Raw genomic sequence first — 223642 nt, forward strand, 5'->3', positions numbered from 1 at the left:
AACCGACGAGGTTGATCTCCGGCGGCCCGCTCATGGTCACCAGCTCCGTGCCGCACCGCGCGCACGAGCTGGTGACCGGCCAGACCATGTTGCTCTGCAAGGACTTCTGCTCACCGACCCAGTCGTCCACGCCGGAGTCGCGGCAGGTGTGACACCCCACGCGGTAGTACACGCGAACCCACGGCTTGTCCCCCAGCTCGCTCCCCCGCTCGCCGGGCCGCTTGAGGTCGGCGAACGGCGACCACCAGAACGACAGCCGGTATCGCAGCGTCTCCACCCCGCCATCCGACGCGGTGTCGAACCCGGTGATCCTGATCGGTGCCGGATGCATCCCCGCGTCATCCAGGTCGTCCTGCCACTCCAGCTGCCGCCGGGACGAGTGGCACACACCCTGAGTCGCACCGTGTTGCAGCGCAACGGTTCGCCCCACCCGGCGGCACACAAAACAATCATGGGAGTACTCCACCCGGTTCGACCACACGAAGTGGGCAGCCGGACTGACGGTGACGCGCGCGGTGACTTCCACGTGGGACAGCACGAGCCGAGGTTAGAGCCGCCCCACCAATTCGTCCACATGCGACACACACGCCGGCCTCACCCGCGATGGCGACGCCGAGCCGGGCAGGGTGATCGCAACCCACCAACGCGAGCTGCCCCGCGCAGCCCCACCTCAGCCCAGCGAAACCTCGAGCGTGGACCCGGTACGAGCCTTCCGGACCCTCAACCGAGTGGGAATCCGCTGCCGCAACTCCTCCACGTGCGACACCAGCCCGACAACCCGCCCACCAGCCCGCAACTCGTCCAACGTGTTCATCACGATGTCCAACGTGTCCGAGTCGAGCGTCCCGAACCCTTCATCCACGAACAGCGTGTCCAGCAACGCCCCGCCGGTCTCGTTGGCCACGACATCGGCCAGCCCGAGAGCCAGCGACAACGAAGCCAGGAACGACTCTCCACCGGACAGGGTCTTGGCAGGCCGGGCCCGCCCCGAGTAGTCGTCCAGCACGTCGAGGCTCAACCCACCGCGAGTCCCCCGCGCCCCAGCCGAGTCCGAGTGCACGAAGCTGTACCGCCCCTGACTCATCCGGTGCAGCCGGGCGGAAGCCGCGACGGCGACCTCTTCCAGCCGCGCGGCCAGCACGTACGACCGCAGCGTCATCTTCTTGGAGTTCTGCCCGCGCCCGTTGATCACATCGGTGAGCGCGTCGAGCTCCGCGTACGAAGCCTCCAGCGGCTCCAGCGACTTCCACTCGGCCCGCAACCGGGCAGCCAGCTCACCGACCCGCTCGAACGCCGCACGGGCACGAGCCAGCCGGGTGGCGGCCTCCGAGGCAGCGGTTCGCGCGGCAGAAGCCGCTGCGGTGACCTCGTTCAGATCCACCGCGGAACCCGGATCGACCTCCGCCAGCTCCTCCAAGGTCGCCATGGCCGTGGTACGAGCGCGTTCCCAGGCGGCGATCCGCTCGTCCAGCGCCTGCAGCTTGGCTGCGGGACGAGCAGCGGCAAGGGCCTCGTCGACATCGGCGAACCCCGCCTCCGCGGCCAACGCGGCCACGGAGGCCTGCTGCTCCTCGACCCTGGCCAGGGCGCTGTCACGCGCCGCTCGCCGATCAGCCAGCTCCACCAGCGCCTTGGCCAGCCGCAGCAGGTGGTCGCGGCGGGTCAGCACGTCCTCGTGCTCCCCGCGTGCCTTGTCCAGCCGCGCACCGCGTTCCTCGACCACGGTGACCAGCGACGCGTGCTCGGTGCGCAGCCCGACCAGGTCCTGCTCGACCTTCGCCTTCTCGGCGCCCAGATCGCGGGTCCTGGCCTCCAGCCCGACGAACTCGTTCTGCCGCTGCGACCGCGTGCGGGCCAGCTCCAACGCCGCCCGGTACTCGGACAGCGCGACAGCGGGCTCCTCCGAACCCAGGGCCTCCCAGCAGGCCTGGATGCGCAGCTCCGCGGCGTGGGCGGCGCGTTCGGCCTCGTTGCGGCGATCGAGCGCGGTCTGCTCGTCGCGGGCCGCGTCTTCCTCGTCGGTCGCGCCGACGCCGCCCAGCATCGGCTGGGCAGGAGCCGGGTGGCTCGGGGAACCGCAGACGGCGCAGGGCTTGCCACGCTTCAGGGCCGCCGCCAGTTCGATGGCCATGTTCTCGAGGCGTTGCTGGCGGACCTGCTGCAGGACGTCCTTGGCCTTCTGGTGGACGTCGATCGCCTGGTGCAGCTCGTTCTTGGTGCGTTCCAGGGCCTTGGTCGCACCCGGCAGGGCCTCGGCCGCGTCGGCACGGGTCTTCAGCGACTCCAGGCGGGCTGAGGCTTCCGCGGCCGCGTCGAGCTGGGCACGGCACTGAGCGAGGCGCTCCGGGAGCACCTCCAGTTCTGCGTTCAGCGCCAGCAGGCGGCGCTCGACCTGGTACGAGGCGTGCTTGAGCTCGGAAAGCCTGCGCTCATCGGCCTTCTGACGTTCGGCCTCGGCGGCCAGTTCGGCCAGGCCGCCCGCTTCCTCACGGCAGCGCTCGGCGTCCTCCCGCAAGCAGGAGCCGGTGTAACCCAAGCGCGCCAACGCTTCTGAAGCCCGAGTCTCGTCGCGGACCGCGAACTCGTAGGACTGCTGGAGCTTCGCGATCTCGCCGAACGCCGGCACGACCGGGATCGCGCGGCGAGCGGCGTCGCGCTCGGCGAACCACGACGCCGAGTCGGCGGCTTCCACGCGGGCCAGCATGTCGCGGGCCTCGCGGACGCGCCGGATCTGGTCGGCCTGCACGCGGGCCTGGGCCAGCAGCGCGTCGGCGCCGTCGGCCACGCCTGCCGTCTCCACCGAGTGCGCGTCTGCCTCCCGGACGGCGAGGGAAAGCCGCTCCAGCACCGACTCCAGCCAGCCCGGCTCGAACGACGGTTCCTCGGAGGCCGCCTCCGCCACGCGGTGCATGAGCTCGACGGCGCCCCGGCGGCGTTCCTCCAGCACACGGCCGGCCACCACCCGCTTGTCGCGGAACCACTTCTCCACGTCCAGGAAGCGCTCGGTGCCGAAGAGCTTTTCGAGCAGCACCTCGCGTTCCGCGGTGTCGGAGCGCAGGAAGCGGGCGAACTCTCCCTGCGGCAGCAGCACGACCTGGAAGAACTGCTCGTACGACATGCCCAGCATGTCCTCGACGGCGCGGGCCACGTCGTCGATGCGGGTGATGCCCTCGCCGTCCCAGCCCTCGAGCCATGTCAGCGAGCACTTCGCGGGCTGCGTGGTGAAACCGCCGCCGCGTTTCTTCGGCCTGTCGAACTCCGGTGAGCGCACGATGCGAAAACGGCGGCTCTGCACCGTCAGCTCCAGCGACACCGACGTCGGCACCTCGGGATCGGCGTACTCGCAGCGGAGCTTCTTCACGTCGCCACGCGCGCCCGGCACACGGCCGAACAGCGCGAAGGCCACCGCGTCGAGCAGCGTCGTCTTGCCCGCGCCCGTGTCGCCGTGCAGCAGGAACAGGCCGTCGGCGCCCAGTTCGTCGAAGTCGACGGTCTCGGGTTTCGGGTAGGGCCCGAACGCCGTCAGCTCCAGGCGGTGCAGTCTCATTGCTCCTGCTCCCTCGCCACCGAAGCGAACGCCTCCCGCAGCAACGACATCTCCGCCTCGGAAGGCTCGGACCCGCGGGCGTCGGACACGAAGCAGCAGGCCACTTCCTCGTCCGTGCGTCCGCGCACCCGTTCCGCGTACGTCATGTTGTGCTGCAGGCCCTGCTCCGGCCGCCACTCCACGTGCACCGCGTGCTCGAACCGCTGCTGCAGCTGCCGCAACGCGTCCATCGGCCGCACCTGATCGGTCAGCACCACGGACAGGAAGTGATCTTCCAGCGGCATGTGCGCCGGATCGGCCAGCACGTCCGCGAGAGTGCCCGTCACCGTCGCCAGCTGACGCGGCACCGGCAGCTCACGCCGTTCCACGCCGACGAGCCCGCCCGCGTCCAGCTCCACCAGCCACACCGACTTGCGGTGCCGCGCCTCGGAGAACGAGTACGCCAGCGGACTGCCCGAGTAGCGCAGGTTCTCGGCCAGGGTCTGCGGCCCGTGCAGATGCCCGAGGGCCACGTAGTCGACACCCGAGAACACCTGCATCGACACGTCCTGCACGCCACCCACGGCGATGGTCCGCTCCGACTCCGACGGCGCCCCGCCCGTGACGAACGCGTGCGCCAGCACCACCGACCGCGCCTCCCGGCCGGCCAGATCGGCCCGGATCCGCCGCATCGCCTCGGTCAGCACGGGAGCGTGCCCCTTGTCGGCCACCCCGAGCGCGTGCCGCGCGGGCTCCGGCTCCAGGAACGGAATCCCGTACACCGCGACCGGCCCGTGCTCGTCCTCCAGCTCGACCGGCTTGTCCAGCAACGAGATCTGCGTGCGCAGGTGCAGCCCGCCCGCCGCGGCGAACTCCCCGAACACCCCGATCCGCGCCGCCGAGTCGTGGTTGCCGGGCGTGATCACGATCCGCGCACCGGCCGCGCGGATCCGCATCAGCACCCGCGCGCACAACGCCACCGCGTCGGCGGACGGCACCGCGCGGTCGTAGAGGTCGCCGGAGATGACCACGACGTCGACCTTCTCGGAAGACACCAGGTCAGCGAGGCCGCTCAGCACCGACTCCTGCTCGACGAGCAGGTCGCGGCCGTGGAAGGTGCGCCCCACGTGCCAGTCGGAGGTGTGCAGGATCCGCATGGGACCAACCGTAGAGACGAGGTCCGACAAAACTTCGGGAGGGTTCCCGGCGTGTCACCCGATCGAGTTCAACATCTTTGAGGGAGCATCATCGGTGCCGTGACCGCAGTGATCATCACCGCCTCGCTCGTCCTGGCCCTCGTCAGCGCCGGGGCGCTGGTGTTCGTCTGGCGCCTGTACCAGGACAGCGTTCGCCGCACCGACGAGGCGCTCAACGCCATCAGCGCCGAACGCGCGCGCTACGACGCCCAGCAACAAGCCCTGCAACGGTACGAAGTGGCGTTCTCCAGCGTCAGCGGCCGCGGCGAGCTCGGCGAACAGGTCCTCGTCGAAACGGCGCGCGCACTGGGCCTGAGGGAGAACCTCCACTACACGCTCCAGACCGACGTCGCGGGCGGCGGAGCGGTGCGGCCGGACATGGTCCTGAACGTCGGCGGCGGCCGCATGGTCCCGGTCGACTCGAAGATGTCCATGGCCTGCTGGGCCGAAGCGGTCGAAACGGACGATCCGCAGGAACGCCAGGACGCGCTGCGGGTCCACGTCCGGAACATCCGCTCGCGCGCCGCCGAACTGGCGGGCAAGGGCTACCAGCGCTGGGCCGACGCGATCTACGGCACGATCATGTTCGTCCCCAACGACGGCGCCGTCGTCGCCGCCATCGACACCGACCCCGAACTGCTGCGCTGGCTGCTGGACCGGCGGATCTTCCTCTGCGGTCCGACCGGATTCGCCGTGATCGCCTCGAGCGCGATGTTCGCGGTCACCGAACGGGCCCTCGCCGACGACGTCGAACAGGTCAGGCTGCAGGCGGGCCGCGCGAACCGGGCCGCCGACACCGCCATCGAGGCCGTCAACCTCTCCACCACCCACCTGCAGCGCTTCCTCTCCGCAAGGCGCCGCGAACTGGACGCCCTCGAAGGCTTCCGGGCGAGCGTCGAGCCACTCACCGACGCCTCCGCCACCCCCACGCCCCTCCCTCTCGTCCGAAGGGCGGACGAACAGTCCGCATAAAACGCACGCAGCGTGCCGTCAGGTTGCTTCTGGGTGAGAAAGCCGCGGACTGACGAACACCGAATGGCCGAACGGCTACCGTGTGCGGCGTGAGTGACGTGCGCGACCGTTCGGCTGCCTTCGACGACGTCGAGGACTACGAGGCCGTTCCGTGGAACTACAAGGCCATCTTCGGGTCGTTCAAGGGCATCCCGTGGTGGGCCGCGATCCTGTGCGCCCTGGTCCCGGCGTTCATCGGCGCGTTCATCGACATCAGCTCCAGCAAGACCGTCGGCTGGACGTTCAACGCCGTGTTCTTCGTCGGCGCACTCGTCGCGATCCTGCTGGTCCAGCGCCGCAGCCTGTTCGCACCGATGGTGCAGCCGCCGCTCGTCCTCGCCGCCACGGTGCCGCTGCTCGTGATGCTCACCGGCGGCGTCCAGAAGGGCGGCCTGGCAGCCATGGCGATCGGCCTGGCCAAGCCGCTGGTCGACAGCTTCCCGGTCATGGCCGTCACCACCGCCGTGACCGTCACGCTCGGCATCATCCGGATCGTCATCCAGAAGGACCCGAACCAGCCGTCCAAGGACGAGGTCCGCGAGGCCAAGGCGGAGCTGAAGAGCCGCGGCAAGCCCGAGGCCCGCAAGCCCACCCGCGAGGAGCCCGCCGAGGACCGCCCGCGCCGGCCCCGTCCGGAAGGCACCCCGGCCCGTCGCCCGCGTCCCGAGGGCGCTCCTGCCCGCCGCCCGCGCCCGGAAGGTGCCGCCCGCGGCGAGCGTCCGGCCGGGCAGCGCAGGCCGAGGCCACCCCGCGAAGACCGCTAGGCCGGCCTTGACCCGTTGTCCGTGATCGGACCCGCGAACGTCGTACAACGGATCACGGACAACACCCCCCCTGACCAGCACGCACTCTGCCAGCATGAGCGCGATGCCTAGAGGGGAACGTCCACTGGACGAGGGCGACAGTCCACTGCTGCTGTTCGCCGCAGACTTACGACAACTGCGCACCAACGCGGGGCGGCCGAGCTACCGGGAGCTGTCCCGGCGCGCGCATTTCTCGGCGAGCACGCTGTCCGACGCGGCGGGCGGCAGGAAGCTGCGGGGGCTCGACGTGACGCTCGCGTACGTCCGCGCGTGCCAGGGTGACGAGACGGCGTGGGAGCGGCGTTGGCACGACCTCGCCGTCGCGATGGCGCGGAGCAGGTCCGTGGACGGGCCGTCCCCGTACGTGGGCCTGTACCCGTTCACGACCGAGGACGCCGACAGGTTCTTCGGGCGCGAGGCGCTGACCCACACGTTGCTCGACCGGCTCGGCCGACAGCCGTTCCTCGCGGTGTTCGGCGCGTCGGGGGAGGGCAAGTCGTCGCTGCTCAGGGCGGGCATCGCGGCGAAGTTCGCGAACGCCGTGGTGTGCACGCCCGGCCCCGACCCCGACGCCGCGCTCGCCGACGCGCTCGCGCGAAATCCGGACCTGCTGGTAGTCGACCAGTTCGAGGAGCTCTTCACGCTGTGCGAGGACGAGGTGCAGCGCTCGGCGTTCCTCGACGCCCTGCTCGCCGCGGACTGCCGCCGCGTGATCGCGGTGCGGTCCGACTTCTACCCGCACTGCGCCCAGTACCCGAAACTCGCCGACGCGCTCACCGACGCACAGGTGCTCCTCGGCACGATGACCCCTGACGAGCTGCGCCGCGCCATCACCCAGCCCGCCGCCACCGTGGGCTGCACCGTCGAAACGGCCCTGCTGACCACTCTCGTCGCCGAGGCAGCCGGACGCAGCGGCGTGCTGCCCCTCGTGTCGCACGCGTTGCTCGAGACGTGGCACCGCCGTCGCGGCAACACGCTGACCCTCACCGGCTACCAGGCCGCCGGTGGCATCCAGGGAGCGCTCGCCCAGAGCGCCGAGGCCGCGTACGCCACACTCGACGAGAAGCAGCAGCGCCTCGCCAAGCAGCTCCTGCTCCGGCTCAGCTCCGATGGCACCAAGCGCCCCATCCCGCGCCAGGACGTCGTGGGCGAGGACGTGCTCGACGTCCTCGCCGACACCCGGTTGATCACCGTCGACGAGGACACCGTCGAGGTGACGCACGAGGCGCTGTTCGAGGCCTGGCCCCGGCTGCGGGCCTGGCTGGACGAGGACCGCGAGGGCCTCAGGACGCACCGCAGGCTCACCGACGCGACCCGGACGTGGCAGGAGCTGGGCCGCGACACCGACTCGCTCTACCGGGCCACCAGGCTCGCCGAGACGACCGAGTGGGTCGCCCGCGCCAAGCCGGAGCTGACCGGCGCCGAACGCGAGTTCATCGGCGCGTCGAAGGCCCGCGAGCGTCGTCGTTCCCGCCGCGTGCGCTGGATCGCGGCCGGCCTGACCGCCCTGCTGGTGGCCACCACGGCGACCGCGGTGCTGGCCGTGCAGCAACGCCGCGAGGTCGACAGGCTGGGCCTGGTGCGGAAGTCGCAGGAGCTGACCGAGCTGTCCGAGGCGCTGGCGGCCAGCGATCCGGTGCGATCCGCGCAGACGGCACTGGAGGCGTACGAGACCTACCCGACCGTCGAAGCACGCGGACGGCTGCTCAGCGCGGCGGCCACGCGCACCCCCGGCCGCGAGATCAGCATGGATGGCGCCGGCATCGGACGCACGATGCAGCACGACGGCGCGTGGAGCGTCGCGGACATCAACGGCGACATCGCGCTGATGGGTCCTCGTGGCCTCGACCTGTACGACGCCACGACCTTCCGCCACATCAAGACGGTGCCGGTGACGGAGCAGTCCAGCTACGTCTTCGGCTGGGACGTGGCGGAGGACGGCAGGCTCGCCGTGTCCGAGGGCAACGGGTGGATCACCGTGCGCGCCGGGCTGGAGGCCGAGCCCGTCCGGCTGGAGCGGGTCGGGATGCCGGTGGGTGTCTCCTTCATCGACGACGACCGCGCCCTCCTCGTCGGTGGCGCGGTCTACGACCTCGCCACCCGGCAGAAGCGGTTCGAGCTGCCCGTCGGGCAGGTCACCGGCCCGTTCACGATCGACGGCGACAGGACGCTCGTGCTCGCCTCCAGCGGCTCCGTCGCGGTGTGGGACCTGGTGGCGCGGCACCGGACCGGCGGCTTCTCGATCGGCTCCGGCGTCATCAACCGGGTCGTCCTGCTGCCCGGCGGCAAGCAGGCCGCGATCGGCACCGACGACGGCCTCGTGGAGGTGCGTGACGTCGTGACCGGCGCGGTCGTGGCGACGCCTCCCCGGCACACCGGCGCGGTCACCACGATCAGCATCAGCCCCGACGGAACCGTCCTCACCTCGGCGGGCGCGGACGGCAAGCTGCACCTGTGGGACCTCGCCCGCGGCACCGTGCTCGCCACCCTCGCGGTCGGTGAGCCGGTGCACTCCACGAGGTTCGCGCCCGACGGCTCGCTCGCCATCGTCACCAGGAACGCGCTGAGGTTCTGGCCTGCGTCGAACATACCCAAGGCGTCCGGGCAGATGGTCAGGGCACTCGCGGTCGACAGCGATGGGACCGTGCTCACCCTCGACAGCACGGGCGTCATCGAACGCCGTGACAGCACCACGGGCACCGTCAAGCGGGTGGAGACCGGTGTCGTCCAGAACTGGATGGGCCGTTTCAGCCCGGACCGCAAGCTCGTCGTGACGAACGGACCCCTCGCGGTGCGCGAGGTGGCGACGGGGAACCCGGTCGCGAACCTGTCCACGCTCGGGTTCTCCGAGCAGGGGCGTCAGCCGGTGGCGCTGGAGTTCAGCGGCAAGTCATTGCTCGCGATCGGCAGCGAGGTGCCCGACGGCGTGTGGCCGGTCGCCGAGGCCGCGCAGCCGAAGCTCATCGGCGGGCTGGCGTGGGGACAGCGCACCTCCGCCGTCTTCGGCCGATCCGACCACGAGATCGTGATCGGGCGTGAGGACGGCGGCATCAGCGTGCGCGACATCAGATCGTGGGAGGAAAAGGCCGTGCACAGCCCGCACCAGCATCCGGTGCGCGCGATGGTCCTGTCACCTGACAAGACGTTGCTGGCGGCTGGTCGGTGAGCTGCGCGGCCACACCCAGGGGGTGACCGCACTCGAGTTCAGCCCCGACTCAGCCCGGCTCGCGAGCGGCGGCCGCGACCGGGACGTCGTCGTGTGGGACGTCGGCGCGCGAGCCTCGTGGGCGACCTTGCGCGGGCACAACCAGCCGGTCACGCACCTGGCGTGGCGACCGGACGACACCGCGGTGGTGTCGGCCGGGACCGACGCGGTGAACGTGTGGGGCCTGGACGTGGACCAGGCCCTCCGCACGATCCGTTAGCGCACGAGGTCCTTGCGGAGCTCGCGCGGCAACGAGAAGGCGATCTTCTCGTTGGCCGTGGTGATCTCCTCGACCTCGCCGAAGCCGTGCGACTCGAGGAACTTCAGCAGCTCCATCACCAGGATGTCCGGCACCGACGCGCCCGACGTGACGCCGACGGTCTCGACGCCCTCGAGCCACGCCAGGTCGACCTCCTTGGCGTAGTCGATCAGGTACGAGGCCTTCGCGCCGTTCTGCAGCGCGACCTCGACCAGCCGGACCGAGTTGGACGAGTTCTTCGAGCCCACGACGAGCACGAGGTCGCACGACGGCGCCATCGTCTTCACCGCGGTCTGGCGGTTCGAGGTGGCGTAGCAGATGTCGTCGGACGGCGGGTCCTGCAGCTCGGGGAAGCGGTCCTTGAGCTGCCGGACGCGCACCATGGTCTCGTCGACCGAGAGCGTGGTCTGCGACAGCCAGATGACCTTGCTCGGGTCGCGCACCTCGACCGTGGCCGCGTCCTCCGCGGTGTCGACGAGCTGCACGTGGTCGGGGGCCTCACCGGCGGTGCCCTCGACCTCCTCGTGGCCCTCGTGGCCGATCAGGAGGATGTCGTAGTCCTCCTTGGCGAAGCGCACGGCTTCCTTGTGCACCTTGGTCACCAGCGGGCACGTGGCGTCGATGGTGCGCAACGACCGTTGCGCCGCCTCCTCGTGGACCGCCGGCGACACGCCGTGCGCTGAGAACACCACGAGTGCGCCCTCAGGAACCTCGTCGGTCTCGTTGACGAAGATGGCACCGCGGTCGGACAGGGTCTCCACGACGTACTTGTTGTGGACGATCTCCTTGCGCACGTAGACGGGTGCGCCGTACTGCTCGAGGGCGCGCTCGACCGTCTCGACGGCACGATCAACGCCCGCGCAGTAACCACGCGGCTTCGCCAACAGGACTCGCTTGGGCATGACACCAGGGTACCCAGGCCGAGTTCTTCGCTTCTCAGCCGCAGTTGCGGCAGGCTAGGGGCCATGAAGCCACTGCCGTTGACGGTCCGCGTCGCCGCTGGACTCGCGGTGACCGCCCTCGAACAGGCGCGCAAGCTGCCGCAGCAGCTCGCCGGACTCCCGCTCACGGTGGTCAGCGAGGCGATGCAGTTGTCCATGCGCGTGCAGCAGCATGTGACCGAACTCGCCATCAAAGGTGACGACGTCCTCTCCGGACTGAGGCCCGTGGAGGAGGAGCCGGAGTGGGCGACGTTCGACGAGGACGAGACGCCGGACACCGCCGAGGTCCCCGCCGACGATCCGTGGGAAGAGGAGGAGCGCGCGATCGCGGAGGTCCCGGAGTTCCTCCCGACCTACGACGAGCTGTCGATCGCCCAGCTGCGCGCTCGGCTGCGCAACCTGAGCGAGGAGCAGCTGGAGGAACTGCTGCGCTACGAGAAGGCTCACGCCGGAAGGCCTGAGTTCGTCGGCATGCTCAACCGCCGGATCGCGACGGTGAAAGCTCAGTCGTGAGCGAAGCAAAATCCACGCCGGAGAACCCGTGGCCGGTGCGGACGGTCGCCCGCAAGCTGCTCGACTGGATCAACCGGCTCGGCGACGTCTGGGTCGAGGGCCAGGTCACGCAGCTCAACGCGCGCAGCTCGACGGCGTTCCTGACGCTGCGCGACCCGAGCGTCGACATGTCCATGTCGATCACCTGCAACGCCGGGATGATCCGCGAGCTGCAGCTCACCGAGGGCAGCCGCGTCGTCGTGCACGGGAAGATCAGCTTCTACCCGAACCGGGGCACGCTGTCGTTGCGCGCGGACGAGATCCGCGCCGTCGGCATCGGTGAGCTGCTCGCGCGCATCGAGCGGTTGCGCAAGCTGCTGCACGCCGAGGGCCTGTTCGACCCGCGCCGCAAGCGCCGTCCGCCGTTCCTGCCGAACAAGATCGGTCTCGTCACCGGCCGTGCGTCGGCAGCGGAACGGGACGTGCTCACCAACGCGCGCAACCGTTGGCCCGCAGCGCACTTCCGCGTCATCAACGTCGCGGTGCAGGGCCCGATGGCGGTCACCCAGGTGATCACGGCACTGTCCACTCTGGACCGGGATCCCGAGTGCGACGTCATCATCGTCGCCCGCGGCGGCGGCAGCGTGGAGGACCTGCTGCCGTTCTCCGACGAGGCGCTGTGCCGCGCGGTGTCGGCCTGCCGCACGCCGGTGCTGTCGGCGATCGGGCACGAGCCGGACACCCCGCTCGTCGACCACGTCGCGGACGTCCGCTGCTCGACGCCGACCGACGCGGGCAAACGGGTGGTTCCCGATGTCGCCGAAGAGAGTGAACGCGTCCGCCAGATGCGCGATCGCGGACGGCGTGCGCTGCACGGCTGGGTCGACCGGGAACGCAAACTGCTCGACGCGTTGCGCTCGCGACCAGTACTTTCGGATCCGTACGGTCCGCTGGAGCGCCGTGCCGAAGAAGTGAATCGTCTTCGCGAACAAGGCCGTAGGGCGGTCACGCAACGTCTCGATCGGGAAGACGTCCACCTATCAGGGACGAAAGCCCGCTTGACGACCCTCGGACCAGCCGCCACGCTGGCCCGCGGATACGCCGTTGTGCAACTCGTCACACCTGACGGGCCCGACGGCGTGTTGCGTTCTGTGACGGACGCCCCGAGCGGAACACAGCTGCGGGTACGCGTCGTTGACGGAGCAGTGCAGGCAACCGTGACCAGTGCGGAAGGGGGAGGTACCGATGATGCGTGATGCCGTGTTCCTGCCCCTGACCATGGAGGCGGCCGGCGAGTGCGCCTCCGGGCTGCGGAACAAGGCGGAGGCGGCGAACAGGGCCGCCGCGGAGTGCTGGACGGCCTTGGTGGGCGACTGCGACACCACGAGCCGCCGCACGCTGATCCTGACGCTGCACGATCTGAGCGAGGCGACCGCGGGAACGGTCCAGTACCGGCGTGTCACGGAGGCCGAGGCACTGATCGACGAGGCCGTGCGAGAGGGTGACGGCGAGGAGTTCGCGGAGGCTCTCGTCGGATACGACCTGGCCGTCGCGACCGTGCTGAGCCGTCTGAGGAGCCAGTCCGCGTGAGTTCGGAAACACTCGGTTACGAAGCCGCCCGTGATGAGTTGGTCGAGGTGGTCCGCAAGCTGGAGGCCGGTGGCCTGTCGCTCGAGGACTCACTCGCGCTGTGGGAACGCGGTGAGGCGCTCGCCAAGACGTGTGAGCAGCATCTCGCCGGAGCGCGCGAGCGAATCGATGCAGCTCTCGCTGTGGTCGAGGAAGACGTTTCCGAGGGCTGATCCCGTGCAAGGATTCAGCTGCCGATCACAAAATCCGGCACGCTGAGTAGTCGCATGGAGGCGCGCAATGGTGAACACCCCCGCGGAACGACGTCGCGAAGCCCCCGACCGCAACCTGGCATTGGAGCTCGTGCGCGTCACTGAGGCGGCGGCCATGGCTGCCGGCCGGTGGGTGGGACGCGGCGACAAGAACGGCGGTGACGGCGCCGCGGTCGACGCGATGCGCAAGCTGATCCACACCGTCTCGATGCGCGGTGTCGTCGTGATCGGCGAGGGCGAGAAGGACGAGGCGCCCATGCTGTTCAACGGCGAGGAGGTCGGCAACGGCGAAGGCCCCGAGTGCGACGTCGCCGTCGACCCGATCGACGGCACCACGCTGATGTCCAAGGGCATGCCGAACGCGCTGGCCGTGCTGGCCGTGGCCGAGCGCGGGGCCATGTTCGACCCGTCCGCCGTGTTCTACATGGAGAAGCTCGCCGTGGGCCCGGAGGCGGCCGACGTCATCGACATCACCGCCCCGATCGCGGAGAACATCCGCCGCGTCGCGAAGGCCAAGCACAGCGACGTCTCCGACGTGAACGTGTGCATCCTGGACCGTCCGCGGCACGAGCAGATCGTGCGCGAGGTGCGCCAGGCCGGCGCCCGCATCCACTTCATCTCCGACGGCGACGTGGCGGGCGCGATCTCGGCCGCGCGTCCCACGTCGGGCGTGGACATGCTCGTGGGCATCGGTGGCACGCCGGAGGGCATCATCGCCGCGGCGGCGCTCAAGTGCGTCGGTGGCGCCATCCAGGGCCGGTTGTGGCCCAAGGACGACGAGGAGCGCGAGAAGGCGATCGGCGCGGGCCACGACCTCTCCCGCGTGCTCACGACGAACGACCTCGTGTCGGGCGACAACGTCTTCTTCTGCGCCACGGGCGTTACCGACGGCGACCTTCTGCGTGGTGTGCACTACCGGGCGGGCGGCTGCACCACGCAGTCCATCGTCATGCGATCGAAGTCCGGCACCGTCCGCATGATCGACGGCTTCCACAGCCTGCACAAGCTGCGCGAATACGCCTCGGTCGACTTCGACCTGCCGGAGGACGTGCAGCAGCCGCTGCCGTAAAAGGTGAACTGTGAACGCTCAGTAACCAGACGAGTGACCCTAGTCATCGTGTGACTTTCGTCCCTAGTTTCCGTCCTGACCCCGGCAACCCTGCGCCGGGATCAGGAAGGAAGCTCAACGATGAGGGCACGTTCGTTGTTCTCCGCAATCGCCGTGGCCGCGGGCGCCCTGCTCGCTTCGGCCGCCGCGGCCACCGCGGCTCCGACCCCCAACCCTGACGGCGACGTCTCGCCGATGATCGTCGGTGGCCGCAACGCCACCCAGGTCTACTCGTGGATGGTCTCGCTGCAGAGCACCTCCGGCAGCCACTTCTGCGGTGGCACGCTGATCAAGTCCAACTGGGTCGTGACGGCGAAGCACTGCGTCCAGGGCCGCACCCCGTCGTCGACCCAGGCGCGGATCGGCACCACCAACCGCACCAGCGGCGGCACGGTGGCCCGCGCGTCGCGGATCATCAACCACCCGTCGGCCGACCTGGCGCTCGTCCAGCTGTCCACCTCGGTCAGCCAGGCTCCCGCCGCCGTGGCGGCCACGTCCGGTCCGGTCGGCACCCCGTCGCGGATCATCGGCTGGGGCCAGACGTGTCCGATCCGCGGCGGCTGCGGCGCTCCGATCACCCTGCAGGAGCTCGACACGTCGATCGTCTCGGACAGCCGGTGCTCCGGCATCAACGCCGCCTCGGAGATCTGCACGAACAACACCGACGGCAACAAGGGCGCCTGCTACGGCGACTCGGGTGGCCCGCAGGTGAAGTCGGTGTCCGGCCGCTGGGAGCTGATCGGCGCGACGAGCCGCTCCGGTGGTGGCGCGACCTGCGCGACCGCTCCGTCGATCTACGTGGACGTCCCGTACTTCCGCTCGTGGATCAGCCAGTACGCGGGCTCGGTGTAAACCGGTAAACGCGTTTTGAGGGCCCGTCTCCCAACCGTTATGGGAGGCGGGCCCTCGCTTTGCAACCCCGGTGATCGTCCAGTCGTCTACTTCGGCAAAGGATGAATCACTGAGGGGGTGCGCGATGCGGATGCTGCTCGCGGCGATCGCGTTGATGTCGGTGGCGGGATGTGCGCAGGGAACCGTGCACGCTGAAACTCCTGCAGCGCCACCGCCTTCGTCATCGTCTTCTTCGCCTGTGCCCGCGTCTTCGCCGGCGCCCGTGTCTTCCTCTGAGACGCCTCCCCCGCCACCACCGCCTCCCGCTCCGGTCGTGAAGCCGACGCCGTGCGACATCAGCGACGGCGCGTGCATCCAGCTCTCCACGAACCAGTCGTGGGTCCTGCGCGGCGACAAGATCGTCTACGGCCCGGTGCCGATCACCCACGGGCGCAAGGGCTTCGAGACGCCGCTCGGCAAGTTCCCGGTGCTGCGCAAGGTGAAGGACGAGTGGAGCCGCCCGTACAACGCGCCCATGCCGTGGTCGACGTACTTCACCCACAGCGGTATCGCGTTCCACGAGGGCTCGCTGACCGACCCGTCGCACGGCTGCATCCACCTGGACCCGAAGGCGGCGCAGTACTACTTCCAGAACCTGTCGATTGGCGAGACGGTTCAGGTGGTCTCATGATGATCAACTATGAGAGCCATGGCCGTCACGGCCCTTCTGCTGCTTAGCCTCGCGGCACCCGCACACGCCTCCGGCTGCACCGTCCACACCGGAGCGTGCGTGCAGAAGCACACGAACCGGGCCTGGCTCGTCACCAACGGCGTCACGAGCTACGGCCCGGTCCAGATCAGCCATGGCAAGCCGGGGTACGGCACGCCGGTCGGCATGTTCTCCGTGCTGCGCAAGGTGAAGAACGACTGGAGCATCCCGTACGACGGTCCGATGCCAAACGCCGTGTACTTCACCTACGACGGTGTGGCGTTCCACCAGGGCGACCTGAACTCCCAGTCGCACGGCTGCGTGCGCCTGACCTGGGAAGCCTCGCAGGTCTTCTACGACAACCTCTTCGTCGGCGAGCGAGTTCAGGTGCTTCCATAAGCAGATGATTGAGCTCACCGGATAGTGGTTACCCCATCACTGAGGGGTGATGTGAGATGCGAGTTCTCATCGCGACGGTGCTCCTGCTCCTCGGTTTCGCGGTACCCGCGCAGGCGCAGGCGGGGTGCACCGTCTACAACGGAGCGTGCCTGGAGAAGCACTCCAACAAGGCATGGCTGGTCTACAACGGCAAGGTGAGCTACGGACCGGTCCAGATCAGCCACGGCAAGCCGGGGTACGAGACTCCGGTCGGCACGTTCTCGGTACTGCGCAAGGTGAAGAACGACTGGAGCGTCCCCTACAACGGCCCGATGCCGAACGCGGTGTACTTCACCACGAGCGGTATCGCGTTCCACCAGGGTGACACCAACGTCCAGTCGCACGGCTGCATCCGGCTGAGCGCCGACGCGTCGCTGGTGTTCTACGACAACCTGGCGATCGGCGAGAAGGTCCAGGTGCTGCCCTAACTGATCGCTGCCCACCAGCATCCGTCGTCGCGCCCCATCACGGAGACGCGACCCGCGAGGCCGGTGGGCAGCCATCCTATGAGCCGCTCCAGCTCCTTGCCGACCACCACCAGCGCCACCCCGGGATCCGCGGACAGGTTGTCCAGCAACACCGGCACGTCCACCGCACTGAAGTCCACATCGGACACCGGCCTGCCGGCAGGTTCCCTGGTGGCCCTGACGATCCGCCAGCCCTCGTGCCCCTCCCACTGGACCTCCTCGGCCGGCAACGAGGCCATGAACTCGTCCGACGAGGTCCGCGGCGACACGAGCGCGATCGTCCCGGCGAACCGCCCGGCCAGCGTGCTGAGCCGGAGCGGATGCTCGAGACTTCGCGGCTCCGCCTCGACCCGCGAGTACCTGGCTCCCAGCCGCCGCGCCACCCGTTGCACCGCGGTGTGCACGCCGTCCTCCAGCGCCGCCACGACCAGCTCGACGTTCCGGCTCCGGTTGAGCGCGTCCGGCAGCGCCAGCTGCACCACGGCAAACCCGGGCATCACCGCGATCTCGGGAATCAGACGGCTCGGCACCGTCATCTCGACCAGCACGTCGGACCCCCACCCGAACGTGTCGACCTCGGCGTTGACCCGCCGTTCGACCAGCTCGGACAACGGCTGCCAGTAAACGGTGCGCGGCCTCTCGCGCGTGACCGGCCCTGCCCACCACGGCGTGCCGGGCACGATGTCGGCCCAGTAAACGTGAATCACCAGATTCCCCCTGGGTTGCATTGCCGCGCATCCCCCTGACACGCGCAACCCGTGCAGTTCAGGCACCCATGCTACCGGGGTTCGCAGTCATGCCGCTGTCTTCCCGCTGGCGCCCACGGAGAAGCTTCCCGACCATCACCCCGATGCCGTCCACCCGCCGCAGCGCGGTCTCGTGGTCAGCGCCGTCGTCCTCCCTGGCCAGCGTGTAGATCACCCCACCGGCACTGGCGACGTGGTCGGGCACCCACACGATGCCGCGCGCTTCGAGCAGGCCGGCGACGCTGTCGTCGGTGAGCTGGTTGTTGGCGGGCCCGACGACCAGCCGTACGTCCAGCTGTTCGACGACTTGAGGGCTGAGCACGCCTCCCACCGCCGCAGGAACGAGCACGTCCGCCTTCACCCTGTACGCCTGGTCCGGATGCACCCAGCCGAACTCGTCCGTTCGCCTGCTCTCGTCCACATCGGACACGATCACCTCCGCACCCCGCAGCGCCCTGGCGATCAGCTCCCCCACCGAACCGAACCCGCTGATCACCACCTTCCTGCCGGTCAGGTCGTCCGTCCCGAAGACGTGACGCGAAGCGGCCTTCAGCGCCGCCAGCACTCCCCGCGCCGTGGGCCCGCTCGACGAGCCCGTACCGCCGTGCTCCTCCGGCAGGCAGTGGACGTACGGGGTCAGTTCGCTGAGCACGAGCATGTCGTCAGGCCCGGTGCCGACGTCAGGCCCCGCGCGGTAGGCGCCGCCGAACTCGTTGATCAGGTCGGCGTGGTCGAGCAGCACCTGCCGCCTCAGCCCGGGAGTGAGCGGCCGATCGACGACGATCACGCTTTTGGCGCCACCGTGCGGAATTCCGGCCGCCGCGCACTTGAGCGTCATGGCCTTGGACAGCCGCAACACGTCGGTGACGGCGTCAGTGATCCGCTCGTACGCCTTCATCCGGCACCCGCCGACCGCCGGCCCCGCCTCCGTCGAGTGCAGGGCGACCATCGTGGTCATCCCCGACCGCGGCCCGGTCCGGACGACGAGCCGTTCGTGTTCCCACATCAGCGTTCCTCCCGAACTTCCGCCATGCTTTGGCTTCGAAGTTAGGGTGATCACCAACGATTTCGGTGCTGAGCCGAACGTTGTTCGGCAGTCAGCGCTGGGGAGCGAGATGGACGAACTTGATTCGGCGATCGTGCGGGAACTGCAGCGTGATGCCCGGCAGTCGAACCGCGACATCGCCCGCAAGGTGGGCGTGGCACCGTCGACGAGCCTCGAACGCATCCGCCTGCTGCGCGAACGCGGCGTGATCCGCGGCTACCACGCCGACATCGCACCGTCCGCGCTGAACCGCGGGGTGCAGGCACTGGTGTCGGTGCAGGTACGTCCGCTGAGCCGCGGCGTGATCGACGCCTTCAAGGCCTTCGCCGCCCAGCTGCCGGAGGTCCTGTCGGTGTTCGTGATGGCGGGCAGCGACGACTTCGTGATCCACGTGAGCGCCCAGGACAACGAGCACCTGCACGCCTTCCTCGTCGACCGGCTGAGCCAGCGCAAGGAGATCGTCGGCTTCCGCACGTCGATCATCTTCCAGCACCTGGCGAAGCACGACCCGGCACCGCTGCCCGCGCCGTAGTCAGTCGCAGCGCTCGTCGAACTCCTCCGCCGTGATCCACTCGTGCCGATGCAACGTTTTGCCGTCGTCGAGCTGCCGGAGGGTGAAGTCCTGGACGGTGGCGTGCGGTCGTTCCTCGTAGGCGATGTCGACGGACACCACCTGGTCGGGGCCGGGCTGCCGCCACGGGATCGCCTCCACGGCGCCATCGGGCAGGCGCCCCGCCTCGACCGAGGTCAACGCGACCGGCGTGGGGAAGTCGAGCTGCCAGATCTTCGGCTCGTTCTCGTCCCAGCTCTCACCTTCGACGGTGACGAACGAGATCCGGACGAGCTTCTCGATCTCTCTGTCGCAATCGGAGTACACGATCTCGACACCGCCGTGCGGACCCCTTTCGCACCGCGTACTGCGGCACCTCGCTGCAACCGGCCAAGAGCAGGCAGGCCGCGAGCACGGCCACGAGTCTCCCCATGCCCGCGGGTCCTGCCAGCGCGGATCAGCTCGCGTCGCTGGAATGCCCTGGAAAGAGGTGAGCCGAGGGGTTGAGCATGACCGCGATGTTGTTGACCGCCGTCGCCGCCTCCCCGAACCCGGTGGCGATGAGCTTGACCTTGCCGGGGTACTGCGCGACGTCACCGGCCGCGTAGACGCGGTCCAGCTTGGTCTTCATCGTGGTGTCGACGACCACCGCGCGGTGGTCGAGCTCCAGCCCCCACGACTCGATCGGCCCGAGGTCGGCCGTGAACCCGAGCGCCGCGACAACCGTCTGCGCGGGCAACGTCTTCACGTCCTCACCCTTGACCTTGATGTCCACTTCGGACAGAGGATCGCCCCGCAGCTCCAGCACCTCGGCGTCGGTGATGATCTCGACCCCGAGCTCCCGCACCTGCCGCACAGTCGCGGCGTGCGCGCGGAAGTTGGCCCTGCGGTGCACCAGCGTCACGCTGGCGGCGATCGGGTGCAGCGCGAGCGCCCAGTCGAACGCCGAGTCGCCGCCGCCCACGATCACGACGTGCTGCCCGGCGTGTTCGGCCAGCACCGGCACGAAGTGCACCATGCCGCGACCCAGCCAGCCGTCGCCGGCGGGCAGCGGACGCGGGTTGAACTCGCCCATACCCGCCGTGATCAGCACCGCACCGGCCCTGATCGTGCTGCCGTCCGCGAGGCCGATCGTGAGACCGTCCTCTGTGGACTCCAGCGTGCGCGCCTGGCGACCGAGCAGGTAGGTCGGCTTGTACTGCCCTGCCTGCTCCACCAGACCGTTGACGAGGTCACGCCCGCGGATCGCAGGGAAGCCGGCCACGTCGAAAATCATCTTCTCCGGATACATCGCCGTCACCTGGCCGCCCGGTTCGGGCAGTGCGTCGACGAGTGCGATCTTGAGTTCCCGGAAGCCTGCGTAATACGCGGCGAACAACCCCGTCGGGCCAGCGCCCACGACGAGGAGGTCGACGTCAAGCTCCATGAGTGGTGCCCTTCTGCCAGTGGTGGGTGGCAGTGCTGTGATCGACCATAGAGACTCGGATGCATGTCTGAACAGGAGTACCGCGTCGAACACGACACGATGGGTGAAGTCCGCGTGCCGGTCGACGCATTGTGGCGCGCCCAAACACAACGCGCGGTCGAGAACTTCCCGATTTCCGGTCGAGGCCTGGAACGTGCCCAGGTCAGGGCCCTGGGCCTGCTCAAGGCGGCGGCGGCCAGAGTCAACGCCCAGCTCGGTGTTCTCGACGCGGACCTCGCCGCGGCCATCGCCACCGCCGCCGACGAGGTGGCGGCCGGCGAGTGGGACGCCCACTTCCCGGTCGACGTCTTCCAGACGGGTTCCGGCACGTCCTCGAACATGAACGCCAACGAGGTCATCGCCACCCTGGCTTCGCGCGCGCTGGGCCGCGACGTGCACCCGAACGACCACGTCAACGCCTCGCAGTCGTCCAACGACACCTTCCCCACGACCCTGCGCGTGGCCGCCACCGAAGCCGTCGTCACGGACGTCATCCCCGCCTTGGAGCACCTCGAGTCGGTGCTCTCCTCAAGGGCCGCAGAATGGGCTGACCTGGTCAAATCCGGCCGCACCCACCTGATGGACGCCGTACCGATCACGCTGGGCCAGGAAGCAGGCGCGTGGGCCTCCCAGGTCCGCTACTCCGCGGAACGCCTGCAGTCCTCCGTGCCGCGCCTGGCCGAACTGCCGATCGGCGGCACCGCCGTCGGCTCGGGCCTGAACGCCCCCGCCGAGTTCGGCGCCCGAGTGGCCGCCGAACTGGCCACCTCAACCGGCCTGCCCCTGGTCGAGGCCCGCGACCACTTCGAGGCCCAGGCCACCCAGGACGGCGTGGTCGAGATCTCCGGCCAGCTGCGAGCGTGCGCGGTGGCGTTGTTCAAGATCGCCAACGACCTCCGCTGGCTGGGCTCCGGCCCCCGCACGGGCCTGGGCGAACTGGCCCTCCCCGACCTCCAGCCGGGCTCGTCGATCATGCCGGGCAAGGTCAACCCGGTGATCTCGGAAGCCACGATGATGGTCGTGGCCCAGGTGATCGGCAACGACGCCGCGGTGGCCTTCGCCGGCTCGCAGGGCAACTTCCAGCTCAACGTGATGCTGCCGGTCATCGCCCGCAACGTCCTGGAGTCCTCCCGCCTGCTGGCCGCCGTGGCACGCCTGCTGGCAGACAAGGTGCTGACCGGCACCGAGGCCCAGGCGTCGCAGATGCGCGAGTACGCCGAGTCGTCGCCGTCGATCGTCACGCCGCTGAACCGCTACCTCGGCTACGAGGAGGCGGCGTCGATCGCCAAGCAGTCGCTGAAGGAGCGCAAGACCATCCGCGCGGTCGTGCTGGAGCGCGGCCACGTGCCGTCGAAGCTGACCGAGGAGCAGCTGGACGAGGCGCTCGACGTGTTGCGGATGGCGCGCGGTGGGCGTTGACGTCCGCGTGGTCCGCAAGGAGTCACGACGCCGCGTGACGGAGGTCGGCGTGGTGCCGGACGGAGCCGGCGTGTTCAGCGCACTGCTGGAGCGGGTGAACCATCCGCTGCTGAACCGCATCGACCCGTACGGCTACCGCCAGCTGGGTGCCGTCGACATGTCCGACTTCGTCGCGGCACTGGACGCGGTGGGCGCGGAGGGCCGTCATTTCGACGACCTCCGCGCTCTCGCGGCGGTGTGCGCTGCGGATCGTTCGCTGACGATGGAGTTTCTGGGCGACTGACCGATCAGGAGTACATGGCGAGCCAGATGGCGATGTAGTGGCAGATCGCCGCCACCACGGTCGCAGCGTGGAAGAACTCGTGATACCCGAACACCTGCGGCCAGGGGTTGGGCCACCGGGTCGCGTAGAACACCGCCCCAGCGGTGTAAAGCGCCCCACCCACCAACAACAACACGAGCGCCGCGACTCCGGCGTGGTGCAGCAGCTCAGGCAGCACGAACACCGCCACCCAGCCGAGCGCGATGTAGATCGGCACCCCGAGCCACCGCGGCGCGTGCGGCCACGCCAGCTTCAGCGTGACGCCCAGGATGGCGCCGGTCCACACGATGGCCAGCACCACGCGGCCGGTCTCCTGGTCCATCGCCAGGAGCGCGAACGGCGTGTACGTGCCCGCGATGAACACGAAGATCATCGAGTGGTCCAGGCGCTTCATCCACGTCCGGACGCGGTCGGACTTCCAGGTGACGCGGTGATACAGCGCTGAGACGCCGAACAAGCCGAGAACGGTGGCCCCGTACACCGAAGTGGCCAGAGCCGCCAGGCCGGAGACCGTGGAGGCCGCCAGCGCGATCAGTGTCGCGCCGGTCGCCACCGAGACGATGAAGGACCAGAGGTGCAGCCACCCACGAAGTCGCGGCCGCAGTCCGGGCTGTGGAGGAATGGTCGCAGTGGTCACGAGAACCCAGGTTACGCGACCGTAGGTTTCGGGACCGCGACTCAGTGATGAAGGTTGCACGGCGTACGCTGTTCGGACGTGGCACTCCGCACCCGTGTGAAAGACGTCGCTATCCACTTCTACGAGTGGATTCTCCGGCGCGAGCTGAGCGGGACACAGGTGCCCAAACACGTCGGCGTCGTTCTCGACGGCAACCGGCGGTGGGCGCGCGAGGCCGGGTTCACGGACGTCGCGCACGGGCACCGGGCCGGGGCGCGCAAGATCCTCGAGCTGCTCGACTGGTGCGGTGACGCCGGAGTCGAGGTCGTCACGCTCTGGATGCTGAGCACCGACAACCTCAACCGGCCCGCCGAAGAGCTGGCGCCGTTGCTCGACATCATCGCCGACATCACCGACGAGCTGGCCGAGGACGGCAAGCCGTGGCGGGTCCGGCACGTCGGTGCGATCGACATGCTGCCCGAGGAGCACGCCGAGCGGCTCACCAACGCCGCGGCGCGCACGAAGGGGCGCGGCGGCATCCAGGTCAACGTCGCCGTGGCGTACGGCGGCCGGCAGGAGATCGCGGACGCGGTCAGGAAACTCCTGCAGGCGCACGCCGAGCGCGGCGGAACCATCGAAGAGCTGGCTGAGGTGCTCGACGTCGACCACATCGCGGAGCACCTCTACACGTCAGGGCAGCCGGATCCGGACCTGATCATCCGCACGTCCGGTGAGCAGCGGCTCTCCGGGTTCATGCTGTGGCAGTCTGCGCACTCGGAGTTCTGGTTCTGCGAGGCCTACTGGCCCGGCTTCCGGCGCACGGACTTCCTGCGGGCCATGCGCGAGTACGCCAAGCGCCACCGCAGGTACGGCAGCTGAGCAGAAGGGACGCCCACCGCGGAGGTGAGCGCGCCTTTCAGCTACGAGAGGATCAGTCCTCGTCGTGGTCGCCCCACTCGTCGCCGTCTTCGATGCCGCTGACCGCGCAGGTGTCGGTGATGGACGGCGAGTTGATCGGCACAGCGGCGCCGAGAACGGCACCTGCCTTCTCAGCACGATTTTCTCCTTAACGAGTTTCAAACCGGGAAAAACGTCCGGGGGCGCCACGAATGACACCCCCAGACGCAGAGAAAAAGGGAGAGCAGCCCTCGTCGACGATGCCGCCAACGGCACAGGTCTGGGTGATGGACGGCGAGTTGATCGGCACAGCGCCGCCGAGAACGCCGACGTTGTTGCCACAGGCACCGACGTTCACGTTCGCGTTGTTGCCGTTCAGCAGGACGAGCAGCGGGCCGTTCGTCCAGTGGTACCCGTCGTGGCCTTCGCCGGCCATGGCGGCAGGGGCGAACGTGAGGGGCAGCGCAGCTGCGGCAGCAACCGCGGCACAAGCCTTCTTCACGTAAATCTCCTTCATGTCGGGTTATCCCCGTCATTTCCGGAGTCTTCAGGGATCTCCGGAGGGAGGGGTCTCCGGGCGGAGCCGTTATCGGTGTTGATCTCGATTGGCGGTCCCGATGACCCCATTGTGTGACAGCAAGATCAACAACATTGCCCGTTCAGGTGGTCTTCGATTCACGATTCGGTCGCGAGTAAGGCGCCGTGGTAGACGCTCTACGCTCTCCGACTCATGGAGGCCAACGAGCTCGTACGCGGATACCTGGTTCTTGGGCTGCGGCTCGGGCGCCTGGTGCCCGGGTTCGTCGACTCGTTCACCGGCGACCCGGCACTGAGCCGCGCCGTCGACAACGAGCCGCGCCTCGACCCCAAGGCGCTGGCAGGCCACGCGCGGCAGCTCCAGCGTGAGCTCGTCGACTCCGACCTCGCTGACCAGCGCAAACAGTTCCTCCAGGCGCACCTCACCGCGTTGGAGTGCACCGCGCGCAAGCTCGCCGGCGAGCGCATCGCGTTCATCGACGAGGTCGAGCGGTACTTCCAGGTCCGCATCCGCCCCGGCGACGAGGACGCGTACGCGCAGGCCCACCGCAACCTCGACGCGCTGCTGCCGGGTGCCGGTTCGCTCTCCGAACGCCTCAACGCCTTCCGCACGGCCGACGAGGTGTCCCCACGCAGGCTCCAGGGCGCCGTCCAGGCCCTCTCCAGCGCCCTGAGGGACCGCGTGCGGCGCAAGTACGCACTGCCCGAGCAGGAGATCGTCGAGTACCAGGTCGTCACGAACAAGCCGTGGAGCGGTTTCAACTACTACCTCGGCGGCTACCGGTCGCGCGTCGCGATCAACGCCGACCTGAACCACCGCATGTCGAACCTGCCGCACCTGGTCGCGCACGAGTCCTATCCGGGCCACCACACCGAGCACTGCCGCAAGGAGGCGGGCCTGGTCGCCAAGCGCGGCCACGCCGAGCAGTCGATCTTCCTGATCAACACGCCGCAGTGCCTGATGGCCGAGGGCATGGCGGACCTCGGCCTGCACGCCGCTGTCGGGCCGGGCTGGGGCGTCTGGACGGAGCAGATCTTCCGCGACCTCGGGTTGCGAATGGACGGCGAACTGTCCGAAAAGGTCGAATCGGCGGCGTCCGGTCTGCTCACCGTGCGGCAGGACGCCGCCCTGCTGCTACACGATCGGGGTGCGGATCAGGATGACGTGGTTGCGCATCTGCGCAGGTGGCTGCTAGTCCCCGACCGCCGCGCACGGCAGATGGTTCGTTTTCTGGCCGACCCGTTGTGGCGCGCGTACACCACCACATACGTCGAAGGAGTGCGCCTCGTGAGGGCCTGGCTGGACGTCCGCGCGCCCGGCGAGTCGCTCGACTCCCGCTATCTGAGACTTCTCGACGAGCCCCTGGTGCCGAAATCCCTGGAATCCCAGGTTCGGGACGGCCTGTCGTGGTTGGCCCGCAACGGCCACGAAAGTGGCATCTGACCAGCGAAAACACGGCTACGGTCACGTTTCGGGTTGTTTTCCGGCAGATGACAAATCGGGATTCACCTGTGTGGCTTCATGCAGACGGGGTACTTCCGCAGGTAACTTCGAAAGCGGCGGGACGCGACCACTGCGGACCGCGCAGGGAGGCTCTGATCGTGGCAGACAACGTCGCGAGGGGGCCGGCACCCGGCCCTCGTGGTCGACCTGCCTGACGCCGACACCGGCGGAAGGTGAGACGACCGATCAGGGTGGTGCCTGGCCCAGCGAGGAGCGGACGCGGGTGCCGCGTTCGTGAGGGAGTTGCCGTGAACGCACGACGTCCCGCGAGCCGTTCCTCAGGCTCATCGCGCAGTTCCTCCCCCCGGCGCAAGTCCGCCGCTCCAGCCATCACCACATATGTGCTGGACACGTCGGTACTGCTGTCCGACCCTCTCGCCCCCACCCGTTTCGCGGAGCACGAGGTCGTGCTGCCGCTCGTGGTGATCAGCGAGCTGGAGGGCAAGCGCCACCACCCCGAACTGGGCTGGTTCGCGAGGGAAGCACTGCGTCTGCTCGACGACCTGCGCTTGCGGCATGGTCGCCTCGATTCGCCGATCTCCATAGGAGATCTGGGAGGCACCTTGCACGTCGAGCTCAACCACTCCGACCCGGAGGTGTTGCCATCAGGTTTCCGAACGGACTCCAACGACGCCCGGATCCTCGCTTGCTCCCTCAACCTCGCTGCTGAGGGGCGAAACGTCACCCTGGTGACCAAGGACATGCCGCTGCGGGTCAAGGCCGGATCGGTCGGCCTGCAGGCGGAGGAGTACCGGGCGCACGACGTGACCCTGTCCGGCTGGACGGGAATGTCCGATCTGGACGTTCCTCAGTCGTTGGTGGACAGCCTGTTCAAGGAGAACGTCGTCGACCCCACCCAGTACGAGGACCTGGAGCACATCGCGGAACTGCCCTGCCACACCGGACTCCGGTTGCTGGCGGGCACGTCGAGTGCGCTGGGCCGGGTGACCGCGGACAAGCAGATCAGGCTGGTGCGCGGAGATCGGGAGGCGTTCGGACTGCACGGCAGGTCCGCTGAACAGCGGATCGCGCTGGACCTGTTGCTCGACGCCGATGTCGGCATCGTCTCGCTGGGCGGACGTGCGGGCACCGGCAAATCGGCGCTGGCGTTGTGCGCCGGCCTCGAAGCGGTGATGGAACGCAGGCAGCACCGCAAGGTCGTGGTGTTCCGGCCGCTGTACGCGGTCGGTGGCCAGGAGCTCGGGTACCTGCCGGGTACCGAGAACGAGAAGATGGGGCCGTGGGCGCAGGCGGTGTTCGACACCCTCGGCGCGCTGGTGAGCCAGGCGGTGCTGGAGGAGGTGCTGGACCGCGGGATGCTCGAGGTCCTGCCACTCACCCACATCCGCGGTCGCTCGCTGCACGACTCCTTCGTGATCGTGGACGAGGCGCAGTCGTTGGAGCGCAACGTCCTGCTGACCGTGCTGTCCCGCCTGGGCAGCAACTCGCGGGTGGTGCTGACGCACGACGTGGCGCAGCGCGACAACCTGCGGGTGGGCCGGCACGACGGCGTGGCGGCGGTGATCGAGAAGCTGAAGGGCCACCCGCTCTTCGCACACGTGACCCTGACCCGCTCGGAGCGTTCGCCGATCGCGGCCCTCGTCACCGAGATGCTGGAGGACTACGCCTCATAGTCGCGTCCTGAGTGGAACGGCCCCGCGCTTTCGTGGCGCGGGGCCGTTTCGCATCGCTAGTCGAGCGCGCGTTTCATGAAGCCGCGCAGGCCGAGCCCGCCGAAGCCCGCGATCGCGATCACGAGCACCAGCAGCACGATCGGCAACGGGATGTGCGGCACGCTGGGCACCAGCTCCGCGCGCATGCCCTCGCTCACGTACGTCAACGGGTTGAGCGCGCAGATCACCTTGAACCACAGCAGGTCGTCGCTCAGCGATCGCCACGGGAACTGCGAGGACCCCGTGAACAGCAACGGCGTAAGGATCACCGCGAACATCACGTTGACCCGGCGAGCCGGCACCGACGTGCCGATGACCAGGCCGACCGCGCCACCGGCGAGGCAGCCCAGGACGATCACCAGCAGGGCGCCGGGAATCCCTTCCCACGCCCACGAAACGTCGAGCATCAGGAACCCGACCGGCACCATCAGCACCGCCGCGAAGAACCCGCGGATCGCGCCGAACACGATCTTCTCCACCGCGACCAGAGGGATGGAGATCGGTGCGAGCAGCCGGTCCTCGATCTCCCGCGTCCAGGAGAAGTCCAGCACCAGCGGCAGCGTCGTGTTCTGCAACGCGCCGAGGAACCCGTTCATCGCGATGATGCCGGGCAGCAGCACCTGAGCGAAGTCGTCCTGGACGTACCCGATGTCCCCCAGCACCTTCGCGAAGATGAAGAGGATGAAGAACGGCTGGATGATCACCTGCGCGAGGAAGCTCGGCAGCTCGCGGCCCGTGACGAAGACGTCGCGCCACAGGATCGCCTGGAACGTCCTGAGTTGGCTCACCGCAGCCCCCTGCCGGTCAGGTGGATGAAGACGTCTTCCAGGCTGGGCTTGCCGATCGCGACGTCGCTGACGACGACGTCGAGGTCCCGCAGCACGTTCAGCACCGCCGGCAACGTGACCGCGGTGTCGACGTCGGTGTAGACGCGGAACATGTTGTTCACGTCCTCGACCCGCTGCACACCGTCCACTTCGGACAGCGCTTGAGTGATCTTCGCGGGCTCGTGGCCGTTCGGGCTCACCGTGACGCTGACCGTGTTGCTGCCGGGCAGGCTTCTCGTCAGCTCCGCGGGCGTGTCCAGCGTGAGCAGCTTGCCGTGGTCGACGATGCCGACGCGGTCGCACAGCTTCGCGGCCTCGTCCATGTCGTGCGTGGTCAGCACGACCGTGACGCCTTCCGCGTGCAGTGCGGCGACGCGTTCGTGAACGAAGAGCCTGGCTTGAGGGTCGAGGCCGGTGCTGGGTTCGTCGAGGAACAACACCTTCGGGCGGTGCATCAGCGCGCGGGCGATCATCAACCGCTGCGCCTGCCCGCCGGACAACGTGTCGACGAGCGCGTCCTCGTGGTCCTTCAACCCCATCCGCTCGAGGATGTCGTCGGCGAGCTTCTTGCGTTCCGCGGGCCCGATGCCGTGGTAGGCCGCGTGGAACAACAGGTTCTGCCGCGCGTTGAGCGAGCGGTCGAGGTTGTTGCGCTGCGGCACGACAGCCAGCAGCTGCCGCGCGCGCTTCGAGTCGGTGACCACGTCGACCCCCTCCACCAGCGCCCGCCCCGACGTGGGGCGGACGCGCGTGGTGAGGACGCCGACCGTGGTCGTCTTGCCCGCGCCGTTCGGCCCGAGCAATCCGAAGACCTCACCGCGGCGGACGGTGAAGCTCAACCCGTCCACCGCCGGTTTTTGTCCGGTTTTATAGACTTTGCGGAGTTCTCTCACCTCAACCGCGTCGTCCACTTCTCACCATCCCCCTGGCAACGGCCGCCCTTCCGCGAATCCAGCCGCCGACTGGATGCCGAGCACAGCCTTGGCGTGAAACTCCTCCAACGAGGTCGCACCGGCATACGTGCAGGCCGAGCGAACGCCGGACGTGATGGCGTCCAGCAGATCCTCCACGCTCGGGCGCACCGGGTCCAAGCGCATTTTCGAAGTGGAAATACCTTCTTCGAACAGCCCCTTCTTCGCCCGGTCGAACGCGTTGTCGCTGCGCGTCCGGGCAGTCACGGCACGCTTCGAGGCCATTCCGAAGGATTCCTTGTAGAGGTTTCCGCGCTCGTCCCGCTGCAGGTCACCAGGCGACTCGTAAGTGCCGGCGAACCAGCTGCCGACCATGACGCTGCTGGCCCCCGCCGCAAGCGCCAACGCCACGTCGCGCGGGTGCCGCACACCACCGTCGGCCCACACGTGCTTGCCGAGCCTGCGCGCCTCCGCCGCACACTCCGCGACCGCGCTGAACTGCGGGCGCCCCACACCGGTCATCATCCGCGTGGTGCACATCGCGCCAGGCCCGACCCCGACCTTGATGATGTCAGCCCCGGCCTCGACCAGATCCCGCACGCCTTCCGCGGTGACGACGTTGCCCGCCGCGACCGGCACGCTCGGGTTGGCCTCCTTGACCGCCCTGAGCGCAGCGATCATCTTCTCCTGGTGCCCGTGCGCCGTGTCCACGACCAGCACGTCCACCCCGGCCTTGATCAACGCCTCGGCCTTGGCCCTGACGTCGCCGTTGACCCCGACCGCGGCCGCGACCCGCAGCCTGCCCTCGGCGTCCGCGGCGGGCCGGTAGATCTCCGCCCGCAACGCCGTGAGCTCCGTCAGCACACCGCTGAGCCGCTGGTCGTCGTCGACGCCGAGCGCAATCCGGTGCGCGCTGTGGTGGAGCTGGTCGAACACCTCCTGCGGCTTCGTACCGAGCGGCAGCAGCAGGACATCGGTGTTCATGACGTCGCCGATGCGCGTGAACCGGTCAACACCCGTGAGCGCCGCCTCGTCGACGACGCCGATGGGCCGCCCGCCGTCGTCCACGACGACAACCGCGCCGTGCGCCCGCTTGTGCAGCAGGTTCCACGCGTCCGCCACCGCGTCGCCCGTGGTGAGCGTCAGCGGGGTGTCCCAGACCGGATGGCGCTCCTTGACCCACGCGATGATCTCCGCGACCGCCTCGGTGGGCACGTCCTGCGGGATGACGACAAGTCCGCCGCGCCGCGCGATGGTCTCGGCCATGCGCCGCCCGGCGACCGCCGTCATGTTGGCGACGACGATCGGGATCGTGGCCCCGGTGCCGTCCGAGGTGGACAGATCAACGCCGAACCGCGACTCCACGGCACTGCGGCCGGGGATGAGGAAAACGTCGTCGTAGGTCAGGTCGTAAGAGGGTCGATGCCCTTCGATGAACCGCACGTGCTTCCACGATACCCGGTACGTCTCACTTGGGCATGCGGCTCGGCCTGGCCTGTGGTGCGGCTCGCTCCGGCCTGTGGTGCGGCTCGCTCCGGCCCGAGCCTGCATCCCTGGCCCCGAGCCGTGCAGCCCTGGCCCCCGGCCGTGCAGTCCCAACGAGCCGTGCAGTCCTAACAGGACCGGGCGTGCTCTCCGTCCGACCCGAGCCCCCCGCGCTTCCTCACCTTGCGGAACGATTGAAAAGCGGTTTGGGTTCCCGACTGTCCACAGATTAGCCCTCCGGACGTTTCCGCAGGTCAGGTCGCCGGAATCTGTGGACAACTCGAGATCTTGAGCCGTGCGGCGCGTTGCGCCGGGCCGGTGCAGCCCGCACTCCGCGGCAGGCCATCGACCCAGACGATCCGCGGTCTCAGCTCCGCTTCCAGAGGTACCCCGTGGTCGTGGTGACCTTGACGAACCCGAGCCGCTCGAGGATCGGCCTGCTGTCCTCGCTGGCGTCGACCTGCAGGTACTTCAAGCCGCGGGCGAGTGCCACTTCGGCCCGGTGTGCGATGAGTGCCCGGTAGATGCCCCGGCCGCGCCACTGCTGCAGCGTCGAGCCTCCCCACAGTCCTCCGAACTCGGTGCCCGGGACGATCTCCAGGCGCGCGGACGACACGATCTGGCCCTCGGCCTCGGCCACGACGATGACGGTGTCCGGGTCGTCCCTCTTGTCGATCAAGTAGTCGGTGAGGTAGCTGACGTCCTTGCCGAACGCCTCGGACGACGCTGCGCCTGCTAGGCGGATGTCGGCCTCGTCCCTGGTTTCCCGCAGGACGATCCCGTCGAGGTCGACCGGCGTGACCATGTCCTCGGCCAGTCCGATCAGCACGGTCTCGCGGCCGTCCGACTCGAATCCAGCCCTCAGAAGCCGGTCTGGCAGGTCGGCGGGTGTGTCGTGGCCCCACGTCTTCCACTCGACGGACTGGTCGCGCGCAGAGAAGAAGTCGCGTTGCCGCGCGATGAGCTCGTCCAGTGCGGGGCCTTCGATGCCGAGGTCAGGCGGTCCGGCCACGAAGCCTCGCCGACGTGGCCAGGACACGCGGAACACAGGACCGTCGCGGTCGACGGTCGCCTCGGGATCCGGGACGGTCCACTCGGCGGGGCGGGCCTGATCGTCGTACGCACGGAGCAGCCCGGCAGCATCGGTCACCGGCCCGACGCTATTCCCCTGCATCGGCTAGCCGCACGCGAATTTCAACCCCGGCGCGCGTCCGGTTGTGCGGTGGGCAGAAGTGCCCTCACCTCCTCGATCGTCGTCGCCTCCGACGGGTCCTTGTCCGGGCGGTAGCGCACGACGCGGGCGAACCGCAGCGCCACGCCGCCGGGATAGCGCGGCGAGACCTGCACGCCGTCCAGCTCGATCTCGATCACCAGCTCCGGGCGGACCATGACCACCCAGTCGTTCTGCTCGGTCGCGATCACCTGCAGGGCCTTGGTCTGCCACGTGAGCAGCTCGTCGGTGAGGCCCTTGAAGGTCTTGCCGACCATCACCGGCGGGCCGCCGTCCGGGTCGCGGGCGCCCAGGTGCAGGTTCGACAGCCATCCGCGGCGACGGCCGCTGCCCCACTCGACGCCGAGCACGATCAGGTCGAGCGTGTGGACCGGCTTCACCTTCTGCCAGGCACGACCGCGTCTGCCCGCCGCGTAGGGCGAGGCGAGCGACTTCACCATCACGCCCTCGTGACCGGCGCTCAGCGACGCCGTGACGACCTCGGCCGCCTCGTCCGGCGACGGGTCCAGCACGCCCGGGATGACGTGCTCGCCCGCGACCTGCCGGAGAGCCGTCAGACGGTCTCTCAGCGGCTCGTCGAGCAGGTCCTTGCCGTCGAGGTGCAGGCAGTCGAAGAAGTACGGGTGCAGGAGCAGCTCGCGCTCGTCCTGCGCGCCGAACCGGCTCATCGTCTCCTGGAACGGGCGGGGTCTCCCCTCGTCGGTCAACGCCAGGGTCTCGCCGTCGAGCACCACCGACGTGCACGGCAGGCCGCGCACGAGCTCGACCAGCTCGGGCACCGTCTTGGTGATCTCGCGCAACGTGCGGGTGTAGACGCGGACGTCGTCGCCCGAGCGGTGCACCTGGATGCGCGCACCGTCGAGCTTGTGCTCCACCACGCAGCTGCCGAGCTCGGACAGCGCCTCGCTCAGCGACTCGGCTGGTGAGGCCAGCATCGGCCGCAGCGGACGCCCGACCTCCAGCCGGAAGGCCTCCAGCGCCTCCGCGCCGCCGGCCAGCGCGGCCACCGCCGTCTCCGGTAATCGGCCGGACAGCATGAACGCGCGTCGCACCGTCTCGCCCGGCACGTCCGCGGCCGAGGCGATCGCGTCCAGCATCACGCCTTCCAGCGCGCCCTGCCGCAGCTCACCGGTGAGCAAGCGACGTAAGAAGTCCTGCTCCGCCTCTGTGGAACGACCGAAAAGCGCCGTCAGCAGGTCGGCCCGGCGCTGCGCCGAGCCCTTGCCGGACGTCGCGGCCACCTCGGCGAGCACGGCGTCGACCTCGGCGACCGTGAGCCCCGCCAGAGCGACCGGCGGCACGGACAGGTCGAAGACCGTGCGCCAGCCCGCGCCGATGCGACCCTGCCGCGGCGTGCCTATGAGAAAGGACACCACCGCGACCACGACGTCGGCCGACGCCGAGCGCAGCAACGCGGACAACGCCTTGACCTTGGCAAGGCGCGATCGCGTCGCCGCCACGGCGGCCGACGTGTCGACTACTTCGGAAAGGAGCACGGACTCATGGTGCACCCGAGCACTGACAATTTCTGGACGGTCGGGTTAGGCTGACCAGGTCAACCGTTCTACCTGGGGGTTTATCGCGTCATGCGCGCTATCAAGATCGTCGCCGCCGCCCTGCTCATCGCCGCCGCCGCCTCCTCCGCTCCTGGCATCGGCACCGACCGCGAGCACATCCTGGGCGCCGACATCAGCCCCGCGCGCGAACACATCCTGGGCACCGACGCCAGCACCATGCGCGAACACATCCTGGGCACCGACGCCAGCACCATGCGCGAACACATCCTCTAAGCGGCCGCCGCGATCTCCTTGACCGCCTCCCGCAGGCGGTCGGGAGTGAGCGCCGCATAGCCGAGCACCAGCCCCGGCCACATCGGCGTACGCGTGTACTGCGCCAACGCCCACACGTGCACGCCACGCTCCTCGAGCCTGCTCTTCAACGCGAGGTCGTCCGTCCCGTCCGGCATGCGCAACACGACGTGCAGCCCGGCGGCGACACCGATGGACTGCCACGCGGGCAGGTGCTCCGACACGGCGTCCAGCAGCGCGTCCCGCCTCTTCCGGTAGAGCGCGCGCGTACGACGCAGATGCCGGTCATAGCCGCCCGTCCGCAGCATGTGCGCGAACGCGGCCTGCGGGATCGTCGCGGTGCCCATGTCGTTGTACTTCTTGCGGTTCACGATGCCCTCGCGCAGCCGCTCCGGCACCACGAGCCACCCGAGGCGCAACGCGGGCGCCAGCACCTTGCTGGTCGTCCCCTGGTACACCACGTGCTCCGGCGCCAGTGCCTGCAACGCCCCGAGCGCTGGCCGGTCGTACCGGTGCTCGGCGTCGTAGTCGTCCTCGATGATCAACCCGTCCCGCTCGCGCGCCCACTCCACGAGCGCCCTGCGGCGTTCCGGATGCAGCACCACGCCCAGCGGGAACTGGTGCGCCGCCGTGACGAGCACCGCCTTGCAGTCCGTTTTGGACAGCAGGTCGACCCGGATTCCCTTGTCGTCCACCGGAACCGGCACGGTTTCGAGCCCGTGTGACCGCAACATGTCCTCGCCACCGAAGTGGCTCGGCTCCTCGATGGCGATGCTGCCGTTCAGCAACCGGGCGGTGAGCTGCAACCCGTCCGCGGCGCCGTTGGTGATCACCGCATCCCGCGCGACCACCGCCCGCACACGCGCCAGGTAGTCGACGATCTCCTTGCGCAGCCCCACAAATCCGGCCGGGTCCGGGTAAGCGAGGTCGTCGTCGGGCAGGTCGGCGAGCGCCGCTCGGTGCGCCGCAACCCATTCCGCACGCGGAAACGCGCCCAACGCCGGCAACCCGGGCCGCAGGTTGAACCGCCACCGCTGCGGTGGCTCCGGCACACCGCACGCCCCGGCGGGCCCGACGCTCGCGACCGTCGTCCCCGATCCGCGCCGCGACGTGAGGTACCCCTCCGCCACCAGCTGCGTGTACGCCGACGTGACGGTCCCGCGCGCCACCCCGAGCTGCGCCGCCAGGTCCCGGCTCGACGGCAACCGCGTCCCCGGCACCAGCCGCCCGTCCCGGATGGCCCTGCGCAGCTCGACCTCCACGCCACGCCGCCGCTGGTGCCCCGGCAACAGCAGCTCACGAAAAGTGGTCCAGTTTGCAGTCATCAAAGTGGAGCTTAAACCTGGACCAGTCAGCCGCGAGGCTCAACGGCATGAAACTTGCGGTGGCCGCGGGAGCGACAGCGGCAACGATCGTCGGCGCGTCAGTGCCCATCACCGGCATGCTCGAGGGCTACCCGGTCCTGACCGGCCAGGCCATGCGCTACGCACTCGGCGCGGCCGTCCTGCTGCTGGTCGCGCGTCGGCTGCCGATGCCGTCCTGGCGCGACATCCCACCGCTGCTGGGCATCGTCGCTTCGGGCATGCTCGGCTTCAACGCCCTGCTCATCGCCGCCCAGCAGTACGCGGAACCGGGCTTCGTCGCCGCCGTGATGGGCTCATCCCCGATCGTCCTCGCGCTTCTCGCCCGCAACCGCTCTCTCGCTGCCGTCGTCGGCGCCGTGGTGGTCGCAGCAGGCGTAGTGGTGTTGTCCGGCGGCGGAGCGTGGCACGGCCCGGGCCTCGTGCTGGCGCTGCTCACGATGGTCGGCGAGGTCTGCTTCACGCTGTTCGCCGTCGGTGTGGTCAAGCGCATGGGCGTGCTCGGCGTGGCGACCTGGACCTGTCTGCTGGCGGCGGCGATCGGCGCCGTGCTGGGCACGTTCATCGAGGGATGGCGGATGCCGGACGCCCGCCAGTCCTTCGCGCTGGTAACGCTGGCCGTCGTCGTGACGGCACTCGCGTTCGGGCTCTGGTACTTCGCCGTGAACCGCTTGGGTTCCGATCGCGCAGGAGTGCTCATCGGCCTGATGCCGGTGGCCGGCCTTACGACGTCTGTGTTGCTGGGCGCGCAGGAACTTTCGCTGGTGTCCACTGCCGGGGCTGTCACAGTCGCACTCGGGTGTGTCATCGGCCTTCGCAGGGGCAGCACAAAGGCCGCCGCCGACATCCCGTCGAGCGAGCGGCCCCTGGCAACCGCACCGGCTACGTGAGATCCGGGCCCTGCGAACGAAGATCGTCGACCTTCGACATCGCGTCGCGCAGCTCACCGAGCCACGCGTCGGCGTGCTCGCCCACCAGGCGGACCGCCCACGCCAGAGCGTCCGCACGAGAGCGGGCCACGCCGGCCGCCACGAGCGTGTCGAGCACCTGGCGTTCCGGCTGGCGCAGGCGCGTCATCACCGGGACGGCCAGGTGCGTGAAGAGCTCGCGCGTGTCACCGAGCGAGGCTCCCCAGGCGACCTTGCGGCCGTAGCGGTGTTCGGCCTGGCGCGCGATCTCGATGCGCTCGGACCGCGTCTCCTCTCGCCAGCGGGAGATGCGGCCCGACTCGGCCGCGGCGCGTGAGGCGTCGTCGAACTCACCCTCCAGCGGGGCGAGCGTGCCCACGACGGTGATCTCCTCGCGGTCGACGATCACCTCTGGCGCGCCGACGAACCAGCCGTCGGGGAGCCTGCCCGCGAACCACGCCGCCGCGTCGTCGGCCGGCGGCAGGTCAGCTTGTTGCCAACCGCCTCTTCCTCGCCATCCACGTCCCATTTCGACCACCCCTGATTACATGATTACGTCATTACTGACGTTACGCCTGCAATCAGCGGGTGGTGTTCGCCGACAGCGAAGTGACCAGGGCATCCACGGAAACCACAGGCCTGTCGCACACGTAGCCGCGGCACACGTAGGCGGCCGGGGCCTCGTCGACCAGCGGGCGGTCCTCCAGCAACGGCACCGAGCCCGGTTCACCGGCCACGACGACGCCGCCGCCAGGCACATGAGCGACCGCCGCCGCCCACAGCTGTGCACGGCGCGGATCGTCGACGCCGACCACTGCCACCTGCAGGGGACCGGCGACCAACGCCTCCGCGACGCTCAGCCAGTGGCCGGCGAACCGGGGTGCCCGCGCAGCCAGCAGACCGGCGCGCGTCACGGCCTCCGACGCCGCCGTCAGGTACCGCGACGAACGGTCGGCACCGGACAGCAGCGACGCCGTCAGCAGGGCCGAGGCCAGCGAAGACGCGCCAGAGGGCGAGGCGTTGTCGGTCGAGTCTGCCGGGCGGCGCACGAGAGACTCGGCGTCGTCAGCGGTGTCGTAGTAGGCGCCAGGAGAGTCCGGCACGGCGAAACGAGAGAGAGCGGTGTCGAGCAGGCCGCACGCCAGGTCGAGCCACCGGATCGAGCCGGTGACCTGGTGCAGCGCCAGCAGGCCGTCGGCGAAGCAGCCGTAGTCCTCCAGCACGCCGAACGACGGGCCGGCGACCCCGTCCCGCGAGGTTCGCAGCAGCCTGCCCTCGACGAGGTGCACCGAGGCCAGCAGCGACGCGGCCTCCGACGCCGCCACGATCCACGACGGCTCGCCGAAGAACGCTCCCGCCTCGGCCAGCGCCGCGATCGCCACGCCGTTCCACGCGGCGATCACCTTGTCGTCACGGCCGGGCTGCGGGCGGGCGGCACGGATCGCCAGCAGCGACGCACGCACGTCCTCTCCCGGCTCCGAGACGAACCGCAGCGTCGACTTGCCGTCCTCGAAGTTCGGCTCGGCGGTCACACCGAATGCAGCCGCGGCATCCCCGAGTTCCTCGAACGACCACACGTAGGTCAGGCCTTCGACGCCCTCGGTGTCCGCGTCCAGCGAAGCCGCGAAGCCTCCCTCCGCGGTGCGCAGATCCCGCAGCAGGAAGGAAGCCGTGTCCCTGGCGACGCGCGAGTAGCGCTCAGTGCCGGTCAACCGCGCCAGGTGCGTGTAGAACCGAAGCAGCAAAGCGTTGTCGTACAACATCTTCTCGAAGTGCGGCACGGTCCACGACGCGTCGACGCTGTAACGCGCGAACCCTCCGCCCAGCTGGTCGTACATACCGCCGTTCGCCATCGCGTCGGCTGTCTTGGTCGCCATGGAGATCGCCTCGACCGAACCTGTGCGTTCGTAGTGCCGCAGCAGGAACTCGACGACCATCGACGGCGGAAACTTCGGCGCGCCACCGAATCCGCCGTTGCGCCGGTCGAACTCGCCCAGCAACGACACCACGGCGCCCGCCAGCGCGTCCGCGTCCACAGCGGACGGTGGCAGCGGCGCCGTGTGGCGTGAGATCTCTTCCACGACAACGGAAGCCGATTCCAGGATCTCGGCGGGACGTTCGGTCCACGCAGCCGAGACGGCCTCGATCAGCTGGGTGAAGGACGGCATGCCGGGGCGCGGCGTCGGGGGGTAGTAGGTGCCCGCGTGGAACGGCCGCGCGTCGGGCGTCAGGAACACGGTCATCGGCCAGCCGCCGTGCCCGGTCATGGCCTGCGTGACCTCCATGTACACGGCGTCGACGTCCGGACGTTCCTCGCGATCCACCTTGACCGGGACGAAGTGCTCGTTGAGGAGCGCGGCGACAGAAGCGTCTTCGAACGACTCGTGCGCCATGACGTGGCACCAGTGGCAGGCCGCGTAGCCGACGGACAGCAGCACCGGGACGTTGCGCCGCCGTGCCTCCTCGAACGCCTCCGGGCACCACGGCCACCAGTCGACCGGGTTCTGAGCGTGCTGCAGCAGGTAGGGGCTGGTCGCGTCAGCGAGCCGGTTCTTCATGGATTCCACACTAAATCAGCAGCGCGGAGACCGACTCTCGATCAGACTCGAGCTCGTGCTGCTCACCATGACCACGACCCACCAGCCGGCGACCGACCTCGGTCACCTGCTGCACAAGCACCCCGACCGGGCTCAGTCCTTCTCGACGAGCTCGGGAACCGCGCACGTCTTCTACCCGAAGGCGACGAACGAGGAGTGCACGGTCGCCCTCCTGCTCGAGGTCGACCCCATCGCGCTGGTGCGAGGTCCCGGCAGCACGCTCACCCAATACGTCAACGACCGTCCGTACGCGGCGGGGTCGTTGCTCACGGTCGCGCTCGGCAGCGTGTTCCGCACCGCGATGAACGGCCGCAGCGAGAGCTACCCAGAACTCGCAAGGACACCGATTCCGCTGGTCATCCGCATTCCCGCGCTGCCGCACCGGCTCGCGGAACGGCTGTTCACGCCGCTCGGCTGGGCCGTCGAGACGAAGGGGCACGGCGACTCGCGCTACGGCGACGTGACCCTGAGCGGCATCGTCAAGCTCAGCGACGCTTTGAAGCACCTTTACGTGCTGCTGCCCGTGCTCGACGGCGGCAAGCACTACTGGGTCGCGGCCGACGAGGTCGACAAGCTGCTCAAGGCCGGCGACGGCTGGCTGGCGAGCCACCCCGACAAGGAGCTGATCACCACCAGGTACCTGGCCCGCAAGCGGCCGCTGGTGCTGTCCGCGCTGGAACGCCTCGCCGAGGTCGACGAGGTCGAGCCGGAGGAGCTGGACAACGCGCTCGCCGAGCCGAAGATCTCCCTTGCCGTACAGCGCAAGGAGGCCGTGATCAAGGCGCTGAAGGAGGCACGGGCCAAGCGCGTGCTCGATCTCGGCTGCGGTGGCGGCGCGTTGCTGCGTGAGCTCGTGAAGGAGCCGGAGTTCACCGAGATCCACGGTGTCGACGTGTCCGCGAAGGCGTTGCAGGAGGCCGCGCGCAAGCTGCGGCTCGACCGCATGCCCGACCGGGCGCGCGAGCGGATCACGTTGCGGCAGTCGGCTCTGACGTACGCCGACGCGGAACTGGCCGGTTACGACGCGGCTGTGCTGATGGAGGTCGTCGAGCACGTCGACCCGTCGCGCCTGCCCGCGCTGGAGCACTCGGTGTTCGTGGTCGCGCGTCCGGCGACCGTGCTGGTGACGACGCCGAACGTCGAGTACAACGCGCTCTTCGAAACGTTGCCGGAAGGGCAGGTGCGCCACTCCGACCACCGTTTCGAGTGGACCAGGGCGGAGTTCGCGGCGTGGGCGGACGGCGTTGCGTCACGACGCGGCTACCGCGTGCGCTATGTGGGGATCGGGCCGGAAGACGCCGAACGCGGCGCGCCGACCCAGATGGCGGTGTTCAGCTCGGGGGACGAGAACTGATGGAACTGAAGATCCCGAACCTGTGCCTGGTGGTGCTGATCGGCGCCTCCGGTTCCGGCAAGTCCACGTTCGCGCGCAAGCACTTCCTCCCGACGCAGGTGCTGTCGAGCGACTACTTCCGCGGGCTGGTGTCCGACGACGAGAACGACCAGTCCGCGTCCGCGGCGGCGTTCGACGCCCTGCACTACGTCGCGGCGAAGCGGCTGGAGGCGGGAAAGGTCACCGTCATCGACGCCACCAACGTGCAGGCACCCGACCGCGCCAAGCTGATCGAGGTGGCGAAGAAGGCCAACGTGCTGCCGGTCGCGATCGTGCTCGACACACCGACCGACGTGTGTCTCAAGCGCAACGCCCAGCGGCCGGACCGCGACTTCGGCGCGCACGTCGTCAAGCGGCACCGGGCGGCGTTGCACCGGTCGTTGAAGTACCTCGGCAAGGAGGGGTTCAAGCGCGTCCACGTCCTGCGCTCGGAGTCCGATGTGGACAGCGCGGTGATCGTTTACGAGAAACTGCTCAACGACCTGCGGCACGAGACCGGGCCGTTCGACGTGATCGGTGACGTGCACGGCTGCCGCGCCGAGCTGGCAGAGCTGCTGACGGAGCTCGGGTACACGCTCGTTCGTGACGACGAGGGCCGCGCGATCGACGCGGTTCCGCCTGGGAACCGCAAGGCGGTGTTCGTCGGTGACCTCGTGGACCGCGGGCCGGACACGCCGGGCGTGCTGCGCCTGGTCATGGGCATGGTCGCCGCCGGGCACGCCTTGAGCGTGCGCGGAAACCACGAGGAGAAGCTCGTGCGGGCGTTGCGCGGCCACAAGGTCACGGTGCGGCACGGGCTGGAGAAGTCCCTGGAGCAGCTCGCCCACGAGCCGGAGGAGTTCCGCCGTGCCGTGACGAAGTTCTGCGACGGACTGATCGCGCACTACGTCCTCGACGGAGGAAACCTCGTCGTGGCGCACGCCGGCCTGCCTGAGCGCTACCACGGTCGCGCGTCGGCCAAGGTGCGCAGCTTCGCGTTGTACGGCGACACGACCGGTGAGGTCGACGAGTACGGGCTTCCGGTGCGCCTCCCGTGGGCGAACGACTACCGCGGTTCCGCGATGGTGCTGTACGGGCACGTGCTGGTGCCCGAGGCCGAGTGGATCAACAACACGATGTGCCTCGAAACCGGTGTGGTGTTCGGCGGCAAGCTGACCGCGCTGCGCTACCCGGAGAAGGAGCTCGTCTCCGTCAAGGCGCATCAGGCCTGGTACGAGTCGGACCGCCCGCTGGTGGCACCGGCTCCGGCCGAACGCGCGCCGGACGTGCTCGCGTTGACCGATGTCACGGGCCTTCGCCGGATCGAGACGTCGGTGATGGGCGCCGTGACGATCCGCGCGGAGCAGTCCGCTTCGGCACTGGAGGTGATGAGCCGGTTCGCGATCGACCCGCACGACCTGCTGTACCTGCCGCCGACGATGGCTCCCACCGCCACCTCGCTGCGGGACGACGTGCTGGAGCACCCGTCCGAGGCGTTCGCGGAGTACCTCGCGGCCGGTGTGCGCGAGGTGATCTGCGAGGAGAAGCACATGGGCTCCCGCGCGGTGTTGCTGGTGCGGAAGGTTGGCGGCGCGATCTACACGCGCACCGGACGCGCGTTCTTCGACGGCACGCTGGGCGACGAGCTCCTGGACCGCGTGCGGGAGAGCGCGAAGCCGTTGTTCGACGAGTTCACCACCGACTGGCTGCTGATCGACGCCGAGCTGATGCCGTGGAACGCCAAGGCTTCCGGGCTGATCCGCGAGCAGTACGCGGCAGTCGGGGCGGCCGCCGGCGGAGCTCTGCCGGTGGCGGTCGAGGCCTTGCAGACGACGGCTGACCGTGGCGTGAACGTCGCCGAGCTCTTGGCGCGGACGGAAAGCCGGGCGGCGAACGCTTCGGCCTACCGGGCGGCGTACGAGCGGTACTGCTGGCCCACTGAAGGGCTGGAGGGCGTGCGAATCGCACCGTTCCAGCTGCTGGCGACCGAGGGACGCACGTTCCACGACCGTTCGCACCTGTGGCACCTCGAGACGCTGAGCCGACTGGAAGGATCGTTGTTCCAGCAGACCCGTCACCTCGTGGTCGACACCGCGGATCCCGCGGCCGGCGTGCGGTGGTGGGAGGAGCTCACGGCGGAAGGCGGCGAAGGCATGGTCGTCAAGCCGCTGGCGAACCTGACCGGTCGCGTGCAGCCGGGCGTGAAGGTGCGTGGGCGGGAGTACCTGCGGATCATCTACGGCCCGGACTACACGGAGCCCGCGAACCTCGCGCGGCTGCGCAAGCGCGGTCTCGGCCGCAAGCGCGGTCTTGCGCTGCGCGAGTACGCCCTGGGCATCGAGGCGTTGGAACGCGTCGCGCGCGGCGAGCCGTTGTGGCGCGTGCACGAGTGCGTTTTCGGTGTGCTGGCGCTCGAATCGGAACCGGTGGACCCACGACTGTGATTCTCGAAGCGATCATCGGTTCGCACGCCTACGGGCTGGCGACCGCAGAGTCTGATGTGGACAGACGTGGGGTGTTCGTCGCGCCCACGGAAGCGTTCTGGCGCCTGGACAAGCCGCCGACCTCGGTCGAGGGGCCCTCGCCGGAACAGCTCAGCTGGGAGGTCGAGCACTTCTGCAGGCTGGCGCTGAAGTCGAACCCGACGGTGCTCGAAACGCTGGTGAGCCCGCTCGTGGAGGTCATGACGCCGCTGGGAGAGGAACTGCGGGCGCTGCTGCCCGCGTTCCTGTCCCGGTACGCGGTGCGGGCGTACACGCGCGCGACGGAGATGCAGCTGTCGCGCGCGGGCCGCAACCTCAAGCCGAAGCAGCTCATGCACGTGGTGCGGTTGCGGCTGGTTGGCCTGCACCTGATGCGGACCGGATCGTTGGACATCACCGCGGACCGGTCGTTGCTCGCGATCCGCGACGGCTCGATGCCTTGGGACGACGCGGTGGCGTGGGCGCACCGGCTCGGTGAGGAGCTCGCGAACGCGGATGGGCCGCTGCCCGAGGAGCCGGATCGGGCACGCGTGGAGGACTGGCTGGTTTCGGTGCGCAGGAGGGCGTTGTGAGCTACGAGGTTCCTGATCTGAGCGCGGTCGTCGCGGAGCAGTCGCACGACCTGCTCTTCGCGACCGTGTCCGGTGCGCACCTGTACGGCTTCCCGTCCCGCGACTCGGACGTGGACCTGCGCGGCGTGCACGTCCTGCCGCTCACCGAGGTCGTCGGGCTGCGGCGCGGCCCGGAGACCAAGGAGCGGATGTGGGTGCGGGACGGTGTCGAGATCGACCTCGTCACGCACGACGTGGAGAAGTTCTGCCGCCTGCTCACCCGCCCCAACGGCTACGTGCTGGAGCAGCTCCTCTCGCCGCTCGTCGTGCACACCACGGACGGGCACCGGAAGCTGGCCGATCTCGCCGCGGGATGCCTCACGTCACGTCACGGCCACCACTACCGCGGGTTCGCGGTGACCCAGTGGCGGCTGTTCGAGCGGACCGGCGAGATCAAGCCACTGCTCTACACGTTCCGCGCGCTGCTGACCGGCGTGCACCTGCTGCGCACCGGAGAGGTCGTCGCGCACCTGCCGACGTTGCTGGACAAGCTCGACGGGCCGGACTACCTGGCGGCGCTCATCGAGGCCAAGGTCCTCGGCGAGCACCGGTCACTGGCCGGTGTACCCGAGCGGCCCGCTCCCGAACGACTGGAGGCCGACGTCGCGCACTGGCACGAAGAGCTGCAGAACGCGCGGACGGCCAGCGACCTGCCCGAGCATCCGCCGGCGTTCGAAGCGGTGCACGAGTTCGTGGTCGCGACGCGGGTGAGCTAGCTAGTGGCGCGACCCGGAACGTCGGCTGGGTGATTCACGCTCAGCAGGGCACCTCGCGGCACCCGTCTGACCGCGAATTCGCCCGGCAACCTTCCGGGCCCCGCCACTAGTCCTTCTTCTCCGGCTCGGCCGCGGGCTTGGCCTCAGCAGGCTCGTCGAACGACGCCGGCACGCGCTTGAGGTGCTTGTTCATCGACTTGACGAGGAAGAACACCGCGATGAAGAAGAGGATCAGCAGGACGAGGCCGACCGGGGAGGACTTGCCGAAGTCCTCACCCTGGCCGCCCTTGTCGTTGTTCGTGTTCGACGGCTGCACGGCGACGAAGGCCACCGTGTTGCCGAGGTCGAAGTCTGGGGAGAGCACCCCTAGACCTTAACTCCGGCGAACAGGTCGTTCTCGGGCAGCGTCGAGTCGACCTGGGAGCGCACGAGCTCGTACTCCTCGGTCGGCCAGATGTCCCGCTGCAGGTCCATCGGGATGGCGAACCAGCGGCTGGTCGGGTCGATCTGGGTGGCGTGGGCCTTCAGGGCGTCGTCGCGGACGTCGAAGTAGTCCGCGCACTCGACCCTGGTGGTCACGCGGTCCATCACGTCGGGGCGGTTGGCGTCCCAGTTCGCCAGCCACTCGGTGTAGGGCGACTCGAGGCCGCGGGCCTCCATGGCCTCGTGGAACGCCAGCAGCTTGGCGCGCGAGAAGCCGTGCGAGTAGTAGACCTTCTGGGTCTCCCAGGCCTCGCCCAGCGAAGGCTCGAACTCTGGGTCGGCCGCGGCGTCCAGTGCGGCCATCGAGATCTCGTGCGTGCGGATGTGGTCCGGGTGCGGGTAGCCGCCGTTCTCGTCGTAGGTCACGACGACGTGGGGGCGGAACTCGCGGATCACCTCCACCAGCGGTGGCACCGACTCCTCGAGCGGTACCAGGGCGAAGCAGCCCTCCGGCAGCGGTGGCTTCGGGTCGCCCTCCGGCAGGCCGGAGTCCTTGAAGCCGAGCCAGCGGTGCTGGATGCCGAGGATCTTGGCTGCGCGGGCCATCTCCTCGCGGCGGATTTCGATCATGTTCTCGAGCACGTCCGGCCTGTCCATCGCCGGGTTGAGGATGCTGCCCGCGCCTCCGTCGGTACAGGTCACGACCATCACGTCGTGCCCTTCCGCGACGTAGCGGGCCATCGTGGCCGCGCCCTTGCTCGACTCGTCGTCGGGATGTGCGTGCACTGCCATAAGGCGCAGCTTGTCGGCCATGACCCCCGTGGTCCTCCTGTGTGAATGGTCCTGCGACACTCAACAACTGAACGTCGGTCGTCATTGTTCCCCAGCGGGTCAGGAGGGCGTGGGAAAGTGTCGCAACGCGCGCTCCCCGAGGGGCGGTACGGCAACAGCACGCGCAAGCCGCTCAACAAGTGGGGTCGGTGGGGGTTACTCGCCGTAGCCGTGGCGGTGGGTGCGGTGGTCGCCTTCGTCGGTTACCGAAATCTCGGTACAAAGCCGATCGAGGCGAAGCAGACGGCGTTCATCCTCCTCGGCGACGACAGCGTGAAGGTCAGTTTCGAGGTTTCCCGAGATCAACCAGAGCGACCAGCCGTCTGCATCATTCGGGCCCGTTCCAAGGACGGCGACGAAGCAGGTAGACGCGAAGTTCTGGTTCCTCCGGGAAATGCCGTCGTCGTCGAGACAACAGTTCTCCGCACCTCGAAGCCGCCGGTCACCGGCGAGGTGTACGGGTGCTCTTACCAGGTTCCCCCCTACTTGTCCACGAGCTAGCGGCCAAGCGGGTGATCTGCGGTTTAAACGGCGAGATGGGGAACAAATCGCCGTCGCTGAACGTTGTCTGCGTGTTACTATTGAGGCTCAAGCACGGCCCCGGCGCGGGCCGTGTTTTTCCGTTCCGGGCCCACGGCCCGGGAACTATCTGGCACACACACGTGCGCCGGAGCAAGACGAGGAGTTGGTGACCGTGAGCGACACCCAGGTGACCTGGCTGACCCAGGAGGCCTACGACCGGCTCAAGGCGGAGCTGGACGAACTTATCGCGTACCGCCCGGTCATGGCTGCCGAGATCAACGCCCGCCGCGAGGAGGGTGACCTTCGCGAGAACGGCGGCTACCACGCCGCCCGCGAGGAGCAGGGCAAGCAGGAGGCGCGCATCCGCCAGCTGCACGAGCTGCTCCAGGCCGCGAAGGTTGGCGAAGCCCCCACCACCAAGGGTGTCGCGGCTCCGGGAACGGTACTGACGATCCGTTACGAAGGCGACGACGAGACCGAGACCTTCCTGCTCGCGACCCGCGAAGAGGGCGCGCACGGCGAGATGGAGGTCTACTCCCCGTCCTCGCCGCTCGGCAAGGCCCTGAACGGCGCGAAGGACGGCGAGACCGTGGAGTACGAGCTGCCCAACGGCAAGCTCCAGAAGGTCACGCTGATCACGGCGTTGCCTTACGCGGGGTAATCACTCAAACGTCGTGCAAGGGGCGGTCACCTCGGTGGCCGCCCCTTCACGCGTTCCAGGAGCGGTCGCACGCGTGGAGGCACGGGCGTCGACAGGGCGATCGAGGTCGACAACCTGCGCACGTGCGGCACGTCGACGACGTGGTCGACCACGCGCTGCAGGTCCGCGTTGGACCGCGCGACCATGCGCACGAAGAGATCGCCCTGGCCGGTCGTCGCGTGCACCTCGCACACCTCGGGGATCGCGGCCAGGCCCTCGCACACCTCCGCGCGCCGGCCCTGCGCGATTTCCACCACCGCGAACGCCGTCAGCCCGTAGCCCATCGCGCCCAGGTCGAGCGCCGGCGGGAACCCGGCGAGCACGCCGCGTTCGACCAGCCGGTCCAGCCTGGCCTGCACCGTTCCCCTCGCGACACCCAGCCGTCGGGAGCATTCGAGGACTCCCAGCCGAGGCTCGTCCGTCAGCAGCAACAGCAGCCGTGCGTCCAGTTCGTCCACGGGCTGGTCAGAGTGCTCACTCTGTTGATCTGAAGGCATAGAACACTGTACAAAATGCACAGTGAAATCGCTGACTGTTGCTCACCCTGTTGGGTCGACTCATGCTGTGAGGCATGACGCAGCAGCTTGACGACGTGAGCTACGACCAGCTCCGGCAGCTCGTGGGGTTGGTCGACTACGACGCGACCAAGGACCCCTTCCCCGTGCGCGCCATGGACGCCGTGGTGTTCGTCGCGGGCAACGCAACGCAGACCGCCTGGCTCTACCAGGTGGCGTTCGGCATGGAGCTCGTCGCCTACGCGGGCCCCGAGACCGGCCAGCGCTCCCACAAGTCGTTCGTGCTGAAGTCGGGCTCGGCCCGCTTCGTCATCCACGGCGGCGTGCAGCCCACCTCCCCGCTCCTCGACCACCACCGCAAGCACGGCGACGGCGTCATCGACCTGGCGCTGGAGGTCGGCGACGTCGACCAGTGCATCGCGCACGCCCGCAAGCAGGGCGCGACCGTGCTGGAGGAGCCGCACGACGTGTCCGACGAGCACGGCACCGTCCGTCTCGCCGCGATCGCCACGTACGGCGAGACCCGCCACACGCTGGTGGACCGCTCCAAGTACAACGGCCCCTACCTGCCCGGTTACGTGGCGCGGAAGTCGACCGTCAAGCGCCCGGAGGGTGCGCCGAAGCGCCTCTTCCAGGCCGTCGACCACTGCGTCGGCAACGTCGAGCTCGGCAAGATGGACTACTGGGTCGAGTGGTACAACCGCGTCATGGGCTTCGTGAACATGGCGGAGTTCATCGGCGACGACATCGCCACCGACTACTCGGCGCTGATGTCCAAGGTCGTCTCCAACGGCAACCACCGGGTCAAGTTCCCGCTGAACGAGCCGGCGATCGCGAAGAAGAAGTCGCAGATCGACGAGTACCTGGAGTTCTACGAGGGTGCCGGCGTCCAGCACATCGCGCTGGCGACCAACGACATCATCCGCACGGTCACGGCCATGCGCGACGCGGGCGTGGAGTTCCTGGAGACGCCGGACAGCTACTACGACGACCCGGAGCTGCGTGCCCGGATCGGCGAGGTCCGCGTGCCCATCGAGGTGCTCAAGGAACACCGCATCCTGGTCGACCGCGACGAGGACGGCTACCTGCTGCAGATCTTCACCAAGCCGATCGGTGACCGTCCGACCGTCTTCTACGAGCTGATCGAACGGCACGGCTCGCTGGGCTTCGGCAAGGGCAACTTCAAGGCCCTTTTCGAGGCGATCGAGCGCGAGCAGGAGCGACGCGGCAACCTCTGATGGCGTTCCCCCGGTAAGGTGCTTTACGGGGGATACACATCGTGGGGAGGTGGCATGGCATTCGCACGACGCGTGGCCGCGGTGATTCCGCTGGTCGGAGCCGTGACCACGGCTGCGGCACTGACCGGAGCTGCGTTCTTGACCGTGGCGCACGCCGGGTGTGACGAGGCCGGCCGCTTCGTCCGAACAGGCGAGTCGATGGAGTTCGTCGGCGGCTGTGTGAACGGCGCCGACCTTCCGGCGGCGCCGACAGCCGAGGCCGAGAACGTCGACAGGTTCGGCGGCTCCAAGAAACCGTGAGACGCAGAACGGCCCCCTCCAGCCGGAGGGGGCCGTTCGCGTTGCCGGAAACTCAGCCGAGGGCTTCGAGCAGGTCGGCCACGAGGTCGTCACCGGACTCGATGCCCACCGAGACGCGCACCAGGTCCGCCGGCACCTCCAGCATCGACCCGGCGGTGGACGCGTGGGTCATCCTGCCGGGGTGCTCGATCAGCGACTCGACGCCGCCCAGCGACTCGGCCAGCGTGAACAGCTTGGTCCGCGCGCACACCTCGAGCGCCGCCTCTTCGCCGCCGTCGACGATGAACGACACCATGCCGCCGAACCGGCGCATCTGCTTGGCCGCCACCTCGTGGTTCGGGTGCGACTCCAGGCCGGGGTACAGCACCTTCTTCACCTTCGGGTGCCGCACCAGGGCCTCGGCGACGAGCTCGGCGTTGTCCGAGTGCTTCTCCATGCGCAGCTCGAGGGTCTTGAGGCCGCGCAACGTCAGGAACGCGTCGAACGGGCCGGGAACCGCGCCCGCACCGTTCTGCAGGAAGCCGAACGCCGCGTCGATCTCCTCGTCCGAGGTGATCAGCGCGCCGCCCACGACGTCGGAGTGGCCGCCGACGTACTTGGTGGTCGAGTGCAGGACCACGTCGGCGCCGAGCTCCAGCGGCGTCTGCAGGGCCGGCGAGGCGAAGGTGTTGTCCACGACGAACTTGGCGCCCGCGGCGTGCGCCACCTCGGCGATGGCCGCGATGTCGCCGATGTTCAGCAGCGGGTTGGTCGGGGTCTCGATCCACACCAGCTTGGTCTCGGGACGGATGGCGGCGCGGATCGCGTCGATGTCCGTGACCGGTGCCGGCGAGTGGGTGACGCCCCACTGCGAGAAGACCTTGTCGATCAGCCGGAACGTGCCGCCGTACGCGTCGTTCGGGATGACGATGTGGTCGCCGGGCTTGAGGAACGTGCGCAGCGCCGCGTCGGTCGCGCCCATGCCGGAGGCGAACGCACGGCCGTAGCGGCCGCGTTCCAGCGAGGCGAGGGCCGTCTCCAGCGCACGGCGGGTCGGATTGCCGGTGCGCGAGTACTCGAAGCCCTGACGCAGCCCGCCCACGCCGTCCTGGGCGTAGGTCGACGTCGCGTAGATGGGCACGTTCACCGCACCCGTGGTCGGGTCCGGGTCCTGGCCGGCGTGGATCGCCCTGGTCGCGAAGCCGTAAGGGGTGCTCATCTCCCAAGGGTACTCACCCATCTGGCGGTCGACGGCACGAGTCCACGCAGTGAACTCCCCCGGAAACGAGCCGGCCCCCGGCCACTGGGAAGTGACCGGGGGCTGGGTGCGTGCTGGGGATTACCAGCCCTGCTGCTGCCCGTAACCCTGCTGCGGCGGCTGGCCGTAGCCACCCTGCTGCTGCTGCGGGTAACCGCCGGTGCCCGGCTGCTGCGGGTAGCCACCGGTACCGGGCTGCTGCGGGTAACCACCGCTGCCGCCGTAGGGCGAAGCGGTCTCCGGGGCGTTGACCACGATGGTCTTCATGATCTTGTCGGCCCAGGTCTGCTTCTTCGGCTCCCACAGCGGGGCGAAGAAGCCCGCGTAGCACGGCAGGGCGTCGACGATGTGGCACAGCTGGCGCACGAAGACCGTGCCGGCGCCGATCGGCTGCTGGGTCTCCTCGCCGACCAGCTTGATCTTCGCGATCTTCTTGCCGATCGTCTGGCCCGTCTGACCCTGCTTGATGATCACGTTCCAGATGACGAAGCCGGCGTAGCCCAGCCACAGGACGAGCCCGATCAGGCCGAACACGACAGCGGCGTCAGGAGCGTTGGCCGCGACCAGGCCGAGGATGAAGACGATCGCGTAGACCACGACGAGCGGCGCGGCGACGTCGATCAGGTAGGCGACGAAGCGCGAGCCCCACTCGGCGTAGCCGGTCGGCGGCGGCGGCGCCATGGGCATGCCGTAGCCGGGCTGGCCGTACGCGCCCGCGGCCGGCTGGCCGTACGGGTTCGACTGCGGAGCACCGTACGGCTGCTGCGGCTGACCGTAGGCCTGCTGCTGCGGCTGGCCGTACGGGTTGGACTGCGGAGCGCCACCGTAAGGCTGCTGCTGCGGCTGACCGTAGGCCTGCTGCTGCGGGGCGCCGTACGGGGGCGGCTGCTGGGCGGGGAACCCGCCGGAGCCGAGTCCCTGCGCCGGGAAGCCACCCGAACCGGGAGCTGCCGGCGGCACCTGCCCGGGGCTGACGACCTGGGTGGCGTCCGCGTTCTGCTGCGGTGCGGCAGGTACCTGACCAGGCGAGACGACCTGCGTCGCGTCCGGGTTCGGGTTGGCCGCGGAGGGCTGCCCACCTCCCGGGACGATCTGCGTCGCGTCCGCGTTGGGCTGCTCCTGCTGCGGCTGACCGCCGAACTGGTTTCCTGGCGGCTGCGGAGCGTTCATCCGGTTTCCAACCCCCTTGGCTGGGCCGTGTGTGAGTAAGACTGCTGATCTGGGGCGTCACGCTATCGGACGCACCCGCTTCTACGCTCAGCGACCAGCCAAGAACCCCAGAATGTCCTGCCGCGTGACGACTCCGGCGGGCTTCCCGTCCTCCAGGACGAGCGCGCCGTCCGCACTCGACAGCGCGTTCATGGCGACACCGACCGGCTCGCCGGCGCCGAGCGTGGGCAGCGGCGCGCCCATGTGCTTGTCGAGGCGGTCCGACAGCTGCGCCTTGCCGGTGAACAGCGCGTCGAGCAGGTCGCGCTCGTTGACCGCACCCGCGACCTCGGCGGCCATGACGGGCGGCTCGGCGTTGACGACGGGCATCTGGGAGACGCCGAACTCGCGCAGGATCGCGACCGCGTCACCGACGGTCTCGTTCGGGTGCGCGTGGACGAGGTCGGGGAGCTTGCCGCCCTTGCGGCGCAGCACGTCGCCGACGGTCGCACCGGTCGAGTCCGGCGGGAGGAAGCCGTAGGAGGCCATCCAGCGGTCGTTGAACACCTTGGAGAGGTAGCCGCGGCCACCGTCGGGCAGCAGCACGACGACGACGGCGTCTTCCGGCAGGTCCTTCGCGACGCGCAGCGCGGCCGCGGCCGCCATGCCGCACGAACCGCCGACCAGCAGGCCTTCCTCACGGGCGAGGCGGCGCGTGACGTCGAACGAGTCCGCGTCGGAGACCTCGACGATCTCGTCGCAGATGGTCTTGTCGTAGGTCTCCGGCCAGAAGTCCTCGCCGACGCCCTCGACCAGGTACGGCCGGCCGGTGCCGCCCGAGTAGACGGAGCCCTCCGGGTCCGCGCCGATGATCTGCACGGCGCCGTTCGAGGCCTCCTTGAGGAAGCGGCCGGTGCCGGAGATGGTGCCGCCGGTGCCGACGCCCGCGACGAAGTGCGTGATCTTGCCCTCGGTCTGGCGCCAGATCTCGGGGCCGGTCTGGTGGTAGTGGCTCGCCGGGTTCTCCGGGTTCGCGTACTGGTTCGGCTTCCACGCGCCGGGGATCTCGCGGACGAGCCGGTCCGAGACGTTGTAGTAGGAGTCCGGGTGCTCCGGCGCGACGGCGGTCGGGCACACCACGACCTCGGCGCCGTAGGCCTTCAGGACGTTGCGCTTGTCCTCGCTGACCTTGTCCGGGCAGACGAACACGCACTTGTAGCCCTTGCGCTGGGCGACCAGCGCGAGCCCGACTCCGGTGTTGCCGGAGGTCGGCTCGACGATCGTGCCGCCGGGCTGCAGCTCACCGGACTTCTCGGCCGCCTCCACCATGCGCAGCGCGATGCGGTCCTTCACGCTCCCGCCGGGGTTCAGGTACTCGACCTTGGCCAGCACCGTGGCTTTGATCCCCGAGGTCAGGGAGTTGAGCTTCACCAGCGGCGTGTTGCCCACCAGGTCGACGACGTGCTCGGCGTACTCCACCGGTATCTACTCCCCACTCCCACTCTCCGAGATAGCAAAACGAAGCCTAGCTCTAGTGGCTGCGGAGGTTGATTCGAACGGCGGCGCCGACGATTTCCCCGGAAAGGGGTGTTGCGGATGATCGGACTGAGGACGCTGCGAGCGGCGGCCATGACCGCCGCGACGCTCGGAGGGCTCTCCGGCGCGCTGGTCGGGTTGCTGAGCGAGCAGGGCAGACGCGCCCGGATCGCCATCGGCGTGCTGGAGCACCTGTGGCCCGCGCCGGACGGTGTCTACTCCGACGACGGCGGCGACCCGCTGCGGTTCGCCGTGCTCGGCGACTCGATGGCGGTGGGTGTCGGTGTGACGCATCCCTCGCAGATGCCGGGCGTGCTGCTGGCCCAGGCGCTGGCCGAGGAGGCGGGACGGCCGGTGCGGCTCTCGACCTGCGCCGTCAGCGGCTCGACGACGCGGGACCTGGTGCCGCAGGTCGACGCGGCCGTCCGGGACGCACCGCAGGTCGCGCTGATCATCATCGGTGCGAACGACGTCACCTCCCGGCTGGGCGTCGGCGAGTCGGCGCGGCTGCTGGGCGAGCAGGTCCGCAAGCTGCGCGCCGCCGGCTGCGGTGTCGTCGTCGGCACCTGCCCCGATCTCGGGATCGTGCGGCCGATTCCGCAACCGTTGCGCTACGTCGGGCACAGGTACAGCCTGCGGCTGGCGGAGGCGCAGACCGCGGAGGTGTCGCGGGCGGGTGGAGTGCCGGTGTCGCTCGCGAACCTGCTGGCGCCCGAGTTCATGGCGCGCCACGTCGACATGTTCAGCTCCGACCGCTTTCACCCCAGCGCCGTCGGCTACGAGGCCGCGGCCGGCGTGCTGCTGGCGCCGTTGTGCCAGGTGGCGGGGTTGTGGCCGGGTTGGCGCACGCCCGCGTTGCCGAGGCGGTCTGCGGCGGCTCTCGCGCTGCGGCCGTCCCGCGTGCCTGGGTGGCTGCAAAGGCGGCACGCCTGAGTTTCGAAATTCGCGTCACGTGCGCTGGCCTGGGTGAGCGGGCGTTAACTACGCTCGACCGCGACCTTGACTCTCAACGAGGAGTTTCGTGATGCCTGAGGCCGTGATCGTCTCCGCCGCCCGCTCCCCCATCGGCCGCGCGGGCAAGGGTTCGCTGAAGGACGTGCGGCCGGACGACCTGGCCGCGCAGATGGTGCGAGCAGCGCTCGACAAGGTCCCGCAGCTCGACCCCGCACAGATCGACGACCTGATGCTCGGCTGCGGCCTGCCCGGCGGCGAGCAGGGCTTCAACATGGCGCGCGTGGTGGCCGTCCTGCTCGGGCAGGACTCGCTGCCCGGCACGACCGTCACGCGGTACTGCGCCTCGTCGTTGCAGACCACGCGCATGGCCCTGCACGCCATCAAGGCGGGCGAGGGCGACGTGTTCATCTCGGCCGGCGTCGAGACGGTGTCGCGGTTCGCGAAGGGCAGCTCCGACTCGTGGCCGGACACCCACAACCCGCTGTTCGCCGACGCCGAGGCCCGGACCGTTTCGGTGGCCCAGTCCGGTGCGGACGAGTGGGTGGACCCGCGTTCGCTGGGCGTCGTGCCGGACATCTACATCCCGATGGGCCAGACCGCCGAGAACCTGGCGCTGCTGAAGGGCGTCTCGCGGCAGGAGATGGACGAGTTCGGCGTCCGCTCGCAGAACCTCGCCGAGAAGGCGATCGCGGACGGCTTCTGGGCCCGCGAGATCACTCCGGTGACGCTGCCCGACGGCACCGTGGTCTCCGCGGACGACGGCCCGCGCGCGGGCGTGACGTACGAGGCGGTTTCTGCTCTGAAGCCGGTCTTCCGCCCCGACGGCCGGATCAACGCCGGCAACTGCTGCCCGTTGAACGACGGCGCCGCGGCTCTCGTGATCATGTCCGACACGAAGGCGCGCGAGCTCGGCATCACCCCGCTCGCCAGGATCGTGTCGACGGGCGTCTCCGGCCTGTCGCCGGAGATCATGGGTCTCGGCCCGGTCGAGGCCTCGAAGCGCGCGCTGGCACTGGCCGGATTGTCGATCTCCGACATCGACCTCGTGGAGATCAACGAGGCGTTCGCGGCCCAGGTGATTCCTTCGTACCAGGACCTCGGAATCGATTTGGACCGGCTGAACGTGAACGGTGGCGCCATCGCCGTCGGTCACCCGTTCGGCATGACCGGTGCGCGCATCACCACGACCCTGATCAATTCCCTGCAGTTCCACGACAAGCAGTTCGGTCTCGAGACCATGTGCGTCGGCGGTGGTCAGGGCATGGCGATGGTCATCGAACGCCTGAGCTGAGATCCCCAAGATCTGCAAATTGACGCTTGCAAGTAGCTCCGCTTCACCCGAACGGAGCTACTTGCCTGCCACCTTTCTGCCGATGACGTAATTCGTCGCGTAACGGCGTCATCAGGCGAGGGGGAGTCCGTCCCTACCGCGATGAGCAAGGAGGGTCGGACATGCCGTACGTGTGGTGGCAAAGCGAATACGACCTGCAATGCCATGCCTTCTCCCTCGACCAAGCCAACGGTTCCCGCAGCTTTTACGAGGCCGTCTGCGAACACTCGGTACCCGATGAGCGGGTGTCGCGTGCCCAGGCGGGTGCCCTCTGCACGACCTGCCTGATCAAGGTGGGCACGCAACTGCCCGATGTCCGCTGGCGGGCCTAGACCCGTCTCATGCCGACCGACGCCGGTGCGCTCTCGGTGAAGCCGTGCCGTTCGTAGAGACGACGGCCGGGCGGGTCGGCGAGCAGGTTGACGTACGCGTTCGGCGCGTGTTCGCCGATGCGGTCCAGCAGCGCTGTCATGATCGCGTCGCCGATGCCCTTGCGCTGATGGTGCGGCAACACCGCCATGTCGATGATGTGGAAGTACCAGCCGCCGTCGCTGAGCACGCGGCCCATGCCCACGGTCTCGCCTGACTCCACGTGGACGACGTGTGCGCTGGCCCAGGCGCCGTTGATGCCGTTCTCGGCTTCTTCGACGGTGCGCGCGCTGAGGCCTGATTCCTTGCGCAGGCGCAGGTAGTCGTCGACCGCGGGCGGTGTCATCTCCAGCCGGTACGCGTGATCCACGGATCTCCCCCAGGTGTGCTTGTTCGACCGGTGGCGGTAGAGCGCCGTCCGAGCTTCCTTGGTGCCCAGCTTCTCGAGGCCCCAGATCGCCCAGTCCCCGAAGCGCTCGTCGTCGAGGTGAGCGACGAAGAGCGGCAACGCCCTGGGATCCCCGGCTTCGCCGATCAGCTCCAGCAACCAGGCGCGCAGGCCCTGGTCGTCCTCCTCGCGGTGGAACTCCTCGATGAGCTCGTCGAGGTGCTCCGCCGCGTGGGGCTTCAGCATGGCGAAGCCGGTTTCGCAGTCCTGGCCGTTGCGGCGGCGCATCAGCCGCATCGCCTCTCCGAACCTCTTGCTCATTCCACCCCCGAACGCCGGAGGGCGCCCCGCCGAAGCGAAGCGCCCTCCGGAAACCCCCGCGGACGTCAGTCCGAGTTGAAGTACGACAGCAGGCGCAGGATCTCGGTGTACAGCCACACCAGGGTGACCGTGAGACCGAACGCGATCTGCCACGCGAACTTGGCCGGCACACCGGCCCGGATCGCCTGGTCGGCGGCGTCGAAGTCGATCAGGAAGCTGAACGCCGCGAGACCGATGCAGACGAGGCTGAAGATGATCGCGAGCGCGCCGCCGTTGCGGAGGCCGAGGCCGCCGTCGGTGAAGAAGCTCATGATCAGGTTGAAGAGCATGAGGACGGCGACGCCGATGATCGCGCCGGTGATCCACTTGGTGAACTTCGGCGTGACTCGGATCGCACCCGTCTTGTAGACGATCAGCATGCCGGCGAAGACGCCGATCGTGCCGATGATCGCCTGGCCGATCACGACGACACCCTGACCCGGACCGGTCCAGCGGTCGATCATGGCGCCGATGATGCCGCTGAAGGCACCGAGGAAGATGCCCTCGACGGCCGCGTAGGCGATGACGAGCGGCGGGCTCGGCATGCGCTTGAACATGATGATCAGCGCGAGCACGAGGCCGATGATCGCGGCCGGGAACAGAAGGTTCCACCACTGCATCACGTACGTGACGACGGCGGTCGCGGCCACCACGGCGAGCGTGATGCCGGTCTTCGTGACGACGTCGTCGATCGTCATGGGCCGCTCGCTGGTCAGCGGCGGCGGAGCCTGCTGGTAGCCGGCCTCTGGCTGGCCGAAGCCTGCATAGCCTCCGTACCCGCCGCCGGTCGGCAGGTTACGGAAAGCCGGGTTGCTGCTGGAGCGCACCTGGTCCTCCTGGGGCGTTGCTTTACGCCGTCACGGGTACAACGAGCACGCTGGGTGCCAGGTTCCCCGTCGGTAAAGGAGACTTTACCCCTGACGACGATCACACGTGCGCAAATACTGCGCTAACTCCGGAGCGTAGTGAGACTACGGCGTGTCGCGGCGTGTCATTCCTGAAGCGAGTAAGGCGCGTCACATTTCAATCACATTCACACGGACGGTGACGACACACTTCCCCCTCGTGGCGGCTTGTACCCGGTGTGGGGTACCGCCAGGCTCGCACGCGGAATTACCACAGGTCAGAGGGGACCAAGATCCAAAATGGGCTGGAAACGTCTTGCCGCCGTGGCGGTGGTCTCGGGTCTCGCACTCCTGACCGCACCCACGACGGCGACAGCAGTCGGCGTCAAGGGCATCGGCCACAACGCGTCAGGGCTCCAGCCCAACGCCACACCGGGCAGCGAGTGGCACGGGTCCTACGTCTGGCAGAACAAGCACGTGTGGTGCGTGCAGTACGCGCTGCCCGCGCCGGACAGCAACGTCGGCTACAAGGAAGGTGACGAGCTGCTGACGAAGGCGGGCAAGAAGCTCCCGTCCGACGTCGCGGCGAACATCTCCTACCTCCTGCTGCGCTACTCCACCACGAAGTCCGCGGAAGAGGCGGCCGCGCTCGCGCACCTCCTCCACACCTGGACCTCTCCTGTCGACGGCAACGTGAACCTCGGCGCGACCGACCCCAAGTACCTCGCCTACGACAGCGCGTTCTACGCCTCGAAGCTGCCGCCCGCCGTCATGGACACCGTCGCGCGCCTCAAGGCCGACGCCGAGGCCAACCGCGGCCCGTGGACGCTCAGCGCCACCGCCCCCAAGGAACCGCTGATCATCGGCACCGAGTCGAGCTGGACCGTGTCGCTGGTCAAGGCGAACGGCCAGGGCGTGCCCAGCGCGCCGATCGACTTCACGCTGACCGACGCGACGCTCGTCGACGGCAGTGTCGGCGGCAAGGCCACCACGGGCGCCGACGGCAGCCCGGCCACGATCAAGATCCTCCCCACGGGCCCGAAGCCCTCGATCGCGGCCAACGCGGACTCCCCCGCCGACAAGCCGGTCGTGCACCAGCCGATCTCGACGGACAACATGCAGCGCATGGTCACCACAGGCGGCGAGAAGAAGCTGAGCGCGAACGCCACCGGACAGGCCAAGACCGCGCCCGGCAAGGTGAAGATCACGAAGATCGACTCGGAGACCAAGAAGGCCATCGCGGGCGTCGCCCTGCGCGTCACGTCCAAGGACCAGACGAAGCCCGCGCTCAAGCAGGACGACACCGAGCTGGTCGGCACCGACGGCAAGCCGCTGGTGCTGCAGACCGGCGCCGACGGCACGGTCGAGGTCCCGGACCTGCGCACCCCGCAGGAGATCTGCCTCGTCGAGGTGGCGGCGCCGAAGGGGTACGAGGAGTTCTTCGACCCGAAGGCACCACCGGCCTCGTGCGGCACGCTCGCGGCAGGACAGACGCTCGCGCTCGAACTGGTGAACAAGCCCAACAAGCCCGTCGTGCCCAGCACGATCCCGGCCGGTCAGGACGGCAAGACGCCCGTCGCGACCGCGTCGTTCGAAACGCAGCTGCGTCCGGGTGTGATGCTCGCGGTGGGTGGCCTCGTGCTGCTCGGTGCGGCGCTGGCAGGCTTCCTGGTGTGGCGCAGGCAGTGAGTCCCAAGGCGTTTCTGACCGGCGCGCTGGTGGCGGGTGTTGCCGCCACCAGCGTGCTGGTCACCGCGTCCGGGACCGAGGTGCTCAAGGGGCACGCGGTCGCGGACGAGATCCCCGTGGTCGGGCCGGGGCCGGTCGCTGACAGCCTCAGCACCGGCCGCGGGGCCGACCTCACCGGGCTGGTCGGTGGCGCGAACACGGCCAACGCCAAGCCCGCGGAGCCCACGCAACCACAACCCGCGCCGCCCAAGGCCGGTCCCGGCTCGGTCCGGCTGCCTTCGGGAGGCACGGCCACGCTGGTCCGCCGCGAGGTGAAGGACGGCGTGCTGCCCGTTCCCGACGGCATCGGCGAGGCCACCTGGTGGGGTGCCGAGCTCGCGGCGCAGGAAGGCGCGACGGTCCTCGCCGGGCACGTCGACTGGAAGGGCGCCAGAGGTCCCTTCGCCGAGCTGTGGCAGGCCCAGAACGGCCGTGAGGTCGTGATCGCCGACAGTGCCGGCAAGGAGTTCAAGTTCCGCATCAACCAGATCGAGACGGTGCGCAAGGAAGAACTGCCTGCCCGCGCCGTCGAGTTCTTCGGCCCGCGCGGGCCGCACCGGTTGGTGCTGGTCACCTGCGGCGGCACGTGGATCGGCGGCCAGCAGGGTTACGAAGCCAACCGCGTGGTGATCGCCGAACCCGTTGCGTAATGAAGCAACCCCTTCGGGTGACCAGTCGTCTCCATAAGTGTGAAACGGTGGGGATGGTTGACCACGGGCCTGGCGCTTGCGCTGGCCCTCGTGCTGGTGATGACTCTCGGCCCGACCAAGGACCAGCAGAGCCAGGCGGACGCCGGTCCCCTGCCGATGGCACCTCGGCTGCCCGCCCCCAAGGACGCCGGCCCCACGCCGACAGTTCCCGCGCCGAGCCCCGAACAACTGCAGCAGCAGCCGTGGATGCACAAGCTCGCACCCGGTGAGAAGCCACCGCAGTTCGTGCTGTTCTCCTTCGACGGGGCGGTCTCCAAGCAGCACTGGGACAAGGTCCTGCCGATCGCCAGGGAGAAGAAGGCGCACGTCACCGGTCTGCTGTCCGGCGTGTACATGCTGGCCGACCAGGACAAGATGCAGTACCAGCCGCCCGCGGGACTCAAGCGCGGCGTCTCCGACATCTCCTTCGGTGGCAGCAAACAGGACATCGCCGCCCGCATCGGCTACCTCAACCAGGTGATCGACGAGGGCCACGAGATCGGCACGCACTACAACGGCCACTTCTGCTCCGGCGGCACCCAGCCGTCGGTCGACAAGTGGGACAGCAAGGCGTGGAACGAGGAGCTCGCCCAGTTCAAGCAGATCGTGGACAGGGCACGTGCCGCCGGCTTCAAGCTCGCCGACGGCGCTGTCCGGGGTGGACGGACGCCGTGCCTGGAAGGCAACTGGGACCAAGCTTTCCCCGCGATGGCGGCCAACGGCCTGGTCTACGACACCAGCAAGGTCGCGCTGGGCGTGCAGTGGCCGTCCGTCCAAAACGGACTGTACGAGTTCCCGATGCCCGAGGTGAGGGTTCCCGCGCTGGGCAGGCAGGTCGTCATGATGGACTTCAACCTCTGGTACGCGCTCAACGCCGCCAGGGACGAACCCCACCGCGCGACCGAGTTCGCCCAGATCGTCTTCGACACGTACAAGTCGGTGCACCAGGCCGCGTTGAACGGCAACCGCGCGCCGCTCGTGATCGGCAACCACTTCAACGAGTGGAACGGTTCGGCGTTCTCGAACGCGATGGAGCAGTTCCTCGCGTACGTGTGCGACAAGCCGGAAACGGTGTGCGCCACCTACACCGAGGTGATCCAGTGGATGCAGCTGCAGGAACCGGCGGTGCTGGACCAGCTCCGCCGGATGCCCGCGGCTCGCAACTAGACCCTCGCTCAGCCGTCCGTCAAGACGATCCGGTCGTCGTTCGCACCCGGCTGGCCGTTGTTGTCCTGGTTGGACGTTCCCAGCCACTACGTGCCGTCCGGCGCCGGAGCCACCGCCCGTACGCGGCCGTAGCTCGTGAACACCGCCTGCGGGGTGCCGAGCGTGGTGCCGTTCACCGGGATCTTCCACACGCGCCTGTCGGTGACCGGACCGACGTACAACGCGTTCTTGCAGTAGCCGATGCCGGCCGGACCGGCCTGGCTGGTGGGCCACGTCTTCACCGGGTTGGTCATCCCCGCGGTGTTGCAGTTGCCCTCACAGGTCGGCCAGCGGTAGTTCTTGCCAGCCGCGGGCCTGCCCGCGGAGTCGAAGCGGAGAACCTTGCCGCCCGACGAGTTCCAGTTCTGCGCCGTGCTGGTGTGCTGGCCGTCACCCGTGGTCGCCCACAGGAAGCCGTCCGGGCCGAACTCCAGGCCGCCGCCGTTGTGGTAGCGGCATCTTGGGGATGCCGCTCACGATCACGTGCGGTGTACCGCCGAGCCGCAGCTTCGTGACGCGGTTGTCGCTTGCCGTGGAGTAGCAGATGATGCCGCTGCCGTCCGGCAAGAACTCGATGTCCCACGGGATGTCCAGCTTCGTGGTGATTGTCCGTTCGGCGAGAACCGACGGGCCGTCCTGCGCGGAGGCCGGGATGACGCAGAGGGATGCGCCACGGCAGTGCAGGTTGCCGCCACCGCGATACGACGAGCACGCAGGTGCTCTCCTTCATGTCCGCTCGTGTTTGTCTGCGGCGGCGGCGTTGCAGGGCGTAGTTGCCCAATCACAAGCCGGATAAACCCACAACGGTCATCGGATGTGTGGGACGTCCCTCGCCTCCGAGCGGGTGAGGCGAGGGACGTTCTCAACTACCTCGGGTAGTCGAGTCCGGTGTGGTCAGTTGCCGTCGGCGATGTGGATCCCGCCAGGGGTGATCACCCAGAGCGAGCCGTCGGGACCCGCGACCTCGTCCCGCGTGCGCCCGAGGTTGGTGTAGATCTTGCCGCCGGCACCGTTCGGCGTGAGCTTGAACGTGCCGCCCTTGAGGGAGGCCATGTAGAAGTGGCCCTTGTAGGTGGTGAGGCCGGACGGCGTCGCCTGCGAGGTCGGCCACTGCTTCACCGGGTTGGTCATCCCGGCGGTGCCGCACGAACCCTCGCAGGTCGGCCAGCCGTAGTTCTTGCCGGCGTCGATCTTGTTGAGCTCGTCGACCTTGCTGGCGCCGATGTCGGAGACGTAGAGCTGGCTGCCCAGCCAGGTCAGGCCCTGCACGTTGCGGTGGCCGTAGGAGTAGACGAGCGAGTTGAACGGGTTGCCCGGCGCGGGCTTGCCGTCCTTGGTCATGCGCAGGACCTTGCCGCCCAAGGAGTTCTTGTTCTGCGCGTTGCTCCCGTTCTGGCCGTCACCGGTACCGGCGTAGAGGAAGCCGTCGGGACCGAACTTGATGCGGCCGCCGTGGTGGAACTGCGAGCCGCGCGGAATGCCGGTGACGATGGGCTTCGTGGCCGTGTCACCGATCTTCCACGTGGCGATCCGGTTGTCGCTTCCGGTGGTGTAGTAGAGGAAGAGCGTCTTGTCCGCGGCGTACGTCGGCGACACCGCGATGCCCAGCAGGCCCGCTTCCTTCGTCACCGAGACACCGGGGATGTCACCGACTTTCGTGACTTTGCCGTCCTTGGTGATGGTGGAGACGGTCTTGGCGTCCTTCTGCGTGAAGATGCCGGTGCCGTCCGGCAGGAAGTCGATGCTCCAGGCCTGCTTGAGGCCGGTGGCGATCGTTTTGACGGCCATCGTGCCGACTTCGCCGCTCTCTGCCGCGGACGCCAGCGGGCTGCTGGACAGTCCGACCGCAAGTGCGAGGACGCCGGCGTACGCACTTCGACGAGCACCCATTGTGCTGACCCCTCAACTTTCGCGTCGTGCGGCGACGGCGAGCCCGCGTCGGAAGGTGCGGGCTGGGGGCCTCCCGATACAACCACGGTGTGTAGTCATGAGCGCATCCACCAATCGGGTCACCCATCCGATGACTTTAGGTAACTTTATGTACGGTCTGGACCTCGACCGCCGGGACGACATAACGTGTGGTTCGCCGCCGCGCCCCACGGAAGTGCCGCGCGCCCAGCAATCGGGCACGCCGGCCGGAGACCCGAGGAGTTGCGCCATGAACGTTGTCGTCAACACTGCCGAGCAGAAGCTTCCCGAGGTCAAGCGCGAGTGGGTCAAGCCCGACTTCCGCGACTTCGAGACGCCGATGGAGGTCACCGCCTACGCAGCCCGCAGCTGACGTTGGGCTTCTGCCGGGGTTCCTGCCGTTTCGCGGGCAGGAACCCCGGCCCCACGCCTCGCCGCGCGTCCCCCAGCCGAGGAGTATCCGCCCATGACCGCTGTACCTCCCGAGGAGTTCGTCGCCGAGCTCCGCGCCCTCGCGCCCCGGTACTGGGACAGCCACCCGTTCCACCTGCGCATGCACGCGGGTCAGCTGAGCAAGCACGAGCTGCAGGCGTGGGCCGCGAACCGCTGGTACTACCAGCGCTGCATCGCGCAGAAGGACGCCGCGATCCTTTCCAACTGCCCGATACCAGACATCCGACGTCAGTGGCGTGAACGGATCATCTGGCACGACGGCACGCAGCCGGGCGAGGGCGGCGCCGAGAACTGGATCCGCCTCGCGGAAGCCGTCGGGCTGACGCGGGAAGAGGTGCTCGACGAACGGCACGTGCTGCCCGGTACCAGGTTCGCCGTCGACGCCTACGTGAACTTCGCGCGCACCAAGCCGTGGGTCGAGGCCATCGCCTCCGGCCTCACGGAGATGTTCTCGGGTGCCTTGATGCGCAAGCGTTTGGCGGCATTGCGGGAGCAGTACCCGTGGATCGCCGAGGAGGGCTTCGCCTACTTCACCAACCGCATCCAGGCGGTCGCCGGTGAGGGACAGGCCACTTTGGACATCGTGGTCGAGCACTCCTGTACTCGTGCCCAGCAGGAAGCGGCCATCGCCGCGTTGTCGTTCAAGTGCGACGTGCTGCGTGCCGTGCTGGACACCGTCGACTACTACTCGGGCAAGGGCAAGCCGTGACGTCCGTCGTCGCCCTGGACGCCGTGCCGCGCATCCGGCGTGGGGTGAAGTGCACCTACGACCAGATCCGGGAAGCGCACGTCGTCCTGTTCCCCGAAGGTGTGCTGGTGCTGAACGAGACCGCCGCCTCCGTCGTGTCGTTGTGCGACGGGGTCCGGTCGGTCGGCGACATCGCGCTGGCGCTAGGGGACGTGTACGCGGGCGTGCAGCCCGAGGACATCGCCGAGCTCGTGGCCAGGCTGGTGGAACGGAGGGTGGTGGACGTCGATGGCTGAGGCACCTTTCGGCCTGCTGGCCGAGCTGACGCACCGATGCCCGTTGCAGTGCGGCTACTGCTCGAACCCCGTCGAACTGGTCCGCCGCAACGCCGAGCTCGACACCGAGTCGTGGCGCCGGGTCTTCGACCAGGCGCGGTCCTTGGGAGCACTGCAGGTCCACCTGTCCGGCGGCGAGCCGTTGCTCCGGCCGGACCTGCCGGAGCTGGTGGCGCACGCGAACAGCCTCGGCTGCTACGTCAACCTGGTCACGTCCGGAGTCGGCCTGTCCCGGGAACGGTTGCGGGAGCTGGCTTCTCGCGGTGTCGATCACGTGCAGCTCTCCCTGCAGGACGCGACGAAGGCCGGCAACGACCGGATCGCGGGCATCAAGGCGTTCGACCGGAAGGTGGAGGCGGCGGCGTACATCCGTGAGGAAGGCCTGCCACTCACCGTCAACACGGTGCTGCACCGGCAGAACCTCGACAACATCGCCGGAATCATCGCGATGGCCGAGGAAATGGGCGCCGAACGCCTCGAGCTCGCCAACACGCAGTACTACGGCTGGGCTCTGCGCAACCGGGCGGTTCTGCTGCCCACCCGCGAACAGCTCGCGGTGGCCGATCCGATCGTCGCCGCGGCGCAGGAACGTCTGCGCGGGCGGATGGAGATCGTCTACGTCATCGCCGACTACCACGAGGCTCATCCGAAGCCCTGCATGTACGGGTGGGGCGCGCGGCAGCTGACGGTGGCACCGGACGGCGACGTGCTCCCCTGTCCCGCCGCCACGGTGATCTCGTCGTTGCAGATCGAGAACGTGCGGGACTCGTCGTTGCACGACATCTGGCACAACTCCCCGTCCTTCAACGCTTTCCGCGGCTACGAGTGGATGAAGGACCCGTGCCGCTCGTGCCCGCGCAAGGAGATCGACTTCGGCGGGTGCCGGTGCCAGGCGTTCCAGTTGACCGGTGATGCCGCCAACACCGACCCGGTGTGCTCGCTGTCCCCCGATCGGTCCACTGTGGACCTGATCCTGGCGAAGGAGATGGCGCCTTCCGAGGTTCCGGCCATGGCGATGAGGAAGATGTCTTGAAAGCGGTTCTGCTCGGTACCACGGCCGGTGGCGGCTTCCCGCAATGGAACTGCGCGTGCGCTCTGTGCGTGCGCGCTCGTTCCGGTGAGTTGCCGTCGCGTTCGCAGGACTGCCTGGTGATCAGCGGCGACGGCACCAACTGGTGGCTGGTCAACGCTTCTCCGGACATCCGCACGCAGATCGCGGCCTGTTCGCCGCTGAACCCCGGCCCCGGCCCGCGTGACACCCCGATCCGCGGTGCCCTGTTCACCGACGCCGAGCTGGACCACACGCTGGGACTGCTGACGTTGCGCGGCGGGGCCGGCCTGACGGTGTGGGCACCAGGACCGGTCCTGCACGCGCTGCGGGACCAGTTCGACCTGCGCACGGTGATCGACGGCTACGCGCCGGTGGCGTGGCGGCAGGTCGAGGCGGACCAGCCGCTCGACCTCGGTGGGCTGCTGGTCTCGGCGATTCCGATCAGCGGCAAGCGTCCCAAATACGCCCGTTCCTCCACCGTGGACGGGCATTGGGTGGTCGCATACCGCTTCGAGGATCCGATTTCGGGTGGCGTGCTGGTTTACGCGCCTTGCCTGGCGTCGTGGCCCGCCGGTTTCGACGACGTCGTGGCCGAGGCCGACTGCCTGCTGCTCGACGGCACCTTCTACGCGGCGTCCGAGATGGGCTCGGCCACCGGCAGCTCGTCCGGTCAGGCCGCCATGGGCCATCTGCCCATCACACACAGCCTTCCTGAACTGCGACGATTCCCCGCCGTCCGGCGCATCTACACCCACCTCAACAACACGAACCCGGTGCTCGACCCGGAGTCTCCCGAGGCCGCGAAGCTGCGTGAGGCTGGCGTCGAGGTGCCACTGGACGGCACCGTCATCGAACTCTGATTCGTCACCCTTTCGAGCAAATATCTTCCACTTTCGAGCGATTATCGTCTGCCAATTCTCGCAATGAGTTGTGGCATATCCCTCTAGTGGGGAACGCCCTCGCGGCTCCGTATTCTTCGGAGCCTTGACGAGGGAGGTCCTGCATGTCCGGATACCTTGAGCTCGTTTTCTCCACCGCGCTGTACGGCTTGGGCATCGTGGCCCAGACCGTTGCCGCGCAACGGGCGGACGTCAGGCCGGGCACCGGGCTGGGACTCCTCGCCCGGCTGGCCAAGGACCGTCTCTACCTGTTCGGTTTCGCGGGCCAGGTGGGCGGTTTCGGGTTCGCGTTCCTCGCCCGCGCCGAGCTGCCGCTGTACCTGGTGCAGGCGGGATCTTCGTGCGCCGTCGGGCTCGCGACCGCGTTCGGCCTGCTGGTGCTGAAGTGGCGCGTGCGGCCGCTGGAGATCGCGGTGCTGGTCATGATGGCGATCGGGCTCGTCCTGCTGGTCACGGCGTCGGAATCGTCGGTGGCGAAGGACATCCCCACGGTGCCGGGACTGGTTCTGCTCGGGCTGCCGTTGCTCGTGATCGTGTTCTGCTCACGAGCCGCACAGGGTTCGAACTCCGTCATCGTCTCGGTGCTCGCCGGCACCGCCTTCGCGGTCGTGGCGATCATCGGCCGGTCGGTCGCGGACGAGTCGCCGGCCGACATGCTGCTGAACCCGCTGACCTGGTTGATGATCGTGGCGGCGCTGGTGGGCCAGTCCTGCCTCGCGGTCGCGTTGCAACGCGGCACGGCCACGTCGTCGGTGGCGGCGACGGACGCGACGACCGTGGTGCTCACCTCGGTCATCGGCCTCGGCATGCTGGGCGACCGGATCACGCCGGGCTGGGAGTGGGCCGTCGGGTTCGGCATGACGCTCGTCGTGGCCGGCGTGCTGGTGCTGGGCTCCCCGAACCGCACCACCGCCGAGGTGGCCGGGTGAGGCCCGCGAGCGTCTCGCTGGACCTGGACAACCTGTGGGCCTACCTCAAGACCCACGGGAACCCGGACTGGGAGAGCAGGCCGAGCTTCCTCGCCACAGCCGTGCCCCGGCTGCTGGACGTCTTCGGTGAACACCGGCTCACCACCACGGTTTTCGTGGTCGGGGCGGACGCCGAACGCGACGACGGGGCGCAGGCCGTCCGCGACATCGTGGCGGCGGGGCACGAGGTGGCCAACCACTCGTGGGGCCACGAACCCTGGCTGCACCGGTACTCGCGGCCCGAGCTGGAGGCGGAGCTCGTCAGGGCGGAGGACGCGATCACGGCCGCAGGCGCTCCCCGGCCGGTCGGGTTCCGCGGTCCCGGCTACAGCGTCACCCCGGCACTGCTGGAGATCCTGGCCGCGCGCGGCTACCGCTACGACGCGAGCACCCTGCCGACGTGGATCGGCCCGCTGGCCAGGGCGTACCACAACCGCACCGCCCGCGACCGGGCGGAAGGTGCCAGCGATCTCTTCGGCGGCTTCGGCAAGGTGCTGGCACCGAACACCCCGTTCCGCTGGCACGGCACCGGTCTGGTCGAGCTGCCGGTGACCACCATGCCGTTGCTGCGCGTGCCCATCCACGGCGCGTACCTGTTGCAGCTGCACCAGATCTCGCCACGGCTGGCACGCGGGTACTTCCGCGCCGCACTGCGGTTGTGCCTGCTGACCGGCACAGCGCCGTCGTTGCTGCTGCACCCGACCGACGTGCTGAGCGGCGCCGAGGCGCCCGGGATGGAGTTCTTCCCCGGCATGGCGGTGCCGGGTGCCGAGAAGGCCGCGCTGCTCGGCTGGGTGCTTTCGTCGCTGCGCGAGAACTTCGACGTCGCCGGCGCCGGAGCGCACGTCGACCGGCTGTCGGAGCTGCTCCGGGAGCGCCGGACGGAGCTGTGCGGATGACGTGGCTGCTGCGCGTGCTCGCGTGCGCGACGGTCCTGCTGGCCCCGCTGGAGGGCTACCTGCAGGAGGTGCACCCGCACCTCGCGAAGGTGGTGCCGGCGCTGCTGATCATGTCCTGGGTCGCGCAACGGGTGCGGGAGCGGCGTCTGCCCGCGCCGCATCCGCTGCATGCGTTGCTGGCGCTGTTCGCCGTGGTGTTGCTGGCCTCGTCGGCCGTGCACGCCGCTGATCCGTTCACGGCGGACTACACCCAGCGCTTCCTGCCGTTCCTGGTGATCACCGCGGTGCTGGCCGACGTCGTGGCACGCGAAGTGCCGGTGCGGGCGGTGCTCTTGGCGGCGGTGGGCGGTGCCGTGAGCGCGGCGGTCGGCGCGCTGTACAGCCTGGTCGTCGACGGTGAGGCACGGGCGACCGGCCCGCTGGAGGACCCCAACGACCTCGCCTACTACCTGGTGGTGGCACTTCCGCTGCTGATCGCCCTGCCCGCCAGGAGGTTCCTGCTGCCGGTAGGCGCGATCCTCGCGGCGGGCGCGGCGGCGACGTTCTCCCGCGGTGGTGGCCTCGCACTGGCGTTCGCCGCCGTGTGGCTCGTGGCGCGGCGCGGCGTGTCGATGCGCGCGGTCACGGCGACGGTGGGCGGGCTCGCGGTCATCGGGCTCGGCGCCGTGGTGTTCGCGGGACCGGTGCTGGAGCGGGCGCTCGCCGAGAAGACGTACATCGCAGCGACCAATGTGGACACTCGTGAGCTGCGCTGGCAGGCCGCCGCCCGCATGCTCGCGGACAACCCGGTGCTCGGCGTCGGGCCGGGCGGGTTCCGCAGCGAGTACCCGGCGGCCTCGCGCAACGCCGAGATCGACGAGCAGTCACCGGTGGCGCACAACATCTACCTGGAGATCGGCGCGGAACTCGGCCTGCCCGGTCTCGCCTGCTTCCTCGGCGCGGTCGCGCTGGCGTTCGTGGCGACGGAACGCGTCCTGCGTGCACGTGCCGACCGGTCGATGCTCGCGGTCCAGGCGTCGCTGATCGCCGCGCTGGTCGCGGCGACCTTTCTGTCCGAGCAGTACTACCTGCCGATCTGGTCGCTGGTCGCGGTGGCGATCGCGGCCGACCTGCGCCGTGAGGAGAGTGAGCGCGATGCGTGTGCTGCACGTCATCAGTGAGATGGGCGCCGGAGGAGCCGAGGCCGTCGTCGCGGGCATGGTGCGGGCCGGCGGCGACTTCGGCTGGGAGTCGGGTGTCGCGAGCGGCGGCGGGCATCGTGCCGAGGCCTTGCGGGCGCAGGGTTTCTCGACGTTCGACGTGCCGGTGCCGCGGCGCAGGGTCTCCGGAGTGCTGCGCGCTGTTTCCGCTGTGCGTTCGGCGGTGCGATCCTTCGGTCCTGATGTGGTGCTGGCGCACAACGTGTCCGCGAGCCTCGTGGCGCGGATGGCGGCGGGTGGCCGGCCGGTGGCGACCGTGTTCCACGGTGTCTCCGAGTCGGATCTCGGTGGTGCGGCACGGATTCTCCGGCGTACCTCACGTGCGGTGGTCGCCGTTGCCGAGGCGAGCGCTGACCGGTTGCGTGCGCTGGGTGTGGACGTCGAGGTGATCCCGAACGCGGTGTTCGCCGAGCCGCCCCGAGTCGACCGGGCCTCGATCCGCGGGGTGCTCGGCATCGGTCCCGACGTGCCGGTGGCGTTGTGCCCGGCGCGCCTCGAACCCCAGAAGCGGCACGACGTGCTGCTGGAGGCGTGGGCGATGGTCGCGGGCGCGATCCTGCTGCTGGCGGGCGACGGCAGCCTGCGCGCGGACCTGGAGCGGCGCGCCGAGGAGCTCGGTGTGGGCGACCGCGTGCGGTTCCTCGGCACCCGTTGTGACGTCCCGGATCTGCTGGAGGCCACGGACGTCGTGGTGCTCACCAGCGACTGGGAGGGCATGCCGATCGCGGTGCTGGAGTCGCTGGCCGCAGGCCGCCCGGTGGTGGCGTCCGATGTGGACGGTGTGCGCGAGGCGTTGTCCGGTGGTGGCGGCGTGCTGGTGCCCCGCCGCTCCCCCTCGGCGACCGCGACCGCGCTGGCCTCGTTCCTGTTCGACGCACGGGAGTGCGCCGCGGCCGGCGCCGCGGGCCGGGCCGCCGTCGAGCGCGACCACGACCCGCACACCTTCATGAAGTCCTACGACGAAATGCTCCGAACGATTGGGGGAGAACGACGGTGAACAAGCGCACGCTGCTGGAGGCGACCGCGGTGGCGCTGGTCGTCGCGGTGCTCGTGCTGGCGGTGACGTCTCTGCGGGGCGAGCAGTACGAGAGCCGGATCTCCGTGCTCGCCGTGCCGGTCACGCAGACCGACTCCGCTGCCCAGTACGGCGAGGTGGCCTCGCTCGCGATGCCCGCGATCGTCCAGATGGTGCACAGCCCGACCGTGCTGGAGGCCGCCGCGCGGGCAGCGTCCACCACGCCGCGCGAGATCGCCGACGGCGTCGGTGTGGAGCTGGTTCCGGCGTCCGGACTCGCCCGCCTGTCGGTGCGGGCGGGATCGGACGAGCAGGCCGGTGCCGCCGTGACCGCGGTGGCGAAGGCCGTGGCGGACGCGAACCTGCTCGCTCCGGCCGGTCGGTTGCGCCTGCTCGACGAACGCCCGGAAACCACGCGGGTGGCGCCGGACTGGAAGCTCGCGGCAGGGCTCGCCCTGGCCGCGGCGCTGGCTGCGGGCATCGCGACGGCCGCCCTGCGAGCGTTGCGCAGGCCCCGCACCGGGGAGGCCGCGGTGCGGGCCGCCGTTGCCACGGCCGGGGTGCGGCATCCCGTGGCGCTGGTCCGCGAGGACGACCCCGAGATGCTCGACCGGCTGACGGCGTTGTGCGTCGCGGCGGCCCGGCCGGTGCGGGTGATTCCCGCGGATCACGGACTGACCGCGCAGGCCGAGTCGCTGGCGGAGTCGTTGCCGGACAAGGCGGCCGAGCCCGGTGAGGGCACGGCGGTGATCGCGGTCGCGGACGGCGAGGGCGAACCGGGTGACCTGGCCGCGGCTCTCGCGGTGCTGCCGGCGTCCGCGGTCCTGGTGGCGGTGGTGCTGACGTGATCACCACGACCAAGCCCGACACCCGCACGCTCATCACCATCGCGGTCGCCGTCATCGGCGCACTCAGCGCGGCACGAGCCCTGCGTCCGTCGTGGGAGGTCCCGGCACCGACCGGGGAGAACCTGGCCGAGGAACGGCTGCAGGACTTCCGCGACGCGCTGTACTTCCCGATCCGGGAGTTCCTGGCGGGCGGCAACCCGTACGACCCGGCGGCGATGTTCGAGCACTGGCCGGTGCGGCAGAACTTCAACCTCTACCAGCCGTACCACCTGGTGCTGCACCTGCCGTTCGCGTTGCCCGAGTACCGGATCGGCGCGATCGCGTTCACCCTGGCGTCTCTGGTGCTCCTGGGAGTTCTCGGGCTGCTGGCCGCGCGGCAGGCCAAGCTCCCGCTCGTGCTGGGCACCGTCGTGATCGGGGCGCTGCTGGTGACGAGCCAGGTGGGCAAGGCGCAGCTGTACGTGGGGCAGGTCAACCCGTTGATCGCGGTGGGTGCGGCGGCGGCGTTGCTGGCCAGGTCCAGTCATCCGCGGGTGGCGGCGCTCGGGCTGGCGGTGGCGTGGCTGAAGCCGCAGTTCGGCTTGCCGCTGGCGATTCTGCTGTTCGCACGCGGATCGCGGCGGGTCGCGCTCGGCGGCACGGTCATCGCGGCGCTCGCGAGCCTGCCCGTGGTGGGGCTGCTGGTGTACCGGGGCGGAGGCGTCGGGCCGTTCCTCGACGTGATCTCGGTGAATCTCGCGCACGCCAGCGGTACCAGCTATGGCGCGGTGGATTCCGTGACGGCGCAGCGGGTGGATCTTCCGGCGGTGTTCTTCCGGGTGACGGACTGGCTGCCGCCGGCGGCTGAGCTCACCGCACTGGTCGGTGTGCTGGCGGCGACCGCGTACCTCGCGCGGAAGCTCGACCGCGGCGACTCCGACAGCCGGTCGGTCGCGGACCTGATCACCGCTGTCGGCGCGGTCGTGGCGGTGGTGCACCAGCCGGGTGACGTGTTGATCGCGGTGCCCGCCATGGCCGCCGTCGCGGTGGTGTGCTGGCGGCGCAGGAAGGAACGGGACTGGCGGATCACCGGCTTCGCGGTGGTGGCGCTGCTGGTTCCGTTCGCACACCTGTACTTCGTGAACAGCGCGATCATCGGGCTGTTCGGCCGCCGGGTGGATGTGACGGTGGACGGCGTGGCGATCGTCGTGGCCTGGGTGCTGCTGGTCGTCGTCGCGGCCAGGAAACGCGCGTGACGAACCGGGTCGGTGAGCGGGCGGTACGGGGATCGCTGTGGCTCTTCGCGGTCAACGTGGTCAGCAAGGGCTGTCAGGTCGCGGTCACGCTGGTGCTCGCGGCCCTGCTCACCGAGGACGGTCTGGGTGCGGTGTCGCTCGTGGTGTCGCTGGTCAACATCGGCCAGGTCGTGCAGTCCGCGGGCGTCTACGACGTGATCAGCCGGACGAACCTGGATCCGGGACGACTCGCGGGCACCGTGCTGACGCTGAGCGCGAGCGGTGGCCTGGTGCTCACCGTTGTGCTGCTCCTCGCGGCGGAACCACTCGCCGCCGCGCTCGGGGCACCCGCCACGCTCATCCGGATCGCCGCGCTCAGCCTGCCGTTCACGGCGATCGGTGGCGTGCAGATGGCGCTGATGCACCGCGATCTGGACTTCCGGCGCCGGATGCTGCCGGACGCGGGTGGGATGGTGCTGGGTGCCGCGGTCACGATCGTGCTGGCAGCACTCGGCTTCGGACCGCTCGCGATGGCCGTCGGACTGCTGTGCACGGCAGTTGCCCAGCCCGTGCTGGCGGTGGTCGCGGGAGCTCGGGTGCGTCCGCGCTGGGACCGTGCCGCCGCCGGGGAAGCGTTGCGCTGGACGGCTGTCGTCGGCCCTGGCGCCGTCGTCGCCACGTTGCTGATCAACGTGGACTACCTGACGATCGGGCACGTGCTCGGGCCGTCGGCCGTCGGCGTGTACTCGCTCGCCTTCCGGATCGCCTGGATGCCGTACATCCTCGTGGCCGTCGTGCTGGGCGGCGTGATGTTCCCGGTGTGCGCCGAGCTGGTCCGAAGTGGACGGACCGGCGACGTGCCCGGCGCCGTGCTGCGGTTCACCAAGGCCACACTGATGATCACCGGCGGCTTCTTCGTGGTCATCGCTCTGCTCGCCGACCAGGTCGTGCTGTTCGGTGAACGCTGGGCTCCCGCGGCACCGGTGCTGGTCGCGTTGTGCGCCTACGGACTCGGCCTCGGCCTGCTGCACACCTGGTACCAGGTGATCCGGGCAGCGGGACACGCGCGGTGGTACCTCGCGCTCGAAGTGACGCATCTGGTGGCCCTGCTGAGTGCCTTGGCGGTCACCACACGGCACGGCGTGCTGGCCGTGGCGATCGCCCAGGCCGTCATCGTTTGGCTGCTCGTGCCCCTCACCTGGTGGGTGCTGGTGCGGCACGGCCTCGCGTTCCCGGCGGCCGCACTGGGCCGCACCGTCGCCGGGCTGCTCACGGCCTGCGCGAGCTGCGCGCTCGTCGCCCGGCTGCTGCCGGACACGAACGGGATCGCCGGCGCGCTGCTCGCCGGACTGGTGCTGTTCGGCGTCTACGCGGCGATCTCGTTGCCGCTCAACCGTGAAGCCGTCCGCGAACTGCGAGGAACCCTGTGAAGGTCGTGCACGTGACGCAACCGGTCGAAGCGGGCGTCGCGAAGGTCGTGCTCGATCTCGCGGAGGCGCAACGGGCGGCAGGCTGGGACGTGCACGTGGTGTGCCCTCCGCACGGCTGGCTCCCCACCCGGATCCCCACGCATCCGTGGCACGCGACCCGCTCCCCAGGACCGGCCTCACTGCTCGAAACGCTGCGGCTGCGCAAAGTGCTCCGCGACCTGCGTCCTGACGTGATCCACCTGCACAGCTCGAAGGCGGGGCTGACCGGGCGCCTGGCGGTGCGCGGCCGGACCACGACGATCTTCCAGCCGCACCTGTGGTCGTTCCGGCTCGCGGGCGGACTGCTGCGGAGGATGTGCGTGCGCTGGGAGGCGTTCGCTTCCCGGTGGACGCACCAGCTGGTGTGCGTGAGCGACGATGAGCTCGCGACCGGCCGCGCGGCCGGCGTGACGGCACCGGCCGAGGTCGTGTGCAACGGCATCGACACCACGCGGCTGCGGCCGGCAGACCGGAGCGCGGCACGACGGCGGCTCGGGTTGCCTGAGCGCCCGACCGCGGTGTGCGTCGGCCGGCTGGCGCCGCAGAAGGGCCAGGACCTCCTGCTCGCCGCCTGGCCTGACGTGCTCGCCGACGTCCCGCACGCCCAACTCGTGCTGGTCGGCGACGGTCCGATGAGGACTGCCTGGCAGAACGGCCAGGAGTCCGTCCTGTGGTGGGGTCACAGCGACAACGTCGAGGACTTCTACGCGGCTGCGGATGTCGTCGTGCTGCCGTCACGCGCCGAGGGCATGGCGCTGGTGCCGCTGGAAGCGATGGCCTGCGGGCGGTCCGTCGTCGCGTTCGACGTGGACGGGGTGCGGCAGAGCCTCGGATCGGCCGGGGCGGTCGTGCCAGGAGAAGACACCGCCGCACTCGGGCAGGCGCTCGCCACGCGGCTCGCTGACCCGTCACTCGCACACCGGGAAGGCCACGCCGGACGACGACGCGCCGAGATGTTGTTCGACCGCGCCCGGATGACCGACCAGATCATCACGCTCGTGGAAAAACTCGAAGGAGACGCCCGATGAGGGTCGCGTACCTGCTGACGCAGGACCGGGGTGGCCCGGTCGACGTCACCGTCCGCCTCGCCGCCGCACTGCAGGCGTCCGGCGAGGCCGAGGTCAAGGTCTTCGGCCCGGTTCCCGCGCGCGACGCGCACCTGGTCGAGCACGAGGAGATCTCGGTGCCGAGCAAGGGAGATCTGCGCGCCAGCCGTCAGGCACGCGCGGCACTGCGGGCGTGGCGGCCGGACGTCGTGCACGCGCAGGACCGCCGCAGCGGGCTCGTGTGTGCCGGGCTCGGCGACATCCCGGTCGTGCACACCTACCACGGTGTGCCGGACGACGTGGGCGAGCCGTGGTTCCGCGGTGCCGCACGGGCACCGAGGCCGTCGACGTACGCGATGGCCGTGCTCGCCGCCGACGCCCTTGTCGCGCGCCGCGTGGACCGCACGGTGGTGCCGGCACCCGCGATGGGCAAGTTCCTCCGCGAACGCCTGCGCGTGCCCGCTCACCGCATCGCGCACATCGACAACTGTGTCCCGATCGGCGCCGCCGAACCGCCCACCGCCCCGGTGCGCCGCCTGCTGTTCGCAGGTCTTCTGGTGGAACGCAAGGGCTTGCCGACACTGCTGGAAGCACTGCCAGGGGCACTGCCTCCGGACGCGACGCTCACGGTCGCCGGCGACGGCCCGCTGCGGGCCAGGTGTGAACAGCTCGCGGAAGGACTGCCCGTCGAGTTCCTCGGCTTCCGCGCGGACGTGCCGGAGCTGCTGCGCAAGCACGACGCGCTGGTCCTGCCGTCCACGATGGAACAGCAACCGCTGGTCGTCGCCGAGGCGATGGCCGCCGGAAAGCCCGTGGTGGCAACGGACACCGGTGGCGTGCCGGACATGCTCGACGTGCCCGGCACCGCCCTCCGCCTCGCCAGGCCGGGCGATGTCACCTCGCTGACCAAGCAGCTGCGCGCGCTCTTCGCCGACCCGGATCCCGCTCACACGGGCCGGTTGCTGGCCGCGCGGGCCAACGAACGCTTCAGCCCCGACGTGTGCGCCCGGCGGCACCTGGAGCTGTACCGCGGGCTCAGCTGACCGGCGTCTCCGCCGGTTTCGGTGCCGGCTTCGTCGTGGTCGTAGGCACCGTCGTGGTCGTCGGCACCGTCGTGGTCGTCGGCACCGTCGGCGGTTTGACCGGCGGAGTCGTCGTGACATCAGGCACCTTCGGCTTGACGAGCACCTTCGCGTCCGCTCCCGGCAGCTCGAACGGACTGGCCACCTGCGTCCCGTTGATGTCGACCAGACCCGGCGGCGGGGTCACCTGGACCGGCTTGGCGGTCGGGTTCACCACCACCCAGCCGTTGCTGAACTGACGTGTCCACAAGCCGGTGGGCAACCGGCTCGCGGTCTCGACCGCCTCACCGAGCCCTGCCTCCTGGTACTGCGACCACGCCGGGTTCTTGTAGTCGGGAGTCGCACCGTTCCAACAGGTGTACGGCCCGGCGAGCAGCGCCGCAGTGGCGTACCCGACGCGTTCCTCGCGCGGGCTGGAGGTGTGGGTGACCAGCAACAGCCAGGACTCCCCGAGTGCGGCCTGAGCGCGCAGCTCCTTCCACTCGTTGCCGCGGAACGTGAGCAGCTCGCCGGTGGCGCCGTCGTCGCGCAGCCCGAAGTTTTCCTCCATCGCCCCGTCGTAGCGGGAGTGCGCGGTCCACCGGCCGGGCCGCAGGTATGACTCGGACACGTTGGGGATCAGCATCTTCCCCGCCTTGTGCAGTTCGTCGCCCGCGATGCCGAGGAACGAGTCGAAGCCGTCGCGCAGCAGCCGGTCGGTGGCCTCGACGTCCGCGGTGCCCTTGAGCACGGCCGGCGAGTAGTGCCTCAGCGAGCTGAAGTCGTTGTCCGCCAGCACTCCGTCCCAGCCCTCGCGAACGACCTCCTCGACGACCGCGGTCGTCCACGCGCGTTGGTAGGCCTCGGTCCAAACGGTCATCTGCCAGTGCTTCTCGTAGCCCCTCCACTCGATCCGCTGGCCCGCGGTGTCGACGGCGAACCACTCCGGGTTGGCCTTCTCCGTGGCGGCGTACCCGAGCCCGGTCGGCAGGTGCTTCGCGTCGACGCCGTTGTCGACGGTGCCCGGATAGTTGCGGGTGCTGGAGAAGTCCTTGTACATCAAGATCTTCAGCTTGGGGTTCAGCTGGCGCAGCCGCTTGAGCGCCGCCGTCTCCCACGCGTTGAGCACCACGAGGCTGTAGTGGTGCGCGGCGAACTTGAGCTGCAAAGACGTCGGCTTCGCACCGATGCCGTACCACCACGCGCACGGCGCGAGCGGTTTCGGCGCGGGACCGCTGACGAGCGACGGTTCCGGCGGGGCGAGGCTCTCCTGCGCCGCCCGCTCCTCGACCGGGAGGAACGTGCACGCGGTCGTGGTGAACACCAGCAGCGCCACCAGAGACCGCGCGAGCACGCGACCTGTCAGCGATTCCCTCGGCAACACAGCTCACCCACTGTCAACAGCACGATTTTGACGTCCAGCCACAGCGACCAATTTGCGATGTAGTAGTTGTCGTACCGAGATCTGTCCACGATCGAGGTGTCACCTCTCAATCCGTGGACCTGGGCGAGCCCGGTCAATCCGGTGGGGACCCGATGGCGGGCCCAGTATAGTTCGTGGATCGCGGAGAACTGGCGAACGAAACCCGGCCTTTCCGGCCGCGGCCCGACGATGCACATGTCGCCGCGCAGGATGTTCCACAACTGCGGCAGTTCGTCGAGCGAGGTGCGGCGCAGGAACCCGCCGACCGGCCCGACGCGCGAGTCTCCGACCACCGACCACCGGACGTCCGAGTCGTCCACCCCGGTCTGCCGGACGCTGCGCAGCTTGTAGATCACGAACTTCTGGTCGTCCATGCCGACGCGGACCTGCTTGAAGATGATCGGCCGGCCGCTCTCGAGCAGCACCGCCAGCGCGCACAGCCCGATCACCGGCGAGAGCAGGACCAGTGCGAGCAGCGCGAGCGACCGCTCCACCAGGCGCTTGATCCACCACGTCGGCCTGGCGGTCGGCGCCGTGCTCAGCCGCAGCAACGGGTAGCTGCGCAGCCGTTCGACGTCCGGCCCGTCCTGGTGCAGCTCGAACATCCGCGGCACCACGAGCGTCGAGCAGCCGAGCCGGTGCGCGGTCACGGCCGCGTCGACCAGAGGTGAGTCGACGGCGTGCGAGAACGCGATCACCACGGTGCCGACGCCGAGCCTGTCGATCGCCGTCGCCAGGTCGTCGTGCAGGAGATCGGCCGGCAGCTTCCGGTCGCCCGGCGGTTCGGGGTCGATGAACCCGACCGGGCGCAGGCCGTACTCGGGATGGCGCAGCATGACCTCGGCGAGGTCCGCACCGACCTGACCCGCGCCGATCACGATGGTCCGGTCGCAGCGGTCGAACCGGCGACGGCACCACCGCCCGAACGCGAACACCGCCGCTCTCGCCGGCTCCCCCACCGCGGTGAAGGCGACCACACCCACCTTGAGCTGCAGCAGCACCTCCGGCGGCCAGCCGGCGGCCAGCAGCGCGACGCTCACCGCGGCGAACGCGATCGCGGTCGTGGCGAGTGAGCGCGGCAGGTCCTGCAGCCACGACAGCATCAGCCGTCTGCGGTAGATCCGCCCGGACGCACGGACGCCCAGCAGCGCGCTCGCGAGCACGAACGCCACCGGCGCGGCCATGCCGCCGCCGATCGTCATCACGAGCAGTGCGGTCAGATCCACCAGGACGAGCAGCACTGCTACCCCGTTGACCCGGCCGAGCAGACTTCGTGGCCGCACGTCGTCACGCACTGGCGCCATCGGGGCGGTCAGCTCGCCGGGGAACCACTCTTCCAGGGGAAGACCCACGCTCGACTCCACCTCAGCGCTTTGTCTCATTCGAGATCACCCGATCGAGGTCATCTGGGCAATGAATGTTCCGAGAATGTTGGCAGCGAGCCATCTCGTCACCCGTTCGAGGAACACTCGTACCCCTTTCGAATTACATCCGGAATCAGCTAGGCCTTCCAATCCCCCTGCCATGAGCAAAACACAGCCGGGGGGGCTGACCGAAATTTACGGCCAGGCGTGCGAATAATTCTCGCCGCCGCACTGAGACTCGATGAAATGGGGGTTCGATGACAGTCGACGGACGCGAGGTCCGCACCTCGCCGACGGCCGGCCCGAGACCCGCGACGGCAGTCGCGACACCGGTCCGGGGTCGCGCACACGTCGTGCTGCCCGCCTACAACGAGGCGGCATCGCTGCCGTCGCTGCTGCACCGCATCGCCGAGGTCGCCCGCACCGAGCAGGTCACGGTGTGGGTCGTCGACGACGGGTCGTCGGACGGGACCGGTGACGTGGCCGAGGCGGCGGGGCTGGACGTCCGGCTGGTCCGCCACCCGGTGAACCTCGGCCTCGGCCAGGCCGTCCAAACAGGACTGCGGGCCGCGCTGGGCGACGCCGATGAGGACGACTTCATCGTCGTGATGGACGCCGACGACACGCACGACCCCTCGCTCATCACCAAGCTGGGCAACGAGATCATCGCCGGGTCCGACGTGGTGATCTGCTCGCGGTTCGTCGACGGCGGTGACGACAAGACCGCCCCGCTGTTCCGCAGGATGCTGTCGCGCGGCGCGGCCGTGCTGTTCCGCCGCGTGCTCGGGCTCGTCGACGTGCACGACTTCACCAGCGGCTTCCGCGCCTACCGGGTCAGCCTGCTCACCCGCGCCAGCACGCACTGGGGCGAACGACTCGTCGAGGAACGCGGTTTCGCCTGCATGGTCGAGCTGCTGCTCAAGCTCAGGCACTGCCACCCGGTGATCACCGAGGTGCCGCTGGAGCTGCGCTACGACCGCAAACAGGGGCCCAGCAAGCTGAAGCTGCGCCGCACGATCGTGCAGTACGTCCGGCTGCTGGCGCGTGACCGGCTCACCCCGGCTCCGTACCGGGAGCTGTGATGCAAACCGTGGTGATCGGCGGCGGCATCTGCGGCCTCGCCGTGGCGCACCGGCTCGCCCGCGCCGGCACGCCCGTGACGTTGCTGGAGAGCACCGGCCAGCTCGGCGGTCTCGGCACGTTCTTCCCGTGGCACGACCGGTGGGTGGAGCGCTTCTACCACTGCGTCATGCCCAGCGACGACGATCTGCTTGCCCTGCTGGAAGAAGTCGGGCTGCGTGACCACGTCCGCTGGGAACGCACCAGCATGGGCATGATCGTCGAGGGCCGCCACTACCCGTTCAACTCGGCGCTGGATCTGTTGAAGTTCACCGCATTGGGTGTTGTCGACCGGGTCCGGTTCGGCGCGGTGTCGCTGTTGCTCCGCCGGCTCGGCAAGGGCAAGGACCTCGACAACCTGCGCACCGAGGACTGGTTGCGCGGCCTGTACGGGGACCGGGTCTGGCGCGACCTCTTCGGTCCCCTGTTCGGGTCGAAGTTCGGTGCGGCGTTCGGTGACGTGCCCGCGCTGTACCTGTGGCAGCGGCTGGGCAGGGAGCGCAACGTCGCCGTGCGCGGCTATCCTCACGGCGGTTACAAGACGATCATCGACGCGCTGAGGGCCTCGATCGAGTCGCACGGCGGGATCGTGCGGACGTCCGCACCGGTCCGGGTGTTGCGGAACGGGTCGGTCGAGCTCGACGGCGAGACGATCGAGGCCGACCGGATCGTGTCCACCCTGCCACTGCCCGCGTTGCGGCAGGTGGCGGACGCCAAGCTGGCACCGTTGCTGCCACAGGTGAACCTGCGGTACCAGGGCGTCGTGAACGCGTTGTTCGTGCTGCGGCAACCGTTGTCCGGCCACTACTGGGCACCGGTGCTGCGCTCGGGCACGGAGTTCGACGGCGTCGTCGAGATGTCGCCGCTGACCGGGCCGGTCGACGGACGGCACTTCGCGTACGTCATGCGCTACACCGACCGGGATTCGCCGCTGTTCCAGGAGGACGAGCGCACGATCGCGGCACGGTGGACCGAGCAGCTGCGGTCACTGCACCCCGGGCTGGACGTCGAGGAGGTGCACGTCTTCCGCGCCCCGTTCGTGGAACCGGTGTACCCGGTGGGTTATCTCGCGCAGCGACCGGCGATCGAGGTGACGGGCACGCCGCTGCTGCTCGCCACCACGGCTCACGTCTACCCCTCGGTGACGAGCTGGAACTCCAGCGTGGGACTGGCGAACCGGGTGTCGGAGATCATCCTGCGCACCGCGGCCTCGATGAGCCCGGACGGCGAACCGGTGCCGTAGGGCGAGGCGATGCCTGCCAGCCGGGTGCGGTGCCCGCTCACGTCGTCGAGCCACTTGAGCACCTCGGCCCGCACTCGGGGGCCCGGCGGCACGAGCGTGCCGAACGTGCCCTCGATCTCGGGCCGTTCGGTGCTGCGGCGGACCACGATGACCGGCCGTTTGAGGACGCTGACCTCCTCCTGCACGCCACCGGAGTCGGACACGAGCACGGCCGCCCAGCGAGCCAGTGACAGGAAGTCCTTGTACGACTGGGGCTCGAGCACGTGCAGCCCGGCGAGCAACCGGCCGAGACCGAAGGCGGCGACCTGCTTCGCGGTGCGCGGGTGCAGGGGCAGCACGACCGGCAACGGCAGCTGGACGAGCTCGCCGAGGATCGTCCCGAGGTTCTCCCGGCAGTCCACGTTCTCCGGCCGGTGGATCGTGGCGAGCACGTAGGAGTCGGCGCGGAGCCCGAGCCCGGAGATCAGCCGCAGCGAGTCGTCGTGGCTGGGCAGCGCTTCCTCCAACGCTTCCACCACGGTGTTGCCGGTGACTGTGATCCGGTCCGTGGCGACGCCCTCCGCGACCAGGTTGGTGAAGTTGATCGGCGTCGGCGCGCAGCAGAGGTCGGCGAGGTGGTCGATGGCGACCCGGTTGTGCTCCTCCGGCATGGCGCGGTCGTAGCTGCGCAGGCCGGCCTCGACGTGCACCAGCGGCACGTCGTTCGCGTTGGCGGCCAACGCGCCCGCGAGCGCGGAGGTGGTGTCGCCCTGCACGATCACCACATCGGGTGGTTCTGCGGCGAAGTGCGCGTCCAGTGCCGCCACGGCGTTGCCGAGCTGGGCACCCCGGCGTCCACCGCCAAGGCCCAGCTCGACGAAGCTGCCCGGTTCCGCGATGTCCTGGCGGATGCGCGAGTACATCGACGTGTCGTAGTGCTGTCCTGTGTAGACGACCGCGGCGTTCTCGCCGAACCGGCGGATGAGCGGAGCGAGCTTGATCAGTTCCGGCCGCGTGCCGCACACCAGGGTGACGGAGCCTCTTTTCACCGGCCGCACCCTAGTTCTCGACGGCCCGGTTTCTGTTGGCGTGTCAGTCGATCGGGTGACGCTCCGGTGTCACTGGCAGCAGAAGCCGTTGCCGCGCAATTAATGTGTGACGGTGTTCAAGAGATCTGTCGCGGTGGTCATCGCCGCGATCACCGCTTCCGCACTCACCGCGTCATCACACGCCGCCGCCACTCCGATGTTGCCGGACCTCAGGCAGGCTCCCGTGGGCTGCCCAGGCGGGTACGACGGCGACGCAGGCAAATGCGTGGCCTGGGACGTCTGCATGGTGACCGACCCGTCCTCACCGGGTGGCCCCTGCGTCGCGGCGGGCGACATCAAGGCGGTGCGCCTGAGGTTCACCACATCGGTGGACAACATCGGCGACGGCCCGTTCCTCGTGCACGCTCACCGGGACAGCACCGCCCAGCCGCGCATGGCCGTTCGCCAGGCGATCCAGTCCGAAGTGGACGGGCCGATCCCTATGACGTTCGCCGAGGCGCAGCACCACACGCCCGCCTGGGCGTACTACGAGCCGGCGGCGGCCCACCAGCACTGGCACCTGATGGGCTTCGAGTACTTCCAGCTGCGGACACCGTCGGGCGAGACCGTCGTGACCGACCGCAAGAACGGCTTCTGCCTCGGCGACCGCTACACCAGCGTCGACGCCGGATCGCTGGCCCACCTCCCGGGCAGCCGCGAGAGCCACACCGGCGCACTCGCGCACGCCCTCAACGGCCACAAGTGCGAGCACCACAACCCGGCCGCGCTGGACGTGTTCTTCGGGATCTCCGTCGGCAAGGGCGACGACTACAAGTACCAGGTCGAGTTCCAGTGGCTCGACATCACCCGTGTCGCCTCCGGGATCTACGACGTGGTCACGGTCGCGAACCCCGACCGCGTGCTGCTGGAGAAGAACTACGACAACAACGCGTCGTCCATGGCCATCTCGGTGAAGTGGCCGCGCGGCGCCACCCACGCACCGGCGCAGATCACCCGGCCGCCCGTCGTGAAGCTGCTGCGCAGCTGTCCCGGCAAGATTCGGTGCGCGAAGGAGCCGTGGGGCTGATCCGCCGGAGTCGGCCGATGTCCTACGTGACCGCCTGGAGGCCGAGCTGCTCGGCCCGGAGTCGTCCAGCCGTGTTCGCGACAGATGACAATGGACCCCGTGACTCCTGGGGATCTACTGGCACTGGCCACGCAGTCGTGCGTGAACGCCGCCAAGCTGCTGCACGAGGTTCGGGTCGACGTGGCGGCGAAGGGCACGTTCGACCAGGTCAGTTCGGCTGATCTCGAAGTCGAGGCGTTCCTGCGGCAGGCTCTCGTCGGCGGTGTTCCCGGTTCGGCCGTCGTCGGCGAGGAGCTCGGCTCGGCTTCCGCGCGGATCACCTGGTACGTCGACCCGATCGACGGCACGCGGAACTTCGTGCGCGGCCTCCCGCTGTCGTGCATCTCAGTGGCGGCGGCCGTCGACGGCTCGTTGGTCGCGGGCTGCGTGCTCGACCCGTTCCGCGACGAGCTGTTCACAGCCGCGGTGGGCGTGCCTTTCGAAGTCCGCTCGTCCGGCCTGACCATCACTCCGGGTGTGAGCCCACGACCACTCGTGCTGACCGACATCCCGTTGCCCGGCAGCCCCTACCGCGGCGAGATGGAGCTGCTGGCCGAACTGATGGCCGTCGCAGATGTGCGCCGCGTCTACGTGACCGCGCTGTCGCTCGCCTGGGTCGCCGCGGGCAGGGCGGACGCGGCGGCGAACCTCGGCATCCACCCGTGGGACGTGGCGGCGGGCTCAGTCCTCGTCCGCGCGGCGGGCGGGGAGTTCGTCGAGGTCGGGCGCGACGGCTTCGTGGCGGGCCGTGGTGAGGTCGTCTCGTGGCTCGCCGAGCGACTGGAGGGCATCGTCACGTGATCGATCTCAGCGGCAGGGTCGTCCTGGTCACCGGCGCCGGCGGCACGATCGGCGCGGGCATCGCGGCACGCTTCGAGGCTGCGGGCGCTCTGGTCGTTCGCCACCGCGGCCTTGCGGACGGCGACCTGCGCACATCGGCTGACCGCGTGGTCTCCAACGCCTTCGGTGTGCACGGCCGACTGGACGCAGTCGTCAACAACGCGGGCGTGCAGCCCGTGGAACCGTTGCCGGACATGACAACCGGGCAGTGGCAGTCCGTTGTGGACACCAACCTGACGGCCCCGTTCGCCGTCACCCAGGCCGCGGCGCGGCATCAGGTCAGCTCGATCACGCACATCGCGTCGATCGAGGGCACGCATCCGGCTGTTGGCCACGCCCACTACAGCGCCTCGAAAGCCGCGCTGATCATGCACGCACGGGCGGCGGCGCTGGAGTACGGGCCGCGCGGCATCCGCGTGAACACGGTGTCGCCCGGACTGATCGCCCGACCCGGCATCTCCGAGCAGTGGCCGGAAGGTGTTGCCCGGTGGGAGGCCGCGGCGCCGTTGGGTCGGTTGGGCACGCCGGAGGACATCGGCAACGCGTGCGTCTTCCTGGCTTCCGAGCTCGCGTCGTGGATCACGGGCCACGACCTCGTGGTGGACGGTGGCGTGACATCCCGCCCGACCTGGTAGGCCGTTGTGGCTGGGGTTGTGTCCTCACTTGAGAGCAGCCTGGCACAGCTCCCGCGCGATAGCTGCGTCATTCCTCACGGCCAGGCTCACAACGGATGTGCTGGCATCGGTTCGACATGACAGCTGCTGCCGTTGAAGCTGACGCAGCCAGCATTCACCCAAATGGTTGACCGCATTTGTTGCACGGCCCAGTTCGTGAGGCAAGAGGCCTCATGACCACGCCTTCGGAGTGCAAAGATTCAGTATCAGTATTCCATTGCGGACAGCAACATGGGCTGCATCGCGGCAATCGCTCGGCAACTGCGTACACTCCGACCATGACGGATCTCAAATCAAGGTACCTGCCCGACGTCGACGTCTCCACACCACTCGTTGCAGCTGCCCTGAACCACGCATTCCGAGAGTTGGGCGGCGACACGTCTGGCCACGATCCGCACCATGTTGTCCGCGTATTCAAGATGGCGCAGCGGCTGGCGGCAGCCGAAGATGCCGACCTTCAAGCGGTGGAGTTGATCGCAGCACTCCACGACGTCAAAGACTTCAAATTTACCGGCGACGACATGTCGGGAGCACGAGAAGCCGAGCGTTGGCTGCTCGAACAGAGCGCGAGTTCAGAGTTGGCCACACTCGTGGCGAGCAACATCGCCGGAATCTCCTTCAAGGGTGCAGGGACGCAAACGAAGCCGCTGACCATTGAAGGAAAGTGCGTTCAGGACGCGGACAGGCTGGATGCCGTGGGAGCAATCGGGGTAGCTCGCTGCTTCGCCTATGGCGGGACCAGGGAACGCCCGATACACGATCCTGCCACCACTGCTGCCTACCATTCGACGACTGAACAGTACCTGAACCACCAGGGAACGAGCATAAATCACTTCTACGAGAAGCTTCTCCTGCTGAAGGACCGCATGAACACACAGGCCGCGAAGAACCTTGCAACCAAGCGGCACGCCTTCATGGAGACCTACCTCCAGCAGTTCTTCGACGAATGGGAAGCACGCTCGTAACACTCAGCCGGGCCCAGCTTGTCGCTAAGGAGCGCCATGCTGCAAGCAGTTCAGGATGTCGCCTCGGAACTACTCTCCGTCCACTCGTTTCAGGACGTCTGCCTATCAGTGCTCGACAGATGCCTGCTCGACGACGGAAGGTTTGAAGCGGGTCAATTCGGCCGCAGACAGCATTCCTCCGCATCCGCCGGAGCCGTGCTGAACGGCGTGGCCTCCATTCCTTGCGTCCCAATTCAACTGCAACAGCACGTGCGCGAGCTCGGCTATCTGCTGCTCACAAGCGAAGGACAGTTACGGGGCCACGACGAGCATCCGGGTGACGGCACGACATGCTGGTCGCTTGCTCAAGTACTCCACGGAATCGCCAAGAGCGCAGACGACCGTCGTTTGCGTTCAGCAAACTTCACGAATGGACTGAAGAATCTACTTGCCTTGCAGAATCGTCTTGATGGTTCATGGCCACTGCGCGACGGCGACTTCAACGATCCAGTGTTCGCCTTCTATCCAGTTCTACTGTTCGAGCGCCTGATTCGCCACCGCGTGCCATACACCGAAAGCGTACGGGAACCGATGCGGTTGACCACAAAGTATCTGCTTCACATAGCGTCCACCGCCACCACGGGAACTACCGATGCAGTCCTGGCAGTATCAGCACTGGACCGAATATTCCGATTAGGCAGGCTGAACAAGGAGTCAGCAAATCGCTATCTTGAGAACAAGACCCGACTGATCTCGAACCTTGTCGACGAAGCCGGCGCGTTGCAGATTTCCGACAAGTACGTGCAGAACAACCTTCAACCTCGCTGGCATTCGGTGACATGGACACCCATCCTGTACGCTTGCACAAGGCGTTGGGGCGGCGTGCAATCGAGTCACAACTTTCAGATATCCGCGCGACTGATCGAGTCGTTTGACCGCTCAGAACAGGGCTGGCACGGCCCGTCGCACGGCAAAGTCAGTTCTTGGGCGTCATCGTTGGCACTGCTCAATGTGCACCTTTTGGCACGAGACCTCCTGACAAGCGGCCTCGATGTGACGGAGTACAAAAAGCTGATGCGAAGCATGCAAGCCCGCAAGAGGTTCGACGTCGTGATCTCGTTCGGAGGCCCGGACCGCGGTGTGGCGAGAGAGATTCGAGATCATCTGGTCTCAGCGGGCCTGCGCGTCTTCTTCGATACCGACTTCAGGCACGACCTCCTCGGTGAAGACCTCGCAATCCTGCTTCAGGACATATACTTCGAGCGAAGCAGGTTCGCAATTGCCGTCCTCTCGAGATCCTTCCTGGAGTCGGATTGGGCTGGCAACTGGGAGTGGAAGGCCGTCCTGGCACGAATGAACAGGCAGCGCCAGGGATATCTCCTGCCCTACTTTCTGGAACACGTGGAGATTCCTGGATTGAACCCGACCATCGGATACCTGTCCGCCGACAAGGTGTCACCCCGCGAGTTCGCTGACATTGTCGTGCGGAAGGTTCGAACCGGTCCTCAGCCATGACGGCGTCGCGGCAATTTCGCGTTTGCAGATGTATATCCCCGCACGTGCATCCCAGCCATCCGACTGCACATCCCCACTACGCCGAGCTGACCTGTGCATGACAATGTGCGTTACTCCCCCACGAGGTACCGATAACTCACCGGTGTCAGGTTCGACGGCTTGACCGATCACGGGTGAATGACCCGCAGCTCGCCACCCGATGCCGACGGCGGAGTGGCGGAGCGGTCGAGCACGATCTGACTGACGATCAACAGCATGTTGTTCGGGTACTCACGGAGGCGAAGGTCAACCTCCTTCTTCGTCACGATGATCTCGGAGCGGCTGCTCGCCCACGTCGTCGTGGTGCCCATCACCTCGACGTACAATCGTTCCTCGCCGCACCGAGGTCGTAAGACTCGGTCGCCCCAACGTCAAGAACCTCGTAGCCCTGCTCCGTGAGGTAACTCGTCGCCACGGCAACGGCTCGACGTTCGATCGCGACACGGTCCGCCGCGGAGAGGCGAAGGCCTTGCCCACGCCGAGCCCTGCCCGCTGATCGCTCGGCGGTGGCCCAACGACGTCCGCGGTCTCAGGGGCCAGGTCTCCTGCGAGTTCGATCGCATCCGGCCCGAGCTCGTAGAGACGACCGAGGACGGACACGAGAAACTCAGGTCGTCGAAGAGCACCTCGTCAGTAGGTAGCTCGTCTCTCGAATACTCGAAAGCGACAACCGTCCCTGCCTCATAGGCCGGTCCAAGGTTCGACTTGCGCGCATTTAGCTCAATCTTCTCGACCAGGTCTGGACGCGCGAGCAATCAGGGCTCCAACGCTTTGCGCATCGCCTGCGCGCGCTGACGGAGCAGCCACCGAGGTCGAGGTTGGGCCTCGCGGTTCTTCCACTCGCTGGCACCCTGCATCAACGCCGGGTAGGCGCGGTGATCCTGTGCCTCGAACAGGTAGACGACGTACCACCTGAGAGTCGCCTTGGGCGAGCGACTGCTGGAGTGCACCCGGACCCACGGAATCACGTTCTTGTTCCCCGCGCCGTCACTCGGATGAACGTTCCAGTCGTCGATCTCGATCGGTGCGTTCCGCGTGAGTGCCGGCAGGTGCTCGCGCAGCCAGCCCGCCAGGTCCTGCCCGAGCAAGCGGCCCCGCTCCTGCATGGCAGGCGTGTTTTCCGAGTCCCATTCAGGCTGGAGCAACAGGACGTCACGCAGAAACACACGCATGGGAACGGGCCACCACCCTCCCGACGGCTTGAGGCCGATCGCTTACACGACCAGTCACCACATGATCGCGCCTGACCCGCCCAGGTGTTACCCGATCGAGTGATTTCCGGGCTCCCGCTCCATCTCCGGCCCGCCCGACCCGGACTTCGCCCGGGAGATGGGCCGTGGATCCTGCGCCCGGCGACGCGCGTGCTGAGCCACGGAATCCGGACGGCGGCCAAGCGCCATCAGGTCGGCTATTCGTTCCTGTTCATGCGAGCCAACGGCCCCCAGCTGCGCGAGATCACCTCGCTCGTCGACGCGGGCGTCATCGAGCCGGTCGTGGACCGGGTGTTCCCCTTCGCCTCGACCACGAAGTCATGGCGTACATCGAGAAGGGGCGCGCCAAAGGCAAGGTCGCGGTCGCGGTTCGAAACGAAACCTCGTGACGAAGGCCACACCGCGCGACACGCCGGGGCCAAACAAGCTCGCCATCCGAGGACACCCAAACGCAAGGCGTGGCGATGAACCTGGACGAGGCCCTGACCTGCTGCTACGACACCCGTTCAAGATCACTCAGCTCAGCGTCCACCTGAACGATGATCATGATCAACTTCTGATTACTCTCCGGCTTCCCTCAGTGCACCATCGGAGGTAGCGGGTACCGCCGAAAGGATCGCCGAAGCCTTGCCTGAGATCCACAAAACGCCTGTTCAGGCACCACATGACAGATGGTGCCCCCGACGGGATTCGAACCCGTACTGTGATCCTTTTAAGGGACCTGCCTCTACCGATTGGGCTACGGGGGCGACGGGGAGCCTAGGCCTTGATCGTCGGCTTGTGTGAGCGGATGGTCTTTTCTCGCCCGCACGGCCCAGCGAATTGGACTAGAGCGACCAGCCCGGTAAGCATCGAACGGCCCCGAACATCAGCGTGCCCTCCCCGCTCCGAGCAGCTCCTTGAAGCGCAGGGCGACCCAGTCGTGCACGGCCGCGGAGACCGAGTTGTCGCCCGCGCGGTGCTCGAACCAGCGCCAGTCGCAGTTGACGTTGATCTCCAGGAACACGTGGTCGTTGCCTGTCACGAGCAGGTCGAACGCGGCCACCTGCACGCGCCAGTGCCGTGCGAGGGCCAGCAGGCGGTCGGACAGGGAGGACGAGATCGAGGTCGGCGTCACGCGGACGGCGTCGGGGTCGACCCACAGCTGGGCCGGGTCGAGCTTGTCCACCTGATAAGCCAGGCACCGCTCCCCCACCACGAACACGCGCAGCTCGGTGTCGGACGGGACGTACTCCTGGACGAGCACCGGGGCGGGTTCGGGCGCGTCTGAGGCGCGCGACGTTTCGAGCGGGCGCGGGAACAGGCCGTGCTGCACGCCGGGGCGCGGTTCGAGGAGGTGGCGGCCTGCTGTCTTCACGATGCAACGGCCGCCGCCGGGGCGCGTACGGCCCGGACGCGTCGTCACGGCCGTGCGTGGCACGCGCAAGCCGAAAGAAGAGGCGTCGGAAAGCTGCGTCAGACGGTCCAGATGGGTCGAGAAGCGCGAAGGGTTCACGTGAGCCCAGTCGGAGCGTGAAGACAGCCAGTTGGCCACTGAGGCCCATTGATCGACTGCATAGGCGCCGGCCAGGGTTCCGGGCTCGACCGGCACGGCGGAGAGCTCGAAGTGGCGGCGCCACACCAGCAGTGGGCGCAGCAGCCAGCGGTCGAGCTCGATCAGGGGCTGGTCGGTGTACACCGACAGAGGCAGGTCGACGCAGCGGTCGGCGTCGATGCGGGCCATGCGGATGCCGCGTTCTGCCAGGGCGATGGAGAGCTCGTTCATCTCCATGTCGGCGGCGCGGGCGAGTACCAGCACGCAGGGCTGGGGATTGCCGTCGCCCTCGTCGACCATGCCGAGGCGGTGCACCTGTTCCTGGAAGTCCAGGCATTTGGGCGGCGAGCGGAAGAGGTAGTCCTGGCCCTGCAGCAGCAACGGCCTGGCAGCCTCGGACGGGGCTCCCGGCACCCGCCCGTCAGCCGACCTGCTCAATCGTCCTTCTTGCTGCGGAAACTCTTCCCCGCCTGCGCGTACTCTGCGGCGTACTGCGCCAACGCGGGGTCCTCGATCTCGCCACGACGAAGCTGTGCGGCCAGCTCCTCGAGAGACATCGCGGATCACCTCTCTCCCCACACAGGCGAATCACGCATTCAGGTGATGCACCAGCGGTAGTCTCTGGTTCACGTAACGCAATGTCAAGGCGACCCCCGAAGCTTTACTCCGATTGGGCGCTTAAGTTCCGCCTCCGGACCAGCGATGTGCCCCGAACGAGATAACGCTCGGGGCACCCCACCACTCACAGGGAGTAACGGTCAGCTTTGGACAGCGCGGTCGAAGTCCGACTTCGGGTCGTTGATCTGGCCGAGGGCGACGACCTCGCGACCGTAGAACAGCGCCTGCGTCCAGTCCATCAGCACGCGCAGCTTGCGGTTCACCGTCGGCATGAACATCACGTGGTAGCTGCGGTGCATGAACCACGCGACGACGCCCTTGAAGCGCAGGCCGAACACGTCCGCGACGCCCTTGTAGAGGCCGAGGCCGGCGACCGAGCCGAGGTACTTGTGGAAGTAGTCCTTCGGCTTCTGGCCGCGCAGCGACGCGACGATGTTCTTGGCGAGCAGCTTTGACTGACGAATGGCGTGCTGCGCGTTGGGCACGCACGTCGCCGTCGGGTCCTCTTCGATGCGCGAGAGGTCCGGCACCGCGGAGCAGTCACCGGCGGCCCACACGCCGTCGAGGCCCTGGACCTGCATGGCGGCGGTGCAACGGACGCGGCCGCGCTCGTCGAGCGGCAGGTCGGTGTTGCGCAGCACCGGGTTCGCCTTCATGCCGGCGGTCCAGATGATGGTGTCGGAGTCGAACTCCGTGCCGTCGTCGAGGACGACGTGGCCACCCTCGAGCGACTTCACGCGGGTGTCGAGGTAGATCTTGATGCCGCGCTTCTCCAGCGCCTCGACGGTCCAGGCGCCGAGCTTCGCGGACACCTCGGGCATGATCCTGCCCGCGGCCTCGACGAGGACCCAGTTCATCTCCTCGGGCTTGACGCCCTCGTAGTACCGAAGCGCATACCGCGTCATGTCCTCGAGCTCGGCGAGCGTCTCGATGCCCGCGAAGCCGCCACCGATCACGACGAAGCTGAGCAGCTTCTTGCGCAGGTCCGCGTTGTTCGTGCTCGCTGCCTGGTCGAGGCGCGACAGCACGTGGTTGCGGACGTAGATCGCCTCGCCGATCGTCTTCATGCCGATGCCGACCTCGGCCAGGCCGGGGATCGGGAGCGTGCGGGAGATCGCACCCAGCGCGGAGACGAGAACGTCGTACTCGATCTCCTCGACGTGGCCGTCAGACAGCTCGGCGGTCACGATCTTGCGCGCGTGCTCGATCTTGGTGACGCGGCCCGTGACGACGTGGCAGCGCTTGAGCACCTTGCGCAGGGGGGCGACGACGTGGCGCGGCTCGATGGAGCCGGCCGCCGCCTCTGGCAGGAAGGGCTGGTAGGTCATGTGCGGCTGCGGGTCGATGACGGTGACAGATGCCTCACCGGAGCGCAGTTTCTTCTGCAGTCCGAGAGCCGTGTACATCCCGACGTACCCACCACCGACAATCACGATCCGCGTGGGTTGCGACTTCACAGCAGCCATACACATATGGTCGCACCGAGACCCCTTTTTTCGCGCGTCCAAGTGGCCCGTTGTGACTACCGTCGCCAGGTGATGCGCAACACCCAGCCGGGTGACCTGCGCTTCAGGCTCAACACGAGCCAAACTCGCTGAGAGGAGCGATTCAGATCCTCAGCGCCACGACCGCGATGACGACCGTCAGAGAGCCTAGTCCGAGCAGCTCGACGAACCCGATGTGAGGCCCTGACGGGACGAACGCGGCGAACGCCGCGACAAGGAATGAGATCGCTTGGACAATGGCGAACCGGCGTGCCGGAGCTTTCAGCGCGGCGACCTCGATTCTCGTTTTCACCGGAACGACCGCCGCGAGTGCGGACGTCACGTGAATCAGGTGCAGCGCGGGGATCATCAGCAACACACCGAGCCGCAACGGATGCCCGTCGCCGAACGCCATCGCGACCGCCGCGTAGCCGATCAGCAACGCCGGCCCGGCGCTTCCCGGCATCAGCGCCGAGACCGCGGTCAGCGCCGCGACGACGACCAGCGGCGCGATCGTCTCGGACTCCAGGTGCAGGATCAGCGCCACGGGCAACGCCGCGAGCACGATCGCCAGTCGCATCAGCATTCCCGCGTCACCGCCACCCCGTGCTGGGTCATGCGCCGCAGCCGCAGCCGGTGCTCGGCGGCGATCATCTCGGCGGCCACCTCACCCCACGGCGTCTCCCGGTCGGGCTTCAGCGGCAGCGGCAGCGTGTTGATCGCCAGCACGAGGTGACCGTGTTTCCGGGTCTGCACGGCCAGTTCGGCGATCTCGTCGTCGAGGAACGGCGACAGCAGCACGACCACGCTTCCGTGCGGAAGCTTCCGCAACGCCACCCGTGACGCCCAACCGGCCGCCTGCACGCACACGACGAGCTGAGTGCGGATTCGCATGAGATGCCGCCGCCCCACCCCGGGCCGGACGTTGAGCTGCGGCCGGCTCAGGTCCATCAGCGCCACCCTGTCGCCCTGCCTGAGGTAGCCCGCGGCCATCGACGCCGCCCGGCGCACCGCGCGGTCCAGGCTGCCGTCAGGACGTGCCGTGGCGCCGTAGTGCGGAGACGACCAGTCCGCCACGTCCGCGCCGACGTCCGTGCGCGTGTCGATGGCCAGCACGATCTCCGCGTCGGCCTCCGCGTGCCGCTCGCGGACGTGGACCGTGCCGGTGCGGGTGGTGACGCGCCAGTCGATGCGCTTGAGCCGGTCGCCCGGCTGGAACGCCCTGATGTCGCGCAGTTCCGTCGAGTCGCCCGCGCGCGGCGAGCGGTGGATGCCGACCAGACCGGCCGGCCTCGGCGGCAGCGGCCCGGACGGGTGGTGCTCGACCGGCGGCAGGATCGTGCGGACGTGCTCGGTGCCGACGATCGGGCCGTAGACGTGCATGCCGTCCGGTCCGGCGAACAGGTGGTCCAGCCGGAGATCGACCCCTGGGCCCCACGCGTCGCGCCGGATCTTCACCGGCAGGTCGGGTGAGTGCGCCGGAACGGCCCGGGGTCCACCCGGCACCTTGATCACCGCGATCTCCGCGTCCGCGCCGTCGACGTGCGCGACGGTGTGCACGACACCGGCGCCCGCTCCTCGCGGCACCGGGCGGACGCTGACCGTCGGCGTGCCCTTCGGTTTGTGCGTGAGCAGCACGGAGAGGACGAGCGGGACTCCGAACAGCACCAGCTCGACCTGGTGCAGGAACATCCCGGCCACGACGAGCCCTGCACCGAGCCAGACGGCACGCGAGTACGCGTCCGTGGGGTGCCAGTGCGCGCCGTGGGACTCGGCGAACGCCTCCCTGATCTTGTCGGCTCTGCTCATGAGCTGGGCGGGCCCGGCACCTTGCCGAGCAGCTCGGTGACAACCTGCACCCCGTTCACGCCGGACGTCCACGTCTCCGGCTTCATCACGAGCCGGTGCGCGAGAACGGCCACCGCGCACTCCTTGACGTCCTCCGGCGTCACGTAAACACGTCCGTCCAAAGTGGCCACGGCACGGGCGACGAGCACGAGAGCCTGCGCGCCTCGTGGCGACGCGCCGACTTCGACGGACGGGTGCTGCCGCGTCGCGACGGCCAGATCGACGCAGTACCGCAGGAGATCGTCGTCCACAGTGGTCTGTTCGAGCTCGGCCTGCAGCTCGGCGAGGCGTCCCTGCGCGAGGACCGGCGGCACCTCGGTCTCCTCCTGCTGCCGCGCGATCCGCCGGCGCAGGACCTCGACTTCCTCCTCGGCCGGCGGATAGCCGATGTCGAGCCGCACCAGGAACCTGTCGAGCTGCGCCTCCGGCAACGGGTAGGTGCCCTCGTACTCGACGGGGTTCGAGGTCGCCAGCACGTGGAACGGCTTCGGCAACGGGAACGTGCGCCCCTCGACGGTGACCTGCCGCTCCTGCATGGCCTCCAGCAACGCGGACTGCGTCTTGGGCGGCGTCCGGTTGATCTCGTCGGCCAGCAGCAGCCCGGTGAACACGGGCCCGTGGTGGAACTCGAACTCGCGGCTGCCGGGGTCGTAGAGGAACGACCCTGTGACGTCCGCCGGCAGCAGGTCGGGCGTGCACTGCAGGCGGCGGAACTCCAGGCTGAGCGCCTGCGCGAGCGACCGCGCGATCAGCGTCTTGCCGAGCCCCGGCACGTCCTCCAGCAGCACGTGCCCGCCGGCCAGCACGGCCGCGAGCGCGAGCCGCACGGTGCGGGTGCGGCCGACGACGACCTTGCCGACCTCGTCGAGGACGGCCTTGGCCTCCAGAGCGATTGTCACTCGACCCTCCTGAGCCTTTCAGCGAGTTCCGCGGGGTCCGGCATCTCGGCCGCGTCGATCCCCAGTCGTTGCAGGCGGGCGCGGAACCGTTCCTGGTAGCGCCTCGGGTTCTCCGCCGCCTCCGCCAGCCTGCTCGCGAGCGTGCTGGCGTGCGCGGTGCTGATCGAGCCGGGCGGCGGCGGGTCAGAGCTCCACACGATGTCCGTGGCGCGCGGCAGCCTGCTGACCAGCACGGCGAACGCGGTCGGCGGCACGGCCAGCGCCGTCGCCCAGAACGGTTCGACGCCGAGCAGCCAGATGGCGACGCCGATGACCACCCCGATGCCGAGCGCCAGCGCGGTTTTCATGCGAGTTCCCGGATGATGCGGCCCAGTTCCTGTTGCGCCGCTTCCGCTTGTTCGGCCGTCACTTCCTCACGTCCGAAGCGTGCTCGCTGGTAGAGGTTCCTGAGCACGGTGGCGTCGACGCCGAGCTTCTCGGTGAACTCGGTCGGAGTCTGGTGCGGCTTGCGCGGTTCGGCCTCTTCGAGCGCGAGCCAGGCGGCGATCACGGCGTCGCGCGGCGGCCGTTGCGGATGGCTCGTGAACTCCTGCAACGCCTTCTCGACGCGCTGGATCACCGGCACCGACGTGCCGGCCCCGAAGTCCTCGACCTCCACGCCGCGCACGCCACGACGGCGGCGCCAGCGGGGCACCTCGATCGCGAGGATGATGCCGACCAGTCCGAACAGGACCAGCCCGGTGAGGACCAGCAGGTACACCGTGAACGGCACGACCACCACGTCCGGCAGCTCCTGCGGCAGCGGCACTTCCAGCGCCGGTGCGCGGTGCTCCCCCGGTGGCCGGTCATCGAGGCGGTTGACGAGCGTGACCGGCGACGAACCGCCGGCCGCGACGACGACGATCAGCAACGCCGCCACCGCCACCCCGGCCCGCAACCACTTCATGCGGATCAGCCTTACACGGTTCGGCCCGGTTGGAATGATCCTTTGGTCAACTTGAGGGTCTGGCGCTGTCCGCTGCCCGCCTCAGCACGTCCTGCAGCATCTCCTGGGTCAACCTCCCGGTAAACGTGTTGTGCGGCGACACGTGGTAGCACCCGAACACCCGCAGCCCCGCGATCTCCACCTCCACCCCGTGCCCGAACTTCGGCCGCTCCGGCCCCAGCAGCGGCAGGAACGCCTGCCAGCCGAACGCGCCCAGCACGACCACCGACCGCAGCGACTTCATCAGTCCGAGCTCCTCGCGCAGGAACACCGAGCACCGGTCCCGTTCCTCGGACGTCGGCTTGTTCGCGGGTGGCGCGCAGCGCACGGGTGAGGCCATCCGCACCCCGTAGAGCTCCATCCCGTCGTCGCGCGCCCAGGCGTCCGGCTGGGAGGCGAGCCCGACCTCGTACAGCGCGCGGTAGAGGAAGTCGCCGGACGGGTCGCCCGTGAACAGGCGTCCTGTCCGGTTCGCCCCATGTGCGGCCGGTGCGAGGCCCACGATCAGCAGTGAGGCGTCGATCGGCCCGAAGCCCGGGACCGGCTTGCCCCAGTAGGTCTGGTCGCGGAACGCGGCGCGTTTCACGGCGGCGACGGACTCGCGCCACGCGACCAGGCGCGGACACGCTCGGCAGGCGATTATTCGATCGTCGAGTTCCGTAGTGTTGCTCCTATGTCCGAGGAGAAGACCGAAGAGAAGCCCGTGTCTCCTGCTGATGACCTGGTCACCACCCAGCACAGCATCACCGTCAAGGGCCGCGAGCTGAACTACACCGCCACCGCCGGGCGTGTCGTGCTCAGGGAAGAAGTGCTCAAGGACGGTGTGTTCGAGGGCCACAAGCCCAAGGCAGAGGTGTTCCTCACCGCGTACACGCTCGACGGCGCCGACCCGCTGAAGAGGCCGGTGACGTTCGCGTTCAACGGCGGGCCCGGATCCGCGAGCCTCTGGCTGCACATGGGGCTCCTCGGCCCCCGCCGCGTGCTGAGCGGCGACGTCGGCAACCTGACCGCGCCGCCGTACGGGATCACGGACAACGAGGAGTCGCTGCTCGGCGAGAGCGACCTCGTGTTCATCGACCCGGTGTCGACCGGGTACTCCCGTGCCGCGGAGGGCGAGAAGCCCGCCAGCTACCACGGCTACCAGCCCGACATCGACTCCATCGCCGAGATCATCCGGCTGTGGACGTCGCGCAACGGCCGGTGGATGTCGCCGAAGTTCATCTGCGGCGAGTCGTACGGCACGCTGCGGGCGGCGGGCCTCGCCGAGCACCTGCAGAAGAAGCACGGCATGTACCTCAACGGGCTCATGCTGATCTCCTCGGTGCTGGACTTCGCGACGCTGGAGTTCAACGAGGGCCACGACCTCGGCTACACGCTCTTCCTGCCCACGTACGCGGCCATCGCGCACTACCACGGCCTGCACGGCGAGCGGCCGTTGAAGGAGGTGCTCGCGGAGGCCGAGGAGTTCGCCGTCCGCGACTACCCCTACGCCCTCGCCCGCGGCAACCGTCTCTCGGACGTGGAGCGCACCGCGACGATCGAGAAGCTGGCGCGCCTGACCGGCCTGTCCGAGGACTACGTGGACGCGGTCGACCTGCGCATCGAACACATCCGGTTCTTCACCGAGCTGCTGCGCCGCGACCGCAAGACCGTCGGCCGCCTCGACGGCCGCTTCACCGGCTGGGACAAGGACTACGGCCGCGAGGAGATCTCCGCGGACCCGTCCATCGACGCGATCCTCGGCCCGTACTCGGCGACGCTGAACCACTACCTGCACGCCGAGCTGGGCTACTCCAACGACCTGCCGTACGAGATCCTCTCGCGCGCCATCGAACAGTGGTCGTACAAGGAGTTCGAGGGCCGCCACGTCACGACCGCGGGCAAGCTCTCGGCCGCGATGCGCGCCAACCCGCACCTGAAGGTCCACGTCGCGTTCGGCTGGTACGACGGCGCCACCCCGTACTTCGCGGCCGAGCACCTTCTCGCGCACCTGCAGATCCCGAAGGAGCTCACCGCGAACATCGAGTCGGCCTACTACCCGGCCGGTCACATGATGTACGTGCACGAGCCCTCGCGGATCCAGCAGTCCGAGGACCTCGCTGCCTTCGTGCGGAACTCGTCCAACACGTGATCCTCACTCCACCGAGTGCTGGATGGGGGGAGCTTTCATAAACCTCAGGTTCATGAAAGCTCCCCCCATCCAGCACGCATCCGGAATTGTCAGGGGTGACGGGCACCATGTCCTCATGGATCGGGGAGCGTGGGATCGCGTCGAGAGCGAGCTGTGGAAGCACAGCCGCTTCGGCGTGATCAGAGCATCCGTCCTCGAGACCCTCGGAATCAGCCAGACAACGACGTATCGACAGTGCCAGCCGGGCGGGCGGTGGCGTCATCTCCTACCTGGCGTGGTGATGTTGGCCAGGTCACTGCCGACAACACGCCAACGCATCGAAGCGGCGCTCACGTTTGCGAAGCATCAAGCTGTCGTCACCGGATTCCAGGCTGCACGTCTGTACGGCCTTCGAACTGGCCCGGATCCCCAGTTCGTACACCTGCTCATCCCACACGAGAGCCGCGTGCTCAGCTCCGGCTTCACGGTCCTGGAACGCACCCGGTTCTTTCCTGTGGCGATGTATCGGGACGGCGTGCCGCTAGCTCCGCCGCCACGAGCGGTCTTGGACGGCGTTCGTCGAATCCGGGATCTCGATGCCGTTCGAGCCCTCCTGATCGAAGCGGTACAAAGCGGACAGACCGATGTAGACCAGCTTCGGGGCGAACTGGACACCGGAACGAAGCGAGGCACCGCATTGCCGCGACGTGTACTGGGTGAAATCGACCTGGGCGTGCGATCAGTCGCCGAGGCCGACGCGTTGGAGATCTGGCACCGAGCAGGTTTGCCCACTCCACATCGGAATGTGGTCATCGTGGATGAGAACGGCAACTACGTAGGTATGCCGGACACATGGTGCGACGAAGTCGGACTCGCTTGGGAGCTCGACAGCAGCGAGTTCCACTACAGCAAGGACGCTTACGCGAGGACCCTGGAGCGTAACTCCAGGTATGCCGCGGTCGGCATCAGCGTTGTGCAGACGCTGCCATCGCGCCTTCGCAAGAAGCCTGATGCCGTGGTCGCGGAACTGCGTGCGGCCTACGCCGCCGCGCAGGCACGGACGCGACCACCCGTCTGCATTCGGAAGGCGGGGTCGACGTGACAGGCCTCGTGCCCGTTGATGAGGGGAGCGTTCATAAACGTCAGGTTTATGAACGCTCCCCTCATCAACCTCATCTTGGGAGCAACACGTGATCAAGCGGATTGATCTGAGTGACGACGCGGTGCTGGACGAGGTCTTCACCGTGCAACGGCTCGGGTACGCGGTTGAGGCCGAGATCATCGGTTTCGACCGCATTCCCGGCCTGCTGGAGTCGCGCGACGACCTCAGGGCGACACAGCACGAGTTCCTCGGCTACTACGACGAGGAAGGCCTCGCGGGCGCCATCGCGTTCGTGCGCACGGAGTCCGAACTGGACATCTGCCGGATGTTCGTGCACCCGCGGGCGCATCGGCGCGGCATCGCGTCGCAGCTGATCGACGCGGCGGGGCCGGCGGAACGCACGATCGTCAGCACCGGCACGAAGAACGAGCCCGCGCTGCGGCTCTACCGCAAGCACGGATTCGTCGAGATCGGCACGCGCGAGGTCGCCCCCGGTGTGTCGATCACCGAGCTGGTCAGGGAAAACCACTGATCATCTTCCTGAACGGGACGTCCAGTTCGGGGAAGTCGAGCATCGCCGAGCAGCTGCTGCAGGTGCTGGACACCCCGTACTTCCACCTGAGCGTCGACGCCTTCGGTGCGCTGCGGGCGGTGGAGCGGACGCTGGAACTCGACGGTCCGGAGCTGGCCGAGGTCCTGCGCCGCACGCGGGCGGGGTTCCACCGCGCGGTGGCCGGGATGGCCCGGGCGGGCAACGACGTGGTGGTCGACCACGTGCTGAGCGAGCCGTGGCGCCTGCAGGACTGCCTGGAGGTGATGGAGGGCCTCGACGTCGTCTTCGTGGGCGTTCATTGCCCTCCAGACGAGCTGGAGAGGCGCGAGCGGGCCAGGGGTGACCGGACGCCGGGGCAGGCCGCCGCTCAGCTCCCTCACGTCCACCAGCACGGCCTCTACGACTTCGAGTGCGACACCAGCACCAGCAGCCCGCGCGAGTGCGCGCTCGCGATCAAGGAGTTCCTGGGGCGGGCGCCGGCTCGGCGGGCGTTCGACGAGCTGCGTCGTCGCTGACCTCGCTGGCCGGGCGCCGGGCAATGCCTGCTCCCCAGGTAGATCGTCGACGCCGGAACCAAGCTAGCACCGACTCGCTCACCGCGGCCGCGAACGGAAGAGGGGCCGTACCCGCGGGCACGACCCCTCCAGACCACGAACTTCTCAGACGACCGCGCGCTCTTCGGCGAAGTGGCACGCGGCGGGGTGGCCCCCGTTGCGCGGCACCAGCTCCGGCACCTCGGTCGCGCAGATGTCCTGCGCCTTCCAGCACCGCGTGCGGAACCGGCAGCCCGACGGCGGGTCGATCGGCGAAGGCACGTCACCCGTCAGGCGGATGACGTCGCGCCGGCCGCGCTGGGTCGGGTCCGGCACCGGCACGGCGGACAGCAGGGCCTGCGTGTACGGATGCATCGGCCGCTCGTAGATGTCGTCCTCGGTGCCGATCTCCACGATCTTGCCGAGGTACATCACCGCGACGCGGTCGGACAGGTGGCGCACCACCGACAGGTCGTGGGCGATGAAGACGTACGACAGGCCCATCTCGCTCTGCAGGTCACCCAGCAGGTTCATCACCTGGGCCTGGATCGACACGTCCAGAGCGGACACCGGCTCGTCGCACACGATCACCTTGGGCTTCAGCGCGAGCGCACGGGCGATGCCGATGCGCTGGCGCTGACCGCCGGAGAACTGGTGCGGGTACCGGTTGATGTGCTCCGGGTTGAGGCCGACGATCTCCAGCAGCTCCTGGACCTTGCGCCGCCGGTCGCCCTTCGGCGCGACCTCCGTGTGGATCTCGTACGGCTCACCGACGATGTCGCCGACCGTCATGCGCGGGTTCAGCGACGTGTACGGGTCCTGCAGCACGATCTGGATGTCGCGGCGCAGCTTGCGCAGCTCCGCGCCCTTCATCGCGAACATGTCGCGACCCTCGAAGCGGGCCATGCCGGACGTCGGCGGCTCCAGGCGCATCAGCACCTGGGCCAGGGTGGACTTGCCGCAGCCGGACTCACCCACGACGCCGAGGGTCTCGCCCTTGTTCAGCGCGAACGAGACGCCGTCGACGGCCTTGACGTGGCCCACGGTGCGCTTGAACAGCACGCCGACCCGGACCGGGAAGTGCTTGACGAGGTTCTCGACCTCGAGGATTGGCTCAGCCACGAGCGACAACCTCCTCCGCGATGTGGCACCGGCTGGTGCGTCCCATACCGAGGTTGTGCACGGCGGGCACCTCGGTGACGCACCTGTCGAACGCGCGCGGGCAGCGCGGGTTGAACGGGCAGCCGGGTGGGATGTTGGTCAGCGACGGCGGCAGACCCTTGATCGTCTTGAGCTCCTGGCCCTTCAGGTCCAGGCGCGGCAGCGATTCCAGCAGCGACTCGGTGTACGGGTGGCCCGGCGCGCGGAACAGCTCGTACACGTCGGCGTGCTCGACGATGCGGCCCGCGTACATGACCGAGATCCGGTCCGCGACGTCGGCGACGACGCCGAGGTCGTGGGTGATCAGGATCATGCCCATGTCGCGTTCTTTCTGGATCTCCGCCAGCAGGTCCATGATCTGGGCCTGCACGGTGACGTCCAGCGCGGTCGTGGGCTCGTCCGCGATCAGCAGCTCCGGGTCGAGCGCCAGCGACATAGCGATCATCGCGCGCTGCCGCATACCGCCGGAGAACTGGTGCGGGTAGTCGGCGACGCGGCCCTTGGCGTTCGGGATCTTCACCTGGTCCAGGAGCTCGATCGCGCGCTTGCGAGCGTCCGCTTTGGACATCCCGCGGCGGACCTTCAGCTGCTCCTCGATCTGGAACCCGACGGTGAACACGGGGTTCAGGGCGGACAGGGCGTCCTGGAAGATCATGGCGATGCCCTCGCCACGGACCTCACGCCGCTCGTCCGCCGACTTGGTCAGCAGGTCCTCACCGCGGAACTTGATCGTGCCCTTGGTGATGAACGCCGGCGGCATGTCCAGGATGCCCATGATCGTCTGTGCGGTCACGGACTTGCCTGAGCCGGATTCACCCAGCACCGCAAGGGTTTCGCCCGCCGAGACGTGGTACGAAACGCCGTTGAGCACCTTGGCGACACCGTCGCGGGTGCGGAATTCCACGTGGAGATCCTCGACCTCCAGCAATGGCTGAGTCACGAGATCTCCCTATCGGGACTTGGGGTCGAGTGCGTCACGCACGGCGTCGCCGAGCATGACGAAGGCCAGCACGGTGATCGTGACGAAGCCCGCGGGGAACAGCAGCATGTGCGGTGCCGACTGGAAGTAGTCGCGGGACTCCGAGATCATCACGCCCCACGACACGACCGGCGGTCGCAGGCCGATGCCGAGGAACGCCAGCGTCGCCTCCGCACCGATGAACGCGCCGAGAGCGATCGTCGCGTACACCATCACCGGCGCGATCGTGTTGGGCAGCAGGTGCCGGAACACGATCCGCAGCGGCGACGCGCCGAGGCCACGCGCGGCCTTGACGTAGTCCTGCTGCTTCGCGACCAGCGTCGCGGAACGCATGATGCGCATCGCCACCGGCCACGACAGCACCGCGATCGAGAGCACCACCTGCGTGACGATCCGCACCACGCCGGGGTTCTCCGAAGGTGCGTTCAGCGTGGTCAGGATGACGATCGCGCCGAGCACGAACGGGATGCCGGCGAAGATGTCGGCGAACCGGGACAACAGGCTGTCGAGCCACGTCTTCGCGTAACCCGCGATGATGCCGACGACCGAGCCGATCAGCACGGTCAGCACGGTGGCGAAGATGCCCACCAGCAGCGATGCGCGGGCGCCGTGCATCGCACGGGCGTAGACGTCGTAGCCCTGCAGGTCGTAACCGAACCACGCGTCGCCAGAAGGCGCCTGAAGGGACTTGTCGAGGTCGGCGTGGCGCGGGTCGACCGACGTGAAGAGCGTCGGCCAGATCGCCATCAGCACGATGACCGCGATGATCACCAGCGACACGATGAACGTGGGCTTGCGACGCAGCTCGCCCCACGCGTCGCTCCAGAGCGAACGCGGCTTGCGCTGTTTCTGCGACGAGTCGTCGACATGGCTGAGCTGGTCGACACCGGCCGCCGCGGACGCCTCGAGTCCGGTGCCGCCGGACACGGATCCTGGGTCACTCATAGCGAATCCTCGGGTCGAGAACGGCGTACAGGAGGTCGACGAGCAGGCTCGCCAGCAGGTAGACCAGCACCAGCAGGGTCACGATGCCCGTGACCATGACGCCTTCCTTCTCCTGGATACCGCGGAAGATCAGGCCACCGATGCCGTTGATGTTGAAGACGCCCTCGGTGACGATCGCGCCACCCATGAGGCTACCCAGGTCGGTGCCGAGGAACGTGATCACCGGGATCAGCGAGTTGCGCAGCAGGTGGATGCCGACGACGCGGGTCTGCGGCTGGCCCTTCGCGATCGCCGTGCGCACGTAGTCGGAGCGCCGGTTCTCGACGATGCTCGAGCGGGTCAACCTGGCCACGTAGGCCATCGAAAGGCTGCCGAGCACGAAGCCGGGCAGGATCAGCTCACCGACCGTCGGATCGGAGCTGACCGAGGTGTCCATGATGTCGAAACCCTGCGGGCCGAGGTAGAGCCGCAGCACGAAACCCGTGACGAACACCGGCAGCGAGATCAGGAACAGGGTCGAGACCAGGACCAGGTTGTCCAGGAAGCCCTGCTTGCGCAGACCGGTGAGGATGCCGGCGGTGATGCCGATGATCGCCTCGATGATCAACGCGATGATGCCCATCTTGAGCGTGATCGGCCACGAGGTGGCGATCTGCTCACCGACGGACACGCCGTTGAAGGTGGTGCCGAAGTCACCGACGATCAGGTTGCCGAGGTACTTGAAGTACTGGATCAGCAACGGGTCGTTGAGGTTGAGCTTCTGGCTCATCTCGGCGATGTAGGCCGGGTCGCACGGCCGCTGGCCGCACTTGCCCGAGAACGGGTCCTGGGGGATCGCCCAGACCAGGGCGTAGATCAGGAAGGTGGTCCCGAGGAAGACCGGTATCAGCTGCAGCAGACGGCGCAGCACATAGCGACCCATTAGGTCGGCTCCTTGCGTGGTGGGGGGCGCCCGATCCTGAACACCGCACCGGCCCCACGCCCGTAAACGCTCGACGGACGCGGGGCCGGACGGATCAATCAGAAATCAGGTTGTTCGGCTATCAGGCCTTGACGCGGAACGACTCGAGCACGCCCTGGCGCTTGAACGACATCTTGGCCGCGAGCAGGTTCTTCGAACGAGCGCCGATGCCCTTCTCGTTCCAGGTCGGCATGGACGGCAGGTCCTTGGCGATGAGGTCCTCGGCCTGCTGGTAGATCTTGATCGCCTCGTCCTCGTTCGCGGTCTCGTCCGCCTTCTTCAGCAGCGCGTCGACCTCGGGGTTCGAGTAGTTCGAGTCGTTGGACGACCCACCCGTGCGGTACAGCGGGTTGAGGAAGTTCTCGATCGACGGGTAGTCGGCGGACCAGTCCGAACGGCTCATGCCGGTCAGCTGCTTGCCGTCGACGATCTGGCGGAACGCACCGAAGTTGGTGGCGCCGACGAACTCGCACTCGATGCCCAGCGCCTGCTTGATGCTGTTGCACGCCGCCTCGAGCGGCTCCTTGCGGCCACCGTCCTGGTTGGACTGGATGGTCACCTTGCCGGTGAAGCCCGACTCCTGGAGCAGCTGCTTCGCCTTCTCCGGGTTGTACTTGCAGTACTCACCGCAGGTGTCCGGGCGGTAGCCCTTGATGCCGGGCGAGACGTAGCTGGTGGACGGCACGTACGAGCCGGCCAGCACGGTCTTCGTGATCTGCTCCCGGTTGATGGCCATCGAGATGGCCTGGCGCAGCTTCAGGTTCTTGAACGCCGGGATGTACTGGGGGAACGCGATCGCGCTCTGGCCCAGCAGGTTCGCGTTCACGACCTGGTCGCCCAGGTCGGCCTTGTACTTCTCGCCGACCTTGGCCGACGGAGGCAGGGCCTCCATGAAGTCCAGCTTGCCCGCGACCAGGTCCTGGTACGCGGTCTCCTGGGAGGAGTAGATCTTGTAGTCCAAGGTCTTGAAGTGGACCTTGTCCTCGCCCTTGTAGTCGTCGAAGCGCTCCATCTTGATCAGCGCGTTCGGCGTGCGGGAGACGAACTTGAGCGGGCCGTTGCCGATCGGCTTGGCCTCGGCGGCCTTCGGGTCCGCGAAGAACGAGTCGGCCATCGGCGCGAACGGCGTGTAGCCGATCATCGTGGTGAAGACCGAGGTCGGGCCGTTCAGGGTGACCTTGAACTCGTAGTCGCCCACGAGCTCGAGGCCGGACATCTTGTCCTTGGCCGGCTTGGCGTTCTCGTCGGCCGGGTGAACGTCCTCGAAGCCCGCGATCGGGGCGAAGAACGACGCAGCCTGCTGAGCGTTCGGCGCGTACGCGGCCCAGTTCCAGGCGTCGACGAAGTTCTTCGCCTTCACCTCGGTGCCGTCGTGGAACTTCCAGCCCTGCTTGATCTTGATGTTGTAGACCTTGGCGTCGGTCGTCGTGATCGACTCGGCCATCAAGTTGTAGGGCGCGCCGTCTTCCGCCTTGTAGCCGACCAGACGCGAGAACAGGGCGTCGGTGACCTTGCCACCGCCGGCCTCGGTCGTGTTGGCCGGGAACAGCGTGCTCTTGGGCTCGGTGCCGTAGATGGACACCGTGCCGTCCGGGTTCTCCTTGCCATCAGCAGCGGTGTTACCGCCACCGCCGCCGCATGCGCTGAGCGTCATGGCCAGCGCGGCTGGCAATGCCACCCACGCAACCCGTGATCGCGACATCAGTCTCTCCCGCCTTTCCCCGGCGTCGCCGCAGTTATTGCGTGCGCACGCCTCCCCGGGAGGTCTCGTCCACCTCCCAAAACGTGAGAGGACGTTAACCGGGGTGTCCAGGAGTACGCGCACTGAAAGCGGTCACAAACTCGTCACGATCACCTCAAGTCGAGCTTAATTCTCCGCTAGACCAGCGAAAACGCGATGCCGTCGAGGATGTCGTGCTCACTGCACACGAGCGTGCGAATACCCGCGCGATTCGAGAGCTCCTCGGCAATCGCACGCAGAACCAGCGCTCCACCGCAGATCACGTCCACTCGACCGGGGTGCATGGGCCCGAGCGAGGCACGCTCATCATGCGTCATGGAGAGGATACGGTCGGTGATTTCTCGTACATTGTCAAGTGTGATCCTGCTGAGGTGAATAACGTCGCTGTTGTACACCTCCAGCCCTTGGACCAGGGCTGACAACGTCGTAACGGTCCCGGCGACACCAATCCACGTCTTGGTCTTCTCAACCGGGACGATCTCGAACGCCTCTTTGATCGCCGCGCGCGCAAACGCTTCCGCTTCCTCGATTTCGGCCAATGCGGGCGGGTCCGAACGGATGAACCGCTCGGTCAGCCGCACACAGCCGATGTCCATCGACCGCGCGGCCTCGACCTCCGTGCCGCTGCCGAGGACGAACTCGGTCGAACCTCCACCCAGATCGGTGACGAGGAAGGGTCCCTCGTCCGGGTCAAGATCGGCCAACGCACCGAGGTAGGACAGGCGTGCCTCCTCGTCCCCGGTGATCACCTCCGCGGGGGCGCCGAGGATCTCCTCGGTCATGCCGAAGAACTCGTCCCGGTTGCTCGCGTCGCGCGTGGCGCTGGTCGCGACCATGCGTGCGACCTCGACACCCTTCCGCTGCATCGTGCGCGCGTAGTCGAGGAGGGCCTCGCGCGTCCTCTGGATCGCGTCGGGGTGCAGCCGCCCGGTCGCGTCCACCCCCTGCCCGAGCCGGACGATCTTCATCTCGCGGTGCACGTCCCGCAGCCACGCGGTGCCGTCCTCGCGCTCCGTCACGTCCGCGACGAGCAGTCGGATCGAGTTGGTCCCGCAGTCGATCGCCGCAACCCGCGACATGATCACCCCTACTTCAGCGTCCGGTACTCCTCGGCAAGCATGGCGTAGACGTAGAGGTCGCCCCAATCGCCCTTGAAGATCTCGAACTCCCGGAAGTGGGCCTCACGGCGCATGCCCAGGCGTTCCATCAGGCGCCACGACGGCTCGTTGCGCGGATCGCACTGCGCGATGATCCGGTGCAGCCCGAGCTGCTCGAAGCCGACCTTGAGCATGACCGCGGCAGCCTCGGTCGCCAGCCCCTTGCCCTGGAAGTCGGGGTTGAAGCCGTAGCCGATCTCGCCCTGGCGGTCCGCCTCGCTGAGCCACTTCAGGACGACGTCCCCGACGACCCTGCCCGCCTCCGGCCAGTAGACGGCCAGCGCCAGCCGCTGGCCCTCCCCCGTCAGCTCGTCCTCGGTGATCCGCTTGGCGAGCAGTTCCTCGAACTCGGGCCGGTCGGGGGCCTCGTTGTAGAGATAGCGGTGGACGTCCGGCAGGGAGCGGTAGGCGTGGAAGTCGTCCAGGTCGCGCTCTTCGAAGGGGCGGAGCAGGAGACGGTCGGTCTTCAGCGGGTACTCGGGGCGCACGCCTTCACAATGCCAAGGAACGCCGTCCATGCCTCGCGATTTACGGGGAGGTGGGAGGCTGGCGCCTTGCTGTCCCGGATGCCGATGCCGCGGCCGACCTCGACGCAGTCACTTCCAGACGCGCTGTAGCTGCTCTTGCGCCACGTCGACATGCGGTACGCCTCCTCAGAACATGATGCTGGTGATCAGCTCCCTCGATTGTTCCGCGTCCAAGGCATCCCGATCCAGTCCCTCAAGGGCGTCCGTGTACATGTCGAGTGACGCCTTGTCCTCGAGGAAGAGCCCTGTGTTGAGGTTCTCGACGTACACGACCGGCTCGAACTTGTCGTATCGCAGCTGAACGAAAGAGCTGGCCAACCCGGCGTGCGCGCCGATGGAGATCGGCACGACCCGGACGGTGAGGTATCTGCGCACCAACATCGTCGTGATGTGGTGCAGCTGTGCCTTCATCACCGCTGAACCGCCAACGGGCAGCCGCAGCGCTTGCTCGTGCACGTAGAAGACGAACTCCCGACCAGGCCTCAAGATCTCCTGCCGTTCGAGCTTCGCCCTGATCAAGGCGTCGACGTCCGCCGGCTGGAGCTTGCGGCTCGACTTCTCCGCCACCTCGCGGATGTAGCTGGCAATTTGCAGATGGCCTGGGATGAGGTTCATCGACCACACGATGATCTTGCTGGCGAGCCGCTCCTGATCGACGAGGCTGCGCAACTGCTCCGGCACGCCGTCCTCGGGGAAGAGCAGCCAGCCCTTCTCACGTGACTCTCTGAACAACGCGAGCAGGTGCTCGACGTCTGCGACTGGGGCTCGGCAGTACGACAGCAGCCGCACGAGGTCGACCTCGTCGACACCGCCCTTGCCCTGCACCAGATCGGAGATCTTGGCTTCCTGCCAGCCCAACAGCTCGGCCAGCTTCCGCTGGGTCAGACCGCTCTGCTCGATGGCGTACCGCACGCCATTGCCGAACTCCCGGCCCACCACGCTTGAGTTGCGCTTCGGCATGGAGAGGAAGCTAGGAGACGGAAGCCCTTCCGCTCCAACGTTTCTACCCGAATCGCCCCGAACGAAGTACGACTTGGAAACGTTCTAACGCGACACGCCGTACTAGCTCGGCGTACTCGTGATCACGCTGTTCGTCGTCGGCTCCACCGGGCTGGCGCTGCCGGCCGTCGTCGTGGACTTCTCCGTGGAAGAGGTCGGCGACAGCGAGGTGCCGGAGGACGACTGCTGCGGCGGGGTCGGCGGATCGGTCTGCGGAGGGTTCGAGGACGTGGACGACGGCGGGGTCGACGAAGGTGGCGTCGACGAGGGCGGCGTCGAAGAAGGCGGGCACGACGTCGACGGGCTCGACGAAGGCGGGTTGGACGGCGACGAGGAAGGCGTCGAGGTCGGCGTCGGGCAGTTCGGCGTCGACGGCGTCGTCGAGGAGACCGGCGGCTTCGTCGTGCCCTGGTCGCCGCCGGGGGGCGGCGTGCCGGGGTTGGTCCCGGGGTTCGGGACCGGCTGGTTCGGCCTCGGGTTCTGCACGTTGTTGCCGGTGTTCGGCAGGGTGGGCAGGGCGTCGACGTTCTCGCCGTACTCCTTGGCCCACTTGAGGACCGTCTGGACGTACGACGTGGAGTTGTTGTAGCGGAAAATGGCCTTGGCGCGGTCGTCCTGCTTGGTCATGTCGCCGCCGCCTGCGCAGAGGTAGCGGCCGGCGCCCAGGGCGGCGTCGTAGACGTTGTTCGGGTTGACGTTGCCGTCTTCGTTGCCGTCGGCGCCGTAGCCCGCCCACGTGCCGGGGATGAACTGCATCGGGCCCACCGCGCGGTCCCAGGTGGTGTCGCCGTCGAGGCGGCCGTCGTCGGTGTCCTTGATGGCGGCCATGCCGGGGGCGCCGTTCAGGACCGGGCCGAGGATCTTGGGGGTGGCGTCGCCGACGGCGTTCACACGGCCGTTGCTGGCGTGGTTGGACTCGACCTTGCCGATGCCGGCGAGCAGCGCCCAGTCGAGCTTGCAGCCGGGGACGAGCTCGGCCATCTTGTCCTCGGCGCGGAGGTAGGCCTCCAGCACGACGCCGGGGATGCCGTAGTCGCCGGGGAAGTCGTCGATCACGCCGGGGTCGTTGTCGAGGAGGTCTTCGTCGAGCTTGCCGTCCTCGAGGTCGGCGAGCAGGGCCGCGCCCAGCTCGTCGGAAAGCGGCAGGCGGCCGGACGCTCCGAGGTCGGCCGGGTCGAAGGCCAGGGCTCCGTAGACGTCGGCGGGGCCGAGCGAGACAGCGATGTCATCGTGCTTCGACAGGTTGACCCAGTCGACGAGCTTCGTGCCGACGACCAGGGCGGGCGCGAGCATCGCAGCCAGCGCGGCGACGGCGAAGCCCCGTTGCCTGGGGGACATCGCCACGGGACCGCGCAGTTTGGCCATTGCCACGAATACTCACCTCTCGTGCGTCATCGCGGCGCGCCGTCCGGTAGTTACGGCGAGCGCCCCCTCGCTGACCCGTCCCACCCTGCCCCAACTCAAGGCCCTAGGTGTACCCAAGACGGGGTGAAGCGTACGTTCGGTTCCTTTGACTGTTAACCGCCGCAGTCTCCGGCTGGCCAGAGCGACTGCTCCTTCAAGATTGCCAAGGCCTCATCTCCCATGGGATTGACCCCGGGGCCCTTCGCGAGGGCATGAGCGACGTGCACGTGAAGGCACTTGACTCTGCCCGGCATGCCGCCCGCGGTGACCCGGGTGCCCAGCGACTCGATGGCGTCTCTCTCCGCGAGGTACGACTCGTGCGCGCGCAGGTAGGCGGCCGCGAGCTCCTCGTCGGTCTCCAGCCGCTCGGTCTGCTCCTTCATCAACCCGCCGCTCTCCAGCGTGCTGACCAGCGAGTTCAGCTTCGGGCAGGTCAGGTAGTAGAGCGTCGGGAACGGCGTCCCGTCGGGCAGCCGCGGGGCTGTCTGCACGACGTTCGGGTGCCCGCTGGGGCACCGCGAGGCGATCGCACGTGTCCCTCGCGGCGTGCGGCCGAGCTGCTGAGCGACCACTTCCAGGTCAGCAGCGCTTACTTGTGCGTCACCGATTGCCACAGTTCCTCGTACCAAGACCTTTGTGCCGCGGGCTTGCCCGACGGCCTCTCCGATTCAGTGTTGCGATTCTCGTCACCTGGCAGTTGCACAATGTAGGGCGTCTCGCCCGGCCGCACCCAGTGAAGCCGCTTGCGCGCCTCGATCTCGACGTAGGCCGGGTCCTGCAACTGCGCCTTGCGCTGCTCGAGGGCAGCGACCGTCTCGCGCAGTTTCTGCTGCTCAGCGCCCACGTCACGCAGTTCGTCGCGCTGCGAGAGGTAGGTCCGCAGCGGGACCGCGATGCTCAACGCGAGTGCGCACAGCACCATCGCGAACATCGCGGCCCGCCGCGTTCCGGTCATGCCGAACGCGCCACCCGTGCCGTCACCGCGACGCGACGGCGCCTTGGGACGCGGTGGCTTGCGAGCGCGCGCGGGCCGCGCCTCCCGTTCTGCACGGGGGCGGCGGGGACGACGCGCGCGCTCGGCCATACCTCAGCTTCTCAGCTCTCCGGCGTGTAGCGCGGGAACGCCAGCTCACCGGCGTAGCGCGCCGCGTCGCCGAGCGACTCCTCGATGCGCAGCAGCTGGTTGTACTTCGCGGTGCGCTCACCACGGGCAGGGGCACCGGTCTTGATCTGGCCGGCACCGGTCGCGACGGCGAGGTCGGCGATGGTCGTGTCCTCGGTCTCGCCGGAGCGGTGCGACATCATCGACTTGTAGCCGTAGGACGTCGCCAGCGAGACCGCGTCGAGGGTCTCGCTGAGGGTGCCGATCTGGTTGACCTTCACCAGCAGCGCGTTGGCGGCACGGCGGGAGATGCCCTCCTCCAGGCGCTCCGGGTTGGTGACGAACAGGTCGTCGCCGACGATCTGGACCTTCTCGCCCAGCTCGGCGGTCATCTGCACCCAGCCGTCCCAGTCGTCCTCGGACAGCGGGTCCTCGATCGACACCAGCGGGTAGTCCCGCACGAGCTCGGAGTAGTAACCGATCATCTGCTCGGCGCTGCGCTTCGACTTCTCGAAGGTGTAGGCGCCATCGCCGAAGAACTCGGTGGCGGCCACGTCGAGCGCGAGGGCGACGTCGCGGCCCGCGCGGTAGCCCGCCTTCTCGATGGCCTCGAGGATCAGGTCGAGCGCGTCGCGGTTGCTGCTCAGCGACGGCGCGAAGCCACCCTCGTCGCCCAGGCCGGTCGCGAGACCCTTGCTCTTCAGCACGGACTTGAGCGCGTGGTAGACCTCCGCGCCCCAGCGCAGACCCTCGCGGAACGTCTCCGCGCCGATCGGCGCGATCATGAACTCCTGGATGTCCACGTCGGTGTCGGCGTGCGCGCCACCGTTGAGGATGTTCAGCATCGGCACCGGCAGCACGTGCGCGTTCGGGCCACCGACGTAGCGGAACAGCTCAAGACCGCTGCTCGTCGCCGCCGCCTTGGCCACCGCGAGGCTGACACCGAGGATCGCGTTCGCACCCAGGCGCGACTTGTCCGGCGTGCCGTCCAGGTCGACGAGCTTCTGGTCCACGACGCGCTGCTCGACGGCCTCGATGCCGACCAGCTCGGGGCCGATCTCGTCGAGCACCGCGGTGACCGCGCGCTCGACGCCCTTGCCCAGGTACCGCTTGGCGTCGCCGTCCCGCAGCTCCACCGCCTCGTGCTCACCGGTCGACGCGCCCGACGGAACGGCCGCACGCTCCAGCGTGCCGTCGTCCAGCGCCACCTCGACCTCGACGGTGGGGTTGCCGCGCGAGTCCAGGATCTCGCGTGCTCCGACCTGCTCGATGACCGCCACTTGCGCTCCCTGTTTCTCCTGCGTCTCGTCTCGCGACGAGCCTACTTGGGCCAGGTGACCGGCTGGGGCTCGACACCTGAGGATCACAGCGGGCCGCCGGCGCCGGTCTACTGAATCGTGCCAGACGCCCTGCGGACTGCACACGCTCCGGGCTAGGTGGATTCTCCAGCCACCCCGCTGAAGCCCACCAGGCCGTTCTTCTTCGCCACGGCGAGCAGTTCGGGGAGGTGATCGAGCTGGTGCACCGACAGGGTGAGCAACACGTACTTCGCGGCGTCCTCCGGGCTGTCCGTCAAGTCGTGTTCGGACGGTTCCAGCACGTCCCGGATGTCCGGCCAGCGGGCCAGCAACTCCGTGCGGAACCGCAGGACGTCAGGGCTGGCGGAAAGGCAGCCCGTGTCACCCTCGGCAAGGTTGTCGAAGATCTCCTCCGGCTCCCCGGCGCCTGCCTTCCAAAAGCCGAATCGCTGCTCACCGCACTCCGATCGGAAGATGCTTCACGCCGTTCTGGAAGTTCGACCTCAACCGGCTGATCTCGCCGTCCAGCCGCAGTCTGCCCGGCAGGTCCAGGACCGCGTCGAAGATCGCCCTCATCTGGGTCCTGGCCAGCTGCGCACCGAGACAGAAGTGCGGCCCGTGCCCGAAGCTCAGATGATCGGCTTCCCTCCGCCCGACGTCGAACTCGTCCGGTTCGGTGAAGGCTCGCTCATCCCGGTTGGCGGACGAGAACCAGACGACGACCTTGTCCCCGGCCTTGATCGTCTGTCCGGAGAGCTCCGTGTCCTGGACAGCCGTCCGCCGGAAGTGCATGACCGGCGTCCACCACCGCAGCATCTCCTCGACCGCGGACCCGAGCAGCGAACGGTCGGCGCGCAGTCGGTCGTACTGGTCGGGGTGTTCGAGCAGCGCGATCATGCCGCCGGGGATGCCGTTGCGCAGGGTTTCGTTGCCCGCCACGGAGAACAGCCAGAAGAGGTTCTCGAACTCCTCCAGCGAGATGTCCTCCCGCATGAGGTTGCTCAGCACGTCGTCTGACGGGTGCGCGCGCTTGTACTCCCCCAACGCGTGCGCGTACGCGTAGAGATCCGGCATGCCATCCCGTGCGCGCGGATCGCGGCCATCGTCAGGACGAAGTTGGAGCGCCTCCAACGCCATGTCGGTCATGCCGGCGGTGGAACTGGACGACAACGCGTACTCCGAGTCCTGGAAGCCGATCACGCGGTTGCTCCAGTCGTAGAGCAACGCACGGTCCTGCCGCGGCACCCCGAAGACGTCGGCCAGCGTCAGCAACGGCAGGTCCGCGACGTCAGCGGCGAAGTCGCCGGACGGGTTCGCGATGATCTCGCGGGCGTTCGCACGGATTCCGTCCTCCAGGCGCGCCACGGCCCGAGGCGTGAACGCCCTGGTCAGCATGCGTCGCAACCGGGAGTGCTCTGGCGGATCCTGGTTGAGCATCATCCGCTGGACGTACTTCAGGTCCTCTGGCTGCGGGTCGCGGATCTGCGTGGCGCCGCGATGCGAGGAGAAGACGGCGGGCGTCTTCAACACCGTCCTGACGTCGTCGTGGCGGAAGACCGCCCAGAAGTCGTCGATGCGCACGACGTTCTTTTCGCGCAGCCGGGTGAGTGCGTCGTGCGGGACGCCCGATGTATACGTGTCCGGGTCGACGATCAGCTCGGCATCGGTCCGCATAGAACGGGATTCTGACGTGCTTCATGTCGAACGTGGTGGAAACGGACCGCTGCTGGTGCTGCTGCACGGCCTGGGCGCGACCGGCGAGGTGTGGGAAGGCGTCGTGAAGGACTGGCACGGCAGCTGGCTCGTGCCGGATCTGCCTGGTCACGGCCGCAGCGCCCCCATCGAGCGCTACTCGTTCGGCTCGATCGCGGCGGCGGTCGCCGAGGTGATTCCTCGCGAGCCGGTGACCGTCGTCGGGCACTCGCTGGGCGGCGTGGTCGGGCTGGCGCTGGCGAGCGGCTGGTTCGGCGTCGACGTGACCACGTGCATCGGCGTCGGGATCAAGGTCCGGTGGACCGGCGAGGAGCTGGAGAAGGCCGCGGCGCTCGCCGCGAAACCGAACAAGGTCTTCGCGACGGAGGAAGAGGCCGTCGAACGGGCATCGAGGATGGCGGGTGTGCCGATCCGGCACGGTGTGTCCGAAGTGGACGGCGGCTGGACTCCGTCGCTGGACATGAGGGCCTTCGGCGTCGGCAGGCCGGACATGCCCGGCCTGATCATGGCGTCGAAGGCGCAGGTCGTGCTGGCAGCGGGCGAGAACGACCCGATGAGCCCTCAGGAGCACCTGAAGGAGCTGGTGCCCGAGCCGGTGGTGTTCCCCGGCGCGGGCCACAACGTGCACGTCGAGTCGCCCTCGTCGCTGCTCCCCCTGCTCTGACTCAGGTCGCTACGAACCCGCCGTCGGCAGCCAGCACCGCGCCGGTGATGTAGCTGGCGCGGTCGGAGGCCAGGAACAGCACGGCCTCCGCGATCTCCTCGGGCTGGCCGGCGCGGGTGAGCGGCGTGGCCTCGCTGATCTCGTGGAACATGTCGATCCCGGTGACGGCCTCGGTGGCGATCGGGCCGGGCGCGACGGAGTTGACCCGCACGCCCGCCGCGCCGAACTCGACGGCCCACGACCGGGTCAGCGCGTCCATCGCGGCCTTGGAGGCGTTGTAGACCGAGCCGATCGGGGTGCCGATCTGGCCCGCGACCGACGAGACGTTGACGATCGCACCCTTCTTCTTCGCCACCATGGCCGGCGCGAGGGCAGCCGTCAGGAAGTAGGCCGCGCGGACGTTGACGCCGAACACCTGCTCGTAGCCGTCGAGCGACTGCTCGGGCGTCGGCGAGAACGGGAAGATGCCCGCGTTGTTCACGAGCACGTCCACCTCGCCGACCTCCTCGGCGAGCCTGCCGACGTCGTCGATGTTCGCGACGTCCGCGACGATGAAGTGACCGGTCCCGCCGGCCTTCTCGATGAGGTCGACGGTCTCCTTGCCGAGCTCGGCGCGACGGCCGGTGACGTAGACCGTGGCGCCCTCCTCGGCGAGCTTCACCGCGATGGCGCGGCCGATTCCCGACGTGGCTCCGGTGACGAGTGCCTTCTGGTTCTCCAAAGTTCGCATGGTTACGAACTTGTCGGCGCCGGATCATTTCGGCATAAATTCCGGATGAACGGCCTGGTCAGGTCGCGAGGGCGCCGCCGTCTGCGGTCACGATCGACCCGGTGAGGAAGCTCGATCGCGGCGAGGCCAGGAACAACACGGCCTCTGCGATCTCCTCCGGCGAGCCCGCGCGCCCGAGCGGGGTCGGCGCCACGATGTCGTCGATGGCGTCGCCGAGGTGCTCCTCGACCTTCTCGGTGCGGGTGAGGCCCGGCGCGACGGAGTTGACCCGGATGCCGTGGCCACCGAACTCCACCGCCCAGCTCAGCGTCAAGGAGTCCAGCGCGGCCTTCGACGCGCCGTAGACCGACATGATCGGCGTGCCCGTCCGAGCCGTGACCGACGAGATGTTGATGATGCTGCCGCCGCCCTTCGCGATCATCTTCGGCAGCAGCCGGCGGTGAGGAAGTACGGCCCGCGCACGTTGACGTCGAAGACCTGCTCGTAGGTCTCGACGTCCTGGTCGAGCGTCGGCCCGAACGGGAAGATGCCCGCGTTGTTGACCAGCGCGTCGATCTCGCCCACCTCGTCGGCGAGCCTGCGCACGTCGTCGAGGTTCCCGAGGTCGGCGACGACGTGGTGGGTGTCGCCGAAGCCGGCACGACGCCCCGTGGTGAGGACGGTCGCGCTGGCATCGGCCAGCTTCACCGCGACCGCCCTGCCGATGCCGGACGTCGCTCCGGTGACGAGTGCTCGTTGTCCCTGCAGTTCCATGCGCCGACGGTTTCGCCGGTCCGTCGTCAGGCCATGAACGCGGAGTGAATCAGCTGGTCAGCACGGGCGTGCGCAGGCCGAAGCAGACGCGCACGAACTGCGGCAGCCGGTAGCGACCGAGCACCAGCGGCTCGATCAGGTGCACGTCCGCCAGCGACTCCAGCACCAGCTCGATCGCACCGGGATCACCCCCGGACATCTCCGCCGCCTCGTGGATGTCGATCACGTCGGCGTCCCGCCGGGCGAAGCACCTGAGCAGGTGGCGTTCGTCCTCGGACAGCTCCTGCTCGGCCTTGATCAACGGAGCGAGCGTCGCGGCGCAGTCGGACGGGACCGCGCGGCCGAGCTTGCTCTCCCGCTCCATCTGCTCCAGCACCATCTCGATCGTCCAGTGCGGCCGCGAGCTGAGCTTGCCGCCGATCACGCGGATGGGGTTCGGCAGCCGGGAGACGCGCTGCAGCAGCACCTCGGCGTGCTCGGGTTCCGCGTCGACCCGGCCGGGATCGAGGATCTTGCGGAAGAACTCGTGCGACTCCCACTCGGTCAGCCCGCCGATCTTCACCCAGGTCACGCCCGGCAGCTCGTTCAACCGGCGCACGCTCGTGAGCACCAGCCCGGAGCCGGGCGTGACGAGATCCCGCACGGACGCCGCGTCCTGGACGTCGTCGATGACGATCAGGAACCGCTTGCCGCGCGCCTTCTCCCGCCAGAGCGCCGCCTTGTCACCGCCGGGGTTCTCCACGCCGACCGCGCGCAGCAGCTCGTTGGCGACGTCGTGGGAGCGCACGAAGATCCGGCCGTCCGGAAAGCGGTGCCTGACCAGGTGACCGATCCGGGTGGCCAGCGCGGTCTTGCCGCTGCCGCGCATCCCGGTGATGCCCACCGTGCCGGGGAGGGCGTCGAGAATCCGGGCGATCTCGGTGGTGCGACCGGTGAAGTCGGCCAGGTCCGGCGGCAGCTGCTCGGGCCGGCGGGGCAGGTGGAGATCGCCCTTGAGGATCTGCGCGTGCATCTTGCGCAGGTCCTGGCCCGGTTCGATGCCGAGTTCCTCGTTCAGCAGAGCGCGCGCCTGATGGAAGTGGTCCAACGCCTCCGCTTGCCTGCCCTCCCGGAAGAGGGCGTACATCAGCAGTGCGCGAGGCCGTTCGCGGAGCGGGTGGGCAGCGACGTGTTTCTGCAGTTCCAAGACATCCAGCTCACGTTCGAGCCAGTCCTCCCGCGCCTTGAGCCGGTGCTCGCCGAGCCGGACGCGTTGCGCTTCGAAGTAGGAACCTTGGAGGCCCTCCAAGGGCTCGCCGCGGCAGTCGTCGACGATCTCGGCCCGGATCGTGTACCCGCCGTGCTTGGACCTGAGGTTCAGCTCGGGCAGCGCCTTGCGGATCTTGTACATGTACGTCCGCAACGCCATGACCGCGCTCGGCGTCGGGTCGTCCCAGACCATGCCGATCAGCTGCTCGTTGCTCAGCCGGATGCCGTTGTTCAGCAGCAGCGCCGCCAGCACCGCCCGCTGCTGGCGCGGCCCCAGTTCGATCTCCTCGTCGTCTCGCCAGGCTCGTACCGGACCCATCAGTGAGAAGCACAGGCTCATGGAACATCACAACGCTTGCGCGCATTCCCCGCTTCCCTGAAACGAGTATTATGAACGTAGGCTCGCAGCCTACGGAGGTCGTATTGAAGGGGCATGTCACCATTCCGACCGCGCTCGCCAGGAGGGCGAACAAGGTGCTGCGCCCAAGGGATGCCGCGGACGTCTACGCCCATCCTCGCGGGGAGTTCGAGCGCCTGGTCGAGCAGGCCGTGCTCCGCCACATCTGCACCGGCTACTACGCGATGGCGCCCATGGAACGCCTCGGCGACCCCCGGTGGCGTCCAGAACTCGCGGCGGCAGCACTCGGCGTGGCCCAAGCCGACTACGGCAGAGACGCGGTGGCACTGATGGGCGTCACAGCCGCACGCCGCCACGGTGCTCTGCCGCGGGCGGTCGGCACCGCGGTCGTGGCAGTGCCCAAGCAGCGGCCTCGGCTGCACACCGACCTGGGTGAGATCGTCTTCGTCAAGCGCGACGTGCAACGCCTGGACCTCGAACGAGTGGAAACCGAACTCACGGAGGGCTGGATGACCACGCCGGAGCAGACGGTCCTCGACATCGCCGCCCGGCCGCGGCTCGGCGGCCTCGATGAAGCCGACGCCTGGCAGATCCTGCGCGCACTCGGCCGCAAGATCGACTGGGCACTCACGGAGGACCTCGCCCACGACCAGCACAGGCCGGGAGCTCTGGCCCGAGTGCGGAAAGAAGCAGCGGGTGCTTGAGCACGACTAGCTCGTCGCGGTGGCCGACAGGTTCGGAGTCGCCGAGGACCAGGTTCTGCGGGATCACCTGATCAGCCACGTGCTGGCGGCCCTGGCCGAGGTCGCGCCCGAGGTCCTGTTCGTCGGTGGAACCGCACTGGCCAGGACGCATCTCGCAGATCCGGCGGCGGGCGGCAGGTTGTCCGGAACGAGAACGGTGCCTCGATCTCGTGCGCAACGCCTACGGACAGGCCCTCGGCTGGTAGCTCCCGCGGCTTCACAGCCGGGTCGGCAACGGGCGCGGCTCGATCACCTGCTTCATCACGATCGTCGAGGTCAGCCCGCGCACACCCGGCAGCTTGGCCAGCGTCTCCTCGTACAGCCGCTGGTACGACGCGAGGTCCGCGGTGACCACCCGCAGCAGGTAGTCGGGACTGCCGAACAGCCGCTGCGCCTCCACCACGTTCGGCACCCCGGCCAGCGCGCGGTCGAAGTCGTCCATGGCCTCGAGCCGCAGCTTGACGAAGACCAGTGCCTCGAAGCCGAACCCGATGGCGGCGGCGTCCACGACAGCCCGGTAGCCGCGGATCACGCCGGTCCGCTCCAGCTCGCGGAGGCGGCGCTGGCAGCGGGAGATGCTCAGCTGCACGCGATCCGCCAGCTCGGTGACGGTCAGCCGGCCGTCCGCCTGCACCTCGGCAAGAATTTTGCGGTCCAGAGCATCCATACGCACATTTTCGCGCGCCTGCCGCCTCTGAGCAGCAAGAAGGCAAACACTTTCGCCGCTGGTGCTCCTAGCTTCACGGTATGAACCCGTTACGTCAGCTCACCCTGGACCAGCTGAGGCGACGCACGAGCATGAAATGGCGGTACTACCCCGAGGACGTGCTGCCGGTGTGGGTCGCCGAGATGGACGTCCCGCTCGCCGAACCGGTCGCGCGGGCGATCACCGACGCGGTGGCGATCGGCGACACCGGATACCCCAACGGCACCGCCTACGCCGAGGCGCTCGCCGAGTTCGCCAAGAAGCGTTGGGACTGGGCACCGGCCGTGGAACGCACCGCGATCGTGCCGGACGTGATGCTCGGCGCCGTCGAGATGTTCCGGCTGGTCTCCCACCGCGACGCCCCCGTCGTGGTCAACTGCCCGGTGTATCCGCCCTTCTACCACTTCGTCGAGTCGCTGGGACGGTGCGTCGTCGAGGCGCCGCTCAACGACTCCTGGCGGATCGGCTTCGCCGCGCTGCAGGACGCGTTCCGCAGGGCGGGCGAGGGCTCGGTCTACCTGCTGTGCAACCCGCACAACCCGACCGGCACCGTCCACACCGCCGCGGAGCTCGCGGAAGTCGCCGCGTTGGCGCGCAGCCACCGTGTGCGCGTGGTGGCCGACGAGATCCACGCGCCGATCACGACCGCGGAGTTCGTGCCGTACCTGAGCGTTGCGGACGACGGGCTGTCGTTGATGTCGTCCTCGAAGGCCTGGAACCTCGCCGGGCTCAAGGCCGCGCTGGCGATCGCGGGCCCCGACGCCGCCGACGACCTCGCGCGCCTGCCGGAGGAGGTCAGCCACGGACCGAGCCACGTCGGGATCCTCGCCCACACCGCGGCGTTGCGGGACGGCGGCGACTGGCTGGACGCCCTGCTGGCCGGGCTCGACGAGAACCGGCGCCTGCTCGCCGACCTGCTGGCGGCCGAACTCCCCGCCGTCCGGTACACGCCGGGTCAGGGGACCTACCTCGCCTGGCTGGACTGCCGCGAACTGGGCCTCGGCGACGACCCCGCCAAGGTCTTCCTGCAGCGCGGACGGGTCGCGCTCAACTCAGGGATCCCGTTCGGCACCGGCGGCAAGGGGTTCGTGCGGATGAACCTCGCGACCTCGCCGGAGATCATCACCGAAGCGGTCCGGCGGATGGCGTCGGTGTTTTAGAGCGGAACGAAACCTCGTGCCGCGCGGCACCGGCTGGTAGTGCTGGTGCCGTGCGGATCAAACCAGGCTTCGCGGCAGGCACCGTGCTGGTCCGGGCCTCCGGCCATCCGGTCGGCGCGCTCGCCGTGGCCGTGGCCCCGCCGTTCCTGATGACCACCATCCGCTTCACACTCGCGGCCGCGCTCATGGCCCTCGTGGCCCTGGTGACGAGCGCGCCGGCCAAGCGGATGGGCGCTCGTCCACACGTCCGTGGCCGGTTTGCTGGTGCAGGCGTGTCAGTTCCCCGGCGTGTACTTGGGGCTGAGACTGGGGGTGCCCGCGTCGGTGACGGCGCTGGTCATCTCGTGCACGCCGGTGCTCACGGCCGTGGTGGCGGCCTGGGCGTTCCGTGTCCGAACAGGACTGAGGCAGGTAGCGGGCCTGGCGCTCGGCGTCGCCGCGGTGCTGGCCGCGTTGTGGGACCGGCTGGGGTCGTTCGGGTCCGGCGCGGTGTTCGCGGTGCTGGGCATGCTCGGCTTCGTCGCGGGCGGCGTCTACCAGCAGAAGTTCTGCCGCGACACGGACTTCCGCAGCGCAACGGCGTGCAGCAGGCCGTGTCGGTGCCGGTGGTCGGTCTGCTGGCGCTGACCGAGAGCGCCGGGGTGACGGACTGGCGGCAGTTCTGGTCGACCATGGTGTTGCTGGTGCTGGTGAACTCGATGGGCGGGGCGTCCCTGTTCCTGGTGGGCGTGCGCAACGGCGGCGCGGCGGCGATGACCATGCTGTCCTCTGTGGTGCCGTCGGTGACCGCGTTGATCGCGTGGCCGTTGCTGGGCCAGGTGCCGACGACCGGTGCCGTGTCCGGGCTGCTGCTCGGATTCGGAGCGTGCCGGCTCGGCACCGCCACCTCTTCGAGTTCTGTCGCCCGGACGGCAGTCGAAGAACCGACGATCGGTGGGTAACGTTGATCGAATGACGGACAGCACCTTCGAAGCGTTCCGGAAGGCGGAGGCGTTGCTCGCGCAGCGTCGGCCTCTCGACGCGCTGCGCGAACTACAGCGGGTGCTGGACGAGGCCGGGGAGGCGCCCTCCGTACAGCTGCTGGCCGGCCGGGCCTATCTCGGATCCGCGCAGCTCAACCGCGCCGAAGAGGCCTTCAGAAAGGTCCTCGACCTGGACCCGAGCGATCACTACGCGCGGTTCGCACTGGGCAAGACCCTGCAACGGCTCGGCCGCCTCACCGAGTCACTGGCCCAGCTCCGGATGGCTGTGGCGATGAACCCGTCACCCGAGTACCAGGAAGCACTCGGCGAGGTCAAAGCCAGGATGGCACTGGGAAACTGACCTCCGAACGCAGGCCCAGCCCGCCAAGACCATCCTCAACGGACTGTCCACATTGGACCAGGCTGGCGGGCTCGCTCCCCACTCGCCCTCCTCCGAGGCCGCTGGGCCAACCGTCACCAGTACCGTTTTCATCGGTTTGCACCCGTTCACCCCGCCCGCGGAGCACGTAGCCTGGACGACGTGGTCCCGCCGCCGCAGAAAGACCCAGCCCGCCGCACCAGCTACGGCAGCATCTTCGGCCGTATCGTCCTGGTGCTGCTGCTGATCGTCGTGGTGGCCGCCGCAGCCTGGGGCCTGGGCGCCCTGAACCGCCGGGACGCGGCCCCACTGGGCCCACCCCCGTTCCTGGTCCCGATCCAAGAGGTGGAACCAGGCGCCGCCGCCCCAGGCAGCGCGGCCGCCCCGGGCAACACCGCCACAGCGGACACCAACCCGCTAGGCGAGTGGGCAACCCGAGTGGCCTCAAAAACCGACATCCCCCTACGAGCCGTCCACGCCTACGCCGCCGCCGACCTGGCCATGCAACGCGAAGCCCCCGCCTGCCGCATCTCCTGGGCCACCCTGGCGGGCATCGGCCGAGTGGAGTCCCGCCACGGCAACATCAACGGCTCCCGCCTGCAGGACAACGGCCTCCCAACCCGCCCGATCATCGGCATCCCCCTCGACGGCTCCCCAGGCCTACGAGCAATCCGCGACACCGACGGCGGCCGCCTGGACGGCGACACGACCTGGGACCGCGCGGTAGGCCCGATGCAGTTCATCCCAGGCACCTGGAACCGCTGGGCAAAGCGAGCAGCAGGAGACGGCCAGCCCGCAGACCCGCAAAACATCGACGACGCCGCCCTGACCGCCGCCCGCTACCTGTGCGGAGGCGGAGCACGAGACCTGGGCACAGGCCAAGGCTGGTGGGCAGCGGTAATGGCCTACAACAACTCCGTGCAGTACGGCCAAAGCGTGTTCAGCGGCGCCGACGCCTACGCACGGGCAAGCGTCGCACCGTAGCAGCAGCACACCCCGCGCAAACGCAACCACCTACGCAACCGCAAGCCGCCCAAACCAACAGGCGTGCCATCTACCCGCGCGTGGCGCTGGCTGGTCTTTGACCAGATTGGCGGGGTCTGGGGCGGAGCCTCAGGAAACCTCCGCAACCGGCACATGCAGAGCAACCCGACCACCTGCGGACAACAAACCGGAACCCGCCAACCGCAACCGGGGAACGACCTACGGACCCCATGCGCACAAGCAGAAACGGGGCAGCGGCCAAAGCCGCTGCCCCGCAGGCCAGGTGACCCGGAGGACGTGGTGCCGGCCAAGTCGGGGCAGACCGGCACGGGCAACACCCAGCCCCGCACTGCACAAACAATCTGTGCGTTCTAAAAGCAATCGTGCGTTCCAAAAGCCCTGAAGAGGGTTGGGGCTTGGCGGAAGAAACCCCCAACCCCCTCCTATCAGGCCCCTGCCGAAGGCGCGGAGGACGTGGACAAAACCTCGGCAGGGGAAGGCAACGGCAACTCAACACTCACCCCGACGGAACCCTCTCCAGAAGGCTCACCCGAACGTTCAACCGCCTCCGAACGTTCAACCGCCTCCGAACGCTCCCCCGGCTCAGACCGCTCCCCAGGCCCAGAAGCCTCCCCACCCCCAGGCTCCCCCCGCTCACAAGGAGGCTCAACAGGCGCAGAAGGCGAGGTAGGCGTCGTGGGCGTAGTAGGCGGAACCGGATCCTCAGACCGAGGCGCAGAAGTCGGCGGAACCTCAGTAACAGGATCAGCAGGCGCAGAAGTCCCGGTCGGCTCCACCGTCGGCGGCCCAGCCGCAGAACTGGAAGTGACAACCGGCGGAGACGTCTCCGAAGGCTCCGGCTCCGGCTCCGGCTCCGGCTCCCCACCAGGCGGCTCGTTCCGCCCAGTGACAGGAGGCTTCCCAGTAGCCCGAACAGTCTCGGTGACAGTCGACACCGCAACCCGAGTCTGCGTGGCCATCCGAGCCGCCCGAACCTCTCGCACCGCCCCCTCCATCACAACGGTCTCCGTGACGGTGGACAGCGACGTACCGGTCTCGAACGGCTCAGTCCACCACTGCGAGGTGGGCCGGGCCGGCGGCGGCGCAGCGAGCGGCGACTCGTCCGGCGACCCCGTCAGCGCGATCAGCGCGAACATGCCGCCGAGTGCCAGGAACGGCACGACGACCACAGCTCCGAAGCACCCGCGACCGCTGCGCGGCTCTTCACGGTGACTCATCAGGCACACCCCCGAACGGTGACAACTGTTCCATGTGGTTGATCGTCCACATGGAACAGTCCGTCACAGTTCTTTAGTCACACGATGGGGTTGTCAGGTCAGCGGCGGCAACTCCGGAGCGTGAGCAGCTGGCGAAGATGAAAGGCTTTCCAGAGCCAATGAAACTGCCTTCTCCAACTGCGGATCGCGCCCGGAAGCGCGGTCGGATGGGGTCATGACCACCTCGATGTCCGGGTCGACACCGTAGTTCTCCACTGCCCAGCCGTGGCCCTTGAACCAGGATGCGTACCTCGGTTGGGTGACCATGGTGCCGTCGACGAGCGTGTAGAGCATGTCGATGCCGATGACTCCGCCCCAGGCTCGGACGCCGACGACGGGTCCGATGCCCAGTTCCTTGATGGCCACGTTCACGATGTCGCCGTCGGAACCGGCGAACTCGTCGGCCACCGCGACGACCGGGCCGCGCGGTGCGTCCTGCGGGTACGGCTCGGACGCCGTGTAGCCGCGGGCCACCGACCAGCCGATGACCTTGCGGCCGAGCTTCTCGATCACCAGCTGGGACGTGTGGCCGCCGCCGTTCTCGCGGACGTCCAGCACCAGAGCCTCCCGCGCCAGCTCCACGCGCAGGTCGCGGTGCAGCTGGGCCCAGCCGGCGCCCATCATGTCCGGCACGTGCAGGTAGCCCACGCGGCCACCGGACAGCGAGTGCGTGAAGGCACGGCGGTTCGCCACCCAGTCGTGGTAGCGGAGCGGCTCCTCGTCGGCCAGCGGCACGACCACTACCCGGCGCAGCTCGCCACCACCGGCAGGCCGCACAGTCAGCTCCACGGGCTTCCCGGCGGTACCCACCAGCAACGCGGCAGGGCCGGCCAGACCCACCGGACGGCCGTCCACGGCCACGATGGCATCGCCCGCGCGCACGGCCACACCCGGCGCGGCCAGCGGCGAACGGGCGTGTGGGTCGGAGGTCTCGCCCGGAATCACGCGGCCGACGATCCACGAGTCGCCCTGCCGGACCAGGTCGGCGCCCAGCAGGCCCTGGCGGCGGGACGCGGGCACGCTCGTCGACTCGCCCCAGACGTAGGCGTGCGAGGTGCCGAGCTCGCCCTGCACCTCCCACAGCAGGTCGACCAGGTCGTCGTGGCTGCCCACCTGGGCCACCAGCGGCCGGTAGCGGTCCAGCTCGCCCTGCCAGTCGACGCCGCCCATGTCGGTGCGCCAGAAGTGGTCGCGCATGAGCCGGCCGTTCTCGGCGTACATCTGCGCCCACTCGGCGGCCGGATCGACCACGACCCGCACGCGCGACAGGTCGATCTCCACGCAGTCGGACGAGTCGTCGTCGACCTTGCTGTCGGACGGCACGACCCGCAGGTCACCGCGGTCCTCGATGACCATGCGCTTGCCGTCACCGGACACCGCAAACGCTTCCGCGCTGTCCGCCAGGCACTCCGTCTTCTGCTTCGCGAAGTCGAAGCGCTCCAGGACGGTTCGCGGCGGGCGCGCGTCCGGCGAGGCCAGGTTGTCACCGAGCACCCCGAGCAACGGCCGGCGCAACCACAGCAACCCGCCGCGCGCAGCCTTCAGCGAGACGTACTTGGCGGCCGCGACGGGCACCGGTACGACGCGGTCGGCGAGGCCCTCGAGGTCGACCTTCGTCGTCGACGGCTTCTCGTCCTCGTCGTCGGAGTCCTTGTCCTCGTCGTCGACCGGACGCCCGCCGTGCATCGGGTGGAACGGCGACGGCGTGGTGGCGGCCAGCGGCACGAGGTGCGGACGGCACCCGGTGGGGAACGACAGGTCGAACACGTGCGCGTCGTACACGGGGTCGAACGTGCGGACCGACAGGAACGCCAGGTACTTGCCGTCCTCGGTGAACGTCGGTGCGAAGTCCGAGAACCGCAGCGGCGTCACGTCCACAACGGACAGATCAGCGGTGTTCACCATCTTGATGTGCCGCAACGGCATCGGGCCCGGATGTGACCATGCGAGCCACGACGAGTCGGGCGAGAACGCGAGGTGCGTGATGTGCGCGTTGGCACCCGCGACGACCTCGCGCACCTCGCCGGAAGCGATGTCCACCAACAACAACCGGCCGTCGTGCGTCGCAACGGCGACGCGCGCGCCATCAGGCGCGGCGGCCAGCGACATGACCCGGCCCAGCTGCCCGGAAGCGATCCTGCGAGCGGTGTTGCCCGGCTCGACGCCACCGACCGGCGCGATCTCCAGGGCCTCCTCGCCCTCGACGTCGGTCACCCACACGACGTGGTCGGTCTCGCCGAGCACCTTCGGCAGCCGCGCGCGGACGTCCGAGCGGTCGGCCAGAGCGCGCACCGGGCCATCGCGATGCGTCACCCAGTGCACGGAACCGCGCACCTCGACGGCAGACGCGCGGCCGCGGTGGTCGACGCTGAACGACTCGATGTTGCCGGAAGCGTTGACGTGGTGCCGTTGCAGGCCCGTACGCGGGCCACCGAGCTTGATGTCGAGCTTGCGCAGGTCGGACAGGCCGTCCAGCAGCCACAGCTCGCCGGCCTGGTGGAAGATCACCCGCGAGCCGTCGGTGGAAGCGTTGCGGGCGTAGAACTCCCCTGCCGTGTGCCGGCGCAGGTCGGTGCCATCCGGCAGCACCGAGTACACGCTGCCGACACCCTCGTGGTCGGACAGGAACGCGATGCGCCCGTCGACCCACATCGGGTTGGTCAGCGACGATTTCAGATCAGCGAGAATCCGGGTGAACTCGCCATCACCGGCGAGATCCACCCACAGCTTGCCCGCCGTGCCGCCGCGATACCGCTTCCACCACGCGGGTTCCTGCATGTAGCTGGACGACGTGACGACCTGGCCGTCCGGGCCGAACGAGACGTCGTTGACCCATCCGTACGGCAGCACCTCGGCGGGTCCGCCGTCCAGCGGGACCGCGTGCGCCTGCTTGCGGTGCCGCGACATCTGACCGGTGCACGACACGGCGAGCACCCGGCCATCCGGCAGCCAGCCGGACACCGCCGTACGGCCGACGCCCCAGTGTGTCAACCGGCGTGCCGGGCCACCGTCCACAGGCGCCACCCTGACCTCGGGGGCGCCGTCGATCCAGCTGGCCCAGGCCAACTGCGTGCCGTCAGGGGAAAAACGAGGTGTGCGAGCCGGTACCTGATCAGCGGACGCGCGCCAGGCCCTTCCTCCGGCGACGGGCGCGAGCCACACGTCGTCCTCGGCCACGAAGGTCACCAAGTCACCGCGCAGGTGCGGATACCGCAGGTAAGTCACGAGCTCGACGTTAGCCCACGTTCACCGTTTCAGGAGGGCCAAAAACGTCGCCAATCCTCTGCCGTAAGCGAATCCAGACCTTCGGCCCGTGCTTTGGCCTCGGTTTCCCGGACGTTCGAGGCAAAACGGCGGCACACCTGGCGGAGCTCCGTCTCCGGGTCCTCACCGGCGAGCTTGGCCAGCGCGGTCACGACGAACAACGTCGTGCCCGTGTCGTCGCCCTCCGGCAGCAGGTCGACGGGGAAGCCCGCGCGTTTGGTGCGCTGCACCAGCTTCGCGGCCAGCGCCACCGCCGGCTGACCGAGCGCGACACCGTCCACACTGGACTCACGCCGCTTCTCGACCTGCTTCAGCTCCTCCCACCGGTGCTGCTGCGAGGTCGCGTCGTGCACGGCCGGGTCGTGGCCCTCGAAGACGTGCGGATGACGCCCGACGAGCTTTGCCACCAGTTCGGACGCAACAGCATCGACGTCGAATGGATCTTCGGCGTCCTCCGCCGCGACCCGAGCGTGGAACAGCACCTGGAGCAGGACGTCGCCCAGCTCCTCGCGCATCGCCGCGCGGTCGCCGTCCTCGATCGCCTCTAGCAGCTCGAAGGTCTCTTCGACCAGGTACTGGCGCAGCGAGAGGTGATCCTGTTCGGCGTCCCACGGACAGCCACCAGGGGAACGCAGCCGGTGCATCACGGCGGCAGCGTCGAGCAGCGCAGCCCCCATCGGTTCCGGCGTCGTGATCACCTGAGCCCCTGGGTACGCGTCCGGCGACGTGGTGATCACCACCGCGCCGTCCTCCACGACCGCGGGCGCGGGCCCGTCGACACCGAGGGGAGACCAGAACTCCAGAGGCACGCCCTCGCCCGCGTAGACGGCCGTGGCCGAACGCAACGCGGGCAGGGCGGCAGCGGGCAGCACGGCGTCGAGCCGCTCGCTCAGGACGATGACGGTGATCAAGACTTGTTCTTGGTCGCGGTCACGCCGACGAAACCGGCCCGCTCACCGGTGTTGCCCACGACGGTCGCGTCGGTCGGGTCCCACACGCCGTAGCGGGGGTTGACCTCGATCTCCAGGTCGGCGGCGTGGAACTGCGCGATCCGCAGGCCGAACGCGGCGAGCAGACGCGGGTCGATGCGCTCGGCGAGGTCGTCCTCACCGGGCACCGGCGAGACCCGGTTGCGCTCCTTGACCAGCGCGACCATCCAGCTGGACTGCTGCTCGTCGGCCGGGAAGGCGACCACGGTGCCGGGCTTCACGCCCCACAGCGTGGTGTGCACCAGCGACGGGTTCTCGGTGACGCGGACCCTCTGGTTCGTCGCCGACGCCTGCTGCCCGCCCGTGGTGCGCGGGGCCTCCTGGATGAACCGCGACATCTTCGAGGGGTCGGCCGCGACCTCGGCGGCCTTCTCCTTCGCTTCCTTCGGGTCCTTGCTCTGGAAGAAGTCGATCACGACCTCGAGCGTGGAGAGGTTGCGCTTCGCCAGCTCACCCATCACCAGCACGTCGCGCTGACGGCGGTAGATCGTGGTGGCGTCCTGCTCGCTCTGCTTCGCGGCGGCCTCGGGGCCACCCTTCTCCTGCACCGCGTCGTACACCTTGGTCTCGTCGACCGTGATGTTCTCGCGCTGCGCAGCGTGCTCGGCGATCTTGTGCGTGATCTCGTCGGCCAGCACCAGGCGGGAGACCTGGTCGAGCTTGCCCTGGTCCTGCATCTGCTGGGCGGCGGGCTCCTTCTTGAGCACCGTGATGGTGCGTTCCTGGACGGTCTCCAGGTTGATCGTCTGACCCCCGACGATCGCGGCCGAGCCGGCCTTCGCGGGCCCGGTGCCGCATCCGACAGCCGACACCGTGAAGAGCGCGGCAACACCGACCAGCGAGAAACGCTTCAGAACAGTGCTCACGAGGATCTACCTTCTCACGCCGTGGTGACCGGGGTCACGGGAGTCCCCGCCAGTGAGTCGAGGAACGCACCGCACCAGTCCAGCAGCTCCTGGTCACGCAGCTGCGGTGCACCCATCCGGCCGCCTGCCGCTCCCTCCGTCGGCCTAGGCACCGTCACGGTGCCCATGGCCTGCTTGTAGACGGCCTTCGGGAACAACCGGCGCATCCTGACCAGCTGCGAGTCGCGCAGTTCGAGCTTCGCGAACCGCACGTTCTGGCCCATCGCGATCACCTCGGTGACGCCGTGGCGGCGGCAGGTGTGCCGCAACCGGGCGACGCTGAGCAGCCGCTCCACCGGCTCCGGCGGCGTGCCGTAGCGGTCCTTGAGCTCCTCCCAGACGGCCTGCAGCGCCGGCTCGTCGGAGGCGGCTGCGATCTTGCGGTAGGCCTCCAGCCGGAGCCGCTCGCCCGGCACGTACTCGTGCGGGATGTGCGCGTCGACCGGCAGGTCGACCCGGACCTCGGCGAGCTCCTCCTCTTCGGTGCTCTCCGCTCCCGCGTGCTTGCGGAACGCCTCGACCGCCTCACCGACCAGCCGCACGTACAGGTCGAAGCCGACGCCCGCGATGTGACCGGACTGCTCGGCGCCGAGGATGTTGCCGGCGCCGCGGATCTCCAGGTCCTTCATGGCGACGGCCATGCCGGCGCCCAGCTCCGTGTTCTGCGCGATCGTCGCGAGCCGGTCGTGCGCGGTCTCGGTCAGCGGCGTCTCCGGCGGGTACAGGAAGTACGCGTAGCCCCGCTCGCGGCCACGGCCGACCCGGCCGCGCAGCTGGTGCAGCTGGGCGAGGCCGAGCAGGTCGCCGCGCTCGACGATCAACGTGTTGGCGTTGGAGATGTCGAGGCCGGTCTCGACGATCGTCGTGCAGACGAGGACGTCGTACTCACGTTCCCAGAACCCCTGGATGAGGTGCTCGAGCTTGTCCTCGTTCATCTGGCCGTGCCCGGTCACGACACGGGCCTCCGGTACCAGCTCGCGGATGCGCTTCGCGGCCTTCTCGATCGTCGAGACCCGGTTGTGCACGTAGAAGACCTGGCCGTCGCGCATCAGCTCACGCCGGATCGCGGCGCCGACCTGCTTGTCGTCGTACGCGCCGACGTAGGTGAGGATCGGGTGCCGTTCCTCCGGCGGGGTCAGGATCGTCGACATCTCGCGGATGCCGGCGAGCGACATCTCCAGCGTGCGCGGGATCGGCGTCGCGGACATCGTCAGCACGTCGACGTGCGTGCGGAGGGCCTTGATGTGTTCCTTGTGCTCCACACCGAAGCGCTGTTCCTCGTCGACGATCACGAGGCCGAGGTCCTTGTAGCGCACGTTCTTCTGCAGCAGCCGGTGCGTGCCGATCACGATGTCGACCTCGCCGTCGGCGAGCCCGGCGATCACCTGCTCGGACTCCGCGGGGTCGGTGAACCGGCTGAGCCCCCTGACGTTCACGGGGAACTGCCGCATGCGCTCGGAGAACGTGTTGAGGTGCTGCTGGGCGAGCAGCGTCGTCGGCACCAGCACCGCGACCTGCTTGCCGTCCTGCACCGCCTTGAACGCCGCGCGGACCGCGATCTCCGTCTTGCCGTAGCCGACGTCGCCGCAGATGACGCGGTCCATCGGGACGCTGCGCTCCATGTCGGCCTTGACCTCGTCGATCGCGGCCATCTGGTCCTGCGTCTCGGTGAACGCGAACGCGTCCTCCAGCTCGCGCTGCCACGGGGTGTCGCTCGCGAACGCGTGGCCGGGTGCGCTCTGCCGTGCCGCGTAGAGCTGCACGAGCTCGGCCGCGATCTGCTTGACCGCCTTGCGCGCCTTGGACTTCGTGTTCTTCCAGTCGCTGCCGCCGAGCTTGTTGAGCGTCGGCAGCTCACCGCCGACGTACCGGCTGACCTCGTCGAGCTGGTCGGTCGGCACGAACAGCCGGTCGCCGGGCTGACCGCGTTTGGACGACGCGTACTCCAGCACCAGGTACTCGCGGGTGGCTCCGGCGACCGTGCGCTGGACCATCTCCACGTACTTGCCGATGCCGTGCTGCTCGTGCACCACGAAGTCGCCCGCCTTGAGCGCCAACGGGTCCACCGCGTTGCGCCGCCGCGACGGTAGCTTGCGCATGTCCTTCGTGGACGTTCCGCCGCGGCCGCCGGTCAGGTCGGTCTCGGTGAGCACGACCAGCGCGAGGTCCGGCAGCACGAAGCCGTCCTCGAGCGCACCGCGGACGACCGTGACGGTGCTCGCTTTCGGTGCCGCGTCAAGGGATTCGACGCAGATCGCGGAGACGTCCGCTTCCTTGAGCCGCTCGACGGCGCGCTGCGCGGTACCGGCACCCGGAACCACGAGCACGGCCGCGCCACCCGTCGCGGTGTGCGCCTTGAGGTCGGCGAACGCGCGCTCGACGTCGCCCTGGTACGCCTCGACCGGCTTCACGTCGAGGTGCACGACGTCCGGTGCGTCAGTCGTGAGCTGGGTGAGCGTCCACCACGGACGACCGTTGCCGCGGGCCTTCTCCGCGATCTCGCTGATGCTCTGGTAGGCGCTGCGGCCGAGGTCGATCGGCGCCTTGCCACCGCCCGCCGCGGCCATCCAGGAGGCTTCGAGGAACTCCTGACCGGTGCGCACGAGGTCGGTGGCACGCGCCCGGATCTTCTCCGGGTCGTTGAGCAGGACGTGGGTTCCCGCGGGAACGACCTCGGTGAGCAGCTGGAGCTCGCCGGGGCAGAGCGCGGGGATGAGCGCTTCCATGCCCTCGACCGCGATGCCGTTGGAGATCTTCTCCAGCATCTCGGCGAGGTGGGCGTCCGACCGGTGCTCCTCCGCGAGATCGGCCGCGCGCTGCTTCACGTCGTCGGTCAGCAGCAGCTCGCGGCACGGCGGCGCGACGAACTCCGTGACCTCGTCCGGCAGCGACCGCTGGTCCTGCACGGAGAACGGCCGGATCTCGCTGACCTCGTCGCCCCAGAACTCGACGCGGAACGGGTGCTCCGCGGTGGGCGGGAAGATGTCGAGGATGCCGCCGCGGGTCGCGTACTCGCCGCGCTTCTCGACCATGTCGACGCGCGTGTAGGCGTTCTCCGCGAGCCGCGTGATCAGCTCGGCGAAGTCCTGCTCCTCGCCCGCCACGAGGTGAACGGGCTTCAGCTCACCCAGGTCCGGCGCCATCGGCTGGATGAGACTGCGCACGGTCGTGACGAGGATCCTGATCGGGTTGCCCTCGGGGTGCTTGAGCCTCCGCAGGACCTGCAGCCGCGCGCCCACGGTGTCCGCGCGGGGCGAGAGCCGTTCGTGGGGCAGCGTCTCCCAGCTGGGGAAGAACGCGACCTTGTCGTGGCCGACCAGGTCCCGCAGGACGTCGGCCAGCTCCTCGGCCTCGCGCCCGGTGGCGGTGACGGCGAGGACGGGCTTGGCGGTGGACAGCGCCGCGGCGACGAGCGGGCGGGCGGCCAGCGGACCGTCCAGCTCCAGCTCGGGCACACCGGCGGAGTCGATCAACGTGCGGAGGGCTTTGTCGGGCAGGACACCATCGAGCAGGCCGAGCAGCGGCATGTGAGAAACCCCGTCGAGTGCGGAACGCCAGACAGACCCCTGCCTGGGACGAGGGGTCTCACCACCCACCTTAGCTCGTTCCGCGACCACTTAACGGGTGGCTCCGGCGGGGCTCGAGCCGTCACCCTGTGTGCGTGGAAATGAGAGAGATCAGGGCTGACTACGACGATCAGTCCATAGTGGTTTACCAGGCATATTCGCCTGCGATCGCCTCACCGGCCGTGGCGGCGCAGCGGTTCGTGGCGCCGTTCAAGATGGAGCGGATGACGTGGATCAAGCCGTCGTTCCTCTGGATGATGTACCGCTGCGGGTACGCGCAAAAGGAGGGCCAGGAGCGCGTGCTGGCCGTGCGGATCACCCGTGAGGGGTTCGACTGGGCGGTGACGAACGCGGTCGAGAGCAACATCTCGGGCAAGCCGTCGGTGCGGGTGCAGTGGGATCCGGAGCGCGGTCTTCGGCATGAGGCGTTGCCGCACCGGTCGATCCAGATCGGGCTGACGCGTGAGGCCGTGCAGAAGTACGTGCACGAGTGGACGGTCAGCATCACCGATGTGACCTCGCTGGCTCGTGAGGTGCACGCGGCGGTGCGTGCAGGGGATGACGACAAGGCGCGCGCGTTGCTGCCTGTTGAGCGGCCTTACGGAACCTCCACGGCACCAAACGCATAGTTAGGACATGCGCGCACTGGTTGCAGCTGGGTTTGTGCTGGTGGTCGCGGCCTGTGCCGCGCCGGAGCCGGGCGGCACCGCGCCGTCCAGGGCGCCCGCGCCACAGGGCCTGAAGATCGAAGAGGTGGCCGGGGGCTTCGAGCACGGCTGGGACGTCGGCTTCCTGCCCGACGGGTCCATGCTGGTCACCGAACGCCCCGGCCGCATCAAGCTCGTCAGGAACGGCCAGGTCACGCCGGTCGACGTGAGTCTGTCCGACGTGCAGGTGCGTGGCGAAGGCGGCCTGATGGGCCTCGTCGTGCACCCCGACGGCCAACGCTTCACGGCTTGCTACAACACCTCCCGGGACGTGCGGCTGGTGACGTTCCGCCTCGACGGCACCAAGGCCACCAAGGTGAAGGACCTGCTCACCGGCATGCCCTCGAATCCGAGCGGCAGGCACTCCGGGTGCCGGCCGACCCTCGCGCCGGACGGGACGATGTTCGTCGCGACGGGTGACATCGCGCAGCCCCGCAACCCGCAGGACAAGACCAGCCTCGGCGGCAAGGTGCTGCGGATCGACCCCGAGACCGGCGAGGGTGCGAGGGACAACCCGTTCGCGAGCTCGAACAACGCCGACGAACGCCGGATCTACACCTACGGCCACCGCAACGTGCAGGGCGTGGCGTTCCGGCCGAACAGCGACCAGGTGTTCTCCAGCGAGCACGGGCCCGGCGTCGATGACGAGGTCAACCTGCTCAAGGCCGGCGCGAACTACGGGTGGGACCCGTCCAAGGGCGGCACGCAGAACAGGTACGACGAGGACGTGCCCATGACCGACCTGGAGCGGTTCCCGAACGCGATCCCGGCCGTGTGGTCGTCCGGGTCGCCGACGGAGGCGATCTGCCAGGCGGAGTTCTGGAACGGCAAGCTCGCGATCACGGCGCTGAAGGGCTCGAAGCTGATGCTCTTCACGCTCGACGACGCCGGGAAGGTGCAGAACGTCAGCATTCCCGAGGAGCTGAACGACAAGTACGGACGGCTGCGCGCCGCCCGCACCGCGCCGGACGGGTCGCTCTACATCACGACGTCGAACGGCTCCAACGACAAGCTGCTCAGGCTCACAGGAGCCGCGTGAGGCCGCGGACGAACGCCTGCTGCTCGTCGCCCAACCCCGCGAAGTAGGCGACGTCGGCGTCCTCGACGTCCTTCATGGCCTTGGCCACCAGCGCTTTGCCTTCAGGTGTCAGCGAAAGCAGCCGCGCACGGGAGTCCGCCGGATCGACCTCACGTGAGACCAGCGCACGATCCGCGAGCTTGCGCAGAACCTGCGAAGTCATCATCGGGTCGGTGCCGGCGTGCTCGGCGAGGCGCTGCTGCGAGGGCGCGCCACCGTGGTTGACCAGCCACCACAACGACGCGAGCAGCACGAACTGCACGTGCGTGAGGTCGTGCGGGGCCAGCGCCGCCCGCATGGCCCGCTGCCACGCGAGCGTCACCCGCCACAACAGGAAGCCCGGCGAGTCTTCCGGGCCCGAGAACCGCGTCACGACGCCAATTTCACCAGCAGCTCGAGCGCCTGCGGCAGGTCGGCCGTGACGACGGGGCCGAGTGCCTGCGCGGCCGGGCCCTCGATCACCACGTCGTAGGAGACCCGCAACCGTCCCTCCGGCAGCTCCTCGACCCGGTGCCCGAAGCGGATGAGCGCGCCCGGCACGGACGTCTCGTCGACGAAACCGGCCTTCTCCTCGATCCCGGTGAGCACGAAGTCGATCGGGCCCTGCCCCTTGATCACCAGCGTGCCGGTCGCACCCTCGGCGAACGGGCCGTCGAACGTCACGGACTCCAGGCTCGGGTCCCACTCCGGCCACCGCGAGACGTCGCTCCACAGCTCCCACACGGCGTCCACGGATCCGGGTCCTTCGACGCTGTGTTCATACTCGAACTTTGTCATGCGCACATACTATATGCGCGCTTACTAAGGCGCAACGAGCTGCTCACGAACGGATGCGCAGCTTGGGCTTGTGGTCCATCGCGGAGAGGCCCTTCCAGGCGAGGTTGACCAGGTGCGCCGCGACCTCGTCCTTCTTGGGCTTGCGCACCTCCAGCCACCACTGGCCGGTCAGCGCGACCATCCCGACCAGCGCCTGCGCGTACAGCGCGGCGAGCTTGCGGTCGTAGCCCTGCTTGGCGAAGTGCACACCGAGGATGTGCTCGACCTGTGAGGCGATGTCGTTGAGCAGCGAGGAGAACGTGCCGGAAGACGAAGCGACGGGCGAGTCCCGCACCAGGATGCGGAACCCGTCCGTCGAGCCCTCGATGTAGTCCAGCAGCGCGCAGGCCGCCTTCTCCAGCAGCTCGCGCGGGTGACTGCCGCCGTCCAGCGCGTCGACGATCTGGTCCATCAGGCGCTGCATCTCGCGGTCGACGACGACGGCGTAGATGCCTTCCTTGCCGCCGAAGTGCTCGTAGACGACGGGCTTCGACACGCTCGCGCGGTGCGCGATCTCCTCGATCGAGGTGGCTTCGAAGCCCTTCTCGGCGAACAGGGCGCGGGAGACGTCCAGGAGCTGCTCGCGGCGTTCCTTGCCCGTCATCCTGACCCTTGTCACCCGAGTCAGCCTACGTTGTCACTCCTTGACGCTGATCCTGGCCAGCCGCTGCTCGCTCGGCCAGCGCACGTTCCACGCCCAGCCGAACTTCTCGAACATCCAGATCAGGCGGGCAGAGGTGTCGATCTGACCGCGCTTCACGCCGTGGCGCGCGGAGGTCGGGTCGGCGTGGTGCAGGTTGTGCCACGACTCTCCGAAGCTCAGGATCGCCAGCGCCCAGACGTTGGCGGAACGGTCGCGCGCGGCGAACGGGCGGTCGCCGACCATGTGGCAGATCGAGTTCACCGACCACGTGACGTGGTGCAGGAACGCGACGCGGACGAAGCCTGCCCAGAAGAACGCCGTCACACCGCCCCAGAAGGACCACGTGATCAGGCCGCCCAGGATTCCGGGCGCGGCCAGCGAGATCGTCGTCCACAGCACGAAGAGCTTGTCGACCCACACGATGTCCTTGTCGGCCATCAGGTCCGGGGCGAAGCGCCTGTGGTTCGTCTTGTCGCGCTCGAACAGCCAGCCCATGTGGGCGTGCCAGAAGCCCTTGGCCAGCGCGGCCGGGCCGGTGCCGAAGAGCCACGGCGAGTGCGGGTCGCCCTCGCGGTCCGAGAACGCGTGGTGCCGGCGGTGGTCGGCCACCCAGTCGATGACCGGGCCCTGCAGCGCCATCGAGCCCGCGATCGCGAGGCCGATCTTCAGCGCGCGGTTGGCCTTGAAGGAGCCGTGGGTGAAGTACCGGTGGTAGCCGATCGTCACGCCGAGGCCGGAGAGGTAGTAGAAGGCGACGAAGAGGGCCACGTCGACCCAGCCCAACCCCCATCCCCAGGCGAAGGGGACAGCGGCGAGCAAAGCGAGGAAGGGAACGATGACGAACACGTACACGCCGAGCTGCTCGGCGTGACTGCGCCGTCCGTCGGTCAACGGCTTCGGGCCCTGGTCAGTGGACCGGTCCAACGTCGTGGTCATACGGATACCTCTGGGGAATTAAGGGCTTACCTACGCAACCGTAACTTACGGAAGCGTAAGTTAGGCCGGTCTGCTTCGCCAGACTCACGTGGAAACTCACGGCCAGTTCTCAGCTTCGTCACGCGGTGTCGCATGGAATCGAGACCCTGGCGCGGCATCATCGGGAGATGGCCAGACGCAAGATCATCCGGATCACCGTGACCTCGCTGCTCGTGCTGCTCGTGCTGGTCACGGCCGCTCTGGGCGGCGTCGGCTGGTACTACAGCGGCGAACTGCTCGAACCGGAGGAAGTGCCGCAGCGCTATCCGGAGACCTCGCTCGGTGTTGACGACAAGAACGTCGTGCTCGCCGAATCCAAGCTCACGCTGCAACGGGGCACCTTCGGCATCGTCTGGCCAGGCGGCGCCGCGAAGGTCGGTGACATCGCGGCGTCGAAGGACGGTCGTGTCGAACGTCCGCTGCTGGAGGGCACCGCACCGCCCGAAGGCACCAAGGTGCGCATCGAGACCGACGTCTACGAAGGCAACCCCAAGACCACGCTGGGTCTGGTGTACAGCGAGGTCAGGGTGCCTTCCGAACTCGGCGAGATGCCCGCGTGGTTCGTTCCGGCGTCGAACAACGACACGTGGGTCATCACCGTGCACGGGCGGGGCGCGTCGCGCGAAGAGGCCCTGCGCGTGGTTCCTCAGCTGCACAGTGCTGGATTGCCCGTTTTGTTGATCACCTATCGCAACGACGTCGGCGCGCCCGCGTCGCCGGACGGCCTCTACCACCTCGGCGACACCGAGTGGCGCGACGTCGAGGCCGCGATCAAGTACGCGCAGACGCAGGGCGCGCGGAAGCTCGTGCTCTACGGCTGGTCGATGGGCGGCGCGATCGTCGGCCAGACGCTGGCCCGTTCGAGCGTCGCGGCGGCGGTCAACGGCGTCGTGCTCGACTCCCCCGTCACCAACTGGACGCAGACGCTGAACCTCCAGGCGGAGAACCGGGGCGTGCCGACGTGGCTCACGCCGGTCGCCGAGCTGGTGTCCGGATGGCGTGCCGGCATCGACTTCGACCGGTTCGACCTCGTCCGCAACCCGCCCGCGCTGAAGCCTCCGACACTGCTCTTCCACGGCTCCGCGGACGGCACCGTGCCGGCCCAGTCGTCACGTGATCTGGCGACCGCGGCGAACGGACTGGGGTGGCCGCTGCAGTACGTGGAGATCCCCGGCGCCGACCACACTTCGGGATGGAATGTGGCGACCGACACGTATCGCGGCGCGCTCGGAGACTTCCTGACCAGGTCAATCGGCGCCAAGCCGTGATCTTGAACTGAGCCGGATGAGTGGTGGTTGGACACGAGGAGGACGTCTCGTGACAACATGTGCGCAGGGCGGGCGCGAGTTCGCCCATTCCGCCATGGTGTAAAGGCAGCACCTCGGATTTTGGTTCCGATGGTCCAGGTTCGAATCCTGGTGGCGGAGCAGGGCATGAGATCTTGTGGTCTTTGGGAGGTGCGAAGCTGCCCGAGGAAACGGTCGACGAGCAGGGCAACGTGGGCCACCGCCACCACGAGATGTCCGACGCGTGGCTGGTGGGCCGCGCGAGCGAGCTTGTCGCCGTGGCCCAGAGCAGTCACCTCGCCGCGCAGCTCGACGCGGCGTCCGAGATCGACCACATCCTCGCCGAGGCGCAGGGCCGTGGTGAGCCCCGCATCGTCGCGCAGCTGCTCAGAGCCGCGGCCGTGGTCCGGCTGGTGACGCCGGGGCTCGTCGACATGTCCGACCCCCAGCTCGACGAGATGCTCAGCCACTGCCGCCGCCACGGCCTGATCGTGCTGGAGGCGGACGCGCGGGCGTTGCGCGGACGCCGGTTCCTGCTGGGCAACGCCGAGGACAAGGCGCTGACCGAGATCGCGGCGGCGCTCGCGATGATGCTCGACGAGGAACCGGAGACCGACCCGGTGTTCGACAAGCGGACGTGGGACCAGCTGCTGGCCACGACGCTGCAGGACATCGCACTGGTGCTGACCCAGCTCGGTGTCTACGAGATGGCCGACGACGTGCTCGCGCGCGGCCACAACCCCCTGTGGGAGAGCGGTCAGCCGCACCAGATCTACGTGCACCTGGTGAACAGGACCCGGCTGCGGATCGGCTGGGGACTGCGGCTCGAACGAGTGAACTTCCACGACCAGGCGCATGAGCAGTTCGCGTTCGCCGCCGGTCTCGCGGAGGCCGCCGAAGTGCCGTTCCGGCAGTCGCTGCACCCCGGCAGGCGTGACCTCCCCGCCGCCGAACAGGTGCCGATCCTGGGTGCCGCGCAGGCACTGACGAACCCGAGCGAGGACCACCTCGACCGGCTGTGGTCGTTGCGCGGCCTCTCGATGTACGCGCGGGAGCTGATCATCGTCGCGATCGCGCTGGCCAGGTGCCTGGTCGAGGCGAACCGGCTGGACGACGCGCTGAAGGTCATCGGCGACACCCGCACGCAGATGGAGCACGACACGTCGGAGCCGTCGCTGGTGCTGTCGCTGGAACGCGAGTACGCGCACCTCTGCGGCCCGCACACGACGTCGGCGCTGGAGGCCTACAACGCGGCGCTGGAAGCCGAGCTGTGGGCGATGCGCGAGTCCCGAGTGGCCACGTTGACGACGCGACGTGAACACGAGCGGCTGACGCGCGCACACGGTGCGATCGCGCAGCAGGCGTTGCAGGACCCGCTGACGGGACTGCCGAACCGGCGTGCGCTCGACGACAAGATGAGCGAGCTCATCGCCGGTCAGGTCGACCCGTTCTCCATCGCGCTGGTCGACCTCGACGGCTTCAAGGGTGTCAACGACCGGCATTCACATGCCGAGGGTGATGATGTTCTTCGGGTGATTGCCAGCACACTCCGGCAGGCGTTGCGCGGCGACGACATGGTTGCCCGCTACGGCGGCGACGAGTTCGTGGTGCTGCTGCCAGGGGCCCCTCTGCACGCCGCGGAGGCAGCCCTCGGCCGGGCCGTGGATGCCGTGGCAGGCTTGCCAATCGACCTCTCGCGGGGTGTCACGCTGTCGGTCGGCGTCATCTCGCTGCGCCCCCGCGAAACCGCCAACCAGGCCCTGTCCCGGGCCGACTCGGCGATGTACGTGGCGAAGCGCCAGGGTGGCTGCCAGGTTGCGGCAGTGGCGGGGGAGCCGTCCGCGGAGGCTTAGGCTGGTCCGCGGACTTGGAACCACCCAGCCTGTTAGGGAGAGCATTGATGCTCGAGGGCCCTGTCAGCACGGTCGTGCTCGCCGCCGGGGAAGGCACCCGCATGCGGTCATCCACGCCGAAGGTGCTGCACCGGATCGCCGGACGTTCACTCGTCGAACACGCGGTGCGCGCGGCGGCCGGCACAGACCCCGATCACCTGGCCGTCGTCGTCGGCCACGGCCGTGAAGCCGTCAGCGAGCATCTCGAGAACCTCGCCGGTGCTCTGGGGCGCAAGGTCACCGTCGCGGTGCAGGCGGAGCAGAAGGGCACCGGGCACGCGGTCTCCTGCGGCCTGGCCGAGCTGCCGCACGACCTGGCCGGCACGGTGATCGTGAGCTACGGCGACGTGCCGCTGCTCGACACCCAGACCTTCAAGGCGCTGCTGGCGGAGCACGCCGCCGCGGGCAACGCGGTGACGGTGCTGACGGCCGTGGTGGAGAACCCCACCGGGTACGGCCGGATCGTGCGCGACTCCGACGGTTCCGTGCAGCGGATCGTCGAGCAGAAGGACGCGGACGAGACCGAGCAGCTGATCAACGAGATCAACTCCGGCGTGTACGCGTTCGACGCGGCGGTGCTGCGCGACGGCCTGTCGCGGCTGTCCACCGACAACGCGCAGGGCGAGCTCTACCTGACCGACGTCCTGGGCATCGCCCGCGGCGACGGCCGCCGCGTGGGCGCGCTGATCGCGTCCGACCCGTGGCTGGTCGAGGGCATCAACGACCGCGTCCAGCTCGCCGCCGTCGGCGCCGAGATGAACCGCCGGATCGTCGAGCGCCACCTGCGTTCCGGCGTGACCTTCGTCGACCCGTCCTCCGCCTGGGTCGACGCCGACGTGCAGATCGGCCAGGACGCGCTGATCGAGCCGAACGTGCAGCTCCGCGCGGGCACCGTCATCGGCGCGAAGGCCGTCGTCGGCCCGGACACCACCCTGTCCGGGGTGACCGTGGGCGACGGCGCCTCCGTCGTGCGTACCCACGGCAGCGACTCGGTGATCGGCGCCAACGCTTCTGTCGGCCCGTTCGCCTACCTCCGCCCCGGCACCTCCCTGGGCGTGAAGGGCAAGATCGGCACGTTCGTCGAGACCAAGAACGCGCAGATCGGCGAGGGCTCCAAGGTCCCCCACCTGTCCTACATCGGCGACGCCACGATCGGCGATCACAGCAACATCGGTGCAGCATCGGTAACCGTCAACTACGACGGTGTGAACAAGCACCGCACGATCGTCGGATCCCACTGCCGGACCGGCTCGGACAACATGTTCGTGGCACCGGTGACCGTGGGCGACGGCGCCTACACGGGCGCGGGCACCGTCCTTCGCCGCAACGTCCCACCAGGCGCGCTCGCCGTGTCCGGTGGCCCACAGCGCAACCTCGACGGCTGGGTCCTCAGCCGACGTGAAGGAACCGCCGCGGCTCAGGCAGCGGCAGCCGCCCTCGCGAAGCAGAATGCGGATGAGACAGAGGAGGGTCGCTGACCGTGAACCCGCAGATGCCCGGCACACCGAAGAAGAACCTGATGCTCTTCGGCGGGCGTGCCTACCCGGAGCTGACGGAAGAGGTCGCGAAGCACCTCAACGTCACGGTGACCCCGCAGCAGGCCTACGACTTCGCGAACGGCGAGATCTTCGTCCGCTTCGAGGAGTCCGTGCGCGGCTGCGACGCGTTCGTCATCCAGTCCCACACCAGCCCCATCAACCAGTGGCTGATGGAACAGCTGATCATGGTCGACGCCCTGAAGCGCGCCTCGGCCAAGCGCATCACCGTGATCATGCCGTTCTACCCGTACAGCCGCCAGGACAAGAAGCACCGCGGCCGCGAGCCGATCTCGGCCCGCCTGGTAGCCGACCTCTTCAAAACCGCGGGCGCCGACCGCCTGGTCTCCGTCGACCTGCACACCGCCCAGATCCAGGGCTTCTTCGACGGCCCGGTGGACCACCTGTGGGCCATGCCCCTGCTCGCCGACCACATCCGCGGCAAGTACGCGGGCCACGAGATCACCGTCGTCTCCCCCGACTCCGGCCGCACCAAGCTGGCCGAGAAGTGGGCGGACACCCTGGGCGGCGCCCCGATCGCCTTCATCCACAAGACCCGCGACCCGCTTCGTCCCAACGAGGTCGTCTCGAACCGCGTGGTCGGCAAGGTCGAGGGCCGCCTCTGCATCGTGATCGACGACATGGTCGACACCGGCGGCACGATCGCCGGCGCGGTGAAGCAACTGCTGGGCGAGGGCGCAGCCGACGTGGTGATCGCGGCCACGCACGGCATCCTGTCCGGCCCGGCCACCGAACGCCTCGCCAACTGCGGCGCGCGCGAGGTCGTCTTCACGGACACGCTGCCGATCCCGGTGGAGAAGCGTTTCCCGCAGATGACCGTGCTGTCCATCGCTCCGCTGCTGGCCCGCGTGATCCAGGAAGTGTTCGAGGACGGCTCCGTGACGTCGCTGTTCGACGGCAACGCCTGATCTCGGCTCGACTCCTGACGGGGGCCTTCCGCAGGGAGGCCCCCTTCGCTTTCTCTCGCGAAGCCGCAGGCGAGCGGCGCGTGCCCGATCGTAGGCCGCGCTGGGGCGGAGCCCCAGGAAACCCTCGCAACCGGCACATGACAGAGCAACCCGACCACCTGCGGACCCCACAACCACCCCCGATTGGCCTCCCCCATCCCCACTCACCTACACTGGTCGGGTTGCCTCGGCGAGGGCGAGCCTCACAACCGGCTCGGCGTGATCGACGCGGTGGCTTGATGCCGCGCGTGTTGACGTCCCGCGCTGCTCGCCGCCGCTGGCCACCACCCCAACGCTGATACTTGTGCACCGCCCCGACGTACAAGGCCAGACTTGTAAGGAGAGCCCCACCGTGTCCGAGGTCCGTCTCGCCGCTGAGCAGCGCACTGAATTCGGCAAGGGCGCAGCCCGCCGTACCCGTCGCGCCGGCAAGATCCCCGCGGTGCTCTACGGCCACGGTTCCGATCCGAAGCACCTGGCCCTGCCGGCGCTCGAGTTCGCCCGTGTTGTCCGCGAGCACGGTCAGAACGCCGTCCTCACCCTCGCCCTCGACGGCGAGAACGAGCTGGCGCTCACCAAGACCGTCACCACGCACCCGATCAAGAACTACATCGAGCACGTCGACCTGCTTCTCGTCCAGCGTGGCGAGAAGGTCACGGTCGAGGTGCCGCTGGTCATCTCCGGTGAGCCCGCCTCGGGCACGCTGGTGACCCAGGACCTCACCACCATCCAGATCGAGGCCGAGGCGCTGCACATCCCGGACCAGATCGAGCTGTCGATCGCCGGTGTCGCCGCGGGCACGCAGATCCACGCGAGCGACCTGAACCTGCCGTCCGGTGCCGTCCTGGTCACCGACGCCGAGGCGCTGGTCGTCGCCGTCAACGAAGCACCGTCCGCCTCGCAGCTCGAGGGCGAAGAGACCGCTTCGTCGGTCGAGGCGACCGAGGAAAGCTGAGCCCCATCACGTCGGGCCGGACCAACGGCGCGCCACCTCCTCACGAGGGGGGCGGCGCGCCGTTGCCTTACCTGCGGCCCACCGAGATCCGGGCCAAGACCTTCCGCCGCAAGCGGCAGGGCTACGACCCGGACCAGGTGAACGAGTTCCTGCTGATCGTCGCCGACGCCCTGGCAGGCCGTATCCGCCTCAACCCGGACCACGTGCGCACCGTCAGGTTCGCCACGGTCCCCAACGGCTACGACCCCCTGAGCGTCGACGGCGTCCTGCACCTCCTCGAGTTCCAGGTCCGCAACGGCATCGTGCCGCCGACCGGCCTGAACACCAGCGAGGACCTCTACGCACGCAAGCTGCCGAAGACCGGCACCGGCTACGATCGCGCCGAAGTCGACGCCTTCATCGCCCGCGCCGCGGCCAACCTGGACGGCCGGGGTGGCATGACCTCCACCGAGGTCCGCAACACCCGGTTCAGCACCACGTCCGGCCTGCTGGGCAAGGGGTACCAGGTGCAGGCCGTGGACGCGTTGCTGGACGACCTCGAGCAGGAGTTGCGGTTCCGTGGCCGATGACCTCGCCCAAAATGATCTGACGCTCATCGTCGGCCTGGGCAACCCAGGGCCCAAGTACGAGGGCAACCGCCACAACATCGGCTTCCTGATCCTCGATGAACTCGCCGGCCGGGTGGGCGGCAAGTTCAAGGCCCACAAGTCGGGCGCGGAGATCGTCGAGGGCCGCCTCAGCGGCCACCGCGTGGTGCTGGCCAAGCCCCGCAGCTTCATGAACCTCTCCGGCGGCCCCGTCGCGAGCGCCGTGAAGTTCTTCAAGCCCACCGCCATCGTCGTGATCCACGACGAGCTGGACCTCCCGTTCGCGGCCATCCGCATGAAGCTGGGCGGTGGCGACAACGGCCACAACGGACTCCGCTCGATCACGAAGTCGTTGGGCACCAAGGACTACTTCCGCGTCCGCTTCGGCGTGGACCGGCCGTCGGGTCGCCAGGACCCCGCCGACTACGTCCTGAAGGACTTCTCCACTGTGGAGCGCAAGCAGCTCGCGCTGGAGATCGACCGGGCGGCGGACGCGACAGAGGCCCTGGTCACCAAGGGCCTGGAAGCCGCACAAAACGCTTTCCACTAGCGGCACAATGGTCGGCATGACCAACCAAAGGGGCCGTGCCGCGTAGGCACCCCGCTGCTCGGCGTCCGCGCAAGCGCGGCCCGATCTTCCGGTACCCGGTGATGCGCGGGTTCTCGCCACGCCTGCTGGCCGACGTCGACCAGCTCGAACTCACCCGCAACTACCTCTACCCGTCCTACGTCGGAGTCCTGCTCCAACGCTGGACCCGGTTCATGCACAAGTCCCCGTACCTCAGGTTCCGGGACACCGACATCGGCCCGGAGTTCCCGCCGCCGGTCTGCGACTGTTGCTTCGACCCGTACGAGGCCCGCGTGCTGCTCGAGTTCGTCACACTCGCACTCCCCCGCAAGAGCGCGAAGGAACTGCGCAAACGACTCGATGAGCTCGACGACGTCTACTAGCGTGACCGTCATGACCAACCGAGAGGGCCATGCCGCGTAGGCGCCCGGTGCCTCCCAGAGGCAGACTCCGCCCGATCCACGGCGCATCGACCCGTCTGCTGGCCGATCTGCATCGCCACGGTGGTGCGGACGCGCTCGAACAGTGGTCGGACTTCGTGCGAAATCCGTTCCACCGGCGGTGGCTGAAGGAACACGAAGCTCACTACGACTACGAGGCCGGCGAGGCGCTCTGGTCGCGGGAACTTCTCGACCACGTCATCGCGAGGCTCCCCCGCCGCGGTGCGAGGGAGCTGCGCGAACTCGTCGAGAAGCTCGACGACCTCTGCTGAACCAACCGCTAGACCAGCGCAGCCGCCGCAGACCGCCGAAGCTTCCCCGACGGCGTCTTCGGCAACGTCCCCGGCGGCTGCACCACCACGGCGAACGGCCGGAGCCCGACCGCGTCGACCACCCGCGCAGTCACCTGCTTGGCCAGGTCCTTCTCGGCGTCGGAGTCCCCGGCCAGCTTCGACTCGACCACGACGGCGAACCGCTCCCGCTGCGTCCCGGCGTCCAGCCGCACCGCGACCGCGTTGCCGGCCCGCACCCCGTCGACCGAGCAGGCGGCACGCTCCACATCGGTCGGATAGATGTTCCGCCCGCCCATGATGATGACGTCCTTGCGCCGTCCACAAACGACAACCTGGCCGTCCTCCACCAGGTAGCCGAGGTCACCGGTCGACAGCCATCCCTCGGCGTCCTGCGTGGCCAGCGGGCCGTTCACCGTCAGATAGCCGGGCGTCACGGCCTCACCGCGGATCTGCAGCTCACCGACGTCGCGAACCCCGAGCACCTCACCGGAGTCGGACACGACCCGGAGCTCCAGCCCCGGCAGCGGCGGCCCGAGCAACGGGAACGCGCGGCCTTCCGCGGAGGGCACCGCCTTCTTGTCCGCCTCGACGGCGTCCGCGTCCACGACGTCCACCGAGAGCCCGGTGAACAACGGCGCGAAAGCCACACCCAGAGTGGTCTCGGCCATGCCGTAGGCCGCCAGGATCGACTCGGGCCGCAACCCGAACCGGGCTCCCGCCGAGACGAACGCCTCGACGGCGGCCGGATCGATCGGCTCGGCCCCGTTCAGCGCGAGCCGCATCGACGAGAGATCGAACGAGTCGGACGAGGACGCCAGGCGGCGCGCCACGATCGCGTAGGCGAAGTTCGGCGCGGCGGTGATCGTGCCGCGATAACGCGTGATCAGGTCTGCCCACAGCGTCGGCCGTGACAGGAAGTCGACAGGAGTGACCTTCACCAGTTCCAGGCCGAACAGCATCGGGACGGTGAGGAATCCCACCATCCCCATGTCGTGGAACAGCGGCAGCCACGAAATCATCACGTCGGACGAGGGGTCCAGCGCGGCCGCGATGCGCATGCCCTCGGCGTTCGACATCAGATTGCGGTGCGTGATGCGCACCGCCTTCGGATCGGCGGTCGATCCACTCGTCAACTGCAGCAGTGCCGTGGCATCCTCGGGAGTGGGAACAGGGTGAGCGATCGGCTCACCGTCGAGCTCGGAGAGTTTGCGGTACGGGATGCCGTGCTGGTCCAGCACAGAGGCCAGGGCGTCGAACGGGCTGCCGAGCAGCACCAGACGAGAGTCGATCATGGCGAGCACCCGCAGCGTGTCCTCGGCCCACTCGGCCAGGTCGGTGCGTGGTGTGGGTTGATGCAACATCGTGACGCTGCCACCGCACAGCCAGGCTGCCTGGACGGCTGGGGCGATCACGGCTGGCTCGGCGGCGAGCACTGCGATCGCGGTGCCCGGCGCCACGTCGAGCGCACCGGCCATCCGCCGGGCGCGTTCGTGCACCTCGGCCCAGGTCCGGCGAACGGGCGCGGCGGGTTCACCCGTCGTCATGCCTCTGTCTTGGCCGTTGGCGGCCGTCGCCAGCATCACATCCACGAACTGACTCATGTTCGCGATCGTAGTGGCGGCCTTTGGTCCATCAGGACGAAACGTTATGCCACGCGAAACGCGATACTCCCCAGTACAGGTACGCAGGAGGAGGTCATTGGTGGATCGGGGCGGCCCCGGAGCGCAGCATCGTCTACCCGCGCATCCGGCACCTCTGCTCTCCGCGCAGGACGTGGCCCTCGTCGCGTTCCACCGTCCCCCTCGGGGCGCGCGCGGGTACGACGCGGCCGAGGTGGACGCATTTCTCGACCGTGTCGAGGACACCATGCGCAGCAGGGACATCCTCACGCGTGAAGACGTGCTCAACGTGAAGTTCAGCACGGCGACGCGGGATCCGGGCTACGACGTGAACGAGGTCAACGTGTTCATGGAGCTCGTGGCCGACACGCTGCGGTCCACTCCGCAACGCCAGCAGGCCGCGGCGCCCGCTCAGGGTGCGCACGCGACCTCACAGGCGCTGAGACCGGCGGTGCGACTGTCCCCGGACGACGTCGCCGCCGTGCGTTTCCACAAGCCCAGACCGGGCACGCGCGGCTACCACGAAGGCCAGATCGACGCGTTCCTCGACCGCATCGAGGCCACGCTGCGCGGCCAGGACAACCTGACCGCCCAACAGATTCAGGACGCGGTGTTCGGCGAGACCGCGCCCGGCACGTTCGGGTACGACGAGGAGGACGTCGACACGTTCCTCGACCTCGTGGTGCTCATGTTCGAGACCGCGCCGCCGCCGGTCAAGACGCCGCCGACCACACAGCTGCCGCAGCAACAGCAGCGGCCCCAGCAGCGCCGTCCCCAACCGCCGCAGCGCCCTCAGCAGCAGCTTCCGGCTCAGCAACCGGCGACGCCGCGCGCCGTCGAGGCACCGAAGCTCACCGCCGCGGACATCCGCAACGTCGCGTTCCACCGTCCTCCCCGCGGCCGCCGCGGGTACCAGGAGTCCCAGGTGGACGCGTTCCTCGACCGGATCGAGGCGACGCTGCTCGGTCAGGACAACCTGACCGCGAAGGACATCCGCGACGTCAGGTTCTCCCGCCCGTTGATCGGCCGGCGCGGCTACGACGAGAACGAGGTGGACTCGTTCCTCAGCCGGGTCGAGCTGCAGCTCTCCGGACCGGTGCGCAGCATCCCCCCGATCAGGTCGTGGAAGGACCTGCGCCAGCTGCGGATCCCCCAGGCGGCGTCCGGCCAGCGCGGCTACCGCACCGCGCAGGTCGACCGGATGCTCGAGGAGATCGGCGTCGCGCTCGACGGCATGCTGGGCGCGACCTCGGAGGAGGTCATGAAGGCGCGCTTCAGCCACGCGCTGCTCTCCGGGCAGGGCTACGACACGTCGTTCATCGACGAACTGCTGCCCATGCTCGCCAACGAACTGCGCCGCCGGGGCAAGTAGGGCTATCCCTCGACAGGGTTACCCCTCGACGACCTCGGCCGCGGCCATCCACGCAGCCTCGACGTCGGTCTCCTCCGCCAGCACGGCGCGGAGCTCGGCGTCGAGCTTCAGCAGCTTGTCGGGGTCGGTCGCGGCCTCTGCGAGCGCGGCGTGCAGCTCGGCTTCCTTCTTGTGGAGCACCTCGAGGCGCCGCTCCAGCCTGGCCAGCTCCTTGCGGGCGGCACGCTGGTCGGCAGCGTTCGACGGCGTCTTCCCGACGGCCGGACCAGTGGAAGTCTCCCTGTCGCGCAACGAGTCCCGGCGCTTGAGGTACTCGTCGATCCCGCCGGGCAGGTCGGTCAGCTTGCCGTCACCGAACAACGCCACGACCTTGTCGCACACGCGCTCGACGAGGTAGCGGTCGTGCGAGATCACGACGAGCGTGCCGGGCCACGAGTCGAGCAGGTCTTCCAGCTGCTGCAACGTGTCGATGTCCAGGTCGTTCGTGGGCTCGTCGAGCAGCAGGACGTTCGGCTCTGCCATCAGCAACCGGCACAGCTGCAGCCGCCGCCGTTCGCCACCGGACAGGTCCGACACCGGCGTCCACTGCTTCTGCGACGAGAACCCGAACCGCTCACCCAGCTGCGACGCCGACATCTCGTACTTGCCGAGGACGACGCGGCGCGCGATCTCCTCGATCGCCTCCAGCACGCGCATCGACCCGTCGAGGTCGTGCAGCTCCTGCGAGAGGTGCGCGATCTTCACCGTCTGGCCCTGGATCCGCTTGCCCGTCTCGGGTTCGCGCTCGCCCGCCAGCAGCTTCAGCAACGTCGTCTTGCCGGACCCGTTGACACCGACCAGACCGATCCGGTCGCCGGGCCCGATGCGCCACGTGAGGTCACGGACCAGCACCCGGTCCGGAATGGACAGTGTCGTGCCCTCGAGCTCGATCACCGTGCGGCCCAAGCGCTTCTTCGCGAACGCGAGCAGCTCGACGTTGTCGCGCGGCGCCGGCACGTCCGCGATCAACGCCTCGGCCGCCTCGATCCGGTAGCGCGGCTTGGACGTACGAGCAGGCGCACCACGGCGCAGCCACGCGAGCTCCTTGCGCGCCAGGTTCTGCCGCTTCTCCTCCGCCGCGTCCGCGAGCCGCTGCCGCTCGGCGCGCGCGAAGATCCAGTCGGCGTACCCGCCCTCGTACTGCTCGACCTTGCCCAGCACGACTTCCCACGTGCGGTTGCAGACCGTGTCGAGGAACCACCGGTCGTGCGTCACGACCACGAGCGCGCACTTGCGGGCCAGCAGGTGCTCCGCGAGCCACCGCACGCCCTCGACGTCCAGGTGGTTCGTCGGCTCGTCCAGCACGATCAGCTCGAGGTCCTGGATCAGCGCGGCCGCCAGCGCGACCCGCCGCCGCTCGCCACCGGACATCGTGGAGACCACGGAGTCCAGTCCCAGCGCCGTGATCCCGAGGCCGTCCAAAATGGACCGCACCCGCGCGTCCGCGGCCCACTCGTGCTCGGCGTCGAAGCCGAGCGGGTCGATCACCGCGTTGCGCACGGTCGATCCCTCCGGCAGCTCGGTCCGCTGCGTCACGACGGCCATCCGCAGGTCGCGCGACCGCGAGACCCGGCCGTCGTCGGCGGGCTCCACTCCGGCCAGCACCTCGAGCAGCGTCGTCTTGCCGCCGCCGTTCAGCCCGACGACACCGATCCGATCGCCCTCGTTGACGCCGAGCGACACGCCGTCCAGCAGCGGCCGGACGCCGAACGACTTCGACACGGACTCCAGGTTGACCAGGTTGGCCATCAAAACCTCACGACTTCGGAAGAAACTGCCCGATGAAGGCTACCTAGTGCCGTGACCGGCAACCTCCGCCGCGTCTTCCGGCGCTCAGCAGGGCGCCTCGCACCCGTCTGATCGTCGAATACGGGGCAAAGGCTGCCGGTCACGGCGCTAGCCCGCCCAAACGCCCTGGCTACGCGTGCACCTCGGGCGGCGTCGGCTTGGGCTCTTCGGTCGTGATCACGCGCGCACCGGGCACCGGCCCGTGCGCCACGCGGACGGTCCGGCACACCCCGGCACCGGCGAGCTCCGCGGCCACGCGCACCGCCGTGTCGCCGTCCTCGCACAGGAACGCCGTCGTGGGGCCCGAGCCGGACACGATGCCGGCCAGCGCGCCCGCGTCGACACCCGCGCGCAACGTGCGGCGCAGGTTCGGCCGCAGCGAGACGGCGGCGGCCTGCAGGTCGTTGCCCAGCAACAGGGCCAGCTGCCGCGGGTCACCGGAGGACAGGCCCTCCAGCACCGCCTCGACCTGGCCGACGCGCGGCGGGTCACCCTCGGCGCGCAGGCGGTCCAGCTCGTCGAACACGTCCGGAGTGGACAGTCCGCGCCGGTCGAACGCGAGCACCCAGTGGAACTGGTGGCGTCCCAGCACCGGAACGATCCGCTCGCCGCGGCCGGTGCCGAGCGCGGTGGCGCCGTAGAGGGCGAAAGGCACGTCCGCGCCGAGCTTTCCGGCCAGCTCGGCCAGCTCGTCGCGGCTGATCTCCAGCCGCCACAACGACGACAGGCCCACGAGCGTCGCGGCCGCGTCGGCGCTGCCGCCCGCCATGCCGCCCGCGACCGGGATGGCCTTGCGGATGACGACGCGGACCTTCGGGTCGTCCGGGTCCTTGCCCACGTGCGTGGCGAGCAGCCGCACGGCGCGCCAGGCGAGGTTCGAAGCTCCCGTGGGGACCTGGTCGGCACCCTCGCCGTGGACCTCTACACCTGGTTCGTCCGCCACGGCGACGGTGACCTCGTCGACCAGCGACAGCGCCTGGAAGATCGTCACCAGGTCGTGGTAGCCGTCCGGTCGCACATCACCGACGGCCAGGTGCAGGTTGACCTTGGCCGGGACGCGGACCGTGACCGGGGGTGGAACGACTGCGAGCACGATGTCAGCCTACGGGCGTTCTGGCGTCGCGGACTCCTCCCCCGGCCACCGGCGATCTCACACCGGGATGACCGAACCGTTGTAGGTCTGCTTGATGTAGTCCTTGACCTGCTGCGATCCGAGCAGCTCCGCCAGGTCGCGGATGCGCTTGTCGTCCTTCAGCTCGGTCCTCGTGACCAGGCCGTTGGCGTTCGGGTTGCCCTCCGCCTTCTCCAGCGCGAGCGAGTCGGTGGCGGGCTTGAGGCCCGCGTCGATCGCGTAGTTGCCGTTGATCACCGACGCGTCGGTGTCCTCCAGCGACCTGGGCAGCTGAGCGGCCTCCAGCGGCACGAACTGCAGGTTCTTGGGGTTCTCCGCGATGTCGCGCACAGTCGGTGCGTCGACGGCCTTGAGCTTGATCAGGCCGTTGGCCTCCAGCAGCTTCAGGCCGCGGGTCTCGTTCGTGGCGTCGTTCGCGAGCGCGACCTTGGCACCCGAGGGCAGCTCGTCGAGCTTCTTGACCTTCTTCGAGTACAGGCCGAGCGGCTCGACGTGGACGGGCTCGACCCACTCGACCTTGGCGCCGCTCTCCTGCGTGAACGTCTGCAGGTACGGGACGGTCTGGAAGTAGTTGGCGTCGAGCGAGCCGTCGACCAGCGCGGTGTTCGGCTGCACGTAGTCGGTGAACTCGACGACCTCGATCTTCAGACCCTTCTGCGCGGCGAGGTTGTCGGCCACGTACTTGAGGATCTGCGCGTGCGGGACCGGCGAGACGCCGACCTTCAGCGTGTCGGAGGCGCTGCCACCGGACGAGCAAGCGGACAAAACGGTCAAAGCAGCCGCGATCAGGGCAGCACGAATACGCATGACGTTCCTTTTGAGAAATTTCTGACGGGTCAGACTGAGGCGTGCCGGCGCCGGTCGGACGCACGAGCGGCACGGGTGAAGCCGAGCTGGATCAGCGTCGTGAGCACGGCGAGCCACGCCACGGTGCTCCACAGGATCCGGTCGTTGAAGCGCTGGTAGCCCTCGCGGATCGCCAGGTCGCCGAGGCCACCGCCGCCGATCACGCCCGCCATGGCGGAGTAGCCGATCAGGGCGATCACGGTGACGCCGATGGCGTTGATCAGCGCGGGCAGCGACTCGCGGATCAGCACCGAGCGAACGATCCTGAGCGTCGAGGCGCCCGTGGTCACCGCGGCCTCGACCACGGTCACGTGCACCTCGGACAGGATGTTCTGCACGAGCCGCCCGACGAACGGGATCGCACCCACCGCCAACGGCACGATCACCGCTGTACTGCCGATGGATCCGCCGACGATCAGGCGGGTGACCGACGTGAGCGCGACGAGCAGCACGATGAACGGCATCGAGCGGCCCAGGTCGGTGATGAAGCCGAGAACGCGGTGCACCGCGGGGTTCGGCCGCAGCCCGCCCTTGGCGGTGAGCTGCAGCCAAACCCCGAGGGGAACTCCGAAAGCTGTGGCGATCACGGTGGAGACGCCGACCATGTACAGCGTTTCCCCGGTGGCCTCGACGAGGTAGCTCAGCACGTCGGACCAGGGTGTAGCAGACCTCACGCAGCTACTCCCTGCGGGCCCTTCAGGGACCTCTGCACAGCGCCACCGGCCTCGCTGATCCACTCCAGCGCGGAGTCGGACCGCTCACCGTTCAGGCCGAGGCGGAACCGCGCGACCGGCGTCTCGCCGAGACGCGTGAGACCGCCACCGACGATGTTCAGCTCGACGCCGAACCGGTGCGAGGCCTCTGGCAGCAGCGCGCCGACCGCGGCGAACCCGACGAGCACGACGTCCGCGACGCGGTCGTAGCTGCTCTCGTTGATCGGGTTGAGGTCCACGGCGGGCAGCAGCGCCCCGCTCGTGCGGCTGGCCGCATCGCTGACCAGGTCGAGCACCTTGCCGTGCTCGACGACGCGGCCCTGCTCCAGCACGGCGACGTCATCGCAGATCTTGCGGACCACGCCCATGTCGTGCGTGACGACGAGAACGGTCACACCCAGCTCAGCGCGCGCACGGTCGAGCACCGTCAGCACTGAACCGGTGGTCTCCGGGTCCAGGGCGCTGGTGGGCTCGTCGGCGAGCAGAACGCTCGGGTTCGCGGCGAGTGCGCGCGCCACGGCGATGCGCTGGCGCTGCCCGCCGGACAGCTGGTCGGGGTAGGCGCCGGCCTTGTCGGTCAGGCCGACGAGGTCCAGCAGCTCCCCCACGCGGCTGCGACGCTGCGGTCCGGGGACACCGGCGCTTTCGAGCGGCAGCGCGATGTTGCCGGCCGCGGTGCGCTGCCGGAGGAGCGAGTCCCCTTGCGGCACAACGCCGATCTGCCGCCTGGCGGCCCGGAGGGCCGACCCGTCCAGCGCGGTGATGTCCGTGCCGTCGACGCGGATCGCCCCGGAGTCGGGACGCTCGAGCAGCGCCACGCACCGGGCGAGCGTCGACTTGCCGGCCCCGCTCGGGCCGACGACGCCGAGCACGGTGCCCGCCTCGACGTCGAGGGTCACGCCGTTCAGGGCGTTGACACCCTGGAAGGACTTGGTGAGGTTTTCGACAGTGATCACATCTGCTCCACGGCTGCGCGCGACGCACACTCGCCTCGTGGGCGGTGCGCGGTCGAAGTTCTGCTCAGGTGTGCGCCCCTCGTACTACGGGAGGGCCGCGTCAAAGGACTTGAAGAAGGCGCCTTAGACGAGGTGGCGACGACATGCAGAAGCGGTGCGACGGCACTGGTCGACAACTCGACGGCGCGTCAGCATTCGCGTGGTACCCATGTGATCCTCCATCGGTCCTGGCGTTAGCACCTGCCCGCATCCAGCGGGTGGTTGCTGCGACGTCAAAGAGCCAGGTCTCTCGGTCGCTCCGGATGGCATCTAGCAGTCAACCGGACACACGTTCGGTTGCGCAAGCCAGAATCCGGATCGTTCGACAGATCACACTGTTGGCCGATGGATCTCCGGCCTAGACCTCCGCGATCCGGATGAAGTCGATCACGCTGAGTTGCTCGCCCCTGACCTGGGGGTCGATGCCCGCTTTCTCGAGCAGCTCGTCGACGTTGACGCCGGCCGCCTCGGCCCAGCCCTTGAGGGCCGCGCGGAGGGTTTTCCGCCGCTGCGCGAAGGCCGCGTCGACGATCGCGAAGAGCCGCGTCTTGTCCACTGTGGACAGCGGCTTTTCGCGACGGTGGAAGGAAACCAGACCTGAGTCCACATTGGGAGCGGGCCAGAAGACGTTCCTGCCCACGGGGCCGGCCTTCTTCGCCTCCGCGTACCAGGCGAGCTTCACGCTGGGGACGCCGTAGATCTTGCTGCCCGGCTTCGCGGCCATCCTGTCCGCCACCTCGGCCTGGACCATGACCAGGCCCTTCTCGAGGGTGGGGAGCTCGTTCAGGAGGTGGAGGACCACGGGGACGGCGACGTTGTACGGGAGGTTGGCCACGATCGCGGTCGGCTGGGCCGGCAGGTCGTCCCCGGTGACCCTCATGGCGTCCTTCAGGACGACGTACAGCTTGTCCGCGTTCTCCGGGTCCTGCTCGCGGACGGTCTGCGGGAGGCGTTCGGCCAGCGGGGGGTCGATCTCCACCGCGACGACCTGTTTGGCGTTGGGGAGCAGGGCGAGGGTCAGGGAGCCCAGGCCGGGGCCCACCTCCAGGACGATGTCGTCCTCGGTCAGGTCTGCGGCGGCGACGATCTTGCGGACCGTGTTGGGGTCGTGCACGAAGTTCTGGCCCAGTTTCTTGGTTGGGCGGATGCCGAGTTCTTCGGCCAGTCTTCTGACTTCGGCGGGTCCCAGCAGGCTCACCGGAGCATTCTCGCAGGTTGGCCTGAGGGACGAAGGGCGGGTGCTCGCACCTCAACCCACCCCGGACACGACGAAGGCCGCCCCTGGCGAACCAGCAGCGGCCTCATCGAGCAAAACGGAAGTGGTGCGGGTCTACGGCAGACCCAGCTTCGCGCGGCAGCCCGGCCAGGCGCCGTACGTGCCACCCGCGCGGTCGCGGAGCTTGGTGGCGACGGCGATCTGCTGCTCGCGCGTGGCCTGGTGCGGGAGCTGGGCGTAGGCGGTGCCGCCGTGGGCGGCCCAGGTGCTGGCCGAGAACTGGAGGCCGCCGTAGTAGCCGTTGCCCGTGTTGATGGACCAGTTGCCGCCTGCCTCGCACTTGGCGAGACGGTCCCAGACCTCGCTGTCGGGGAGGGGCTTGGTGCCCACGGTGATCTTCTTGGGCTTCGGCTCCTTGGTGACCTTGCCGCCGATCTTCTCGCGGCTGATCTCCTTGCCGTTCTTCACCGTCACGCGGTAGGTCGAGATCTGCTCGCCCGGAGTGCCCGGGTCGGTGACCTTCTGCTCGCCCGCGTTCATGTTCGGGTCGTTGGTCTTCTCGACCGGCGGGGCGACCGGCTCGTTCACGTTGATGACCGTGACGCCGGTGCGGGAGATGTAGACCTCGGCGCCCGTGGCGAGCTTCACGTCGGTGCCGGACGCGACCGCGTCCTCCGGGCCGAGGGAGAGGTTCTCCTGCTTCAGGAGCTCGTCGACCGTGACGGCGGTGGTGTGGATCTCGCGGACCGGGTTGGCGCCGTCGAAGAGCTTGATGCTCTTGCGGGTCTTGATCTCCAGGTTCATGCCCTCGAGGGGGATGTCCTGCGTGCCCGGCGCGGAGAACCAGGCGCCCTCGGTCGGGACGCCTGCCTGGCGGGCGGCTTCCTCGACGGTGACGGAGCGGACCCAGTCCTCGCGGGCCTGGCCGTCGATGCTCATCTTGACCAGGCGGCCGCGGTCGAGGGTGATCTTGCCGCCGTCGGAGATCGGGGCGTTCAGCGACGGGGACAGGGCGTCGTGCTCACCGACGACGATGCCCTCCTCCGCCAGGACCTCGCCGACCGTGCCCTCGTACGAGTGGACCGTCTGCAGCGAGCCGTCGACGTCGACGGTCAGCGACTTGTCCATGGCCATGGCGGTCACGCCGCCGCCGGAGATCGAGACGAGGACCGCGGCGACCGCGCCCTTGAGGAAGCGGCGCTTCCAGGACGAGACGGCCGTGACGAGGAGCTGCGGGTCCTCCTTCTCCTCTTCCTCCGACGGGAGGACGAGGGGCGGCATGATCGTCGTCTCGGCGTTGATGAGCCGGATCAGCTCGTCGACGTCGACGTTCGCCGTGGCGAGGAGCTCATCGGCGTCCGGGCCGAGCACCTCGAGCACGTCCGCGGGCGAGATGGTCAGCGCACCGGCGGGAAAGCTCGGGTGTGGGTCCGCGACACCGACTGCAGTGCGCCCGACCGGCGTGAACCAGTCGGTGTCGTCGTTGAAGTCGTACGGAGCGGCAGTTCTGTCGCTTCCAGACAAGGGTCGATACCTCCATTGCGGAAGCTCGAGGCCACCGCACAGTTGGCGTTGACAAGATCATTCGAGGGTTGAGCTCGAAGGTTCCCGGCAACTCCTCCTACGTGGTCTCGCTTCTTCGCGCTTCTGGCTTCGGTCCCGCCCCGACTGCGGGCGTGCCCCTAACCGACAAGGTCGGCTTCGGTGGCACGGTCACGGGACAGTAACGGGGTCGCGGACGTTGCGCAAACACCCCCGCCAATGTTGTGACCTCAGTCACCCCATGGGGGTAGGAACCCTTTGCTCCGTTCGTCTTACGTCGCATCTCAGTAGTCGAGGCCGAACACTCGTTGAGCATTACGGGTGACTGCGGCGCAGAGTTCAGAAAGATCTTCGCCACGCAGCGTGGCCAGATCGCGAACTGTGTAATTCACACAATAGGGCTCATTTGGGCGGCCCCGGAACGGATGCGGCGTCAGGAACGGCGCGTCCGTCTCGACCAGGAGCTGATCCTGGGGCACCAGCTGCGCCGCCTCCCGCAGTGCGCGGGCGTTCCTGAACGTCACCGGGCCCGCGAACGACAGCACGTACCCCGCGTCGACGCACCGCCGGGCGAAGTCCGCGTCGCCGGAGAAGCAGTGGAAGACCACAGTGGACGGTGCGCCTTCCGAGGACAGCACCTTCAGGATGTCCTCGTGCGCGTCCCGGTCGTGGATCATCAACGGCTTCCCGACGCGCTTGGAAAGGTCGATGTGCCAACGGAAAGCCTCGTGCTGGGCGGCCGGCGGCGAGTAGTCCCAGTAGTAGTCCAGACCGGTCTCGCCGATCGCGACCACGCGGTCGAAAGCCGCGAGCCGCTCCAGCTCCGCCTTCTCCACGTCACCGAACGAGGACGTGCGCGTCGGGTGCACGGCCACCGCCGCGTAGACCCGCGGGTCCCAAGTGGACGCCTCCGCGGCCCACTGCGCCGCCTTCAGGTCGTCCGCCACGGTGATCACGTGCGAGACCCCGGCCGCCTCGGCCCGATCGAGCAGAGCGGCCACACCCGCGGCATCGACGGCTCCACACGCGTCGAGATGCGTGTGAGCGTCGATCACCGGTGCCGGAAGAGCTTCCGGCACCGGCGGTCGTTCCCGCTTGTCCGTCACGACGTGACGATCGGGGCCCACTCCGGGCCGGTCTCGCCGAGCAACGGGTCGAGCTTCGCGAACAACGGCGACGGCTTCTGCAGCGGCCGGCCGACCTCGATCGGCGTCGACTCCCAGCGAGCCTGCTCACCGGCGTAGTCACCGGTCAGCACCGGGTACGTGCGGTCGGCGACGTCCAGGTCGGTGACTTCGGTCATCTCCGGCTGCGCGGCCCACACGCCCGTGCCGCCCAGCGCCTCGTGCACCTTCTGCGCCGAGTGCGGCAGGAACGGCGTCATCAGCGTGTTCGCGTCCTGCACGACCTGCAACGCGGTGTGCAGCACCGAGTCGCGGCGGTCCGGGTCGTCCTTGAGCTTCCACGGCTCCTGGTCGGACAGGTACTTGTTCGCCGCGGAGATCACGCGCATGGCCTCACCTGACGCCTGCTTGAACCGCGAGCGGCGCAGGTGCGCGCCGACCGTGTCGAACGCCGCCCGCGACTGCCGCAGCAGCTCGTGGTCGGCGTCCGTCAGCGCCGTGGCCTTCGGGATCGCGCCGACGTTCTTGTGCGCCATCGAGACCGAGCGGTTGACCAGGTTGCCCCACTCGTTCGCCAGCTCGAAGTTCGTCCGGCGGACGAACTCCTCCCAGGTGAAGTCGGTGTCCTGGTTCTCGGGACCCGCGACGGAGATGAAGTACCGCAGCGCGTCCGGCCCGAACTCCTTCAGGAAGTCGCCGACGTAGATCACGGTGCCGCGCGACGTCGAGAACTTCGAGCCGCTCATCGTCAGGTACTCCGACGACACGACCTCGGTCGGCAGGTTCAGCGTGCCGAACCGGCCGGGCTCGCCGCCCTTGTCGCCCGCGCCGTTCTGGCCCAGCAGCAGCGACGGCCAGATCAGCGAGTGGAAGACGATGTTGTCCTTGCCCATGAAGTAGTAGCCCTGGGCGTCACCCGTCCAGAACTCCTTCCAGGCGTCGTCGTTCCCGGAACGCCGCGCCCACTCGACCGAGGCGCTCAGGTACCCGATCACGGCGTCGAACCACACGTAGAACCGCTTCATCGGCTGGTCGCTCCAGCCGTCGAGCGGGATCGGCACACCCCAGTCGAGGTCGCGGGTGATCGCGCGCGGCCGCAGGTCCTTGATCAGGTTCTGCGAGAACTTGAGCACGTTCGGGCGCCACTCGGTGCGCGTGCCCATCCAGCTGCCCAGCGACTCGATGAACGAGGGCAGGTCCAGGAACAGGTGCTCGGTCTCGACGAACTTCGGCGTCTCCCCGTTGATCCGCGAGCGCGGGTTCTTCAGGTCGATCGGGTCGAGCTGGTTGCCGCAGTTGTCGCACTGGTCACCGCGCGCGCCGTCGTAACCGCAGATCGGGCAGGTGCCCTCGATGAAGCGGTCGGGCAGCGTCCTGCCGGTGGACGGGCTGATCGCGCCCATCTCGATCTTCGGGATGACATAGCCGTTCTTCCACAGCGCGGAGAACAGGTCCTGCACGACCTGGTAGTGGTTGCCGGTCGTCGTGCGGGTGAAGAGGTCGTACGAGAGGCCGAGGCCCTGGAGGTCGGAAGCGATCACACGGTTGTACTTGTCGGCGAGCTCGCGGGCGGTGAGCCCTTCCTTCTCGGCCTGCACCTGGATGGGTGTGCCGTGCTCGTCCGTGCCGCTGACCATGAGCACCCGGTGTCCGGACATTCGCATGTAGCGGGAGAAGACGTCGGACGGGACACCGAAACCGGAGACATGACCGATGTGCCGGGGGCCATTGGCGTAAGGCCAGGCCACCGCGGTCAGTACGGAGGCACTCATGCACATAGCCTACGGAGGCGGTGCCAGCCGCTTTTCACTGCCTGGGAGGTCAGTTTGTCCGCGACCAGGATGCTGGTGCTCGGCGTGGTCAAGCTCGTCGGCGAGGCACACGGTTACGTGGTGCGCCGCGAGCTGAAGTCGTGGTCGGCGGACAGCTGGGCGAACGTGCAACCGGGTTCGATCTACCACGCGCTGAAGTCGCTGGCCAAGGACGGCCTGCTGTAGCCGGTCGGGACACGGGAGTCCGAGGAGGGTCCCGCCCGCACCACCTACCGGATCACCGCGGCCGGTGAGCACGAGCTGCAGGACCTGCGCTGGCACGCGCTGGCCGACGCCCACGCCGGCAACGACGAGGTCTCCGCGGCCGTGGCGATGCTCAACCTCGTCCCGCGCAAGCAGGCGATCGTGCTGCTGAAGAACCGGCTGGCCGGGCTCGAGGGTCAGCTCGCGCCGACCAGGCACTCCCGGCGAGATCGTGCTCGGACTCGGCCTGGTGGCGCTGCTGGGCGTCGCGATCGGGTCGCTGTCGTACGCGATCGCGTTGAAGGTGAGGCTCGAGTACGTCTTCGCGTCCGTGCTGTCGTCGACGATCGTGCCGGTGATGCTGCTGGCCCGGCGTGCTGCTGCCGATGTCGAACGGCCCGCAGTGGCTCTACTGGCTGTCACGGGTGAACCCGTTGGCGCACGTCGTCGACGCCGAACGGTCGATCTTCAGCACCGGTTCCGTCCTGCTCGGCCTGATCTCGGCGTCGGCGCTGGTGCTGGTCGGCGTCCTCTACGGGGTACGCACGTTCCACCGCAGGTCAGCTTGATCTGATCGCGGCGTCGTAGAGGGCCTTCTTGCTGATCCCGGCCGCCTCCGCGACCTCGGCGGCGGCCGACTTCATCCGTTCCCCGTCGGCGACTCGCTGCTTCACCTCGGCGACGAGCGTGTCGAGGTCCGGCTTCTCCTCGGCGGGAGCCGGACCGAGCACGACGGTGATCTCGCCGCGGGCGCCCTCCACGGCCCACTCGGCGAGTTCCGCCAACGACCCGCGCACGACCTCTTCGTACTTCTTGGTCAGCTCGCGGCACACGGCGGCGCTGCGGTCCGGCCCGAGCACCTCGACGGCGTCCGCGAGCGTGTCCGCGAGCCGGTGAGGTGCCTCGAAGAAGACGACGGTGCGTTGTTCCGTGGCCAGAGGTGCGAACCAACGCTTGCGCTCACCGGACTTGCGCGGCGGGAAGCCGTCGAACGCGAACCTGTCGCTCGGCAGGCCCGACACCGCGAGCGCGGTCGTCACGGCGGACGGACCCGGCAGGCAGGTGACCTTCAGGTCCTGCTCGACACACGCGGCGACGAGCCGGTATCCCGGATCGGACACGGACGGCATCCCGGCATCCGTCACGAGCAGCACTGTCTCGCCGTTGTGCAGCGACTCGAGCAGCCCCGGCAGGCGCGCGGTCTCGACCTGGTCGTAGAAGCTCACGACCCGGCCGGACGGCTTGACCTGCAACGCGGCCGCGAGACTGTGCAGCCGCCGGGTGTCCTCCGCGGCGATCACGTTGGCTGTCTCCAGCGCCTCGATCAGGCGGGGAGACGCGTCGCGGATGTCCCCGAGAGGGGTGGCTGCCAGGACAAGACGGCCTGAACCGGATACAGGACTCACACCGTTCACCCTACGATCGGCGACGTGACAGTCCTCGTGCAGCCAGGAGAGGCGCCCGTCGTAGTCGAGGAGCCGCGCACGGATCGTGCAGCCGCGCTCGACCCGCCGCCGTCCGGAGACCGCATGCGCGGCTGGCTCGTCACGATCGTCGTGACGCTGATCGGCGCCGTCGTCCGGTTCTGGAACCTCGGGTATCCGACCGACAAGGGCACACCGATCTTCGACGAGAAGCACTACGTGCCGCAGTCGGCACAGGTGCTGCGCAACGGCGGCTACGAGGACAACCCCGGCTACGAGCTGATCGTCCACCCGCCGCTCGCGAAGCAGCTGATGGCGATCGGCCAGGACCTCTTCGGCTACGACGGCATCGGCTGGCGGTTCGCCTCCGCGCTCGCGGGTGCGATCACGATCCTGCTGATCGTGCGGATCGCGCGCCGCCTGACCCGCTCGGACATGCTGGGTGCGCTGGCCGGCGTGCTGCTCATCGCGGACGGCGTCTCGCACGTCCAGTCGCGGATGGGCATGCTCGACATCTTCATGGCGCTGTTCGTCGTCGGCGCGTTCGGCTGTCTGGTCGTCGACCGCGAACAGGTTCGTGAGCGTCTTGCTGTCGCCGTGCGCGAGGGATTCGTCAACAACTCGGCGTTCGGACCGTGGCTCGGCTTCCGCTGGTGGCGCTTCGGTGCGGGCGTGTGCCTCGGTATGGCGTGCGGCGTCAAGTGGTCGGGCATCTGGTACATCGCCGCGTTCGGGCTGCTGACGGTCATCTGGAGCGCGTTGGCGCGCCGGGCGGCCGGTGTCGAGGAGCCGTGGCTCGGCGCGATCGCGAAGGACGTGCTGCCCTCGCTCGGCGGCCTGGTCGCGATCCCCGTGCTGGTGTACATCGCGACGTGGTTCCCGTGGATGGCCAGCGAGACCGGCATCGACCGGCACGTGGTCGGCGGCAAGGTCAAGGACATCTGGTACATCCCCGACGTCCTGCAGGCGCTCTGGTACAACGCCAAGAACGTCTACAAGTTCCACGTCGAGCTGGTCACCTCGGCGACCAACCGGCACCCGTGGGAGTCGAAGCCGTGGACGTGGCCGATGGGCCTGCGTCCGATGCTCTACTACTACGAGAACTCCGTGACGGGCTGCGGTGCGGCGTCGTGCCTCGGCGCGATCATGCTGATCGGCACGCCCGCGATGTGGTGGCTCGCGTTCCCGGTGATCGGCTGGGCGGTCTGGCGCTCGATCGGCCGGATGGACTGGCGCTACGCCGGCGTCCTGGTCGGCTACCTGGCGGGCCTGCTGCCGTGGTTCCTCAACCTCGACCGGCAGATGTACTTCTTCTACGTCACGCCGATGGCGCCGTTCCTGGTGCTGCTGATCGTGCTGGCGCTGGGCGAGATCCTCGGCCGCCGCTCCGCCGGTTCCGAACGCCGCGGCACGGGTCTGCTGGTCGTGTCGCTGTACGTGGGCATCGTGGTGGCGAACTTCGTGTGGCTGTGGCCGATCCTCAACGGCAACCCGATCACACCGGAGATGTGGCAGCAGCAGTTGTGGCTGCCTAGCTGGCGCTGATCTCGAGGGCTCTTTCCTTGGTCAGGTCACCCTCCAGCCTCATGGTGACCTGACCTCGTTGCCAGATGAGGGTCTGCCCGGCGCCGTGGGGTTCCTCGTTGCGCCACTCGCCCTTGCGGTCGATGTAGAAGATGCGGTGCGGGTACGGGACCCACACCTTGTCGTCGATCTGCTCGACGCCCTCGCCGTGGATCAGCTTGCCGATCGCCGGCTGGACGGTGCCGTCGAACTGGTCGAGCCGCAGGTTCCCGTAGTGCAGGGTGACGAACCGTCCTTCGTGGACGGTGATCTTGTCCGGCGTGCCCAGCAGCGCCGGCAGGTGGATCTCGAACGGCATCTGCTTCCTCGCCTCGTCCAGCGAGACTTCCTGGCTGGGCAACGGAGGCGCGATGCTCTTCGGCGCCTCGGTGTGGAACTCGACGCCCGCGAACTCCAGCAGGTCCTGGACGGCCGCGCGCACGGCCGGTGACACGGCGAAGGCGATCGCGAAGGCCGTGACAGCCGCGACGAGTGCGGTGAGCCAGCGGTTTCGCCTGCGCGGAGCGTTGATGCGGGTGAGGACGCTCGCGGTGAGGTCCGGTGGTTCCGGCACCTGGATCTGCCGGCCGAGGTCGCGGAGGGCGGCCTCGACGTCGTCACCGGTCATGGGCCACCTCCTCCATCATCGGGCGCAGCTTGGCGAGCGCGCGGGACAGCCGTGACTTCACGGTTCCCTTGGCGATGTTCAGGGTCTGCGCGGTCTCGGCCTCGCTCAGGTCCAGCAGGTACCGGCAGGTGACGACCTGGCGGTCGTGCTCCGGCAGGCTCCCGACGGCTTCCAGCAGCTTCGTGCGGGAGTCGTCCACGAGCGTGCCGGGATCGTCGTGGTCGACGGTCTCGGTCATCGCTCCGATCTTGAGTTCCATCAGGTTGCGGCGCCGTCTGCCGCGGTGCAGGTTCTTGGTCTCGTTGGCGACGATCTTCAGCAGCCACGGCTTGAAGTCGGCGTCCTCACGGAAGGTGCCGAGCTTGCGATACGCCTTCACGAACGCCTCCTGCACCACGTCACCGGCGTCCGCACCTGCCCCGAGCAGGTAGGCGGTCCGGTGCGCGAGCGCGGTGTACCGGGCGACCAGCTCGCCGTAGGCCGCCTGGTCACCTGCGATCGCCCGTGCCACCGCTTCGTCCGTGATGCCCTTCCTACACCGGGAACCGCGCGTTGGTTCCCGGTGTATTCGCGTCATGAGGATTCTCGCCTTGGTTTGCGCTTTCCTGCTGATCAGCGCGCCTTCAGCGCATGCGGGCGGCTGGGCGGTCACGTACCTGGACCCGGCGCCGTCGATCCAGCCCTCCGTGGCCCACACCGTCGGCTACTGGGTGCTGCAGCACGGCACCCACCCGTTCGTCGGAGGTGATCTCGGCAGGACCGGGCTGCGGTTCAAGTCGGGTGCGGACGAGCGCCTGTTCGTCGGCGTCCCGCTCGGCCAGCCCGCGCACTACGCCGTGACGTTCACCTTGCCCGCGGGGTCGTACGAGGTGTTCGGCACCCAGGGGGTGTTCCCGGACCACCAGCTGGGGACGCTGACCGTGCCCGGCACGTTCCTGATCAAGCCACCGGACAAGGACAAGGTCGCCTTCGGTTCCGACGGGACCTGGCCGTGGGAGGAGATCGCGCCGCCGATCAAGAACCTGGTGACCGCACCGTCGTCGTTGGCGCCCGCGCCTGCTGCCGCCGTGGTGCCGGAGGAGCCTGCTTCCGAGCCCGCGCCGGTGTGGCTCGTCGGACTCGTGGTGGCGGGCGCGGCCGGGCTGTTCCTGGCGCTGCGCAAGCGGTTGCGGCCTGCTGCGCGAAGGTGAAGTGGTGAGGCGATCGGCGGAAACCGCCTCACCACCCCTCGCGGGGCATCGCCTCCGATGCCGAAGCTTTCCGGGTGATCACGGCTTAGGTCGTTGAACGGTGAATCACCGTTACGGCCGAACCGGGAGGTTCACCCGGATCGCCTACATGGGCATGTGCTTGGTGGGGGGCGGAGCCGGCTTGCTGATGAACCGCGTGACCGGGCCTTCCTTGCTCATCCCCGCCTGGTCGAGGAACTGCGACAGCTGACCGCGCACCTGCGCCAGCGTCGGACGGCGGCTCGGTTCCGGGTCCATCGCCGCGAGCAGGAGCCGCGCGTGGGCGCTGTTCTGCGGGAGCTTGGTGATCGGTTCGCCCTGGGCGGCGGCCATCAGCGAGGAGATCGGGTTCTCGCGGGAGCCGCGCGGCGGGTGGCCGGTCAGCGCGTAGGAGACCGTCGCGGCCAGCTGCCAGGAGTCGGACGCCGGGGAGGCCGTCTCACCGCGCGCGGTCTCCGGGGCGAGGAAGTCCGGGGTGCCGACCATCATGCCGGTCGCCGTGAGCGTGCTGTCGCCCTTGGAGCGGGCGATGCCGAAGTCGATCAGGTGCGCGGTGCCCTGGCCGTCGACGATCACGTTGGACGGCTTCACGTCGCGGTGCAGGACACCGCGGTCGTGGGCGGCGGCCAGCGCGTCCGCCATGTTGAGCCACAGGCGGGCGGCGAGCTTGTCGTCGATCAGGCCGTTCTTCAGCACCGTCTCGGACAGCGACGCACCCTCGATGTACTCCATGACCAGCGCCAGGCCGTCCGGGTCCTGGACGATGTCGAACACGCGCACGCAGTTGGGATGACGGACCGCGGCCAGCGCACGGGCCTCGCGGAGCATGCGCGCCTCGGTCTCGTTGTCCGGGGCGTGCGCGAGCTTCACCGCCACGGTGCGGTCGAGCTGCTCGTCGACGGCCAGCCACACCGTGCCGAACCCGCCGGAGCCGAGCTGGCGGACGCGGCGGAACCTGCCGTTGCCGGGGTTCCAGACCTTGCCCGACTTCTGCACCGGCGCTGGCGAGTCGGCGTTCGCGGCGCCCGGCCCGAACGGCAGCGGGCCCGGCGTGTCCGCGAGCACCGCCGGTTGCGACGGCTGTGACGGCTGCGGGGGCTTGGGCTGCGGCAGCACCTCGGCGACGCGCGTCGGCGGGTACTGCTTCTGCGGCGGCGGGGGCAGCGGCTGGTTCACCGGGCGCATCGGCCGGTTCATGGGCGCCGGCTGGTACGGCGGCACCTGTGCCGGCTGGTACGGCGGCGGCTGCTGGCCGGCGGCGTTGATCGGCTTGGTCGGCGTCTTCTTCTGCGCCTGGTTCTGGGGCAGCGCGGGCTGCGGCGTACGTGCCACCGGCTGCGGTGGCGGGTTCTGCGAGTTCCGGTCGGCAGACCGGTCGCGGCCGGGGCGGTTGAGCATGGCGGTAGTCAACCCGAAAATCCGTACGACGATTGAGCCGATTACCGCAATGGGCAGAAAACCGAGGAGCACGTGGCCCACCAGCGTCACGGGCAGTGCCGACGTCGCTGCGAGCAGCACCACGAACGGCGGCCAGAACACCCGGCGCGGCCAGTTCGGGCCCAGCCGGAACGCCGAGCCGGCCTGCAGCATCACGAACAGCAGGCACAGCAGAGCCAGCACCACGGTGATGCCTGCGGCGATCAGGAACACCGGCTGGTCGCCGGGCGCCCTGATCACGTCGATGATCGACGGGGTGTTGTCCACCAGGTAGTCGCCCTGCTGCAGCTGACCGAAGCAGGTGGAACCGTCGAGGGAGTCCGATCCGGGGATCGCGCGCCGGGACAGCCCCTGCACGGTCCCGCGCATGATCAGCCACGGCAGCACCAGGCAGCTGGCGACGCCGAGCACGGCGAAGATGGCACCCGTCACCGCGCCGTAGGAGTTGCCCACGATCCGGCGCACCACGATGGACAGCAGCGCCCCGATCGTGGGGAACAGGCCGAGCACCGCGCCGAGCGCCGTGGTGGTCCACACCCAGTCACCGGGGCAGACACTGATGCCCACGATGCCGTGCAGCCACGTGAGCAAGGACTCCGCGAGCCCCACGACTCACACCACCCCTTCCGCGATCACCCCCAGCCTAGGCGCCCTCTCAGCCTACGGTGCGTAATCGGTCTGCGGTTGACGCCACAGCAACCCTTTCCTTGATCAGCGCGTTGTACCTCTTACAACGTGTCCGGGCACGATCCCGTTGACCCAGTCGCCGCGGCTGCTCCATTCGTTGTCGAGTGCGGCCGCCATTCGGCCGACGGGCACCCGATCTGACGCTGCCAACGCGTGTACCGCGCGGCGATGGCCGCCGTCGTGAGCACGAGCTCGACGTGCGGTGACGCCATGAAGTCCGCGGCGCGGGAGGGCTTGGGCGGGGGGACGGGTGGGTTGGTTCGCTGCGGACCGGGAGAAGGGGGTGGGACCGGCACCGCTGCCTGTTCGGGCAGTTCCGACCGGACGTGCCACAACTCCTCCGCCGCTCTGTCGACGGCGGCCACCGCGACGTGTTCCTCCTCGGCCAGCTGCCGCTGGAGCCGTTCGACCTGGGCAGGGTCCCCGAACTCCACCAGGCGGGCGACCTCGGCGTGGGTGTGCAGGTACGTTTCGACGGCGTCGAACGCGGCACCGAACGAGTCGGACACGTCGAACCAGCGCATCCGGGCGCGGTGCCGGTACTCGTCGAACGCCGTGCTCGCGGCTCCCGTCCACGAGGGCGGCGTCGCCCTGGCGTAGGCGACACCGACGGAAGCGCTCTCCTCGCGCATCCGCTTCAGCCACTCCTGGACGCTCCGAAGGGAGTGGAACTCACCGGAGAGGATCACGCCGGGAAGTCGTCCGCCTGTTCGTAGTGCCGTGCGGTGTCCGCGAGCCGGGCCGCGGTCTCGCCCAGGTCCCTCATCAGTACACCGGTCGCGTGGTCAGCGGCTGCCCGGAACCGCGTGAGAGCTGCGAAGAGCGCGCCGCGGGTGGGGTCGGTGTGCCCGTCGGGATGACGTGCGAGACCGGCGACGTCCTCTGCGGCGAGCAGCAGCGGCCCGGCCAGTGCCCTCAGCTCCGCGATGTCGACTGCGAACCCGTTCACGGCACCTCCCCGGCCCGAAAGTTTGGTGAAGAACGATACACAGCGTCAGCAGGTGAGATCACGAATTTCGCTCGCCGACACGAACACCATCTCGTCGAGCGGCGCCCCCGCGTCGACCACGACCCCCACGCCGAGCGGCGCCACGAACGGCAGCAGCTCCGCGCACTCGACCTCGAGCCACCGGTCCTCCCACGGCAGGCCCTTGAGCGTGCGGTAGGCCGCCAGCCGGTCGAGGCCGGTGAAGACGAGCACCGACTGCTCGTGCCCCTCGACCGCGGTGGCCATCAGCCCCGGCCTGCCGGGATCCGGCAGGTACACGGTGGTGGTGAGCAGCTCCGCGACGATCCCGGGATCACCCGCCCGCGCCAGTTCCCGCAGCCGCGGCTCCCCCACCACGGGCTTGCGGTACATCGGCTGCCCGAGCAACTGGTGCTCGAGGTCCAGCGCGGACGCGGGCACGGCGGGATCGACTACGAAGTGCGGCACGCAGTGCAACGACGGCGGGATGTCGCCGGTCGTGGCACCCGGCAGCACGACGACGATCACCTTGCGCTGGAACAGCTCCGGCTCGCGCATCAGCAGCCCGCGCAGGTGCTTGAGCTCGTACTCGGCACCGCGGCTCAGCGGGTTGCGGCCGCTGAAGGCGAGCTTCCAGCCGGACGACACCGCCACCACGATGCGGTCGGCGTCCTCCATGCGCTGCAAGCAGAACGTCGACCAGTCAACGGGTTCGTGCTGGTGGTAGAGGTCGATGTCGGCATCCGCGCCGATGTGGTGCAGCAACTCTGCGAACCGGTGCACCGTGGCCCGCCAGGCCTGCGTGCGCACAGCGTCCCAGCCGGGACTGGTGTGCGCCCAGACCACGAAGACCTCGGGACGCATCGGCACATCATGGCAGCCGGGCACCTCAGCCGTCGTAGACCTCGTGATCCGACTGCGCCCGTGAAGCGCCCTCGCCCGCCGACCCGCTCGACGACCTCGCGGCCGGGTCCGGAGCCACCGGGAGGCTGCCGAGGCCCGCGACGTGTTCGACGGTCCACAGGTGCCGCGCGGCCGGGTTCTTCTCGACGAAGGAGTCGCCGAAGCCGTAGGTGGCGACGCGGGCGTCCTGCAGGCCGAACATCTCCACGGTGATCTGTGAACCGAGCAGACCCTTCTCGCCGGGCGCACAGACCAGTTCCAGCCGGACGCGGATCCACTGCGGGACGTCCGCCGGATCGGCTTCGAGCTCTGAGGAGACCGCGGTGCAGAACGAGCCGTGGGCGCGTGCCACGAAAGCCGCGCGGAAGACGACGAGCTCACCGGCCGTGCAGCCGGTGAGAACGCGCGCTTCCACAGCAGACTCCGTTGAGGTGACTACGGGGCGGGCGGCCGCGCACCTCGCGGCGGGGGCTGCGGACGAGGCCGCTGCTCCACCGGAGGTGACGGCCACGAGTAATAACGCGGCGGCCAGAGATCTCATGCGAGAAAGTTATTTGCGGACGCGGCCTTCCTCACCGAACTTCACCCCACAGATGGGTGAGGCTCCGCTCGCCGTCCGAAGTGGACCAGCGCGCGTCAGTGATCGCCGTGGCCGTGGTCGTGCTCTGGCGCGAACGGCTGGTAGATGTAGAACATCGTGACCGGCTCGTCTCCGGCCACCGTCTCGTAGTCGACGCCCGGCGGCACGAACGCGTACGAGCCCGCCCCCGCCTCGATGCCACCGATGCTGACCTTGCCGTCGATGATCCACGTGTGCTGCGTCGCCGACGGGTGGTTGTGGCCGACATCGCGCGCACCCGGAGCCATCTGGATCAGGCCCACGATGGTGTCGCCGTTGGGAGACTTCCACAGCAACTTGTTCTGCAGCCGTTCGTCGCCGTGCAGCGGGAACGACTTCAACTGCTCGAGTGCTTCTGGCGAGATAACGGTGACTCTGTCCGGCGTTGCGGTCATGGTGCGGCGCCTTTCGAATTGCCTGCGGGATGGCGAAAGGCTAACCATGACCTGCCCACAGCACACCAGCACACGTGGTCGCTCACCTCTCCCGCGAATGCACCTCTTCCGGCCGCCTCGCCAGGACGATCGTCACGAGCAGCCCCGTCACGGCCAGCACACCGAGCGACTGCGCGAGGCGGGTGGTGCGCCCGAGCGAACACTGGTGCAGGAAGGAGTCCCAGTACTGGCGTTCGACGTCGCTGCGGTCGTAGCCCTGCGGGTTGAAGTAGAGCGTGCTGCCGCAGTTGGTCGACTCGTGGTCGCCCGGCACGCGAAACGAGATCGGGAACATCAGCAGCAACGCGACGACGACACACCCTGCCAGCGCGATCCGGACCGGTGTGAACCAACCTCTCAGTTCGTCCCCCACCGGTCCGATGCCAGCCACTCAGATCAGCTGCACTTGGCTTCCGCGTTGAACAACAGGAACGTCGTGAGCTTGCCGTCGGTGAAGAGGAAGCTCAGCACGACGCCCTGCTGACCGGGCACCGGCACGTCGAACGTCTTGTCGTCCTTCTGCTCGGCGTTGGGGAAGGCCGCCTTGAACTGGTCGACCGTGGCACCCTTGCCGACGTCCTTGGCCGCCGTGGCGCCGGGCGGCGGCAAGATCATCCGGATCTTGTCACCGGCGAACAGCACGCCACCGTTGGCCTCACGCGCCTCGGCACGCTCCGCGATGCGCTGCGTGGACTTCACGGACAGCTGGACCACCGCGTTGCTCGCCTCCGCGGAGGCAGCGAGCCGTTCCGCGTGCGCGGCGTAGTCAGCGGCACCCGCGTTCGCGCCAGGTGCCGGTCCGATCGCGGCCCTGGCCTCGTCGGCGGCTTTCTGCGCGGCCTCGTACTTCTGCTCGATCTCGGCGTCCTCGGCGAGCTGCTTCGGGTCCGGTGCCGGTGCGCCGTGATACCGGTAGTCCTCGCAGTTGCCGGACTTGCCCGCGCCCGTGGCGGCGAGATCGCCGGTGGCGAGCGCTTCCTGCTTGGACATTCCTGGCTTCAGCTTCCCGAAACCCTTGACGTCGAAGTACTTCTCTGCGTGGACGACTGCGGCTGCTGGTCCCCCGACGAGCAACCGACGGCGGCAAGTGCTGCCACCACGACGAATACCGCTTTGAATCCCCCAGAGTTCTTCACCGGCACAAACCATCCGGCAAGCAACACCAACCGAACCGAGTTTCAGACGACGTCCACATCGGACAGGGTGGAGAGAACCCTTGGGAGGGCCGCGATGCCGAAGGCGAGCCGGCCCGGGGTCCGGGGCGGAGCCCCGGCTGGGGTCTGGGGGCTCCGCCCCCAGAAGACACGCGGAACGCAAAATGGCGAGCGCTCTTTGCGAGCACTCGCCACCTATTGCGTGGAGCTGAGGGGAATCGAACCCCTGACCTTCTCGATGCGAACGAGACGCGCTACCAACTGTGCTACAGCCCCTTGCGGTGTTACGAGAGAACTATAGCAGGGGTTGAGGGGGTGTTTTCACCACCCCCTCCTATGCCCCGACAGCACCTCGGTACCGCAGCGACTCCAGTCCCTCTAACTCGACGAACACCGGATCTTCGTCGTCGGAGTCGACCGGGATCGTGCCCGGATGCACGTAGTACTCGTAGCGCGGCAACGGTGGCAGCGCCGGCATCTCGTCGACGACCTCGACCTGGATGGTCTCGGCCTCCTCGGCGACCGGGGCGGCAGCGGGCGCGGGAACCTCCGCGACCTGCTGAGCCTGCGGACCGGTCGCACGGCGGCGACGCACCTGCTGCAGCCTCGCGAGCCGGCGTGCGCGGATCTCCTCCTCGATCCGCACCTGCCGGCGCAGGTACGTCAGGTAGCCCACGAGCAGGAGGTCGACTCCGGCGTGGCCGTACCAGAGCGGCTGGTAGAACACTCCCGCCACGACACCGGTGACGATGGCGGCGACCAGCAGGAACGCCACGACTCTGCGGCGGAACGCGTACTTGGCCTGTGCCACCAGTGCGGCGGATTCCGGGTCGTAGCCACCACGGCCGCGCCGGAACGGGCGTTCGACGTACTCCTCTTCGTCGAAGTAGTCGTCGTCCAGGTCGTGGATGTCGTCGTACTCGGCGTCGGGCATGGCGTCGTACTCCTCCCCCACGCTGCGCGCACTCTCCTGGCGCTTGCGGGCCAACATGGGGACGAGGACGACCAGCCAGGCCACGACCAGCGCAACGATGATCAGCGAGCTCGGCATTCCCCGTTCACCTCCCCCGGCCCACGCGTGGTGCTGTCACCACGCTAGTCACAACAGTCACACCAGTGTCGGAGGCTCGCCGAGCGCGGTGCGTACCAAAGTGTGGTGTATCACCCACTTTTGGGTGAAGCGATTACGACGAACGGAAGCAACTGTCAGGGAAGACGGCCCTCTCCGCGTGCAACCAAACGGCGCACTAGGCCATCCGGTATCTCTTCGGCCGTGAGCGCGAAGCAGAGGTGATCGCGCCACTGGCCGGCAACATCCAGATAACGCTTGAAGAGGCCTTCCTCGCGATAGCCGGACTTCTCGAGCACACGGATCGAGGCCGCGTTCTCGGGCCGGACCGTCGCTTCGAGGCGGTGCAGACCAGCCTCGCGGAAAGCGTGGTCGGTGAGCAACGCCACGGCCGCCGTTGCGACGCCTCCGCCCGCCCGATCAGCGGCTACCCAGTAGCCGATCCAGGCCGACAGCAGCGAGCCCCTGACGATGTTGCCGACGGTGATCTGACCGGCAACCTCGCCGTCCACCAAGATCATGAAAGGCAGCGTGGTGCCGCGCCTGGCCATGGCGCGCAGCGACGACCACTGGGCGGGCCAGGAGAGCGTCGCGTTGCGCTCGTCCCAGCCCTCCGGCGCGGTGGGTTCCCACTGCTCCAGGTAGTCGCGGTCACGGATCCGCAGCCGCGACCACTTGCCACCGTCGAAGAGCCGCGGCCCGCGCAGGACGACCGTTCCCGCGCGCACCTCGATGGGCCCCAGCCGGACTGGCCAGCCGGGGTGTCGGCCGAGATCCGCGAATACGCTCATCAACCGCGCTGCGCGAGGAAGCTGACGAGCACCTCTTCGCCGACGGAGACCTCGGTGACGTCCTCCTCGACCATGATCAGGCAGTTGGCTTCCGCCAGTGACGCGAGCAGGTGCGCCCCTGACGTGCCGAGCGGCTGCACCAGGTACTCGCCGTTGTCCGCGTCGCGCAGCAGCTGGCCGCGCAGGAAGCCGCGGCGGCCCTTCGTCGACGACAGCGGCGACAGCAGGCGAGCCGACACCGCGCGGCGGTACGGGTTCTTCTTGCCCAGCGCGGCCCTGATCAACGGCCTGACCAGCACCTCGAACACCACGAGCGCGCTCATCGGGTTCGCGGGCAGCAGGAAGGTCGGCACCGCGTCCGGGCCGAGCCGCCCGAAGCCCTGCGCTGAGCCGGGGTGCATGGCGATGCGGGTGACGTCCATGTCGCCGAGCTCGGCCAGCGCGGCCTTGACCTCGTCGCCGATCGAGCCGCCCACGCCACCGGCGATGACGACGATCTCGGAGAGCAGCAGCCGGCCCTCGACGACCTCGCGCAGCCGGCGCGGGTCGGCGGACATGATGCCGACCCGGCTGACCTCGGCCCCCGCGTCACGCGCGGCGGCGGCCAGCGCGTACGAGTTCACGTCGTAGACCTGCCCCTGACCGGGCGTGCGATCGACGTCGACGAGCTCCTCGCCGAGCGAGATCACCGACACCCGCGGGCGCGGGTGGACGAGCACCTTGTTGCGTCCGACCGCAGCCAGCAGACCCACCTGAGCAGCACCGATGGACGAGCCACGACGCACGGCGACGTCGCCGGTCTGCACGTCCTCGCCGGTGCGGCGGACGAACCCGGCGGACGGCACGCTGCGGTTCACCGTGACCTTGGCGTGGTGTCCGTCGGTGTAGCCGAGCGGAACGACCGCGTCGGCCAGCGTGGGCAGCGGCGCACCGGTCGCGACCCGCACCGCCTGGCCGGGCTGGAGCCGGCGCGGCTGCCGGGAGCCGGCCGGGATCTCGCCCACGACCGGCAGCTGCACGGGGTTCGCGTTCGCGCCGGAAACGTCGACGCTGCGCACGGCATAGCCGTCCACCGCGGCCTGGTCGAAGCCGGGCAACGCGCGTTCCGCGACGACCTCCTCCGCGCAGAGCAGGCCCTGCGACTCCGAGATCGCCACCCGCACGGGTGCGGGCCGCACCGCGGCCGCGATCACCCGAGCGAGCTGCTCGTCCACTGACCTCATGTGTTGGTCCTCGCGCTCAGGAGTTGTCGAGGCGTTCCCGCAACCACTCACGCAGGTCGGGTCCGTACTCCGGGGTCTTGAGTGCGAAGTCAACCGCAGCGCGCAGGAATCCGGCGGGATTCCCAAGATCGTGTCGCCCACCGCGGTGGACCACGACGTGCACGGGGTGACCCTCCGCGATCAGCAGCGCGATGGCATCGGTGAGCTGCAGTTCACCGCCGGCACCAGGCGTGATGCGCTTGAGGGCGTCGAAGATCGCGCGGTCGAGCAGGTAGCGCCCGGCGGCGGCGAACGTCGACGGCGCGTCCTCCGGCTTGGGCTTCTCCACCATGCCGACGACCTGCTTGACGTCGTCGTTCCCGGTGTCGCGGACGTCGAACACGCCGTACGCGGAGATCTGCTCACGCGGGATGTCGAACGCCAGCAGGACGCTGCCGCCCTTCTCCTCGCGAACCTTCGCCATCTTCTTGAGCGCGTCGGTCGGCAGGATGATGTCGTCCGGCAGAAGCACCGCGACGGCATCGTCCTCACCTGTCAGGTTGCCCTCGGCGCACCCGACGGCGTGACCGAGGCCGAGCGCCTGCTCCTGGATCGCGGTCTCCGCCTTGATCAGCTGCGGGGCGCGCTGGATCTTCTCGACGAGGTCGGACTTGCCGCGGGCGGCCAGCGTCTGCTCGAGCTCGGGGTTGGCGTCGAAGTAGTTCGCGACCGACGCCTTCTCCGGCGAGGTGACGATGACCAGCTTCGTCGCCCCCGCCTCGGCCGCTTCCCTGGCCACGTACTCGATGGCCGGGGTGTCGACCAGCGGCAGCAACTCCTTCGGCACGGACTTGGTCGTGGGGAGGAAACGGGTGCCCAAGCCGGCCGCGGGCACGATAGCGGTGTGGAAGGCGCTGCTCATGGGCTGCGATGCTAACGACATACCGAGGGATACCCCGCATGACGTCCTATGTTCGTGACCGTAAGGCCACGCTGCGTTCACGGTTGCTGGCGGAAAGGCGCGCGGTTTCGCCCGAAGACCGCGCCGTGGAGGCCGCGGCGCTCGCGGCCCACGTGGCCGCGCTGGACGTTCGTCCTGATCAGACGGTGTGCGCGTTCCTGCCGGTCGGATCGGAGCCCGGTGACGCGTCGTGGCTCGACGGGCTGCGGTGCCGGGTGCTGCTGCCGATCGTGACGGGCGAATCGCCGCTCGACTGGGCCGTCCACACCGGGCCGGCCGGGCTCGTTCCCGCCGCGTTCCGGTTGATGGAGCCGTCCGGTCCCCGGCTGGGGCCCTCGGCGATCGCTGAAGCCTCCCTGGTGCTGGTGCCCGCGCTGGCGGTGTCGCTGGACGGGGTGCGGCTCGGGAAGGGGCAGGGGCACTACGACAGGTCGTTGCCACTGGTCAAAGCCCCGTTGGTGGCCGTCGTGCGGGATTGCGAGGTGCTTGAGGAGGTGCCCGCGGAGCCTCACGACGTGCGGATGGACGGGATCCTGACGCCGTCTGCGGGCCTGCGGTGGCTGTGACGTTGACCTGTGGTGTTTGCGCTCCGGGAAGGTCCTGTCGCAAAATCGTGTTGGCACTCACAACGGTCGAGTGCCAGATCTAGGAGCGAACACAGTGCCTACGTACCAGTACGCCTGCACCGCGTGTGAGCACCGGTTCGAGGCTGTGCAGTCGTTCAGCGACGCCTCCCTCACCGAGTGCCCGGAGTGCTCTGGCAAGCTGCGCAAGCTCTTCGGCGCCGTTGGTGTCGTCTTCAAGGGCAGCGGTTTCTACCGCACGGACAGCCGCTCCGGCTCGTCCAAGAGCACGTCGTCCACGACGTCCTCCACGCCCGCGGCGACCACCTCGTCGTCCTCGTCCTCCTCGGACTCGAAGCCCGCGAGCAGCGCTCCGGCGGCCGCGGCGAGCTGAAGATCGCGAGTTGTCCACAACTTGCGGCTGAGCCCCCATTGACATGCCCCCGACGGCCTTACCGTCGGGGGCATGACTCTTTCCAGCACCGGTTTCGACCGGGTCCGCACACTCCTGCGCCGCCGTCCTTCTGTTGCGTGGCGCCGGTTTCTCGCCATCAGCCTGGCTCTGCTAGCCGTGTTGCTGAACTTCTGGCCAGACGTGGGTCATCCGGCCGTTGTCGCGTCACGTGACCTGCCCGCCGGGGTGTCGCTCTCGTCCGCCGACGTCCGGCTGGTGACGCTGGCCGCGCCGGTTTCCGGTTCGTTCCCCGGTGTCGACGCCGTGGTGGGCCGGACGCTGAACGGCGCGGCGCGGTCGGGCGTCCCGCTCACTGACTTCGATCTCGCCGGCGCGCCGGACGATCTGGTGTCGGTCGCGGTGCGGGTGCCTGACCAGGGGTTGGCCGGCGTGGTGCGGATGGGCGACCGGGTCGACGTGGTGTCGCCGTCGGCGGAAGTGCTCGCGGAGAACGCGTCCGTGCGAGAGACGCGGGGACAAGTCGTTGTGCTCACGTTGCCGAGACTTAATGCAAATCGGGTGGCCGCGATGTCACTGGATCATGCGTTAGCCGTTACTCTCCGCTGATGCTGAAGGGATTCAAGGACTTCCTGATGCGCGGGAACGTCGTCGACCTGGCTGTGGCCGTGGTCATCGGCACGGCGTTCACCGCGATCGTCACCGCATTCACCACGAGCCTGATCAAGCCGCTGATCGCCTCGCTCGGAAGCACCGAGACGAAGGGCCTGGGCTTCTACCTCCGACCGGGCAAGGAGGACACGTACCTCGACTTCAGCAACGTCATCAACGCCGCGATCAACTTCGCGATCGTCGCGGCCGTTGTGTACTTCGTCCTGGTGGTGCCGATCAAGAAGATCCAGGATCGCCGCAAGAGGGGCGAGGAGGCCGGCCCGGCCGAGCCGACCGAGGTCGAGGTGCTCAAGGAGATCCGCGACCTGCTCACGGCTCAGCAGAACCACCAGACGGTGGCGCAGTCAACCGACGTACGCGGTCCGAAGGTCTGACAGGATCGCTCCGAACCCCGAGCCGACCCACCCCACCGGGACGAGGCGCGCGGCCCTCACCAGTGAGCGCCGCGCGTCTTCTCCTGGCTCGGCGGGTACACCCGCACGCGCCGCTCGTCGCCGCGGCACCGCGCCAGTGGGTGCTGAGCAGCTGGGGTTCTGGCACCTGCAGACGAATCTCGGGATCCCAGAGCAGGGCGGTGTGCTCGACCTCGAGAACGGAGTCGCGCACCGGCGGCCTGCAGGTGGTCCTGGCGGGCCACCGCGCGCGCTGGCCGACCATGCGCACGCTCGGGTGCTCCGCGACGATGGCCACCTGCAGCGCGACCTCGTCCTCCGGCAACAACAAGTCCTGCGCTTCGGCTCAACCCTCGTGGTGAGGCGGCCGGTTCTCCACGTACCAGGCATCGCGCTCCTCCGCCGGAGCCGCGCCGCGCTCGTCCGACGTCGTCTCCGGGAGCACGTCGCCGAACACCTCAGCCAGCCGGCGACGGCGCTTCAGAGCAGCGTCGTCGTCGGCCGGCTTGGGCTTGTCACTCTTCGTCAAGACCGCTCAGCTGTTCGATGACGTAGGGCACCAACGCCGACAGCGTCGCCATGCCGTCGCGGACCGCGGAGCGCGAGCCCGCGAGGTTCACGACGAGCGTGCTGCCGGAGACGCCCACGAGACCGCGCGAGATGCCCGCGTCGACCGCGCCCGCGGCGAGGCCGGAGGCGCGGAGTGCCTCGGCGATGCCGTGGATGGGACGGTCGAGCACGCCCTGCGTGGCGTCGGGGGTGACGTCGCGCGGCGACACACCGGTGCCGCCGACGGTGACCACCAGGTCGACGCCACCGATGACGGCCGTGTTGAGCGCGGCCCGGATGTCGACCACCTCACCCTCGACCGCGACGGTGCCGTCGACGATGAACCCCGCTTCTTCGAGCAGTTCGGTGACGAGAGGGCCGGAGTTGTCGTCCTGCTCGCCGTGCGCCACCCGGTCGTCCACGATCACGACCAAAGCGCGGCCAAGGCGCTGCGCGCTGCGTTCCATACCGATCACCGTAGCGGGAGTCTGACTTCGAAGCGGCAGCCAGGACCGTGGTTCTGCGCGGAGATCCGGCCCGCGTGCGCGTCGACCAGCCCGCGAGCGATCGAGAGGCCCAGTCCGGCGCCTGTCGGGTTGCGGGCGGCGCTGCCCCGGAAACCCACGTCGAACACCTGTGGCAGCACGTCATCGGGTATGCCGCCGCACGCGTCGTCCACCCGCACCACCGCCTCGCCTCCGTCCACATCGACCTGGACGGCCACGGCGCCGCCCTGCGGTGTGTGGCGAATGGCGTTGGACACAAGGTTGCGCACGACACGCATCAGTTCCGGATCCGAGCCGCGCACGATCGGCCATTCACGAGCGTCCGCGCGCAGCTCGACGCCCTTGAGCTGAGCCACCGGCCGGGAAGCGGCGACCACGTCGCTGACCACGTCGGCCAGCCGCACGTCGTGCAACGTCAGCTTCAACGCCCCCGCCGTGATCCGCGACAGCTCGAACAGGTCGTCGACGAGCTTCGACAGGTGGTCGGCCTCCTGCGCGATCTGCTTCGCGTAGACGGCCACCTCACCCGGCTCGGAGACGACCCCGTCCTCCAGCGCCTCGGTCATCGCCCGAATGCCGGCCAGCGGCGTGCGCAGGTCGTGACTGATCCACGCCACCAGCTGCCGCCGCGCCGCCTCCGCCTCCCGCTCCCACATGGTGCGCCGCGCGATCGCACGGCCCAGCATGATCGAGAACGGCACGGTGACCAGGCCGACCAGCGCGCACGCCATGAGCGCGGCCCCCAGCATCGGCGTGAACATGAACCCGCTGACCACGAGCACGCCACCGATGGTCGCCACCACCGGCACGATCACCATGACGGTCATCGCGCTGGTCAGCGACACCTTGCTCAGTCGATCGAACATCTGTCGTACCTGTATCCCACGCCCCAGACAGTGCTGAGCCGCATCGGCTTGGCGGGGTCCTTCTCGATCTTCTCCCGCAACCGTCGCACGTGGACGGTCACCGTCGACTGATCCCCGAACTGCCAGCCCCACACCCGCTCCAGCAGCTCGGCCCGCCCGAAGGCGCGGCCCGCGTTCGCGATGAAGAACGCCAGCAGGTCGAACTCGCGAGTGGTCAGCTGCAACGGCGTCCCGTCGAGCGTCGCGGTGTGCGCGGCCACGTCGAGCACCAGATCCCCGTCCCGCACCACCCGCGGCTCGTAGGTCTTGTTGGCCCGCCGCAGCACCGAGGACACCCGCAACGCCAGCTCGCGCGGGCTGAACGGCTTCGTGACGTAGTCGTCCGCGCCGATCTGAAGCCCGGCGATGCGGTCCTCTTCCTCGCCCAGCGCCGTCAGCATCACCACGGGCGTGCTGCCGCGCTCCCGGACCCGCCGGCACACCTCGAGCCCGTCGATGCCGGGCAGCATCAGGTCCAGCACGACGATGTCCGGCTCCCGCGCGGCCATCAACCGCAACGCCGTCTCCCCGTCGCCTGCGAGCTCGACCTCGTACCCGGCGTGTTCGAGGTAACGGCGCACCACGTCCCGCACCGTCGTGTCGTCGTCGACGACCAGCACTCGTTCCGCCACGTCACCAAGCTAAGCCACGAGGACGCCGGCGGCTCGCATCCGTCACCAGCACGTAAGAAGGGGCCGTACCTGTGTGCGGGGCAGGTGCCCACAGGTACGGCCCCTCCGGCGTCGTCACGCCTGGTTTCTGGCGGGCGGCGGATGCCAGAACCCAGACGTCCCCCGACCTACTCCACCTCGACTCCGTCGAGGGTGGCTTCCACGGTCCTGTTGTCGGACAGCGTGATCGTGACCTTGTCGCCGGGAGCCTTGGACCGGACCGCTGCGACCAGCGTGTCCGACTCGTCGATGCGGCGATCCCCGAACTTGGTGATCACGTCACCGGCCTTCAGCCCGGCCTTCTCCGCCGCGCCACCCGGCGTGATCTCCGTGATCCTGGCGCCGCCCTCGGTCGACTCGACCTTCACGCCCAGCACGGTCTGCTTGGCCTTGCCGGTCTTCACGATCTCGTCGATCGTGCGGCGCGCCTGGTCCATCGGGATCGCGAAGCCGATGCCGACGGAGCCTGCCTGGCCGCTGCCCGTGTTCGGGCTGTAGATCGCGGAGTTGATGCCGACGACCTGGCCCTGCATGTTGACCAGGGGCCCGCCGGAGTTGCCGGGGTTGATCGCGGCGTCGGTCTGGATCGCGTTCAGCACCGTCGCCTGCGAGTTGCGGGCGTCGCCGCCGGCCGAGACCGGGCGGTTCAGCGAGCTGACGATGCCCGACGTGACGGTGCCGGAGAGCTCGAACGGCGAGCCGATCGCGACGACGCCCTGGCCGATCTTCATGTCGCCGGAGTTGCCCAGCTGCACGACCGGGAGGTTCGAGACGCCGTCGGCCTGGATGACGGCGATGTCGGAGCTCGGGTCGCGGCCGAGGATCTTGGCCGTGGCGGTCTTGCCGTCCTGGAAGACGACCTTGATGTTGCCGCCCGCGGCCGCGCCTTCGATGACGTGGTTGTTCGTCACGATCTGGCCGTTGCTCGAGATGATGAAGCCGGAGCCCTCGCCGGCGCCGGTCCGCGTCACGACCTGGATCTGGACGACGGACGGTAGCAGCTTGTTCGCCACGTCCTCGACCGAGCCGGCCGGGGCGTTGCTGGTCTGCGAGGCGGGGCGCGGTGTGTCGAGAGAGCTGACCGCGGACGAGTCGTTGGCGAACGTGTAGCCCAGGTAGCCGCCGAGGCCGCCGGAGAGTCCGCCGACCATCAGCACCAGCGCGGCCACGCCTGCGACGACCTTGCCGCGGCCCTTGGGACGCGGAGGAACGGGCGGAGGCTGGTAGCCGGGCGGCAGGTAGTACTGGCCCGTCGACGGCGGTTCCGCGCCGAACTGGGAGGTGGTGGCCCCCAGGCCGAGGGGGTGGCCTGGGGGAAGTTGGCCGGACCCGGAGGCTGGAAGCTGCTGGCCGGGTCCGGACCCGCCGAGCTGCGCCTGGCCCGCGTCAGGTGAGGGCACCTGCGGCTGGGCCGGAGTGAAGGAGGCAGGAACGCTGCCAAGACCGGCTGGTTGGCCGGTGGGGGCCTGATAGGCCCCAGCCTGGCCGGATCCCCCCTGCAAAGGATCCGGCTGGCCGGGATCCGGCAGCTGCGGGCCCTGCTCCCGCGCGCCGGAGTCGGTCTGACCGGCGGGCGGCGGCACGGAGTGGGGCTGGTCCGGCTGCTTCGCTGGCTCGTTGCTCTCGGTCATGGCCATAGTCTCGCGGCCCGTCCTGAGAGAACCCTTAGACCAGCCTGGGAGCTCCGTGAGGGTATTTCAGCGGCTTCGGAGGCGCTCCGCGATCTGCTCCGGAGTGACGTCGTTGATCCACACGGCCTCGCCGGACTCGGAGCCCGCGAGGTACTTGAGCTTGTCGGCGGTCCGCAGCACCGAGAAGACCTGGAGGTGCAGCCACAGCTCGTCCCGGCCGACGTTCACCGGTGCCTGGTGCCACGCCGCGATGTACGGCAACGGCCTGTTGTACAACGCGTCCAGCCGGTGCAGCACGTTCAGGTACAACGAAGCGAAGTCGTCACGTTCCACAGAGGACAGACCGGCGAGATCCGCGATCTGACGGCGAGGCGCCAGCACTACCTCGACGGGCCAGCGCGCCGCGGCCGGCACGAAGGCCACCCAGTGCGCGGACTCTTCCACCACGCGCGCGCCCGCGCGCAGTTCGGCCTCCAGCACGTCACCGAACAACGGCCGGCCGTGCGCCGCGTAGTACTCCAGTGCGGCCTCGAGCATCCGTTCGGTACGAGGCGTCAAGAAGGGGTACGCGTAGATCTGACCGTGCGGGTGCGAGAGCGTCACGCCGATCTCTTCACCGCGGTTCTCGAACGGGAAGACCTGCTCGACACCGGGCAGCCCGGACAAGAACTCGACCCGGTCGGCCCACGCGTCGACGACGGTCCGCACGCGCGACGCCGAGAGCTCACCGAAGGACGTGTTGTGGTCGGACGTGAAGCACACGACTTCACAACGTCCACGGCCGGGCGCGCGCGCGAACAGCGGCTCGCCATCCACAGTGGACGGAACGTCGAGAACGTTCTGCGCCAGCGACGGAAACCGGTTCTCGAAGACGACGACGTCGTAGTCGGCCTCGGGAATCTCCGTGGGCCGGCCCGGCGTCGACGGGCACAGCGGGCACAGGTCCGCCGGCGGCTTGTACGTCCGGGTCTGACGATGGGCGGCGAGAGCCACCCATTCGCGGGTCAACGGATCCAGCCGCACTTCGGACATCGGCTGCGTCACGGGCAGATCCCGTGTGTCCACCGCGGTTCTCGGTGGCGCCTCAGCGCTGTCGTCGAAGTAGATGATCTCCCGGCCGTCCGCCAGTTTGCCCGCGGTACGCCTCACGCCAACTCCTCGCCGCTTCCTGGTACGTGCGCCAACACCAACTCGCCCACCTGATCCGCGAGGATCGCGCGTGCGTCGTCCGGCAGACCCTCATCGGTCACCAGGACGTGCGCCTCGTCGAGGTCGGCGATCGTGGAAATGCCCACGGTGCCCCACTTCGTGTGGTCCGCGACCACGACCACCCGCCCGGCGGCGTCGACGAGCGCGCGGTCCGTTTCACTCTCGTTGAGGTTCGGGGTGGTGAAGCCGGAGCGCTCGGCCATGCCGTGCACGCCCAGGAACACCACGTCCAAGTGCAGCGATCGCAACGCCTGCACGGCCACGGGGCCCACCAACGCGTCGGACGGCGTGCGTACACCGCCGGTCAGCACGACCGTGCGGTCTGTACGTCCGCTCTGCTGCAGCACGTCCGCGACGCGGATCGAGTTCGTGACGACGGTCAGGTCCGGGATGTCGTCGAGGAACCGGGCCAACGTCCACGTCGTCGTCCCGGCCGACAGCCCGATGGCCGTGCCCGGACGCACGAGTCCCGCGGCGAGCGCCGCGATCGCTTCCTTCTCGGGCAGCTGCCGGACCGACTTGGCCTCGAAACCGGGCTCGTCGGTCGAGCGCCCGACGACGGACGTCGCGCCACCGTAAACCTTTTCCACCAGTCCGCGTGAGGCGAGCACGTCGAGGTCGCGGCGCACGGTCATGTCCGAGACCCCGAGCCGGACGACCAGGTCGCTCACGCGCACCGCGCCGGTCCGCCGGACCTCTTCCAGGATCACCGCTTGCCGTTGACGTGCCAGCACCTCACACCTCTTCCCTGAGGACCACGACGTCCCCGGCTCGCACGGTGAGGCGTCCGGAGACCTGCTCGCCGGACAACACGTCGACACCGGACGCCTCGATCTGCGCGTCGGTGTCGGTGTGGTTGACGGCGAAGAGCCACGATACGTCGCCCTTGCGCCTCACAAGCTCAACTTGCGGACGCGACACCTCAACGCCCGCACTGGAAAGCGCGTTTTCCACCGTTCGGCCGAGACCGCTCTCGTCGAGATCGCACGCGACGTACCACGCGACGCCGTTGCCAAAGGCGTTTCGCGTCACCGCGGGCACGTCAGGCAGCGGGCCGTCGGCGTAGGAGGCAACGATGTCAGCGCTCTTGACGTGCAGGTGTTCCGTCCACAGCGAGGCGGTCGACCCGTCGGTCAACGAAACCGTTTCGCCCTGCCGCAGCGGGTAGAACTCCTCCGACCACACGCCCAGGACGTCCCGGAACGCGCCGGGGTAGCCACCGAGCCGCACTCGCGTGTGCTCGTCGGCAACACCGGACAAGTACGTGACCACGACATGACCGCCGCCTGCCACGTAGTCCGCGATCACCGCGGCATGCGCGTCGGACACGGCGTAGAACGCAGGCACGACGACCATCGAGTACGCCGAGAGGTTGGTGCCCGGCGCGACGAAGTCGACCGTCACCCCGGCCTGCCACAGCGCCTTGTAGTAGCCGAAGACGTGCTTGCGGTAGTCGAAGTCCGTCGTCGGATGCGAGTCCTGCCGCAGCGCCCAGCCGGACTGCCAGTCGAACAGGATCGCCACCGATGCGTCCACAGTGGATCCGGCAACATCGGACAGCTTCGCGTACTCGGACCCGACCTGGCAGACCTCGCGGTACACCTTCGTGTCGGCACCCGCGTGCGGCACCATCGCCGAGTGGTAGCGCTCGCCGCCACCGCGCGACTGCCGCCACTGGAAGAACAGGGTTCCGTCCGCGCCGCGCGCGATGTGCTGGAACGAGTTGCGCCGCATCTCGCCGGGCAGCTTGGCGATGTTGCGCGGCTGCCAGTTCACCGCCGACGTCGAGTGCTCCATCAGCAGCCACGGCTTGCCGCCGGCGAGGCCGCGGGTGAGGTCGGCGGACATCGCGAGCTCGATGTGCCGGTCCGGTGACTGGGCCTCGGTGTAGTGGTCGTTGGAGACGAAGTCGACCTCGCGCGCCCACTTCCAGTAGTCCAGCGCCTCCATCGTCCAGGTGACCATGAAGTTGGTGGTGATCGGCACGTCCGGCGTGATCATCCGGAGCACGTCGCGCTCGGCCTTGTACTGCGCCAGCAACGCGTCGTCGCAGAACCGGTCGTAGTCGAGCAGCTGACCGGGGTTCGAGTACGTCGGCGTGACGCGCGGCGGCAGGATCTGGGCGAAGTCCGTGTAGCCCTGGCTCCAGAACGCCGTGGACCACGCGTCGTTGAGCTGGTCGAGCGTGTAGCGGGCGGCGAGCCACTCGCGGAACGACGCGGCGCACGTGTCGCAGTAGCAGCGCGGCACGTGGCAGCCGTACTCGTTGCCGACGTGCCAGGCGGCCAGCGCGGGGTGGTCCTTGTAGTGCGACGCCATCTCGGCGGCTAACGCGGTCGCCCGGTCGCGGTAGATCGGCGACGACGGGCAGTAGGCCTGGCGTGAGCCGTGGGAGAGCCGCACACCGTCCGCGCGGACGGGCAGCATCTCGGGGTACTGGGCGGTGAGCCACGGCGGGGGTGACGCGGTCGCGGTCGCCAGGTCGACGCGGATGCCACCTGCGTGCAGCAGGTCGAGCACCCGGTCGAGCCACTCGAACCGGTACTCACCCTTGCTGACCTCGATCTTCGCCCAGCTGAAGATCCCGACGCTGACCATGTTCACGCCGGCGCGGCGCATGAGCTCGACGTCTTCGGCCCACACGTGTTCGGGCCACTGCTCCGGGTTGTAGTCGGCACCCCAGGCGAGCCCCGGCATGCCTGTCGGCCAAGTCGTCACGGCGGCAAGAGTGGCCGACAACAACCCCCAACGTCAACACAAGCAAACACAACTTCGCGTTTGGCTCTGTTCGGCGGTTGACCGGTACAAGTACCGGGATCGTGCTAGAAACGGGCTGTGCCTGGGTTTAACAGCTGCGTAACGGGACTTGACAGGATGTGTGCCTGGGACCACATTGTGCGCAACTTTGTTTGAGTCCTGTTCGGTTCGCACACGAGCGAGTGTCACCTGTAGGAGCGACGATGGTTCGGTACACGCCCGGTTCCACTCCGTTACCGCATCTCGGCAGGCGCGCGATGCTGCGGATCATGCTGGCCGGCGCCGGCGTCGCCGCGACCGGCGGTCTCGCGGCGTGCGGCGGCGGCTCGGGCTCAGGTGGTGACTCCAAGGTCGTCACCTTCGGCAACAACCTGTCCGACCAGGTGCCGAAGGACGCGATCACGGCCGCGGTGAAGGCCTTCGAGGCCAACTCCGGCGGGCTCTCCGTCACGATCAACACCAAGCAGCACGAGCAGTACCAGGAGCAGATCAACAACTACCTGCAGGGCAAGCCGGACGACGTGCTCGCCTGGTTCGCGGGCTACCGCATGCGGTTCTTCGCCAACCAGGGCCTCACCGGCGACCTCACGGACCTGTGGGGCAAGGTCGGCGGCAACTACTCCGACGCGCTCAAGCAGGCGTCCACGGGCTCGGACAACAAGCAGTACTTCGTGCCGTTCACCCAGTACGCGTGGGGCATGTTCTACCGCAAGAGCGTGTGGCAGGAGCGCGGTTACGCGGTCCCGAAGACGCTCGACGAGCTCGTCGCGCTCGCCACGAAGATGAAGGCCGACGGCCTGATCCCGATCGCCTTCGCGCAGAAGCAGGGCTGGCCTGCCATGGGCACGTTCGACCAGCTGAACTTCCGCATCAACGGCTACCAGTTCCACGTCGACCTGCTGGCGGGTAAGGAGAACTGGCAGGACAAGCGGGTCAAGGACGTGTTCGACACCTGGAAGCGGCTGCTGCCGTTCCACCAGGAGAACGCCCTCGGCCGCGAGTGGCAGGAAGCGGCGCAGACGCTGCAGCAGAAGAAGTCCGGCATGTACCTGCTGGGTGCGTTCGTGGGTCAGCAGTTCCCCGACGCGGAGAAGGCGGACCTGGACTTCTTCCCGTTCCCGGAGATCAACCCCGAGCACGGCACCGACACGGTCGAAGCGCCGATCGACGGCTACATGATGGCGAAGAAGCCGGCCAACCCCGAGGGCGCGCTGAAGCTGCTCGAGTACCTGTCGAGCGCCGAGCCGCAGCTCACCTACCTGAAGGCCGACCCGACCGCGGTCGCGACCAACCAGAAGGCGGACACCTCCGGCTACAGCCCGCTGCAGAAGAAGGTGGCGGACACCATCAAGAGCGCCAAGCACATCACGCAGTTCCTCGACCGCGACACCGACCCGGGCTTCGCGAGCGAGGCGGCCACCAACGGCCTCATCGAGTTCATCAAGGACCCGAACAACATCGACTCCGTGCTCAAGGGCATGGCTGATCAGGCGAAGAACATCTTCAAGTGACCGCGTTGCAGGAGAAGCCGAAGGCGGTGGCCCCCGTGGGGCCGCCGCCTCGTCGGCGTGGAAAGCGTGCCACCGCACTGGCAGGTACCGACAAGCTGGTGCTGGGGCTCATGCTCGGCATCCCCACGATCGTGCACCTGATGTTCGTGTGGGTCCCGACGCTGGGCTCGATCGCGTTGTCGTTCAGCAGATGGAACGGCATCGGCGGGTTCGAGGACATCGAGTGGATCGGTGTCGGCAACTACGTCGAGATCTTCACGGAGTACCCGCGGTTCTGGCCGGCGGTGCAGCACAACCTGATCTGGTTGGCGTTCCTGCTCGTCGTGCCGACCTGCGCCGGCCTGCTGCTGGCCGTGCTGCTCGACCGCGAGCTCAAGTTCAGCCGGATCTACCAAAGCGCGCTGTACATGCCGATGGTGCTGTCGCTCGCGCTGATCGGCTTCATCTGGCAGCTGATCTACACACCGGACGGCGGCCTGCTGAACTCGCTGCTGGGTCTCAGCGACAACCCCGTCGACTGGATCGGCGACTCCGACATCAACCTCTACGCGGTGCTCGTCGCGGCCGCGTGGCGGCACACCGGCTACATCATGCTGCTGTACTTGGCGGGCCTGAAGTCGGTCGACCCGGCGTTGAAGGAAGCGGCAGCCCTGGACGGCGCCTCGGCTACCCAGACGTTCTTCCGGGTCACCTTCCCGGTGATGAAGCCGGTCAACATCGTGGTCGCCGTCGTGACGGTGATCGAGGCGCTGCGCGCGTTCGACATCGTCTACGTCATCAACAAGGGCCGCAACGGTCTGGAGCTGTTGTCGGTGCTGGTGACCGACAACATCATCGGTGAGGCTTCGCGCATCGGCCGTGGTTCCGCGGTCGCGGTGATCCTGCTGACGATCTCGCTCGGCGTCATCATCCCGTACCTGTACCAGACGTTCAGCAAGGAGAACCGGACGTGACGGCCACCTTGGAACGGCCTTCGGTGCCGGTGAAGAACAAGAGGCCGCCGATCACCCCGGCTCGCGCCGCGCTGCACGTCTTCCTGGTCCTGACGTGCCTCGTGACCTTGGCGCCGCTGCTGTGGGCGGTCTACGCGTCGCTGCGCACGTACGACGACACGTCGGTCAACGGCTACTTCTCCATCGCGAAGTCGCTCACGCTCGACAACTTCGCCAAGGCGTGGGAGATCGGCAACCTGCCGCACTTCTACTGGAACACGTTCCTGATCACCATCCCGGCGCTGATCATCACGCTGTTGCTCAGCTCGATGGTGGCGTTCGGCGTGTCCCGGTTCAGCTTCAAGTTCAACCTGCTGCTGCTCATGGTGTTCACCGCGGGCAACCTGTTGCCGCAGCAGGTGATCGTGACGCCGTTGTGGCGGTTGTACAGGCTGATCGAGCTGCCGGCGTGGATGTCGGCGAGCGAGTCGCTGATCGACTCGGCGCTCGGTGTGATCCTGATCCACATCGCCTTCCAGATGGGCTTCTGCACCTTCGTGCTGTCCAACTACATGAAGACGATCCCGTACGAGCTGACCGAGGCCGCCCGCGTGGACGGCGCGTCGGTGTTCCGGCAGTACTGGCAGCTGACGTTGCCGCTGTGCCGACCCGTGCTGGCCGCGCTGGCGACGCTGGAGTTCACCTGGATCTACAACGACTTCCTCTGGGCGTTGGTGCTGATCCAGGACGGCGACAAGATGCCGGTCACCTCGGCGTTGCAGAACCTCCGGGGCACGTTCTTCACCGACAACAACCTGATCGCGGCGGGGTCGCTGCTGGTGGCACTGCCCACGCTGGTGGTGTTCTTCGTGCTGCAGCGGCAGTTCGTCGGCGGGCTCACGCTGGGCTCGACGAAGGGCTGAGAGGACACAGCGAGAAGGGGCGAGGGCCGGCTGGCCCTCGCCCCTTCTTCGCGTCTGAAGCCTACTTGCCGCCGGTCTGCGGGTTGAAGTCGGAGATGGTGCCCCACCGCCCGACCGGAATCACGATCACCCGCGCCTTGCCCACGACGTTGTCGATCGGAATCGCACCGTCGGCAGGCGTCGGGTCGCCGTGCTTGCGCGAGTCCGACGAGTTGTTGCGGTTGTCGCCCATCACCCACAGCTTGCCCGCGGGGACGGTGACCTTCTCGAACGAGTCCTGCTGGCGCGGGCCGCCGCCGAAGTTCAGGTACGGCTCGTCCAGCGGCTTGCCGTCGACGAGGACGCGGCCCTGGTCGTCGCAGCACTCGACGGTCTGGCCACCGACGGCGATGACGCGCTTGATGAAGTCCGTGCCGCTGGGCTCGGACAGGTTCACCATCGAGCCGAGGTCCTGCAGCGTGCCCGTGACGAAGTTCGGGGGCTGCTTGCCGCCCGTCCAGTTCGGCGGGCCGCGGAAGACGATGACGTCGCCCGGCTGGGGGTCGCGGAACAGGTACGTGATCTTCTCGACCAGCACCTTGTCGTTCACGCAGCCCGTGCAGCCGTGCAGGGTCGTCTCCATCGAGGCCGACGGGATGACGAACACGCGCGCGATGAACGTCTGGATGACGACGGTCAACAGCAGCGCCACGCTGAAGATGACCAGCAGCTCTTTCCAGAACGGCTGCTTCTTCTTCGCCTTCTTCTTGGAGAACCTGGGCGCCGGTTCGTCGTCGTAGGAGTACGACGAGGAGCGCGCAGCGCCGTCTCCGGCGGGAGGCGTCGTCTCCCAGGTCGACGAAGAATCGTCGTTCACGCGATGACTCACACGCCCCACCTTACGGACGTCCGGGTAGGCGCAACGTGAACAGGGCACCACCCTCGGGCGCTCTGCCCGCCATGGCCGTACCACCGTGCCGTTGTGCCACCTGCTTCACGATGGCGAGTCCCAGGCCGGAACCCGGCAGGGTCCTCGCCTCGGACGAGCGGTAGAACCGCTCGAAAACGTGAGGTAGATCGGCATCCGCGATGCCGGGGCCCGCGTCCGCCACCTCCACCACGGCGCTGCCGTCGCCCACCTGACGCAGGGTCAGCCGCACCGCTGAGCCCGACGGGCTGAACTTCACCGCGTTGTCGAGGAGGTTCAGCACCGCGCGCTCGAGAGCACTTGAATCACCCAGAAGTGTCCACGGTTGCAGCTGCACGTCGAACGTGACGTTCGAGGCGCGTCTGCGCGCGCGGTCCATCGCCCGTTCTATCACCTCGACGAGGTCGACGGGTTCGTGGATGACCTGCGGGGCGTCCTCACGGGCCAGTTCGACCAGGTCACCGATCAGCGTGGTCAGCTCGTCGAGCTGGGCGCGCACGTCGGACTGGATCTCCCGCTTGTCCTCTTCGGACAACGTGGGCGAATCCGGACGTTCCGACGCGAGCAGCAGCTCCAGGTTGGTGCGCATCGAGGTCAACGGCGTGCGCAGCTCGTGGCCCGCGTCGGCGACCAGGCGCCGTTGCCGTTCCTGCGACTCGGCGACCGCGCCGAGCATCGCGTTGAAGCTGTGCGTCAGCCGCGCCAGCTCGTCGTCTCCCGACACCGGGATCGGCGTCAGGTCGCCGGTGTTCGCGACGCGTTCGGTGGCCTCGGTCAGCCGTTGCACCGGCCTGAGACCGGTGCGGGCGACAGCCGTGCCCGCGATGGCCGCGAGCAACACGCCGGCACCACCGATGAGCAGCAGAACGACACTGAGCTTGGCCAGCGTCGTGCGTTGCGGCTGCATCGACTGGGCGATGACGACCGCCTGGTCCGACCCCTCCGGCCCGTAGCGGACGGCGATCACCCGCGTCTCGGTCCTGTGGTCGGTCCAGATGTACTCGGGACGCTCGCCCTGCGCGACCTCCCAGGCCTCCTCGACGACAGGCGGCGGCTCGCCGGTCTTCGGGTAGAGGATCTTCCCGGTGTCGGCCTGCAGCAGGCCCATCTTCACGTCGCCGGCGGCGAGGAACGCCGCCGGGTAGTTCTGGACCTCGTCCGGAGTGGTGACCTTGAAGCCGGTCGCGACCGTGGCGGCACGTGAGCGCAGGCCTTCCTCGAGCGCGTCGTACACGCTCTTGCGGACGATCATGTATGCGCCGAACGACACCAACGCGACGGCCCCGGCGACGCAGAACGCCGCGAGCCAGGTGACCCGAGCCCGCAGCGACGCTCTCTGCAGCCGTCCCTGGGGTTCGATGATCACGGAGGCGTCTCCCGGAGGACATAGCCCACCCCGCGCACCGTGTGGATCAGCCTCGGCTCGCCATCCGCCTCCGTCTTGCGGCGCAGGTAGCCCACGTAGACCTCGAGTGCGTTGCCCGAGGTCGGGAAGTCGTATCCCCACACGTCCTCCAGGATGCGGCTGCGCGTCAGCACCTGTCGCGGGTGCGCCAGCAGGAGCTCGAGCAGCGCGAACTCGGTGCGGGTGAGGCTGATGGGCCGGTCACCGCGGCGGACGTCCCTGGTGGACGGGTCGAGCTCCAGGTCGGCGAACTTGAGCACGGCGGCGGACTGCTGCGCGGCGGCGTCGTTGTCCTGTGCGGCACGGCGCAGCAACGCGCGCAGCCGGGCCAGCAGCTCTTCCAGCGCGAACGGCTTGGGCAGGTAGTCGTCGGCCCCGGCGTCCAGCCCGGACACGCGGTCGCTCACGGCGTCCCGCGCGGTCAGCACGAGGATCGGCAGGTCGTCACCGGTGCTGCGAAGGCGCCGGCACACCTCCAGCCCGTCCAGCCGCGGCATCATCACGTCGAGCACCATGGCGTCCGGCCTGGCGGCAGTCACCGACTCCAGGGCCTGCATGCCGTCTCCGGCAGTCTCGACCTGGTAGCCGTTGAACTGGAGCGAGCGGCGGAGTGACTCCCGGACCGCTCGATCGTCATCGACAACGAGGATGCGCATAGGGGCAGTGTTGCTGAGGGATCTGAGAGGCGCCTGAGAAGGGCCCTAACTGCGGGTGTGAGTTCAGTGTTAACCCTCGAGGCCACGCGCGACGGGCGCATTCCACTTCCGCCACAGCGCAATCAGCCTGATGGTGATGATTATTGACGCACCGGTCAACGCGACCAGGTCTTTCGGCAGCCCGGCCAAGGTGCCCAGCGCGACGGCGACCGCGCCGGCCAGCGCCGCCACGGCGTAGATCTCCCTCCTGAGCACCAGCGGAATTTCACGGAGGAGGAGGTCACGGACCGCACCACCACCGATGCCCGTCGTCATCCCGATGAGGCACGCGGCGTACGGAGTGGCGCCGAGAGCCAGCGCGGTGGTGGTGCCGGACGTGACGAACAGACCGAGCCCCACGGCGTCCAGCAGCAGCACGGAACGGCGGAGCTTCGCGACCTGCGGGTGGAACCAGAAGACGATCAGGCCCGTACCGCCGGCGACCAGCAGGTACGGCCAGGTCCTGAGGGTGGTCGGCGGGTGCACGCCCAGCAGCACGTCCCGGATGATGCCGCCGCCCAGCGCCGTGGTGAGCGCCAGCACGATCACGCCGAACACGTCCAGGCGAGCACGGACGGCAGCCACCGCACCGGACGCGGCGAAGACCGCGATCCCGATCAGTTCCAGGACGATGAGCAGCACGAACAGGAAGACTAGCGCCGCACTAACGGATCTATCTGGGTAACGCCTCCCGGCGGTAGCCAGCCTCCAGCCGCCCACCCGCGGACGTCAGAACGTGCTCGACGACCTCGATGAACCACTCTGCGCCCTCGCCCCGCACCAGCGCCCGGTAGGCGTCCACGAGCTCGTCGGCCTTGGCCTCCCGCAGACGGCGCAGCAACCACTTCCCGTGGCCGAGCCACCGGTTCTGCACGACCAGCGCCAGCTCACCCGCGCAGGTCAGCAGCCTGGCCGCGACGAACAGCCGTTCGTCCTCGTCCCGTGCCCCGATCAGGTCCTCCAGCAGGTCGGTGGTCCCGTACCTGCGGTCTTCGAGTTCCGTGGCAGTCGGGTGCGGAGGACCGATGTCCAGCAGAGCGCGCGCCTCAGCCCGCATGCGCTGGCCGGTGCCGTTGGCATCGAGCATGAGGAAGCCCTCGGCGCACATGTGCAGCAACGGAGGCCGCCGGTCCTGGATGTCCCGCGCCACGAAGTCCTGGAACGACTCGATCGTGTGACAGAACAGCTCGACCGGCCAGCCGCGGTGCTCCAGCGTCTCGCGGAACGCACAGGCCAGGTCGTCGACGATCACGATGATGTCCAGGTCCGAGTTCGCCGTGTAGTTCCCGGCCGCGACGCTGCCGCCGAGGAACGCCGCCGTCGCGAGCGGATAGCGTTCGTCGATCAGGTCGCGGGCCACCTGCACGGGATCCTTGTCCCAGTCCAGCGGATGCCCGGTGACGTAGTAGTCCTGCGCGGGGTCGAGCGGGCCGAGCACCTGTTCGACGTGCTGCCGGATCTCCGGGCTCACCTCGTGCATGTCCACGAGCCACGGGTTGTCCTCGGCGTCGAACAGCGGCCGGATCTGCAGGAACTGCGCGCGCGAGATGTCCCGCACGCTGACCGGTGGCCCGCTGTGCCTCTTCGCGTAGCCCTTCAGGCGCCAACCCATGTTGTCGCCGTAGGCGTGCCTTGCGTCGTCCGCCGACATGCGTTCCATTGTTACTTGGCTGAGCGGTGCGGACGAATTCAGACTCTTGCCACCGCCAGCACGTATCCCAGCGACGACTCGCACGCGGCCGGCGACAACAGCTGGTCGAGGTACTGCTGCGCCGTTTCTCCGTGCGCCGCAACAAGAGCGTCGTAGTGCCGCCGGGCACCGTCGCGCATCCGCTGCAGGGTCCTGCGCGTCTCCGCGGTCAGGTCCAGCAGTTCGACGACCTGCAGGCCCGCCGCGGCCAGCAACTTCGGGTCGCCGGCGAACGTGGGCAGCTCGTCGATGTCGTAAGTGGTCAGAGCCGGCCGCAGCTCGTTCAGCTCACCTGCGAAACCGGCCGCCGCTGCACGAAGTCGGACACCACGACCACACCGGACGGCTTCACCACGCGAGCCAGCTCGCGCAGGACGCCGGCCCTGTCCCCCAAGAGCGGCAACGTCTCCACGGCCCACGCCACGTCGAACGCGTCGCCGGAGAACGGCATCGCGTGCGGATCACATGCACGAACCGGACCTGGTCGTCGACGAACAACGCTTCCGCGCGAACGTTGGCCAGCCGAACCTGCTCAGCGCACGGAGATACCGACACGATGTCGGCGTGCGACGCCTCCGCCAACCGGAAAGCCGAGGTGCCGACGCGGCGCCCCAGATCCAGCACGCGCCGGCCGTGGCGGGCGCCGAGCTTGTCGATGTGCAGGGCGGTCATGCGTTCGGCCGCGATCCGGTTCGAGGACTGGTCCTCTTCGGAGGTCCAGAGACCAAAGTGCAAGGTTGTGGTCCCTGATGGTGCGCATGACCTCGTGGTGGACGTCGGCCATCAGAAGAAGTCCGCGAGCCGTGGCGCGCCGGACGCGCCGACGAGCTGGTCCAGCACCACCGCGTCCGCCGGGTCGCCCTCCAGCAAACCCGCGCGCCGCAACGCATGCGTGTTCTGCGCGCCGGAGAACCACGGGCCGAGCGCCCGCGCGTGCAGCCGGACGGCGCCGGTGCCACCGGGTTCGACTCGCACCGCGCCGTCCTCGGCGACGATGCGGTGCAGGCCCGCGTGCCACGGCGCGTGCTCGTCGACGATCTCCAGGTCCACCGCCGCGTTCGCCGGGCGCGGCCAGCCGCGGGCGGCCACCGCGGCGGGCAGGTCGACGACGCGGAGCATCCAGGTCGAGGTCCACACCGAGTACCGCACCGGCGTCGCCCCGAGCAGGTTGAGCGTCGCGGGGTCGGTGATCCGCAGGTCGATGGCGTCGAGCGTGCCCGCCCACGACCGCAGCGACGCGAGCAGGTTCAGCTGGGCCTCGACGTCGACGCCGATCAGGTCGTACACCTTGAGGCGGCCCATGTCACCGCCGGGCTCGCGCTGCGCCGTCAGGTACCCGCGCAGGCCGTTCGGGCCCGGCAGCACGCTCACCAGGTCCATCTCGAGCACCTTCGCGAGGTCGATCCTCGGCGGGCGGCGATCGGCCATGCCGTCGATCGTCCGCGCCACCTCGAGGTAGCAGTCGCGCAGCGCGCTGAGATCAGCCTCACCGGCCGGTCGCGACGCCATCAGCTCGGCGGGACGCGGAGTTGTCAGCAATCTGTCCATCGGCAACTCGACCCACTCGAAGAGCCCGGCGCGTTCCCAGCCGCGTTTCCGGTACAGGGTCGGCACGGTCGCGTAGAGCACGGAGATGGGCTGACCGTGCTCCCGCATCACCGGCAGAGCGGCGTCGAGCAGTGCGGCGGCCACGCCACGGCCACGCGTGGCACCGTCGACGGCGACGCCGCCGATCCCGCCCATGGGGACCGCGGCGCCACCGTAGAACTGCGCGTACTCACCGATGCCGAGCACACCGGCGACCTTGCCGTCGAGTTCCGCCACCAGCCCGTGTCTGCCCGGCTGGACCAGCCGCTCCGGCCGTTCGGTCGAGTTGAACGCGAGCCTGCGCAGGCGGAAAACCGCGTCGAGGTCGTCCTCGGTGTACTCCCGAATGTGCACCGACAACTATCTACCAGGAAAAGAAGCCCTGGCCCGACTTCTTTCCCAGCTCGCCGCGCGCGACCTTGTCCCGCAACAACTGCGGTGGCTCGAACCGGGGCCCCAGTTGCGCCGCGAGGTGCTCCGCGATCGCCAGCCGGACGTCGAGGCCGACCAGGTCGGTGAGCTCCAGCGGGCCCATCGGCCAGCGGTAACCGAGCTTCATGCCGGTGTCGATGTCCGCCGCGGAGGCCACGCCCTCCTCCAGCATGCGGATCGCTTCCACGCCAACGGCGACACCCAGCCGCGAGGTCGCGAAGCCCGGTGCGTCACGAACCTCGATGACGGTCTTCCCCCACTGTTCGGCCCAGGTTCGCGCCTTGGCCACGTTCGCGGGGTCGACGCCGTCGTGGTGGACGAGCTCGACGAGCTGCTGCACCGGGACGGGGTTGAAGAAGTGCATGCCCAGCACGCGTTCACCGGGAAGCCCTGCGGCGATCTCGGCGATCGACAGCGACGAGGTGTTGGTCGCGAGGATCGCCCGCGGGCACTTCTCGGCCGCGAACCCGAGGACCTTCTGCTTCAGCGGCACGTTCTCCGGCACGGCCTCGACGACGAGCTCCGCGTCCGCCGGCAGCTCACCGGTGCTCAGGTTCGCGAACACCGCCTCGGCATCGGCGAGCTTGCCCTTCTCCTGCGCCTTGTCGAGCGAGCGCTTGACGGCGAGCCTGCCCTGTTCGGCACGTTCGGCGTCGGCTTCCGACAGCGTGACCTCGTGGCCGTGGGCGAGCAGGACGTGGATGATGCCCGCGCCCATCGTGCCGCCGCCGATGACGACGGCCTTCACGGCGCGACCACCTCGGCGCTGAACATCGCGACGAGCTCCATGCCACCGATCTCGGCGAGGTTCGCGCCGGACGAGGCCCACTCGGGCGTCTTGAAGGCGGCCTTCATCGACTCGGCCGACTCGAAGTACAGCTCGGCGATCAGGTACGGCTCGGTGTCGCCCAGGAACCCGGCCAGGAACACCCGCTGCACCTTGGCGACCTCGGCGCGCACGAGTCCCGGCACCGAGTCGGCGATCGGCATGTGCGTGCCGAAGTACTTCTCGTCGAAGCCAGCGGGATCTGCGGGCTTCTTGTACAGCGCGATGTACTTGATCATGTGACGCCATCCTCCTCGACTCGCCCAGCACTGTAACGCCCTGGCGCACCGCCCGGCTGGGGCACGATGGAGGAGTGCGGATCATCCTGCTGCGCCACGGCCAGAGCCTCGGCAACGTCGACGAGCTCGCCTACTGCCGCATCCCCGACCACGCCCTCCCGCTCACCGAGCTGGGCGAACACCAGGCCCGCGAGGCCGGGCCGACGATCAAGGAGCTGATCGGCGAGGAACCGGTCGCGGCCTACGTCTCGCCGTACAAGCGGACGCGCCGCACGTTCGAGCTGCTCGGCATCAACGCCGAGCGCGTCGTGACCGAGCCGCGGGTGCGAGAACAGGACTGGGGCAACCTCCAGGACCCGGTGCAGCAGGAGATGCTCAAGCACCAGCGGCACGCGTTCGGGCACTTCTTCTTCCGGCTGCCCAACGGTGAGTCCGGCGCGGACGTGGACGACCGGGTGGCGGCGTTCCTGGACGGGCTGGAGGTCCGGCTGCACAAGGACGACGGGCACCCCAAGACGGCGCTGGTCGTGTCGCACGGTCTGACGATCAGGTTGCTGTGCCGCCGGTTGTTCGACTGGAGCATCGAGCTCTTCGAGTCGCTGTCCAACGTGGACACGTGTGAGAACCGCGTGCTCGACCACGACGGCACGGGGTGGAAGCTGGACCGCCCGTTCGCCCAGTGGCGCGACTCACCGGACGGGACGGTCCAGCTTCCTTTCTAGATGAGCCCCCGCTTGTAGGCGGCGACAAGCCGACGCGGAACGAGGAGCTCCTTGCCGTCGAGAGTCCGGACACGCACGAGGTCCGGCGCGGTGGCCTTCCACTGCGAGCGCCGGTGGCGGGTGTTCGAGCGCGACGTCTTGCGCTTGGGGACGGCCATCAGCGCTCTCGCTTTCCGTAACGGCGGTTGAACTTCTCGACCCGGCCAGCGGTGTCGACGAGTCGTTGCGTGCCCGTCCAGAACGGGTGCGAGTCGGCGGTGATGTCGACGACGAGCAGCGGGTAGCTGTTGCCGTCCTCCCACTCGATCGTCCGGCTCGACGTCGCCGTCGAACGGGTCAGGAACGTCTTGCCGGTGGACGCGTCCTGGAAGACCACGGGGTGGTAGTCGGGGTGGATACCGGGCTTCATATCTCCAGCTTTCGGATCGAGTCCACGAAGGACAGTTCGTCGTCGGTCAGCAGCGCGCCTTCGAACGCCGCGGTGATGTCGTCCGGTTCACCGAGGGTGATCGCCACGATCTGCGTGGTCTTGCCCTCGCGCGGACCGCCCTGGCCGACGTGCAGCCCACCGCCCGCGGATTCCAGGTGCAGCGCGACCTCCGGCTCGTCCGCCACCCACAGCCGGCCGCGCGAACGCACCACCGTCCCGTCGAGCAACGCGTCGAGCGCGTCGTTCAGCCGCGCCGGGTGGAACGGCCGGTCAGCCGTGAAAACCGCTGTCGAGACACCGCATTCGGGCGTGAGCGGGATCATCCGCGGCCTGGTGCTCCTGCTCACGACGACCGTGTCGGGCGTGCAGCGGTGCGCGCCGGGAGCCAGCCGGTCGAGCACGGCCAACGTCCGCTCGTCCGCATCTCCTTGCAACACCAGCACATCCGCGGCCTCGGCCTGCGCGACGACGACCTGCGCGACCGTGCGCTGGTCGCTGACCATCGAGGCGTCACCGAGTGCGTCGTCGAGCCAGCTCTCCGCGTCGAGCACGGTGATCACGCACTCCACGTCGACGCCGAGGTTGCGGCGCACCGCGTCCGGCTCCAGCAACGGGTCGAGGTGCAGCACGACCGTGTGCCCCGCGAACGTCCCGAGCAGTTCCCGCAGGTCTTCGCGCACGGTGCACGACACGCAACCGTGCAGCAGCTCGATCTCGGTCGAGATGCCGTCGACCCAGCGCCGCACGCACGTCTCCGTGGCGACGTGCCGCACCAGGACCGAGCCGGGCCGGTCCCGCCACACCCGCACGGCGACGTCGTGCTCGACCAGCCCCGCCACCATAACGACAACGGTTTCCATGTAGGCTACCGTAGATGAAAACGAATGTCGTTTCAAATGGGAGGTCGCGCACATGCGCTGCCAGTTGACGGGCCGTGAGCCCGGCTTCGGCAACCGCGTCTCGCACTCGCAACGCAAGACGCGGCGCCGGTGGAACCCGAACGTCCAGCGCAAGCGGTACTGGGTGCCGTCGCTGAACCGGTTCGTGACGCTGACGCTGTCCACGAAGGGCATCAAGACGGTCGACAAGCTCGGCATCGAGGCCGTCGTGGCCCGGCTGCGCGCACAAGGGGTGAAGGTCTGATGGCCAAGGGGAACGACGTCCGGCCGATCATCAAGATGAGGTCGACCGCCGGCACGGGCTACACCTACGTGACCCGCAAGAACCGCCGCAACGACCCGGACCGCATGGTGCTGCGCAAGTACGACCCGGTGGCGCGCAAGCACGTCGACTTCCGAGAGGAGCGCTGACGTGGCGAAGAAGTCGAAGATCGCCGCGGACAAGCGCCGACGCGAAATCGTTGCGCGTTATGCGGAACGTCGTGCGGAGCTGAAGGAAATGCTGCGGCACCCGGAGACGCGTGAAGAGGCGTTGCGCGGCCTGCAGAAGCTGCCCAGGGACGCGTCGCCGACCCGGTTGCGCAACCGGGACGCGGTGGACGGACGGCCGCGGGCGTTCAACCGCGCGTTCGGGTTGTCGCGCATCCGGTTGAGGGAAATGGCCCACCGCGGTGAGCTTCCCGGCGTCTCGAAGGCGAGCTGGTGATGCGCGACAGCAAGAGGCCGGTGAAGCGCAGGCAGAACCTCCTCAACAAGGAGGGCGTGACCGTCGTCGACTGGAAGGACGTCACGCTGCTGCGCAAGTTCATCTCGGACCGGGGCAAGATCCGGTCCCGCCGCGTGACCGGCCTGACGCCGCAACAGCAGCGGCAGGTCGCCACGGCCATCAAGAACGCACGGGAGATGGCCCTGTTGCCGTACCCGTCACAAGGGCGATGACGCGGATCGCCGTGCTGGCCACGAACGCCAGCACGGCGAGCTGCACCAGCAACGCGAGCACCCAGGTCGTGTGTTCGTCGACCGTCAGATCACCACGAACACCGACCAAGAAGGTCGCGTAGAGGCCCCAGCACTGCAGTGCGGCCAGCCCGGCACCGACGATCGTCGTGCGCAGCGAGACGATCACGACGACGGCGGCGAGCAGGACGAGGGCCAGCAGCGGCCAGGCACCGGTGAACGCGGTCACGCCGACTCCACCACCGAATCCGAGCGCGGAGCCGTAACCGCCTTTCATTCTTCGCATCCGATCGGTCTATCGCCTCAGATGAGATCAGCGCCACCTCTCAAGCGTGAAGTTGGTGCTTTCGAGTGAGGCACGATCGCACGAATGAGCCTGTACGAAGTAGTGCACCGGCGCCGCGACACCCGTGCCGAGTTCACCGGTGCGGAAATCCCGCCAGACGTTCTGCGACGTGTGTTGACCGCGGCTCACGCGGCTCCCAGCGTCGGCCTCTCCCAGCCGTGGGACTTCGTGCTCGTGCGTGATGAATCGATTCGGCGCGCGTTTCGCGACCACGTCCAGGCCGAACGCAGTGTCTTCGCAGCTCAGCTCGATCATGAACGAGCAGAGGCCTTCTCCCGTATCAAGGTCGAGGGAGTCATGGAGTCGTCGCTCGGCATCGTCGTCACGTACGACCCCGACCGGGGCTCGCCGGCGGTGCTGGGCAGGCACGCGATCGCGGACGCGGGCCTCTACTCCGTGTGTCTGGCCATCCAGAACCTGTGGCTCGCCGCGACGGAAGAGGGCCTGGGTGTTGGGTGGGTGAGCTTTTACCGAGAAGATGTGCTGCGCCGCATGCTGGACATCCCCACAAGGGTCCGCCCGGTGGCGTGGCTGTGCGTAGGACCGGTTCGATCCCTGCCCGATACGCCCGATCTGGAACGTCACGGTTGGCGCAACCGACTACCCCTCGATGACGTCCTGCACCACGATCGGTACGGGGCGCGACCGTCCCGGTAGCCTGTGCAGGCCGCTCGGCGAGTCGGAACGGAGTCGATGAACGAGTGGAGCAGCGTGATCCGCTGGTAGCGGGCCAGATTCCGCGGTTGGACCGAGAGGTCCGCGCGTTGCTCAACGCTGGCCGCCTGCCGGAGGCGAACAGTCTCTTCGACGAGGTGGTCACCAAGGTGTCCCCCGGCGCCGACCGCTGGGTCCGGTCGGCCGTGCTGGTGAACCGCGCCGTCATGGCGTGGCGCCTCGGACGTATTCCTCTCGCCCTGGAATTGGCTGCCGAGGGGTGGACGGATCTCGACGCCGACCGCACGGACAGCCCTGCCGTGGCCCAGACGATGGGCTCGCTCGGCTACCTCATGGAGGGCATCGGCAACCGGCGCGCGGCGCTGGACATGCTGCGGCTGTCGGTGCAGGTGGCTCGCCGTGCGGGCAACACCGACACGTTGGCCCACTGCCTGCAGCGCCTCGGCGGTTCGCTGAACTTCCGCGCCTGCTCGGGGCCTCCCGCGGCGGCGCCTGCGATCTTCGAGGAAGCGCTGGCGTACCTCGACGAGGGCCTGGGCATCGTCAAGGACGAGACGCACCGGCGCGCGCTCCTCGGTGCGTACGGCCGGTCCCTGGCGGGCGTCGGCCAGCTGGACAAGGCCGAGGAGGTCGGCGAGGAGACCCTGCGGCTGGCGACGGACGCGGGAGATCTGTGGGGCATCTCGGTCGGGAACTGGGTTCTCGCTGTCGTGCGCCGTGAGCAGGGTGATCTGGACGAAGCGCGCACACTCGCGGCGCGTGCGGTGTGCAACGCCGAACGCATCAACGACACGTCGCTGCTGCTGCGGTTCTCCACGGAGCTGGCGGACATCTGCCACGCACTGGGTGACGCGGTGGGCGAGGCCGAGGCGTTGCGGCGGTCGATGACGGCGTCGCGCACGGCGACGGAGACGTTGCAGGAAGGCCTCGGCCAGGCGCTGGAGCAGCGCCGCGTGGCCGTTCAGGCACAACGGCTCGCGGTGGCGGCGCAGGAGGCCGCGGCGCGTGATCCGCTGACGGGCCTCGCGAACCGGCTGGGGCTGGAACGTGCCGCGCAGTCGTTGCTCGAGTCGACGGCGGCGCGCGGCCGGGTGCCGTGGCTGGTGCTGGTCGACGTGGACTGGTTCAAGGGCGTGAACGACGACGCCGGCCACGCGGCGGGCGATGCGGCGTTGCGCGAGATCGCCGCCTTGCTGCGGCGCGAGTGCCGGGCGGACGACCTGGTGGCGCGCTGGGCCGGTGACGAGTTCGTGGTGCTGCTCGGTGACACCGGGCCGAACATGGACGTGGGCCCGAACGTGGCCGAGCGGATCCGCGCGGCCGTCGACGGCCACGACTGGACGATGGTGCTCGGCGCGGTCCGCCGCCCGACCGTGAGCATCGGTGTCGCGGCGGGACCGGCCAAGCTGGACCAGCTGTTCGCGGCCGCGGACATGGCGCTGTACCGCGCCAAGCGGCACGGCCGGAACAGGGTCGAGGTCGAACCTTCCGTGGACGAGATCCCCGAGATCGTCTCGGGGAACTAGTTCCTACGCGATCAGACCACCGCGGTAGGCCACCAGCGCGGCCTGCACGCGGTTGACCGCGCCGATCTTGCCGAGCACCGACGAGACATAGCCCTTCACCGTCGCCTCCGACAGGTGCAGGGTGCCGCCGATCTCGGCGTTGGACATGCCCTGTCCGATCAGCACGAGCACCTCGCGCTCGCGCTCGGACAGACTCGCGAGGAGTCTGCGGGCCGGCTCGGCCATCCGCTCGCCGTCCGCTACGGCCGCGAGCACCCGTGCCGCTACACCGGGGTCGAGAACCGCTCCCCCGCGCGCGAGATCACGCACGGCCTTGACGAGCTGTTCCGGTTCGGTGTCCTTCAGAAGGAAGCCCGCCGCACCCAGCCGCAGAGCTTCCGAAACGTACTCGTCGACGTCGAACGTGGTCAGGATGCAGACCCGTGGTGGGTCGGGCAGGGTCCGCAGCCTCCGCAGTGCCACGAGCCCGTCCGAGGTGCGCATCCGGATGTCGAGCAGGACCACGTGAGGACGGTGCTGGCGGGCCAGGTCGGCCACCAGATGCCCGTCATCGCATTCGGCGACGACTTCGATGTCCCCGACGCTGCTCAGGATCATGCGAAGGCCAGAACGGACGAGGTCCTCGTCGTCGGCCAGCAGAACCTTGATCACGACGCCTCCCGCATTGGCGTTCCGTGCTCCCTCATGTTCGTGATCTTCGCGTACAGACGTCGAAGGTCACGTTAATTCTCAGTTATCTCATCATGTGGTAACGGTTTTTCGAGAAGGCGAGCGACGTTCACAGTTACCGGAATAGCGCGCCGACTTCGCTGCGTAGGCATGCCACCAGGACTTGAAGTGCATCATCGAGACCCTGAGTAACCAAACATGGAAATCCCACTGAGTGGAATGTCGTACCAGAAACACAGATACGGGCCGCGGAATCGGAAACCGCTCGTCGTTTCTGCCCATACGGCTTCCTGATGACCGTCGGGATCGATGCAGATGGTCACAGGACCGACACGGCAAACGCGAAGGTCTTTCGCGATAGTCTTACCGAAAGTAACCTGCATCACAACATCCCTGCACTCCTCGGAGAGGAGCTTCGCGCCATGCGGAGAGCCAATCCGGTGACGTCCCTGTTGGCCACCGCCGCCGTCACCGCCTCCCTCATGATCGTTCCGTCTGCCAACGCCGAGGAGCCTCGCGCGGTCGCGTTCGCCGCCGACGACTACTGCCTCGGCCAGTGCGGTGACGTCCTGCCGCCCGGCAACAACGGCAACGCGACACTGGCCGAGATCCTCGGTCACAAGGCGTTCGGCACCAGGCCCGCGCACTCGGCCGACCAGCTCGGCAAGTACGACGCCCTGGTCTCCGGGTACGGCGGCCTCACCAACGCCCAGCTCACGAACTTCTTCAACGACGCGTCGTTCGGCGTGGCGGCCGACCAGGTGGAAAGCACCATCCGGCCGCGCTCGGACGTGACGATCGTGCGAGACAAGAAGATCGGCATGCCGCACATCACCGGCACCACGCGGTCCGGCACGATGTTCGGCGCCGGCTTCGCGGCCGCGCAGGACCGCCTGTGGCTGATGGACCTGTTCCGCCACCTCGGCCGCGGGCAGCTCTCCGGTTTCGCCGGTGGGGCGCCGGGCAACCGCGTGCTGGAGCAGAGCTTCTACAACCAGATCCCGTACACCGAGGCCGACCTGCAGAAGCAGATCGACACCGCGGCGGCGAAGAACGGTGAGCGCGGGCGTCAGGCCATGGCTGACGTCAACGACTACATCTCCGGCATCAACGCGTACCTGACGCAGTCGATCGCGGCGCGGAACTTCCCCGGTGAGTACGTGCTGACCGGGCACGCCGACTCGATCACGAACTGGAACGACATCCAGCCGTTCAAGGCGACCGACATGGTGGCGATCGCCGCGGTCGTCGGTGGCCTGTTCGGTGCCGGTGGTGGCGGTGAGGTGCAGTCGGCGCTGGTGAAGCTGGCCGCGCAGAACAAGTACGGCGCTGCCGCCGGTGAGCGGGTGTGGCAGGCGTTCCGGGCTCAGAACGACCCGGAAGCCGTCCTGACTCTCCACAACGGACAGTCGTTCCCGTACGCGGCTTCCCCTGCCTCGCCGGTCGGCGTTGCCATGCCCGACGCCGGCAGCATCACGCCGGAGCGGATGGTCTACGACGAGACGGGCGGCACGGGTGCGGCCGTTTCAGTACCTGCTTCCGGTGACCTGGCGAAGGCTTCCGGCATCTTCTCCGACGGCGTTCTGCCTGCTGATCTGCTGAACAAGAAGCACGGCATGTCCAACGCCCTTTCCGTTTCCGGTGCTCACACCGACACGGGCAACCCGATCGCCGTGTGGGGCCCGCAGACCGGTTACTTCGCGCCGCAGCTGCTGTTGCTGCAGGAGCTCAACGGTCCTGGCATCCGTTCGCGCGGTGTCTCGTTCGCGGGCGTCTCGATGTACGTGCAGCTCGGTCGCGGCATCGACTACTCGTGGAGCGCGACCTCGTCCGGGCAGGACATCGTCGACACGTACGCCGTGGAGCTGTGCAACCCGGACGGTTCGCCGGCCACGAAGGCGTCGCAGCACTACCTGTTCCACGGCGCCTGCCTGCCGATGGAACGCCTTGAGCGCAAGAACGCGTGGAAGCCGACCGTCGCCGACGGCACGCCGGCGGGCTCCTACACGTTGGTGATGTGGCGAACCAAGTACGGCCTGGTGACGAGCCGTGCGACCGTCGGCGGCAAGGTCGTGGCGTACACGACGCTGCGCTCGACGTACATGCACGAGGTCGACTCGATCATCGGCTTCCAGGAGTTCAACGACCCGACCGCGATCCGTTCGGCCGCCGACTTCCAACGCGCCGCCAACAAGATCGGCTATGCGTTCAACTGGTTCTACGTCGACTCGCGCGACGCGGCCTACTTCAACTCGGGCCTCAACCCGGTGCGCCGGTCCAATGTGGACCCGAATTTGCCGACGTGGGGCCGCGCCGAGTACGAGTGGGTCGGCTGGGACGGCAACGAGAACGTGGCGTCGTACATGCCGTTCGAGGGCCACCCGAACTCGATCAACCAGGACTACTACATCTCGTGGAACAACAAGCAGGCCAAGGACTTCACCTTCGGCGGCTTCGGCCACAGCGCCGTGCACCGCGGTGACCTGCTGGACGACCGCGTCCGCGCGCTGATCTCGTCGGGCCAGAAGGTGACTCGCGCGTCGCTGACCCGCGTGATGGCCGAGGCCGCGGTGGCCGACCTCCGCGCCGAGCAGGTGCTGCCCGAACTGCTGCGCGTGGTGGAGTCCGCCCCTGTCGACCCCACCCTCGCCCCGGCCGTGCAGAAGCTGAAGGACTGGCAGCGCTCCGGCTCGTTGCGCAAGGAAACCTCGAAGGGCAGCAAGGCCTACGCCCACGCCGAGGCGATCAGGATCCTTGATGCCTGGTGGCCGCTGCTGGTCGAAGCCCAGTTCAAACCATCGCTGGGTGATGGTTTGTACAACGCCCTGGTGAGCGCGCAGCAGGTCGACGAGGCCCCGTCCGACGCGCACGGCTCCGCACCGCACAAGGGTTCCTCGTTCCAGTACGGCTGGTGGGGCTACGTGGACAAGGACCTGCGCAAGGTCCTGGGCGACCCGGTCCAGGGCGCCTTCCCGCAGACCTACTGCGGCGGCGGCACGCTGTCAGGCTGCCGGACCGCCCTGGTGACGTCGCTTTCCCAGGCCGTGGCCAAGCCCGCCAACCAGGTCTACCCGGGCGACGCGGACTGCGCGGCAGGCGACCAGTGGTGCGCCGACACGATCATCCACCGCGCCATGGGCGGCATCACCCAGGACAAGATCCACTGGCAGAACCGCCCGACCTACCAGCAGGTCGTGCAGTTCCCGTCCCGCAGGAGCCAGAACATCACCAACCTGGCCTCGAAGGCCGTCGCCACCGCGTCGTCCCACGAAACCGGCTGGAACAGCCTCCCGCCGTCGCACGTGCTGGACGGCAACGCGTCGACCCGCTGGGCCAGCGACTGGAGCGACAACCAGTGGATCCAGGTGGACCTTGGCTCTGTGCAACGAATCGGTCGCGCAGTGTTGCACTGGGAGTCGGCCTTCGCCAGTGGCTACCGCATCGAACTTTCCAATGACGGCACGAACTGGCGGAACGTTTTCTCCACAAGTGCTGGCGACGGCGGCGATGATGTCGTAGCGTTCTCGCCACAGGACGCGAGATACCTCCGAATGACGGGTACCCAACGGGCCACGCGTTACGGATACTCCCTGTACGAGCTTGAGGTCTACAGCTTGTAGACCTTCGAGATGAGGACGCCGATCCACCCCCAGGGGTCGGCGTCCTCTACTTTTCTCAGGCCTCTCACGCTCGGAACAGGTAGTTCCTCGTGGCGTCGCCGATGTCGTTCGCCGGCACCCACTCACTCCCGTGCCATGTGCTCATCCGATACCCGCGCTCAGTCAGGAAGTCCGCCACGTCCCGCGCCCGGTACCCGAACCGCTCGACGTGCCGTTCCTCGATCTCCAGCAGGAATGCCGGCTTGAACCGCGCGATGGTCTCCTCGGCGCCCTCGAGCACCCGCAGCTCGGCCCCCTCGACGTCCGCCTTGACGAAGTCGAGCCGCGTGATCCCGTTCTCCTCGACGAAGTGGTCCAACGTGTCGGTCCTGACCAGCACGTCGAGGTGCTCCTCGAACTCCTCGTTGGACCCGAGCCCGTTGGCTCCCACCGTGAGGAACGACCGCCCGGTGACAGGACTCCCGTGCCGCACCGGCACGCTCATGACCTCGCGCCCCTGGCTGTTCCCCAACGCCACCGAGTGCCTGCGAATGTTGCGCCCTTCCCGAGGCCTCAGCGCGTAGGAAAGGGCCGGATGCGCGAACACCAGCGGCTCAACGCTGTGCACAGTCCCTTGTGGACCAACCAGTCTGGACAACGTGACCGTGTACAACCCCAAAGCCGCCCCGACGTCAACACAGACGTCACCGGCCTTCACGATCTTCCGGAGCCCGATCAGCTCCGGCTCGGCATAAGGCGTGAGCCGGGCGAGCGCCCGCAAACCGGCCACCACCGCGGCACTGCGAAGTTCGGTCAACACCCTCGCCAGCCTAGACGTGTCCGTTCGTGTGCTGTTCGCCCGCGGGCAGCCCGATCTGATCAGCGAACTCAGCCGCCACCCGCGACCCGCCGTAAACACTGAGCGCCTTGGCCAGATGCTGCCGCAGATCCTTCCGGTGCGAGTCCTCAAGCTCAGGCATCGCCCGCTCAACACTGCTGACCAACGACTCGGCCCAGTGCGTGGCCGGCTGCCGTTGAGCGATCTTGACCAGCTCAGCGAGGTGGTTCGACAACTTCACCGCCTCCTCGACCTGGTACCCGTTGCGCTGCAACCACCAGATCGTGGCCGTACCGACGTCCGTCAACACCTCGTCCCGCAAGTACCGGATCTCGGCCCGCTCAACGTCCCGCTCAGCCAGCTTGAACGTGGAGTTCCGCAACAGCTCGATGTGCTTGCGAGCCATCTCCAGGTCTTCCTCCTGCACGCTGACCTTGACCTGCTCGGCCCGCGCCCACACATGCGTACCCGGCACCTGCCGTTCGGTGGCGAGCTCATCCCCCAACTGATGCTGCAACGCCGCATGATGCACCAGCATCGCCTTGCCGCTGATCTCCTTGGCCCGCTGCAAAACGTGATGAATCGCAGCACTCCGCGGCGAGTTGTGCCGAAGCCCGGTAGCCAGATCGAGCCGCCACACGATCGTCAGCTTGACCTGAAAGTCCAGCCCGTACACCGCACTGGGCAACGGCGTCTCGAACTCCTGCTGATGACTGCTCGCCGGCGGCACAAAGGTGAAGTCCTCGGCACGCCGAGGCACCCGCCGCCGCCACCAAGCCTTGAGGGCGCCAAGCGGTCCAGGACGGAAGTCGGGCCAGGGTCTGCTTACGCCCTCTCCCTACCTGACGTTTCTCCACCGCAGAAGGTGGCCTGCCTCACTTCCCTCCAACGGCCGCAGGGTTGCCGTCTGACCCTCACGGTGCGTGAGCGGGGGCGCTGGTCAACTCGGTGGCGGCACCCCGGTAGACTGCTGTCGCCAGCCCTAGTAGCTCAGGGGATAGAGCATCGGTTTCCTAAACCGTGTGTCGCAGGTTCGAATCCTGCCTGGGGCACCACCTTTCGCCGGGTGAAATCAAGCTCTGACCAGCGGCAACGCGGTCGGAGCTTGATCTTTTTGTCAGTACGTGGAGACGTTCGACCGGCTGATGTTGGCGGGGCTTCCGGCCGCCGTGACGACCGGACACCTCCACCGAGCGGCGCAGCATCTCAAGGACACCGCACCACCCTCCAATAGCGAGGTTGTACTGAGGGGTGTGGCGGCTCGTGACGGCTCGGAAGATCTCCACGCGCTCCGGCTGAGCCCGATCATGGCCTGCTCGTGCTCGCGGGCTGCTTCGACGGGTTCTGCGGGGCTTCGCCGAGCACGACGTACCAGCGGTCGTCCGTGCGGGTCAGCGTCAGACGCTCGCTGTAGTCGCCGGTCGAACTGGTGCCGGTGAGCCGCGCCGCTGCCACGTCCGGGACCAACTCGCTGGAGATGTCGGCATTCGTGAGGCGGATGTCCTTGCCGCCGTTCGCTTCGATTCGCCGGCTGATGTCGTCGGTCGCGTCGTTGCCCGGTGGCGCGAGGCGGGACAAGGCCTGTGAGTCGCGAGCGTTGAGCGCCTGGATGTAGGCGTCGACCGCGGCACGCGGAGCGTCCGCGCCGGTGTCCGGTGTGGTGGAGCAGGCTGCGAGCAGGCCGAGGCCGGCGAGGGTGATGAAAAGCCCTCGCCGGCCTCGGTGAAGTGGGAAGCGCAATGGTTTCCTCAGGTCCGGTGGGCGTAGTACCAGGCGTCAGGGTGCGTCGCGATGAAGCTGGACAGCGGTCTGTTGTGCTTGTTGTCCTCGCGGCCGCTGTGGTACGTCAAGTACACCTCTGACGCCCGCTCACCGCTGCCCACCCGGTCGGTCACGAACATCGAGTGGCTGATGTTGTCATTGCGGTCGAAGTCGACCTGGAGGACGTCGGTCACCCACAGCTTCCACACGTTGTCGATGTAGCTGGTGCGGCCGGACTCGTGTGCGGCGAACCAGTACCAGTTCTCCGCCGCGGCCCACGAGTAGCTGGTCGTCCAGGTGTAGTCGCCGTAGAACCAGTTCTTGTTGTCGGTTCGGTCCTCCCACGGCCACGAACCCACGGTGGTCCAGCCACCCGCGCCGACGATCTGGGAGAGGAAGTTGGTGCAGTCGCCGCCCTCGCCTGCGCCTGCGTAGGACCGGTACGCGTGGTTGTACTGTGCCTCGGTGGCCCCCAGTACCTGTTCGCGTAGTTCAGCATCGCAACGTAGTCATACGCCGCAGAAGACGCATCGGTGCCTTTCAGACCCGGCTTGATCGCATTCTTGGTGGCGTCGTTGAGCTGAGCGTCCGTGGGCCTGGTCGTCGCGGCCGATGGCCTGGACGGGCTCGCGGCCTTCATCGACGCCGGTGTGGCGGCCGCAGGATCGGTGTCCGGAGCCATGACGGAGTCGCCGAGGTCCGCGACGTCGCCGGCCAACAGCCAGCCGGAGGCCGTCGAGGTGAACGAGAGCCTGCGCTGCAGGCCGTACTCCTCGAACGTTGGCGCGCCGGGGTAAGTCCGGACGAAATACAGCTTTGTGTGCTCGGTGAACGCCACGTCCACGGTGCTCCCACGCGCTTCGAACGTGACATCGAGGAGTGCGACCTCGGCGCGGTGGTGCCCGCCGTTCACCTTGCGCAGCAGGGATCGCCGCGCATCGATGGCGGTGCGGTCCTTTGCCAGCTTGGCCTCGACGGAGGTGCCGGTCGGGACCGTGGTGAGTCGTTGGGTCGTCAGGCCGTCGCCATCGGTGAGCCGGTCGGCGCGGTCCTGCAGGTACCGCTGGGCGAGGGACGTGAGCCGTGCGCGGTCGTCGGCTGTGATTTCACCGGAATCGGCCGCAGCCGGCGACGCACCCAATGCGGTGGCCATAGCCGTGGTCAGGACAGCAGAAAGCAAGATCGGTCTTCGCACAAGAGCCCCCCAGGCAAAGTGTGCTGAAAGTATTTCCCCAGCCACCAGAGTTGCAGCGGACCACGTGGCCGATCAATCGGACATTTAGCGCATTACACCCGCCGGGTTGTTGGAGCCCTGCTGGATGATCTTCCGATGCAGGTTCTCGGAGCGGCAGCGCGGTCGGAGCTTGATCTTTTTAGCCATTCACCGTCACCGAACAATGAGGGCGGCGTTCGCGACGGCCGCCTCCGCGAACGCCCGCACGATCGGATGGCACGTGTCGCCGTCCCCTGCCAGTTCCGGCTGGAAGAGCGTCACCAGGTAGAACGGGTGTGCCGGCAGTTCCGCGATGCGGATCGCGCCTTCGTCGTCGTGGCCGGTGAAGCGCAGTCTGTGCGCGGTCAGCATTTCGGCGTAGGAAGGGTTCAGGCCGTAGGCGCAGTGGTAGCGCTCGATGGAGCGCTCGGCGCCCAGGGCTCGTGCCGCGAGTGAACCCGGCTCTACCCGCACCGCTCCCTCGTGGCCGACCAGCGAGCAGGTCAGGGGGACGACTACCTGCTGCTCGGCGGTCGGTGCGGTCTCGGCGTGGCTGGCATCGGCTACGCCGCACACGTTGCGGGCGTACTCCAGCAGGGCGTGCTGGAAGCCGCCGCAGGTGTCCAGGAAGGGGATGCCGTGCTCGCGGGCGGTTCGGATTGCTGAGAGTGCTCCTGCTTCGCTGCGATATGGGCTGCCGGGCAGGACCCACACGCCGTCGAAGTCTTCGAGGCGGGTGTCGGGCACGTCCTCTGTGGCCACCCAGTACGCGTCCAGGGTCAGGCCGTCGTGGACGCGCAGGGCTTCCAGCAGGCGCGGGATTCGAGTGTGTGAGCGAACTAGCGGCGAGCGGTCGCCGATCAAGGCCACGCGTGCGGTGCGAGTACCAACCATGGTTTCCATCGTGGTGGCGCGTTCCACATAAGACCAACGACTCCTTCTGCTGGGTGCATTAGTGACACTGATGCTGTGGACCCACATCTGCTCCGGACCTTTGTGACCGTGGCGCGCCACGAGTCGTTCTCCGTCGCCGCCCACGAGCTGGGGTACACCCAGTCCGCTGTCTCCCAGCAGATCGCTGCGCTCGAGGCCGACCTCGACGTGCTGCTGTTGCGACGGCGGCCGGTGGTGCCCACCGATGCTGGTCGGCGGTTGCTTGAGCACGCTGGGGCGATCCTGTTGCGGTTGGACGCGGCGCGCGCCGATGTTCGCAGGGTTTCCGGTGGGCAACCGGTTGAGCTGCGTGTGGGCATCTCGCCGATGGCGGACAGCGGCCGGTTGGTGGAGCGGCTCGTTGAGGTTCAGCGGTCGATGCCGCGGGTGACGGTGACGGTGTCGGCGTGCGGGGCGGACGAGGTTGCGGCTGGAGTGGCGCGGGGCGAGTTGGAGATCGGGCTGGTTGACGGGGTGACCGCGCCCAGCGATCCGCTGCGCGTTGTCGAGCTCGGCACGTTCACCACCGTCGTGGTCAGCGAGAGTCCGCTTGTGGTGGCGCTTCCGCGCGACCACCCGCTGGCCGCTCGGGGTGTGCTGCGTCTCGGCGACCTCGCGGACGCGCGGTGGATCGACGCACCGGGCGCCGCTGTCCCGCTTGCCCGGCTGCGGGTGGTGGCCGACGGCTTTCGGTCCGGCCTGCGGTACGACGGCGCGGAACGGTCCGTGCTGCTGGCGATGGTGGCGGCCGGCGGTGGGCTTGCGGTCCTGCCTGCGCCGGTTGTGCGGGAAGGGGTGGCCGCGGTGCCGCTTGCCGCCCCGGCTCCCGTGCACCGCACGGAGCTGGTGCACGGGAGCCTCACCGGGCCCGCCGCCGCCATCGTCGCGGGACTCGGCTTCGGTGTGCGGTAGCGGCTGTGAGGTCTCAGGTGTGCGGGCCGAGTACGGGCTGGCCACCCCGGACGCCGCGGTAGCCGGGCTCCCACGGCCAGTGGCCGCGCTCGTCGGCGTGCACCAGCTGGACTGCCGACACCGTGGTGCCGTACAGCGCTGTGGCGGTGTTCAGATGTGCAGCTGGGTCCGCCACTGGCACGGCCTCCACCAGCGGGCCGTCGCGAAGCCGGAATCGTTGCCCGGCAATGGGATCGTTGAAGAAGAGCTGGTACGCCGCCTCGGCGCCCAGCAGGTCGGCGGCGGGGTCCAGCGGCATGCCGGTGAGCACCAGCTCCGGACGCGAGTGTTCGGTGAGGCCGACGGTGTACGCCCAGGGTGGGTGCACACGGTCCCCTTCGACGCCTTGGACGTACCAGCCGTAGTCGTGGATCTTGCCGCGGACCAGCTCCAGGTACGCCGCCGTGCTGCCCTTGTTGTCGCATTTCCAGCACATGACTTCCTCCTCGTGGTGAGGGCTCCAGTGTGCTGACGGGGTCTGACAAGATCGTTTACGACGACCCCGCGGCCGAAGCCTGCCCCAACGATCATTGACGTTAGTAAAGAAGGTTTCCTAATTTCGGAACCATGAGTGAGCCTCCGCGACGCAGGTCACAGAACGGTCCACGCCTTCAGGAGCTGTACGAGGACGCCAAGCGGAGGTACTCGCGGCGCAGCCTGTTCCGGGTCGGAGCGGGAGCCGCGCTGGCCACCGGGCTGGGCACCGGGACCGCGGCGGCGTCCAGCAGCTTCCAGGTGCCGACGGTGCTGCTCGACGAGAGCGTCACGGACGGCGGGGCGCTGAGGCCGTTCGGGCGGCATCTGGCGTTCGGGGCGGATCCGGCGAGGCAGGTCGTGGTGTCCTGGCAGGTGCCGGCCAACGTCAAGGCTCCCTACCTGCGCGTGGGCACCAAACCCGGCGAGTACGGGGAAGCGATCAAGGCGGAAACGAGGGCGCTGACCAGCGACCTGGCGTGGCAGGAAAAAGGTGCGCTCTTCACGATCTCACCGCACCTCGGGAAGGCTGTCACGCAGTACTACCTGCATGTGAGGCTCGACGACCTGGTGCCCAACACGACGTACTACTACGTCGTTGGCCATCAAGGGTTTGAGGCCACTAGCGGTGAGGTTGGCAGCTTCAGCACAGCGCCGACGACGAACACGGCCTTCTCGTTCACGGCGTTCGGCGACCAGGGCGTCGGGTACAACGCGCTGGCCACCAACAGCCTGATCGCGGACCTCGGGCCGCAGTTCCACCTCGCCATGGGCGACATGAGCTACGCCAACGACGGGGAGGGCGGGCGGCCGGCCACGGACGTCTACGACGCGCGGAAGTGGGACTCGTTCTTCGCGCAGAACGAGTTGGTGGCCGCGGGGATTCCCTGGATGGTGTCGCTCGGCAATCACGAGATGGAGAGCTGGTACGACAACCACGGGTACGGCGGGATGCGGGCTCGGTTCACCATGCCCGACAACGCCTGGGACGGGTCGACCTGCATCTACTCGTGGCGGTACCTGAACGTCGGGTTGATCAGCTTGGACGGCAACGACATCTGTTACAACAGCGACGCCAACCTCGACTACACCGAGGGCAAGCAGCAGGCGTGGCTCAAGGCTCAGCTCGAGAAGTTCCGCGGGGACGAGACGATCGACTTCATCGTCGTCTACTGCCATCAGTGCACCTACTCCACGTCTGGCAACAACGGGTCGGAGATCGGCGCGCAGAAGAGGTGGGCGCCGCTGTTCGACCAGTACCAGGTGGACCTGGTTCTCAACGGGCACAACCACGTCTACGAGCGGACGGATCCGATCAAGGCGGGTAAGGGCACGAAGAAGGCTGACATCAAGAGCGTCGTCAACCCCGTCAAGGAGGGGACCACCTACATCACCGCGGGTGGTGGAGGCGAAAGCATCAACAGCTGGGCGGACTCGAAGGTCGGTGATTCCTACTACGGCAACGTCAAGGACGCCACGGCCACCATGCGGGTCGACCAGGAGAACGGTGACGAACTGATGGTCAAGGTGACCTGGTCTCGCGTGCGGTATCGCGGGTACGGGCTGGTCGTCGTCGATGTCACGCCGAGGACCAACGGCGCCCCTGCCCAGATGAAGGTCCGCGCGCTCACCGAGACGGGCGCGCTGGTCGACGAGCTCACGCTGCGCCGCAGCTGAAAGGCCTTGCCATGACTGAAACTTCCAGGCGGACGTTGTTCAAGGTGGGCGGAGCCGCACTTGTCACGGCCGCGGCCATGCGCGGCGGGACTGCCGGGGCGGCGCCGGACGGGCGGAGGACCAGGCCGCTCGGGCGGCACATCGCGTTCGGGGCGGATCCGTCGAAGCAGGTTGTGATTTCCTGGCAGCAGCTGGAGAAGGTGGACGGGGCGTACGTCCGGATCGCCACGCAGGCCGGGAACTTCGGCGCGCCGATCGCCGCTGAGGTGCGCACGCTCAGGAGTGCGATCGCGTGGCAGAAGGGCGACCACAGCTTTCCGCCGCACGGACCGGACCCGATGTACCAGTACTACCTGCACGTCAGGCTGAACGACCTGCAGCCCGACACCACGTACTTCTACGTTGTGGGGCACCGGGGTTACGACCCTGCGACCAGCAAACGGCGCGGCGAGATCGCCTCGTTCCGCACGGCTCCCACGAGCGGCAAGCCGTTCACCTTCACCGCCTTCGGTGACCAGGGGTACGGGTACAACGCACGCAAGCTCAACAGCCTTGTCGCGGACAACAACCCTGCGTTCCACCTCGCCCTCGGCAACCTCAGCTACGCCATCCACGGCGGCACGGCCAATGTCGAGGGCGGGCATCCGGACACGGACAAGTACGACGCCGCCAGGTGGAACTCGCTGTTCGTGCAGAACGAACCGACAGCGGCGCGGGTGCCGTGGATGATCACACTCGGCAACCGCGAGATGGAGGAGTGGTACTCCCCCAACGGTTATGGCGGTGTCAAGGCGCGCGTCACCATGCCGGACAACGCGTGGAGCGCCTCGACCGGCATCTACGCGTGGCGGTACCAGAACGTCGGGTTGATCAGCCTGGACGGCAACGACATCTGCAGCCGCAACACGGCGAACCTCGACTACACCAAGGGCAAGCAGCTCACCTGGTTGGAGGGGCAACTCAAACAGTTCAGGAAGAACCCGGCAATCGACTTCATCGTCGTCTACCTGCACCACGCCACGTACTCGACGTCCGACGGTGGTGCGGAGAGCGTCGCGCAGCAGAAGTGGGCACCGGTGTTCGACAAGTACCAGGTCGACCTCGTGCTCAACGCGCACAACCGCGTCTACGAGCGCACCGACCCGATCAAGGCGGGCAAGGGCACCAAGAAGGTGGCGAGCAGAGGAACCGTCAACCCCGCCAAGGACGGCACCACGTACATCACGGCCGGCGCGGGCGGACAGGCGCTCGACAAGTTCTACAAGGACGCTCCGGAGTCCTATCTGGACAACGAGAACACCAGTGGCACACCGACCATGCGGTGCTACAAGAAGAACAGCGACAAGTCCACGGACACCCAGGTCACCTGGTCACGGGTGCGCTACCGGGGCTACAGCATCACCGCCGTGGACGTCACGCCGAAGACGGGCAGCACCCCCGCCCGGATGAAGGTTCGCGCGCTCGACGAGGACGGGGTGCTGATCGACGAGATCACCGTGCAGCGCGGCTAGCCCCTGCGGCGATAGCGAAGCTCCTTCACGACGGTGTCGCCGAAGATCTCCTCGCGCGTCGTGCCGTCCGCGGTGAAGCCGAGGCGCTCGTAGAACCTGCGAGCGCGTTGGTTGTCCTCCAGCACCCAGAGGACGACGTCGGTGAGGCCGGCGAGACCCGCCTCCGCCAGTGGTAGCGCCAGCCCGGTGCCCCAGGCCGAGGGCAGCAGGTAGATCGCGTACAGCTGAGAGACGGCGTCGGCCTCGTGGCTCGGGCCGGTGCAGATGAAGCCGACCACCTGATCGCCGTCGAGGCCCACCCACACCTCGCCCCGCCGGGAGGCGCGCTCCCACATCGGGATGCGCTCTTCCAGGGAGAGGTTGTCCAGCACCTCGTCCGGGATCTGACCTCGGTAGGCTGTCCGCCACGACCGCACGCGCACCGAAGCGATGGCAAGCGCGTCGGCGGGTTCTGCGAGGCGGACTGTCATGTGATCCCCAATGGCATGATCGGGTGTATGCGGATCATCGTCGACGCGGACCCCGGCATCGATGACGCCCTTGCTTTGTACTACCTGCGCGCGCAGCCGGACACCGAAATAGTCGCCATCGGCACGGTGCACGGGAACGTGCCGGTCGAGGTGGCGACCGCCAACGCCCTCAGGCTCACCGAGCGGCTGAACATCGAGGCACCCGTCGCCGTGGGAGCCGCGAAACCGCTCGCCCAGCCGCTGATGACCGCCGAGAACGTGCACGGCGAGGACGGGCTCGGCGGGTGTGCGGGAGACGACCCCACGACGAGCTGCACGAGTGAAAGCGCCGCCGAGCAGCTCGCCAACAGGGCACGGCAGGAGCCCGGCGAGCTCAGCCTGCTCGCCATCGGGCCGCTCACCAACGTCGCGCTGGCGCTGCAGATCGAGCCACGCCTCCCGCAGCTCCTCGACAAGGTCGTGGTGATGGGCGGCGCGCTCAACGTGCCGGGCAACATCACGAGCTACGCGGAAGCCAACTTCTGGCACGACCCCGAGGCCGCGGACCTCGTCCTCGGCGCCGGGTTCGAAGACCTCACGATCGTCGGCCTCGACGTCACGATGGCGAGCCACGCGCCGGGCGAGTGGCTGGAAGCGCTCCCGCACGAGAGCTACGCGAGGCAGTTCCTCAGGTTCTACGCGGACTTCTACGAGAGCTTCCTCGGCAAGGCCGGGTTCGTGCCGCACGACCCGCTGGCCGCGGCGATCATGCTTCAGCCACACCTGGCCACGTACGTCGAGGACCGGTTCGCGATCGAGCTCACCGGCCGGTACACGCGCGGCGCGATCGTCGCCGACCGGCGCTTCCTGGCGGAGGGCAGCCCGTTCGGACGAGACATCGGCACCGAACGCACGAAGGCCAAGTACGCCGTCACGGCCGACAAGGACGCCTTCCTCGACCAACTGAGGCACGCTGTGACACAACCCTGACAAACCACCGACGGAATCCGGACAAACAGCCGGGACCGTCAGAGGTATGAACGTCCACCTGAAACGATGGCTCGCGGTCTCGGGGGCCGCGGTGGTCATCGCGGCGGGCGTCGTGGCCGGGGGTTCCTACTGGCGGCTGGAGGGCAATCTCAAGACCGTCGATCTCACCAAGGAGATCGGAAACGCCAGGCCTCCGTCCACGCCTGGCCGTCCGCTCAACATCCTCCTCATCGGCAAGGACGACGGACGGTCCGACACCGCCATGGTCGTGCAGCTCAACGCCGCGGGCGACCAGGCGAGGGTCGTCAGCATCCCGCGCGACACGATGGTGCCGCGGCCGAGGTGCGGCACCAATCCGCCTGCCGCCATCGCCATGTTCAACAGCGCCTTCTCCACCGGTGGCGCGGCGTGCACCGTGGCGACGGTCGAGCAGATGAGCGGCATCCGGATCGACCACTTCGTGCAGATCGACTTCAACGGTTTCCGCGACGTCATCGACCGGTTCGGCGGCGTCGAGATCAACCTGCCGGAGCCGATCGACGACGACAAGAGCGGGCTGCACGTGCCGGCCGGGCCCACCAAACTCGACGGGACGCAGGCGCTGGCTTTCGTCCGGACTCGCTACAGCATCGGCGACGGCAGCGATCTCAACCGCATCAAGAACCAGCAGCTGTTCATGCGGGCGTTGAGCGAGAAACTCGCGAACGAGAACTGGCTCGCGAGCCCGCAGAAAACGTTCGCGCTCGCCGACATTCTCACGAAGTCGATCGTCACGGACGAGGAAATCGGGTCGATCGCCAAATTGGCGGATCTCGCGGGCAAACTCACCGCGTTGAAGCCGGAGAACATCACCTACGTGACACTGCCGACGGAGACGTACCTGCCGGACCCCAACCGGGTTCAGCCCAAGCAACCGGAAGCGGATGCGCTGTGGAAGGCGGCCTGACCTAGCAGGCGGCACCTTGCCATTCGCTCGGGCGAGGCCACGGCTGAGGAGACCCCCAGCGCTCCTCAGCCGTGGAAGTTTTGCCCCAGTCAGCCACTACCACTGTGACGGTCTCCCGGTCTTGTGAAGGACGTGGGGTCGAGGTTGTCAGACCACCTCGTTAGGGTGGGTTGCTGACGGCCTGTCCGGTGCCTGCACCGCAGCTCAGACGGGCGGTCTGCGTTTTCCGGTCCGGACGAGGTGGAGGCCGCTTGGGACCCCGTGGCGTCTTCGCGGAGCGCTTTGCGCTGCTCTACGCGGAGGCAGGTGACCCACCTTTGAAGCGGGTCACGGAGTCGGTCGCCCGTGCCCGCCGAACGGACGAACAAGGCAGACCGGTTCGCGTACCGGCACAGCGCGTCAGCGACTGGCGGCGTGGGCGAAACGTCCCCGCCAGGTTCAGCGGGCTGAGCGCGGTCCTCGAGATCCTCGTCGGCGAGGCGCGCAAACGGAAGCCCCAGCCCGCGATCGACGGGCTGTACGACCTGGACGCGTGGCGCACCCTCTGGGAGGAGGCGCTCGCCAGCCCGGTCACCGAAACGGAGACACCCCCTCAAGAAGACAGCGCCGTCTGCCCGTACATGGGCCTGAGCGCATTCGGGCCACAGGACGCGAATTGGTTCTTCGGCCGGGAAAGGGCCACGAACGCACTTCTCGCCCGATTGAACGAAAACGGCATCACGATGCTCGTCGGCGCGTCCGGCGCCGGAAAGTCGAGCTTGATGAAAGCGGGTGTGCTCCCGCGCCTGCGCAAAGAAGCCGTCGTCATTTCTCCCGGCACGGATCCGCTGAAGGAGCTCGCGCTCCAGGTGCCGGACCTGATCCACACGCTGGAGGCCGCCGCCGACTCCGAGGTGCTGGTCGAGCTCGCGCACGAGGTGCAGCTCGCGATCGGCGACCGGGTGGTGATCGTCGACCAGTTCGAGGAGGCGTTCACGCTCGGCGGCGACGAGAACCGGCTGCGGATCTTCGTGCAGGCGCTGCACGCGGCGGCGGAGAAGACGGCGGTCGTGCTCGGCGTGCGCGCCGACTTCTACGCCCGCTGCCTCGACTTCCCAGAGCTCGCGGAGGCCCTGCAGAACCGGCAGATGGTGCTCGGCGCGATGTCGGAGACCGAGGTGCGCGACGCCGTGACGAACCCGGCCAAGGCAGCCGGTCTGCAGCTCGAACCCGGTCTGGTCGACCTCCTGCTGCGCGACCTGGGCGCGCACAACCGCCGCGGCAAGGACGCCTACGACGCGGGGGCGCTCCCCCTGCTCAGCCACGCCCTGCTGGTCACGTGGCAGCGCAGGCAGGCCGGTCGCCTCACGATCACCGGCTACCGGGCGGCCGGCGGCATCCAGGGCGCTGTCGGCACCACGGCCGAACGCGCCTGGTCCGACCTCGACGAGCCCGCCAGGGCCGCCGCGAAACAGCTGCTCCTGCGCCTGGTCAGGGTCGGCGACGACACCCAGGACACCCGCCGCAGGTCGAGCCGCCACAGCCTGCTCGAAGCCAGCACGAACCTGCCCGCCACGGAACGCGCGCTGGAGGTCCTCACCCGCGCCCGGCTGATCACGCTCGACGCCGGCAGCGTCGAGATCACGCACGAGGCGCTGCTGCACGCGTGGCCCCGCCTGCGCAGCTGGATCGACGAGGACCGCGCGGGCAACCTCACCCGGCAGAAGCTGGAGGAGGACGCGACGACGTGGTCCGAGCACGGCCGCGACTCCTCGCTGCTCTACCGCGGCGCACGGCTGGAGGGCGCGCGGCACCAGCAGGAGGTCACCGCGGTCGCCAAGGACTTCGTGCACGCCTCGGAACGGCAGCACCGCAAGAGCCTCTGGCTGCGCCGGAGCGCCATCGCGCTGGTGGTGGTGTTCGCGCTGATCGCGGCCAGCGCGGCGGTGATCGCCGTCCGGCAACGCGATGACGCGCTCTTCTCCCAGGTCACCGCGGAAGCCGCCCGCGTGCTCGACAGCGATCCGTCGCTGTCGGCGCAGTTGCTGCTCGCCGCGCACCGGCTCCGTCCCGACGACCAGGGCGTGAACTCGAGGCTGCTGGCCATGCAGCAGTCCCCGCTCGCCGTGCCGCTGAACGGGCACACCGGCGCGGTCTACCTGACGACGTTCAACAAGGACGGCACGGTCCTCGCCACCGCCAGCTACGACCGCACCGCCCGGCTCTGGGACGTCAGGGACAAGGCGAACCCGAAGCCCCTCGCCGTGCTCACCGGGCACACCGACTGGCTCAGCTCCGCGGTCTTCAACCCGGACGGCACCGTCCTCGCGACGACCGGCGCGGACAGGACGATCCGCCTCTGGGACGTTCGCGACCCCGCGAAGCCCACGGAGATCAAGAAGATCGACACCGGCAACGGCACCAGCTACCTGCTGGAGTTCAGCCCGGACGGCAGGTCGCTCGCCGCCGCGAACGACGACAAGTCCGCCCGGCTGTGGGACGTCAGCAACCCCGCCGACGCCAAGCCGCTCGGCGAGCCGCTGCGCGACCACACCTCACCCGTCCGCTCGCTCGCCTTCAGCCCGGACGGCAAGCTGCTCGCCACCACCGGCGACGACCAGACGGTCAGGCTGTGGGACGTCGCCACCAGGACGCGGGTCGGCAAGCCGATGACCGGCCACACCGACGGCGTCCACACGGTCGCGTTCAGCCCGGACGGCAAGCTGCTGGCGTCCGGCAGCGACGACAAGACCATCAGGTTGTGGGACCCGGCCACGCAGAACCCGGTCGGCCAGGCCATCGCCGGGCACACCGGCTCCGTGTGGTCGGTGAAGTTCAGCCCGGACGGAAAGCTCCTGGCGTCCGGTGCCGCCGACAGCACCGCGCGGCTGTGGAACCTCAGCAACCCGTCCGCCGTCACCCAGCTCGGCAGGCCGCTCGCGGCGCTGAGCGGTGGCCTGTTCGCCGTCGGCTTCTCCCCGGACGGCCGTTCGCTCGCGACCGGCGCGAACGAGAACTCGGTGCGGCTGTGGTCGTTGCCGCACAACATGTTGCTCGGGCACACCTCGCGGGTGAGCAGGCCCGGGTTCCGGCCGGACGGCAAGCTGATCGCGACCGGGTCTGGCGACAGGTCGGTGCGGCTGTGGGACATCTCGAACAGCGACGACCCGAAGCAGGTCGGGCCACCGCTGCTCGGCCACGAGTGGGGCATCGGTCAGCCCGAGTTCCGGCCGGACGGCAAGGTGATGATCACCGCGGCCGGCGACAAGACGGTGCGGTTCTGGGACGTTAGCAACCCGGAGCACACGGTTCCGCTGGGCGAGCCGATCAGGCTCAACACGCGGTTCGCCTCGCCGTTGGCGCTCAACCCGGACGGCACCGTCATCGCCACCGGCAACGACGACAAGTCACTGCAGCTGTGGGACGCCCGTGACCCGGCCAGGCCCGTCAAGATCGGCCAGCCGCTGACCGGCCACGACGGGTGGATGAACGGCGTCGGGTTCAGCCCGGACGGCAAGACCCTCGCGTCGGCCAGCAGTGACGGCACGTTCCGCCTGTGGGACGTCACGGATCCCGCGAACGTCCGGCTGCTCGGCAGTCCGATCAACGACCACCACGACCCGGTCATGGTGGTCGTGTTCACGCCGGACGGCAAGACTCTCATCACCGCGGGCGGCGACAAGACGATCAGGCTGTGGGACATCAGCGACCGGGAACAGCCGAAGCGGCTCGGTGTGCTCACCGGCCACACCGGGCTGATCAGCTCCATGTCGCTCACGCCCGACGGGAAGACGCTCGCCAGCGGCAGCACCGACAAGACGATCAGGCTGTGGGACGTCAGCGATCCCGCCGCGGCGGCCCCGCTCGGTCAGCCGATCACCGTCGACTCGAACAGCGAGACCCACGTCCACTTCGGCCCGGTCGGACGCATCCTCGGCACCGGTTCGAGCGACGGCGTGGGCAGGCTGTGGGACCTGGACGTGTCCGACCAGGCCGACCGCATCTGCGCGACCACGCGGGGCGCGCTCACCCGTCAGCTGTGGGAACAGCGCCTGCCACAGCTCGAGTTCCAGGACCCGTGCGAATAGCCTCGATCCGGCGGCGGATCATGGCCATCGACTGCGGCAGCAGCCGGTGCCAGTCGCCGGAGCGCGACGACCTGGTGTCGTGCTGGCGCACCAGCCACGTCACCTCCGGCGTGAAGTAGCCGGGCGTCACCTCGCACAGGGCGGCCAGCAACAGCCCGTCCTCCGACCGCGGGATCGCCGCCCAGCCACCGAGCGCACGAACGGTGTCCGCGCGCATCGTCATGCAGCCGTGGTGGAACGGCCACCGCCCCATGCCCCGGTCGTCGATGTGCGCGAGCACGTAGTCGTTGACCGCCCCCGCTTCCAGGTGGCCGGGCGAGATCAACGGGTCGAAGGCCTTGCGGGATCTGTCCGGCAGCAGGTCATCGGCCTGAGTCGCCACCCAGTGGATGTCGGGGAAGTCCTGGAACGCCTTGATCGCGACCGCCAGCGCACCCGGCAACAGCCGGTCATCCGAGTCCAGCACGTGCACGAGCTCACCGGACGCCCTGGTCAGCGCGAGGTTCCTGGTGATCGCGATGCCGAGCCGTTCACCGTTGAGCTCGTGCCGGGTGAACGGGAACGCGGCAAGATCCAGCTCCGCCGTGACCGCGTCCTCCTGCACGACCCACTCCAGCTCCCAGCCCTCCGGAAGCTCTTGCCGGGCAAGGCTTTCCCCGGCCTCCCGCACGTACTCCGCGCGGCCGGGATGAGCCGGGGTGAGCACCGAGATCACCGGCACCGGGCAGCCTCCTCGATCAGTTCCTCCAGCACGGCGGGCAGCTCGCGCAGGTCCAGATGTCGTTGCACCGCGGCACGATTCGCCGCGAGGACGTCATCGGACGCGCTGAGCAACCCGTCGATGTCGCCGGGGTCGAACACGGTCAGCCCCAACGCGCGGATCTCGTCCAGCACCGGGTACGGCCCGGCCACCACGAACCTGGACGCCGCGGCCGCCTCGCACACCGGCAGTCCCCATCCCTCCCAGGTGGACGGCAGCAGCACCAGGTCGGCAGCGGCGTAGAGATCGGCAGGATCGGCCACCCTGCCGCGCACAACGCCGGAAAGCCCTTCCACCGCAGGGCAAGGCGCGTCGTCGGTGAGCCAGTACCTGACCCGGTCACGACGCGAGGACAGCGCGCGGACGAACTCGACCGCGCCCGGGATGTTCTTCGACGTGCCCTCGACCCTGGCCGGATGCACCACCAGGTGGTCGTCAGGGCCGACGCCGAGCGCAGCACGAGTGCCGGCCCGATCCCCACCGGCGAGCCCGGCGACGTCGACCCGGTTGTGCACGACGCGAGTGCGCAACGAGGGCCAGCGCGCCAGGAACTCGCGCTCGGTCAGCGAGTTGATCAGCACGTGCAACTGCGCCGGGTGGTGCAACGGAAGAACGTCACCGTCGACAGGTCTCAACTGGACACGCTGCCACGCCGGGTCGTGGTGCCGCAGGATCACCGGGACACCGGCCGCGAGAGTGTGCTCCTCCCACGCCACCGAGGCCTCCGGCGCACTCCACAACGAACCGGCGTTGTCGAGAACGACCAGGTCATGCGTGGTGCAGAGCGACTTGATCAGCGCGTGGTCGACGGGCGGCGGATCACCGCCGGGCCGATCCGCCCACATCCCGCGAACGACCACCCCAGACCCGGAGGCGAAGTACCCGGCCGCGAGCGTGACCTCCCAGCCGAGGGCGGTGAAGGCATCCGCCCACTTCGCTGCCTCGACGCTGACCCCGTCGAACCCGCCCAGCCGGTGGGAGACGACACAAACGCGACTCACTGGCGGCACCCTATCGGTTACTGTCCGCGCCATGCGTCTTCTTGCTCGGGTCGGCAGCTTGCGCGCGGTTGTGGCGGTGACCGTCGGGTTCATCGCACTCAACATGCTTCTCGTGGTGCTCGGCAACGTCACGGACTACGGCACGAACGAAGCGTTCGTGCAGCACGTCCTGGCCATGGACACCACGTTCGGCAAGGAACTGAAGTGGCGGGCCATCACCAGCTCCGCCGTGGTCACGATCGTCTACGTCGCGATCATCCTGTGGGAGGCGATCTCCGCGGTCCTGCTCACCGCGGGCACCATCGCCTACATCCGTGACAAGGAGGACAGCGCGCGCAAGTTCGCGTCCGCGGGCCTGCTGATGATCATGGCCTTGTTCCTCGGCGGCTTCATCACCATCGGCGGCGAGTGGTTCGCGATGTGGCAGTCGAAGGACTGGAACGGCATCTCCGCGGCCCTGCGCATGGTCACCATCGCGGGCTTCGCGCTGAT

Annotated in this window: 234 protein-coding genes, 4 tRNA genes, 3 pseudogenes and 1 riboswitch (3 of these 242 cut by a window edge); of the genes and pseudogenes, 112 read left to right on the top strand and 129 right to left on the bottom strand. The window is 68.6% G+C overall.

The annotated features are described in order from the left end of the window. Nucleotides 1-2 carry a 2-nt sliver of a methylated-DNA--[protein]-cysteine S-methyltransferase gene (locus C8D87_RS26745; protein ID WP_109632317.1) on the top strand. The gene continues 496 nt to the left of window position 1, outside the view, so just 2 of its 498 coding nucleotides fall inside the window; its start codon lies off the left edge, out of view; its stop codon straddles the left edge of the window (only 2 of its three bases are visible, at nt 1-2). Here the strand turns inward: C8D87_RS26745 and C8D87_RS26750 are convergent. The 3 genes from C8D87_RS26750 to C8D87_RS26760 all read right to left on the bottom strand — a co-directional run. After that, nucleotides 1-430, bottom strand: partial view of a hypothetical protein gene (locus C8D87_RS26750; protein ID WP_146771880.1) — the 5' portion only. The gene continues 2 nt to the left of window position 1, outside the view; 430 of the gene's 432 nt are visible here — the first part of the coding sequence; it begins with the start codon at nt 428-430; the stop codon is cut by the window's left edge — 1 of its three bases falls inside, at nt 1. The two genes, C8D87_RS26745 and C8D87_RS26750, sit on opposite strands and share 4 nt — an antisense overlap. Nucleotides 431-670: 240 nt before the next feature. Next, the gene (locus C8D87_RS26755) at nt 671-3547 is read right to left on the bottom strand and encodes an AAA family ATPase (RefSeq protein WP_112228812.1); all 2877 of its coding nucleotides are present in this window, start codon (nt 3545-3547) and stop codon (nt 671-673) included. After that, nucleotides 3544-4683 (bottom strand): exonuclease SbcCD subunit D, encoded by a 1140-nt coding sequence (locus C8D87_RS26760; protein WP_112228813.1) that lies wholly within the window; start codon nt 4681-4683, stop codon nt 3544-3546. Before C8D87_RS26760 ends, C8D87_RS26755 begins: the two co-directional genes overlap by 4 nt. A 99-nt stretch (nt 4684-4782) precedes the next feature. On the opposite strand from C8D87_RS26760, the gene C8D87_RS26765 reads away from it, so the two are divergent. The 4 genes from C8D87_RS26765 (at nt 4783) to C8D87_RS46205 (ending at nt 9961) form a co-directional block, all read left to right on the top strand. Further along, entirely contained in the window at nt 4783-5694 is a 912-nt protein-coding gene (locus C8D87_RS26765; RefSeq protein ID WP_109632309.1) for a DNA recombination protein RmuC, read from the top strand. An 89-nt stretch (nt 5695-5783) separates the two neighbouring features. Next, entirely contained in the window at nt 5784-6497 is a 714-nt protein-coding gene (locus C8D87_RS26770) for a DUF6542 domain-containing protein (protein WP_233442297.1), read from the top strand. Nucleotides 6498-6600: 103 nt separating this feature from the next. Further along, on the top strand, nt 6601-9702 hold the full coding sequence (locus tag C8D87_RS26775; RefSeq protein ID WP_112228814.1) for a WD40 repeat domain-containing protein: 3102 nt from the start codon (nt 6601-6603) through the stop codon (nt 9700-9702). A gap of 22 nt (nt 9703-9724) precedes the next feature. Continuing rightward, complete coding sequence (locus tag C8D87_RS46205) at nt 9725-9961, top strand: WD40 repeat domain-containing protein (RefSeq protein ID WP_170166599.1); 237 nt, start codon at nt 9725-9727, stop codon at nt 9959-9961. On the opposite strand, the gene C8D87_RS26785 is transcribed toward C8D87_RS46205, so the two are convergent. Beyond that, nucleotides 9958-10902 carry a 4-hydroxy-3-methylbut-2-enyl diphosphate reductase gene (locus C8D87_RS26785; protein ID WP_109632302.1) on the bottom strand — a complete coding sequence of 315 codons (945 nt, stop codon included), beginning with the start codon at nt 10900-10902 and terminating at the stop codon, nt 9958-9960. The genes C8D87_RS46205 and C8D87_RS26785 overlap by 4 nt on opposite strands. Nucleotides 10903-10965: 63 nt before the next feature. Here C8D87_RS26785 and C8D87_RS26790 point away from each other — a divergent pair, with 63 nt between their 5' ends. From C8D87_RS26790 to C8D87_RS26830, 9 genes are all read left to right on the top strand, one after another. Further along, the gene (locus tag C8D87_RS26790) at nt 10966-11454 is read left to right on the top strand and encodes a lipid droplet-associated protein (protein WP_112228816.1); all 489 of its coding nucleotides are present in this window, start codon (nt 10966-10968) and stop codon (nt 11452-11454) included. After that, entirely contained in the window at nt 11451-12689 is a 1239-nt protein-coding gene (gene xseA / locus C8D87_RS26795; RefSeq protein WP_109632298.1) for an exodeoxyribonuclease VII large subunit, read from the top strand. The genes C8D87_RS26790 and xseA overlap by 4 nt, the downstream gene beginning before the upstream one ends. Beyond that, nucleotides 12679-13023 carry a sugar ABC transporter substrate-binding protein gene (locus tag C8D87_RS26800; protein ID WP_233442298.1) on the top strand — a complete coding sequence of 115 codons (345 nt, stop codon included), beginning with the start codon at nt 12679-12681 and terminating at the stop codon, nt 13021-13023. The genes xseA and C8D87_RS26800 overlap by 11 nt, the downstream gene beginning before the upstream one ends. Further along, complete coding sequence (locus tag C8D87_RS26805; RefSeq protein ID WP_112228817.1) at nt 13020-13235, top strand: exodeoxyribonuclease VII small subunit; 216 nt, start codon at nt 13020-13022, stop codon at nt 13233-13235. The genes C8D87_RS26800 and C8D87_RS26805 overlap by 4 nt, the downstream gene beginning before the upstream one ends. A 67-nt stretch (nt 13236-13302) precedes the next feature. Next, nucleotides 13303-14343, top strand: a complete 1041-nt coding sequence (gene glpX, locus C8D87_RS26810; RefSeq protein ID WP_109632293.1) for a class II fructose-bisphosphatase — start codon at nt 13303-13305, stop codon at nt 14341-14343. Between the two features lie 120 nt (nt 14344-14463). Beyond that, nucleotides 14464-15234 (top strand): S1 family peptidase, encoded by a 771-nt coding sequence (locus C8D87_RS26815; protein WP_109632291.1) that lies wholly within the window; start codon nt 14464-14466, stop codon nt 15232-15234. A gap of 262 nt (nt 15235-15496) precedes the next feature. Further along, nucleotides 15497-15904, top strand: coding sequence for a L,D-transpeptidase (locus tag C8D87_RS26820; protein WP_170154787.1), 408 nt, complete (start codon nt 15497-15499; stop codon nt 15902-15904). Between the two features lie 18 nt (nt 15905-15922). Beyond that, complete coding sequence (locus C8D87_RS26825) at nt 15923-16321, top strand: L,D-transpeptidase (protein ID WP_233442299.1); 399 nt, start codon at nt 15923-15925, stop codon at nt 16319-16321. Nucleotides 16322-16377: 56 nt separating this feature from the next. Beyond that, nucleotides 16378-16788 (top strand): L,D-transpeptidase, encoded by a 411-nt coding sequence (locus C8D87_RS26830; RefSeq protein ID WP_109632286.1) that lies wholly within the window; start codon nt 16378-16380, stop codon nt 16786-16788. Here C8D87_RS26830 and C8D87_RS26835 read toward each other — a convergent pair. Then, on the bottom strand, nt 16785-17534 hold the full coding sequence (locus tag C8D87_RS26835) for a hypothetical protein (RefSeq protein ID WP_112228819.1): 750 nt from the start codon (nt 17532-17534) through the stop codon (nt 16785-16787). The genes C8D87_RS26830 and C8D87_RS26835 overlap by 4 nt on opposite strands. Before the next feature lie 58 nt (nt 17535-17592). After that, on the bottom strand, nt 17593-18579 hold the full coding sequence (locus tag C8D87_RS26840; RefSeq protein ID WP_233442300.1) for a Glu/Leu/Phe/Val dehydrogenase dimerization domain-containing protein: 987 nt from the start codon (nt 18577-18579) through the stop codon (nt 17593-17595). A gap of 109 nt (nt 18580-18688) precedes the next feature. Here C8D87_RS26840 and C8D87_RS26845 point away from each other — a divergent pair, with 109 nt between their 5' ends. After that, nucleotides 18689-19150, top strand: a complete 462-nt coding sequence (locus C8D87_RS26845) for an Lrp/AsnC family transcriptional regulator (RefSeq protein WP_109633218.1) — start codon at nt 18689-18691, stop codon at nt 19148-19150. Here the strand turns inward: C8D87_RS26845 and C8D87_RS26850 are convergent, their stop codons facing one another. Next, on the bottom strand, nt 19151-19495 hold the full coding sequence (locus tag C8D87_RS26850; protein WP_112228820.1) for a hypothetical protein: 345 nt from the start codon (nt 19493-19495) through the stop codon (nt 19151-19153). A gap of 130 nt (nt 19496-19625) precedes the next feature. Then, nucleotides 19626-20594, bottom strand: coding sequence for an NAD(P)/FAD-dependent oxidoreductase (locus C8D87_RS26855; RefSeq protein WP_112228821.1), 969 nt, complete (start codon nt 20592-20594; stop codon nt 19626-19628). 63 nt (nt 20595-20657) lie between these two features. Between C8D87_RS26855 and C8D87_RS26860 the strand changes: the two genes are divergently transcribed. Together C8D87_RS26860 and C8D87_RS26865 are read left to right on the top strand one after the other, a co-directional pair. Continuing rightward, the gene (locus tag C8D87_RS26860; protein WP_112228822.1) at nt 20658-22052 is read left to right on the top strand and encodes a class II fumarate hydratase; all 1395 of its coding nucleotides are present in this window, start codon (nt 20658-20660) and stop codon (nt 22050-22052) included. Next, nucleotides 22042-22335 (top strand): hypothetical protein, encoded by a 294-nt coding sequence (locus C8D87_RS26865; protein ID WP_112228823.1) that lies wholly within the window; start codon nt 22042-22044, stop codon nt 22333-22335. The genes C8D87_RS26860 and C8D87_RS26865 overlap by 11 nt, the downstream gene beginning before the upstream one ends. A gap of 4 nt (nt 22336-22339) precedes the next feature. On the opposite strand, the gene trhA is transcribed toward C8D87_RS26865, so the two are convergent. Then, a complete protein-coding gene (trhA, locus tag C8D87_RS26870; RefSeq protein ID WP_112228824.1) occupies nt 22340-23011 on the bottom strand; it encodes a PAQR family membrane homeostasis protein TrhA in 672 nt (223 codons plus the stop codon). Between the two features lie 78 nt (nt 23012-23089). Here trhA and C8D87_RS26875 point away from each other — a divergent pair, with 78 nt between their 5' ends. Further along, nucleotides 23090-23869, top strand: a complete 780-nt coding sequence (locus C8D87_RS26875; RefSeq protein ID WP_112228825.1) for an isoprenyl transferase — start codon at nt 23090-23092, stop codon at nt 23867-23869. A gap of 187 nt (nt 23870-24056) precedes the next feature. On the opposite strand, the gene C8D87_RS26880 is transcribed toward C8D87_RS26875, so the two are convergent. Beyond that, the gene (locus C8D87_RS26880) at nt 24057-24404 is read right to left on the bottom strand and encodes a hypothetical protein (protein WP_215732499.1); all 348 of its coding nucleotides are present in this window, start codon (nt 24402-24404) and stop codon (nt 24057-24059) included. A gap of 213 nt (nt 24405-24617) precedes the next feature. Between C8D87_RS26880 and C8D87_RS26885 the strand changes: the two genes are divergently transcribed. Together C8D87_RS26885 and C8D87_RS26890 are read left to right on the top strand one after the other, a co-directional pair. Next, nucleotides 24618-25868: a DUF885 domain-containing protein gene (locus C8D87_RS26885; protein WP_112228826.1), complete on the top strand. Its 1251-nt coding sequence runs from the start codon at nt 24618-24620 to the stop codon at nt 25866-25868. Between the two features lie 401 nt (nt 25869-26269). Next, nucleotides 26270-27562 carry a PhoH family protein gene (locus C8D87_RS26890; protein ID WP_325049719.1) on the top strand — a complete coding sequence of 431 codons (1293 nt, stop codon included), beginning with the start codon at nt 26270-26272 and terminating at the stop codon, nt 27560-27562. A 56-nt stretch (nt 27563-27618) separates the two neighbouring features. On the opposite strand, the gene C8D87_RS26895 is transcribed toward C8D87_RS26890, so the two are convergent. From C8D87_RS26895 to C8D87_RS26915, 5 genes are all read right to left on the bottom strand, one after another. Continuing rightward, nucleotides 27619-28389 (bottom strand): ABC transporter permease, encoded by a 771-nt coding sequence (locus C8D87_RS26895; protein ID WP_112228827.1) that lies wholly within the window; start codon nt 28387-28389, stop codon nt 27619-27621. Then, on the bottom strand, nt 28386-29339 hold the full coding sequence (locus C8D87_RS26900) for an ABC transporter ATP-binding protein (RefSeq protein WP_112228828.1): 954 nt from the start codon (nt 29337-29339) through the stop codon (nt 28386-28388). Before C8D87_RS26900 ends, C8D87_RS26895 begins: the two co-directional genes overlap by 4 nt. Before the next feature lie 3 nt (nt 29340-29342). Further along, complete coding sequence (locus C8D87_RS26905) at nt 29343-30782, bottom strand: GuaB1 family IMP dehydrogenase-related protein (RefSeq protein ID WP_109632259.1); 1440 nt, start codon at nt 30780-30782, stop codon at nt 29343-29345. A gap of 409 nt (nt 30783-31191) precedes the next feature. Next, nucleotides 31192-31974 (bottom strand): GNAT family N-acetyltransferase, encoded by a 783-nt coding sequence (locus tag C8D87_RS26910; RefSeq protein WP_112228829.1) that lies wholly within the window; start codon nt 31972-31974, stop codon nt 31192-31194. A gap of 44 nt (nt 31975-32018) precedes the next feature. Further along, nucleotides 32019-33551 (bottom strand): ATP-dependent DNA ligase, encoded by a 1533-nt coding sequence (locus tag C8D87_RS26915; protein WP_112228830.1) that lies wholly within the window; start codon nt 33549-33551, stop codon nt 32019-32021. A 90-nt stretch (nt 33552-33641) separates the two neighbouring features. Between C8D87_RS26915 and C8D87_RS26920 the strand changes: the two genes are divergently transcribed. Then, nucleotides 33642-33845, top strand: coding sequence for a hypothetical protein (locus C8D87_RS26920; RefSeq protein WP_112228831.1), 204 nt, complete (start codon nt 33642-33644; stop codon nt 33843-33845). On the opposite strand, the gene pdxR is transcribed toward C8D87_RS26920, so the two are convergent. Then, nucleotides 33842-35188, bottom strand: coding sequence for a MocR-like pyridoxine biosynthesis transcription factor PdxR (gene pdxR / locus C8D87_RS26925; protein ID WP_112228832.1), 1347 nt, complete (start codon nt 35186-35188; stop codon nt 33842-33844). The two genes, C8D87_RS26920 and pdxR, sit on opposite strands and share 4 nt — an antisense overlap. 47 nt (nt 35189-35235) lie before the next feature. On the opposite strand from pdxR, the gene C8D87_RS26930 reads away from it, so the two are divergent. Further along, the gene (locus C8D87_RS26930) at nt 35236-36114 is read left to right on the top strand and encodes a DMT family transporter (protein ID WP_112228833.1); all 879 of its coding nucleotides are present in this window, start codon (nt 35236-35238) and stop codon (nt 36112-36114) included. Here the strand turns inward: C8D87_RS26930 and C8D87_RS26935 are convergent. Both C8D87_RS26935 and C8D87_RS26940 read right to left on the bottom strand, forming a co-directional pair. Next, the gene (locus C8D87_RS26935) at nt 36107-36661 is read right to left on the bottom strand and encodes a hypothetical protein (RefSeq protein ID WP_109632247.1); all 555 of its coding nucleotides are present in this window, start codon (nt 36659-36661) and stop codon (nt 36107-36109) included. The two genes, C8D87_RS26930 and C8D87_RS26935, sit on opposite strands and share 8 nt — an antisense overlap. A gap of 52 nt (nt 36662-36713) precedes the next feature. Beyond that, nucleotides 36714-38690 carry a thioredoxin domain-containing protein gene (locus C8D87_RS26940; RefSeq protein WP_112228834.1) on the bottom strand — a complete coding sequence of 659 codons (1977 nt, stop codon included), beginning with the start codon at nt 38688-38690 and terminating at the stop codon, nt 36714-36716. A 55-nt stretch (nt 38691-38745) separates the two neighbouring features. On the opposite strand from C8D87_RS26940, the gene C8D87_RS26945 reads away from it, so the two are divergent. From C8D87_RS26945 to C8D87_RS26960, 4 genes are read left to right on the top strand one after another with little or no spacing between them, the layout of a single operon-like run. Next, entirely contained in the window at nt 38746-40083 is a 1338-nt protein-coding gene (locus tag C8D87_RS26945) for a 3' terminal RNA ribose 2'-O-methyltransferase Hen1 (protein ID WP_112228835.1), read from the top strand. Next, nucleotides 40083-42545, top strand: coding sequence for a polynucleotide kinase-phosphatase (locus tag C8D87_RS26950; RefSeq protein WP_112228836.1), 2463 nt, complete (start codon nt 40083-40085; stop codon nt 42543-42545). Before C8D87_RS26945 ends, C8D87_RS26950 begins: the two co-directional genes overlap by 1 nt. Continuing rightward, the gene (locus C8D87_RS26955; RefSeq protein ID WP_215732500.1) at nt 42542-43156 is read left to right on the top strand and encodes a nucleotidyltransferase domain-containing protein; all 615 of its coding nucleotides are present in this window, start codon (nt 42542-42544) and stop codon (nt 43154-43156) included. Before C8D87_RS26950 ends, C8D87_RS26955 begins: the two co-directional genes overlap by 4 nt. Continuing rightward, nucleotides 43153-43911 carry a nucleotidyltransferase domain-containing protein gene (locus C8D87_RS26960; protein ID WP_112228837.1) on the top strand — a complete coding sequence of 253 codons (759 nt, stop codon included), beginning with the start codon at nt 43153-43155 and terminating at the stop codon, nt 43909-43911. The genes C8D87_RS26955 and C8D87_RS26960 overlap by 4 nt, the downstream gene beginning before the upstream one ends. Before the next feature lie 106 nt (nt 43912-44017). Here C8D87_RS26960 and C8D87_RS26965 read toward each other — a convergent pair whose 3' ends face one another. Further along, on the bottom strand, nt 44018-44242 hold the full coding sequence (locus tag C8D87_RS26965) for a hypothetical protein (RefSeq protein WP_233439263.1): 225 nt from the start codon (nt 44240-44242) through the stop codon (nt 44018-44020). A 35-nt stretch (nt 44243-44277) separates the two neighbouring features. Further along, nucleotides 44278-45147, bottom strand: coding sequence for a mycothiol conjugate amidase Mca (mca, locus tag C8D87_RS26970; protein ID WP_109632235.1), 870 nt, complete (start codon nt 45145-45147; stop codon nt 44278-44280). A gap of 96 nt (nt 45148-45243) precedes the next feature. Between mca and C8D87_RS26975 the strand changes: the two genes are divergently transcribed. Then, the gene (locus C8D87_RS26975) at nt 45244-45666 is read left to right on the top strand and encodes a DUF4307 domain-containing protein (RefSeq protein ID WP_233442301.1); all 423 of its coding nucleotides are present in this window, start codon (nt 45244-45246) and stop codon (nt 45664-45666) included. A 184-nt stretch (nt 45667-45850) separates the two neighbouring features. Continuing rightward, nucleotides 45851-46348: a transcription elongation factor GreA gene (gene greA, locus C8D87_RS26980; RefSeq protein WP_109632231.1), complete on the top strand. Its 498-nt coding sequence runs from the start codon at nt 45851-45853 to the stop codon at nt 46346-46348. Nucleotides 46349-46374: 26 nt separating this feature from the next. Here greA and C8D87_RS26985 read toward each other — a convergent pair whose 3' ends face one another. Continuing rightward, entirely contained in the window at nt 46375-46884 is a 510-nt protein-coding gene (locus tag C8D87_RS26985; protein WP_112228839.1) for an Lrp/AsnC family transcriptional regulator, read from the bottom strand. 74 nt (nt 46885-46958) lie between these two features. On the opposite strand from C8D87_RS26985, the gene hppD reads away from it, so the two are divergent. Together hppD and C8D87_RS26995 are read left to right on the top strand one after the other, a co-directional pair. After that, nucleotides 46959-48140, top strand: coding sequence for a 4-hydroxyphenylpyruvate dioxygenase (hppD, locus tag C8D87_RS26990; RefSeq protein WP_109632227.1), 1182 nt, complete (start codon nt 46959-46961; stop codon nt 48138-48140). A gap of 54 nt (nt 48141-48194) precedes the next feature. Further along, nucleotides 48195-48440: a hypothetical protein gene (locus C8D87_RS26995; protein WP_109632225.1), complete on the top strand. Its 246-nt coding sequence runs from the start codon at nt 48195-48197 to the stop codon at nt 48438-48440. Nucleotides 48441-48492: 52 nt separating this feature from the next. Here C8D87_RS26995 and C8D87_RS27000 read toward each other — a convergent pair whose 3' ends face one another. From C8D87_RS27000 to C8D87_RS27010, 3 genes are all read right to left on the bottom strand, one after another. Beyond that, nucleotides 48493-49638 (bottom strand): cystathionine gamma-synthase, encoded by a 1146-nt coding sequence (locus C8D87_RS27000; RefSeq protein WP_215732501.1) that lies wholly within the window; start codon nt 49636-49638, stop codon nt 48493-48495. A gap of 120 nt (nt 49639-49758) precedes the next feature. Beyond that, nucleotides 49759-50847 (bottom strand): RDD family protein, encoded by a 1089-nt coding sequence (locus C8D87_RS27005; RefSeq protein WP_211337150.1) that lies wholly within the window; start codon nt 50845-50847, stop codon nt 49759-49761. 87 nt (nt 50848-50934) lie between these two features. Beyond that, on the bottom strand, nt 50935-52305 hold the full coding sequence (locus C8D87_RS27010; RefSeq protein WP_112228841.1) for a cystathionine beta-synthase: 1371 nt from the start codon (nt 52303-52305) through the stop codon (nt 50935-50937). Between the two features lie 117 nt (nt 52306-52422). Between C8D87_RS27010 and C8D87_RS27015 the strand changes: the two genes are divergently transcribed. The 3 genes from C8D87_RS27015 to C8D87_RS27025 all read left to right on the top strand — a co-directional run bounded on the left by C8D87_RS27015 (nt 52423) and on the right by C8D87_RS27025 (nt 54978). Beyond that, nucleotides 52423-53295 (top strand): SGNH/GDSL hydrolase family protein, encoded by an 873-nt coding sequence (locus tag C8D87_RS27015; RefSeq protein ID WP_112228842.1) that lies wholly within the window; start codon nt 52423-52425, stop codon nt 53293-53295. Between the two features lie 91 nt (nt 53296-53386). Next, a complete protein-coding gene (locus C8D87_RS27020) occupies nt 53387-54607 on the top strand; it encodes an acetyl-CoA C-acetyltransferase (RefSeq protein WP_112228843.1) in 1221 nt (406 codons plus the stop codon). Nucleotides 54608-54768: 161 nt separating this feature from the next. Next, a complete protein-coding gene (locus C8D87_RS27025; protein ID WP_109632219.1) occupies nt 54769-54978 on the top strand; it encodes a hypothetical protein in 210 nt (69 codons plus the stop codon). On the opposite strand, the gene C8D87_RS47965 is transcribed toward C8D87_RS27025, so the two are convergent. Both C8D87_RS47965 and C8D87_RS27040 read right to left on the bottom strand, forming a co-directional pair. Next, nucleotides 54975-55724 carry a GNAT family N-acetyltransferase gene (locus C8D87_RS47965; RefSeq protein WP_233442302.1) on the bottom strand — a complete coding sequence of 250 codons (750 nt, stop codon included), beginning with the start codon at nt 55722-55724 and terminating at the stop codon, nt 54975-54977. The two genes, C8D87_RS27025 and C8D87_RS47965, sit on opposite strands and share 4 nt — an antisense overlap. Nucleotides 55725-55789: 65 nt before the next feature. Further along, nucleotides 55790-56590 carry a Bax inhibitor-1/YccA family protein gene (locus tag C8D87_RS27040; RefSeq protein WP_109632215.1) on the bottom strand — a complete coding sequence of 267 codons (801 nt, stop codon included), beginning with the start codon at nt 56588-56590 and terminating at the stop codon, nt 55790-55792. 318 nt (nt 56591-56908) lie between these two features. Between C8D87_RS27040 and C8D87_RS27045 the strand changes: the two genes are divergently transcribed. The 3 genes from C8D87_RS27045 to C8D87_RS27060 are packed head-to-tail and all read left to right on the top strand — an operon-like array spanning nt 56909 to nt 60192. Beyond that, entirely contained in the window at nt 56909-58297 is a 1389-nt protein-coding gene (locus C8D87_RS27045) for an MSCRAMM family protein (RefSeq protein ID WP_112228844.1), read from the top strand. After that, entirely contained in the window at nt 58282-58986 is a 705-nt protein-coding gene (locus tag C8D87_RS27050; RefSeq protein WP_215732502.1) for a class F sortase, read from the top strand. The genes C8D87_RS27045 and C8D87_RS27050 overlap by 16 nt, the downstream gene beginning before the upstream one ends. A gap of 57 nt (nt 58987-59043) precedes the next feature. Beyond that, nucleotides 59044-60192 (top strand): polysaccharide deacetylase family protein, encoded by a 1149-nt coding sequence (locus C8D87_RS27060; RefSeq protein WP_146771881.1) that lies wholly within the window; start codon nt 59044-59046, stop codon nt 60190-60192. An 86-nt stretch (nt 60193-60278) separates the two neighbouring features. Here the strand turns inward: C8D87_RS27060 and C8D87_RS47970 are convergent, their stop codons facing one another. From C8D87_RS47970 to C8D87_RS27070, 3 genes and pseudogenes are all read right to left on the bottom strand, one after another. Beyond that, entirely contained in the window at nt 60279-60485 is a 207-nt protein-coding gene (locus C8D87_RS47970) for a hypothetical protein (protein ID WP_233442303.1), read from the bottom strand. A gap of 108 nt (nt 60486-60593) precedes the next feature. After that, nucleotides 60594-60665, bottom strand: a pseudogene (locus tag C8D87_RS47975) (hypothetical protein); the annotation flags it as partial. A gap of 460 nt (nt 60666-61125) precedes the next feature. Next, on the bottom strand, nt 61126-62121 hold the full coding sequence (locus C8D87_RS27070) for a PQQ-dependent sugar dehydrogenase (protein WP_109632207.1): 996 nt from the start codon (nt 62119-62121) through the stop codon (nt 61126-61128). Between the two features lie 97 nt (nt 62122-62218). Here C8D87_RS27070 and pqqA point away from each other — a divergent pair, with 97 nt between their 5' ends. From pqqA to C8D87_RS27140, 14 genes are all read left to right on the top strand, one after another. Continuing rightward, nucleotides 62219-62512, top strand: a complete 294-nt coding sequence (gene pqqA, locus C8D87_RS47980; protein WP_233442304.1) for a pyrroloquinoline quinone precursor peptide PqqA — start codon at nt 62219-62221, stop codon at nt 62510-62512. Between the two features lie 93 nt (nt 62513-62605). Next, entirely contained in the window at nt 62606-63301 is a 696-nt protein-coding gene (gene pqqC, locus C8D87_RS27080) for a pyrroloquinoline-quinone synthase PqqC (RefSeq protein ID WP_112228847.1), read from the top strand. Further along, complete coding sequence (pqqD, locus tag C8D87_RS27085) at nt 63298-63576, top strand: pyrroloquinoline quinone biosynthesis peptide chaperone PqqD (protein WP_233439203.1); 279 nt, start codon at nt 63298-63300, stop codon at nt 63574-63576. Before pqqC ends, pqqD begins: the two co-directional genes overlap by 4 nt. Continuing rightward, nucleotides 63569-64648, top strand: coding sequence for a pyrroloquinoline quinone biosynthesis protein PqqE (gene pqqE / locus C8D87_RS27090; protein WP_112228848.1), 1080 nt, complete (start codon nt 63569-63571; stop codon nt 64646-64648). Before pqqD ends, pqqE begins: the two co-directional genes overlap by 8 nt. Then, complete coding sequence (gene pqqB / locus C8D87_RS27095) at nt 64645-65526, top strand: pyrroloquinoline quinone biosynthesis protein PqqB (RefSeq protein WP_112228849.1); 882 nt, start codon at nt 64645-64647, stop codon at nt 65524-65526. Before pqqE ends, pqqB begins: the two co-directional genes overlap by 4 nt. Nucleotides 65527-65669: 143 nt before the next feature. Further along, complete coding sequence (locus C8D87_RS27100; protein ID WP_112228850.1) at nt 65670-66494, top strand: hypothetical protein; 825 nt, start codon at nt 65670-65672, stop codon at nt 66492-66494. Continuing rightward, nucleotides 66491-67432 carry a polysaccharide deacetylase family protein gene (locus C8D87_RS27105; RefSeq protein ID WP_112228851.1) on the top strand — a complete coding sequence of 314 codons (942 nt, stop codon included), beginning with the start codon at nt 66491-66493 and terminating at the stop codon, nt 67430-67432. Before C8D87_RS27100 ends, C8D87_RS27105 begins: the two co-directional genes overlap by 4 nt. After that, a complete protein-coding gene (locus C8D87_RS27110) occupies nt 67429-68592 on the top strand; it encodes an O-antigen ligase family protein (RefSeq protein WP_112228852.1) in 1164 nt (387 codons plus the stop codon). Before C8D87_RS27105 ends, C8D87_RS27110 begins: the two co-directional genes overlap by 4 nt. Further along, nucleotides 68567-69628 carry a glycosyltransferase gene (locus C8D87_RS27115; RefSeq protein WP_112229052.1) on the top strand — a complete coding sequence of 354 codons (1062 nt, stop codon included), beginning with the start codon at nt 68567-68569 and terminating at the stop codon, nt 69626-69628. Before C8D87_RS27110 ends, C8D87_RS27115 begins: the two co-directional genes overlap by 26 nt. Beyond that, nucleotides 69625-70494, top strand: a complete 870-nt coding sequence (locus C8D87_RS27120; RefSeq protein ID WP_112228853.1) for a hypothetical protein — start codon at nt 69625-69627, stop codon at nt 70492-70494. Before C8D87_RS27115 ends, C8D87_RS27120 begins: the two co-directional genes overlap by 4 nt. Then, a complete protein-coding gene (locus tag C8D87_RS27125; RefSeq protein ID WP_215732503.1) occupies nt 70491-71729 on the top strand; it encodes a glycosyltransferase family 87 protein in 1239 nt (412 codons plus the stop codon). The genes C8D87_RS27120 and C8D87_RS27125 overlap by 4 nt, the downstream gene beginning before the upstream one ends. After that, the gene (locus tag C8D87_RS27130; protein WP_233442305.1) at nt 71726-73138 is read left to right on the top strand and encodes an oligosaccharide flippase family protein; all 1413 of its coding nucleotides are present in this window, start codon (nt 71726-71728) and stop codon (nt 73136-73138) included. Before C8D87_RS27125 ends, C8D87_RS27130 begins: the two co-directional genes overlap by 4 nt. Before the next feature lie 11 nt (nt 73139-73149). Next, nucleotides 73150-74205: a glycosyltransferase family 4 protein gene (locus C8D87_RS27135; RefSeq protein WP_233442306.1), complete on the top strand. Its 1056-nt coding sequence runs from the start codon at nt 73150-73152 to the stop codon at nt 74203-74205. Then, a complete protein-coding gene (locus tag C8D87_RS27140) occupies nt 74202-75266 on the top strand; it encodes a glycosyltransferase family 4 protein (RefSeq protein ID WP_109632185.1) in 1065 nt (354 codons plus the stop codon). Before C8D87_RS27135 ends, C8D87_RS27140 begins: the two co-directional genes overlap by 4 nt. Here the strand turns inward: C8D87_RS27140 and C8D87_RS27145 are convergent. Continuing rightward, nucleotides 75259-76638, bottom strand: coding sequence for a putative glycoside hydrolase family 15 protein (locus tag C8D87_RS27145; RefSeq protein WP_233442307.1), 1380 nt, complete (start codon nt 76636-76638; stop codon nt 75259-75261). The two genes, C8D87_RS27140 and C8D87_RS27145, sit on opposite strands and share 8 nt — an antisense overlap. A gap of 8 nt (nt 76639-76646) precedes the next feature. Further along, nucleotides 76647-78059 carry an exopolysaccharide biosynthesis polyprenyl glycosylphosphotransferase gene (locus C8D87_RS27150; RefSeq protein ID WP_233442308.1) on the bottom strand — a complete coding sequence of 471 codons (1413 nt, stop codon included), beginning with the start codon at nt 78057-78059 and terminating at the stop codon, nt 76647-76649. 269 nt (nt 78060-78328) lie between these two features. On the opposite strand from C8D87_RS27150, the gene C8D87_RS27155 reads away from it, so the two are divergent. Both C8D87_RS27155 and C8D87_RS27160 read left to right on the top strand, forming a co-directional pair. Beyond that, nucleotides 78329-79153 carry a glycosyltransferase gene (locus C8D87_RS27155; protein ID WP_112228856.1) on the top strand — a complete coding sequence of 275 codons (825 nt, stop codon included), beginning with the start codon at nt 78329-78331 and terminating at the stop codon, nt 79151-79153. Next, entirely contained in the window at nt 79153-80433 is a 1281-nt protein-coding gene (locus C8D87_RS27160) for an NAD(P)/FAD-dependent oxidoreductase (protein WP_112228857.1), read from the top strand. Before C8D87_RS27155 ends, C8D87_RS27160 begins: the two co-directional genes overlap by 1 nt. On the opposite strand, the gene wecB is transcribed toward C8D87_RS27160, so the two are convergent. Then, on the bottom strand, nt 80322-81461 hold the full coding sequence (wecB, locus tag C8D87_RS27165) for a non-hydrolyzing UDP-N-acetylglucosamine 2-epimerase (protein ID WP_233442309.1): 1140 nt from the start codon (nt 81459-81461) through the stop codon (nt 80322-80324). The genes C8D87_RS27160 and wecB overlap by 112 nt on opposite strands. Before the next feature lie 112 nt (nt 81462-81573). On the opposite strand from wecB, the gene C8D87_RS27170 reads away from it, so the two are divergent. From C8D87_RS27170 to C8D87_RS27190, 5 genes are all read left to right on the top strand, one after another. Next, nucleotides 81574-82527: a lysyl oxidase family protein gene (locus C8D87_RS27170; RefSeq protein WP_233442310.1), complete on the top strand. Its 954-nt coding sequence runs from the start codon at nt 81574-81576 to the stop codon at nt 82525-82527. Between the two features lie 99 nt (nt 82528-82626). Next, a complete protein-coding gene (locus tag C8D87_RS27175) occupies nt 82627-83367 on the top strand; it encodes an inositol monophosphatase family protein (RefSeq protein WP_170166601.1) in 741 nt (246 codons plus the stop codon). Then, entirely contained in the window at nt 83364-84041 is a 678-nt protein-coding gene (locus C8D87_RS27180; protein ID WP_112228860.1) for an SDR family NAD(P)-dependent oxidoreductase, read from the top strand. The genes C8D87_RS27175 and C8D87_RS27180 overlap by 4 nt, the downstream gene beginning before the upstream one ends. Nucleotides 84042-84358: 317 nt before the next feature. Then, nucleotides 84359-85045, top strand: coding sequence for an HD domain-containing protein (locus tag C8D87_RS27185; protein WP_112228861.1), 687 nt, complete (start codon nt 84359-84361; stop codon nt 85043-85045). A 36-nt stretch (nt 85046-85081) separates the two neighbouring features. After that, nucleotides 85082-86539 (top strand): toll/interleukin-1 receptor domain-containing protein, encoded by a 1458-nt coding sequence (locus tag C8D87_RS27190; RefSeq protein WP_112228862.1) that lies wholly within the window; start codon nt 85082-85084, stop codon nt 86537-86539. 167 nt (nt 86540-86706) lie between these two features. On the opposite strand, the gene C8D87_RS27195 is transcribed toward C8D87_RS27190, so the two are convergent. Together C8D87_RS27195 and C8D87_RS47985 are read right to left on the bottom strand one after the other, a co-directional pair. Continuing rightward, a complete protein-coding gene (locus C8D87_RS27195; protein WP_112228863.1) occupies nt 86707-86904 on the bottom strand; it encodes a hypothetical protein in 198 nt (65 codons plus the stop codon). Nucleotides 86905-86949: 45 nt separating this feature from the next. Continuing rightward, nucleotides 86950-87750 (bottom strand): annotated as a pseudogene (locus C8D87_RS47985) (MrcB family domain-containing protein). Nucleotides 87751-88002: 252 nt separating this feature from the next. Here C8D87_RS47985 and C8D87_RS47990 point away from each other — a divergent pair. Then, on the top strand, nt 88003-88257 hold the full coding sequence (locus C8D87_RS47990; RefSeq protein WP_233442337.1) for a zinc-binding dehydrogenase: 255 nt from the start codon (nt 88003-88005) through the stop codon (nt 88255-88257). Between the two features lie 204 nt (nt 88258-88461). Here the strand turns inward: C8D87_RS47990 and C8D87_RS27215 are convergent. The 10 genes from C8D87_RS27215 to C8D87_RS27255 form a co-directional block, all read right to left on the bottom strand. Then, a tRNA-Leu gene (locus C8D87_RS27215) sits at nt 88462-88538 on the bottom strand. A gap of 119 nt (nt 88539-88657) precedes the next feature. Next, a complete protein-coding gene (locus C8D87_RS27220) occupies nt 88658-89761 on the bottom strand; it encodes an ATP-grasp domain-containing protein (protein WP_233442311.1) in 1104 nt (367 codons plus the stop codon). Beyond that, nucleotides 89758-89880 carry a hypothetical protein gene (locus tag C8D87_RS48695; RefSeq protein WP_255353474.1) on the bottom strand — a complete coding sequence of 41 codons (123 nt, stop codon included), beginning with the start codon at nt 89878-89880 and terminating at the stop codon, nt 89758-89760. Before C8D87_RS48695 ends, C8D87_RS27220 begins: the two co-directional genes overlap by 4 nt. A gap of 201 nt (nt 89881-90081) precedes the next feature. Then, nucleotides 90082-91407, bottom strand: coding sequence for an NAD(P)/FAD-dependent oxidoreductase (locus C8D87_RS27225; protein WP_109632172.1), 1326 nt, complete (start codon nt 91405-91407; stop codon nt 90082-90084). Between the two features lie 142 nt (nt 91408-91549). Next, the gene (locus C8D87_RS27230) at nt 91550-92011 is read right to left on the bottom strand and encodes a hypothetical protein (protein ID WP_112228866.1); all 462 of its coding nucleotides are present in this window, start codon (nt 92009-92011) and stop codon (nt 91550-91552) included. Further along, nucleotides 92005-93234: a DUF58 domain-containing protein gene (locus tag C8D87_RS27235; protein WP_112228867.1), complete on the bottom strand. Its 1230-nt coding sequence runs from the start codon at nt 93232-93234 to the stop codon at nt 92005-92007. The genes C8D87_RS27230 and C8D87_RS27235 overlap by 7 nt, the downstream gene beginning before the upstream one ends. Then, a complete protein-coding gene (locus C8D87_RS27240) occupies nt 93231-94172 on the bottom strand; it encodes an AAA family ATPase (RefSeq protein WP_112228868.1) in 942 nt (313 codons plus the stop codon). Before C8D87_RS27240 ends, C8D87_RS27235 begins: the two co-directional genes overlap by 4 nt. Then, nucleotides 94169-94519, bottom strand: a complete 351-nt coding sequence (locus C8D87_RS27245) for a hypothetical protein (RefSeq protein ID WP_112228869.1) — start codon at nt 94517-94519, stop codon at nt 94169-94171. The genes C8D87_RS27240 and C8D87_RS27245 overlap by 4 nt, the downstream gene beginning before the upstream one ends. Further along, on the bottom strand, nt 94516-95118 hold the full coding sequence (locus tag C8D87_RS27250) for a DUF4129 domain-containing protein (RefSeq protein ID WP_112228870.1): 603 nt from the start codon (nt 95116-95118) through the stop codon (nt 94516-94518). The genes C8D87_RS27245 and C8D87_RS27250 overlap by 4 nt, the downstream gene beginning before the upstream one ends. Nucleotides 95119-95164: 46 nt before the next feature. Continuing rightward, a complete protein-coding gene (locus C8D87_RS27255) occupies nt 95165-95800 on the bottom strand; it encodes a uracil-DNA glycosylase (RefSeq protein ID WP_215732514.1) in 636 nt (211 codons plus the stop codon). 30 nt (nt 95801-95830) lie between these two features. Between C8D87_RS27255 and C8D87_RS27260 the strand changes: the two genes are divergently transcribed. The 4 genes from C8D87_RS27260 (at nt 95831) to C8D87_RS27275 (ending at nt 99437) form a co-directional block, all read left to right on the top strand. Beyond that, on the top strand, nt 95831-97288 hold the full coding sequence (locus tag C8D87_RS27260) for a S10 family peptidase (RefSeq protein WP_109632160.1): 1458 nt from the start codon (nt 95831-95833) through the stop codon (nt 97286-97288). Nucleotides 97289-97403: 115 nt separating this feature from the next. Then, complete coding sequence (locus C8D87_RS27265; RefSeq protein ID WP_112229059.1) at nt 97404-98369, top strand: hypothetical protein; 966 nt, start codon at nt 97404-97406, stop codon at nt 98367-98369. 88 nt (nt 98370-98457) lie between these two features. Then, nucleotides 98458-98901 (top strand): GNAT family N-acetyltransferase, encoded by a 444-nt coding sequence (locus C8D87_RS27270; protein WP_109632156.1) that lies wholly within the window; start codon nt 98458-98460, stop codon nt 98899-98901. Between the two features lie 8 nt (nt 98902-98909). Further along, nucleotides 98910-99437, top strand: a complete 528-nt coding sequence (locus C8D87_RS27275) for a chloramphenicol phosphotransferase CPT family protein (RefSeq protein ID WP_267899890.1) — start codon at nt 98910-98912, stop codon at nt 99435-99437. A gap of 144 nt (nt 99438-99581) precedes the next feature. On the opposite strand, the gene C8D87_RS27280 is transcribed toward C8D87_RS27275, so the two are convergent. From C8D87_RS27280 to C8D87_RS27350, 15 genes are all read right to left on the bottom strand, one after another. Next, nucleotides 99582-100577, bottom strand: coding sequence for an ABC transporter ATP-binding protein (locus tag C8D87_RS27280; RefSeq protein WP_109632148.1), 996 nt, complete (start codon nt 100575-100577; stop codon nt 99582-99584). Further along, the gene (locus C8D87_RS27285) at nt 100570-101556 is read right to left on the bottom strand and encodes an ABC transporter ATP-binding protein (RefSeq protein ID WP_112228872.1); all 987 of its coding nucleotides are present in this window, start codon (nt 101554-101556) and stop codon (nt 100570-100572) included. The genes C8D87_RS27280 and C8D87_RS27285 overlap by 8 nt, the downstream gene beginning before the upstream one ends. Nucleotides 101557-101565: 9 nt before the next feature. Beyond that, nucleotides 101566-102540, bottom strand: coding sequence for an ABC transporter permease (locus tag C8D87_RS27290; RefSeq protein ID WP_109632143.1), 975 nt, complete (start codon nt 102538-102540; stop codon nt 101566-101568). After that, nucleotides 102533-103462, bottom strand: coding sequence for an ABC transporter permease (locus C8D87_RS27295; protein WP_109632141.1), 930 nt, complete (start codon nt 103460-103462; stop codon nt 102533-102535). The genes C8D87_RS27290 and C8D87_RS27295 overlap by 8 nt, the downstream gene beginning before the upstream one ends. A gap of 121 nt (nt 103463-103583) precedes the next feature. After that, the gene (locus C8D87_RS27300) at nt 103584-105203 is read right to left on the bottom strand and encodes a peptide ABC transporter substrate-binding protein (RefSeq protein WP_109632138.1); all 1620 of its coding nucleotides are present in this window, start codon (nt 105201-105203) and stop codon (nt 103584-103586) included. Nucleotides 105204-105379: 176 nt separating this feature from the next. Beyond that, nucleotides 105380-106321 (bottom strand): Ppx/GppA phosphatase family protein, encoded by a 942-nt coding sequence (locus tag C8D87_RS27305; RefSeq protein WP_112229060.1) that lies wholly within the window; start codon nt 106319-106321, stop codon nt 105380-105382. A gap of 8 nt (nt 106322-106329) precedes the next feature. Beyond that, nucleotides 106330-106887, bottom strand: a complete 558-nt coding sequence (locus tag C8D87_RS27310; RefSeq protein WP_325049720.1) for a GNAT family N-acetyltransferase — start codon at nt 106885-106887, stop codon at nt 106330-106332. Then, nucleotides 106866-107039: a DUF397 domain-containing protein gene (locus C8D87_RS27315; protein WP_109632134.1), complete on the bottom strand. Its 174-nt coding sequence runs from the start codon at nt 107037-107039 to the stop codon at nt 106866-106868. Before C8D87_RS27315 ends, C8D87_RS27310 begins: the two co-directional genes overlap by 22 nt. A gap of 13 nt (nt 107040-107052) precedes the next feature. Next, nucleotides 107053-107886 (bottom strand): helix-turn-helix domain-containing protein, encoded by an 834-nt coding sequence (locus C8D87_RS27320; RefSeq protein WP_109632131.1) that lies wholly within the window; start codon nt 107884-107886, stop codon nt 107053-107055. A 102-nt stretch (nt 107887-107988) separates the two neighbouring features. Continuing rightward, on the bottom strand, nt 107989-109296 hold the full coding sequence (locus tag C8D87_RS47110; RefSeq protein ID WP_411711467.1) for a lytic transglycosylase domain-containing protein: 1308 nt from the start codon (nt 109294-109296) through the stop codon (nt 107989-107991). A 146-nt stretch (nt 109297-109442) separates the two neighbouring features. Next, nucleotides 109443-109943, bottom strand: a complete 501-nt coding sequence (locus tag C8D87_RS27330; RefSeq protein ID WP_112228874.1) for a DUF501 domain-containing protein — start codon at nt 109941-109943, stop codon at nt 109443-109445. Next, nucleotides 109919-110413 (bottom strand): FtsB family cell division protein, encoded by a 495-nt coding sequence (locus tag C8D87_RS27335; RefSeq protein ID WP_233439195.1) that lies wholly within the window; start codon nt 110411-110413, stop codon nt 109919-109921. The genes C8D87_RS27330 and C8D87_RS27335 overlap by 25 nt, the downstream gene beginning before the upstream one ends. Nucleotides 110414-110424: 11 nt before the next feature. Further along, nucleotides 110425-111711, bottom strand: a complete 1287-nt coding sequence (gene eno / locus C8D87_RS27340; RefSeq protein WP_109632123.1) for a phosphopyruvate hydratase — start codon at nt 111709-111711, stop codon at nt 110425-110427. A 152-nt stretch (nt 111712-111863) separates the two neighbouring features. After that, entirely contained in the window at nt 111864-112061 is a 198-nt protein-coding gene (locus C8D87_RS47115) for a hypothetical protein (protein WP_215732504.1), read from the bottom strand. Between the two features lie 121 nt (nt 112062-112182). After that, nucleotides 112183-113403: a cytochrome P450 gene (locus C8D87_RS27350; protein ID WP_112228876.1), complete on the bottom strand. Its 1221-nt coding sequence runs from the start codon at nt 113401-113403 to the stop codon at nt 112183-112185. Nucleotides 113404-113419: 16 nt separating this feature from the next. On the opposite strand from C8D87_RS27350, the gene C8D87_RS27355 reads away from it, so the two are divergent. Continuing rightward, on the top strand, nt 113420-114106 hold the full coding sequence (locus C8D87_RS27355; RefSeq protein WP_233442312.1) for an alpha/beta fold hydrolase: 687 nt from the start codon (nt 113420-113422) through the stop codon (nt 114104-114106). Nucleotide 114107: 1 nt separating this feature from the next. On the opposite strand, the gene C8D87_RS27360 is transcribed toward C8D87_RS27355, so the two are convergent. The 3 genes and pseudogenes from C8D87_RS27360 to C8D87_RS27370 form a co-directional block, all read right to left on the bottom strand. Beyond that, nucleotides 114108-114836 (bottom strand): SDR family NAD(P)-dependent oxidoreductase, encoded by a 729-nt coding sequence (locus tag C8D87_RS27360; RefSeq protein ID WP_112228877.1) that lies wholly within the window; start codon nt 114834-114836, stop codon nt 114108-114110. Nucleotides 114837-114894: 58 nt separating this feature from the next. Next, nucleotides 114895-115589 (bottom strand): annotated as a pseudogene (locus tag C8D87_RS27365) (SDR family NAD(P)-dependent oxidoreductase). A gap of 49 nt (nt 115590-115638) precedes the next feature. Next, nucleotides 115639-117156 carry an AfsR/SARP family transcriptional regulator gene (locus C8D87_RS27370; protein ID WP_170166603.1) on the bottom strand — a complete coding sequence of 506 codons (1518 nt, stop codon included), beginning with the start codon at nt 117154-117156 and terminating at the stop codon, nt 115639-115641. A 104-nt stretch (nt 117157-117260) separates the two neighbouring features. Between C8D87_RS27370 and C8D87_RS27375 the strand changes: the two genes are divergently transcribed. After that, nucleotides 117261-117899, top strand: a complete 639-nt coding sequence (locus tag C8D87_RS27375) for a type IV toxin-antitoxin system AbiEi family antitoxin (RefSeq protein ID WP_215732505.1) — start codon at nt 117261-117263, stop codon at nt 117897-117899. 256 nt (nt 117900-118155) lie between these two features. Here the strand turns inward: C8D87_RS27375 and C8D87_RS27380 are convergent, their stop codons facing one another. Further along, complete coding sequence (locus C8D87_RS27380; RefSeq protein ID WP_109632106.1) at nt 118156-118605, bottom strand: Lrp/AsnC family transcriptional regulator; 450 nt, start codon at nt 118603-118605, stop codon at nt 118156-118158. 80 nt (nt 118606-118685) lie between these two features. Between C8D87_RS27380 and C8D87_RS27385 the strand changes: the two genes are divergently transcribed. The 6 genes from C8D87_RS27385 (at nt 118686) to C8D87_RS27405 (ending at nt 123362) form a co-directional block, all read left to right on the top strand. Next, nucleotides 118686-119804, top strand: coding sequence for a MalY/PatB family protein (locus C8D87_RS27385; protein ID WP_112228879.1), 1119 nt, complete (start codon nt 118686-118688; stop codon nt 119802-119804). Nucleotides 119805-120053: 249 nt separating this feature from the next. Continuing rightward, nucleotides 120054-120431 carry a hypothetical protein gene (locus tag C8D87_RS46210; protein ID WP_170166604.1) on the top strand — a complete coding sequence of 126 codons (378 nt, stop codon included), beginning with the start codon at nt 120054-120056 and terminating at the stop codon, nt 120429-120431. Further along, nucleotides 120398-120745, top strand: a complete 348-nt coding sequence (locus tag C8D87_RS46215) for an EamA family transporter (RefSeq protein WP_170166605.1) — start codon at nt 120398-120400, stop codon at nt 120743-120745. The genes C8D87_RS46210 and C8D87_RS46215 overlap by 34 nt, the downstream gene beginning before the upstream one ends. 10 nt (nt 120746-120755) lie before the next feature. Beyond that, the gene (locus C8D87_RS27395) at nt 120756-121127 is read left to right on the top strand and encodes a tetratricopeptide repeat protein (protein ID WP_109632098.1); all 372 of its coding nucleotides are present in this window, start codon (nt 120756-120758) and stop codon (nt 121125-121127) included. A 180-nt stretch (nt 121128-121307) separates the two neighbouring features. Further along, nucleotides 121308-122129, top strand: a complete 822-nt coding sequence (locus C8D87_RS27400; RefSeq protein ID WP_109632096.1) for a lytic transglycosylase domain-containing protein — start codon at nt 121308-121310, stop codon at nt 122127-122129. Nucleotides 122130-123158: 1029 nt separating this feature from the next. Beyond that, the gene (locus C8D87_RS27405; RefSeq protein WP_112228881.1) at nt 123159-123362 is read left to right on the top strand and encodes a hypothetical protein; all 204 of its coding nucleotides are present in this window, start codon (nt 123159-123161) and stop codon (nt 123360-123362) included. A gap of 98 nt (nt 123363-123460) precedes the next feature. Here the strand turns inward: C8D87_RS27405 and C8D87_RS27410 are convergent, their stop codons facing one another. From C8D87_RS27410 to mfd, 4 genes are read right to left on the bottom strand one after another with little or no spacing between them, the layout of a single operon-like run. Beyond that, nucleotides 123461-126631 (bottom strand): S41 family peptidase, encoded by a 3171-nt coding sequence (locus C8D87_RS27410; RefSeq protein ID WP_215732506.1) that lies wholly within the window; start codon nt 126629-126631, stop codon nt 123461-123463. A gap of 29 nt (nt 126632-126660) precedes the next feature. Further along, nucleotides 126661-127581: a nucleoside triphosphate pyrophosphohydrolase gene (locus C8D87_RS27415; protein ID WP_112228882.1), complete on the bottom strand. Its 921-nt coding sequence runs from the start codon at nt 127579-127581 to the stop codon at nt 126661-126663. After that, complete coding sequence (locus C8D87_RS27420) at nt 127578-128525, bottom strand: hypothetical protein (protein WP_109632090.1); 948 nt, start codon at nt 128523-128525, stop codon at nt 127578-127580. The genes C8D87_RS27415 and C8D87_RS27420 overlap by 4 nt, the downstream gene beginning before the upstream one ends. 14 nt (nt 128526-128539) lie before the next feature. Next, complete coding sequence (gene mfd, locus C8D87_RS27425; protein WP_170166606.1) at nt 128540-132091, bottom strand: transcription-repair coupling factor; 3552 nt, start codon at nt 132089-132091, stop codon at nt 128540-128542. A 140-nt stretch (nt 132092-132231) separates the two neighbouring features. On the opposite strand from mfd, the gene C8D87_RS27430 reads away from it, so the two are divergent. Together C8D87_RS27430 and C8D87_RS27435 are read left to right on the top strand one after the other, a co-directional pair. Then, nucleotides 132232-132759, top strand: coding sequence for a DUF4291 domain-containing protein (locus C8D87_RS27430; RefSeq protein ID WP_211337192.1), 528 nt, complete (start codon nt 132232-132234; stop codon nt 132757-132759). A gap of 7 nt (nt 132760-132766) precedes the next feature. Beyond that, complete coding sequence (locus tag C8D87_RS27435; protein WP_109632084.1) at nt 132767-133876, top strand: PQQ-dependent sugar dehydrogenase; 1110 nt, start codon at nt 132767-132769, stop codon at nt 133874-133876. Here C8D87_RS27435 and C8D87_RS27440 read toward each other — a convergent pair. Genes C8D87_RS27440 through C8D87_RS27455 form a run of 4 tightly spaced genes read right to left on the bottom strand, consistent with a single transcriptional unit; the run spans nt 133860 to nt 136310 of the window. Beyond that, the gene (locus C8D87_RS27440; protein WP_233439193.1) at nt 133860-134288 is read right to left on the bottom strand and encodes a MarR family winged helix-turn-helix transcriptional regulator; all 429 of its coding nucleotides are present in this window, start codon (nt 134286-134288) and stop codon (nt 133860-133862) included. The genes C8D87_RS27435 and C8D87_RS27440 overlap by 17 nt on opposite strands. Continuing rightward, nucleotides 134285-134692 (bottom strand): SRPBCC family protein, encoded by a 408-nt coding sequence (locus tag C8D87_RS27445; RefSeq protein WP_109632082.1) that lies wholly within the window; start codon nt 134690-134692, stop codon nt 134285-134287. Before C8D87_RS27445 ends, C8D87_RS27440 begins: the two co-directional genes overlap by 4 nt. A gap of 43 nt (nt 134693-134735) precedes the next feature. Next, a complete protein-coding gene (locus C8D87_RS27450; RefSeq protein ID WP_112228883.1) occupies nt 134736-135335 on the bottom strand; it encodes a TetR/AcrR family transcriptional regulator in 600 nt (199 codons plus the stop codon). 33 nt (nt 135336-135368) lie between these two features. Next, a complete protein-coding gene (locus C8D87_RS27455; protein WP_112228884.1) occupies nt 135369-136310 on the bottom strand; it encodes an acyl-CoA desaturase in 942 nt (313 codons plus the stop codon). A 167-nt stretch (nt 136311-136477) separates the two neighbouring features. On the opposite strand from C8D87_RS27455, the gene C8D87_RS27460 reads away from it, so the two are divergent. The 10 genes from C8D87_RS27460 (at nt 136478) to C8D87_RS27505 (ending at nt 144852) form a co-directional block, all read left to right on the top strand. Further along, nucleotides 136478-137617, top strand: a complete 1140-nt coding sequence (locus tag C8D87_RS27460) for an alpha/beta hydrolase family protein (protein WP_112228885.1) — start codon at nt 136478-136480, stop codon at nt 137615-137617. Nucleotides 137618-137705: 88 nt separating this feature from the next. Beyond that, nucleotides 137706-137776: transfer RNA gene (locus C8D87_RS27465), tRNA-Gln, on the top strand. Nucleotides 137777-137799: 23 nt separating this feature from the next. Continuing rightward, nucleotides 137800-139488, top strand: a complete 1689-nt coding sequence (locus C8D87_RS27470) for a GGDEF domain-containing protein (RefSeq protein ID WP_233439192.1) — start codon at nt 137800-137802, stop codon at nt 139486-139488. 47 nt (nt 139489-139535) lie between these two features. Further along, nucleotides 139536-141005 carry a bifunctional UDP-N-acetylglucosamine diphosphorylase/glucosamine-1-phosphate N-acetyltransferase GlmU gene (gene glmU / locus C8D87_RS27475; protein ID WP_109632074.1) on the top strand — a complete coding sequence of 490 codons (1470 nt, stop codon included), beginning with the start codon at nt 139536-139538 and terminating at the stop codon, nt 141003-141005. A 14-nt stretch (nt 141006-141019) separates the two neighbouring features. Further along, on the top strand, nt 141020-141991 hold the full coding sequence (locus tag C8D87_RS27480) for a ribose-phosphate diphosphokinase (protein WP_211337191.1): 972 nt from the start codon (nt 141020-141022) through the stop codon (nt 141989-141991). A gap of 391 nt (nt 141992-142382) precedes the next feature. Next, nucleotides 142383-142985 (top strand): 50S ribosomal protein L25/general stress protein Ctc, encoded by a 603-nt coding sequence (locus C8D87_RS27485; protein ID WP_112228886.1) that lies wholly within the window; start codon nt 142383-142385, stop codon nt 142983-142985. Between the two features lie 62 nt (nt 142986-143047). Then, nucleotides 143048-143554 carry a DivIVA domain-containing protein gene (locus C8D87_RS27490; protein ID WP_233439191.1) on the top strand — a complete coding sequence of 169 codons (507 nt, stop codon included), beginning with the start codon at nt 143048-143050 and terminating at the stop codon, nt 143552-143554. Beyond that, nucleotides 143544-144122 carry an aminoacyl-tRNA hydrolase gene (pth, locus tag C8D87_RS27495; RefSeq protein WP_109632068.1) on the top strand — a complete coding sequence of 193 codons (579 nt, stop codon included), beginning with the start codon at nt 143544-143546 and terminating at the stop codon, nt 144120-144122. Before C8D87_RS27490 ends, pth begins: the two co-directional genes overlap by 11 nt. A gap of 35 nt (nt 144123-144157) precedes the next feature. Continuing rightward, nucleotides 144158-144523 (top strand): hypothetical protein, encoded by a 366-nt coding sequence (locus tag C8D87_RS27500; RefSeq protein WP_146231409.1) that lies wholly within the window; start codon nt 144158-144160, stop codon nt 144521-144523. Between the two features lie 29 nt (nt 144524-144552). Next, nucleotides 144553-144852, top strand: coding sequence for a hypothetical protein (locus C8D87_RS27505; RefSeq protein ID WP_146771882.1), 300 nt, complete (start codon nt 144553-144555; stop codon nt 144850-144852). An 8-nt stretch (nt 144853-144860) separates the two neighbouring features. Here the strand turns inward: C8D87_RS27505 and C8D87_RS27510 are convergent, their stop codons facing one another. Then, complete coding sequence (locus tag C8D87_RS27510) at nt 144861-146474, bottom strand: fatty acyl-AMP ligase (protein ID WP_109632062.1); 1614 nt, start codon at nt 146472-146474, stop codon at nt 144861-144863. A gap of 100 nt (nt 146475-146574) precedes the next feature. Here C8D87_RS27510 and C8D87_RS49255 point away from each other — a divergent pair, with 100 nt between their 5' ends. Next, entirely contained in the window at nt 146575-147864 is a 1290-nt protein-coding gene (locus tag C8D87_RS49255; protein WP_407656847.1) for a DivIVA domain-containing protein, read from the top strand. An 18-nt stretch (nt 147865-147882) separates the two neighbouring features. On the opposite strand, the gene C8D87_RS27530 is transcribed toward C8D87_RS49255, so the two are convergent. The 9 genes from C8D87_RS27530 to metG all read right to left on the bottom strand — a co-directional run bounded on the left by C8D87_RS27530 (nt 147883) and on the right by metG (nt 159031). After that, nucleotides 147883-149652, bottom strand: a complete 1770-nt coding sequence (locus C8D87_RS27530) for an ABC-F family ATP-binding cassette domain-containing protein (protein WP_112228889.1) — start codon at nt 149650-149652, stop codon at nt 147883-147885. A 169-nt stretch (nt 149653-149821) separates the two neighbouring features. Further along, nucleotides 149822-150784 (bottom strand): 4-(cytidine 5'-diphospho)-2-C-methyl-D-erythritol kinase, encoded by a 963-nt coding sequence (locus tag C8D87_RS27535; RefSeq protein ID WP_109632057.1) that lies wholly within the window; start codon nt 150782-150784, stop codon nt 149822-149824. Between the two features lie 57 nt (nt 150785-150841). Beyond that, nucleotides 150842-151630, bottom strand: coding sequence for a MetQ/NlpA family ABC transporter substrate-binding protein (locus tag C8D87_RS27540; RefSeq protein WP_109632055.1), 789 nt, complete (start codon nt 151628-151630; stop codon nt 150842-150844). A 29-nt stretch (nt 151631-151659) separates the two neighbouring features. After that, nucleotides 151660-152343 carry a methionine ABC transporter permease gene (locus C8D87_RS27545; protein ID WP_109632053.1) on the bottom strand — a complete coding sequence of 228 codons (684 nt, stop codon included), beginning with the start codon at nt 152341-152343 and terminating at the stop codon, nt 151660-151662. Beyond that, nucleotides 152340-153338, bottom strand: a complete 999-nt coding sequence (locus C8D87_RS27550; protein ID WP_109632051.1) for a methionine ABC transporter ATP-binding protein — start codon at nt 153336-153338, stop codon at nt 152340-152342. The genes C8D87_RS27545 and C8D87_RS27550 overlap by 4 nt, the downstream gene beginning before the upstream one ends. Before the next feature lie 215 nt (nt 153339-153553). Then, a riboswitch (SAM riboswitch) is annotated at nt 153554-153647 on the bottom strand. A gap of 88 nt (nt 153648-153735) precedes the next feature. Beyond that, nucleotides 153736-154569: a 16S rRNA (adenine(1518)-N(6)/adenine(1519)-N(6))-dimethyltransferase RsmA gene (gene rsmA, locus C8D87_RS27555; RefSeq protein ID WP_112229065.1), complete on the bottom strand. Its 834-nt coding sequence runs from the start codon at nt 154567-154569 to the stop codon at nt 153736-153738. 138 nt (nt 154570-154707) lie between these two features. Beyond that, entirely contained in the window at nt 154708-156117 is a 1410-nt protein-coding gene (locus C8D87_RS48965) for a resuscitation-promoting factor (protein WP_112228890.1), read from the bottom strand. A 302-nt stretch (nt 156118-156419) separates the two neighbouring features. Then, a complete protein-coding gene (locus C8D87_RS27565; protein WP_112229066.1) occupies nt 156420-157241 on the bottom strand; it encodes a TatD family hydrolase in 822 nt (273 codons plus the stop codon). Further along, nucleotides 157238-159031, bottom strand: a complete 1794-nt coding sequence (metG, locus tag C8D87_RS27570; RefSeq protein ID WP_112228891.1) for a methionine--tRNA ligase — start codon at nt 159029-159031, stop codon at nt 157238-157240. Before metG ends, C8D87_RS27565 begins: the two co-directional genes overlap by 4 nt. A 54-nt stretch (nt 159032-159085) precedes the next feature. Between metG and C8D87_RS46220 the strand changes: the two genes are divergently transcribed. Continuing rightward, nucleotides 159086-159256 carry a PadR family transcriptional regulator gene (locus tag C8D87_RS46220; RefSeq protein WP_170166607.1) on the top strand — a complete coding sequence of 57 codons (171 nt, stop codon included), beginning with the start codon at nt 159086-159088 and terminating at the stop codon, nt 159254-159256. 392 nt (nt 159257-159648) lie between these two features. Beyond that, nucleotides 159649-159843 (top strand): hypothetical protein, encoded by a 195-nt coding sequence (locus tag C8D87_RS27580; protein WP_112228893.1) that lies wholly within the window; start codon nt 159649-159651, stop codon nt 159841-159843. Here C8D87_RS27580 and rsmI read toward each other — a convergent pair. Continuing rightward, nucleotides 159835-160680 carry a 16S rRNA (cytidine(1402)-2'-O)-methyltransferase gene (rsmI, locus tag C8D87_RS27585; protein ID WP_109633164.1) on the bottom strand — a complete coding sequence of 282 codons (846 nt, stop codon included), beginning with the start codon at nt 160678-160680 and terminating at the stop codon, nt 159835-159837. The genes C8D87_RS27580 and rsmI overlap by 9 nt on opposite strands. Before the next feature lie 24 nt (nt 160681-160704). Between rsmI and C8D87_RS27590 the strand changes: the two genes are divergently transcribed. Beyond that, nucleotides 160705-162243, top strand: a complete 1539-nt coding sequence (locus C8D87_RS27590) for a dolichyl-phosphate-mannose--protein mannosyltransferase (RefSeq protein WP_233439190.1) — start codon at nt 160705-160707, stop codon at nt 162241-162243. On the opposite strand, the gene C8D87_RS27595 is transcribed toward C8D87_RS27590, so the two are convergent. Continuing rightward, the gene (locus C8D87_RS27595) at nt 162230-162889 is read right to left on the bottom strand and encodes a hypothetical protein (protein WP_112228894.1); all 660 of its coding nucleotides are present in this window, start codon (nt 162887-162889) and stop codon (nt 162230-162232) included. The genes C8D87_RS27590 and C8D87_RS27595 overlap by 14 nt on opposite strands. After that, nucleotides 162879-163400 (bottom strand): RNA polymerase sigma factor, encoded by a 522-nt coding sequence (locus C8D87_RS27600; RefSeq protein WP_211337145.1) that lies wholly within the window; start codon nt 163398-163400, stop codon nt 162879-162881. The genes C8D87_RS27595 and C8D87_RS27600 overlap by 11 nt, the downstream gene beginning before the upstream one ends. A 64-nt stretch (nt 163401-163464) precedes the next feature. Between C8D87_RS27600 and C8D87_RS27605 the strand changes: the two genes are divergently transcribed. Next, complete coding sequence (locus C8D87_RS27605) at nt 163465-164079, top strand: hypothetical protein (protein ID WP_146771884.1); 615 nt, start codon at nt 163465-163467, stop codon at nt 164077-164079. A 144-nt stretch (nt 164080-164223) separates the two neighbouring features. On the opposite strand, the gene C8D87_RS27610 is transcribed toward C8D87_RS27605, so the two are convergent. From C8D87_RS27610 to C8D87_RS27670, 13 genes are all read right to left on the bottom strand, one after another. Continuing rightward, nucleotides 164224-166164, bottom strand: coding sequence for a serine/threonine-protein kinase (locus tag C8D87_RS27610; protein ID WP_109632032.1), 1941 nt, complete (start codon nt 166162-166164; stop codon nt 164224-164226). A gap of 119 nt (nt 166165-166283) precedes the next feature. Continuing rightward, nucleotides 166284-166931, bottom strand: coding sequence for a hypothetical protein (locus C8D87_RS27615; RefSeq protein ID WP_112228896.1), 648 nt, complete (start codon nt 166929-166931; stop codon nt 166284-166286). Then, on the bottom strand, nt 166928-167191 hold the full coding sequence (locus C8D87_RS27620; protein ID WP_112228897.1) for a hypothetical protein: 264 nt from the start codon (nt 167189-167191) through the stop codon (nt 166928-166930). The genes C8D87_RS27615 and C8D87_RS27620 overlap by 4 nt, the downstream gene beginning before the upstream one ends. A gap of 45 nt (nt 167192-167236) precedes the next feature. Beyond that, entirely contained in the window at nt 167237-168073 is an 837-nt protein-coding gene (locus C8D87_RS27625; RefSeq protein WP_112228898.1) for an SEFIR domain-containing protein, read from the bottom strand. Between the two features lie 25 nt (nt 168074-168098). Continuing rightward, nucleotides 168099-168527 carry a hypothetical protein gene (locus tag C8D87_RS27630; RefSeq protein WP_112228899.1) on the bottom strand — a complete coding sequence of 143 codons (429 nt, stop codon included), beginning with the start codon at nt 168525-168527 and terminating at the stop codon, nt 168099-168101. 221 nt (nt 168528-168748) lie between these two features. Further along, nucleotides 168749-169126 carry a cupin domain-containing protein gene (locus C8D87_RS27635; RefSeq protein ID WP_146771885.1) on the bottom strand — a complete coding sequence of 126 codons (378 nt, stop codon included), beginning with the start codon at nt 169124-169126 and terminating at the stop codon, nt 168749-168751. Nucleotides 169127-169208: 82 nt separating this feature from the next. Beyond that, nucleotides 169209-169538 (bottom strand): hypothetical protein, encoded by a 330-nt coding sequence (locus tag C8D87_RS27640; RefSeq protein WP_146771886.1) that lies wholly within the window; start codon nt 169536-169538, stop codon nt 169209-169211. A 23-nt stretch (nt 169539-169561) separates the two neighbouring features. Next, nucleotides 169562-170155: a hypothetical protein gene (locus tag C8D87_RS27645; RefSeq protein ID WP_112228902.1), complete on the bottom strand. Its 594-nt coding sequence runs from the start codon at nt 170153-170155 to the stop codon at nt 169562-169564. 367 nt (nt 170156-170522) lie between these two features. Beyond that, a tRNA-Ala gene (locus C8D87_RS27650) sits at nt 170523-170595 on the bottom strand. Nucleotides 170596-170653: 58 nt separating this feature from the next. Next, nucleotides 170654-171370, bottom strand: coding sequence for a gephyrin-like molybdotransferase receptor GlpR (locus C8D87_RS27655; protein WP_112228903.1), 717 nt, complete (start codon nt 171368-171370; stop codon nt 170654-170656). 155 nt (nt 171371-171525) lie between these two features. Continuing rightward, nucleotides 171526-172179: a GNAT family N-acetyltransferase gene (locus C8D87_RS27660; protein WP_112228904.1), complete on the bottom strand. Its 654-nt coding sequence runs from the start codon at nt 172177-172179 to the stop codon at nt 171526-171528. Then, nucleotides 172179-173402: a molybdotransferase-like divisome protein Glp gene (glp, locus tag C8D87_RS27665; RefSeq protein WP_109632010.1), complete on the bottom strand. Its 1224-nt coding sequence runs from the start codon at nt 173400-173402 to the stop codon at nt 172179-172181. Before glp ends, C8D87_RS27660 begins: the two co-directional genes overlap by 1 nt. 16 nt (nt 173403-173418) lie before the next feature. Next, nucleotides 173419-174303, bottom strand: a complete 885-nt coding sequence (locus C8D87_RS27670; protein WP_112228905.1) for a UTP--glucose-1-phosphate uridylyltransferase — start codon at nt 174301-174303, stop codon at nt 173419-173421. A gap of 38 nt (nt 174304-174341) precedes the next feature. Between C8D87_RS27670 and C8D87_RS27675 the strand changes: the two genes are divergently transcribed. From C8D87_RS27675 to mscL, 4 genes are all read left to right on the top strand, one after another. After that, nucleotides 174342-174908: a 5-formyltetrahydrofolate cyclo-ligase gene (locus C8D87_RS27675; protein ID WP_112228906.1), complete on the top strand. Its 567-nt coding sequence runs from the start codon at nt 174342-174344 to the stop codon at nt 174906-174908. Between the two features lie 94 nt (nt 174909-175002). Next, nucleotides 175003-175299 carry an FmdB family zinc ribbon protein gene (locus C8D87_RS27680; protein WP_109632003.1) on the top strand — a complete coding sequence of 99 codons (297 nt, stop codon included), beginning with the start codon at nt 175003-175005 and terminating at the stop codon, nt 175297-175299. A 72-nt stretch (nt 175300-175371) separates the two neighbouring features. Continuing rightward, on the top strand, nt 175372-175926 hold the full coding sequence (locus C8D87_RS27685) for an SAF domain-containing protein (protein WP_112228907.1): 555 nt from the start codon (nt 175372-175374) through the stop codon (nt 175924-175926). After that, on the top strand, nt 175926-176363 hold the full coding sequence (gene mscL / locus C8D87_RS27690; RefSeq protein WP_112228908.1) for a large-conductance mechanosensitive channel protein MscL: 438 nt from the start codon (nt 175926-175928) through the stop codon (nt 176361-176363). Before C8D87_RS27685 ends, mscL begins: the two co-directional genes overlap by 1 nt. A gap of 364 nt (nt 176364-176727) precedes the next feature. Here the strand turns inward: mscL and C8D87_RS27700 are convergent, their stop codons facing one another. The 8 genes from C8D87_RS27700 to C8D87_RS27735 form a co-directional block, all read right to left on the bottom strand. Next, entirely contained in the window at nt 176728-176910 is a 183-nt protein-coding gene (locus C8D87_RS27700; RefSeq protein WP_109631995.1) for a hypothetical protein, read from the bottom strand. Continuing rightward, on the bottom strand, nt 176897-177397 hold the full coding sequence (locus tag C8D87_RS27705; protein WP_045311897.1) for a MogA/MoaB family molybdenum cofactor biosynthesis protein: 501 nt from the start codon (nt 177395-177397) through the stop codon (nt 176897-176899). Before C8D87_RS27705 ends, C8D87_RS27700 begins: the two co-directional genes overlap by 14 nt. 5 nt (nt 177398-177402) lie before the next feature. Continuing rightward, nucleotides 177403-178302 carry a sensor histidine kinase gene (locus C8D87_RS27710; RefSeq protein WP_109631993.1) on the bottom strand — a complete coding sequence of 300 codons (900 nt, stop codon included), beginning with the start codon at nt 178300-178302 and terminating at the stop codon, nt 177403-177405. Beyond that, on the bottom strand, nt 178287-178973 hold the full coding sequence (locus tag C8D87_RS27715; protein WP_112228910.1) for a response regulator transcription factor: 687 nt from the start codon (nt 178971-178973) through the stop codon (nt 178287-178289). Before C8D87_RS27715 ends, C8D87_RS27710 begins: the two co-directional genes overlap by 16 nt. Before the next feature lie 167 nt (nt 178974-179140). Beyond that, the gene (locus tag C8D87_RS27720) at nt 179141-180643 is read right to left on the bottom strand and encodes a S1C family serine protease (protein WP_112229067.1); all 1503 of its coding nucleotides are present in this window, start codon (nt 180641-180643) and stop codon (nt 179141-179143) included. 66 nt (nt 180644-180709) lie between these two features. Next, complete coding sequence (galT, locus tag C8D87_RS27725) at nt 180710-181792, bottom strand: galactose-1-phosphate uridylyltransferase (RefSeq protein WP_112228911.1); 1083 nt, start codon at nt 181790-181792, stop codon at nt 180710-180712. Then, nucleotides 181789-182586, bottom strand: coding sequence for a DeoR/GlpR family DNA-binding transcription regulator (locus tag C8D87_RS27730; protein WP_112228912.1), 798 nt, complete (start codon nt 182584-182586; stop codon nt 181789-181791). Before C8D87_RS27730 ends, galT begins: the two co-directional genes overlap by 4 nt. A 1-nt stretch (nt 182587) precedes the next feature. Next, nucleotides 182588-184570 carry a beta-galactosidase gene (locus C8D87_RS27735; protein ID WP_215732507.1) on the bottom strand — a complete coding sequence of 661 codons (1983 nt, stop codon included), beginning with the start codon at nt 184568-184570 and terminating at the stop codon, nt 182588-182590. Between the two features lie 242 nt (nt 184571-184812). On the opposite strand from C8D87_RS27735, the gene C8D87_RS27740 reads away from it, so the two are divergent. The 3 genes from C8D87_RS27740 to C8D87_RS27750 are packed head-to-tail and all read left to right on the top strand — an operon-like array spanning nt 184813 to nt 187975. Then, complete coding sequence (locus tag C8D87_RS27740) at nt 184813-186120, top strand: ABC transporter substrate-binding protein (RefSeq protein WP_109631980.1); 1308 nt, start codon at nt 184813-184815, stop codon at nt 186118-186120. Further along, nucleotides 186117-187073, top strand: a complete 957-nt coding sequence (locus tag C8D87_RS27745) for a carbohydrate ABC transporter permease (protein WP_233439189.1) — start codon at nt 186117-186119, stop codon at nt 187071-187073. Before C8D87_RS27740 ends, C8D87_RS27745 begins: the two co-directional genes overlap by 4 nt. Continuing rightward, nucleotides 187070-187975, top strand: coding sequence for a carbohydrate ABC transporter permease (locus tag C8D87_RS27750; RefSeq protein WP_112228914.1), 906 nt, complete (start codon nt 187070-187072; stop codon nt 187973-187975). Before C8D87_RS27745 ends, C8D87_RS27750 begins: the two co-directional genes overlap by 4 nt. Nucleotides 187976-188036: 61 nt before the next feature. Here the strand turns inward: C8D87_RS27750 and lepB are convergent, their stop codons facing one another. The 7 genes from lepB to C8D87_RS27785 form a co-directional block, all read right to left on the bottom strand. Then, nucleotides 188037-188843: a signal peptidase I gene (gene lepB, locus C8D87_RS27755; protein ID WP_233442313.1), complete on the bottom strand. Its 807-nt coding sequence runs from the start codon at nt 188841-188843 to the stop codon at nt 188037-188039. Nucleotides 188844-188853: 10 nt separating this feature from the next. Continuing rightward, a complete protein-coding gene (locus tag C8D87_RS27760) occupies nt 188854-190248 on the bottom strand; it encodes a sensor histidine kinase (RefSeq protein WP_411711468.1) in 1395 nt (464 codons plus the stop codon). Next, nucleotides 190245-190943, bottom strand: coding sequence for a response regulator transcription factor (locus tag C8D87_RS27765; RefSeq protein WP_109631973.1), 699 nt, complete (start codon nt 190941-190943; stop codon nt 190245-190247). The genes C8D87_RS27760 and C8D87_RS27765 overlap by 4 nt, the downstream gene beginning before the upstream one ends. Nucleotides 190944-191012: 69 nt before the next feature. Beyond that, nucleotides 191013-191624: a trimeric intracellular cation channel family protein gene (locus C8D87_RS27770; RefSeq protein WP_112228916.1), complete on the bottom strand. Its 612-nt coding sequence runs from the start codon at nt 191622-191624 to the stop codon at nt 191013-191015. 31 nt (nt 191625-191655) lie between these two features. After that, nucleotides 191656-192633: a nucleotidyltransferase domain-containing protein gene (locus C8D87_RS27775; RefSeq protein WP_233442314.1), complete on the bottom strand. Its 978-nt coding sequence runs from the start codon at nt 192631-192633 to the stop codon at nt 191656-191658. A 38-nt stretch (nt 192634-192671) separates the two neighbouring features. After that, nucleotides 192672-192887 (bottom strand): hypothetical protein, encoded by a 216-nt coding sequence (locus C8D87_RS27780; protein ID WP_112228917.1) that lies wholly within the window; start codon nt 192885-192887, stop codon nt 192672-192674. Between the two features lie 68 nt (nt 192888-192955). Beyond that, a complete protein-coding gene (locus C8D87_RS27785; RefSeq protein WP_112228918.1) occupies nt 192956-193123 on the bottom strand; it encodes a methyltransferase domain-containing protein in 168 nt (55 codons plus the stop codon). 14 nt (nt 193124-193137) lie between these two features. Between C8D87_RS27785 and C8D87_RS45325 the strand changes: the two genes are divergently transcribed. Beyond that, nucleotides 193138-193422 (top strand): hypothetical protein, encoded by a 285-nt coding sequence (locus C8D87_RS45325; protein ID WP_146771887.1) that lies wholly within the window; start codon nt 193138-193140, stop codon nt 193420-193422. 33 nt (nt 193423-193455) lie between these two features. Here C8D87_RS45325 and C8D87_RS27790 read toward each other — a convergent pair whose 3' ends face one another. From C8D87_RS27790 to C8D87_RS27800, 3 genes are read right to left on the bottom strand one after another with little or no spacing between them, the layout of a single operon-like run. Further along, entirely contained in the window at nt 193456-194613 is a 1158-nt protein-coding gene (locus C8D87_RS27790; RefSeq protein ID WP_112229070.1) for a GNAT family N-acetyltransferase, read from the bottom strand. Nucleotides 194614-194623: 10 nt separating this feature from the next. After that, nucleotides 194624-195439: a 3-hydroxyacyl-CoA dehydrogenase family protein gene (locus tag C8D87_RS27795; RefSeq protein WP_112228919.1), complete on the bottom strand. Its 816-nt coding sequence runs from the start codon at nt 195437-195439 to the stop codon at nt 194624-194626. Continuing rightward, a complete protein-coding gene (locus C8D87_RS27800) occupies nt 195436-195756 on the bottom strand; it encodes an EthD family reductase (protein WP_109631963.1) in 321 nt (106 codons plus the stop codon). The genes C8D87_RS27795 and C8D87_RS27800 overlap by 4 nt, the downstream gene beginning before the upstream one ends. 74 nt (nt 195757-195830) lie before the next feature. Here C8D87_RS27800 and C8D87_RS27805 point away from each other — a divergent pair, with 74 nt between their 5' ends. Continuing rightward, on the top strand, nt 195831-196478 hold the full coding sequence (locus C8D87_RS27805; RefSeq protein WP_112228920.1) for a histidine phosphatase family protein: 648 nt from the start codon (nt 195831-195833) through the stop codon (nt 196476-196478). Here the strand turns inward: C8D87_RS27805 and rpmF are convergent. The 3 genes from rpmF to C8D87_RS27820 are packed head-to-tail and all read right to left on the bottom strand — an operon-like array spanning nt 196475 to nt 197768. After that, the gene (gene rpmF, locus C8D87_RS27810; protein ID WP_030481357.1) at nt 196475-196636 is read right to left on the bottom strand and encodes a 50S ribosomal protein L32; all 162 of its coding nucleotides are present in this window, start codon (nt 196634-196636) and stop codon (nt 196475-196477) included. The genes C8D87_RS27805 and rpmF overlap by 4 nt on opposite strands. Continuing rightward, a complete protein-coding gene (locus C8D87_RS27815; protein ID WP_086666239.1) occupies nt 196636-196887 on the bottom strand; it encodes a type B 50S ribosomal protein L31 in 252 nt (83 codons plus the stop codon). Before C8D87_RS27815 ends, rpmF begins: the two co-directional genes overlap by 1 nt. Further along, entirely contained in the window at nt 196884-197768 is an 885-nt protein-coding gene (locus C8D87_RS27820) for a GTP-binding protein (RefSeq protein WP_146231406.1), read from the bottom strand. The genes C8D87_RS27815 and C8D87_RS27820 overlap by 4 nt, the downstream gene beginning before the upstream one ends. Before the next feature lie 52 nt (nt 197769-197820). Here C8D87_RS27820 and rpmB point away from each other — a divergent pair, with 52 nt between their 5' ends. Genes rpmB through rpsR form a run of 4 tightly spaced genes read left to right on the top strand, consistent with a single transcriptional unit; the run spans nt 197821 to nt 198746 of the window. Then, nucleotides 197821-198051 carry a 50S ribosomal protein L28 gene (gene rpmB / locus C8D87_RS27825; protein ID WP_109631957.1) on the top strand — a complete coding sequence of 77 codons (231 nt, stop codon included), beginning with the start codon at nt 197821-197823 and terminating at the stop codon, nt 198049-198051. Beyond that, on the top strand, nt 198051-198218 hold the full coding sequence (rpmG, locus tag C8D87_RS27830) for a 50S ribosomal protein L33 (RefSeq protein ID WP_109631955.1): 168 nt from the start codon (nt 198051-198053) through the stop codon (nt 198216-198218). Before rpmB ends, rpmG begins: the two co-directional genes overlap by 1 nt. Before the next feature lies 1 nt (nt 198219). Further along, nucleotides 198220-198513, top strand: a complete 294-nt coding sequence (gene rpsN / locus C8D87_RS27835; RefSeq protein WP_109631953.1) for a 30S ribosomal protein S14 — start codon at nt 198220-198222, stop codon at nt 198511-198513. Continuing rightward, complete coding sequence (rpsR, locus tag C8D87_RS27840; RefSeq protein WP_109633151.1) at nt 198513-198746, top strand: 30S ribosomal protein S18; 234 nt, start codon at nt 198513-198515, stop codon at nt 198744-198746. The genes rpsN and rpsR overlap by 1 nt, the downstream gene beginning before the upstream one ends. On the opposite strand, the gene C8D87_RS27845 is transcribed toward rpsR, so the two are convergent. Then, entirely contained in the window at nt 198694-199050 is a 357-nt protein-coding gene (locus tag C8D87_RS27845) for a hypothetical protein (protein WP_146771888.1), read from the bottom strand. The two genes, rpsR and C8D87_RS27845, sit on opposite strands and share 53 nt — an antisense overlap. A gap of 84 nt (nt 199051-199134) precedes the next feature. On the opposite strand from C8D87_RS27845, the gene bluB reads away from it, so the two are divergent. Then, the gene (gene bluB / locus C8D87_RS27850; protein ID WP_109631949.1) at nt 199135-199767 is read left to right on the top strand and encodes a 5,6-dimethylbenzimidazole synthase; all 633 of its coding nucleotides are present in this window, start codon (nt 199135-199137) and stop codon (nt 199765-199767) included. Nucleotides 199768-199811: 44 nt separating this feature from the next. After that, entirely contained in the window at nt 199812-201311 is a 1500-nt protein-coding gene (locus tag C8D87_RS27855) for a tetratricopeptide repeat-containing diguanylate cyclase (RefSeq protein ID WP_112228922.1), read from the top strand. Nucleotides 201312-201314: 3 nt separating this feature from the next. Here C8D87_RS27855 and C8D87_RS27860 read toward each other — a convergent pair whose 3' ends face one another. Next, nucleotides 201315-201962: a response regulator gene (locus C8D87_RS27860; protein WP_109631945.1), complete on the bottom strand. Its 648-nt coding sequence runs from the start codon at nt 201960-201962 to the stop codon at nt 201315-201317. A 440-nt stretch (nt 201963-202402) separates the two neighbouring features. Between C8D87_RS27860 and C8D87_RS27865 the strand changes: the two genes are divergently transcribed. Next, complete coding sequence (locus C8D87_RS27865) at nt 202403-205600, top strand: penicillin acylase family protein (protein WP_112228923.1); 3198 nt, start codon at nt 202403-202405, stop codon at nt 205598-205600. Between the two features lie 64 nt (nt 205601-205664). Here the strand turns inward: C8D87_RS27865 and C8D87_RS27870 are convergent, their stop codons facing one another. Both C8D87_RS27870 and C8D87_RS27875 read right to left on the bottom strand, forming a co-directional pair. Then, nucleotides 205665-206399, bottom strand: coding sequence for an FkbM family methyltransferase (locus C8D87_RS27870; protein WP_211337143.1), 735 nt, complete (start codon nt 206397-206399; stop codon nt 205665-205667). Between the two features lie 10 nt (nt 206400-206409). Then, the gene (locus C8D87_RS27875) at nt 206410-207177 is read right to left on the bottom strand and encodes a hypothetical protein (protein WP_215732508.1); all 768 of its coding nucleotides are present in this window, start codon (nt 207175-207177) and stop codon (nt 206410-206412) included. Between the two features lie 219 nt (nt 207178-207396). Between C8D87_RS27875 and C8D87_RS27880 the strand changes: the two genes are divergently transcribed. After that, a tRNA-Arg gene (locus C8D87_RS27880) sits at nt 207397-207472 on the top strand. 250 nt (nt 207473-207722) lie between these two features. Here the strand turns inward: C8D87_RS27880 and C8D87_RS27885 are convergent. Together C8D87_RS27885 and C8D87_RS27890 are read right to left on the bottom strand one after the other, a co-directional pair. Further along, nucleotides 207723-208157, bottom strand: coding sequence for a Cif family virulence factor (locus C8D87_RS27885; RefSeq protein WP_112228924.1), 435 nt, complete (start codon nt 208155-208157; stop codon nt 207723-207725). Between the two features lie 8 nt (nt 208158-208165). Beyond that, nucleotides 208166-208654: an amidase domain-containing protein gene (locus tag C8D87_RS27890; RefSeq protein ID WP_112228925.1), complete on the bottom strand. Its 489-nt coding sequence runs from the start codon at nt 208652-208654 to the stop codon at nt 208166-208168. 114 nt (nt 208655-208768) lie between these two features. Between C8D87_RS27890 and C8D87_RS27895 the strand changes: the two genes are divergently transcribed. After that, nucleotides 208769-208975 carry a hypothetical protein gene (locus C8D87_RS27895; protein ID WP_112228926.1) on the top strand — a complete coding sequence of 69 codons (207 nt, stop codon included), beginning with the start codon at nt 208769-208771 and terminating at the stop codon, nt 208973-208975. A 590-nt stretch (nt 208976-209565) separates the two neighbouring features. Here the strand turns inward: C8D87_RS27895 and C8D87_RS27900 are convergent. Further along, nucleotides 209566-210312, bottom strand: coding sequence for a CTP synthase C-terminal region-related (seleno)protein (locus C8D87_RS27900; protein WP_233442315.1), 747 nt, complete (start codon nt 210310-210312; stop codon nt 209566-209568). 48 nt (nt 210313-210360) lie between these two features. On the opposite strand from C8D87_RS27900, the gene C8D87_RS27905 reads away from it, so the two are divergent. Next, a complete protein-coding gene (locus tag C8D87_RS27905; RefSeq protein WP_112228927.1) occupies nt 210361-211236 on the top strand; it encodes a LysR family transcriptional regulator in 876 nt (291 codons plus the stop codon). A 13-nt stretch (nt 211237-211249) separates the two neighbouring features. Here C8D87_RS27905 and C8D87_RS27910 read toward each other — a convergent pair whose 3' ends face one another. Then, entirely contained in the window at nt 211250-211711 is a 462-nt protein-coding gene (locus C8D87_RS27910) for a DUF4262 domain-containing protein (protein WP_112228928.1), read from the bottom strand. Between the two features lie 131 nt (nt 211712-211842). On the opposite strand from C8D87_RS27910, the gene C8D87_RS27915 reads away from it, so the two are divergent. Together C8D87_RS27915 and C8D87_RS27920 are read left to right on the top strand one after the other, a co-directional pair. Next, a complete protein-coding gene (locus C8D87_RS27915; protein ID WP_109631930.1) occupies nt 211843-213426 on the top strand; it encodes a purple acid phosphatase family protein in 1584 nt (527 codons plus the stop codon). A gap of 11 nt (nt 213427-213437) precedes the next feature. Further along, on the top strand, nt 213438-214937 hold the full coding sequence (locus C8D87_RS27920) for a purple acid phosphatase family protein (RefSeq protein ID WP_112228929.1): 1500 nt from the start codon (nt 213438-213440) through the stop codon (nt 214935-214937). Here the strand turns inward: C8D87_RS27920 and C8D87_RS27925 are convergent. Further along, nucleotides 214934-215407, bottom strand: coding sequence for a GNAT family N-acetyltransferase (locus tag C8D87_RS27925; RefSeq protein ID WP_112228930.1), 474 nt, complete (start codon nt 215405-215407; stop codon nt 214934-214936). The two genes, C8D87_RS27920 and C8D87_RS27925, sit on opposite strands and share 4 nt — an antisense overlap. A 27-nt stretch (nt 215408-215434) precedes the next feature. Here C8D87_RS27925 and C8D87_RS27930 point away from each other — a divergent pair, with 27 nt between their 5' ends. The 3 genes from C8D87_RS27930 to C8D87_RS27940 all read left to right on the top strand — a co-directional run bounded on the left by C8D87_RS27930 (nt 215435) and on the right by C8D87_RS27940 (nt 221389). Continuing rightward, nucleotides 215435-216376 (top strand): nucleoside hydrolase, encoded by a 942-nt coding sequence (locus tag C8D87_RS27930; protein WP_112228931.1) that lies wholly within the window; start codon nt 215435-215437, stop codon nt 216374-216376. A gap of 46 nt (nt 216377-216422) precedes the next feature. Beyond that, nucleotides 216423-217322, top strand: a complete 900-nt coding sequence (locus C8D87_RS27935; protein WP_112228932.1) for an LCP family protein — start codon at nt 216423-216425, stop codon at nt 217320-217322. Between the two features lie 317 nt (nt 217323-217639). Further along, nucleotides 217640-221389, top strand: a complete 3750-nt coding sequence (locus C8D87_RS27940) for an nSTAND1 domain-containing NTPase (protein ID WP_233442317.1) — start codon at nt 217640-217642, stop codon at nt 221387-221389. Here C8D87_RS27940 and C8D87_RS27945 read toward each other — a convergent pair. Both C8D87_RS27945 and C8D87_RS27950 read right to left on the bottom strand, forming a co-directional pair. Further along, on the bottom strand, nt 221328-222110 hold the full coding sequence (locus C8D87_RS27945) for a glycosyltransferase family A protein (RefSeq protein WP_112228934.1): 783 nt from the start codon (nt 222108-222110) through the stop codon (nt 221328-221330). The two genes, C8D87_RS27940 and C8D87_RS27945, sit on opposite strands and share 62 nt — an antisense overlap. After that, on the bottom strand, nt 222101-223150 hold the full coding sequence (locus C8D87_RS27950; protein WP_170154739.1) for a glycosyltransferase family 4 protein: 1050 nt from the start codon (nt 223148-223150) through the stop codon (nt 222101-222103). The genes C8D87_RS27945 and C8D87_RS27950 overlap by 10 nt, the downstream gene beginning before the upstream one ends. 31 nt (nt 223151-223181) lie before the next feature. On the opposite strand from C8D87_RS27950, the gene C8D87_RS27955 reads away from it, so the two are divergent. Then, nucleotides 223182-223642, top strand: partial view of a DUF2165 domain-containing protein gene (locus C8D87_RS27955; RefSeq protein ID WP_109633145.1) — the 5' portion only. Its footprint extends 37 nt past the window's final position; 461 of the gene's 498 nt are visible here — the first part of the coding sequence; it begins with the start codon at nt 223182-223184; its stop codon lies beyond the right edge, outside the window.

The organism is Lentzea atacamensis, assembly GCF_003269295.1.
Taxonomy (GTDB): Bacteria; Actinomycetota; Actinomycetes; order Mycobacteriales; family Pseudonocardiaceae; genus Lentzea; species Lentzea atacamensis.

Excerpts from the sequence above, each read along its gene's own strand:
- C8D87_RS27155 (WP_112228856.1), top strand. The coding sequence starts at position 78,329 with ATGACAGTCGACGGACGCGAGGTCCGCACCTCGCCGACGGCCGGCCCG.
- C8D87_RS27005 (WP_211337150.1), bottom strand. The coding sequence starts at position 50,847 with ATGAACGCTCCGCAGCCGCCAGGAAACCAGTTCGGCGGTCAGCCGCAG.
- C8D87_RS47990 (WP_233442337.1), top strand. The coding sequence starts at position 88,003 with ATGCGAGCCAACGGCCCCCAGCTGCGCGAGATCACCTCGCTCGTCGAC.
- C8D87_RS27510 (WP_109632062.1), bottom strand. The coding sequence starts at position 146,474 with ATGAGTCAGTTCGTGGATGTGATGCTGGCGACGGCCGCCAACGGCCAA.
- glpX (WP_109632293.1), top strand. The coding sequence starts at position 13,303 with ATGGTGAACACCCCCGCGGAACGACGTCGCGAAGCCCCCGACCGCAAC.
- C8D87_RS27705 (WP_045311897.1), bottom strand. The coding sequence starts at position 177,397 with ATGGAACGCAGCGCGCAGCGCCTTGGCCGCGCTTTGGTCGTGATCGTG.
- C8D87_RS26790 (WP_112228816.1), top strand. The coding sequence starts at position 10,966 with ATGAAGCCACTGCCGTTGACGGTCCGCGTCGCCGCTGGACTCGCGGTG.
- C8D87_RS45325 (WP_146771887.1), top strand. The coding sequence starts at position 193,138 with ATGCACGAACCGGACCTGGTCGTCGACGAACAACGCTTCCGCGCGAAC.
- C8D87_RS27765 (WP_109631973.1), bottom strand. The coding sequence starts at position 190,943 with ATGCGCATCCTCGTTGTCGATGACGATCGAGCGGTCCGGGAGTCACTC.
- C8D87_RS26920 (WP_112228831.1), top strand. The coding sequence starts at position 33,642 with ATGCGCGCTATCAAGATCGTCGCCGCCGCCCTGCTCATCGCCGCCGCC.
- C8D87_RS26840 (WP_233442300.1), bottom strand. The coding sequence starts at position 18,579 with ATGTGGGAACACGAACGGCTCGTCGTCCGGACCGGGCCGCGGTCGGGG.
- C8D87_RS27530 (WP_112228889.1), bottom strand. The coding sequence starts at position 149,652 with ATGGCCAACCTGGTCAACCTGGAGTCCGTGTCGAAGTCGTTCGGCGTC.
- pdxR (WP_112228832.1), bottom strand. The coding sequence starts at position 35,188 with ATGACTGCAAACTGGACCACTTTTCGTGAGCTGCTGTTGCCGGGGCAC.
- C8D87_RS27815 (WP_086666239.1), bottom strand. The coding sequence starts at position 196,887 with ATGAAGCCCGGTATCCACCCCGACTACCACCCCGTGGTCTTCCAGGAC.
- C8D87_RS27260 (WP_109632160.1), top strand. The coding sequence starts at position 95,831 with ATGTCCGAGGAGAAGACCGAAGAGAAGCCCGTGTCTCCTGCTGATGAC.
- C8D87_RS27685 (WP_112228907.1), top strand. The coding sequence starts at position 175,372 with ATGACTCTTTCCAGCACCGGTTTCGACCGGGTCCGCACACTCCTGCGC.
- C8D87_RS26880 (WP_215732499.1), bottom strand. The coding sequence starts at position 24,404 with ATGAAGGAGATTTACGTGAAGAAGGCTTGTGCCGCGGTTGCTGCCGCA.
- C8D87_RS27335 (WP_233439195.1), bottom strand. The coding sequence starts at position 110,413 with ATGGCCGAGCGCGCGCGTCGTCCCCGCCGCCCCCGTGCAGAACGGGAG.
- C8D87_RS27800 (WP_109631963.1), bottom strand. The coding sequence starts at position 195,756 with ATGATCAAGTACATCGCGCTGTACAAGAAGCCCGCAGATCCCGCTGGC.
- rpmG (WP_109631955.1), top strand. The coding sequence starts at position 198,051 with ATGGCCAAGGGGAACGACGTCCGGCCGATCATCAAGATGAGGTCGACC.
- pqqC (WP_112228847.1), top strand. The coding sequence starts at position 62,606 with ATGACCGCTGTACCTCCCGAGGAGTTCGTCGCCGAGCTCCGCGCCCTC.
- C8D87_RS26930 (WP_112228833.1), top strand. The coding sequence starts at position 35,236 with ATGAAACTTGCGGTGGCCGCGGGAGCGACAGCGGCAACGATCGTCGGC.
- C8D87_RS26940 (WP_112228834.1), bottom strand. The coding sequence starts at position 38,690 with ATGAAGAACCGGCTCGCTGACGCGACCAGCCCCTACCTGCTGCAGCAC.
- C8D87_RS27000 (WP_215732501.1), bottom strand. The coding sequence starts at position 49,638 with ATGAGCACCCCTTACGGCTTCGCGACCAGGGCGATCCACGCCGGCCAG.
- C8D87_RS27675 (WP_112228906.1), top strand. The coding sequence starts at position 174,342 with ATGACGTCCTATGTTCGTGACCGTAAGGCCACGCTGCGTTCACGGTTG.
- C8D87_RS27320 (WP_109632131.1), bottom strand. The coding sequence starts at position 107,886 with ATGCCGAAGCGCAACTCAAGCGTGGTGGGCCGGGAGTTCGGCAATGGC.
- glp (WP_109632010.1), bottom strand. The coding sequence starts at position 173,402 with ATGAGGTCAGTGGACGAGCAGCTCGCTCGGGTGATCGCGGCCGCGGTG.
- C8D87_RS26815 (WP_109632291.1), top strand. The coding sequence starts at position 14,464 with ATGAGGGCACGTTCGTTGTTCTCCGCAATCGCCGTGGCCGCGGGCGCC.
- C8D87_RS47970 (WP_233442303.1), bottom strand. The coding sequence starts at position 60,485 with ATGACCAACCCGGTGAAGACGTGGCCCACCAGCCAGGCCGGTCCGGCC.
- C8D87_RS26785 (WP_109632302.1), bottom strand. The coding sequence starts at position 10,902 with ATGCCCAAGCGAGTCCTGTTGGCGAAGCCGCGTGGTTACTGCGCGGGC.
- C8D87_RS27455 (WP_112228884.1), bottom strand. The coding sequence starts at position 136,310 with ATGACCACGACGTTGGACCGGTCCACTGACCAGGGCCCGAAGCCGTTG.
- C8D87_RS27920 (WP_112228929.1), top strand. The coding sequence starts at position 213,438 with ATGACTGAAACTTCCAGGCGGACGTTGTTCAAGGTGGGCGGAGCCGCA.
- C8D87_RS27540 (WP_109632055.1), bottom strand. The coding sequence starts at position 151,630 with ATGCGTATTCGTGCTGCCCTGATCGCGGCTGCTTTGACCGTTTTGTCC.
- C8D87_RS26985 (WP_112228839.1), bottom strand. The coding sequence starts at position 46,884 with ATGCCTTCAGATCAACAGAGTGAGCACTCTGACCAGCCCGTGGACGAA.
- C8D87_RS27710 (WP_109631993.1), bottom strand. The coding sequence starts at position 178,302 with ATGTTCGATCGACTGAGCAAGGTGTCGCTGACCAGCGCGATGACCGTC.
- C8D87_RS26995 (WP_109632225.1), top strand. The coding sequence starts at position 48,195 with ATGGCATTCGCACGACGCGTGGCCGCGGTGATTCCGCTGGTCGGAGCC.
- pqqE (WP_112228848.1), top strand. The coding sequence starts at position 63,569 with ATGGCTGAGGCACCTTTCGGCCTGCTGGCCGAGCTGACGCACCGATGC.
- C8D87_RS27910 (WP_112228928.1), bottom strand. The coding sequence starts at position 211,711 with ATGTGCTGGAAATGCGACAACAAGGGCAGCACGGCGGCGTACCTGGAG.
- C8D87_RS27930 (WP_112228931.1), top strand. The coding sequence starts at position 215,435 with ATGCGGATCATCGTCGACGCGGACCCCGGCATCGATGACGCCCTTGCT.
- C8D87_RS27160 (WP_112228857.1), top strand. The coding sequence starts at position 79,153 with ATGCAAACCGTGGTGATCGGCGGCGGCATCTGCGGCCTCGCCGTGGCG.
- C8D87_RS27445 (WP_109632082.1), bottom strand. The coding sequence starts at position 134,692 with ATGACAAAGTTCGAGTATGAACACAGCGTCGAAGGACCCGGATCCGTG.
- bluB (WP_109631949.1), top strand. The coding sequence starts at position 199,135 with ATGAGCCTGTACGAAGTAGTGCACCGGCGCCGCGACACCCGTGCCGAG.
- C8D87_RS27235 (WP_112228867.1), bottom strand. The coding sequence starts at position 93,234 with ATGAGCAGAGCCGACAAGATCAGGGAGGCGTTCGCCGAGTCCCACGGC.
- C8D87_RS27305 (WP_112229060.1), bottom strand. The coding sequence starts at position 106,321 with ATGTCGCGGGTTGCGGCGATCGACTGCGGGACCAACTCGATCCGACTG.
- C8D87_RS26775 (WP_112228814.1), top strand. The coding sequence starts at position 6,601 with ATGCCTAGAGGGGAACGTCCACTGGACGAGGGCGACAGTCCACTGCTG.
- C8D87_RS26950 (WP_112228836.1), top strand. The coding sequence starts at position 40,083 with ATGGAACTGAAGATCCCGAACCTGTGCCTGGTGGTGCTGATCGGCGCC.
- mfd (WP_170166606.1), bottom strand. The coding sequence starts at position 132,091 with ATGCCGCTGCTCGGCCTGCTCGATGGTGTCCTGCCCGACAAAGCCCTC.
- mca (WP_109632235.1), bottom strand. The coding sequence starts at position 45,147 with ATGGCCGACAAGCTGCGCCTTATGGCAGTGCACGCACATCCCGACGAC.
- C8D87_RS27265 (WP_112229059.1), top strand. The coding sequence starts at position 97,404 with ATGGATCGGGGAGCGTGGGATCGCGTCGAGAGCGAGCTGTGGAAGCAC.
- C8D87_RS27190 (WP_112228862.1), top strand. The coding sequence starts at position 85,082 with ATGCTGCAAGCAGTTCAGGATGTCGCCTCGGAACTACTCTCCGTCCAC.
- C8D87_RS27015 (WP_112228842.1), top strand. The coding sequence starts at position 52,423 with ATGATCGGACTGAGGACGCTGCGAGCGGCGGCCATGACCGCCGCGACG.
- C8D87_RS27775 (WP_233442314.1), bottom strand. The coding sequence starts at position 192,633 with ATGTCGGCGGACGACGCAAGGCACGCCTACGGCGACAACATGGGTTGG.
- C8D87_RS27230 (WP_112228866.1), bottom strand. The coding sequence starts at position 92,011 with ATGCTGATGCGACTGGCGATCGTGCTCGCGGCGTTGCCCGTGGCGCTG.
- C8D87_RS27020 (WP_112228843.1), top strand. The coding sequence starts at position 53,387 with ATGCCTGAGGCCGTGATCGTCTCCGCCGCCCGCTCCCCCATCGGCCGC.
- mscL (WP_112228908.1), top strand. The coding sequence starts at position 175,926 with ATGCTGAAGGGATTCAAGGACTTCCTGATGCGCGGGAACGTCGTCGAC.
- C8D87_RS27430 (WP_211337192.1), top strand. The coding sequence starts at position 132,232 with ATGAGAGAGATCAGGGCTGACTACGACGATCAGTCCATAGTGGTTTAC.
- C8D87_RS27385 (WP_112228879.1), top strand. The coding sequence starts at position 118,686 with ATGAACCCGTTACGTCAGCTCACCCTGGACCAGCTGAGGCGACGCACG.
- C8D87_RS27225 (WP_109632172.1), bottom strand. The coding sequence starts at position 91,407 with ATGGCTGCTGTGAAGTCGCAACCCACGCGGATCGTGATTGTCGGTGGT.
- C8D87_RS27820 (WP_146231406.1), bottom strand. The coding sequence starts at position 197,768 with ATGGAAACCGTTGTCGTTATGGTGGCGGGGCTGGTCGAGCACGACGTC.
- rpmB (WP_109631957.1), top strand. The coding sequence starts at position 197,821 with ATGCGCTGCCAGTTGACGGGCCGTGAGCCCGGCTTCGGCAACCGCGTC.
- C8D87_RS27460 (WP_112228885.1), top strand. The coding sequence starts at position 136,478 with ATGGCCAGACGCAAGATCATCCGGATCACCGTGACCTCGCTGCTCGTG.
- C8D87_RS26845 (WP_109633218.1), top strand. The coding sequence starts at position 18,689 with ATGGACGAACTTGATTCGGCGATCGTGCGGGAACTGCAGCGTGATGCC.
- C8D87_RS26800 (WP_233442298.1), top strand. The coding sequence starts at position 12,679 with ATGATGCGTGATGCCGTGTTCCTGCCCCTGACCATGGAGGCGGCCGGC.
- C8D87_RS27435 (WP_109632084.1), top strand. The coding sequence starts at position 132,767 with ATGCGCGCACTGGTTGCAGCTGGGTTTGTGCTGGTGGTCGCGGCCTGT.
- C8D87_RS27450 (WP_112228883.1), bottom strand. The coding sequence starts at position 135,335 with ATGACGGGCAAGGAACGCCGCGAGCAGCTCCTGGACGTCTCCCGCGCC.
- hppD (WP_109632227.1), top strand. The coding sequence starts at position 46,959 with ATGACGCAGCAGCTTGACGACGTGAGCTACGACCAGCTCCGGCAGCTC.
- C8D87_RS27915 (WP_109631930.1), top strand. The coding sequence starts at position 211,843 with ATGAGTGAGCCTCCGCGACGCAGGTCACAGAACGGTCCACGCCTTCAG.
- C8D87_RS27295 (WP_109632141.1), bottom strand. The coding sequence starts at position 103,462 with ATGGGTCGCTATGTGCTGCGCCGTCTGCTGCAGCTGATACCGGTCTTC.
- pqqA (WP_233442304.1), top strand. The coding sequence starts at position 62,219 with ATGAGCGCATCCACCAATCGGGTCACCCATCCGATGACTTTAGGTAAC.
- C8D87_RS27845 (WP_146771888.1), bottom strand. The coding sequence starts at position 199,050 with ATGCGAAGAATGAAAGGCGGTTACGGCTCCGCGCTCGGATTCGGTGGT.
- rpmF (WP_030481357.1), bottom strand. The coding sequence starts at position 196,636 with ATGGCCGTCCCCAAGCGCAAGACGTCGCGCTCGAACACCCGCCACCGG.
- C8D87_RS27625 (WP_112228898.1), bottom strand. The coding sequence starts at position 168,073 with ATGCGTCCCGAGGTCTTCGTGGTCTGGGCGCACACCAGTCCCGGCTGG.
- C8D87_RS27670 (WP_112228905.1), bottom strand. The coding sequence starts at position 174,303 with ATGAGCAGCGCCTTCCACACCGCTATCGTGCCCGCGGCCGGCTTGGGC.
- C8D87_RS27645 (WP_112228902.1), bottom strand. The coding sequence starts at position 170,155 with ATGTCCAAGCAGGAAGCGCTCGCCACCGGCGATCTCGCCGCCACGGGC.
- metG (WP_112228891.1), bottom strand. The coding sequence starts at position 159,031 with ATGAGTGCCTCCGTACTGACCGCGGTGGCCTGGCCTTACGCCAATGGC.
- C8D87_RS26855 (WP_112228821.1), bottom strand. The coding sequence starts at position 20,594 with ATGGAGCTTGACGTCGACCTCCTCGTCGTGGGCGCTGGCCCGACGGGG.
- C8D87_RS27660 (WP_112228904.1), bottom strand. The coding sequence starts at position 172,179 with ATGAGCGTATTCGCGGATCTCGGCCGACACCCCGGCTGGCCAGTCCGG.
- C8D87_RS27370 (WP_170166603.1), bottom strand. The coding sequence starts at position 117,156 with ATGGGTCCGGTACGAGCCTGGCGAGACGACGAGGAGATCGAACTGGGG.
- C8D87_RS27360 (WP_112228877.1), bottom strand. The coding sequence starts at position 114,836 with ATGCGAACTTTGGAGAACCAGAAGGCACTCGTCACCGGAGCCACGTCG.
- C8D87_RS27025 (WP_109632219.1), top strand. The coding sequence starts at position 54,769 with ATGCCGTACGTGTGGTGGCAAAGCGAATACGACCTGCAATGCCATGCC.
- C8D87_RS27110 (WP_112228852.1), top strand. The coding sequence starts at position 67,429 with ATGACGTGGCTGCTGCGCGTGCTCGCGTGCGCGACGGTCCTGCTGGCC.
- C8D87_RS27865 (WP_112228923.1), top strand. The coding sequence starts at position 202,403 with ATGCGGAGAGCCAATCCGGTGACGTCCCTGTTGGCCACCGCCGCCGTC.
- C8D87_RS26825 (WP_233442299.1), top strand. The coding sequence starts at position 15,923 with ATGGCCGTCACGGCCCTTCTGCTGCTTAGCCTCGCGGCACCCGCACAC.
- C8D87_RS27100 (WP_112228850.1), top strand. The coding sequence starts at position 65,670 with ATGTCCGGATACCTTGAGCTCGTTTTCTCCACCGCGCTGTACGGCTTG.
- C8D87_RS27505 (WP_146771882.1), top strand. The coding sequence starts at position 144,553 with ATGCCGCGTAGGCGCCCGGTGCCTCCCAGAGGCAGACTCCGCCCGATC.
- C8D87_RS27290 (WP_109632143.1), bottom strand. The coding sequence starts at position 102,540 with ATGAGTGACCCAGGATCCGTGTCCGGCGGCACCGGACTCGAGGCGTCC.
- C8D87_RS27185 (WP_112228861.1), top strand. The coding sequence starts at position 84,359 with ATGACGGATCTCAAATCAAGGTACCTGCCCGACGTCGACGTCTCCACA.
- rpsR (WP_109633151.1), top strand. The coding sequence starts at position 198,513 with ATGCGCGACAGCAAGAGGCCGGTGAAGCGCAGGCAGAACCTCCTCAAC.
- C8D87_RS26760 (WP_112228813.1), bottom strand. The coding sequence starts at position 4,683 with ATGCGGATCCTGCACACCTCCGACTGGCACGTGGGGCGCACCTTCCAC.
- C8D87_RS27070 (WP_109632207.1), bottom strand. The coding sequence starts at position 62,121 with ATGGGTGCTCGTCGAAGTGCGTACGCCGGCGTCCTCGCACTTGCGGTC.
- C8D87_RS47965 (WP_233442302.1), bottom strand. The coding sequence starts at position 55,724 with ATGAGCAAGAGGTTCGGAGAGGCGATGCGGCTGATGCGCCGCCGCAAC.
- C8D87_RS27720 (WP_112229067.1), bottom strand. The coding sequence starts at position 180,643 with ATGACCGAGAGCAACGAGCCAGCGAAGCAGCCGGACCAGCCCCACTCC.
- C8D87_RS48695 (WP_255353474.1), bottom strand. The coding sequence starts at position 89,880 with ATGTCTCTCGAGGAGCTGGCCGCACAGCTTCGTCGTGGCGAGATCGAG.
- C8D87_RS27245 (WP_112228869.1), bottom strand. The coding sequence starts at position 94,519 with ATGAAAACCGCGCTGGCGCTCGGCATCGGGGTGGTCATCGGCGTCGCC.
- C8D87_RS26830 (WP_109632286.1), top strand. The coding sequence starts at position 16,378 with ATGCGAGTTCTCATCGCGACGGTGCTCCTGCTCCTCGGTTTCGCGGTA.
- C8D87_RS27655 (WP_112228903.1), bottom strand. The coding sequence starts at position 171,370 with ATGCCGAGCTCGCTGATCATCGTTGCGCTGGTCGTGGCCTGGCTGGTC.
- C8D87_RS27480 (WP_211337191.1), top strand. The coding sequence starts at position 141,020 with ATGCCCGGCACACCGAAGAAGAACCTGATGCTCTTCGGCGGGCGTGCC.
- C8D87_RS26860 (WP_112228822.1), top strand. The coding sequence starts at position 20,658 with ATGTCTGAACAGGAGTACCGCGTCGAACACGACACGATGGGTGAAGTC.
- C8D87_RS27925 (WP_112228930.1), bottom strand. The coding sequence starts at position 215,407 with ATGACAGTCCGCCTCGCAGAACCCGCCGACGCGCTTGCCATCGCTTCG.
- C8D87_RS26755 (WP_112228812.1), bottom strand. The coding sequence starts at position 3,547 with ATGAGACTGCACCGCCTGGAGCTGACGGCGTTCGGGCCCTACCCGAAA.
- C8D87_RS27315 (WP_109632134.1), bottom strand. The coding sequence starts at position 107,039 with ATGTCGACGTGGCGCAAGAGCAGCTACAGCGCGTCTGGAAGTGACTGC.
- C8D87_RS27595 (WP_112228894.1), bottom strand. The coding sequence starts at position 162,889 with ATGACCGGTGACGACGTCGAGGCCGCCCTCCGCGACCTCGGCCGGCAG.
- C8D87_RS27380 (WP_109632106.1), bottom strand. The coding sequence starts at position 118,605 with ATGGATGCTCTGGACCGCAAAATTCTTGCCGAGGTGCAGGCGGACGGC.
- C8D87_RS27635 (WP_146771885.1), bottom strand. The coding sequence starts at position 169,126 with ATGACCGCAACGCCGGACAGAGTCACCGTTATCTCGCCAGAAGCACTC.
- C8D87_RS27140 (WP_109632185.1), top strand. The coding sequence starts at position 74,202 with ATGAGGGTCGCGTACCTGCTGACGCAGGACCGGGGTGGCCCGGTCGAC.
- C8D87_RS27250 (WP_112228870.1), bottom strand. The coding sequence starts at position 95,118 with ATGAAGTGGTTGCGGGCCGGGGTGGCGGTGGCGGCGTTGCTGATCGTC.
- glmU (WP_109632074.1), top strand. The coding sequence starts at position 139,536 with ATGCTCGAGGGCCCTGTCAGCACGGTCGTGCTCGCCGCCGGGGAAGGC.
- C8D87_RS26885 (WP_112228826.1), top strand. The coding sequence starts at position 24,618 with ATGGAGGCCAACGAGCTCGTACGCGGATACCTGGTTCTTGGGCTGCGG.
- C8D87_RS26935 (WP_109632247.1), bottom strand. The coding sequence starts at position 36,661 with ATGGGACGTGGATGGCGAGGAAGAGGCGGTTGGCAACAAGCTGACCTG.
- C8D87_RS27605 (WP_146771884.1), top strand. The coding sequence starts at position 163,465 with ATGAGGATTCTCGCCTTGGTTTGCGCTTTCCTGCTGATCAGCGCGCCT.
- C8D87_RS27045 (WP_112228844.1), top strand. The coding sequence starts at position 56,909 with ATGGGCTGGAAACGTCTTGCCGCCGTGGCGGTGGTCTCGGGTCTCGCA.
- C8D87_RS27935 (WP_112228932.1), top strand. The coding sequence starts at position 216,423 with ATGAACGTCCACCTGAAACGATGGCTCGCGGTCTCGGGGGCCGCGGTG.
- C8D87_RS27785 (WP_112228918.1), bottom strand. The coding sequence starts at position 193,123 with ATGCCGTTCTCCGGCGACGCGTTCGACGTGGCGTGGGCCGTGGAGACG.
- C8D87_RS27300 (WP_109632138.1), bottom strand. The coding sequence starts at position 105,203 with ATGTCGCGATCACGGGTTGCGTGGGTGGCATTGCCAGCCGCGCTGGCC.
- C8D87_RS27740 (WP_109631980.1), top strand. The coding sequence starts at position 184,813 with ATGGTTCGGTACACGCCCGGTTCCACTCCGTTACCGCATCTCGGCAGG.
- C8D87_RS27115 (WP_112229052.1), top strand. The coding sequence starts at position 68,567 with ATGCGTGTGCTGCACGTCATCAGTGAGATGGGCGCCGGAGGAGCCGAG.
- C8D87_RS27395 (WP_109632098.1), top strand. The coding sequence starts at position 120,756 with ATGACGGACAGCACCTTCGAAGCGTTCCGGAAGGCGGAGGCGTTGCTC.
- C8D87_RS27350 (WP_112228876.1), bottom strand. The coding sequence starts at position 113,403 with ATGCGGACCGATGCCGAGCTGATCGTCGACCCGGACACGTATACATCG.